The sequence below is a fragment of the Sulfidibacter corallicola genome, assembly GCF_017498545.1.
GTDB lineage: Bacteria > Acidobacteriota > Holophagae > Acanthopleuribacterales > Acanthopleuribacteraceae > Sulfidibacter > Sulfidibacter corallicola.
Genome location: NZ_CP071793.1, coordinates 3,517,954 through 3,730,000 on the forward strand (window position 1 = coordinate 3,517,954; position 212,047 = coordinate 3,730,000).

The following is a 212,047-nucleotide window of genomic DNA, read 5'->3' on the forward strand; positions in this document are numbered from 1 at the left end:
CTTGCGCCAACGGGAGGTCTGTATCGAGGCCAATCCCACTTCGAACCTGCTCATGGGCTGTTACGGTAACTACGCCGAACTGCCGCAAATCGGGTTCGCGGAAGCGGGCCTGGCGGTTTCGGTGAGTACGGACGACCCGGGCCTGTTCATGACCAGTCTGCCATCCGAATTCGCCAACCTGGCCGAGGACCTCCGTCGCCGCAAGGGCTGGCAGACCTCCCGGATCCAAGCCTGGCTGGAGGCCCGCCTGGCGGACAGTGGGCGCAACAGCTTCATTCACGCGGGAATCGGCGTTCCGAGCCCGGGCAGGCTGTTCCACTATCGACCCTGAAGCCCCGATTCCGGTAGCGAAAGGGCGATCCAGTCACGGCTTGCCGCGCTTGGCCTCGATGGTCGCGATGGCGCGGTGCCAGGTCTTGCCGCCGTCGTAGCTGCGGTCCTTGCGCCAGGACCAGGAATCGGATTCGATGTCGAAGAACGTGTTGCGGTCCACGAAGGCACCGCGTTGATCCTCGCCCTCCCCTTCCATGACCATGGTTTCACCATCCTTCCAGGAGAGGAAATGCTTCCACTGCAAGGTGCCGGCGGGGAGCCACCGGCATTCCCACTTCTTCAGCACGGGATTGAACGACCGAATATTGATGCCGAAGAAGGCCGGCTTGCCTGATTCGTCGTGAGACACCCATTCATCCTGAATCGCCCATCCGTCGAGTATGAAATGGGCCTTCCAAACGGCGGTACCTTGCTTGGTGGAACCATCGGGTAACCGGGACTTGATGACACAATCCCAGGTCCCGATCATGAACGCGTACTGGATGGTTTCGGAAGGCGCTTTGGGATTGGGCTGGGCCATGCACGGAAACACGATCAAACTGGTCAAACCAATGATTACCAAATGCTTGTGCAAAATCATAAATTGGTTTTTTATTTGTGCACAAACGGTTTCTGCCTTATTTTTCCACATCGAAACAACTCCTGCCGCGACGGATCTCGAAACGCGACCAGGATGTCCCGGTGCGGGAAGGACCATCTACCGCCGCCTGACTTCTATGAAATTCGGAATCTGTTATAGATCCTTACGCAAAAACCATCGAAGTACTTGCACCCCATTCAAAAAACCCGGCGGTCCACCAACGATCCCTCATCCGTGGGTGTGGCATCTCCAGAACGGGGTATACTGTGTGGCCCAATGCCGGGGCCCCGCGCCCCCGACCGGAGTCGCACGATTTGGAACCCAACGCCCTTCCGCCGCGCAAACGCGTCAACTTCAACGCCCATCGCTGCCCCAGTTGCAAGCTGCATCCCAACATCTGCATCTGCGACCACAAGCCGAACCTGGTCACGCGCACCCGGCTGGCGGTGGTGCTGCCCTGGCTGGAATCGGAAAAGCCCACCAACACCGGCATGCTGGCGGCGGACTGCCTGGCCAATTCACGCGTCGTCATTCGCGGTCGAGCCGGCGAGCCGGAACCGTCGGTTCGGGAACCCGGCTATCGGCCGGTTCTGTTGTTCCCGCATCCGGAATCCCAATTGCTGCGCGCTCCGCCGCCGGACGAACCGCCGTTGATGTTGATCGTGCCGGACGGCACCTGGCGCCAGGCGGCCAAGCTCCGCAACCGGATCCCCGACCTCAAACAGGTCCCCTGCGTGCATCTGCCGCCAGGTCCGCCTTCGTTGTATCGACTGCGCATCGGTAGCCGGGAACAGCGGCTTTCCACCATGGAAGCCATCGCCCGCGCACTGGGCCTGCTGGAAGGCGAAGCGGTGCAGCGCGCCCTGGAAGAGGTGTTCCGGCTGAAGGTTGAACGTTACCTGTGGCTGCAGGGAAAACTCAAGCGGGACCAGGTGTACGGCGGGATTCCGGAAGGCGCCCACGCCCACGACCCCCTTTCGGGCCTGCCGGAAACGGAACGCCTCAAATACGTCACCGATCGGTGACCCAACGGATTTCGGGAGGGAAACGGGCCGGTCCCGAATCGCCCAATCGGCGGCGATCCAACCGGTCCCGTCTCATCCTCGTCAGCCGCGTGCTTTGCGGTAGCGAATCTCCAGGCGCTCGGCCGTCAGGCGCTCGACGCCCAAGCCATCCGATTTGGCGAAGGCCTGCTCACGCGTCATCTCGCCCTCGAACACGCTTTCCCACAGTTGCACCAGGGTAAACTCCTGGGCGTGTTCCTTCATGCTGTCCTCGGCACCGGTTCCCAGTCCCATTTTCGACGCCAGCCCCTTCAGGAACCTCATTTCCGCGGGATCCACCGAATAATCGGCGAACAGCATGGCCCAGGCGAGCATGATCATGTTCTCGCGTACCGGCCCGGCCGAGGTCTCCAACAGTTCCGCCTCGCTCAGCGAAGGTTTGGCGAGCATCTCGTTGAGGGACAGGTGAGGCGGCAGAAAGTCGGCCAGCAAGGCCTTTTCTTCCTCACTCATGGTGCCGTCCACATTGCTCATTTCCACCAGGATGCGCGCAAGCACCTCGGCGTCGAACTTGTCGGTGATCGGATGGCGCTGCAGGCGCTTTTCGAACTCGGTAGCCATTTGATCGTGCGACGAGCGGCTGACCCAGGCCGACCGTTTCGGGTCCCACACGAAGCGGTGCGCCACCTTGTGAAAGGCTCGCAGGATGGCTTCGTTGCGCTCGTTCTCGGTGAAATCGGAATAGGTCTTCACGTTGTTCACGGCTTGCCGGGCGGCATCGGTGGCGATATTGGCCAGCGGATTGTAGCCGAAGACGTTGCGCATGACGCGATTCAAGGCACGTCCCATACCGTACTTCAAGCCGCGTTTCATGCTGGACTGAACCGAGTTGGTCGATTCCGGAGAGCGAATCATCTGCCCGCTGGCTTCGAAGGTGTCGCCGCTGACCGGGCACCGGAAAATACACTGGACGGTGCTTCCGTCGGCATGCTGAGATGCGAGCAGCGGTCGGACGTTTTCAATGGTGGCATCTTGCATTGGTTCATCTCCCTGTTTTTTGGTGGTTGATTTTCGACGACTCGAGAGCCGCGTGCCGAACCGAGCAGACGATACCGCCTCGAGCGGAACGCAAACGCGTGGTGCACGGCTACACGGCAGATCCACAACCCTCTGGGTGAAACGAAAGGACGTTCGAGGCTATTGTACCCGAGGGAGAACCCAAAAAAATCGAAGCCCATCTGTAAGTTTTGCGATGACCGACGCACTGTGCCCACGAGAGCCGGAAAAAGGACGCTCGCGAACGACGCGGGACCTTGCGACATTCGCTCTCTCTCGGTGGTCACACCGAAAGATACCATTTGGGATTTGCCTTCGTTTTGGTTATGCTGCACACCACCACATCATTCCCCACGATTGGCGATTGCGATATGGCCGGCGCCCTCACCCAACAGTTGCAGAACGTGCTTTCCGAGTACGGCGATCTGATCGCCCGCGTCGCCGCCACCTACGAAGCCGATCCCCACCTCCGCGAGGACCTGCTCCAGGAAATCGCGGTCGCCATCTGGCGCGCCCTGCCCTCCTTTCGCAACGAGGCCTCGCTCAAGACCTTCATCCTTCGCATCGCCCACAACCGCGGCGCCAGTTTCGTGGGCAAGCAGATGCGGCGCCCGCGCACGATCACGATGGAAACCGAATACACCGACAGGAAACCCACTCCCGAATCGGTGCTGATCGACGCACAGAGCAGCAAGCTCACCCGGCTCATGACGGCCATCCAGCAACTGCCCTTGAGTCAGCGCCAAATCGTGGCGCTTTCCCTCGAAGGGCTGCCCTACAACGAAATCGCCGACATTCTCGGCATCAGTGTTTCCAACGTGGGGGTCCGGCTCAACCGGGCCAAAAAAGCATTGAGACAACACCTGGGGGTGCATTGATGTCCAACGACTCAACTCATCACGACGCCCTGAACGCCATGTTCGGCGAGCCTTCCCCGTCCACCTCGATGGACTCGGACCCGGAGTGGAACGAGCTGGCTTCGGTATGGCAATCGCAGGAGACCCCCACCACCCTGGACCCGCTCTCGCACAAGCTCAAACGACTCATCAGATGGTCCAACATCTGGAACTACTGGGTTCTGTGCTACAACCTGACCGGCTGTGTCGTGGTGGTGTTCGCTTCGATCTATTTCCTTCAGAAGGCATCGCCCGTGCTGTCGATCCCCTACGTCCTGTTCCTCGGCCCGCTGGTGTTCTTCTCATTGATCTACGATTTCACCATTCGGCGCAAGGCGTGGCGATCGGACGCCAAAACCACGAGCGAGTATCTGGCGCTGGCCATCGAGCGCATCAAGATCGCCATCAAGATCCGCGTCTTCGCCAAATGCACCTACTGGGCCTCGATCTTGTTCATCTTCTTCTTTGCGATGTTGCATTTCGGCTACAAGGGTGGCGCGCTGATGCGTCGACCCGGACTGGCCATCGTCACCTACATCGGCTTGATCCTGTTCTCGTTGTTCGCGATCATTCTTTCCGACCACTGGAAAGCCCGCAAAGAGGCCGAGCTGGCTCGGTTCAAAGAGATGTACGACGACTTTTTCCGCGAAATCGAGGAGGGCTGAAGCGCATCGTTGGCGGCACTTTCACCAGGCCGCAGCGGTGCGTCGAACGTTTTTGCGGCGCTTGGCGGAGATCCACTCAACCGGGCCAGGGGATGGAGGTATCCGGATCGAAAAGCTCGGCGCGTTCGCGCGCGAACCACGACCCCCAACTGGGCGGCGGTTCCAGACGCCAGCCGATCGGTTCGCGCCGCGTGGGGTGGTCCAACTCCATGAAGTAGCTGTGCAGGGCGAGGTTCTGGCCGTCGAAGGGGGTCGCGGCGCGATAGCGCAGGTCGCCCAGCAGCGGATAGCCACGCGACGCGAACTGGACCCGGATCTGGTGCGGGCGGCCCGTATGCAGGTCGACCTCCACGAGGGTCGCCCCACCTTGCCGGCCAAGCGCCCGCCAGGCCAACGAGGCGTGTTTGCCCTTGGGATGGGTCTCGGAAACGACGCGCACGTTGCGTCCATCCTTGATCAGGTGATCCTCCCAGGCGCCGTTCCCCTCCAAGGCACCCTCCACGATGGCCAGGTACTTCTTGATCGGCCGGTGCTTCTTGAACTGATCCGTCAAGCGCGCCGCGGCCTTGGAGGTCCGCGCCAGGACCATGATCCCCGAAGCCGGGCGATCGAGCCGGTGGACCAGGCCCAGATAGACATTGCCCGGCTTGTTGAAGGTCTCTTTCAGGTAGCGTTTGCCCAACGTCAGGATATCCGGATCGCCGGTTTCGTCGGCCTGGGCCAGCAGGCCGGCGGACTTGGCCGTCACGAGTAGGTGATTGTCGCGGTAGATCACGTGGAGCGTCGGCGCGTTCATCAAGTGGTCACTCCCTTGGAAAACGGGCACGGGTTGGAACCCATCCAACAAAACACTTCGGTGAAAAGATGCGGCCCGTTTGCGGGTGGCCACCGTCCAGTGCCCATCCAGGAACGAGCTTTTCAATGGTTTTTCGGAATCGGCCTCGTTTCCACCGTAAAGAGGCCTCGGCAGCCAGCGGCCCTACCTCGACAAGGTGTTTGGCACCACGGGATTAGCTGATACCTGGCACCCGAAGGCCGATACCGTGCCAACCAGGCAAACCATCTTGGCCGTTGCGATCTTTCCGTTCCCGGATGGGCACATTCTAGTGCTGCCTCCATCGGTTCGCCACATGATTTTCAGGTTTCTGCCCACGATCTTTCGGACAGGGATACGGCAGGATCGACCCTCGCGGAAGAAAGCCGGGACAAGGCGTGACTTCGGGCTGCGGAGTCGGCCCACCGGCGTCGGTCCCAAGAACCACAGCAGAGCCGGCTCGATTCAGGTACAATGATTCCACTGATTTCTGAATTCTGAACTCTGATTTCCCCATCCCGGGCGCGTTTCGTCCATTCGAAGACGAACGCGGCCAACTCCGCCTGCTCCGTTCGGCACCCGCGGGAGATTTTCCGGTTTCCCCGGTCGATTGCGCTTTCTTGGGCAAGGACCCCAGATGTTGAAGGATTGCGAAACATGGTGACGTGGCCACAACGAAGTCGCCCGTCTCGCAGCGGGCCCGTGGACGAGGCCCACTGATGAGAGGGCTTTGCTCGGCGGACATGGTGACCGCCAACCTGGCCTTTCTCGATCGCTTCGATCCCGACGCGGCCGCTTTTCTGGCTCGGGTCAGCGACGATTCGGCGCTGGTGTTTCCCTCAAGAAACGGCATGCCCACCCTGCGCTATCGCGACCAGCTCTTTCACGACATCCAAGATCCGTTGGCGGAGGCCCGTGCGCTCGTCGGCCGTTGCCCGCAGGTACTTCACGTCCATTTCGGATTGGGACTGGGCTACTTCCTGGAAGTCGAGGAGCTGCCCCCACGGGGTGCCCTGATCGTCTACGAACCATGCCTGGCCGTGATGCGGGCCGTTTTGGCGGCACGCGCCCTGGAGCCCCTGTTCCGCGGTCGCCGCATCAAGTTGTGCTTCAACTTGGCGCACCTGCGCTACCTGATCCTGCGCTGCCGCGGCAAGGGGACCCCGGTGCGTATCTTCCACTCTCCGGCACACGTGGCCATGTTCCCGGAAGAGCAGATCCGCTTTCGTCGCGAGATCGAGTACCACGGCCCCGGCGCCATTCCCTACAGCCACCTCTACCCCTACATCGTGCGCAACACCGCCACCAATGCGCCGTCGCTGGTGACCATGCCCGGTTGCGAACAATGGGTCAACCGCCTGACCGGCAAACCGGGGGTGGTGCTCTCGGCGGGACCGTCCCTGTCGCGCAACATCGCCCAACTGAGGCCCTACCGCGACCGAGTGGTGCTGTTTGCCTTGGCACGGGTCGTCAAAACCCTGGAGCAGCACGGCATGGAACCCGATTTCCTGGTTCAGGTCGAGAGCCAGGATTTCAAGCACCTGATTCACGGCGTGAGTAATTTGGATCGAACCGTCTTCCTGGTGGCGGACCAGGTGCAACCGCGATTTTGGTGGGATTTCGAGGACCGCACCTATTGGTTTCTCTCCAAGAGCAATCCCTTGGACAACTACCTCAAGAGCCGTTATCCCCATTTCCGACGCATGGTGATCAAGACCGGTGGCTCGGTGGCGACCGCCGCCTTTTACCTCGCATTCTGTTTTGGATGCCAACCGTTGATCCTCATGGGCCAGGATCTGGCGTTCAGCGGTGGCCACTACTACGTGCCCAGCGGAGACAACCTGCCCTATCGCACCAAACGCTGTGCGGTGAACGGCCTGTTCGGCACCAAGCTGGCCAGCCAATACCAGTACCGACAAAACCTGGCCTGGTACGAGCGATCGATTCAGGTGCTGCGGCGCATGGATCCCAAACGTCGCTTCATCAACGCCACCGAAGGCGGCGCCCGCATCGAGGGCTTCGAGCATCTCAAGTTTCGCGAGGTGGCACATCGGTTCCTGGCAAGGTCCCCGCTGGTTTCCGGACCGCTCGCACCGGCACCGTGGTCGAGGGACGCGGACGGCATCGAGCGTTTCATGTACGGGCTGGAAGAAGATTTGAGCCGCTTGAACGCGTTGCGCCAGAGCTTCGACAAGGACGAGTCCTCCTTTTTGTCCAAGTTGGTTCATGCGGGCGAAAAGGCCTGCGGCCTCATGTCGCCGGCCTCGCACTTCGCCGGCCTGGGCGAGATGTTCAACCTCCACCCGGCGCTTTCCAGTTTGTTCCCCCACGAGTGGGCCCGCTTGGAACAGATGTCCCACGAACTGGGCTCGGCCAATCAGCGCAAGAACCCGGACGACATCTACCTCACGCTCTGGGCCGGTCTGGGGGCGGTTCATCGCGGCTTGAAGTTCACGATCGACCTGGTGCGCGAAGGCCTTGGCGAGACGCGCGAGGTGGAAACCGAATCCGAGTCATCGGCCACGCCCTCGACATGCGACGGCATTTGAGTTGGCGGGTGGGCGACATCATCATCGAAGGGCGGGCACCTTCATCCGACCACAGTGGATAGGGCGGCGGAACAGGCCCCGATCGGAACGCAGGGCCGAAGCGGAAACGACGTGGAAAAACACCATGCCCAGGGGAACGCTCCCTTCGATTGGACCAATGAAAATCAGAACAAAAAAGGTTGACTATTTTCCAAAATCAACGACAATACACTTGAACATTCGTTGAAGTGTTCATTTACCATTCATAACGTTCAGAGGAGGACATCGATGTCCGAATGTCAAGTTCACGAAGGCCATGACCACACCCACGGCCCCAACTGCGGGCATGTAGCTGTAAAACATGACAACCACGTAGATTACCTTCACGACGGTCACCTTCACTTCGTTCACGGCGACCATGTCGACGAGCACCTGATCGACGTTTCCTCCGAAAACCCTACCGATTGCACTAACGGTCACAGTTGCCAAGGTCATTCAGACGACCACGTCCACGGTCCCAATTGTGGCCACGAAGCCGTACCGCACGGCGACCACGTAGACTACCTGGTTGATGGGCATCTCCACCACCAGCACAATGGTCATTGCGACAATCACGGTCCACTCCAGCTCGCATGAAGTTTTGCCCTAAGAAAAGGCCCGTTTTTTCGAGAAAAACGGGCCTTTTCTTTATGAGCCCTCGCGGCAGCTCCTGCAGCGACATCGAGCCTGTGGTTGGCCCGCTGGGCCGACGCTTCGAAGTCGTTATGCATGTGGCGTGACCACAAGCCGAAGAGCGGAGCGTCGAGGTCCGCTCATCCCCGTTCATCGAAGAACGACCGTACAAGGAGCCCGCGTGCGGAGAGATTCGTTGGGCCTGTAGGTTGGCCCGCTGGGCCGACGCTTCGAAGTCGTTATGCATGCGCCGTGACCACAAGCCGAAGAGCGGAGCGTCGAGGTCCGCTCATCCCCGTTCATCGAAGAACGACCGTACAAGGGGCCCGCAAGCGGAGAGATTCGTTGGGCCTGTAGGTTGGCCCGCTGGGCCGACGCTTCGAAGTCGTTATGCATGCGGCGTGACCACAAGCCGAAGAGCGGAGCGTCGAGGTCCGCTCATCCCCGTTCATCGAAGAACGACCGTACAAGAAGCCCGCAAGCGGAGAGATTCGTTGGGCCTGTAGGTGGAGCAGCTTGCTCCACCAATCGAAGCGACATCGGCTTCGACAAAGTATTGAGCCAAAGAGCGAAGCAATCCATTCTCCCGAGCAGGCCAAAGCCGGAATTGCATCCCTCTCGAAAGTATTTATACATCGCATCCAAATGGCTTCGAATGGTTGACCTGGGCGGCCCCCTCACCCACAGGCCTTACGTCGCTTACGAGCATGCGGGCTCTTCGACCGCAGCCCTTCAGCGGAACCATTGACTCCGCTTTTGGGAGTCGTCCGACGCCGTGACTTGGGCCACTTCGAAGCGTCGGCCCAGCGGCCTTACCGGCCCTGCCCAACCTTACAGGCCTTACGCCCCTCTCGCGATGCGGGAACTTTCAACTTGGCGATTTCGGATCGGGGGCGCGAGGGAGATTTCGGGCTCCGCTTTTTGGCTCAATTGATTGTCGTTGCTTGAGTTGCTTCGATTGGTGGAGCAAGCTGAGGCTGTGTGAAAACCCTGAATTCCCTCGTTTCGGCCTGCACCGGTTCTTTTTCTTCACCGGCCGTTCCGGCCGTTCCGCAACTTAATCCTTATCTTGTTGGCTTTGGGGTGATGGTTTCTGTCTCCTTTTTCTGGTGAGGTAGCACCTGATCTTTTAATTAGCTTGGTTAAAACAACTTACAACTCAGTCGCGGTATTATTCTTACAGAGCTTCCATCAGTCTTTCTTGTCCCATGATGTTGAAGAACCTCTTCATGTTGTAGGCCAGGGCCGCCAAGTTCATTTCTGTCCTCACGTTCTCCATTCCTTTCGTTAAGAAACTCCCATACTGGAAGCTCGCCTTTAGCACCCCAAACGGATGTTCCACCAGCCCTTTTCGGGCCTTTTGCAGGAAGCCCTTTTTCTTGCTCTCCCGCTCTAACTCCTCGATTTGATCTTCATATGCGCTTCTCTCGATCTGTCGACCGCTTTTTGCGGTGGTGCATTGATCTCTGAGCGGGCATCCTTTGCAAGCCTTCGTTTTATAGATGGTTTTCGCTTGTTCTGAGCTCTTCTTTTTCAAGGGCTCCAACACCTCTCCGTTCGGGCACGTGTAGGTGTTCGCGTCCCTGTCGTAAACGAATGCCTCTTTCGTGAATCGACCCGATGTCTGCTGCCGGGTTCTACAGGGAGGCACCCTCGGTGTAATCCCTTCATCCAAACACTTCGCCATTTCCTGATGGCTGTAATATCCTTTGTCCGCTACAACCTCGCACTTTTCGATCCCCAGATTTTCCTTTGATTTTAGGCTGATCCCACTCAACTGGTCTTTATCGTTTCGCGCTTGGTTGACATCCACCGCCGCCACCAGCTTGTGCTTGTGATCCACTCCGATTTGCACGTTGTAACCCACTGTCTTCCCATGCCTTCCCCTCATTGCACGGGCGTCCTCATCTGTAAGAGATACCTGACTATCTTGGCTCTCCTTCAACCGAGTTTCGGCCTCCTTCAATTCCTCCTTTTGCTCCGTCAACTTGCGGATTTTTTCTCTCAGCTCTTTCTTGGTCGCCTTTTGAACCTTTGCCTCTTTCTCGTCCTGCTTGGTCAGCTTTTCCAGGTAGTCTTCGATGCGTTCTTCGATCTGGCTTATCACCTTCGCCAAACGCGAGGCATTGAAGTTCCGTGCCTGGCTGTTGACTGCTTTGAACTTGCTGCCGTCAATACCGAGCAATTCACAGCCGAACAATTGGTTCTTTTTGCAGAGTAGGGTGAACTGGCGAAATACCCCAGCGATCCCCTTTTTGTTGTTCTTGCGAAAATCGGCAATCGTTTTGAAGTCGGGTTTCAGACCACGCATCAGCCACATCAGCTCTACGTTCCGATGGGTTTCCTTTTCGAGGCCTCGACTGGAACGTATCTTGTTGAGATATCCGTAGATATAGAGCTTGATCAGGTCCTTGGGATCGTAGCCAGGGCGCCCGGTTTTTTTAGGTTCGGAACGTACGAATTTAAGTTCTTCCATGTCGAGCGAGTCGACAAAAGCATCAATAAACCGAACCGGATTCTCCTCAGCAACAAAGTCGTCCATGAGGGGAGGAAACATCTGGGTTTGATCACGAGGAGTGCCTGAAATGTATCTCATAAAACACGGATACCTCACTTGTTTTAAAAGACTTATAGCACAAAATTGCGCAAAAATAAACGTAAAATACTGATAAATATACATGTTATGAGTTTTCACACAGCCTCAAGCTGCTCCACCTACAGGCCTGGCGCCCCTCTCGCGATGCGGGAACTTTGAACTTGACGGCTTCGGATCGGGGGCGCGAAGGAGATTTCGGGCTCCGCTCTTTGGCTCAATTGATTGTCGTTGCTTGAGTTGCTTCGATTGGTGGAGCAAGCTGCTCCACCTACAGGCCTTACGCCCCTCTCGCGATGCGGGAACTTTGGGCTTGACGGCTTCGGATCGGGGGCGCGAAGGAGATTTCGGGCTCCGCTCTTTGGCTCAATTGATTGTCGTTGCTTGAGTTGCTTCGATTGGTGGAGCAAGCTGCTCCACCTACAGGCCTTACGCCCCTCTCGCGATGCGGGAAATTTGGGCTTTGCGACCTTGTTGGTGCTCGATATGGAAGCGAATCGGCTTCGCTTTTTGGTGTAACTCACTGTGGTTGCCTGGGTCGCTTCGAAAAGTACATCCAGCGGATGTACCTACCGGGCACGACGAATCTCTCGGCGTTCGGGAACTCCTCGCCTGGGTCGCTTCGAAAAGTCGGCCCAGCGGGCCAACCTACAGGCTTTACGACACTCTTCAGAATGCGGGAACGCCCAAGCTGAGCCACTTCGGCGAGCGCGGGCCCAGATCAGTTGCTCGAACCGGCGGGTTCGCCGCCCGCCTCCAGGGCCTCGTCGCCCGCCTCCCGCAGACTCCGCGCCCGCGCGTCGACGAAGGCCATGAAGCGATCGGCCGGTAACGGCTTGCTGTAGAAATATCCCTGGATCTCGTCGCAACCCAAATCGCGCAATAGCGCCAGTTGCTCCTCGTTCTCGACACCCTCCGCCACGATCGACAAATTGAGGCTGTGGGCCATGGCGATGATCGAAGAAATGATGGCGCGGTCGTCATCGTTCTCCAAAATGCCGTTGATGAAGGACCGATCGATCTTCAAGGTGTTGATGGGGAACCGTTTGAGGTAGGCCAGCGATGAGTAGCCGGTGCCGAAATCGTCGACGGAAATCTTGATGTTCATGGCGTGCAGGCGGTTCAGTACGGAAATGGCGTGATCCACATCGCCCATGACGGCGCTCTCGGTCAGCTCGACCTTGATCAGGCTCGCGTCCAGTTCGGCTTCCTCCAATAGGGCCGCGGCGATGCCCGGCAAGTCCTGGCGCTGCAATTGCCGGGCGGAACAGTTGACCGAAACCGTCAGAGGCTCGCGACCCGCGTCCAACCATCCACGCACATGGCGACAGGCAGCCCGCAGCGCCCACTCCCCGATCGGCAGGATCAGCCCGGTCTCCTCGGCGATGGGAATGAAATCGCTGGGCGACACGGTGCCGTACCCGGGTTTGTTCCACCGAATGAGGGCTTCGGCACCACTCACCTCGCCTGTACGGGCCGACAGAATCGGCTGGAAATGTAACTCGAACTCGTCCTGTTCCAGGGCACGCCGCAGATTGTGCTCGATCTCCATCGCGGAAACCGCCTTGTCGTGCATGTGCTTGTCGAAGACGGAGTAGCGCGCCTTGCCCAGCGTCTTGGCGCGGTACATGGCGATGTCCGCATCGCGAATGACGGCCTCGGCACTCTTGTATTCGGTATTCCCCTGGGTGATGCCGATACTGGCGGAGATATGGATCTCCTTGCCCTTCAACATGAAGGGCTTCTGGATGTGGTTCTCGATACGCTGCACCACGCGGATGACTTCTTCCACCTCGATGATGCTCTCCAGCAGGATGACGAACTCGTCGCCACTCAGGCGGGCGACCGTATCGCCGGGCCGAACGCTGTCCTTGAGCCGGTCCGACAACTCGATCAGCAGTTGATCGCCGACGAGATGGCCCAGCGTATCGTTGACGCTCTTGAAGCGATCCAGATCGAGGAACAACACCGAGAAGTTGTACTCGTGGTGACGTTTGCACTTTTGAATGGCGTGCTCCAAACGGTTCTTGAACAGCAGGCGATTGGGCAGGTCCGTCAAGCGATCGTAGAAGGCATCGTGGCGAAGCTGCTCTTCGGCCTTTTGTCGCGCGAAATAATTGGCCAGCAGTTCGCTGACCAGAAAGAGCATGCGAATGCTGGCCGATTGCCAGGATCGCGGCTTTTCGGGATCGACGAAGCACATGAAGCCGAGGGTTTCGTCATCCACGGTGTGAACCGGAAGGCTGAGCATGGCGTGAATGTGGTTGGCCTCGAAGAGCGCGCGTTCCTTTTCGGCCGAAAAAGGCAGGGCCGCCACGTCCTCGATGGCCAACGGCTCGTTGGTCCGCACCCGCTCGTACCACCAGGGATAGGTCATCAAATCCTCGCCCTCGAGGCCCGCCGTACCACTTTCGCCGGCCGCAGTCGGGCGCGTAGGCCATTCGAACACCTTCTCGATCACCATGCTCTCGTGTTTGAACAACACGATGAAGGCCCGATCCACGGCCATCACTTCGGCGAGCAGCTCCAGAAAGCTCTCGAACTTGGGCGCGGTGGGCAGGGTCAACATGCCGGAGGCCTTGCCCAGGGTCTCTTCCATGTGGAGCCGCTTGCGCACTTCCCATTCGGCCGCGTTGCGTTCCTCGATCTCGTTCTTGAGCGCTTCGTTCGCCTGGTGCAGGGCCACGTTGCGGGATTCCAGATCGTCTTCCAGCCGTCGGTTGTCGCGCTGTAACCGGCCCTCGCGCCGCCGCGAAAACAGCATCAGGAGATAGCCCAACAGCAGCAAGCCGACGATGCAGCGAAGCATGAACGCCACCACGAACGATTCCAGCCGCATGGAGTAGGCGCCGATATCCGCCAACTCGTCGTGAAAGGCCTCGATGCGTTCGCGCCGGTAATCGTGAAAAGCCTGGTCCCACGCTTCGAGGACCTGGTTGAGGCGGGCATGGTTGTCGCGAATCTCGGCCGCGGTGGCATCCGTTTCCGAGTCGCGGAGCCGCAGAAACAGCTCCTGCTGGGTCTCCGCCACCTGATGGGCCTGAATGCGCAGCTCGCGCAGCGCATCGCTGGGTTCGATCTGCAACAGGGCGTGGCACTCGGCATCGAGGACACGCGCCAGGTCGACCGCCTCGTCGAGCGCCGCCTGGTCGCGTTCCCGAATCGCCTGGGAGAAACGGCGCTGCAACCGTGCCGCGAGTTCCTCGATTTGGATCACGCGTTCCTGCCACTGTGCCTGGCGCGTCACTTGGGCCTGCAGGTGCTCGGTTCTCCCCGAAGTCCAGAGACGGGTCACCAGCGGCTCGGCCACCGGCGCAAAGATCAGGAGCAGCACGAGCAGGATCAATTTGAGAGCGTGTTTTTTCAGGAGTTGGTTCATGCGGGAATCTACCTCGCGCGAAAACGAACCCGAGCCGTCTACCCACAAGGTCCGTCGCGTGATTCGCGTCGTCCAATCAGTCGAAAACGGCCTGGTTGGCGTGCGGCTCAACCATCATTTCGCCATTACTCAATCGTTTCGTCAATTTTTCCAATCCGTTAACCCGTTCGAACGCGTCGGTTCGAGGCACGAGGTCCCGGGATTTGGCCGAATCAACCTTGAATGGCGGCCAGGAAGGCCTTGCGGAAGGCATCTCCGATCGGAATTTCGCGGTCGCCGATCACCAGTTCGTGGCGGCTGACTTCGTCCACCTTCCCCAGGGCGACGACGTAGGATTTGTGAACCCGGGCGAAGGCGCCGGCAGGCAACATCGCCAAGGCCGCATCCAATTTCATCAACGCCATGATGCGCCGCTCGGCGGTGACCCAGAAGACGTAATTGCGATCGCTCTCCAAGTACAGGATCTCGTCGATTTCCAGGCGCACGTGCTTGTGACCGCTCTTGATGAACAGGTACGGATCCCGCTCCGGAGGCGCGTCCTCCCGAGGCTGGGGTGCCTGCGACGGGGAGGTCTTGCGATCGTTCTCGGCTTCAAGCCGGCGTCGCGCCTTGTCGGCGGCCTGCAGGAACCGGTCGAACGGAATCGGCTTGAGCAGGTAATCGACCGCGTCCATTTCGAACCCCGTGACCGCGTGCTCGGCATAGGCGGTGGTGAACACGATCATGGGCGGTTCACGCAAGGAGCGGGCGAATTGCAGGCCGTTCAGGTCGGGCATGTTGATGTCCAAAAAGATCAGGTCGACCGCGTTCGTCGCCAGCCAAGCCAGGGCCTCCAGGCTGTCGTCGAATTGGGCGACCAGTTCGAGGAACGGCGCCTTGCGACAATAGGAGGCCAATAACTCGAGCGCCATCGGTTCGTCGTCAATCACGATGCATTTCAAGTTCACCCTCCATCGGAAGCACCAGGGTCGCTTCGAACCAACCGTCCCGCTCACCGTAGTCCAATCCGGCCGGCCCCTCGGCGTACCAGGCCAGACGCTGGGCCAGATTGGCCAGGCCGAAACCGCCGGGTTCCCGGTCCAGTATCTCTTTGGGCGCGTGCATCCGGTTTCGGACTCGGAAGATCGCACGCCCGCCCTCGACCGTCAAGTCCATCAGGATCGCCGAAGGTCGCTTGAAGCTGACCCCGTGTTTGAAGGCGTTCTCCACCAGGGTGATCATCATCATGGGTGGTACGGAGACGGGATGGGGATCGCCGGTTACCTCCAACTCGATGGTCACGTCGCGGTTGGCCGGTATGCGCATTTTCTGGAGGTCGATGTAGGTGCGGAGGTAGGCGAGTTCGCTCTCGAGCGGCAGCATGTCGCGCCCGACCTCGTGAAGCATGTAGCGCATCATGCCGGCCAGTTTCATGATGGCCTCGGCGGTTTGCTCGGCACCTTCACGCGCGGCCAGGGCGTAGAGATTGTTCAAGGTGTTGAACAGAAAGTGCGGGTTGACCTGGTGCTTCAGTTGGGCCAATTCGGCCGCGGTCCGCTGCAGCTCCACCTGGTGGCGCAGACGTTGTTCGGCGATCCATTCCTCGGCGAACCGGGCGCCGCCGCCCAGCGCCATGAGGCCCCACGCAAAGATGAGGTAGGCGACCGGAATGACCGCCGCCAGCTCGCGCAGGATCGTGGTTTCGACATCGAACAGCGCGAACACCGCCCTGACCATCGCGATCTTGAGCGCCACCGCCAAGACGGCGATGCCCATGCCGCGGCCGATCAACCAAAGCGCGGAACGGCCACCCAGCCATGCCGGAACCAGGTAGCGATAGCCCAGGACGAAGGTGATCGCGTTCAGGGCGAATCCCCAAAACACGATGATCTCCATGGCGCCCGTGCCGTAGCCCAGGGGATCGATGCGAATCAGCCGCAGGTTGTACACCAGGCTGACCAGGAACAAGCCCACGGCACCGGCGATCAACCATTTCAATCGTGCGACATTGACGGCCTTGGAACCCTTCATCCAGCTCACCCCATGATTTCGAAGCGCGGGCCGGTCCCGCACCGCCCAGTATAGTTCCAGATACCCACCCGGAGGCGACCACGATGGATGAATCCCCGGGTTTCATGGACGAACCCCCCACCTTTTGGGGATCTACCGACTCGCGGCGGGTCGCGATGCGTTGGTGGAGTGTTTCCCCGGGTTGGTCCATCTCCCGCCACGACCAGGCCCTTGACGGCGTAGGCTTTTTCAAACGACAGGCCGGCGCGGTTCGGGAGCACCGAAATCTGTGCCGGTCGAAACGGATGGAGGCGTGCAATGGTGGAAGCGTTGCTGACAACAGTCAATCTCAACAAGTCTTATGTGGAGGCGGATCGGGACATTCCGGTCATCCGGGGACTCAATATGGAAGTCAACCCAGGTGAATACCTGGTGATCATGGGCAGTTCCGGATCGGGAAAATCCTCCCTACTCTACCTGTTGGGCGGCATGGACACCCCCAGCAGCGGCTCGGTCCTGGTCGGTCGCAGTGCGGTGGAGGGCCTGAACGAACAGGAGCGGGCGCGCATGCGGCGCGATCGCATCGGTTTCGTGTTCCAGGACTTCAACCTGATTCCCCATTTGACCATACTGGAAAACATCCTGGTCGCCGGCTACCTGCTCGAAAAGCCCCGCAAACGCGTCATCGAGCGGGCGCACCAACTGATGTCGCTGGTGGGCATCGAAAAGCTGGCCAACCGGCGTCCCGCCCAGACTTCGGGCGGAGAGCAGCAACGCTGTGCCATCGCGCGAGCCTTGATCAACGATCCCGACATTCTGTTGGCCGACGAACCGACCGGTAGCTTGAACGCGGCCGCCTCGTCCTCGATCCTGGAGCTTTTCGACACCATTCACCGCGCCGGCCAGACCCTGGTCCTGGTGACCCACGAATTGTCGGCGGCCTGCCGGGGCCAACGCGTCGGCTATATCCATCACGGAAACTTGGAGGAATTCCATTTCCCCCCCGACACGTCGCTCGGCGATCGGGAGAAGGTCCTGTTCTCCTGGCTTTCGCAGCGGGGGTGGTGACATGCGCGCCATCCTTCTCACCGCGCTCGCCAACCTGCGCCGCAAACCGGGTCAATCGCTGGCGATCGGCACCGCCCTCGCGCTTTCCGGACTTGCCCTGTTCGTCGCCGTCGCGTTGACCTTGGGCCTGGAGCGGCCCTTCGATTCCGTGTGCCGGCGCCTGAACACCTCGCCCTTGCAGTTGTTCCTCGATTCGGAAATCCACGACATGCCGTCGGTGCGCGACTGGCTCGCCCGCCAACCCGGCGTCACCGGGGTGACACCCGTGATCCCCGTGTACACCACGGGCGGGAACCTGCTGCACGGCGATACCAAAGTGGAAAAGAACCTGATGATCGCGGAGACATGGGACACCCGTGGCATGGATCGTCTGCAGGTCGTCGAACACAACACCGCCACACAACCGGAAAGCCCGGCGCCAGGGGACATTTGGATCACCAAGCAATTGGCCGGCAGCCGCGGCATTCGCCTGGGCGACACCATCGGCATTCCAATCGAATCGGAGGTGGTGCGGTTCACCGTCAGCGCCACGGTCGTAGATCCGTTCTTCAGTTCCGACAACATCTCTCCTTCACGGGCCTGGGTGGCTCCCGGCGAGTTGGCGCACGCCTTCCCCCTGTCCCACCTGAGTGAAACCTTTGTGGGCGTGGGGCTGGCCGATCGAAGTCAGGCCGAAACGCTGCGGAACCAACTCGAAACCGAACTCGGCGGCAAGCTGGCCGGTTGGTCGCTGACCCACGACCTGGCCAAGATGGCCCACGGCCTGTTCTTTCGGACCATGGCCGTCGCCCTCTTCGTCGTGGCGCTGCTGGCGCTGGGTTTGTCGGTATTCATCGTCTCCAGCGCCATCGGCAGCGCGGTCTTTGCCGACTACCGCCAGATCGGCACCCTCAAGGCGCTGGGCTTCACCCCCGCCATGGTCAACCGGATCTACCTGATCCAGTACCTGGCCCTCGGGGTGGTTTCGATTCCCCTGGGCCTGCTGGGTGGCGTGCTCGTCACCCAAGGCATCTTCGGTTTGTTGATGGAGAGTCTCGGGATCGTGAACACGAACTGGCCCGCGATGGTCCCGCTCGCGGTGTCGGCGAGCGCGGTGCTCGCCACGGTGGCGTTGAGCGCCTGGTGGACCGCCCGCAAGGGAGGGCGCATTCAGCCCATGCAGGCGATTCGTTTTGGCGCACCGCCACCTCGACGCAGCGGCGGTCGCTGGCAGGTGCCGATCTCGGCGCTGCCGTTGCCCGCGTTTCTGGGCGCGCGCAGTTTGGCGCTCAACCCGGTCCGGGCCTTCTTCTCGATCCTGGGCATGGGAATCGCCGTATTGGTCTTGGTCTTTTCGGTGAACATCACCGCCACCTTCGCCAGCCTCGGTCAGGATCGGGCGCTCTGGGGCCTGCCCGCCGGCGATGTGAGTATCCGTCTGGCCGGCCGACGCTTCCATGTCCGCCCGAAGGTCTTCGTCCACCGGATGGGCACCGACGCACGGGTGAAAGAGGTGCTGGCCCTGGGCTCCGCCTCCGCCGAAATCGAAGGGGTGGTGGGTATTTCCGGACGTCAAACAGGCGGGCGGGCCTTCGATGGCCCCATGACGGCGCTGGGCCTGGACAACGTCGAAGGTCGTCACCCCAGCGGCCCCCACGAGATCGCGCTGGCGGTAAACAGCGCCAAAAAGGGCGGCTTCGCCTTGGGGGACTCGGTGCCGCTGCTCCTGGAAGGCCAACGGGTGTCGCCAAAGCTGGTGGGCATCTACCAAACCGCCAACAATCTGGGCCTCGGGTTTCGCATCGACGCGGCCCTGATGCGCGATCTCCTGCCCATCTGGACCCCGCGCCAGGTCGAAGTGGTCCTGCGCGAAGGGGTGGATCCCGACACCTTCAAGGCCGAACTCATGACGCGATACGGTGAAGCGGTACGGGTCGATACCGTGGCGGAACTCTCTCGCGAACTGGAAAGGGTTCTCGGCGGAGTGCGCCTCGCGCTGGTATTCCTGTCGGCACTCCTTCTGGCCGTGTGCTTCACGGCGATCTACAACGACACGGTCTTGAGCCTGCGCGAGCAAAACAAGACCTTCGGCATTCTCAAGGCCGCCGGCATGACCCCCGCCCAAATGCGCATGGTGCTGGTCTGGCGCACCCTTTCGATAACCGGCATCAGCCTCCTGCTGGTGGTGCCGTGCTCGTTGGTGGTTCTGCCGATGGTGCTGAGCGTGGCAGCCTCCGGCATCGGCCTGATCGAGTTCCCCTTCGTGGTCGACGCCCTGGGAACCGCCTTGATCTTTCCCGGCCTGCTGGCCTTCGGATTCGGGTGCGCCTGGCTTCCGGCCCGCGGCGTCATCCACCTCAACCCTCGCAATCTGATCGTTGAATAAGGAGCGGACGACCATGAACATTCGCGTGACACACTGGGTTTTCGGTTGGTTGATCATCGGCTTGGGCGCGTGCTGGTTCGGGCCCGTCCGAGCCGCGACGCGCGCGCCCGACATCGAGGCACTGAACGAGTGGCTGGAGGCCGAATTCGATGCGGCCGCCTATCCCGGCCTCTCGGTCGTGCTGGTTCACGGCGATCGGATCGCCTACGCACGGGGATTTGGAAAAGAATCGACGGCGGGCGAGAAGCTCATGACGGCGGACTCCGTCAGCGCGATCGGCTCGCTGACCAAATCGTTCACGGCCCTGTGCCTCATACGCCTGGTCGAAGCGGACAAGGTCGACCTGGATCACCCGGTGACCCACTACCTGCCGTGGTTCCGCACCGCCGACAAGGCCGCCAGCGATGACATCACGGTGCGCATGCTGTTGTCCAACACCTCCGGCCTACCTTCCCTGGATGTGGGCATCTTGGATCGCAGCGAGGCCACCGACGCGGACGAACGCCTGGCCCGATCCTTGGCCGGACACCTGCTCAACCGACCGCCCGGCAGCGGCTTCGAATACGCCAACGAAGGCTTCGTCCTGGCGGGACTGATCGCCGCCACGGTACACGGCAAACCCTACCCCGAATCCTTGGCCGATTTGGTGCTGAGCCCGCTGGGCATGGTGCGATCCAGCAGCCTTCCCGCCCAAGTGGCCGCGCTGGGCGGCCTGACGGGACATTACACCGGTCTCCTGGAGGGCGTTCCGGCCCGGCAAGGCCTGACCTCGATGCAGTACGCCGCCGCCGGCTCCATTCTGCAGTGCAGCGCCCGTGATTTGGGTCGCTACATGTCGGCGTTGCTCGGTGGCGGGGATTCCCAGGGTCGACCCTATCTCGAACTCACCCATCGAGACGAGATGTGGCGGTCCCACATCCACATGCCCGAAAGCGAGCGCATGGGCCCGCTGGACTACGGACTCGGATGGATGGTGGGCGAGGTCGACGGCCGCCGCATCGCGGCCCACGGGGGCCACGCCATGACCATGACGTCCTTCGCCATGCTGGTACCGGAGCAAAACTTGGGGATCGCGATTCTGTCCAACATCGACACCCTGGACAGCTACCGGTTTCCCGATTTGATGACCTTGGCCAACAACGGCCTGCACGTGGCCATGGACGAACCGCTCTCCGATTTCGGAAAACCGAAGCGGGCCGACAAGACGCGCAACGACTTCACCCTGCCGGACGAGCGCGCGGCGGCGCTGCCAGGGGTGTACCGCGCCGGCGGATTGGCCGGATTGCGCTTACGCATCAGCCAACGGGAAGACGGACGGCTCTTCGCCGTGGCCGAACGCGCCGGTCAAATCATCAAAGAGGGTCTGTTCGATTTCATGAATCCGGCACGCGGCTATGTTCGCGGTATCGGTCAGCACGCGGCGGTTTACGTGCAGGCGAGTTCGGATGGCACCGTGCCCGCCCTGATCTACGGCGGCACCAAGCTCTATCGGGAAGCGCCGGACAAAGCCGCCGCGAATCGGTTCGTCGCCGAACGGGATCGGTTCCGGGTCGAGCTCGGCGAAGGCTGGCAAGAGAAGGGCGGCGAGGATGTCCATGCCGCCAAGGGTGATCGCACCCTTTGGGTCGGCTTCTCCGCGGGAGAGGCCGATGCTCGCCAGGCTCTGGAGATCGCCGCCGGCATCGATGCAGCGCGAATCGAGTGGGGCCCCGAGTACGGTGTCACCATCGGCGACCTGTACTGGCGCAAGTCGTCGGCACGGGCGGTCGGCGATGCGAGCCATCGTCAATTCGCGATCGTCAGTCACCGCCTTGCCGAAGGCACGCTGCACGTGGTGCTCGGTTGCGCGGCGGGGGATCTCACGCGCATGATGCAGGAGGATGGGCTGGACATCCTGAAGTCTCTGGCCATTCGGCATCGCTAGGGATTGCCCTTCCGGCCACGCCGAAATCGCGGTGCTCCCGATCGACGGGACGTAGCGATTTCGGCGGTCGACTTCCCCTTGCCGGGCATCTCGTCGGTCTGCTTTAATCGGGAGGCCACGAGAAGGAGGGTGACCATGGCCAAGATCTGCGTGTTTTGCGCGTCCAGTTCCCGCATTTCGGAATCGTATTTTCAGGTGACGCGCGAGATGGGGGCCGCGATCGCCGAACAGGGGCACACGTTGGTATGGGGCGGCGGTCGCGTGGGCCTGATGGGAGCCTTGGCCATCGCCGTTCAGGAGAAAGGCGGCCGGGTCATCGGAGTCATTCCGGAGAAGTTGCGCATCCGCGAGGTGGCCTACACCAGGTCCGACGAGTTGATCGTCACGGACACCATGGCCGAGCGGAAAACGCGCATGATCGACGAATCCGATGCGTTCGTGACGCTGGCCGGCGGATACGGCACCCTGGACGAAATGCTGGAAGTCCTCACCTTGCGCCAACTGGGCTACCACGACAAACCGATCTACCTGGTCAACACCGACGGCTTCTACGATTCGCTGCTCGGTTTTCTCCATCAGTTGGAGCACACCGGGTTCGTGCGCGAAACCCCGGTGCCGCTGTACGAGGTGGTCAACCATCCCCACGAGTTGATCGGCCGCATTCTGTAACTGCCGTCGTTCGGGGGGCGGGTCTGCGGTGTTCCGCCCCGATGCGTGTTGGGTTGTTCCGTGTTTCGCCCCGACGCATGCTGGGTTCGGCCGGGTCCCGCCTCGACGCATGCTGGGTTGGGCCGGGTTCGCCGCCCGACGCGTGCTGAGTTGGGCCGTCTTCCGCCTCTACGCATGCTGAGTTGGGCCGGGTTCGCCGCCTGACGCGTGCTGGGTTCCACCTCGACGCCTGCTGGGTTCGGCCGTGTTTGCGGCCCAACGCGTGCTGCGTTGGGCCGTCTTCCGCCTTGACGCATGCCGGGTCGTGTCATGCTTCGCCTCGACGCATGCCGGGTCGTGCCCGGTTCGCCGCCCGGCGGATATTGGATCGTGCCGTCTTCCGCCTCGACGCATGCCGGGTTGGGTCGTGTTCGCGGCCCGGCGGATATTGGATCATGCCGTCTTACGCCTCCACGCATGCCGGGTCGTGCCGGGTTCGCCGCCCGGCGGATATTGGATCATGCCGTCTTACGCCTCGACGCATGCCGGGTCGTGCCGGGTTCGCCGCCCGACGCGTGCTGGGTCGTGCCGGGTTCGCCGCCCGACGCGTGCCGGGTCGTGCCGGGTTCGCCGCCCGGCGGATATTGGATCATGCCGTCTTACGCCTGGACGCATACCGGGTCGTGCCGGGTTCGCGGCCAATCCTGAAGGGATGGCCAAATCCATGTTTGGACCACCATATATAAAAACGCGCGCCTCTGGCGCGCCACCAGCAGGCGTCCTGAAGGGACGACACATTACAGCGAAGGGTGAGGCGCCGCTAAGGCGCCGTAACCCTGGTTGTTGGGGGTTCCCGCATCGAGCTCTGAAGGAGCGGGTCCACGAAGAATCCCCGGGAATAGACGTGAACTCCAGGAGGTCCTTCGTAGTCCCGCCCCGTTGGGGCTGGGTTTCGGGAACTCCAGGCAACCAGGGTTGCGTCGGCGCTGCCTCCTTAACCCTTCGCTGTTCTGTATGACCCTTACAGGGTCCCTGCTGGTGGCGCACCAATGGTGCGCATTCTAAATTAATGATGAACCCAACACACGGTTGGCCATCCCTCCAGGATTGGCCGCGAACAACGATAGTCCAAGCATGACCCTGATCGCCGGACCGCCTTCGCTGTTCTGTGTGACCCATGGCGCACCAAAGGTGCGCGTTCTAAATTAATGATGAACCCAACATACGGTTGGCCATCCCTCCAGGATTGGCCGCGAACAACGATAGTCCAAGCATGGCCCTGATCGCCGGACCGCCATCGCTGTTCTGGATGACCCATACAGGGTCCCTGCTGGTGGCGCACCAGAGGTGCGCGTTTTGTTCAATCAGTGGTCCAAACAGGGGGCCAGCCATCCCTCCGGGATTGGCCCGGGACGCCACTCCATCCCCACATCGCGTCTTTGACCCGCGCTCAGGGCTCCGGGGATGCCGCGCGCCAATCTCCGCTCTTGCCGCCACTCTTGTGCAGCAGACGCACCGGTCCGATCACCATGCCCTTGGTCACCGACTTGCCCATGTCGTACAGCGTCAGCAGGGCGACCTGCACCGCCGTCAAGGCCTCCATCTCGACGCCCGTCCGCGCCGAAACACGCACTTCGCTCTCGACGCGAACCCGTCCCTCTTCGGGCCGGCTCTCGAACTGCAACCCGACAAAGTCCAGCGGCAACACGTGGCACAGGGGAATCAGGTCGTGGGTCTTCTTGGCGGCCATGATGCCGGCCAAGCGGGCGATTTCGTAGGCGTTGCCCTTCTTGAGGCGATCCAGTCGCTCGATCAACTCGCGCGGCATGCTGATGAACCCTTCGGCCCGGGCGCGGCGCTCGGTGACGGCCTTGGCGCCCACGTCGACCATGCGGGCCTCGCCCTTGGCGTTCAGGTGGGTCAACCCGGACGCTTCCCCGTCCGGCGGCGCTGTCTGGTACGGTTCGGTCATGGTGTCGCCTTCGCTCGAAGCGGCCAAAGGGGCCGCTTCAGGTCAATTCGAAATTGGAATTCTCGGACTTCTGGCGGAACAGGGTGTAGATGTGGCCGACCTTCTGCACGATGGTCACGCCGACGCCGGTCATGGCCGCCTCGATTTCCGACGGCTCGGAGAGGCAATTGCCCAGCACGCGCATCTTGATGAGTTCGTGGGCGCCGATCTGCTCCTCGAGCTGGCGCATGAAAGGTGCGGAGGGGCCTTCCTTGCCGATGTGCATCAGCGGCTTGAGGTGATGGGCCTGCTGCTTCAAAAAACGGCGCTGGGCCGCTGTCAATGTCATGGGTTTCATAAAGGTACGTCCCCGATGGTGGTGTTGCTGTGGCGCTCGTGGCGCGAAGAGGCCCTGTCCTCGCGGGATGGGCCCGTGCTTCCGGATCAGTTGTCGACTTTGAGCATGGCGAGGAAGGCGTCCTGAGGAATCTGCACGTTGCCCACGGCCTTCATGCGCTTCTTACCCGCCTTCTGCTTTTCCAAGAGCTTGCGTTTACGCGAGATATCACCACCGTAACACTTGGCCAGTACGTTCTTGCGCAGGGCCTTGACGGTGGTCCGCGCCACGATGCGCGCGCCCATGGCGGCCTGAATGGCGATGTCGAACATTTGGCGTGGAATCAGTTCCTTCATCTTGGCGGTGAGCAGGGTCGCGCGCGATTGAGCCTTGTCGCGGTGCACGATCAGGCTCAAGGCATCGACCAGATCGCCGTTGACCAGAATGTCCAGCTTCACCAGGTTGGAGGCCCAATAACCTTCGACGTGGTAGTCGAAGGAAGAGTAGCCGCGACTGACGGATTTCAATTTGTCGTAAAAATCCAACACGACTTCGTTCAACGGCAGCTCGTATTCGATCAGAATGCGGTCCTCGGACACGTATTCGAGCTTCTTCTGGATGCCGCGTCGCTCCTCGCACAGTTTGAGCACGCCGCCGACGAACTCGCTGTTGGTGAGGATGGTGCCGAGGATGTAAGGCTCTTCGAATACCTCGATGTCCCCCGCGCCAGGCAGCTTGCTGGGCGATTCGATCATCATCGTTTCACCGGACTTGGTGGTGACGCGGTAGGCCACACCGGGCGCGGTGGTGACCAGATCGAGATTGAACTCCCGCTCCAGGCGCTCCTGGATGATTTCCATGTGGAGCAGACCCAGGAAGCCGCAGCGGAAGCCGAAACCCAGGGCTACGGACGTCTCGGGCTCGAACACGAAGGAACTGTCGTTGATTTGGAGCTTGTCCAGCGCCTCGCGCAAGCTGGCGTAATCGGCGGCCTCGGTGGGATAGAGCCCGGAGAACACCATCGGCTTGGTTTCCTTGAACCCGGCCAGCGGGCTCTCACAGGAGTTCTTGACGTGGGTGATGGTGTCGCCGACGCGGGCTTCGTCCAAGGTCTTGATCGTGGCGATGACGTAGCCGACCTGACCGGCTTCCAGGGAATCGACCTTGGCCATCTTGGGCGTGAAGATGCCCACTTCGTCGATGTCGTACTCACTGCCGGTGGCCATGAAGCGCACTTTGTCCTTGCGGGCCATGCGGCCTTCGAAGACGCGAACCAAAATGATCAGGCCGCGGTAGCTGTCGAACCAGGCGTCGAAAATCAGCGCCTGAAGCGGGCTTTCGGACTTGCCCTCCGGTGGAGGAATCACGCGAATGACGGCCTCCAGCACTTCGTCGACACCCTGACCGGTCTTGGCCGAAATCAGGCAGGCATCGTCGGTCTCGAGGCCGATGACGTGTTCGATCTGCTCCAAAATGACGTCGGGCTGGGCCGAAGGCAGATCGATCTTGTTCAACACGGGCAACAGTTGGAGATCGTTCTCGATGGCGAGATATACGTTGGCAAGCGTTTGGGCTTCGACGCCCTGGGCCGCATCCACGACCAGGATAGCGCCCTCGCACGCGGCCAGGCTGCGCGAGACTTCGTATGAAAAATCCACGTGCCCCGGAGTATCGATCAGGTTGAACTGGTAGATCTGACCGTCTTGGGCCTTGTAATCCAAGGTCACGGAGCGCGCTTTGATGGTAATGCCGCGCTCGCGCTCCAGATCCATATCGTCCAACATCTGGGCTTTTTTTTCGCGATCGCTGACCAGTCCGGTCATTTCCAAAAAGCGATCGGCCAGGGTGCTTTTGCCGTGGTCGATATGGGCGATGATGGAAAAATTGCGGATTTGTTTGGGATCGATGCTCAAGTACGAGGCCTCCCTCAAGAAATTCCCGAACCGCTAATGATAGCACAAGAGCGAAGTCCTGACCCACGCGCAAAATGAAGTCCCTGTCACACAAAGAGTTCGCTGGATTTCGGGTCGGCGATGGCCTCGGGAATGCGCTAAGATGCGGTGATCTCGAAGCCGAAACCCATGTGAACGCCTGCCGCCGCGGCCGTCGCCGCACGGATCGACGCGGTGCGCGCTCCATCCTTACACGCCCGGTGTCATCCCATGTCCATGCCAGCGCTCGCCACCTTCCGCCACTACCTGAAGACCATCTTGGAGACAAGCGGGCGCCGCCTGGTTCCGGCGCTGCTGCTGATGCCGGCGGTGGGCGTGCTGGAAGGCGTGGGGGTCATCATGCTGCTGCCGATGCTGGCCCTGATCGGGCTGGGCGAGTCAAAGGGTGACGGCGGATTACATGCCGCCATCGCCGCCGCGTTCGACGCACTGCACCTCCCCCTCAATCTGGAAACGGTCCTGATCGTCTTCGCGGCGTTGATGGTGACGCGCCGTCTGCTTTCTCGCTGGAACGAGGTACTGTCCGCCACACTGCAACAAGATCTGGTGTGGGCGCTGCGTTCGCGCTTCTACCGGGCCCTGATGGCGGCGCGCTGGCCCTTCTTCACGGCCAATCGCTCGTCGGATTTCGTGCAGGCCCTGACCACCGATATGAACCGCATCGGCCACGGCTGTGCCCATCTACTGAGAGTGACCGCAACCCTGATGCTGCTGGCAGCCTACCTCGTCCCGGCCATGCTCACGGCACCAACCCTGACCGGGCTGACCCTGGCCATCGGCGCGCTGGTCTTCGCCGTCCTGCGCGGGCGCATTCGCCGCGCGTCCCTGGATGGGGAGCGCATCACCCACATTACCAATGGCTTGTATGCCACGGTAAGCGAGCACATGGCCGGTATCAAGGTGGCCAAGAGCTTCGGTGCCGAAGCCCGCAACCTGCAGCGATTCGAGCGGATCACCGGCGATATCCGCGATCTCCTCTTGAACTTCAACCGCAACGTCGCCGGTGCCCAGCTTTGGTTCTCGCTGGGGAGCACCCTGATCTTCTGTAGCTTTTTCTACGTGGCGGTACGCTGGTTCCAACTGCCCAGTGCTTCCCTGTTGTTGTTGATCCTGATCTTCGCGCGCATGATGCCTCTGGTTTCGGCGCTCCAACAGCAAACCCACCACCTGGCCCACATGCTGCCCGCCTTCGCATCCTACCGAGATCTCCTGCAACGGTGTCGCGCGGCGACCGAAATCGAAACGGCTGACGGGTGCACGCACCAAGCATCCTTTCCGCTGCGGGAAGAAGTTCGCTTCGTCGACGTCGGCTTTCGCTACGAGAACCAGAACGAGGGATCGCTGGAAGGCCTCAGCCTGAACCTGAGAGCCAACCAGACCACGGCCCTGTGCGGCCCGTCCGGCGCCGGAAAGAGCACGGTGGCCGACCTGCTCCTGGGCTTGCTTTCACCTCAAACGGGTCACATCGAAGTCGACGGCCGAGTCTTGGAGAAATCCGACCACCGGGCCTGGCGCAGCACCATCGCCTACGTGCCCCAGGAGACGTTTCTCTTCTTCGAAACGGTGGCGGACAACCTGCGCTGGGCCGCTCCGGAGGCGAGCGACGCGGATCTGTGGCTGGCGCTTGACCAGGCGGCCGCGGCCGATTTCGTCAAACGCTTGCCGCAGGGACTGGACACGGTCGTCGGCGAGCGCGGCGTCCGGCTGTCGGGCGGCGAACGCCAGCGCCTGGCCCTGGCTCGTGCGCTTTTGATCAAACCGCGACTCCTGATTCTCGACGAAGCCACCAGCGCGCTGGACACCGAAAACGAGGAACGCATCTTCGCGGCATTGGAAGCCCTGCACGGCAGCATGACGATCCTGATCATCGCGCACCGACTGACGACCCTGCGCGGGGCGGAACGCATCTACGTGCTGGACGGGGGTCGTTTGGCCCAGGAGGGAACCCATGAGGCACTGGCCACCCAACCGGGCCTGTACCAAAGCCTGCTGAAGCATCAGGACCCCGCGTAGCAGGATACTGCGAAACCAGGACACCTACCGGGACACCAAATGGAACAACGCGAGTCATGGGCGCGATCGGCGGAATTTTCACCGAAACTTGACCATCCTGTTCACTTGATGGCGACCTATTTACGCTAGAATGCGCAAAAACACGATCAATTCGCCTGCACAAGGAGCACCTGTCATGTCCGTGACGCAACTCCCCCAATGGAAAGCCCTCGAAAACCACGCTGTCACCATGCGCGATGCCCATCCTCGCGACCTGTTCCAACAGGATCCGGGCCGCGCCGAGACCTTCTCACTGGAAGCCTGTTCGCTCTGGATGGATTACTCGAAAAACCTGATCACCTCGGAAACGCTCCACCTGCTGCTGGACCTGGCCCGCGCCCGCGGCCTGGAATCGGAGATCCAGGCGATGTTCGACGGTGAGAAAATCAATCGAACGGAAAACCGAGCGGTGTTGCACGTGGCCCTGCGCAACCGAGCCGATCAACCGATGCGCGTCGACGGCGAAGACGTGATGCCCAAGGTTACCGCCGTGCGCCGCAAGATGGCCGATTTCGCCCGCCGGGTCCAATCCGGCGAGTGGCGCGGCCACACCGGCCAGCCGATCCGCAACGTGGTCAACATCGGCATCGGCGGTTCCGACCTGGGACCGGTCATGGTCTACGAAGCGCTGAAACACTACAGCGATCGCGGCCGCACCTTCCGCTTCGTGTCCAACGTGGACGCGACCCACTTCCACGAAGCGACCCGCGATCTCGACCCGCGCGAGACGCTGTTCATCGTGGCCTCGAAGACGTTCACGACCCAGGAGACCATGACCAACGCCCACACCGCCCGCTCCTGGCTGCTGGAGACCCTGAGCGACGAAGCCGCGGTCGCCAAGCATTTCGTGGCGGTCTCCACCAACGCCGAAGGGGTGCGCGACTTCGGTATCGACACCGAGAACATGTTCGAATTCTGGGATTGGGTCGGCGGCCGGTACTCGCTGACTTCCGCCATCGGACTGTCCCTGATCACGGCCCTCGGCGAAACGCATTTCGATGCGCTGCTCGAGGGCTATCGCGATATGGACACGCACTTCCGCACCGCACCTCTGGAAAAGAACATGCCCGTCATCGCCGCGCTGCTGGGTGTGTGGTACGGCAACTTCCTCGACGCCGACACGACCACCATCCTGCCGTATGACCAATACCTCCACCGCTTCGCGGCCTACTTCCAGCAGGCGGACATGGAGAGCAACGGCAAAAGTGTCGATCGTCAGGGCCGCCCGGTGGACTACCAAACCGGCCCCATCATCTGGGGCGAGCCGGGAACCAACGGACAGCACGCTTTCTACCAGTTGATTCACCAAGGCACGCGAATGATCCCCTGCGACTTCATCGGCTTCGCGCGCTCGCTGAACCCGATCGGCGACCACCACGCCAAGTTGATGGCGAACTTCTTCGCCCAGCAGGAAGCCCTGGCCTTCGGGAAGACCGAGGCCCAGGTTCGGGCCGAAGGGACGCCGGAAGCACTGGTCCCCTACAAAACCTTCGCCGGCGGCAAACCGAGCACCTGCATCATGGCCCCCCAGTTGACGCCACACGCCCTCGGCAGCCTGATCGCGCTCTACGAGCACAAGATCTTCAGCCAGGGCATCGTTTGGGACATCTACAGCTTCGATCAGTGGGGCGTGGAGCTGGGTAAGCAGTTGGCGAAGAAAATCCTGCCGGAAATGGAAGCGGGCGAAGGTACCGACCTACAACACGACAGTTCCACCAACGCCCAGATCCGCTATTATCAAAAGCATCGACAATAACTCGGTCGGTGCCCTACGTCGGCAGCTCGCCAACTTTCGCGACGCCGCAGGCAGCTCGGAGACGTTCGATCCCGGCGATCGCTCTCGGATCGGCCCATCGACGGTGACGGGCCGCATCTTCCGATCCAAAGCGCTCGACCCCCTGGGGAGATCGCGATTCCGACCCACTCGATGAGGAGGACCTAGCTTATGGATATCCGCGACTATAACCGCCACGCTTGGGACGGCTACGTGGCCAATGGCAACACCTGGACCAAACCCGTCACCGCCGAACAAATCGCGGAGGCTCGCGAAGGCCGCTGGGAAGTGGTGCTGACACCACAAAAGCCGGTGCCTCGCTCCTGGTTTCCCGCGATGGAAGGCATCAAGATCCTGGGTCTGGCTTGCGGTGGCGGTCAACAGAGTCCGATTTTCGCCGCGGCGGGGGCGCGTGTAACGGTGTTCGACAACTCGCCCGCGCAACTGGCGCGCGATCGCGAAGTGGCCACCCGTGAAAACCTGACGCTCACGACGGTCGAAGGCGACATGGCCAATCTCTCGGTGTTCGAAGACGATAGCTTCGATTTGATCTTCAACCCGGTCTCCAATTGCTTCGTCCCCGACGTCCTGCCGATCTGGCGGGAATGCGCGCGCGTGCTGCGACCGGGCGGCACACTGCTCACGGGTTTCGCCAACCCCGCGCTGTACCTCTTCGACTACGAGAAGTCCAAGACGGGCACGCTCGAAGTCCGCCACGCCCTGCCCTACTCCGATCTGACCAGCATTTCGGAGGAAGAGCGCAAGGCACTTCAGGCCGAGGGCGAGGCATTTTGTTTCGGTCACACCCTCGACGATCAAATCGGCGGACAGTTGGCGGCGGGCCTGGCGCTCACCGGCTTCTACGAAGACAGCGCGCCCGAGGAAGCATTGTCGAAGTTCATGCCCAACTACATCGCGACCCGCGCGGTGAAACCCGCCTGAGTCGACGCCTCACCCTTCGTTCCATCCATTCGGTTCAGCTTCACAAGGAGAACCCAGATGACTACCGCATACTGGTGCGTGCTCGCCGCCGCCATACTCCCCTACATTTTTACCGCCGTCGCCAAAGCGGGCGCCAAAGGCTACAACAACGCCAAGCCCAGAGACTTCCAAGAAAAACTGGAGGGCTGGCGTCGACGCGCCCATTGGGCCCACCTCAACAATTTCGAAGCGTTCCCCCCATTTGCCGCGGCGGTGATCATCGCCCACCTGGCCAATGCGCCACAGGAACGCGTCGATATGCTGGCGATCGCCTTCATCCTGTTTCGCGTGTTGCACGGCGTCTTTTACATCGCCAACATCCACTGGATGCGTTCCTTGGTGTGGTTTGGTGCGATCGGCTCGGTCGTCGGGCTGTTCACGGCCAGCGCCTGAGTGGCTGCGGAGGCGGGGTTTTCATCGAAGCAGGAGAGATGGGAGCCCCCGCACCCAAAGATGCGAAGCCGATAACCGCCCTTGCCGCGCGTCACCGAAGCCGCGTTGTCCAAAGTCCCCGCATCGTGAGAGAGGCGTCAGGCCTGTAGGTGGAGCAGGGGCGGTAAGCCAGCCTGCTCCACCAATCGAAGCAACTCAAGCAACGACAACCAATTCCGTCAAAGAGCGAAACCGGAGTTTTCCCTCCCCGCGCACCACCGAAGTCTCCTAGCCCAAAGTACCCACATCGCGAGAGGGATGCTAGGCCTGTAGGTGGAGCAGCCTGCTCCACCAATCGAAGCACCCCAAACAACGACAACCAATTCCGTCAAAGAGCGCAGCCGAAGTTTTCCCTCCCCGCGCACCACCGAAGTCTCCTAGCCCAAAGTACCCACATCGCGAGAGGGATGCTAGGCCTGTAGGTGGAGCAGCCTGCTCCACCAATCGAAGCAACTTGTTTAACATTAATCAATTACGCAAAAGAGCGCAGCGCGAATGTGCGATGTGTGGTCTTCCATTCAATGGGTGCGCTATCCGGCAGAACAACTCTCTTGAAGATTGTGCCGACGTGAGTGGAGATGCTTCGATTGGTTGAGCTGGCTTCCCACAGAAACGACGGATCTCTCGTCAAGGGCTAAACCGTGAACAGTGGTACTTCGACCTCGGGTATTCAGTGGGACGATCGGCTTCGCTCTTTGGCGTAACCCACTTCGGATCCATACGTCGCTTCGATTGGTGGAGCAGGCTGCTCCACCTACAGGCTTGGCGCCCCTCTCACGATGCGGGAACTTTGGGCTTGGCGACTTCGGATCACGGCGCGAGGGAGATTTCGGGCTCCGCTCTTTAGCTCAATTGATTGCCGTTGCTTGAGTTGCTTAGATTGGTTGAGCTGGCAGCTCAACCTACAGGCCTTACGCCCCTCTCGCGATGCGGGAACTTTGGACTTGGCGACCTTGTTGGTGTTCGATATGGGAGCAAATTGGCTTCGCTCTTTGGTGTAACTCACTGCAGTTGCTTGGGTCGCTTCGATGTGTCGGCCCAGCGGGCCAACCTACAGGCATGACGCCCCTCTCACGATGCGGGGACTTTGGACTTGGCGACTTCGGTGGCGCGCCGCGAGGCAAATAATCGGCTTCGCTCTTGACGTAAGCTCATAAATGAAAGGATGTTGCTTCGATCTGCCAGGTTGGCGGCCTCCCCGGCCCTGCCCGAGGTGGGCGCTCAGAGCGCATCCGCTTCGCGGTAGCGATCCGCCCGTCACGAGCCTCTCAAAGGCGGCGCGGTGGTGTCGTTTTCGACCTCCGGTTCGCGCGCATCCGCGGCCGGAAGTCTCAAGAATTGGAAATCGTCCAGTAAGGCGATCGCCGCCTGCAGGGCCGATCCGAAAAAGGGTAGTTTGGACAGCCGGATCAATTGGATCAACAGGGGCACGGTGCGGTCGATGAACCGCCAGGTCTTTTCCTGTTGGGGTGAGCTGTCGTGGACCCAGAACAACACGATCCCCATGTGGAACATCCACAACAGGCCAGGCAGGTAATCGGCCAGCGGGGCCGAGACCTTGGTCTTGGAGCCGCGAACGACCTCGTCGAACAAGGCCATCGCGCGATGACGCAGCTCCCGGGAGTCGTCGCTGAACGGCGAAAGCGTGTGATTGGGATCGGCCGCAACCTTGAACAGAGCCTTGGAAACGGCGTGGTATGGCTGGCTGATGCGAATTTGAGCCTGAACCACCCCCTTGAGGCGATCTTGCAACGTCTTGGCCTGGTCCAACACCTCGCGGCAGGCCAGCCGATGCTCCTCGTGGGTCTGGGCGTAGAAGGCGTGGATGATGTGTTCCTTGGTTTCGAAATAGTAGTAGGCCGCCCCCGGCGAAAGGCCGGCCTGCTTGGCGATGGCCCGCATGGTCATCTTCTCGTAGCCACCCTCCAACATGAGGGGAAGGGCCGCACTCAGGATGCGGGCGCGGGTCTGCTCGGCCTTCTTGTGCTTCATGGATGCCATGGTGGGGAGACCGCCTTCAAAAGATTTTTGAACATGTTTAAAGTACCGTACCCCAGCGCCGAGAACAAGCATTTTGAACACGTTTAATTAACAGGCAGAATCTCCGCCGTCGGGATGGCGAGTCGGAACCAGGGCGGTTGAAACACGTCAAACGCGCCTCCCTTACCGGGCCTCCCATACCGGGCCTCCCATACCGGGCCTCCCATACCGGGCGTCCCTTACCGGGCCTCCCTTACCGGGCCTCCCCACCAGATACCACCGGCAACAGGTGCAACCGCACCACCGTGCCGGGTTTGCCGGACCGCGGCTGGATCGAAATCTCTCCGTTCATCTCCATCAAGGTGTTGGCGCAATAGTGCAGGCCCAAACCCAACCGGTTGGGTTTGGTGGAGTATCCCTGGGTGTACACGCGATCGCCCACACCTTCCGGCAGGCCGACCCCGTCGTCGGTGAGCTCCAATTCCACCCATTGGCCCCGCATCCGGGTGGTGATCTCGATGGTTCCTTCAAAGCCCTCTTCTTCGGTGGCCCGCGCCTCGATCGCCTCCCAAGCGTTTTGGAAGAGGTAGAACAGGACCCGCGTCAGCCGCGAGTTGGAGCTCCGGACCGAGGGAATATCGCCGAAATGCTTGAGCAGGCGCATCTTGCCAGGACGGAACAGGAAGCCTTCCACGTGCAGTGCGTGCTGTACCAACTGATTGAGTTCGACGGCTTCCATCAGGCCGCGAACATCGGTATATTTTTGCTGCTCGCGCAGGATCGTGGCGATATCGGAAATGCGGGACTGAAGCACCTCGAACTCCGATTTCAGGAAGGAGCGCTCGTCCTGAACCCGCGTCCGCACTTCGTTCAGCCCCTGGGAAAAACGCTCGCGGCGATCGCCATCCGCCACCAGTTGTCGCAGATTCCGCTCGCTGTCCAGGGACGAGACGAGTCGGTCCAGGAAATTCGGCCAGCGCTGGCTCTGCAGCCGCTCCTCGAGCAAATGGGCCGAAGTGTTGACGCTGTTGAGAATATTACCCACGTTGTGAAGGACGTGAATGGCGATTTCAGCCCGCCCCGCGGTATGGGCGGCTTCCACCAGCTCTTTTTGGGTTTCGGCCAGGTCGCGCAGCGCGGCGGCCTTGGTGAGCGCGTTCAGTGCATGCTCGCGAAAGCGCACCGCCTTCTCCACATCGGAGGGGCCGAACACGGCGGTATGCTCGTGATGGGCGATGAGAATGGCACCCTCCAGGCGGCGCTCCACCGGGGTGAGCAGGGCAATCAGCGATTGCGGCAGAGGGAAATCGGTGGCACTCGCGGCGAGGAACCGCTCCCGGCAGGAGTCGCTGACGTACAGGCCCGTACCCACCTGGTTGAGGCTGGCGGCGATCCCGCGCAGCAATTCCTTGGTCCCGATCGCCTTACCCTGCCAAAATTCCGCCGCCTCGCCGACCACGTGGTCGATGCGGAAACGGCGACCGCCGATTTCGCGCATCAGGTGCCCGGCCACACTGGCCCCGGGGAACAGAACCAGGGCCTGGTTGAGCAGGGTCTCGACCACGTTGCCCAGTTCCACCTCGCGATTGATGGTCTTGACGATGGTGTCCAACGTCTCCATCTCGCGGTTCTTTTGCTCCAGTTCCCGGGTGCGTTCCGCGACCTTCCGTTCCATTTCACGCTGGAACTTCAGCAATTCCAGGTGCAGCGCCACGCGAGAGAGCAGCTCGCCCTTCTCGATGGGCTTGCTCAGGAAATCGTTGGCGCCCTCCTGAAAGGCGGCCCATTGATCCGTTTCGCGACTCTTCGCGGTCAGAAAGATGATCGGCAGTTCACGCCGACTGTAGCGTTCGCGCACCTTGCGACACACCTGATAGCCCGGCATGCGCGGCATCATCACATCCAGCAGGATCATGTCGATGCGTTCGTCGCGATTCAAATGGTCCAGCGCTTCCTGACCGCTGGAGGCTTCCAGCAGGCGGTACTTGCGCAGCATCAGGTAATTGACCAGGACTTTGCGGTTCACCGGCTCGTCGTCGACGATCAAGATCGTGGGCATATCGCCGGAGCCGGTCTCCACGCAGGACGCGATCGCGGATCCCGAGGCCGACGGAGCATGGGAAATCATGGGAATCGTCGGTCCGGTGACCGCTTCCTGGCCTTCGGCACTGCAGGGCAGGGAGAAAAAGAAGGTGGAACCTTCGCCGGGCACCGATTCCACCCACAACTTGCCACCGTGCAGGTTGACGAGGTGGCGCGTGATGGCCAGGCCCAGTCCGGTACCGCTGAAGCGCCGATCGGTGGCGGAATCCACCTGCTCGAAGGACTTGAAGATCGATTCGCGGTGTTTGGGCGCGATCCCGATGCCTGTATCGACCACGGCGATTTCCGTCATGTTGCCAACCACGCGGGCCTTCACCGTGACCCGACCCACGTCGGTAAATTTGACGGCGTTGCCCACCAGGTTGAAGAGAATTTGTTGAAGTCGCTCCTCGTCCGCATAGATGGGCGGTATCTGGACCGGCACGCGATTGATCAGCGGCAGTTGCTTGGCCGTCGCGATCGGGTTCAACATGGTGAGAACCACATCGGTCAGGGCATGCAGGTCGATCGCCTTGAGGTCGAGCGTCAAATTGCCGTGTTCCAATTTCGAGAAATCGAGAATGTCGTTGACCAGCCGGGTCAGCCGCCGCCCGCTGGAGACAATCAATTCCAGGTTGTGGCGCGCCTCGGGTGAGACCGGGCCGGCCACCCCTTCGCGCAGGGACTCGGCCAGCCCGATAATGCCGTTGAGCGGCGTGCGCAGCTCGTGCGAAGTGTTGGCCAGGAACTCGTCCTTCATTTTGTCCAGTGCGCGCAAGCGCGTGTTGACGCGACGTTCGAAGGCCAACTTGCGACGTTGTGCCGAATGGAACCAGATCCCCGAAAACACCAGCACCAGCGCGTAGAGCAACATGGCCCACGAGGTTCGCCACGGTGGCGAAGCGATGCGCAATTTAATCGACACACCCTCGTTGTCCCAGACATCGTCCTTGTTGGCGCTCTTGACGCGAAAGGTGTAACTGCCGGAGGGAAGCTTGGTGTAGGTGGCGAACCGACGCGAAGCATCGGTATAGACCCAATCGGGATCGAGGCCCTCCAACTTGTAGGCGAACCGGTTGCCGACGGGGCTGCTGTAGTGGAGCGCCGCGAACGAGAACGAAAACACGTGATCGCGATAGCCGAGGTCCAACTGGCGGGTCAGGTGGATCGGCCTGGAAAGCGGCGATTCGGGATCGGCGACATTCAGGGGCATCGGCTGATTGAAGAGGGAGAGTTCGGTCACCACCGTCACCGGCGCGATCTGGTCGGCCTTGACTTCGTCCGGGAAAAAGGCGTTGTAGCCGTTGATGCCACCAAAAAAGAGCCGGCCGTCGGAGGCCCGCATGGCGGCGCCCGAATTGAACTCGTCGGCCTGCAACCCGTCGTTTCGATCGAAATTGCGCACGGCACCACTGATGGGGTTGTATCGGGTCAGCCCTCTGTTGGTGGAGATCCAGAGCAGTTGCTGGGCGTCTTCCAAAATGCTGTAGACGGTGTTGTTGGCCAAGCCGTCTACCTCGCGGAAATGGGTGAAAGACTGGCTTTCCGGGTGATAGCGATTGACGCCGCCCCCGGCGGAACCGAACCACAGGTTGCCGGCGTGATCCTCCAAAATGGTGCGGATGCGGTTGTTGCTGAGGCTGGAGGGATCGTCCTTGTTCAGGCGGTAGGTGCGGAACTTTTCCGTGGCCAGGTCCAAACGCGCCACGCCACCGCCCCAGGTTCCGATCCAGAGTGCGCCGTCGCGATCCTGATGCAGCGCCATGACCCAATCGTTGCTCAGAGATTCGGGATCGTCCGGTCGATAGCGAAAGTTCGTGAACCCTCGCCGTTCGGGTTCCCAGCGGGCGAGTCCTCCGCCGGCGGTGCCTACCCACATGGTGTCGTCGCGATCGCGATAGAGAACGGACACCCCCTTGGCGGCCAGGGCGTGGGGATTGTCGGGATCGGGTACGTGATTCTCGAATTTGTTGTTGGGTACGTCGAGGATGCTCAGCCCCGACTGGGTGCCGACCCAGATGCGGCCGTCCGCATCCTCGCCGAACGAGGTGACACTGTCGCTCAACAGCCCTTCGCGATCGCCGGCATCGAAACGGAAATAGCGAAAGTACCGCTTTCCGGGGTCTAGACGGTTGATGCCGCCGCCCAAGGTCCCGATCCAGATGATGCCGCGGCTGTCCTCGAACAGGGCGTAGACGCCATCGTGACTGAGCACGCCCGGCAATCCGGCCAAATGCTTGTAGTGGGGAAACTTCTGGCTGGCGGGATCGAAGGTCACCACCCCACCGCTCATGGTCCCGATCCAAATCACCCCGGTCCGATCGCGAAAGAGCGACTGGACGCCGGCCTTGGCGAGATTCACACGGTCCTGCGACCCCTGGGGATAGGTGGAAAAGGTCTCCTCCTCCAGGTGAAAGCTGAACAGCCCGCTGGTGCGGCTACCGATCCACAGATTGCCCTCCTGGTCTTCCAGGAGAGACCAGACATCGGTGGGCCCCGAGGTTTGGATGCCGTTGAGGTTGATCCGTCGCACGGTCCCACCGATGGCATCGATACAGTTCAGCATGCCGTCGCGGGTACCCACCCAGATCCGGCCACGGCGATCCTGCATCACGGGACCCGCGGCATTGTCGGACAACCCGTCCGGTTCGCCCGGCTTGTAGGCCCAGTGGCGAAGCGCACCGTTGTCGGGGTGGTAGCTGTAGACGCCCCGATCGATGGTGGAAAGCCACAACACGCCGGCGCGATCCTCGAAGATGGTGCGAATGTTGGCGGCGATGCCTGGCGTGGGATGGCCGGCCAGGTTGATTTGGGTGAAACGACCCGTGGTTCGATCCATTTGGTAGAGGCCGCTGCGGTTGGTTCCCAACCAAAAACGGCCGTGGGAATCCTCCAGGATGGCGCGAATGTCACTGCTGGCGAGGCCATTGTCGGGGCTCGGCGCGAAGTGGGTGAAGGTTTCGGTTTGTTCGTCGAAGCGGTCCAGGCCGCCATCCCGGGTTCCCACCCACAAGACGCCATCACCGTCCACGTACAGGGTGTTCACCCAGGAGTCGGCCAGGCTGCCCGGATCCTCGAGATGGTGCTTGTAGGTCTTGAACTCGTAGCCGTCGAAGCGGTTCAGACCGTCCTGGGTGCCCAGCCAGACGAAACCGGTTTTGTCTTGGGCAATGCAGATGACGGTGCTTTGCGACAATCCGTGTTCGGTCGAATAGTTTTTGAGATTGAGGTAGCGCGGCTGGGCCGCCAGTTCCGCGGTGCCGAGCAGCAACGCGAAGAGCGAACCAAGGCGCAGGGCGCGCCCTGCCTGGACGCGAAAGAAACCCGATGGGAACGAAAGCGTGGGGTGGCAGCCTATCAAAAGTCGGAGAAACATGAAGGGACTCCGCAACAGTGGACCCAATGCCGGAAAGGCCCTGTAACACAGGAGTCAGAAAATCGACCGAGGCCCCATCGCCGTGTGGCCGGCCACCAACCCCGCCACCTCGATACGGTCAGATCAGGAGCGCAGGGCGGCACCGAATCCGCGGGAAATCCCGGATTGCGATGCAATAGAAGATGGTTCAATCACAAAGCCAGAGGGTAACGATACTCGATGGATGGTTGAAGACGAAATTCCGGCGCAAATGAAGTCATGAAAGATTTGCGAATACCCTTACTTTACCTGCCTTTGGGATCGGAAACAAGCGCGGTCGGGGCCGGACAGCCCGTCGGCATGCCCATGTCGCACGAGAAAAATCAGCGAACTTCGGACGTACCGGACCACGCCAGCGAACGCATTTTGAGCTAGAATGAGGCATCTTTCCAAAGGATATGCCCATGATTCGCGTAATTGGCTTTTGCCTGTTGACGATTTCGACGTGTTCGGCCATCGCCAACGATGCCGAGGACCTGTTCCGCAAACTGGAGCAGCGCCTGCTGCAGGCCGAGGAGTGGCGATTCACCAGTGTCATCGATGCCGAGAACGCGGTGACGGCCCATTTCGAAGGCACCACCCATTTCCAGAAGGGAAATCGGGTGACCCTGACGCAAAAAGGTCATTTTGCCGGCACCGATACCGCCCTGAAGCTGAACTCCGACGGCAACACCATGACCCACGCCAACCATGCCCAGGAAAAGAAATCGGCCACGCCCGCGCACCTGAACCAAGGGATGACGATCGGCTTCACGCGCATGGGCCTGCTCCACAACCTCGCGATGCTCTACAGCGCCAGTCCCCCGGACCGAACCGACGGCTCCGCCGAAGAATGGGTGGTGGTCCACCGGTTCGAGCCATTGGAACGGGTCACCCTGGAGGGTAGGCCCGCCGACAAGGTGGCGTTCTCGATTCAGGTCGGCGGCAAACCCTCGGGCAAGGCCGCCTTGTGGATCGATCGCGAAACCGGCTACCCCGTGCGTCGGGAACAAACCGTCGAATTCCCCAACGGCGCCATGAACGTGGTGGAACGCTACGCGGCATTCAGTTTTTCGAGCCAGGACCCCCTTGCGGTGGTGGAGCGGTTCGTGGCGGCGTTCAACCGCCATGACGTGAAAGCCATGCTGGACGCTGTCCACGACGACGTGATCTGGTTCAGTGTCGACGGGGCCACCAACCATCCGGAAGCCTCGGGCAAGGACGCCCTGGAAAAAGGAATGACCGGTTACTTCACCCAACTTCCCAGCGTGCGTTCGAGCCTGGAGGACGCCTTCGTCGTCGGGCAAACCGTGTCGGTCAAAGAACGCGCCGCCTGGAAGAACGCCGAGGGCGAGGAGCGCAGCCAGGCGGCCATCGGTGTCTACGAGGTCGTCGGCGGCAAAATCAAGCGGTGCTGGTATTTTCCGGCTTCGCGGTAGGAACGCGCCATGAAAGATACCCAACTATTGCAGAACGGCTTGGCCCGCTATCGCCGCGAGGGGCTGGAAGTCGTCATGGCCACGGTCGTCGAAGTGGACGGCCCGGCCTATCGTGGCCCTGGAGCCCGGCTACTGGTGGGGTCCGACGGCAGTACCGTGGGAGCCATCAGCGGCGGTTGCCTGGAAAGCGACATTCGCGAACACGCGCTGGCGATCATGGAAAGCGGAAATACCCGGCTGGTGACCTACGATGCCAGCGGCGACGAAGAGCTGTTGTGGGGACTCGGCACCGGCTGCGGTGGGTTGATCCGGGTCTTCCTGGAGCACTGGCCGCAAGACCTGGACGATTGGCTGAAAGATCAGACGATGCCCGCGGCCATGTTGACCGTCTACGAATCGACCGAGGAGCCCCGGATCCAGCCGGGTTATCGGCTGTCGCTTTCGCACACCGGCAACCTCAAAGAGCACGGCCAGGCACCGGGCGAATGGCGCGATCGCCTCGTGGACCTGCTGAGAAACCGTATTCCTTCCGAAACGAGCCTGGTCTCCCAATCTTCCTTGGCGACGTCATTTCAACTCACTTCTCCGGCCAATCTACACCTCCTCATGGAGCCCATTCCGCTACCCGTGGAGCTGTTGGTGGTGGGCGCGGGCTTCGATGCGCTGCCACTGCTGGAAACCGCCCATGAGCTGGGCTGGCATACGACCGCGATCGATCACCGCCCGGCGTTCCTGGCACCGGAGCGCTTTCCACCGGGTTGCCGACTGGTGGAGGCCGAACCCGAGGTGTTCCAATCCGATCGCCCGAATGAACCTCAGGCTCCGCCTCATTGGCTGTTGAAAGCGAATACCATGGCGGTCATTATGACCCACCATTTCGAGCACGATCGCGCCTGGCTGCGCCTGTTGTTGCAATCCGAGGCGCCTTACGTGGGCACACTGGGACCGCGCAACCGAACCGAACGCCTTCTGCAAGCGCTGACGGAGGAAGGGTTCACGCCGCAGGCTTCGATGCTGGACCGGCTCTACAGTCCGGTCGGCCTGGATTTGGGGGGTGAAACGCCGCGCGAAGTCGCGCTCTCCATCGTCGCGGAAATCCAGGCGGTTTTATCGGGTCGGACGGGCGGATTCCTGCGCGAGCGCAAGGGTTCCATCCACAACCGGCACCGCAGCCACCAAACGTTGGCGCCCGATTCCGATGAGTGACCCCAAGGCGAATCCCCTCGGAGTTCCCGCACCCACCTAAGCGACGTAACGCCTGTAGGTGGAGCAGGGGCGGTAAGCCAGCTTGCTCCACCAATCGAAGCAAAGTAACTCCATGTTTGCAAACTCTTAAAGGGCGAAGCGCTTCGTGTTTGCAGTCACACCTTCATCGAAGTCCCAACCTGCGAGAAGCCCGCATCACGAGAGGGGCGTAAGGCCCGTAGGTTGGCCCGCTGGGCCGACACATCGAAGTAACGTATGCAACAGTAGCAGGTTACAACAAAGAGCGAAGCGCATTCTTTCCCCAATCGTACCAAAGCGGAGTGACCTGTAAGCGGAGTCGCTGCATGCAGACAGAGACGTCGTGCCTGTAGGTGGAGCAGCTTGCTCCACCAATCGAAGTGACGTTTGGAACGGCGTTGGGTTACGCCAAAGAGCGGAGCCAATCGTCCTGCTGAATACCCGAAATCGAAGCGCCACCGCTCACAGTTTCTCCCGTTACGAGAGATACGCCGTTCCTATGGGTGCCAGCTCCACCAGTCGAAGCATCTCCACTCACGGCGACGCAATCTTCAAGAGGGTCGTGCGTCCGAATAGGGTGCCCATCGGATGGAACACCACAGGTCGCACATTCACGCTGCGCTCTTGTGTGTAATTAAATAATGTAAATCAAGTTGCTTCGATTGGTGGAGCAGGCTGCTCCACCTACAGGCTTGGCAACTCTTTCCAAATGGCGGGAATTGGAGACAACCGCACCTTGGTGGTGGCGTCAGGGAAAATTGAGGCGTTGTCTTAGGGTTAAGTACTGCATTTAAATCAAGTTGCTTCGATTGGTGGAGCAGGCTGCTCCACCTACAGGCTTGGCCACTCTTTCCAAATGGCGGGAATTGGAGACAACCGCACCTTGGTGGTGGCATCAGGGAAAATTGAGGCGTTGTCTTAGGGTTAAGTGCTGCATTTAAAGCGAGTTGCTTCGATTGGTGGAGCAGGCTGCTCCACCTACAAACCTAGCGTCCCTCTCGCGATGCGGGGACATTGGGCATTACGACTTCGGTGGCACGCGGCGAGGGGAGTAATCGGCTTCGCCCTTTGGCGTAATTGGTTGATGTTGCCTGGGTTGCTTCGGTCTATCGGGCTGACAGCCTTACTCACCCTGCACGACGCATCTCCCGGCATTCGGGAACCCCAAGCCAGTATGTTTCAAGCGATCGAATCGGCTACACATTTGGGGTGCGACACGGGGGACATCACGTCTTGTCGCCCCGCTTGCCCGTGAATCGCGTGAAGAACTTCTTGATGCCGGCCAACTTGCCCGGCGTCGCTTGGCCCGCCTCCGCGGCCCGCTCGGGGTCGTAGTGCACCGGTTGCCGGCGCAGTTCCGCGACAAAGGCGAGCAGGGCCTGACCGAAAGGACTGACGCGCAGCCTGGCGGCCTGCACCAGGGCGCTCTCGGCCTCGTCCAGGTCACCCGCGACCAGCGCCTGCACCGCCGCCCGTTCCAGGGACGCGGCCATCTCACCCACCTGAATCAACAATCCCAACTCGGCACCGCAGCGAGCACAAGTTCGGTCGCCGCGCACCTTTGCCCGGCACACCGGGCAGCACTCCAGGATTTTTTCCACGGGCCCATCCTCCCTTGCGCGTTCAGGCTTCCAGGTAGTACAACAAGTCGGCGAGCTGATCGGCCAATGCCTCCAGTTGGGCGTTCTGGGCCCCCTCGCGCGCATCCCGGATGCCCGCCAACAAAGCGTGCAGGTCTTCGGCATCTTCGCGGCTGACGCGCTTGAACAGCGACCCGGCACGCGTAACCAGCCCCTCCAAGCGCGCCATGAGTACGACATCTTCGGCGGTCACTTCGCGCGACTCCGAAGCCTCTTCCTCCGAATTCCCACCGGAACGGAAAAGCGCTTCGATGCGCTCGCGCGCGGCGGCCAATTCATCGGGCTCGTACCGCGACATGGTGTTCTTGATCAACAGGGTTCGCTGGGTTCCCGTGCCCTTCTCCGTGGCGGTCACTTCCAAAATGCCGTCGCAATCCAGGGAAAGCTGTACGGTGATCAGGTTCCCGGCGGGGTGTTGCGACAACCCCGTCACGGTGAAGTCGCCGATCAGGATGTTCTCGCGTACGTCCGGGCTCTCGCCCTGATAGATCTTGATCTCCACCTCTTCCTGGTTGTCCCGCACGGTGCAGAACACTTCGGACTTGGTCACGGGAATCGGCGTATTCTTGCGGATGATCGGTGCGAAATAATGGACATCGCCGCCTTCGGCGTTCTGGGTCTCGGCTTGGATCGCATTGGTGCCGAAGGTATAGGGTGTCACGTCCAGCAACACCGCGCGGGCATCCACACCGGCAAGCACGCCGGCTTGGATCGCGGCCCCCAGCGCCACACATAGATCGGGGTGCACCTCCGCCCGTGGCTGCATCCCAAACGTCTCTTCCAGGCGTCGCTGAATCAACGGCGTGCGGGTAGCGCCGCCCACCAACAGGATCTCCTCGATATCGGTGACCTTCAACGCCGCGTCGGACAAGGCCGTGTGAACCGCGGCCAGGGTTTCTTCGACCTCTTCGGAGATCATCGCGTCGAATTGGCCGCGCGACAATTCGACGCGAAGGTTGATCGGCTGGCCGTCCCGCTCACCCAGGTAGGCTTCCTCGATCACGGCGAACGGATGGTCCGAGAGGTGGTGTTTCGCGGTTTCCGCGGCACGCCACAACCGAGCCATCGCTTTCAGGTCGCTCCGCACATCGCAGCTCCGCTGTTCGCGAAGGTACCGAAGCAAGTACTCCACGATCTTGCGATCGAAATCGTCGCCACCCAACCGGTTGTTGCCGTGGCTGGACACGACCTCGATGACGTCGCCCTGGATGTCGACGACCGAAACGTCAAAGGTGCCACCGCCCAAATCGTAAACCAAAATTTTGCGTGCCCCTTCATGACCGGCCTCGTAGGCCAGCGCGGCCGCGGTGGGCTCGTGAATCATGCGCACGACCTCCAAACCCGCCAGTTCTCCGGCCTCGAAGGTCGCCTGGCGTTGGGCATTGGAGAAAAAGGCCGGAACGGTGATGACCGCTTTGCGCAAGGGTTGGCCGAGTTGATCCTCGGCGTTCATCTTTAACTGCCGCAAGATGACCGCGGCGATTTCGCTGGGTCGGAATTCCTTTTCACCCAGCAGGATGCGTTCACGGCTGCCCATCCGCCGCTTGATGGATTTGATGGTGCGCTCGGGAAAGGCGATCCATTGATTGCGGGCGGGCTCACCCACGAGCAATTGGCCGCGCTCGTCGATACCGACCACCGACGGCAGGATGAGCGGCTCTCCCAGAATCTGCGGTTGCCCTTCCTCGAACACGGCGATTTCCGAATTGGTCGTGCCAAAATCGATGCCCACGACCAATTCACGGGCCTCGGTTCGCTTTCCTGTTTCATGCGGCTCCGTCATCGTCGGGCACCTCCTCCAGTCGATTGACGCGAACTTCGGCCGGACGCAGCACCGATTCGCCCAGCAAATACCCGCGCCGAAGCTCCACCAAAACCACCGCCTCCTCGCGCTCGGGCTCGCGACCCACTTCGGCGGCGCGCATCGTTTGCGGGTCGAAGGGCTGACCCTCGACCGACATCGCGGTCACCTTTTGGGCGGACAGAATCTGATCCAGACGGTGGACGATCAAGCCGCGCCCCTCCGCGAACCCGGCGAGCTGCTTGGCTTCGTTCGTAAAAAAGCGACTCATGGCGCTGGGCCGCACCGACATCAGGTTTTCGTGTTCGCGTGCCAAGAGGTCTCGCAACTCCAACATTTCCAAGAGCAAAGGACGGTGTCGCGCGGATTCCTCGGCAGTGGCGAGTCGTCGCAAAACGGATTCGTGTTCACGGCGTTCTTCCTTGGCTTCCTTCTGTTGCTGTTCCACGATCGTGAAGCCCTCGCGAAACAGGTCCAGCGCCTCCTTGAACTGCCTCGCCTCCAGTTTCACCTCGGTCTTGAGTTGAACCAACTCGCCAAGTAACTGAAACAAATCCACATCCTGAGCTTGGGGAGGTGTGTCTTTGTTTTCCAGGAAGCTGCGAAAACGCGACACCAGATGATCGATGTCCCACTTCTTTTTAGGGTTATCGGTACTTTCCACGGGGTCGACTCCTTTCTCGAGTAACCGAAGGTTGTCTGATTGCAGCCTAGGGAATTCGGCACGTTGTCTGGAAACGGGTGGAATCACCCTTTGATTTTAACGCTGTTTCTCGCTTTGCGCGCTCGCTTCCATCAGTCCTTGGTTCAACAAGTCGTGGAAGGAGGCCCGCGAAAGGCGGCCGGGCTTCACCTCTCGAAACAAGGCTTCGAGAAACAGGTCGACATCGGGCCGCTGTCGCCGAAAGAGCACGTAGCGGACACGGGCTTCGGCATCGGCGATTTGTTCGTAGGCGCGCCGAAGACGCTGGTAGCCCTCCGGATCCCGGTCCGGCGTCACGTGCCGAACGCGAGACAGAAAGGCCTCTCGGATGGCTGCATCGTCGGCGTCGGCCGAGACACCCAATAGGGCGAAAGGATCCTCGACGAAAGGCAACGTCGCGGGATCTCGAAGGTTGCGGGATTCGTCCGTCATGGCGCCTCCTCCGTATCGCGGGTGTGAGATCCGTTCCAAGATCCGCTGGGTGCCGATGGAGAAGCCGCGCCGCCGAGTTCGTCGAGGAAGGCCTCGATCTCGTCGGCCAGAGCTTCCCTACCGCTGGACGCGAGATGCCAGGCCGCGTCTTCCAATGCCGCCAACATGGATTCCGGTAACGGCATCGAGCCATCTTCGGAAAGCGCCCGAGCCAGGAACAGGACGGCCTCCGGCCGCGTGTCGACCATGGAAGCCATCATCCCGGCCGAGCGAAACCAACCCAATGCCAAAAGCGATTTGCCCACCGCGATTCGGTCCTCGTCTTCGATATCAAGCCCTTCACAGGTGTGCTGGATCAAGTCGTGCAGCGCGGCGGGTGGTTCGACGTATCGAAGTGCGATCACGTAGGGACGACACCACGCCAGCAAACGCATCACTTCGGCCGCGGATGGATGCCATGACGCGAGCATCTTCAGCCAGATCGACCCCGTTTCCGAAGCCTGGTCGACGAGACCCAATGCGTCCAGAAAGACACATGCGAAGGCGGTCTTGATGGGAGAATCGCGGACCTCGGATGCGCAAGTCGCCAAACTCCGCTGCAGTTCCGCCCCCTGGTCGCTCGAAACCAGGTAGCGGCATCGAAGCAGCGACACCAACAACGGCTCGGCGAAACACAGGGGCTCCACCGCCTCGGCGAGCGACGCCCATGCTTCGCAATCGGCCGCGACCTCCGAGGAACGGTAAAGGTGCAGCGCTGCGGCCAAGACCTCTTTCCCGGGCTTGGCATCGAGCGGATCCAGTCGCCACAGGTCACCGGCCAGTCTCGTCGCCAGGGTCAAATCTCCGGTTTCCAGGTAGTGCGTCAATGCCGTGCGATGGAGATCGACGTCGTCGGGATGGTGGCTCAGCGCTTGTTCGGCCCAGTCGGCAAAACGCCGATGTCTTTCCCTTTCCACCGAATTCGCCGAACACTGCAGCAACGTCTGCCAGACCCGGCGCTGGGTCGGATCGAGACCGACACTTCGTTCCAGTAGATCAATTGGGTCGAGATCGAAAGAACGCACGTCGAAATCCAAGCGTTCCAATTCCAAAGCCAATTCAGCCACGTGATGAAAGACCTGGGCCAGGACGAACCGTTTATCGAGACCGAGACTGACCGTTTCGCCCTCTACGGTCTCGGCATATCGCAGCCAACACTGAGCCGCAAGAACGCCGTCCCCGGTTTCTTCGGCGTGCAGAGCCCGCAATCGCCATCTTTCGTCTTGCATCGGTTCGAGACGATCTAGACCGGTCTCGAACTCGGTTTTGGCAAAGGGAAGTTCCCGGCGCAAAAAGTGATCGATGGGGTTCGAGGCCATGCCGGCGGCCTGCAGGTCGTCGCGAAGGGCGGGCAACCGCTCCACATTGTCATCGGCGTCGTCGGCTCGGAGCGACCAATCCGCGATCCGGGAAGTGAGGTCGGCAGACACACCCACCAGTTCGGCAAAGGCATTGCGCCCCGCTTTTCCGGCACGCGCCACCTTTCGCAAGGAGACCAGGCCTCGTCGATCACGGGCCGCGGCGACCCATGTCGCCAGCGGGGCGAACGGCGAACCCGGCGGTACCATCGAGACGAGTTTGCGTGCGGGTGCGGATCCCGCGCCGGGTCTTGCCGCCCGCAACACCAAAACCAGGTCGCGCAGCCCGGATCGAAACGGGATTTCGGCGAGAGCCTGGTTCATCGCGTCGAAATCGGCCCGAACATAGGAATCCAGAGCGCGTTCGGCGGCCGACACCCACAATGCAAGGCGACCGTGCATCTCAGGGTCGAGCGGCGGAACTTTACCGATCAATCGCGCCGCCCCCACATAACCTTCGATGCGAAAGGATAATTCGGCGGGCAGCTCGGTCCCCAAGCGCCTCACCTGGGCCCAACCCCCAGCCAAGCCTGGCCAATCCCGTTCGGCGAGGGACAGGTTCAACCTGACGACTGCCGCATCGGTGGCCCAATCTTCGGGGGAGAGTCGCGAAACTTCCCGCCTCGAGGCTTTGAGGGATCCCCGCTCGAGCAAAGAAGTCGCGTGATGGAGCACCGTTTTTCGGAGACCTTCGCGCCAGGGCGGCTTGTCTTCCCGAGCAAGAAGCTCCTCGAAGGCCAAGGTAGCCGCTTCCCATTCGCGAGCGGCCAGATGAGCTTCGGCCTTCACTTCCAGCAATCCCGTGGTCAGTCGATTGAATAGAGCCCGCAGTCGTTCCAAACGATTGCGGTCAGGACGTCGAGGCATGTAGCTCACCCGATCAGCCTAAATTCTGCGCGATGGGGATCGCCGAAGCATGACCGAAACTCGGTTTCGATGATTCCCAATCGCGACAGACCGGCTACATTTTTCCTAAAACAGTGTACTACCCGATCCGCATCAATCAAACCCCAAAGCAGGATTCCCGCAAACAAGCGAGACCTCGCAATTGAACATCGAACGGACGACCAAGCAGTTGAGGAGGGTCACCGATGATTTTCCTAATGGAACGATATTCGATCGGTTGTCAAAAAAACGCGGGATACACCGGATTCATAGACAATTGCCGTAGCTCTTGATCGCCGTCTGTAATTTATTGGCTTCCTCGCGGAGCTCGTTCTTCATGCGGTTCTGCCCGTCCTTCGATGCGGAAGCCCGCGATAGGGTTTGGGCCACTTGGTTGAGCTCGCGCAGAAACTGGCTCAACTTGGGATGACAGGCCAGGAACCGTTTCAAATTTGCCTGGCTCTGTTCCTCGAACAACCCCAAATCGATTTGAGACACCTCACCATAAAGCGAGGTGTGGGTGCCCTGCAAAGAAGCGACCCGGACCCGATTCGATTTGATGCGCGATGCATGACCGCCGGACGCGCCTTGGAAAAAATCGCGGTAGAGCACCTCGGTCTCTTGCGTCGCGACTTGCAAGTCCGAGAAAAACCGTTCCAGTTTGTGGGCCAGTTGTTGAGGGTCGGGCTGATTGCTTGCCGGGCCACGGTGATGCGGTTCGAGGGTGACCGTTTGGTCGGCGCTGTTGAGATTCATGACGAAGTGATTGAGGAAGTCCTGACCCAACAGGCCGATGACCTTGCGGGAATTCAAGGCATCGATGCGCTGGCTGGCGGCGCGAAAGTCGCGGACCCTGGCCCCAGAGAGCGAGATTTCCTCGAACGACACGAATTCGGCATCGACCGCACGACTGGCGACACCGACCATTTGAAAAGTCTGCCCGGTTCGCTTCGCGTCGACCTCGGCGACGACGCGAGGTTCGATGACCGTAATCGAAGCGCCCGTATCCAACACGATGTCGTAGGGACCCTTGCCGTTGAGCGTCAAGGGCACGATGATGCTGTTACCCATGCGCCGATAACTCAAGGTGATGGGCCCGGAAGGCGCGTCGCGCTTGGCGATCTCTCGATAGGACTCGTTGGTCAATTCGACGGTTGGCCACCTGGGTTTTTTCGGCTGGTTCGCATTGGCGGCCGCCTCGGCCCTTTCGCGCTCCTTGCGGGCCAACTCCTTCTCCAACTCGGCTTTGGCAGCGGCAGTCTTTTCCCAGTGAATCGCCGATTCGGGAAGCGAGAAGTGTTGCTCGCCACGATAGATGGTCACGGTGCCGTTGCCTCGCTCCACCTGATCACAACGAATGACTTTACCATTTTTCAATACCAGCACCTCGGGAGCGAAGCACCAAAGCAAGAGCCAGAAGCAAAGGCTTGCCATATTTTGCACCCACCTTGACCAGATCAAATGTTTCGAGCCGAGCCTCGGATGTGATTCTTTCAAATCTCGTCCCAAAGAGATATGTCCGAATACACACAGGAACACAAAGGCGTCGCGGTCGTCCCCGGGAAGGCCCGCGACGGCGCGTTGCGTTCCCTGGGTTCTATTAATAATGTAGGGCATTCGCCTGCAAAGGCTGTAAAAAGATCGACACCGCGGCTGTTTCTCGAGAAGAGACGCCTCTCCCGAAAATAAAAAAAGCCGGGGACGAGTCCCCGGCCATTTGTTTTGCAAGGTTGGCTGAAACGAATCAGGCGGTGCGCTTACGTCTCATGAAAGCCATGGCGGCGAGCATGAGGATGGAGACGAAGGCGATCATGCCCCACTCACCCAAAGTGGGAACCGTGATCACCGGACCACCGGATGCGTTCAGGATGTCGAAGGTTCCGGTTACGGTAGCGACGTAGAAGTGGTCTTCGGCACCGGTCACGCCAGGCACGACAATGGTGCCGCTGGCGGGAATGGTGATGCCGGAAGCCAACAGAATCCAGTTACCCGTATTCGTGGAACCCGTGGTGTTGTAGAGATCGAAGATACAACCGGGAGTACCGGTGACGATCACATCTCCACCGATGGTGACGTCGATGGTCACCGGACCACAGATGTCGTTGTCCAGGTTGGTGGCCGACACGTCGGCGGTGTCGCCGTCGCCCAGGGCATCGTACGCGGGGTCGCTACTGGAAGGATCACCCACGATGATGTTGTAGCCGATATCGCCATCGACCACGGGATCGTCCACACCCGTCACCGTCACGGTCTGCGGCGTATTGCCGAGCGTGAAGGTCAGGGTAGCCTGATCGACGGTACCTTCAGTGGTGTCGTCGGAGGTGATGGGAATGGTGACCGCACTGGTAGGCGTGGCACCGAGGCGAACCTCGAAGGTGGCCGTAGCGCCGTCCTCGTCGGTGACCAGACCGCTCGTGGGCGTCACGGTAACCGAAGCGGTGTCGTTGTCGCTGTTGGTCACACCCACGGAAGGAACGGTGAGGTTGTTGAAGGCCGCATCGGTACTGGTGGTGGGGCCGAGATCGATGTTGAAGGCGATGTCGCCATCGTCGAAGTCATCGTCCACACCAGTAACGGTCACGGTCTGTGCAACGTTCCAGTTGGCATTGGTGAACGTCAGCGTCGCGGAGTCGGGCGTACCTTCGGTGGTGTCGTCCGATACGACCGGAATGGTGACGTCCGCGGTCGGCTGGGAATCGAGCACGACGGTAAAGGTGTCGGTTCCACCGGCCTCGGTGACGGTCAGACCCGAGGTGGGATTGACGGTCACACCCGGAGGCAGGTCGTCGTCGTTGTTGGTCACGCCGACGGAAGGCAGCGTCTGGCCGTTGTAGACGGTGTCGGTACTGGTGGCCGGGCCCAGGTCGATGGTGTAGGCGATGTCGCCGTCCGGCGCGCCGCCATCCTGAACACCGGTGACCGTCACGGTCTGAGGCGTGCTGAAGTTGAGCGGCGTGAAGGTCAGCGAGGCGAGGTCGGGCGTCCCTTCGTTGACGTTGCTGGAGACGACGGGAATCGTCACGTCCGCAGTCGGCTCGGAAAGGAGGTTTACCGTGAAGGTATCGGAGCCACCTGCTTCGGTGGTGACCAGACCGGCAGTCGGGTTCACGTTGAAGCCGAAGGTGTCGTCATCGTTGTTCTGGCAGAGTACATCCACAACGGGCACGCCGTTCCAGACCGGATCGGTACTGACGGTGTCGGCCAACAAAATGGAGAAGAGTTGGTTGCCGTCATCGATGGCGTCGTCGACACCGGTCACGGTGACCGTCTGGGCAACGTTCCAGTTGGCGTTCGTGAAGGTGAGCGATGCCGTGTCGGCGGTACCTTCGTTGGCATTCTGGGTGCTGACGGCGATGGTTACGTCGTTGGCGGGCATCGCGTCGAGCACGACCGTGAAGGTATCGGTGGTTCCACCGTCTTCGGTCACGATCAACGGCGTCGCGTTGGGCGTGACGGTCACACCGGCCGAGTCGCCGTTGTCGTTGTTGACGGCGGTGACGTCGGCAGGATCGAGACCGTCGTAGTTCGTATCGGTACTGCTGGCCGGACGGGTGATGATGGTGTAGTTCACGTTGCCGTCATCGAGGAAGTCGTCCACACCGGTGATGGTGATGGTTTGCGGCGTATTCCAGTTACCGGAGGTGAAGGTGGCGGAAGCGGGGCCTACCGTACCCTCGGTGGTATCGTTACTTTCGAAATTGAGCACCACATCGGCGGTGGGCTCGGTGTCGAGCACGACGTCGAAGCTGGAAGTCGTCAAGTTCTCGTCGGTCACCAACGGCTCGACAGCGACCGGAGTCACGGTGATACCGGCGGTGTCGTCATCGGTGTTCGTACCGGTGATATCGGCGACGGTTACCCCGTTGTAGCTGGGGTCCCCACTGGTTGTGGTACCGGTCACGACGGTAAAGGGCGCGTCGCCGTCGTCGATGTCGTCGTCAGCGCCAGTCACGGTCACGTTTTCCGAATAACCAGGGCCAGTGAGGGTGACACTCACTTGAACCGTAGCTTCGCCGTTGCTGATGCTGAGCGGGATTGTAACGTCCATGGTGGGTGTTCCCGAGGCAAAGATAACAAAAGTGTCGGTTCCGCCCGCTTCGGTCGTGACCAACCCGGAGTTCGGGTCGACGAAAACCCCGGCAATGCCGTCGATATTCAGGTTGGTGACCGTGACATCGTCGACGACGAACCCGTCGTAATCGGTATCGGTCGAGGCGCCATCTGCGGTCACGACCGTGTACATGACGTTTCCGTCGTTTCCGTCGCCGGAAGCACCGGGGGTGACCGTCACGGTTTGTGGGATGTTCCAGTTAGCCGAGGTGAACGTCAAGCTGGCGGGTGCCACGGTACCTTCCGTCACATCGGAAGAAGAGATGCCGATATCGACATTCGCGGTGGGAGGTGCGTCGAGCACCACATCGAAGGTGGTGGTTGAGCCGTCCTCGGTGGTTTCCAAGGTAGTCGGTGCAACGGTGACACCGGCCAGCAATTCATCCCCTTCGAGGCGGAAGGCCTGATCGTTGTTCTCGGGAGGCGTGGCGGTCACCGCACAGCTCGTAACCCGGTCGCCCCAGGTGTTGGTGCAGGCGGCGTCGCCCAACAGTTCGAAGTTTTCGAACCAGGCGCTGGGGAAGAGGTCGTCGGTGGAGTTGGCCGAACGCCACAACCACTGACCGGCTTCATCGGGATTCTGATTCGCCTGAACGACCAACCAATAGGTACCGGGTGTCAGAATCAGGCCGCCGGGAATATTGACCACGAAATCACCGACGTTGAGATCGTCGGGCGTGACGTTCTCGAGCGAGAAGATCGAGGCACCCGAGAGGTTCGTGGTGTCGGGGAGACCGCCGCTGTTGCCGACGACGTGAATGTTCAACGAGGTCGCCGGACCTTCGGGGCCACCGCCCGGGGCATTGTTGATGTAGTTCCCGGTGACGGAAATGCTGTTGATCCGCCAAGCTTTGACCGACGCAGGGACAGTGAAGTCATCGGCCGCAAAGGTAGAGTAATGGACGACGGGGGGACCGGGGTCTATGACAAAACCGGGTGAAGTATGCACCTGGGAAGAAACGCCCAAAGCGCCTACCGGCACATCGTCCGTAGTATCGAACAGGACTGTTCCACCGCGGTTCGGGAACGTAAACGGCTCCCCGCCCGGGCCCTCTGCCACCAGGTTATGGTTGGCAGTCGGCTGGGCAAGAGCCGCGAAGGACCACATAAGCACAATGGATCCATAGAAAAGCATTCTCATTTCTCGTCTCCGTAGAAATCAATAGTCGTTCGATTGTTGGGTGAGGTTGTTATTAAGTGGCTAACCTACCACAGTTGTTTTCGTTAATCCAACCTTTTGCAAAAATGTTCGGGCAAACGCGGAATGCCTGCAGCAGTGATAACACCGCATCGGGCAGGACACACAATTGTTGAGAGATGAAAAGCAGACATCGTGGGCTTGCCCTGAAGGAAGCCTTCTCCATGGGATGAACAGGCTTGCTACCCGTGCAAGCTTTATTCCAGGATTTTCTGATGTCGAACCTGTTTTTTCCTCGTCCCGCCTCATCTCCCACCCCAGCACAAAGCGCGCTCCGGCCTTTTTTTGAACAAGCGACAAAATCAACCCCACCCCCTAAATATTGTTGCTCTGTCAGGGACCCCTACCACATCTTCGTGAGCGGCATGTTCTATTTAAATATAGGAACACCTTTGTCCCATCTGAACCTCACCCGGTTCGCCACGACCTCTTTCACTCGTCTTGTCTCTACCGGTGAGACGAACGCCAGCCGCACCACCCGTTCTGGGTTGAAATCCATCGCAATCTCCCGATTCGCGCTGTCGGGACGCGATCCATTCGTTGCCGTACCGGCAACGGGCCCCGGCCCGGAGACCCTTCCCGGCCCACTCGGGCCACTCGCGATCCGGCCAAGGCGCTTCGATTTCCGAACATGCGCCGGAGTCGAAGATCGCCCGAACATGTGGGGGGTTCAAAAATCGCACTGGCGGACTATCTGCATGGGGTACTAGAATGAACTTCATACCACACCAAGACATGGATGCCGTTCTATGGAGCCTCGCAGGAGGCATGGCGGCCAGAAGGAGCGATCATGCTGCGTGTACAAATCTCCACTTCGGTCCTGACCCAGAGCGTGGGGAAAGAATCCGTCCTCCTCGATTTGAAAAAGGGCACCTATTTCGAGCTGAACGCCATGGGGTCTGCGATCTGGAACAGCCTGCAGGAAACGCAGAGCCTCGATCAGACGCTCGAACGACTGCTGTCGGAATACCAGGTCGATCGGCAAACGCTTCAGACCGACCTCACCGACCTGGTCGGGCGACTCAAGGAGCACGGCCTTGTGGAACTCCATAACCAATGAACGTGTTGGAGGTTCCTCGCGCGCTCGGCGGCCGAAACTGAACGGCGCGTTTCCACAACGCGCGAACAAGGCCCTCCGTGCTTCCGCTCGCACGGCAAGAGAACGATTGGATCGATTCGCATGAGTGAAATCGCGGCGGTCATCCACCTCGATGGACGCCCGGTCCTCCAAGAGGAGACCGATCTCCTCGCCCACCACGGATTCGTGCCCCGATCATCCGCCACCCCGTGGGTCGCACGCGAAGGCGCGGTCGGGATGATGTTCGTCGAGCATCCACGATTGGCACCCGTCGCGCCGAATCCCCACGTGGACGAGGATCTGATGGTCGTGGCCGATGCCCGCATCGACAACCATGCGGCGCTGGCCAGCGCCCTGGCCTTGGAAACGGCTTCGCCCGCCAGCCTGATCGCGGCAGCCTACCGCCGCTGGGGGAGCCGTTGTCCGCGCCACCTCTCCGGCGACTTCGCCTTCGTGCTCTGGAACCGGCGAACCCGCGAACTCCTGGCGGTGCGCGATCCCATGGGAACGCGCACGCTGCACTTCGCCTCGATCGGGCAGAGCCTGTACCTGAGCAGTTTCGCGATTCAAATCGAGCGCGCCTTTCCCGACCGCTTCGAAGTGAATCCGGCGGCTCTCCTGATGTGGATCATGAACCACTACGACGAGCGCCATTCGATGTGGCACGGTCTCACCGGCCTGCGCCCCGGGGAAGCACTGACCCTGCGCAGGGGCGAACCCTCAATCGGCAGGCTCCTGGAGCTGCGACCCCGCCGTCACGGCCTTCCCCCGCGGAAGGAATGGGGACCCGCTCTGCTGGAATGCCTGAATCAGGCCGTGGCCCAGCGCCTCGCCGACGCCGAGGGACCCGTATCGACCATGCTCAGTGGCGGCATGGATTCCTCCACCATCACCGCCCTCGCCACCGAGCATGCCCGCCGCCAGGACCGTGAAGTGGTCGCCTATGCCTATCGATTTCCCACCTTGACCGATTGCGACGAGAGCCACTGGAGCCGGTTGACGGCCGAACACCTGGGCATCCCCCTGGAATCGATCGACTGTGAACCCTTTACGGTGGTGGAACCCAGCCCGCCCATCCACCCCATGGAGAATCCGTTTCAGTGCGCGGACCGCTTGGACCTGGCCATCCTGGACCAGGTCCAACGACGAGGTGGCACCAGCCTGCTCACCGGCCACGGCGGCGACACGATGTTCGCGAACCTCCCTCCGATCCACCTCTTGGCCGGAGACATCCTCAAAGGGCGCCTGACTCGGCTTGGGCAGTTTTGGACACAACTGGGCCAGCGTCCCCTCAAATCCAAGGCAAAAGCCGCCATACGATCGCTATTCGGACATTTGGTGCCAAACCGCCTCTATCTGGACCACTGTTACCGGGGTGGGCGACTACCACATATGCCGTCCTGGATACGTTCCGAGGCTATTCGACCGGAAAACGGTATCGACGAGCTGGAGATCCGGTCTCCCCGACGTTTCCTCGGGTCGGATCGCCAACGTTTTTTCCACAGGATGACCCGAGGAGCAGCCGGGATCCGCCGAGCCACCCATTGGTACCAACGAGCCGGGAACTCGCGAGGAATCAAGGTTTTCCACCCTTTTTTCGACCATCGACTGGCCGAGCTCCTACTCGCCATGCCACCAAATCACCTCAACGGCGACGGACGACCCAAAGGTCTGCTGCGCGAGCTGATGAAACACCACTTACCCAGCGAAATCGTGAACCGACTGGAAAAACCCACCTTGGCCGCCTATTATTACAAGGGAATCGCGAATCAACTGAATCGCCTGCAAGGCCAAATCATCCACGACCCAATCCGCCACGAATGGATTGACGGACCCGCGCTTCAGGAGTCCGTCGAGCTCTTCCTAAAAAAAGAACCGGGTAGAGAGGTCGCCGATTTCCTATCCGCACTTTGGACCGAGATCTGGCTCTCCATCCGCCAACCCCAATCGTTCCCACACGCAAGAAAGCCCTTATCGTCCGCGCCAGAACCTTCGAATCCAAAATCATGAAGCCAAAAGTTAATGCGACTGGTGTGGTCTTTTTTGGGTTCTTTTGTTAAGTTCTAAGATCATCCTACCGAGAATAGATTTAACACTTCTTTGCGACAACCTAGTATTAACCCGGGAGGAGAACTTTGAGAATCAAGTTCAAAAAAAGAAGCTCCCCGAGGATTTTTTTCGCTTGACAGCGAAATTCGCTTCTCATACCCTAGGCAATTTGTAAGGCTCACTGATCAAAAAGTTTAAACGCAAATGGGAGAGAGTAATGGTTATGGAAAAGCGTGTCACCTCCGAAGTCGAGGACCAGACTCAGGGGAAGAAAACCTATGAAAAACCGCTTTTGGTTTCACGCGGAGATGTCGCAACTCTGACCCAAGCGGGGTTCAATGCCGGGTCCGACTCGAAAGCCACAGGTGAGTTGGTCCAGAGTTCTTGAGGCCGTTCCACTACCGGTTTCACGGCATCGAGGTAGAGAGCGATCTGAGTTTGGAACTCCCAAGCTTTGACCTACCTACATTGCCAACGAAGAAGTGTGTCCTTTCAATCGCAAAGCGTACCATCATGACCAAGGGGCTTCCCTGTATCTGGGAAAGCCCTTTTCGCTTTTCTGAAGGCCACCCACATGCGCGGCTCTTCCGCCATGGACATGCCCTCATCCTGGAATTGGGCAAAGTGGGCCTGTTCGAGTTCGAGGGCTCCCACATTTCGATGAATCTGGAACCCGGGGCGAGGCCCATTCCCTATATCTTGGGACGGGTGTTCGCCCTGTGGTTGGAGCTCAACGGTTTCGCCGTTCTTCACGGTTCGAGCCTGATTCACGGAAATCGAGCCTTCTGCCTGTTGGGTCACAGTGGCTCGGGCAAGTCGACCCTGAGCGCGGCCCTCAACCAGACTGGTTGCCCCCTGCTTTGCGACGACTTGATTCCCCTGACCCGGACCGATTCGGGCATCGTCATATACCCCGGTATTCCCCAATCCAGGATGTGGCCGGATACAGGTGAGCGATTCTTCGGCGAAGGGTTCAAGGCGTTTCCCTTGGTCCATCCCGAATTGACGAAGCGAAAAGTGCCGGCCATCGTCAATGACCGCAACCGCTTCAGCGAGCACCCCACCCAGTTGAGCACCTTGTTCCTACTGGAACGCCACGACGAAGATGGCGTGGAACTGGTGGATCTTCCCCCATCCAAAGCGCTGTTGGCTCTGATCGGGTTGAGCTTCGGCGTTGCGGAAACCGAGGCAGCCGGGCTGCAACCGACCCGCATGAAGCAATTGGCAGACGTAGTGGAGTGCGTGCGGGTCATGGAGATCCACTATCCGAGTGGGTTCGATCGGCTGGATCGGGTTACCGAGAAGATTAAGTCGGTGGTTTGAAGACCCCGGCTTTTTTGACGGCGGAAAACCCACTCATGACGGTGTAGGCCTCGTGGCCCTCGCCCCCGGAAATGAAGGCGGACCCGCTTTTCAGCCAGGCATGGGCCCGGAACTCGCGCTGATCGTCGCGAGTCACGCCGATAAACAGGGTCGCCGGCAAGCCGCGCCGGGACAACATCGCCTTGCCGGCCAGTGCCTGAGCCAGGCATTTGCAGTCCCAGGGAACGTTGCGGGACACCCGGCGCAAGGCTCGTTTCACAATCACGGCATCCTGGCCAACGTCTGCCGGTGCCCCGTCAACCTCGGTCTGGGCCACATCCTGACGAATGCCGAACAAGCGCAGCACCCATCGAAAGGGAAAGATCAGCAGGGAAAAGCGCGCAATGCCCAACCAACCGACCGCCTCGAGGCAGGCCCATCGCTCTTTCCAATCCAAATGCTTCCAAACACGAAACTTATCCATGATTTGGCACCACCCCCGCCACGTGCTCGAAATCAAGGGCAATCAGGGCAGGGCCGTTTCCTCGATCGGCGACAAAGCGGATTGGCTGGTCAACACCGCGTTGGCTTCACCCAAGCCATCCAACAGAATCCCCGTTGAGATGGCTTCGGGCAACAAGATCGGATCGCCCTGACCGGGATAGAACACGTAGAGCGGAACACCCGCACGATTGAAGCTCTGGATGAAGCGCGTGATCTCTTCGTCCTTGTTGGTGTAATCGACCTTGATGGTGACGACCTTGTGATCGGCGAACGCGGATCTGACCTTCTTGGTATTGATCACCAGCTTTTCGTTGGCTTTGCAGGTCAAACACCAACTGGCCGTGAAGTCGAGGAATACCAGACGGTTCTTCTTCCGAAAGTATTCGAGTGCATCGGGTGAGTAGGGAATCCAGGCTATTTTCTGTTCGGTCGTGACGCGCTGCTCCAGCGACTCGAAGAAGGACGGCGACGATCCATCCGCGGCCAGGGTCATGCCGCTCTCGAGCTCGCTCATGAGTTTCAGGCGCAAGGCTTCTTCCGACTCCAGACGACTGGCGAAGGGATCGCGAATGTCGAACACCACGAACATGCCGAGAAACACACTGATCGCCACGGCGAGGGAGCTCAACAACAGGCCCCCGCGGCGGCCGACGCCGTGGAAGGTCTGCCCGAAAATCCAACAGGCGAAGGCCAGACCCAGCAGTAAGGTCAGGGAACCCAGAACGCCATCTTTACCGGAAAGGTCGATCAGGATACTGAACAGCCATACGACGGTGCCCATCAACAAAAACCCCAGAAAGACCTTGAAGTACTCCATCCAGGGACCCGGCTTGGGCAGGAACCGAAGCAACGCGGGGAAATAACACAACATCAGGTAGGGAAACGCCAAACCGAAAGCGATGATCTGAAAGACCACCACAATGACCAACGGGGGTTGGGACAGGGCCCAAGCGTATGCGGAGCCCAAAAAGGGCGCCGTGCAGGGCGTGGACAACAGGGTCATCAACGCTCCCTGGAAAAAGGCCCCCTGTACCCCTTGCTTTTGAGACAGGCCGTACAAGGCGTCGCTGTTGGGCGCCTCGATGTGAAAGACCCCGAAAAAACTCAGCGCCATGATAAAGATCAAGGCGGACATACCGATGACGAAGGCCGGACTCTGGAATTGAAAGCCGATGCCCAACTCGGTTCCGGCGGCCTTGCCGGCCACGAAGAACAAGCTGAATACGAAGAAGCAGATCATGATGCCCAATGTGTAGACCCAGCCCAATTTGACCCGATGCCAGTAATTGCCGCCGGCTTCCTGAACCACCGCGAACACCTTGAGCGACAGGACCGGCAGAACACAGGGCATCAGGTTCAGGATCATGCCGCCGAGAAAGGCGATCAACAGGACATAGCGAAAGGAGTAGGCCATGATCCCCGTCGCCGCGGTCGGAGGCGCTTCCGCGACGGCGGGATCGTTCAGCGTCCCTACCGGAGCAAGTGATTTGGTGGCCGACACTTCCGGATACAGCGACAGTCGAGTGGGTTTCAAGGACGCGCCGCCGAAGTGGACGACGCCATTCAGGGCCAAATCGTCCGGAACGGATTCCTCGAACGGCTCGAATTCGAGATCGATGGTGATGGTTTTGCCCTTGGTCTCGACCTTGTAGTTCTTCAGTTCGGCGTAATCGGTGGCGAGCGGAAAGAATTTGACATCTTTGGACTTGGTTTTGGCGGGAAAGGCGTCGCTGCCATCGAGGGTCAGGGTGCCGCGCCAGGCGGTGGTTTCGAACGACCATTTGGTCGCGTAGGTAAAGGCGCTACCCTCTCCATGGGACTCGGGAATCAACTGCCGATATTTTTGGAAGATCTTTGCGTGGGCGGGTTTGGACTCGCCGACCTGCAGCGTGAGCGAGACTTCGGCGCGGCCGGGAATACAACTCTGTTTGCACTCCAGCCAATTGACACTGCCCTTGAGCTCGATGACCTTGGCGTCGCCGGAATAGGTGGCGCGCGCGATGAGCAGCGCTTCGTCGTCGAAGCCGTAGGTCACGTAACCCGCATCGTCCACGAAGCGTTTGGGAACGGGAAACTCCAGCGCACCGATCTCCAAACCGGGAACCGCTTCCAATTCCCACTTCGTAGGCAGTCCCGCAAACCCCGGGTTTTCCCAGTAAGTGTGCCAATGGTCTTTCATCTTCAAGTGGATACCCAAATGAAACGACTCGTCTTTTTGCACCGATTCTCGATCGGCGATGATGCGAGCCTCCACGTGCGATTGCGCGAGCAACGGCACCATGGTGAAGAGAAAGAGCCCGGCGAGAAATCTCATAGAAACACTCCTGAAGTGGGAAAACCAACGGCGGCGGTGCGGTCGAAATCAGTTTACACCAACTTGACCCGGGGTTCCGAAATCGGTTTTCTGCCGCTGAATCGCACTCGCAACAATGGCAGGGCACAAAAAGAGAACGGGGCGAAAACGAAAGCCGCCGTGCCCGGCCCATCGCAACGATTCAACCTTTGCACCTATTATACGGGTACAAACCGGCCAACATTCCGCGAAGATTCACGCAATGCGATCGCCTGAGGATTCAAGGTTGCCAAAAAGCCCGCAAAGGACCCAAGTCCAGCTTTGCCAACAATGGCTCCGCGTCTTCCGGCACCAAGCGTCGATCCACATCTATTCTCCCGAGTACGGGCACCTTTCCCCAATGAACCAAATCACGTTCGTTCTCGGGATGGCTTGGGCCGAACAACACGATTCCGAGGCACACGAGCTCGCGCGCTCGCAAGGCTTCGAGACTCAACAGGGTGTGATTCAAGGTCCCTAGACCGCTACGCGCGGCCAGGACGACCGGAAGATCCAGATGTGCGATGAGATCGATCACCAGTTCCCGATCGTTGAGCGGCACCATCAGCCCGCCGGCCCCTTCGACCACCAGTGGCGTATCGACCACGGGTATCTGAAATTCATCGAGGCACACGGCGACACCGTCTCGTTCGGCGGCTTGATTGGGCGACATGGGTTGGGTCAATCGGAATCGTTCCGGCAAAACCCGGTCCGGATCGATCCAACCAGAGAGCGTCTCGCTGTCTGTTCCGCCCTCGATCCCGGCTTGAACGGGCTTCCAATAAGCGGCGTTCAATGCTCGGGTCAAAAGGCAGGAAAGCAGGGTCTTGCCAACATCGGTATCTGTTCCTGTAACAAAAATCTTCATTAGCCAATCACCACTGTTTAAATATGTTGTCATCCAGAACGGATTACGGAGGCCTCAGAGATTGGCATCAGGGTCCGCCAGGATTTCGCGCAGGATCGCAACAAGTTTTTCGATCGTGACGGCGTCGTGGCCCGCATTGAACGCCACACGAAGTCGTGCGCTGCCCGGCGGCACCGTGGGTGGTCGAATCGCGCGAATGTCGAATCCGGCGGCTTGGAGTCGATCCGCGAGTGCGACGGCCCTTCGATCCGCACCCATCACGACGGGCACGATCTGGCTGTCGCTGTGCCCCATGTCGGCGAGACCCGCCAGACCCTCGCGGAATCGTCCCGCCGCGGCCAGCACGCGTTGGCGCCGCCAAGGTTCCCGAGCGATGACTTCGAGAGCCGCCAACAGTTGGATGGGTATCAGCGGTGGTAGCGCGGTGGTAAAAATAAAATTCCTGCATTGATTCACGAGTAGATCGCGAATCGGACGGGAGCAGGTGACGAAGGCGCCGAACCCGCCCCAGGCCTTGCCACAGGTGTGCACACAGATCAACGGCACGTCGAGGAGGCCCGCTTCCTCCAACAAACCGGCGCCCGTCGCACCGAAGACGCCGGTGGCGTGAGCTTCGTCCACGATCAGGTGAGCCTGGTAACGCGCCGCCAGCCAGGCCAGATCGGCCAGTGGCGCGCGGTCGCCGTCCATGCTGTAGAGCGACTCGATCAGGATGAAGCGTTTACCGCTCGTGGACCCTTCTTCCCGAAGCAGTTGCTCCAGATGATCGCAATCGTTGTGTCGAAAGGATACTCGCCTGGCCTTGCTCTGCCGCATCCCGTCGATCATGCTGGCGTGCACCAATTGGTCTGCGAATATCAGGTCACCGGCACCACACAAGGTGGCGATGACCCCGACATTGGCCTCGAACCCCGAGTTGAATATCAGTGCGGCCTCGGTGCGCTTGAAGGCGGCAAGCTCGGCCTCGGCTCGATCGTGCCATTCGGTGTTGCCGCGCAACAGACGCGAGCCTCCGGATCCCAAGGGAACTCCGTCACCCAGTGCCTCGATCAACCGCTCCCGTATCGCGGGATGGTCGGTGAGACCCAAATAGTCGTTGGAAGAAAAATCCAGCCCCGACCGCGGTCGAAGCTCTCGATGCCGCCCTTTGGCGGACAGCAACTCGAGCCGTTTCGTGGCGCGAGTCTCGAAATCCTTGCGCAGCAAGTTCAGAGACTCGCGCAATTCATCCCGCGAGGGCGCTTGGGTCATGGGCCCAGCCATCGGAAGAGGCCGTTACCCGACTCGAACGCGAATCGATCAAGCACCGACTTCGGTATGGCGATGGGAAGGAACGTCCGTCCCGGACATCGCTTCGACACCGACCGCCTCGAACAGCTTTTCATCGGTTTCCTCACCCGGATTGGGGGTGGTCAGAAGCTGATCCCCCGCAAAGATCGAGTTGGCACCGGCCATGAAACAAAGCATTTGTGCTTCGCGGGTCATGGTCAGGCGACCGGCACTCATGCGAACCATGGACTTCGGCATGATAATGCGCGCACTCGCGATCACGCGAACCAGGACCAAGGGATCCACCAGGTCGCGGTCGCCCATAGGCGTGCCCTCCACGGGCACGAGCGCGTTTACCGGAACACTTTCGGGATGGGGATCGAAGAAGGAAAGGCGCTGGAGAAACGCGATGTGATCTTCCCGCGTTTCACCCATGCCGACGATGCCGCCGGTACACATGGTGATGCCGGCCGAGCGAACGTTTTCGAGCGTGCGAATCCGGTCCTGGTATTGGCGTGTACCAATGACTTCGCCGTAATATTCCTCGGACGTATCGATGTTGTGATTGTAGGCGAACAAGCCGGCTTCCTTGAGCCGCTGGGCCTGCTCCTCGCTCAACATACCGAGGGTGCAGCATACTTCGAGGCCTTCGCCCCTGACGGCCTTGACCATTTCGATGACTTCGTCGAACTGCCTACCGTCTTTGACCTCGCGCCAGGCGGCGCCCATGCAGAAACGGGTGGAGCCGTTGGATTTGGCCTCTCTCGCCTTTTGCACCACCGTGGGCAGGGGCAACAGTTTTTCCGATTCGACGCCCGTGTTGTAACGAGCGGCTTGGGGGCAATAACCACAATCTTCCGGGCACCCGCCGGTCTTGATGGAGAGCAGGGTACATTTTTGCACCTTTAGGGGATCGTGGTGCTCGCGATGAACGGTCTGAGCGCGATACACCAGCTCCATCAGGGGAAGATCGTAGATTTCAGCGATCTCTTCTTTCGTCCAATCGCTCCGAATGGGGTTTGCATTTGCCATGAAAAGATTCCTCACTGATTTGCAACATTGATCGCGTGCAGCATCGCAACGGAAGATTCGGATGGTTATCCAAAAATCAGGGCCCATCCTACCTCGAAAACCCAAAAAGGTGGAAGCCCGGGCCGCGCTTTCTCACGAGCACCGGTCACGCCGGCACCGTCGGCACCCCATGGCAGGTTCATACATCGCGCAACGACTCGGCACGGCGGGACGGGCATGGGTTCGGGACATTATGGCACAAAAAGGGTGGTTGCCCACGCTTCACGGGAAGTGGATCGAACCCCCATGCCATGAGAATCGAAGCAGCGTAGCGACGAACCGCGATGCGACTCGGCCGCGGAATTTCGTGAGGCATTTAGGTCCGTCCACATACATATAAGTTTGGAAGTTCCGTAGGGTGGTCGCGAACTCGTTTTTCTGGCATCATCGTACAGAAGTTGTTCCAAACCACGACCCTGCAATCCCCACCCGCCACGGTTCGGCTAACTTTTCGAGCATTTCGACCGATACGACTCAATAAAGCGGCAGGTCCCGATTTCTACGTGCGTTCACAAATCGCAACCTGAATTACGACGGCGACCCCAGTCACACGTTCCAGTCATCCATTCCCCCACCCTCGTGAATCGGTTGTTCCTTCGGAATTTCCGGTACATGCCATCTCCCCGAGGTCGAAGTCTCCCATGTCCGCCATCATGATCGGTACCGGAAAACGAAAGCACGTGGAAGAATTGCTCCAGTACTTCAAAGACTTGGAGAAAAAAGGGGAATTGAAGATTCTCGCAATTCGCCGCACCACCAAGCGGGTGATGTTGCTTCCCTATGATGAGCTGAAAATCCTGTTCGATCGCGATGGCGATCAAGACCTGGAAATGGATCCCAAGCTCGTGCGCTCCCTCGGTTATGCGGGAATCGGAAGAAAGGACGTGATCATCGCCAAGATGCAGTCGCTCAAAGTCGACGATCCCTTGATCAAGTTCAACCTCATGAACGTCGCGGCCAATTTCCAAAAGCGCGGCGGGCAGATCAAGATCCAGGAAAAGGTGGATGACTCGCGCGTGCGCAAACTCTATTATTGCGATATCGCTCTGGCCGGTCCCATCAAATTGGTGTTCACCTTTCGCGACCTGCTGATTTCGGGTGAATTCGTGGATCCGGAATCCATCGAATACTTCATCTAACTGCCGTGGCGGTAGGCGAAAGGTATTCCTCTGCCAGGAAAATTCACGGTCTCCGCTGATCGAGATCGAAATCCGGACAAAGAAAAAGCCGGTTGGATCGTCAGCCCCCGACAATCCAACCGGCTCTCACTCAGACTAGAAGAACCGAGGCATCAATCCTCGTCTTCTTCACGCCCCCCATTGAAATCACCATGTAACCAGATCCGTTTCATCCACTTGGAGAAACGGTCCATATCGACCAAGTAGGCCTTGTACTGTTCATCTTTCCAGACGCCGTATTCTTCTTTGGGATTCTCACAGCGACGAACCTGATAGCGGATTTGATGCGTGGAGAAAGGAATCTTTTCGCAGACATCCGTCAGGTAAAAACGGCCGCTCTGACCCAACAAAGTGTTTCCGTCCCAATCTTTGTCAACCATGGAAATTTTCGGCAATCGATGTGCGCGGTAGTAAGGCGCGAATTTTTTCATACGTACTTGCCAATGCGTCCAGGTTTTGCGGATACCCATGACATCCCAGGGATCCAGTCCCTTTTTCTCGATGGAGCGAGCCTCTTTCTTGAACTCAGAAGAATGCACCTGAAGCTTCTGAGCGACATCTTTAAGGAAGAAGATGCCTTCCTGACCGAGGAGCTCTTCCTCGTCCCACTCCGGCTTAACCGTCATGAGTCTCATCTCGTCATCATTAAAAATCTTTTCAACTGACTCTTTTGCTTGGTCTTGGTCCATTACAGAATGTTCTTGCACCATTTCATTACCCCTTCACAATGAACTCTACGGAATATATTAGAACATTTTCTCGATTTTAACAAACAAACTTTTTTACCTCCGGAGGCCTTACCCGAAAATTAGAGCCAGAAATCAATACGCAAACCCACGTAGGTTCACACCTCGCCTAGAAAACGTAAAACCGCATTTAACGCGTAAATTCCATCAAATCAACTGGTTATTCTTTCGCCTGGTGTCATGGTCTCGACGCGGCAAGGCCTGATGGCCCCCAGATTTGCGCCAGCCGGCATCGGAAAAAAAAATTTGTTTTTTTTCGATTTCGGGGTTCCGATTCCCGTTTTCGGGCTCGAATTCCTCCTCCTCCGGGCCCGATCGCGTCGTGCCGAAGCGGGGTCCACCCGCTCGACCCACATATCGCGCCATCGGCGTCGCAAAGGTCCCCATCGTAGGGGCCGACGCCGGCGGGGAATGGTTTCTCGCGAATCGCCCCTCGACGCCCTCCGTTTTCGGCTGACATCGACCCGAGGGGACGACTCGTCGCTCGAATGGACCCATTTATGTAAGGAGTCCTCTTTAAGGATTGGAAATCGAGCCGATAAGGCAAGGGGCAGCGACCCTGGCGCCATGGGAGGAACCTCGGACGGAGCCCTTCCAGGACGGCCGAATGCTCTTGGTCCGGCGAGGGTACATCCCCCTCCGACGAGCCGAACGCATCCTCGACCCATTCGAAAACGGCCGATCGATCATCAGCGCTCGGGCAACCCGCCACGGCACCGATTCAAAACAAAAAAAGCCAATAGAATTACTTGCTTAGCAAACCAGCAGGCATTTGGTAAGATCAGCATCGATATTCCCTGTTCCGGAGGCTTCCATGAAGGACCATATGCCGTCTATCGACACATCCGGCATTGACGAGCTCAAGGAAATCAAAGAAGAGCAAGATCTCATACAGACCCGCCTCGAGAAAATGGAGTCCATGAAAGAAAAGGTATCCGAGGCGGTATATAAAAAAGTTCGTTCCGATTACGCCACTCGCTTGGATGAACTGGCCATGGCCGCGGACCCGAAGAAAAGAGATGTCCGCGAAGAATATAAGAAGCTCAAAGTAGCCATGGAGGAACTGGAGCGGGCCAAAGATCAATTCAGCCTCGAAAAGGAAGAACTCACCTTCCGCCACGAATTGGGTGAGTTCGATGACGACTTCTACGATTCGGAAGTCAAAGACCTCGATCAGAACCTAACGGAAAAGCAGGCGGAGCTCGAGGACGCCAATCAAATGCGGGAGTTGTTCCTCAGCGTCTTTGATTCGGAAGAAGATTTGGAAGCCTTCGAACCGGAACCCGAGCCCGAACCGGAACCCGAGCCCGAACCGGAACCCGAGCCCGAACCGGAACCGGAACCCGAGGTCGCGGAGGATGAGGACGAAGAGGGCAGCGACCTTTTGGAAACGGACGAGGACGAGGACGAAGATCTGCTCGAAGAGTCCGACTGGTCTGAAGACGGACACGATCCGGCCAACGACGAGACCATGTTGGTCGCACCACCGCCTCTCGACCAGCCTCCCGCGGAAACCGAAACGGTCGAGGAAACGGAAACGGGTTTGGAAGATCTACCGGCTGACGAAGGCCATGAAGAAAGCCAACCCTTCGACCCGGCGCTGTTGGATGATGGCAGTCACGAAGACGTGAACGAGCAGTCGGTATCGGATCCGCTGGAGCACTCGGACCTGGGAGAGGAGTTGGAGGAATTCGACGATTCCATCGACACGGGTCCCGTGGCGCCACCGCCTTTCGTGGAAGACGTCGCCCCACCCACCGTCCCCGAACCGGTGGCACCACCGCCGATCATGCCGCCACCGGTGGACGCGCCACCGATCACTCCGCCACCCGTCCCCTCGCAGGCGCAGTCGACGGTTTTGATGGATCGCGATATCGTGGATTCGGGTGAGGCCGAAAAAGAAGAGGATCCCGAAGGGACCATGCTGATTTCGAACCCCAAGATCACGGCACTCAACAATGCCATCGAGGGGCAGGTCGTCATCCTGGGCATGGGCACCACCAGCGTCGGCCGATCCCCGGATAACGACATCCACCTCACCGAAGACCGCGTTTCGAGAAAGCACGCACAAGTTGCCTTTGGCCCAGGCGGTTACGCACTCTACGATCTCAACTCCGAGAACGGGACCTACGTCAACGGCAACCGCATTCGCGAACATTTTCTTTCGGATGGCGATATCATCATGATCGGAACCTACAAGTTTCTCTACCGGGATCACTGAGTTCCCGGTCGGGGAGGCCTTCCGGATTTCACCGACAACGAACGACAGCTTCGCACGCAGACCAAACCGGAGGCGGAATTTCTTCCGCGGCGACATCGGCAAAAAGAGCCCCAGGGTCCTTTTTGCCGATCTTGGTTTAGTGTGCACGATGAAAGGAAGCCGATTGCGCCATCTCACGAACCTTCAATCATTCATCTCGCTGTTGCGGCAAGAGGGAGAGCTCCTCGAAATCGATGAGCCCCTGAGCCCGAAATTGGTCATCCCCGAAATTCAACGGCGCGTCGTGGCACGCAAAGGACCGGCGCTGCTGTTCAACAAGGTGGAAGGCTCTCCCTTTCCCGTCGCCACCAATTTGTTCGGGAGCCAAAAGCGCATCGATCTGGCCTTCGGGGGCGACCCGGGCACCTTCATTCGCGACTTGGTTCACGTGGCAGAGAACATGCTCCCCCCCAAGGGGTTGGGGCAGATCTGGAGCCTCCGCCACTTGGCCATGAAGGCTCTGAAAATCGGATTGAAAACCCATCGCAAGGGCCCGCTCGTCGCCAACCGCCTGGAGTCGCTCACCGACTTGCCGGCACTCACCTCATGGCCCGAGGACGGCGGACCTTTCGTCACCCTGCCCCTCGTCTACACCGAACACCCCGAGACCGGCAAAGGGAACCTGGGGATGTATCGCGTGCAGATCCAGGGCCCACGCCAAGCCGGTATGCACATCCAGATTCACCGCGGTGGCGGAAACCACTATTTCGCGGCCGAAAAAAAAGGCCAGGGCCTTCCCGCGGCCGTGTTGATCGGTGGGCCGCCGGCCCTGACGCTGGCATCCATCGCCCCCCTGCCGGAAGACGTGCCGGAGCTGATCTTCGCCTCCCTGCTTCTCGGAAAAAAGCTGGACATCATTCGAAACAAGTCGCTGGCGGAAATCCCGCTGGTCGCGGAAGCCGACTTCTGCATCTACGGGCGAATCCCGCCAAAGGCTCGAGCCCCGGAAGGCCCGTTTGGCGATCACTACGGCTACTACTCCCTGCAACACGACTACCCTTTCCTGGAAGTGGAGCACATCTACCATCGCCCCGGCGCGATTTTCCCGGCCACGGTCGTCGGCCGCCCTCCCCAGGAAGATCACTACATCGCGCTCTATCTGCAGGAGCTCTTTTCACCGCTGTTCCCACTGGTCATGAAGGGCGTGAAGGACGTATTCGCCTACGAGGAATCGGGCGTCCACTCGCTGGCCGGAGCGATCGTTTCGGAACGCTATCACAAGGAAGCCTTCACCTGCTGCATGCGCGTGCTCGGCGAAGGCCAGCTTTCCCTATCGAAAGTCCTGATGGCCACGGAGGCCCCGCTGGACCTGCGCGATTTTCGCCCGTTCCTGGAGCACATCCTGGCTCGCTGCGATTTCCGCACGGACCTCCACATCCTGGCCAACATCTCCCAGGACACGCTGGATTACACCGGACCCGAGGTCAACAAGGGCTCTAAGGCGGTGTTCCTGGGGCTCGGCGAGAAAAAATTCGAATTGGCGACCGAGGTCCCGGGCTCTCTCTCCAACCCGGACTTCGGCGAACCCCATCTATTTTGTCCCGGGGTCCTGGTGGTCAAGGGTCCCGCCTACGAACAGGACCGCGAGGCGCCCAATCGACTGCTCGCCCTGCCGGAAATCCAGAAATACCGCTGGGTGGTCCTACACGACGATCCCAAGGATGCGGCCGCTTCCGATCACGACTTCCTGTGGCACATTTTCACGCGGTTCGAACCGGCGGGCGACATTTACGCCAAGAACCGGGTGGTTCGTCACCACGTGGTCTTCGAAGCGCCGCTGGTCATCGATTGCCGGATGAAACCCGGCTACCCCAAGGTACTGGAGCCGGATGGAGAAACGACGGCCGCGGTCGACGCCGTCTGGGACAAGTTGGGATTGGATTGATGGAGCGCCCCCCAAGCGAAGCGCCGATGCCGTTTCGATGGCTGAGCATTCCGCCGGCGTGGCTTTTCGGGGGCCTGGTCGCACTCAAGAACCTTTTGTACGACAAGGGCGTCCTGCCCGTTCATCGCCTGGACCGACCCGTCATTTCCGTGGGCAATCTCGCCATGGGCGGCACCGGAAAGACCCCGGTCACCTCGGAGCTGGTGGGCCGCCTGGAGCAGGGCGGCCTGAAAGTCGCCGTGCTCAGCCGCGGTTACGGGCGCCGCGACCCGAAAGCGACCCATCGCGTCGATCCGGACGGCGATTGGACCCTCTATGGCGACGAACCGACCATGCTGGCCCGGCGCCATCGGTCCTGCTGGGTCTGCGTGGGCCCCAGCCGGCGCGAAGCGGCCCAGGCGGCGTCCTCCTTCGAACCGGACATCTTTGTCGTGGACGATGGGTTCCAACATCGGCAACTCCACCGCGATCTTGACCTCGTGTTACTCAACGCGACCGGACCGTTACCGGCGCTGTTTCCCCTGGCGCATTACCGCGAGGGGTGGCGCGGATTGGCCCGTGCCGACGCGGCCATCCTGACGCGCGCATCCCAAAGCGGGTCGCCGCAAACATGGATGACCCAGATTCGGGCCAGGTATCCGAAGCTCCCAGTCCACGACCTAGATTTTCAACCCGGCGAGCTAGTCCCCTTGGAGAAGGGCCCGCACCGTCCCCTCTCGGATCTCGCGGGAAAACGAATCGCAGCCTACACCGGTATCGCGAAACCCCAACTTTTTTTCCGACAACTTGAAGACTTGGGCGCAGAAATCGTCGTAAAATACGCGTTAAAAGATCACGAGCCACTCACAAATCACCACCGCGATCGGTTCTTGGAATCTTGTCGCCAAGCGGACGCAATGTGGATCCTGACCACGGAGAAGGATGCGGTCAAACTTGATCCCAAAAGGGGGTTTGGTGTATCGTTGTTCTTTCTCACACAGATTGTATCCTGGGGAGACAAAAGGACCCTAGACTCACTATTAAAACCTTTCGTTGACTAAGGGAAAATAATGACCAAAAAGCTGTTGGCACGTCTAAACGAAGACTTGAAAGAATTAGAAATTGAACTCAAGAGTAAATTGCCGGAAGAAATCAAAAAAGCGGCCGCGCTGGGCGATCTCTCCGAGAACGCAGAGTACGAAGCGGCTCTCGACCGCCAGCGATTGCTACAATCCAAATATCGCTCGCTCAAGAATCGGATCAATGAAATCGCTCAGGTCGATGTTTCCCGGTTGCCCAAGGATCAAGTAGGCTATGGCGCGATTGTCACCGTTTTCGATGTCGACACGGAGAAGGAAATCACCTATCAACTGGTCATGCCCGAAGATGCAGACGCCAAAGTCAGCCGCATTTCCATTAGCTCACCGATTGGAAAATCCTTGATGGGCAAACGTGTCGACGACGAAGTTCGGGTCGCCATTCCATCCGGCTCGAAGACGTTCGAAATCGTGGAGATCACGCCCTACGCCGCTACGGAAATGAACCTCTAGCTCGCGCCCATCCGGAAACAGCGATCTTTGGAAAGAGAACTCCTGAACCGTCCTGGCTCCCATGCTGCGTGGTCTCAGCCGTCAGGTTTCAGCCAATCACCTAGAAAACAAACGTATTACGGACACCTGACGCCTGAGACCCGATCCCGTGCCCATCCCGCCATGCCGCTTGGGTAGCCGCAACGATATCGTTTCCGGATGGGCACCAACGCGTGTTTTCGAGCACATAGGTCGGGCGCCACATGTTACGAACCGATTACGATTACCTGATTCAAGAGCGGGTTTTGGTAATTGAAGGCAACATGACCGCGGAGTTGTCCAGGCGAAGCCGCGCGAGAATCGTACATCCCGCCTTTCACATTCTCGAACACCCCGACCTGGTTCGTTCGATCCACCAAGATTTCGCGGTTTCCGGCGCCCACGTACTGGTAACGGCTACCGCCGAGTCCAATCGGTTGGCGCTCGAGGGCGAGCCTTTGCGCGCCGAATACGAGGCCATCAACCGCAAGGCCTGTGAGATCTGTCGTGCTGCCGCAAGCGCCCAACAGCTCGTCCTGGGTGGCCTGGGTCCGACCGGCGCGTTATTGCGCCCCTACGGGCGCCTCACGGAAAAAGACTACCGCGACATATACAAGGATCAGGCATCCCTACTGCTGGATGCCGAAGTGGCCGGTTTCATCCTCGAGGGCTTCAGCAGCCTCATCGAAGCCGAACAATGCGTCCTGGCGCTTCGCGAATTGTCGGCGTGCCCGATCGTCGCCTGCATGACGTTCCTCGAAGACGGCTGCACCCAATTCGGCGACAACGTGGACGACTGTTTTTCGACGCTGATGGAGGTGGGCGCCGACACCGTGGGCATTCAGGGCACCCTCGGCCCATTGGAAATAGAAGGCATCCTGGCACAGAAGAAAACGAACTACCCATTGTGCGTGCGTCCCAATGCGGGGTATCCCGTGCATCTGGGCAACACCGTTTCCTACCTGAGCTCGCCGGAATACGTGGCAGAGTGCGCGGAACTCTTCCTCAGCCAGGGCGCCGTGATGGTAGGCGGCGCGGCGGGATTCACCCCGGACCACATTCGCGCCGTGGCCGACCGGGTTCGCGGTTCCTTTCCCCAAGTGGCAAAGAAAGGATCCTCGGTCGTGGCCTCGACCGCACCGGACGCCTCCGACACCCCGCGGCACGCAACTCGGAACGGCCCCTCGCTCTGCGAGAAACTCGGCAAACAGCCGATTCTCTCGGTGGAGTTGGAGCCACCCCGGGGCATGGAAATCGAATCGCTGATCGCCACGATCGAAAAGCTCAAACCCTACGGTTTGGACGCCATCAACATCCCCGAAAATCCGCTGGCGCGAGCCCGTATCTCTTCCATCGCGCTGGCGAAAGTCATCCGCGAACGCACCCAGGTCGAATCCATCGCCCACATCACCTGTCGCGACCGCAACCTCATCAGCCTGCAGGCGGAGCTTCTGGGTGCGCACGTTTTGGGGGTCCGAGCCATTCTGGCCCTCACCGGCGATCCGGCCCGAATCGGCGACTACCCTTCGGCAACCTCCATCTTCGACGTGAACAGCCTGGGATTGGTGGAAATCATGTCGCGCATGAACCTGGGCAAAGACTTCGGCATGAACGACCTCGGGGAACCGACCCGATTCCAGATCGGTGTCGCCGCCAATCCGCTGGCGGAAAATCTCGATGAAGAGATGCGCTATTTGGAAATGAAAATCCGTCGCGGCGCTCACTTCGTGCAGACCCAGCCGATCTTCGATCCCGCCGCCGTGGCACCTTTCCTCCAGCGAATCGCACCCTACGAAGTGCCCGTCCTGTTCGGAGTCATGCTCGTGCGCGATTTCCGGCACGCCAAGTTTCTCAACAACGAATACCCGGGCATCCACATCCGCGAGGCCGACATGGCGCGCTTCCAAAACGCGGACGAATCACAACAAGCGGAGCTCGGTATTCGTTTCGCCGCGGAGCTGATCAACGAACTGCGACCCATGTCCGGCGGTGTCTACGTGATGCCTTCGTTTGGCGAAGCTCATCGACTCGAGGGGGTATTCGAAAAACTCGATTGAGCCGAGGCATTCGCGATGTGAGGTGGAATCAGGGCTCTTCTTCGGTATCCGAGGGACGCGCCGTGCCAGGTGGCAGCCCATTCTTGAGGCGCTTGATAAACTCGCTTTGATCCATGCCTTCGAGTTCGAGAATGCGCATACCCACCAAGTAAAAAGGATCCTCTCCCTTGCGGCAGTGAGCGACCTTGCAACGACAAAAAATCAATCCCTCGAAACCGGGGAACTCGAAATGCAAACTGACCTTGGTACCTCGCGGGATTTCGGACGGGAACTCACACAACATGCCACCCGCACTGATATCCAGCAAGGCAATTGGTTCGGTTTCCCAATCTTTGCACCACCAAACCAACGTGTCGGCGGGAAAACGGATGTAACGCCGCCGACAGGTACCCGCTTGACTAGATGTCATAAGCCCCCCTTGGTCTCGAAGGCATCCGATAAAAAGGCGTGCCAGTTAGTCATTATAACACCGGGCACGCCTTTCACTGTGCTGTGAATTACGATTTGATTTGCCGGGAGCGAATTTCCGAAAACAAGCAAAACTTTTCAAATTCACATAATTCCGCCCTCTTCCGTGACTCCCGCTCTAGTCCTCAAACATCGAATTCACGAACTCCTGACTATTGAAGGCCAGCAGGTGATCCACCCCCTCACCGACGCCGATGTATTGAATCGGCAGTTGAAGCTCCTGGGCGATGGCGACGGCGATCCCGCCTTTGGCGGTACCGTCCAGCTTCGTGACGATCAGGTCGGTCACCCCGATCTTGGAAGCGAATTCCTTGGCTTGCAGCAAACCGTTCTGACCCGTTACCGCATCGAGGATGAGCAGTACGTGATGCGGCGCATCGGGGAAGGAGCGTTCGATGATTCGCCGGATCTTGCCGAGCTCGTTCATCAGGTTGGGATTGTTGTGAAGCCGTCCGGCGGTATCCACCAGCAGAATATCCGAACCCGTATGCTTGACGCGCTCCAAGGCGTCGAACACGACCGCGGCGGGGTCCTTGGATTCGGGCTTCAACACGATGTCGACATCGGCGCGCTCGGCCCAGATTTGAAGCTGCTCGACAGCCGCGGCACGGAACGTGTCGGCAGCACAAACGGTCACCGACTTCCCTTCTCGTTGCCACAAGCGCGCAAGTTTGCCGATCGTGGTCGTCTTCCCTACACCGTTGACGCCGATGACAAGAATCACAGTGGGGTCACGATCGATGTTAAAGCCTTCATTTGGAATGTCGTCAAGAATCGTTTGAAGCTCTTTTTTAAGGTGAATCTTCAACTCTTCGCCATTTTTCAGCGTCTTTCGGCTTACTTCAAGACGAACCTTCTCGATGATATCCAGGGAGGTCTGTACACCGATATCGGTGCTGATCAACAACTCCTCGAGCTCTTCGAGCAGGTCTTCGTCAATCTGCTTGGTCGCCAAAAAGAGACGGTTGATACCGCCCGAAATCTTCTCGCGCGTGCCCTTGAGGCCGTCTTTCAGTTTCTGCAGCCAACCGCGCTTGGGTTTGTCTTCGTCGGTTTCACTTTCGGGCTGTTCCTCTTGGCTCTCTTCCTTGTCTTTGTCCTTCCGGCGGAAAAAACCGAATCGGGACTTCTTCTCTTCACCGGCGTCCTCGTCTTCCCCTTCCTCGGCAATCTTCTCTTCGCCGGTGCTCTCGTCTTCACCTTGCTCGACAGCCGTCACCTCACGAGGAGCGGTTTCGACGGTTTCCGGAGAATCCGGAGCCGCGACTTCCGCCGCTTCGCTGGCCTCGGCGGAATCTTGTGATTCCGTCGGGATCGCCGGTGCGGCGGCGGGGCTTGGCGAAGCTTCCAGCGCGGGGGACTCCATCGGTTGGGCTGGTGACGTCACGGCCGGGGCAGCCGGGGCGGGCGCGATGGTTTCGGTATCCAGGCCAGCACCGGGCACCTGGTCCATTTCGGGTTCGGGAGCCACTTCGGAGGAGCTCTCATCCGTCGGAACTTCGGGCGACATTTCGGAGGCGGCATCCTCTTCTTTCTTGCGTCGGAAAAGCCCAAACAGGCGGCCACCGGACTCCGACTCTTCAAGGTCTTCAGGCTCGGCGGTCACTTCCGGTTCGGGATGCTCCAAGGTATCCGTCGCCGAATCCTTCTTCCGAGAGAACTTGGAAAAGAACCCACCCTTTTCCTTCTCATTTTCCTGGGGCTTATCCTTCTTCCGAAAAGAGAAGAAACCCTTCTTGGGTTCTTTGGTCATGAGAATGAATCTCCCTCAATTATTGAACTCAAAATATTTCTTGATTGAATTTCGCCGCCAGTTCCTCCAAGTGCCGTTTGAGTTGATAGCGCTGGGTCAGATCATTGCAAATGACGGTGATGCTGTAAAACTGAGACAACCGCACCGCCATGATGACTTTGTCCTCGTACTTGAGCTCCATGAACGTGGGTGAGTCGGCGAATTCACGCCACCGAAAAACCTGCATCAGGATCGGCAGCTTGGCACCGGCAAGTTTAACATCAAAAGGCACCATGTTCGGTGCCTCGAATAGAATGGATTCCCCGTCGGGATCGGCAAAAATCAATCCCTCGATGCAGGGAAAAGCGTTGACGGACTTGCTGAATTCGGCATGAAAATCCATTTAGTTCAGTGCTTTCCTTCGCTTCATCTCGATGTATCGCAACATTTCCTGGGTAGGCTTATCGATGACGGGCGGGGGGAACAGAATGGAGACTTGAGCCAGGTAGGTCTTGGCCTGGTCATAGCGTTTGAGTTTGAACAGCGCGTGGCCGATCTCGTAGAGCACGCTCACGTCGTTGGTGAAGCCCGGTTCGGCCTTTTGATAGAAGTAGAGTGCGTGGTCGTAATCGCCATTTTGTTTGTAGATGTCGGCAAGGGCGATATAGGCCCGATAGAAGCTGGGATCGATCTGTACCACTTTTTGAAAGGCGGCGACGGCCTCGGTCAGGCGATCCTGACGGCGCATGGCCAGGCCCAGGTTGAAGTAGGGGAATTGGGGCTGCCCATAGTTTTTGTCGCGAATGACCTTCTTCAAGACCTCGACCGCTTCGATGTAGCGCTCTTGATCGATGTACACCGACCCCAGGAGATTGTAGGATTCCGAGTGGTTCGGGTTGATCGCCAGTGCCCTGTTCAGTTCCGACTCGGCTTCTTCCAGTTGACCGTTCATGGAGAAGGCCAGGCCCAGACCGTGGCGATATCGAAAGTTGGTGTCATCCTGATTGACCGCGGTTTCCAGGTGCTGAATGGCTTGAAGGACCTCGTTGTTGTTGAGGTAGTTCACGCCAATTTTGTAGTTTTTGAGTGCTTCCTGATAATTGTATTCGGCTTCGGCCTTCTCGATTTCGGCCTGTGTCTGTTTCTTAGGTCCACAACTGATCGTGGTCAGGGCCAAAACCGTCGTCAAAACAAGCGCGATTCTCATAGAACAAACTCCATCCATCCAGGGCGCGGCCGCTGATTTCGAGCGTAAAAGCCGTTCGCGAAAGCCCTACTCTGCCTTATTTTCCAGTTATAGCCAAAAGTCTTCCGTAGACAAAGACCAAATCGGGAGATCGTAACCGGTATCGTGTGAAATCGTGCACGAAAAGGGGCGCCCACGCAAATCGGGACCTTCATCGGCGCTTGATCACGCGATACACATTGACCTTCTCACTGATACCCTTGAGCTGGATGGCACCCAGGTTCTGACAGACGAAGTCATCCTTGACGGCCAGATAGGTGGCCTCGCCGATCACGACCTGACCGGCCTTACAGGCCATGGATTCGATGCGCGAAGCCATGTTCACCGTATTGCCGAGAACCGTGTACTCCATCCGTTTGATCGAGCCGATGTCGCCCGCGACCGCCCGGCCCGTGTTGATGCCGATACGGATGGCGAACCGCTCGTCTTCGGCCCGGTGCAAATTCAACTCGTTCAATTCTTCCAACATATCCAGAGCGGTGCGCACCGCGCGATCGGGATGGTCCACCATGTTGTTGGGCGCACCGAAGATCGCCATGATGGCGTCGCCGATATACTTGTCCAGTGTCCCTTCGTATTTGAAAAGGATTTCGGTCATCGCCGAAAAATACTCGTTCAACAACTCCGCGATCCGGTTGGGCGGCATGCGCTCCGACATGGGCGTAAATCCCACGATATCGGCGAACAGAATGGTGACGTCCCGTTCCTGGACCTTGAGATTGTAATCCTCGATGGGACTGGAACCCGAAGAGATATTGCGCAGAATCCGATTCACGATGCTGGGTGAGTGATACCGCTCCAAACGTTCCCGAATCGAGGTCTCGCGCTGGATTTTCTCGTTGAGCTGGGCCTGCTCGATACCGACGGCGGCAAAGTTGGCCATGGCCGTCAGGAGGTCGAGTTCACTGGGCCCGAAAATGGCCGCCGACGTCGGCGAATCGAGGTACAGGATCCCGATGGTTTTTTCTTTATGGAACAGGGGGACACACATCGCCGACTTGATTCCCAGGAACCGAATCGATTCACCGGCCGAAAAACGCGGATCGACTTGAGCGTCCGTCGTAAGGATCGCCATGTTGTCGTTCAACGCCTTTTCGGCAATGGTCCTCGAGATTTCGATGTTGTCGGATTCGCCCGGTTCGCGATGGCGAACCACCTTCGGCACCAGTTGGGTGGACTGATCCTTCAACATCAGGAATCCTCGATCGGCAGGCAGATTCTCGAAAATGAGATCCATGAGTTTTCCGATGATTTCGTCAACCGAATTGACGGCGATCAAGGCCTCGGCCACCTTGATCAAAACGGTCATGATGCGGCGTCCCTCGGTTTCCTGAGGCGCCTTGCTGGCAATGATGTCTTGGAAATCGTTGACGCGACGAATGATGGTACCCGCTTCTTCGTGAAGCTCTTTCTGATCGGACAACAGGACCATCTGATCGGAGGCCTTGGGATCGCGCTCTTCCAGACCCCTGGCCATCCCTTCTTCGGCGAAGATGAGCTGGAACTCGGCAATCAGGATCTCGTCACCGGCCGAAAGCTGGGCCTTCTTTATATAGATGTTGTTGACGCGCGTCCCGTTCTTGGATTTGAGATCGATAATATACGGCTTGCCACCTTCGATGACGACCTGGCAATGGTGACGCGAGATGCCCGGCTGATTGAGAACCAAATGGCAATCAGGCGCGCGCCCGATGGTGATTTCCCGCTCGCCGATGGGGAAGACGCGTTCCCGGCCATCGACCGTATACCGCAGGACAAACGACATGCCGGTTCCTCACAAGAAAAATCTCACTCATGCTAGCATAGATGACCCTCATTTGCCAGCCGACGCCAGCCGCGGCCGAGGAGCGATTCATGACGCTCAATCCGTCGACCCTTCGCTGCACGACATGCACAACCCCTTTACTCAAAAAAACTTATTCGGGCACCCTGGGCAACATGTCCGCGCTCACCTGTCACGCCTGCAAGGCCTCATTCCCCATAAAAAACGGGGTTCCCCACTTTTTGGAGACCCGTGCACCGGAGCGCGCCCAACTGGAAACCGTCGACGGCGCCTGCATGGTGGCGGGCTATCGGCGTCCCAATCCGTTGATGCACGCCCTGCGGCGCGTGGTCAGCTCGGAGTACTTCCCCGGCAAGTCCTGGCGCGCAGCCAAAACACGAACCCTGGAAAACCCCGGCACCAAATTGATCCTCGGTAGCGGCGTCACCCGCTATCTCGATGCGGTACACCTGGACCTGGACGACTTTCCCGGGGTGGACATCGTCGGCGACGCCCACGTGCTTCCCTTCGTAGACGACGTTTTTTCCGGCCTGGTCTGCGAAGTGGTCCTGGAACACGTCGCGGATCCCAAACGCGTCATCGCCGAAAGCTTCCGTGTCCTCCAGCCAGGTGGCCTGGCGTTCTTCATCGTGCCCTTCCTGTTTCCGTTTCACGGCCATCCCAGCGACTTCCAGCGCTGGTCGCGCGAAGGCCTCGCGCGCGAATTCGAAGCGTTCGAAGACGTGGAGGTCGGCATTCACGGCGGTCCCTGCTCTTCGATGGTCAACCTGCTCAGCGAATGGGGATACGTGATGAGTGGTCTTCGCTTTCCGCGTGGTTACACGCTGATCAAGGGCGGCCTGACGGGACTCCTCTTTCCGATCAAGTTCATGGATCTGCTGGTCAACCGGTTTCCCGAGGCCCATCGACTGGCATCGACCCTGTTCATCATCGCAACGAAGCCCCAAACATGAAAAAACCTCCCGTACGAGGGAGGTCGTGTACTGGAAAAAGCGGTACCGCAAACGACGATCGAGCCAGGTCCCCCGCCATAACACGCGAAACGGGGACAACCCGGGAACATGAAGTCGAGATCGACCGGCATCGATTCACGAAAGACGGAACGGGATTCAGGCGATCAATTCGAGAATGCGGCTTTCGTTCAAACCGGCCGCTTGAGCATCGCTGGCCGTTTGCTGATCGCCGGAAATGAGGCCCGTGGATTCACCGGTGAGGCGCTCCGCCTCTTCGGCATCCACTTCGGACTGCGCTTCACGCCGTTGAGCGGCCAATTGCGCGCGATCGCCGGTAGCCCTGGCATTGGTGGTTCCGGCGTTGGTGTAAACGGGTGCGCCCTCTTCCGGCGCCGAGGCACTGAAGGTATCCGACGTGGCGGCGCTGCCCCCGGCACCTTTGTTCTGACTGGAACCTTCACTCTTGGAAACGTTGGAATTCAACCTACCGCTTTGGGTATTGGAAGGGTTGTTGAGAGATCCAGGTTCGATCATCGTTGACCTCCATGTCGCTGACGACAAGCTTGGGATGGTTGTTCCAGTACATTGTTCGCTCGCTCAAGGGAAGCGAGATATGGAATTTGACTCAATCATTATAAGTCCCCGAAAAGGGAATAGTCAAAATCCCAACCGGACTTTTTATCGCTTTCAAAAATAATGACGCAAGTACACCACATTTCTCCTGCGATAGGCCCAGGTTTTTGTCCCGACCCCCATCCAGCTCACAAAGAAAAAGGTTTTCCAACTTTTTTTCCTTTTCGCCTTAATATCTCTCTCGTAATACCCGATGGATCCCTTTAGAATCTTTGACGAATACGCCATTGGTGTCTTCGAATCCGGGTTCGGTCCCGTGACCACGTCAAAACCTCGCGCCTCTCGGCCGGAACGACGCCGGGCAGGCCGCGTGCTTCGAGTGTGAACATGGCTCTTTCCTCCATTTCGCTTTCCACCATCTCCGGCGGCTCCACCTTTCAGCGGAGCACCATCGGTGCCGGACAGGAAACGACCAACAACTCGAGCGGTCAAATTGGTGCGGTCAACGATATCTACCGAACCAATCAGGATCGGGAGAACGACGGTCGGCAATCTTCACCCCTCGGCGGTGAAGATGATTCGGTGTCCCTCAGCCCGGAAGCGCTGGCTCGCGGCGAGCAAGAGGAGGACGCGTCTCCGGAAGCGACCCGCACGACCCCCGGCCGGGCACCTGAAGCGGTAGACGATACCGAAGCCGCCGACGACGCGGAAACCGCGAACGAGACCCCAGAAGAGACCGAAGCGCCGGAAGAAGAATCCGAAAGCCCCGGTGAACTGTCCGAATCCGAACAAGAGCTCGTGCGAGACCTGAAAGCGCGTGATCTCGAAGTGCGCGCCCACGAACAGGCCCACCTGGCGGCCGCGGGCGACCTGGCGCTCGGCGGCCCCCGATACGATTACCAACGCGGCCCTGACGGCAGACGGTACGCCGTCGGCGGCAGTGTAGAGATCGACACCTCACCGGTGCCCAACGATCCCGAGGCGACCATTCAAAAGGCCACTCGCATCAAACGGGCGGCTCTGGCCCCGCAAGAGCCCAGCTCCACCGATCGCAGCGTCGCGTCCCGGGCCGATGCCATGAAAGCCGAGGCCCGCCAGCAATTAGCGGCGGAGAGACGCGAAGAGGCCCAACAGAGCGCCCCCTCCCAGAATCCAGTCCCCGTGAATACCGCCCCCGCCCGGCCCGAACCGGATGAAGAAGGCGGGATCGGCATCCAGGCAAGTGAAAGCCAGAGCGCTATCGGCGCCATCGGAGCAACGGGTAACGACACGCCGTCAAGCGGTCCGGCCACCTCGAACATTTCGAATATCGGTGGCCTCAGCGGCCTGAACCCCGCCGCGGAAACGCCATCGGGCATCTATTCGGCCCAAGGCCGCAACGTTCAGACGCCTGGCTCGCTCCTATCTCTGGTAGGTTGATGCCTTCACACCCATCGAGGTCTTTGCCTGACGTGGCTCGATTCTCTCGAATCGACGCATCATCGGCGCGAAAACATCCCCGTCGCCGGACGGTCCTGCACCTGGAGTTCGCCGGGCAACCGCTCCCCCATCCGCTTCGATGGCGGCGGTGGGACAATCACCCGAAACAGGACTTCCAGACTCGTGGCGATGCGCGCCCAGACGCGACCGCCACGGCGATCAATCGCCCTTGGTGACCCGCAGGATTTCCTCGACGGAAACCATGCCTTCCATCATCTTCTTCACACCGGCCATCCGCAGGGTATCCATGCCCTGTTCCATGGCCACTTCCCGAATTTCCGTGGAACTCGCGCCCATGACGATTGCTTCCTTGATCTCGGCGGAAAGGCTCATGACCTCGTAAAGCGCGATACGACCCTTGGCGCCCGTTCCCGAGCAGACCGGGCATCCGGCGCCCTTCATGATCTTGGTGTTGCGAATCTGTTCGGCCGTCATCCCCAACTGTTCCAAAACGGCGGCCGAGGTTTCCGCGGGTGTCAGGCATTTCTGGCAGACCTTGCGCGCAAGGCGCTGGGCCAGGATCAGGTTCACCGAGGAACTCACCAGGAAGGGCTCGATTCCCATGTTGATCAGGCGGTTGACGGTACTGGGCGCATCGTTGGTGTGCAGGGTACTGAGCACGAGGTGACCGGTCAAGGCGGCCTTGATGGAGATTTCCGCGGTTTCGAAGTCGCGAATCTCGCCCACCAGGATGACGTCAGGGTCTTGACGCAAGAACGAACGCAGTGCCGCGGCAAAGTTGAGGCCGATGTTGTCGGCCATCTGAACCTGGTTGATGCCCAGCAGGTTGTACTCGACCGGGTCTTCCGCGGTCATGATGTTGGTGTCTTCGTTATTCAACTCGGAGAGAGCTGAATACAGGGTCGTCGTTTTACCACTACCGGTCGGCCCGGTGACCAGAACCATACCCCACGGCTGACTGATGGCGTCGCGGAAGATGTCCAATGCCTCGGGATCGAAGCCGAGCTTGGTCATGTCGAGCTGGAGGTTGGTCTTGTCCAGGAGTCGCAGAACGATCTTCTCTCCGAACAGGGTCGGCAGCGAGGACACGCGAAAGTCCATTTCGCGACCGCGCCCGATTTTCAGCTTGATGCGGCCGTCCTGAGGCAGGCGCCGTTCGGCGATGTCCAGGTGAGCCATGACCTTGACGCGCGAGAGTACGGGCATCTTGAGCTGAACCGGCAGGGTCATGACGTTTTTCAGAACGCCGTCCAAGCGGTAACGCACGCGCATCTGCTTCTCGTAGGGTTCGATGTGGATATCGCTGACCTTCATGGTGATGGCCTTCAGCAGAATGCTGTTCACCAGCTTGATGATCGGTGCGTCCACGTTGGCGGAGAGCTGCTCTTCGTCGACGTCTTCCACGACCTCGATCTCGTCGACCGCACCGGAAACCAGAGAGTCGAAATCCTCCAACTCCATCATGGAGTCCGCCGCGAAATCGATAGACCCATCGCCGTCTTCCACAGCGGTCATGGCGTGATCGTCACTGATCCCCTCGAGAATGTCGTCCCCACCCAGGCGCACCACGCCGAGCAATTGCTCGATCTCCTCTTTGCGCGCCACGACCATTTCGATGTTGTAGCCCGTGATGAACTTGAGTTCGTCGGCAGCGAAGATGTTGGTAGGATCGCTAGTTGCGACGGTGATCGTCGAGCCACGGCGGCTGATCGGCACCACGGTGTGCTTTTTGAGCACCTTGATGGGGATCAGGCTGATCAATTCCGAATCGATTTCGCGATCCGCAAGACTGACGACGGGAATAATTTCCTGGGACACAAACAACTCCTTGCCAAGGGCGAGATAGGGTGACGGAATATGCGGGGGACGGCACCGCAAGTCCCGGTCACGAGGCGATCCTGATGGGGGCGATTTTATTTCATTATAGTCCCGCCATCTTAAAGCTCAAATGATCATTATTTTTTGGAAACGATTTCACGCGTACATTCACCATTGAAAGCCAGACCGAAGAGGATTGGCGCGATTAATCGGCTGTTGCGAGGGGGAGGAACCATTCGTTGTAGGCGTGCCGCGATTGAGGTTTCAGCTTCATCAGCTCCAACTTGCAGGTGTAGCCCACATCTTCATCCTTTTTGGAGACCTGCACGACGCGGCACAACAGCTCGACACTGTTCTCGCCATCTTCCAGAATCAACGCCCATTCTTCGTCCGGGTCGAGCAGAACCGACGATCGCAGGGTGATGGTTTGCTCCGTGAGGGAAAGAACCGAGGCATTCAGGAGCTCGCCGACGTTGACGGTGATTTTATAGAGGGGTTCGATGCGCGGTCCGCCGGAACGCTTTTCGCCGGGCGTATTTTCGCGCAGGAGATCCAATAAGTTGATCTCCGCCTTGCTGCGTTCCAAAACGAACTCGACCCCACCGGAATACATGGGTGTCTGAGAGCCGGAAGAATCGGGTCTCAGCTCGCTCAGGCTCCAGCGAACCACATTCGCCATGATCATGAAGTGACGTTCATTACACTTGAGATGAAACAAATATTGCTTGCCCACCGAGAGTGACTGGTTCGATTCGAGGGCCATGCCGATTTGGCTGATATCGCTGACGAGCGCGTCGAATACGCGTACCACGTAGACTTTGATCGGCCGAAGCCGGTCGATCTGCGGGTGAGCTATGTTTCCTGTCATGGGGAGCGCCATCCTATTTGAATGTAACAACCTATCTTACCAAAAAAAGTGAACCCAAAAGGTGCGGGTTCATACAAGGGTGACTGTGGCCTCAAAACTTTGGACTTGTGATTTCCCGCGAGTGCCTGTCTGAGTTATAGTATCGGTTAAAAACCCAGGTCTTTAAGGAAGATTTTATGGTTCAGCCGCCCGGCGACCGAGAGCAGACGGCACCATCGCCCCATGCCGACGCTCGGCAAGCCTCCCAATTCGAAGCAATCCAGAGTCTCCATGACGCGGCCGGAAACGGCGACAGTGCGCGCCTCAAGACCCTGCTGACGGAGGGCGCCACGTTGGAAGCACGGGATCACTCGGGCCGGACCCCCTTGATCACGGCTGCGGCGGCGGGCCAAAACGAGACCTTGATGCCGTTGATCGACGCCGGCGCCAACTTGAACGCCCGCGATCACAAGGGAGAGACGGCCTTGATTCTCGGGGCCAAGTCGGGCGATCAAACTTCCGTCAAGGCCCTGGCAAAGGCCGGCGCCGATTTGGATCAGAAAGACAAATGGGGCATGACGGCCCTGATGTGGTCGGCCCTCGAACGTCATTCCGAGGTGGCGGCGACCCTCATCGACCTGGGCGCGGACGCCACCCTCCGCAACAACGACCAATCCTCGGCCCTGATCTTTTCCGCGCGAAATGGCTTGCTCGCGGCGGTCGAAACCCTGATCGAAAAAGGGGCCGATTTACAGATTCGCGATAAATGGGGCATGAGCCCGCTGTTGTGGGCCGCCGGTGGCGGACACGGCTCGGTCGTTCGCCTGCTCTTGGAAAACGGCGTGGACCCCAACGAAACCAACAGCCAGGGTTGGTCCGCGCTGCTCTGGTGCCTGAAGGAATACCGGCAGACCCCCGAATTCGAGGAAGCGGTGTTGTCCCTGTTGAACTACGGCGCATCGACCGGACACAAACGCGACGACGAAACCGACTGCGCCATGCTGGCCGCAAAAGGCGGCTTCGACGCCCTGATCGACACCCTGTGGGAGTTCAAGGCCGATTTCCAGGGCCGCGATCACCACGGCATGACCCCGTTCATGTGGGCCTGCGCAGGCGGCCATACCGGAGTCGTCCGGCGCCTGATCGCACGGGGCATCGATGTTTTCGCCCGCAACAACCTGGAAATGACGCCCCTGATGCTGTGCGCCTTCGGCGGGCACACGGAAACCGCCCTGCCCCTGGTCGGTCACGGCATTTCCCTGGCCGCCCGCGATGTCAAGGGCCGCACCACCCTGATGTGGGCGGTTCGCGGTGGGCACCTACCCATGGTGGACCTGCTGCTGCGGATGGACGCCGGGCAACGGGAACGCGACAGCCTGGGTCGCTCGGCCCTGTTTCACGCGATCGGCGGCATCCACCAGGAAGAACCGCTCGAAGGGGAAATGCTGCATCTCTTGCCGGGAACCTTGGACGACAGCCCCACGCGACGCCGGCAGGATATCATTCGCGCGCTGATCCTCGGCGGTGCCGACCTCAAGGAACGCAATCAGGAAGGCAAGACGCCGTTCCTGGCCGCGGTGGCGGCCGGTGACGAGGAAACGGTTGGCCTGCTCGCGGAAAAGGGTGTCGACGTGCGCACCACCGACGGCCAGGGCCGCAACGCACTGATCCTCGCACTGCAGCACGGCCGGGTGGATCTGGTCGATTTCCTGCTCGAGCGCGGCCTCAAACTGGATTCGGAAGATTCGCGCGGGCAGTCCCTGATCAACCTGGCGGTTCAGTCCGGTCAAGCCAACAGCGTCGAACTCCTGCTCGATCGCGGGATCAACCCCAACCGGCGCGACGACAACGGCTGGATTCCCATCATGTGGGCCACCGCCCGCGTCAACCTGGAGCTCCTCAGCCAGTTGGTATCGCGCGGCGCCGACATCGACGGCTTCAACGAAGGCGGCAGCACCCCGCTCATGATCGCCTGTATGCGCGGCAATCTCCCCCTGGTCAACCACCTGTTGGAGATGGGCGCCAGAGTCAACAAACAGGACGAGCAGGGCAAGTCGGCACTGATGTACGCCGCCTTCAACGGCAGCGGCCCGGTAGTGGAACGGTTGATCGAAGCGGGCGCGGACGTGAACCAGACCGAGAAAACCGGGTCTTCGGCCTTTCAGATCGCCACCAGCCAGGAACACCGCGAACTGCTGCACGTCCTGTCACGCGCCGGAGCCGACATCAACGCGGCCGACAACCGCGGCCGGACGGCCCTGATCATCGCCGCATCCAAGGCCAAGATCATGATCATCTGCACCCTGCTCTGCCTGGGCGCGGACCCCAACAAGGTGACCCGTGCGGGTTGGACGGCGCTCATGTGGGCCGTCAGCAAATCGCACCCCGCGGCGGTCATCGCCCTGCTCGAAAACGGGGCCGATCCCCATTTCAGCAACGACATGGGCGAATCGATCCGGTCCCAGGTCTCGCAACCGATGATCGGCGAACTGCTGACGATCTACACCCGCGCCAAGAGCTGATCCGGCGAAAACCAACGCTCAAAACGCCCCCACGAAGTGCCGCACGGGCTCCGCGATTCAGTTGGGGTACAGCAGCGGTCGCAGGAAGGTCCCCGTATGGGAGCGCTCATCTTTGGCGACTTCCTCCGGCGTGCCGCAGGCCACCAACTCACCGCCGTTGACACCGCCTTCCGGTCCCATGTCGATGATGTAGTCGGCCGAGCGAATCACGTCGAGGTTGTGTTCGATCACGATTACGGTGTTGTTGTGATCCGTCAGGCGATGAATCACGTGAAGCAGCTTTTTCACATCGGCGAAGTGAAGCCCGGTCGTGGGCTCGTCGAGAATGTAGAGCGTGTTGCCCGTATCGCGCTTGCTGAGCTCCTTGCTGAGCTTGACCCGCTGCGCTTCGCCACCGGAAAGGGTGGTGGCGGGCTGGCCCAAACGAATGTAGGACAGCCCCACGTCCATCAGGGTCTGCAACCGGTTGCGCAGTTGATTGATGTTCTCGAAAAAGTGATAGGCTTCCTCGACGGTCATGTTCAACACGTCGTTGACGGTCTTGCCGCGATAGCGAATTTCGAGCGTTTCGCGGTTGTAGCGCTTGCCCTTGCATTGCTCGCAGGTCACGTAGACGTCGGGCAGAAAGTGCATTTCGATCTTGATCACGCCGGCGCCCTCGCAGACCTCGCAGCGACCGCCCTTGACGTTGAAGCTGAAGCGGCCCGGTTTGTAACCGCGGGCACGGGACTCGGGCACCGCCGCGAACAGGTCGCGCAAGGGGCCGAACAGGCCGACGTAGGTGGCCGGATTGGAACGCGGCGTCCGCCCGATGGGCGACTGATCGATCTCGATGATCTTGTCGAAGTACTGGAGCCCGCGAATTTCGTCGTGCTTGCCCGGGCGCACGCTGGATTTGTAGATCTGGCGTTGTGCGGCCTTGCTGAATATTTCGTGGATGAGGGTCGATTTACCGGACCCGGAGACCCCGGTCACGCAGGTGAACACCTTGGTGGGTATCTTGATCGTGACGTTCTTGAGATTGTTGTGGCGGGCACCGACGATGGTCACCATCTTGCGGCGATCGAACTTGCGTCGCTTCTCGGGAACGGGAATCGATTCGCGTCCGCTGAGAAACATGCCCGTCAGCGAGGTCGGATGCTTCTTGATGTCCTCGGGTGGTCCGGAAAACACCACTTCCCCACCGTGTTCGCCGGCACCGAGGCCGATGTCCACCAGGTAGTCGGCCTCGGCGATCGTTTCCTCGTCGTGCTCGACGACGAGCACCGTGTTGCCCAGATCACGCATGCTCTTGAGCGTGTCCAACAGACGGCGGTTATCGCGCTGGTGCAGGCCGATGGAGGGTTCGTCGAGCACGTAGAGGACACCCATCAACTTGGACCCGATCTGGGTGGCGAGCCGGATGCGCTGACTCTCGCCGCCCGAAAGGGTGCCGGCGGAACGGTTAAGGGTCAGGTAGCCCAAACCCACGTCGTGCAGGAACTTGAGCCGTTCCACCACTTCCTTCAGGATCTTCTCGGCGATCAGGACCTCGTTGCCCTCCAGTTCCATCTCGGAGAAGGCCTGGAGCGCATCGGCGACGGAGAGTTTGGTGTAATGGGCGACGTTTTCGCCGCGGATCTTGACGGCCAGGGACATGGGCTTGAGGCGGTCGCCGTGACAGGCCGAACAGGGCGTCATCGCCATGAAGCCCTGGAAGGTTTCGCGTACTCGCGGTGAATTGGTATCGCGGTAGCGGCGCGCCATGTGGGGGATCACGCCTTCGAAGCGCACCTCGAACTCGTATTGATCCTCTTCGCCCTCGTAGACGAAATTCACGTTGGCGTCATCGCCGTAGAGCAGAATCTTCCGCATCTGCTCGGACAGGTCCTTGAACGGCGTGTTCAGCGAGAAGCAATAGTGCTTGGCGAGTTGCTTGACCATGGAGGCCAGCCAGGAATCGCGACCCGCGTCCAGCAGGGAGATCGCACCCTTGTTGATGCTCTTGGAGGGATCGGGGACCACCAACTCGGGGTCGAACTCGCGCTTTTCACCGAGTCCGTCGCAGCGGGCACAGGCGCCGTGAGGCGAGTTGAACGAGAAATCGCGCGGTTGCAGTTCCGGAAAAGAGAGATTGCAGTGCAGGCAGACGAGGTGTTCGCTCATGTAGATCGGCTCGCGATCCTCGTCCTTGGGAAAATCGATCTTGACGAGACCTTCACCCAGCTCGAGCGCGGTTTCGACGCTGTCGGCGAGGCGGTCGCGCTTTTCGGGGTCGATCTTGACGCGATCGACGACCACCTCGATGGTGTGGCGGAAATTCTTGTCCAGTTGGGGCGGCTCTTCCAACCGGATCAACTCACCGTCGACCAGGGCCCGGGTATAGCCCTTGGTTTTCAAATCGACGAACAGCTTCTTGTATTCGCCCTTGCGGTCGCGAACGACCGGGGCCAGAAGCTGCAACGCGGTTTTGGGCGGGTAGGCCAGCAACGCCTCGACGATCTGGGTAGCAGACTGGCTGACGATCGGGCGGTCGCATTCGGGACAATGGGGGTGACCGATGCGTGCGAACAACAGACGCAGGTAGTCGTAGATCTCGGTCACGGTGGCCACCGTCGAACGCGGATTCCGGCTGGTGGTCTTCTGTTCAATGGAGATCGCGGGGCTCAATCCTTCGATGGACTCCACATCGGGTTTTTCCATTTGATCGAGGAATTGGCGCGCATAGGCCGAGAGCGACTCCACGTAACGCCGCTGGCCCTCGGCATAAATCGTGTCGAACGCAAGTGACGACTTGCCCGATCCGGAAACCCCCGTGATCACCACCAGGCGGTTGCGCGGAATGGATACGTCGACACTTTTGAGATTGTGCTCTTTGGCACCTTTCACATGGATGAACTGTTCGGACACGATCGGGGCCTCCTCAGGGACATCTCACCAACCCAACTCGAGCGCACGGATCTTAGCCGGATGCGCCGGAAGGGGTCAAGTGAGAGAGGGCGGGTTTCCCCGATTCCGCCGTGCACCGGGGGAATCGGGGGTCATGAAGTGGGAAGCGCGATGTCCTGGAAAATCAGCGCGTCAAACCGCGGCCGTCTCGACCGAATCGGTCGCTTCCACGTTCCGGGAAAATTTACATTCCTGGTTGGTGCAGTAGTGCACCGTTTCCTTCTTGCGCACTTTCTCGTAAAGCGTGGGCGCGGCACAATTGGGACAGGCTTCGCCAGTGGGCTTGTCCCAGGAGACGAAATCGCACTTGGGATACTGGGTACAGCCGTAGAAAACCTTGCCACGACGCGACTTGCGCACCTGAATGTCGCCCTCGCAGTTGTCTTTCGGACATTTGACACCCACCAGTTCCTTGTGGATGTACTTGCATTCCGGGTAATTGGAACAGGCGATGAACTCGCCGTAGCGGCCGTGGCGACGCACCAGGTCGTGCCCGCATTCGGGACACGGCTTGTTGAGCGCCTCGGGGGCCTCGTTCACCTTGCCGATCATGCCCTTCAACATCGGCATTTCGGTGGTGGTGGGATCCACATCCTTGATGCGCTTGGCGAAGGTACACTCGGGATAATTGGAACAGGACAGGAACTGCCCGTAACGGCCGGTCTTGATCACGACCTTGCTGCCGCAGCTCTCGCACTTGATGTCCGTTTCCAGACCGTCGCGCTTGATGTTGGGCATGTTGGACTCGGCGTCCTTGAGATTGGTCTCGAAGCCCTGGTAGAAATCGCCCAACAGGCCTTTCCAGGTGACGGCACCGGCTTCCACATCGTCGAGCCGGTTTTCCATTCGCGCGGTGTACTTGGTATCCATGAGATCCGGGAACGAATCCTTGAGCAGGCTGGTCACCACCATGCCCAAGTCGGTGGGCAGGAAGCGGCTCTCGCGCTTTTCCACGTAATCGCGGTTCTGGATGGTGGCGATGATGGCCGCGTAGGTCGAGGGTCGGCCGATGCCGTTTTCCTCGAGTGCCTTGACCAGCGAGGCTTCGGTGTAGCGCGACGGCGGTTTGGTGTGGTTCTGGTTCTTTTCCAGTTCCAGGACCTTCAGGATCTCGCCTTCCTGGAGGTTGGGCAGATCGCTGCCGGTGCCCTCGCCGGATTTCTCGCTGCCGGACTCGATGTAGAGGGTGGTGAAACCGGGGAAGGTGGTCACCAGGCCCTTGACCTCGAAGGATCCGGGGCCGGCCTCGATCTCGATGACGGTCTCGTCCATTTCCTTGGCGGCCATCTGCGAGGCGACGAAACGCTTCCAGATCAGGATGTAGAGCCGAAGCTCGTCCTTGTCCAGATACTTGCTGAGATACTGGGGCGTGAACTCCACGTGGGTCGGGCGAATCGCCTCGTGACCGTCCTGGATGTTCTTTTTCTGGGGAACGCGACGCGGCTGATTGGGCAGGTAACGGTCTTCGTATTCCTGGGTGATGAAGTCGCGAACCTGGTTGATGGCCTCTTCGCTGACGCGCATGGAGTCGGTACGCATGTAGGTGATCAAACCGATCGGCTCCCCGTCGATCTCGATCCCTTCGTAAAGCTTCTGGGCCAGCATCATGGTCTTCTTGACGGTGAAGCTGAGGGCCCGCGAGGCTTCCTGCTGCAATTTGGAAGTGGTGAACGGCGGCGGCGGATTCTGCTTCTTGGCCTTGCGCTTGATGGCCACGACCTTGAATTCGGATTGCCGCAGAATGCCCTCGATCTCGGCGGCCTGCTCGGCGTTCTCGATGGTCCGCTTGGCTTCCTTGTTGCCCTGACGCAACGTCTCGCCGTCCCACTTGATCAGCTTCGCCTTGAAATTGGGCTTTTCGCTGCCTTCGAGCTGGGTGGCGAAGGTCCAGTACTCGATCGGCACGAAAGCCAGGATCTCGTACTCGCGGTCGACGATCATGCGCAGGGCGACCGATTGCACCCGGCCGGCCGAAATACCGCGCTTCACCTTCTTCCACAGGACCGGGCTGATCATGTAGCCCACCAATCGGTCCAGGATGCGGCGCGCCTGCTGCGCATCCACCAGGTTCTGATTGACGATGCCGGGCGATTCGATGGCCGCCTGTACGGCCTTTTTGGTGATCTCGTTGAACATGACCCGGAAAACCGGCTTGTCCTTGGGAATGACCTCGTGCTGGAGGTGCCAACAAATGGCCTCTCCCTCGCGATCGGGGTCAGGGGCCAAGAACACGGAGTCCGCTTTTTTGGCTTCGCTTTTCAGCTCTGAAATGACCTTTCGCTTCGAAGGCATGGCCGCGTAGTCCGGCTCGAATTCCGCCTCGATGTCGACGCCCAACTTGTTGGTGGGCAAATCGCGAATATGGCCCATCGAGGCCAGAACCTTGAAGTCCTTGCCAAGGTATTTGTTAATGGTCTTGGCTTTCGCGGGTGACTCCACGATGACCAGGGATTTTCCCATGCCTCTCTCCTAAACCGCTGTGTGCAACGGGTTGCGAAGGTAACATTGACCAGGTCGGCGCTCGACCATATTTCGACTCTCGAGTTCCAAAAGCTTCGCAACCACTCGTCCCGTCGCCGTGTCCAGCTCGGCTACTATAGTATCTAAAGGGACGGGAGCAAAAGCGTCAAGCCTATCATAAATTTTTAGAGCGAGGGGATCTTTGAGTCCAGAAGAAGCCGACACCGCCTCGGAAACGCTTGCCTGGCGCAGCCAACCCATCCATTCCGCAAGGGTTTCCGGCGAGTCGACCAACTGGGCCTCGCCGCGCATGACCAGCCCGTTGGGGCCCGCGGAGGCGGGATGATGGTAGGGACCGGGCAGCGCGAAAAGTTCGCGGCCCTGGGCCAAACAGTGGCGTGCGGTGATCAGGGAACCGGATCGCTCGCGGGCCTGTACCACCAGGACCGCATGACTCAAACCGCTGATGATGCGATTGCGGATCGGGAAATGGTGCGCGCGCGGGGTGGCGTCCGGAGGGAACTCGCTGAGCAGGCAGCCACCTTCGCTGGCGATGCGATCGGCCAGGTCGCGATGGGCCGGCGGATAGACGGCATCAAGGCCGCTGCCCAGGACCGCGGCGGTCGTGCCGCCCACGGAGAGGGCACCCAGGTGCGCGCGGCCGTCGATGCCCAGCGCCAAACCCGAAACGAGCGTCACGCCGCGCCGGGCCAAATCGCCGGCAAAGTGAAAGGCGGCTTGATAACCGTAGTGATTACAGGCTCGCGCACCCACGATCGCGGCACAGGGTCGATTCAGGCAAGCCAGGTCGCCGCGGTAGAAAAGCACCAACGGCGGGTCGTCGAGCGGCGCGAGCATGACGGGATAATCGGTGTCACCAAGACAGGTGACCGAAATGCCACGACGCGTCAGGTCCGCGTGTAGGCGGGCCGCATCTTCCTTGCGAACCCGAGGAATCCCCTCGGCCGCGAGCGCCAGCTCGGCCCACTCGCGCGGACCCAGGCCAAGCTTGTGCTGCCGCGCCTTCTGGTAGGCCCGCAGCAAGGGCAGAGGTCCCCGCCGAGCGCTTGCCGCGAAAACCAGCGCGTTTCGGAATTCCTCGATATTTTGGTAAAACATAACCACCAACATAGAGACATCCCCCGCACCCGTCAAGGACAAGCCTTGTTTTCTTTTGGAGACGGTGGCGCGTCCTCGAGGCGACAAAAGCCCCGTGGCTCAAGGAAGTGCAAAAAGCCATGGGTGCAGAATAAGGCTGTCCCTTTAAAGATATTTAGACGAAGTAGTGGGAATCCGATCCGGTTTTGGCATAAAATTTCATGCAACCCTTGTTTCCATAGCGTTTTCCATCTCATTTCCAAGGAAATGAACAGACATGCCTCCACGGCGCCCAATCCATCCAAGGAGACCAAATGAAGGCAAAAGCGGTTTTCACCCTGGTACTCGGGGTCGTTCTCTTGGCGTGGGGCTGCGGCAGCTCCACCGCCAAGAAGAAGCCCAGACTCGACCGCGCCATTTTGGGTGAGGAACTGGAATTCGGACGAAAAGCGGCGGAATTCGACTTGTGGCAGGAAGCCATTTTCCGTTGGGAAAAAGTGAAGGCCGCCGACCCAGGCAACCACCAGGCCACCAACAACCTCGCCGTCGCCTATGAATCGGTGGGCGATTACCAGAGAGCTTTGGATCTATATAAAGAAGCTCTCGAACTGGACGAGGATTCGGCCGACATACGGAAGAATTACAAGCGGTTTCTCAGTTTCTATAAAAGACACCAGCAGCAACTGGCACGAGAACGGCGCATCAAGGCTCGCAAAGCCGCCGAATCGAGTGTCGAATCCCAGGAAGCGCCTGTCGACGAAGGAGGCCAGTAGTGCATCTTTCACGAGTCCCCGGTCTCGGTTCGAACGCGAACCGACTTTGTTCATTCCTGATCCCCCTGGCCCTGGTACTGACGCTTTCGAACTGCGGCAGTTCGGGTCGCGCGGTGCGCATCGAACTCCCGTTACCGCCGAAGTTGGACCTGACCGACTTCAACTACGTGTACTTTCCGGGCTTCGTCGCCAACGTGAAGGGCGCCAGTTTCGATACCGAACAAACCGCCATCAACTTTTTCGTCCGCGAATTCCGGCGCAAGGAAGTCATGCCGGTACTGGATGAGGACAAGGTGGACCTCAGCGGCAAGGACCCGCGCAACTTTTTCGCACGGCAACAACCGTTTTTCCGCCAATTCCATTTCAATCACGCGGAAGAGACCCTGGCCGTTACGGGCATCATTTCCTTCAATATCCTGGACCGCAGCGGCTTCAAAGATGTCACCACCACCGATGCATTCGGGCGTCGGTTCAATCGCAGCCAGTTTGTCGAGGTCACCGGCTTCAACCTCGATCTGCAAATCTTCGTCTACGAGCTCAACGAAGGCAAACTCCTGTACCGAGGCGTTTTACGCGACTCGACCGACCTCGAGGGGACCAATATCGACGAGCAGTTGGTCTTCAACGAATTGCTGCAACGCGTATCGGAACGAGTCCTCGGCCTGTTCACCAATACGGTGGTCAAAGCGGAGCGCAGCCTTTTGTAGCCGGATTCAACACACAACACAAGACCGGCGACGATTTGGGCACCGGTCACGCGGGATCCACGACTTGAAAGGAAACAAGGGGTCCCAGGTCGCAACGAGGAGGTACAGGTCTTGAGCGCAAAGGTTTACGCCAAACGACACGGCCGCGGGCACATGGGGCCACGATTTGTGGGGATGTTGTTGATCCTGCTGCTGACTCCCATGCTGTTCGCGCGGGGCAAGAACAAGATTCCCTATGAGGACTTCGACTGGAAAGTCTATCACTCCGAGCATTTCAAGGTGTTCTATTACGAAGAAGAGGCCCAGCTCCTGCCGACCGTGGTCGATATGAGCGAGGCCGCCTACAAGAAGGTTTCCGAAAAGCTCCAACACGAGCTGGACTTCAAGGTACCGCTGATCTTCTTCAAGACCCACGAAGAGTTCGAGCTTACCAACATCTTTCCCGGCTTCATTCCACGCGCGGTCGGCGCCTTCGCCGAACCCTTCCAGAGCCGCATGGTGCTGCCCTTCGACCAGGAACCCGAAAAGAACTTCGCGCTGATCACTCACGAGCTGACCCACATCTTCCAGTACGACATGTTCTACAACAACCGGATCAGCGCCATCCTGCGGGCCAACGCACCGACCTGGTTCATCGAGGGCATGGCATCCTACGTGGGTGACGACGAGGACAACCTGGATCGCATGGTCCTGCGGGACGCGGCGATCAGCTCCAACTTCGCCTCGCTGGGCAATTTCACCAGCCTGTCGTTCATCGCCTACCGCATCGGTCACTCGGCGTTCGACTACATCGAACAGAACTATGGCATCGAAGGCGTGCGCAACTTCCTGTGGCAATACCGCAAGAACATCACGGGCAACGTCTCGGCGGCCATCGAACGGGCCTTCGAGATTTCGGTCGAGGACTTCGACCGTCAATTCCGCAAGTACCTGCGCAAGCAATACGTCACCCTGCTCCCGATCAAAGAGGAACCGGATGATCACGCGCGCGAGATTCGCACGCAAAAGGCCATCACGACCCTCTCCCCCGAACTGTCTCCCAGCGGTGACCTGTTCGCGGCCATCGTGCCCATCAAGAACGAGCTGGACCTGGTCCTGATCTCCACCAAGGACGGCCGGATCTTCAAGAACCTGACCCGTGGGTACACCAACCGCTTCACCGAAATCAACGTGGGCGCCTTCTCCGGCATCAACGACCTGGCCTGGCGCGCGGACGGCAACGAACTGGTGTTCTCGGCCCGCAAGGAAGGCTCCAACCGCATCTACGTGGTCAACGTCCTCACCGGGCGCATCACCGACGAGATCAAGTTCACCGGCCTGCGCGACGCCCAATCGCCGGTGTTCTCCCAAGACGGCGAAACGCTGTACTTCGTCGGCAACGTCGGCGGTCTCTACGACGTCTTCAGCTACGACCGCCAGAGCGAAACCCTGACCAACCTGACGAACGACGAGCACCTGGACCGCAACCCGCGCCTCAGCCCGGACGGCAAGGAACTGCTGTACTCCTCCAGCCGTCGCGGCTTCTTCAAGATCTTCGCCCTGAATCTGGGCAACCGCGAAAAGACCCAGTTGACCTCCGGTCTCGGCAACGACATCCAAGCCTCCTACAGCCAGGACATGGATCGGATCTACTTCAGCTCCGATCGCTTCGACGACATCTACAACATTTATGAACTCGACCTGGAATCCGGCTTGAAAAAGCAGTACACCAACATTTTGACCGGCGCCTTTTCGCCGCAGGAACGCATCATCTTCGACCACAAGGAAGGCGAAGAGACTCGTCAGCTGGTCTTCACCGCCTATTATCAAGGCCGCTACCGGGTGTACCGCATGGACAAGCCGGAAGAGCGCGAAGAAGTCTACGACGTTTCCCAGGACAACTACGCGAACGTCAAGAACTACAAGATGAGCGCGAACGTGGTCCTGCAGGACGAGCAGTTCAAAGAGTACCGCATGCGGCGCAACTTCTCGATCAGCAACGTCAACGTCAACGTGGGTACCACCGATGACGGTCGTTTCATCTCGAATTCTGCGATCTCGTTTTCCGACGTGCTGGGCGACCACGTACTCGACGTCAGCAGCTATTCGGTCTCCAGCCTGGAAAACTACTACGCCAATTACCTCAATCGCACGCGCCGACTGCAGTGGGGCGCGACCTTCAACTCCCGCCAGGAGTTCTTCGTCGACCGCTTCACGGCCGCCCGATTCAACGAACGCCTGGACCGCACCTACAAGAACGTCAGCCTGGGCGCCTACATGCGCTACCCGTTCTCCTTGTACAACCGTGTCGATCTGGGCGGCGGCTTCACCGACCAGGACGTATTCCGCTTCGTGCGCAACGAAGAGGGGCCGGGATTCTTCTACCGCCAGGTGGATTTCTCCGAACCCTACGCGTACGTCAACTTCTCGAGGGACACGCTGCGCTACCAGCGATGGGGCCCCCAACACGGCATGGCACTGGACGTGGGCGCGACCACCGTGTTCAACCAGTACGAAACCTACAATTTCGACTTCCGCGCCTATCGCGAACTCACCCGCCGCTCCCTGATCGCCCACCGCACGATCTACAACCAGAGTGACGGCGACACCCCCGAATTCTTCGCCCTGGGCGGGAACAACAACCTGCGGGGTGACTTCGGATACCAGGAATTCGTGGGCTCTCGCCGGTTCCTGACCCAGTTGGAACTGCGCTTCCCGCTCGTGGATCAGATCCGCTTCCCGGGCTTCTCCTTCGCCAACATTCGCGGCGCCTTCTTCGTGGATGCCGGCGGAGCCTGGTTCGACGAGTTCGACTTCGAATGGGAATTTCAGGACAGCGAGGCCGATCCCAACGATCCCGACTCGACGCCTTGGGATCCCGACAATCCCGATCCGCGCTACCTGCTGGGTGCCTACGGGTTCGAGATCAGCATGAACCTGTTGGGCCTGGAGGTCCACTGGACCTGGGCCAAGCGCACCAATTTCGACGAGTTCCCCTCCAGCAGCCGCTTCAGCTTCTGGATCGGCCGCAAGTTCTGAGGCTTCAACTCGAGCGAATCCAAGCACAAAGATCGAACCACCAAGGCCGCCCACTGCAACCGGGCGGCCTTTTTCGTAAGCCCGCTCCGGACCGGGTTTTCGTCGTTCGCCCCATCACTTTTTGCGGAGAACAAATCAAGACTTTCATGAATTTGTCCGAAAGATCAGCTAAGATCGCAGAAACGATACGATTCCAGACCGATGCTTTCCCTGAGATGCCGGTACCATTCGACCGAAAATCCGCTAATCCCGAGGGTGTTTGATTCGAACGGTGTAGCCTTCCGACGCACGCCGCCCCGACGCGCTCAGTTCCAACGCCATCAAGAAATCACAACCACGGAAGGTAAAGGTTATGACCTATCACGATCTCTCTTTCTTGGAAGTAGTCTGCTGTCCGGATTCGGAGGCCAAGCTCAACGAAATGGAGCCTTGGCTATACGATGCCAAGGAATGCGACGCCATCTATCCCCGCATTTGCAACACGCCGATTCTTCAGCCACGAGTTGACCATTACCTTCGCGACGAAATCATGACCATCAGTCGCTCCATCGCCGAATTCGGCGAGAACGACGAGGTCAAGCAGTGGTTCTTCTCGCGTTACGGATTCTTCAGCCACCCGGAACCGCTTCCCATCGATTCGGAGATCATGGGCGAGGGCTATCCGGGGTTTTGGGAGAACCTCGGCCTGCCGTCGTTCATTCGCGATTTGGAACTGCAAACTCCGGAAGATCTGGTGCTCAACGCCTTGGGCGGCCATCACCCCAAACTCGGCCTTGATCTCGGGGCCGGTCAGGGCGGCATGACCCAACAAATGGCGGAAATCTGTAATCAGGTGGTCGGCTTGGAGCGAAACTTCTTTCTCGCCGCGACCGCCAACCGTTTGCTCCCGGCCAAAGAAGTGGTCACGCGATTTTTCAATCCCCGCAAAGGCTGGCAGAACGCCCAATTCGAAAAGAAGCCGGTGACCAATGCCTACGTGATTTGCGGCGACGTCCGCCAAATGCCGTTTTGCGAACCCCTGTTCGACTGGGTCCACTGCGGCCACGTGCTCGACCTGGTGGAAGATCCCGCATCGGTGCTGCAACAGATCATGCGGATCATGAAGCCCGGCGGCAAATTGTCGATCGCCACCCCCTGGGATTTCGACGTGCCCGGCCATTTCGACCAGATGCTGGAAATGCTGCAGGACTACTTCGAAGAGATCTACCAGATCGACGGCGTTCCGTACGTGCGCTTCAACCACAAGCGGCGCTACATCCTGCACGAGGACTGGATCTGGATCGGCAAGTTGCGGCCCAAGCAGCAGGCTACCGGCTAGACGCGGGCCCGGAAGGGGCCTTTGACATTCAATACACTGACGAACGGGTCGCGTGGCAGCCCGGCCGGGGCGGCCCGTCATTCCCGCCAAGGCGACGAGGGGCTACTCGGCGGGCGTTACCATCTCCCTGTGGAGGCGCCGAAGCAACTGCCACAGCTTCTCCACGTGAGCGAAAGTGGAATGGGTCTGTCCGAAAGCCACCCGCACCACGTACCGGTCGTCGAGTACCGTGTGGGACAGGTAGGCCTCGCCGGAGGCATTGACCGCCATCATCAGCGCGCGCGAACGCTCGTCGCTGTCGGCCATGAAACACACCGTGTTCAATCGCGGACGGGTGACCAGCGTCAGGCCCGCCTCCCGTTCCACCTGATCGGCGAACCAGGTAGCCATGCGCAAATGTTCGCGAATCTTGGCCTGAAGCCCCGACACACCGTAGCAACGAATCACGTACCACAGTTTCAATGCACGAAAACGGCGACCGAGCTGAACGCCCCAATCGCGGAAGTTCTCGACCGCGCTGTCCTGCGCGGTCTTCAGGAACTCCGGCGTGATCGAAAGCGCTTTCTTGAGCGCCTCCGGCTGCCTGACAAACAGCGCCGAACAATCGAAGTTGGTGAACATCCATTTGTGGGGATTGAAGCAAAACGAATCGGCCTCGGGCACGCCGTCCATCAACCAGCGCATCTCGGGAAGGATGGCGGCGGAACCGGCCAGGGCCGCATCCACGTGATGCCACATGTCGTACTCGCCCGCGATCGTGGCGATCTCGGCAACCGGATCCACGGCCGTGGACGAGGTCGTCCCCACCGTCGACATCACGATCGCGGGTCGAAACCCGGCAGCCACATCGCGGGCCACGGCTTCGCGCAGCGCCTCGGGCTGCATGGCGAAGTGGCGATCGGCGGGGATCAACCGCAGGAAGCGTTCGCCCATGCCCGCGATCCAAACCGCTTTCTGCAACACGGAATGGGCGTGTTCGCTGGTATAGGCGGTCATCGGTTTCTGCGTATAGAATCCCGCTTGATTGATATCGGCGAGGCGCTCCCGAGCCGCCAGAACGGCACAGAGCGTGGCGCTGGAAGCGGTGTCCTGAATGCAGCCGCGCCAGGGCAGGCCGAGCATCTGGCCCAGCCAGTCGATCATGCGGATCTCCAATTCGGTGGCCGCGGGACTGGTGGCCCAGCTCATGGCGTTGACACCCAAACCGGACGAGAGCAGATCGCCCAAAATGCCGGGCCCGCTGTGATTGGCCGGAAAATAGGCGAAAAAGCGCGGGTCGTTCCAATGGGTCACGTTGGGAAGCACGATGTTTTTGAAATCGGCGAACACCGCGTCGGCCGGCTCGGCCTCGAGGGGCGGCGTTTCCGGCAGTTGCGCCATCACCGCGCCTGGTTCCGTTTTCGGCAGCACGGGGCCCGAGTAGCCCTCGCTCATGTATTCGGTGATCCAATCGATCAACCGATGGCCGTGCTCGGCAAACTTCTCGTGTTCCATGGTTCCTCCGCGGCCCACCATTCAACCCATCGCTCGCGAATGGGAAAAATCCGTTTCAGGCGGCCTCGCGCTCTTCGACGGCGGGCTTCTCGGTTTTCACGATCGTGAAACCGGTGAAGCCGTAGAAGGCGGAAATGAAGGGGCTCAGGATGTTGAAGAAACAATACATCCAATAGGTGCCGGTCGCCACCCCGAGCGTCGTGGCCATGTAGGCGCCGCAGGTGTTCCAAGGAATCAGGGGCGAGGTGAGCGTGCCCGAATCTTCCAGGCACCGCGAAAGGTTTTGCGGCGCCAATTGGCGATTCTCGAACTCCGCACGAAACATCCGCCCCGGAATCACGATGGCGATGTACTGGTCGGAAGCCACGATGTTCATACCGATACTGGTCGCCAAGGTCGCCGAAACCAAGGTTCCGGTACTGCGGGCCAATCCCAGGATCTTACCGGCGATGACCTCCAGGCTACGGGTCCGCTCCATCACCGCCCCGAACATCATGGCGGAGATGATCAACCAGACCGTATTGAGCATGCTGGTCATGCCGCCGCGGGAGAGAAGCTTGTTGAACTCGGCATTTTCGGTGGTGATCGAGAAGCCGCCGAACATGGCCGTCCAGCACCCTTTGAGCATGGCCATCGGTTTGGAAAGCGATTCGTCACCGACGAACGCCAATACGGTGCCCTGCTGAAACAGGATCGCGAACACCCCGCCCACCAGGGCGCCGATCAGGAGCGCTGGGAAGGCGGGTACCTTCTTCATCACCATCCCCAGGACGATCAACGGCGGTACCAACATGACCGGCGACACGTTGAAGTGGTTGCGCAGCAGCTCCAGGTAACTGCTTAGGTCGATTTCGGAACCGGATTTGGAGGTGAATCCGAGGATCAAAAAGAGGGTGCAGGCGATGATCAGGCTGGGCACCGTGGTCCACAGCATGTGGCGAATGTGGGTGAACAGGTCCGTTCCCGCCATGGCGGGCGCGAGATTGGTGGTGTCGGAAAGGGGCGAAAGCTTGTCGCCGAAGTAGGCGCCCGAAATGATCGATCCGGCGGTCATGCCCAGGTTCAAATCGAGCGCGGTGGCGATCCCGATCAACGCGATGCCGATGGTGCTGGCCGTGGTCCAGCTACTGCCGGTTCCCAGGGCGACCAAGGCGCAAATCAGACACGAGGCCACGTAGAAGAACGAGGGGTGCATGATCTGCAGCCCGTAATAGATCATCGTCGGCACGATGCCGGCCAGAATCCAGGTACCGATCAGCGAACCGACCACCAACAAAATGAAGAGCGCGCCCATCGACAGCGAGATCCCGTGGACCATCGCATTTTCCAAATCCTTCCAGGAAAGCCCGTTGCGCATTCCCAACAGGCAGGCGACACCCGCGCTGAGGATCAGGGCGATCTGGTTCGGTCCATAGGAGGAGTCGCTGGAGTAGAGCTTTACGGACAGGACCAACAACATCACCAGGAATCCGACCGGCAACAGGGCTTCCCATAAGCTGGGCAACGGCACTTCCGTTTGCTTCTTCACGGATGGTTCACGCATCGATTCGCCTCACGAAACAATAATTTTCCGATGGCCGGCAAGACCACAGCCAAACCGTGTCGCATCCCGCGAAACCATGCGTCTCGGTACACCGACCTTCAGGCCGGGCCGCGCGAATGACGCGTATCGGTTGCAAAAAAAGAACTCCGCAGGTGCCGGTTTCCCTCATCCAAAAGCGGGAACCAAGGCGGTTTTCTGCTGTAAAGCTACGGAAGCGATGTAACACGCCGCGAGTACGCGAGAACACGCCGGTGCAAGGATTCGCTACCGGAACCTTCGCCCTCTCGGCATACCATCGCCGGAGCCACGCTCCATACCTGCCAACATTGGATCTGACCGCATTCACTGTACCACTTGGCATCCCCGGACGAAAACGGAAAAAACGTAGATGTCCCAAAAGACGGGACCCTCCACGTGCCAAAGCGAAGCGACCCATCAAAAAAGGCCGCCGCCCAAAAAGGACGGCGGCCCGCTTCCAAAAGACGATGGGACCGAATGTCGCCCAAAAGCCTTAGAGTGCGCGCTCCCAGGTGGTCAAGGTGCGGGCACCGGCGTGTTCCAGGATCATGCGGATTTCTTCCTTGTGGGCCACGTCCTGCTCTTCGAGGATGTTCAACAGCTCTTCCACACGGCGTTCCTTCTCCATGTAGATGCGAACCGTCTTGACCAGATCCTCGTCGGTCAGCTTCTGGAGCCAATTGATGCCTTCCGCGTAGACGATACGCGCGGCGGTGTCGGCCGAAATGATGGCGTCCAGGTAGCTGCGCGGAATGTCGCGGAAGATGCGGTCCTTGAAGCGATCGACCAGCACATCGGGAACGTAGCTGTAGACGATGTGTTCGTTGGCCGGGCTCTGGAGCTCGTCGTCGCTGAGTTTGGCCAGGTTGGCGGCAACCAGATCGGTCACCCGGTTGATGACGTCCGAAAGGATCTTCGAAAGATCCACGAGCGTTTTGCTCTTACCCATTTCGCGCCACTCGCGCAGCAGCAGCTTGGCCTCGCTGTCGGCCTTGGCGCGCAGCTTTTCGAGCACCTGCGCGACGTAGACATCCTTGATTTCCATGAATTCTTCGGGCTGGATGATCAGCGAAGCCAGGATTTCGAAGGAGGAACAAATGACGCCGCACTTGTTGGCCGAGCTGTCCTTGAACATCAGGACACCGGCTTCCTGGAGCCGCTCGCGGGCCTCTTCCGTGAAGAAGATGTTGGCGCCCTCGACCACGGCCTTGACGGTCAGGCCGCCCTCCGGCTTCTTGAAGAGCTGCCAGGAGTCGCTGTTGACCGTGTAGGGACGGCCCCCGGCCGGGATGAACACGTCCGCATCGGCGACGGCGTAGAGCGAGTTGCGAGTGCGGGTGTGCTCCGCGGTATCGGCGGGAATCACGAACGAGTCGGGATTCTCGCTGAGCTTGCTCGTCTGGAAATCCATGATCGAACGGCTCTCGTGAACCAATCGCAGCAGCTCGTCCCAATCGAGGCCCTCGGGATCGAAGGCGGCGCCGAAGCCGTCGGCGACGGCCACCACTTTGGCGTTGTCGCCGTATTCGCGGTGAAGGATCTTGAGCTCGTTACCGGCCACGTCGCCGTCGGGACCACCGGTCATCTTGACCGTGAACGACTGCTTGCGCGGGTCGATGCCCAGCTCGAGCAGGAGGTTGTCGAGGAAGACGTTCACGCCTTCGGAGGTCACGCCGTATTCCTTGTGGTTGATGCCCGCGCCTGGCTTGGAGGACATGAAGGCGTTGGGGTACTTGTAACCGCGACGGTAGGCCTGACGCACGAACGCCTCGATCAGGTCGTTGGTGCAGTTCTCGTCCGGACCCAGGTAGATGTTTTCTTCATGACCGAAGTAGTCGATGATCGAATGGTCCAACTTGGCGGACTCGCTGTCGGTGGTGATCAAATTGAGGATCGAGTCGACGGCGCCCAGGGCCGCGGTTTCCTTGTCCGCATCGGGAGAGAGCAGCAAAATCGCCTTGGCGCCGCCCTCGGGGATGTCCTTGTTCTTCAACTGCTGCGCATAGGAGAGGCCGATCACCTCGTCGAACAGCCCGGCGAAGGAGGCCTCGTACTGGCTGGCGTCCTTGGGCATCAGGATCCGCATGCCGCCGCGCGCGGTGTCGCGGAAGCGCACCTGGAACCCGCGATAGCCGCGGCCCAGCATGAAGAAGAACCCGAACGGACTGTGGGGATAGAACTTCGGATTGAGACAGTCGGGATTCATGCGGAAGGCCAAACCGGTCTTGCGCGGGAAGAAATAGTTGGTCTTGAGGATGTGCCGAATGAAGTTGTGCGACTCGATCAGGATGTCGTGCTCGATGCGGTTCGACACCTCGCTGATCGCCTCCTTCAGCTTGTCCTCCATTTCCGCCAAGGTGGCGCGCAGGTCTTCGGAAACCCGCGGATCGAAGCGCACCTTGAAGAAGTCCACCAACATGCGCAGGATATGCGGATTGCGCGTGAAGGTTTTGCGGACCCGTTCCTCGGAATAATAGTAGGGGTTCAACTTGGACAGGAAGATCTGGACCCAGACCGAAATCGAACGGATCAGGTTGATTTCGTTGAGGGAGAAGTCACCGATATCGGGCCCGCCGTGGCGGCGCCACATTTTGTCGAAATGATCGGTGTCCACCCAGCGCAGGGACTTGGAAGCCTTGTTGAGCTTCAGGAAGGGCACGAACTTGCTGTCGACCCGCTTGCCATCGATGTGGCGGAAAATGATGGTGAACACGCTGATCGGCGTATCGGTGTGGCAGTTCACGGTGGCGAACATGCAGCGGTTCACTTGGAAATCGTAGCGATCGAAGAGGTACAGCAGGGTGGCCAGGGTGTGGCTGATCGGCATTTTTTTGTAGGCGATGTCCAACCGCGCATACTCGTTGAAGTAGTCGGGGACGAGGTGGGTGACCGCATCCTCACGATCCTTGGCCAGGTGGAACAAGCGGTACAGCCGCGCCATGCGACCCGGGGTGGTGTGCACGACCATCTGGTCGTCGAGGTTGTAGAGGAAATTGTGGACGGCCTCTTCGTTTTCACCCTTGAGCAGGTCGGCCGCGCGTTCCACCTTGGCGCGGTTCTTTTCGTTTTCCAGATCGACGGCCTGGAATTCGTTGGTGAAAAAGGTGGAGATCAGCAACAGGCGGTCGTTCGAGGTGTACATCGCGCCGTTCTTGACCGAAAGCGTCTTGACCGATTCGGCGATGTCGAAAAAGACCTGGTCGTCGTTGCCCGGCGCCAGGAAGGTGGTTTTGGTGCGGTGCCGGTTCCAAAGCTGGAGTTTCTGTTTACTCTCGAAAATGTGACCGGTGATGACCGCGTGCAGGTCGCGCACCTTCTCGGCGCGCGGCGTGGTTTGGTAATAGAACTGCGGCATGTTGGAGAAGAACCAAGGCGTCAGAATGGCGATCGACTGGTCGATGGCCACGCGCGCGCTCTCCTTGATATCTTCGATGTACTCATCCAGCTCGCGACCCTTTTTCCCCTTGCTGTTGAGCTGAACCAGGGTGTCCGCGCCGAAGAGATTGGTACCGATTCCGTCGTCGAGCAACCATTCATCTATATTTTGTTCCTGATCCAAAAGATCCCCCTTTTTTCCGTCCCTCGTGCATGATGGGAAAGAACGCGAGGGCGGCGTTCGGATCTCGGAATCAACAAGATCCGCGGTGTCTTTCCCATCTATGGAAACCCGCTGATTTTAGCCAAGAATGTAGTCAAACCATATCAAAATCTACCCCTGGCCACAAACAGCTAGACAGGGGTCGGCCTTCAGAATGTTCGATCGGGCGCCGCGCTCGGCAAGGGACCGCCCGAAAACCCGGAGCTGGCGGCCTCGCATGTAAATCCAACCGATTTTGGCCGACGCGGTTCGGCTATCGAACGAGGGCTCATTTGCGGAAGGTCCAGGCCTCGTCGCCGAATCGAGTTTCGGTGATGCGATCGATTTCGCCCTGATCCCACAGGTCGGTTTCCCGGAAATCCCGAAAGGTGACGCCAAAACTTTCGGCGAAGGCCGTCACCAACCGCGCCTCCAACGCCTTTCGCGGCGGCAGGGCCAGTCCGGCCTGCGCGAAGTGATCCGAAAGAGAGGTCATGAGCCGATCCATCGAAAGGGCCGTACCGGTAATTTCCTCCAAGATGCGGAACCGGGCGTACAGCGGAATGCTGCCGTGCTGGATGAAGGCCTTGCGACCCAGCTTTTGGGCGCTGCCGATCATCTTCTTGCCGCCGGCCTCGATCTCCGATCGCGAAAGCGACGCGAAGCACGGTGTATGGCGCATCTGCCTGACCTTTTCCACGGATTCTTCCTCGGGCGTCATGCGCCCCTGCTGCATGCCCAGATCGGTGAAGCGAGCCAGCGCCCTGCCGATGGCGCAGTAGTTGTGACGAACCGTGTTGCCGAACGGCTCCTGCATCGGCGCCGTCAGGCTGTAGGTGATCTCGTCTGGATCGTGCAGCACGCCGCGTCCCCCGGTCCAGCGCCGCACCAGGTCCACCCGATGCCGTTCCAGCGCCTCGGGGTCGACCGCACGCCGCCATTCCTGGTGGTATCCCAGGCTGAGCGTGGGGCGCACCCAGGCATAGGTCCGCAATACCGGCACCGCCAGGCGGCCGGCCTCCACGAGTTCCAGCAGAAACTGATCGACGGCCATGTTTTCCGCCGCCGATCGCGGCTCCCGTTCCAGAAGACTGTACCAAACCGTTTCCATGTCGCCATCCTCGCACTCATTCGGGGCCACCGGCCACGCCGGCCTCGTGATTCCGCAGCCCTCGGGCCCCCGCCGCGTGACCGCGAGGGGGGGCCGATACACAAAACGCCGTCGCGGGGGGGCGACGGCGTCAAAGGGAGCCGGATTGCTCCGGCTCCGATCATCGATTCGAAGGATTCAGCTCGCCAACAGCGACTGAATGTCGGTGAATTCCAGATCCTGATCCTCGGCAACCGCCTCGTAGGTCAGCTTGCCCTTGTAGACGTTGACGCCGGCACGCAGGTGCTCGTCGCGGCGAATCGCCTCATCGACGCCCTGATTGGCCAGACGCAGCGCGTAGGGCAGGGTGACGTTGGTGAGGGCGAAGGTGGAGGTACGCGGCACGGCTCCCGGCATGTTGGCGACACAGTATTGGGTGGTGCGGCCAACGGTGAAGACGGGATCGTCGTGGGTGGTGGGACGGGTGGTCTCGATGCAACCGCCCTGGTCCACGGCCACATCGACGATGACCGAGCCGGGTTTCATGTGGTTTTCGATTTGATATTTCGTGATCAGTTTGGGTGCGTTGGCGCCGGGAATCAAGACGCCGCCGATCACCAAGTCGGTCTGTTCCAGCCGCTTGCTGATGTTGTACTCGTTACTCATCAAACAGGTGATGCGCGCCCCGAAAATGTCGTCCAGGTAACGCATCCGGTCCACCGAGCGCTCGAAAATCGTGACCTGTGCACCCAGGCCGATGGCCATTTTGGTAGCGTTGAGGCCGACGATCCCGCCGCCGAGCACCATGACCTCGGCCGGCTCCACCCCGGGGACACCGCCGAGCAACATGCCCAGCCCGCCCTTGGTGGCCTGCAGGTAATGCGCACCCACTTGAACGGACATCCGTCCGGCCACTTCGCTCATGGGTCCGAGCAACGGCAGGCGGCCATCTCGGTCGGTGATGGTTTCGTAGGCGATGGCGATACAGCCGCTTTCCAACAATCCCTTGGTTTGCGCGGGATCGGGAGCGAGGTGCAGGTAGGTGAACAACACCTGACCCTCGCGCAGCATGCGATACTCCACTTCCTGCGGTTCCTTGACTTTGATGATCATGTCCGCGCGCTCAAACACTTCCCTGGCGCTGTCGACGATGGTCGCCCCCGCTTCGACGTACTCCTCATCGGGGAAGCCGCTGCCCTGACCGGCATTGGTTTCGATAAGGACTTGATGCCCGGCGTTCACGAACGATTTCACTCCAGCCGGAATCAGGCCGACCCGGAACTCCTGATTTTTGATTTCCTTTGGCGTGCCGATGATCATGTCGCACTTCCTTCTTTAATCTCGATGATCAGGCCTTTTCCCGGCGCACTTTCGGCGTCGCCCGTAAAGGTCCTGACTCAAAATGTGGCGGCTCGCTCCGGAGCGGATGCGGCCGCGGAGACCCCGCTCGACTACTTGGCGCTCTTTTTGTCCTTGGACTCCTTGGGGTCTTTGGACGCTTTGTCCTTGGAAGGTTCTTCCCCCTTTTTACTGTCTTGTACAACCTTCCCGTCGAGCATGTGAGAGTAACCCTCGAAGAATCCGCCCGGTTGATTGGTGAACACCTTGGTCTTGATGTCGCCGATCAATTTGCCGGTGGCCTCCACGGTGATTTCTTCGGCCGCGTCGATGTTGCCTTCGACCTCGCCGAAAATGGCGATGCTCTGGCACTTGATGCGGCCTTGAATGCGACCGTTGGCGGCGACCACGATCCGGGACGCGCAGTCCAGTTCCCCCTTGATCTGGCCCGCGATCCAAATGTCTTCTTTGGAATCCAGCTTGCCTTCGATGATGAGGTTCGGGCCGACAATGGTGCCTTCCCCCTTGCTTTTCGAAGGTATTTCGGGTTGGACTCTGACTTCGTGTTTCCCGTTTCTTCGTTTATCCAACCAGCCCATGACCGCTCCCCAGTGCCGGCATACGCGGTGATAGCAGCGAACACCGGATCCCAATTCGGTTATTTCCCACGGGGACCTATCTTAAACCCAAACACCTGATTAACAAATACCAAGAATGGCCCTATGGGCCAAAAAGCGAATCAGTTGGCGGACAAGGCAAAAATAAGGGTTCCAGTGCGGTCAGATAGTTGAAAAAAAGCCGGTGCCGCGCCTGTTCCGTCACTTCGTTCGCGAAGGGTGTTTCAGGTGGTGATCAGGGAACCGCGAAGCTGACGCGGTTCGGGCTCCGCACCCGCGAGGGATCAGGTCCCCTCCCGGGAGCGGAGCAGGGGTTCGGCATCGAGTGCCGATGATTACTCGTCGCAGTAATCCGTCACTTTGTCGAGGGTATCGACCAGAGAATCCAGATCGTTGACCATGCGATTCGTGCTGCCGCCATCGGCCAGGCGCACCATCGTCTTGCGCAGCGTCGTCCCCAAGTTGGTTTCGCGACGATCGCCCAGGTCGATCAGGGCATCGGCCAGCCAGTAGGTGTCCTCGGCCAGTTCCTCGATGTAGCGTTCGAAAGCGCGCAATTCCACAGCGGTGAAATCCTCGTCATCACCCGCTTCGTCGATGAAGTTGGCCACTTCATTCCAGTCGTTGGCCAAATCGTTGATGGCCTCGCAAATTTCGTTGCCCATGGCCATGGTCGACCCCAAGAACAACATCAAGAAAAGTACCCGAAAGATTTTCATCTCCAACTCCAGAAGAAATAGTTGTGGACCTTTGTCCCAGAATACGACAAACCCGATCAGGCGAGAATGGAAAAATGCGTCGGTGCGGGAAAACAATAACATACTACTTATTTCCAAGCACTTATACGGACAGCTATAACCTGTCGATACCAAAAGGCAACGTTGTCCGGCGGTTCGTGGCAACCCGCTCGAATCGCGTCGTCCAGGAAACGAGTGAAGTGACACAGATCACCTTACAGAACATTTCGCAGCACTGCGCGATCCAGGCACGGGACCGCCCCCTGCAACACCGGAAAACCACAAAAAAACGAGGAGCTTAGGTCGGCAAGTCGGCGGGTCCATCCACATCGAAAAAAATGCCGTCATCGCTGACGGGAACCGCCACCAATCGCGAAGAATGGGCTGCCAGAATCGAACGCGCACCGCGATCGCCGTCCAGCTCGAGCAGGCCCGGCCGATAGGCTGCACCGAACAGCACCGGATGACCCTTTCTGTCTTCGCGAACCGGTACCACGATGTGTTGCGGATCGCGAGAAAACGCCGCGATCAGGCGCTCCGGCAAATCGTGCGGAATGCGCGGCATATCGCCCAATGCGACCAGAAAGCCCACCGCGTCGGCGGAACAGGCCGCGATTCCCGCGGCCAGGCTCGAGCCGAGGCCTCGCCCGTGATCGGGGTTGTGCACGACGCGAACCGGATAGGGCGCCAGTACCGAGGTGACGGCCTCGGCATCGTGGCCGACCACCGCGATCAGTTCGCCGAAGCCTCGGCCCAAAAAGGGCGCCAGCGAGGCTTCGATCAGGGTCTTTTCCGTCCAGGGCAGCAACAGCTTGTTTTCCAGGCCCATGCGACGGGACGAACCGGCGGCGACCAGAACCAGACTGATCGCCGCCGCGGGATTCGATATGGGTGAAGTGTCGGAACGAGGCGACACGCCAATTATCCGACCGTCTCGCTCTCGCGCCGCTCCAGGTACTCGTCGTAGGTCGTGACGTAGTCCTCGATGCCCTCTTCGCGAATCTCGATCACGCGGTCGGCCACGGTTTGGGTCAGCTCGTGGTCGTGCGAGGTGAACAAAACCGTGCCGGGGAATTTGATCATGCCATCGTTGAGCGCGGTGATCGATTCCAGATCGAGGTGGTTGGTGGGCTCGTCGAACATCAGCACGTTGGCCCCGGACATCATCATGCGGGACAGCATGCAGCGCACTTTCTCGCCCCCGGACAGGACGCCTGCGGTCTTCATCGCTTCGTCGCCGGAAAACAGCATGCGCCCCAGGAAGCCGCGAATGTAGCTGGCATCCTGCTCTTCGGAGTACTGACGCAACCAATCCACCAGGTTCAGTTTGCAATCGAAATAGGACTCGTGATCCTTGGGGAAGTAGGCCTGCGAGGTGGTGACGCCCCACTTGAATTCGCCCGCATCCGGCTCGATCTCACCGGCCAGGATCTGGAACAGGGTCGTGATCGCGTGGCCGTTGCTGCTGGTGAAGGTCACCTTTTCACCCTTGTGGATGCGGAAGGTGACGTCCTTGAGCATTTGCTCGCCGTCGACGGTCTTGCTGAGCCCTTCCACGTAGAGCAACTCGTTGCCGGCCTCGCGGTTGGGCTGGAAAATGATATAGGGATACTTGCGCGAACTGGGCTTGATGTCTTCGACGTTGAGCTTTTCGAGCTGTTTCTTACGCGCGGTGGCCTGGCGGGCCTTGGAGGCATTGGACGAGAAGCGCGCGATGAACTCCTTGAGCTCCTTGGCCTTGTCTTCCTTCTTCTTGTTGCGGTCCTGAATCTGGGCCAGCGCCAACTGCGAGGACTTGTACCAGAAGTCGTAGTTACCGACGAACAGCTTGATCTGGGCCCGATCGATGTCGGCGACGTGGGTACAGACCTTGTTGAGGAAGTGACGGTCGTGGGACACGACCAAAACCGTGTTTTCGAACTCGTAGAGGAAGTTTTCCAGCCAGGTGATCGAGGCGACGTCCAGGTGGTTGGTCGGCTCGTCCAGGAGCAGGATGTCGGGATTGCCGAACAGGGCCTGGGCCAGCAGGACGCGAACCTTGAGGGTGTCTTCGAGGTCGGCCATTTTCTTGGTGTGCAGGGCATCGGTGACACCCAGACCGTTGAGCAGGGAACCGGCTTCGGCTTCGGCCTCGTAGCCGTTCAGGTCCGCGAACTCGCCCTCCAGCTCGCCGGAACGCACGCCGTCCTCGTCGGTGAAGTCTTCCTTGGCGTAGAGCGCATCGCGCTCCTTCATGACTTCGTAGAGCTTCTTGTGACCCATGATCACCGTGTCGATCACGGGGAACTCGTTGTATTCGAAGTGGTTCTGCTTCAGAACAGCCAAGCGCTCGCCCGGCGTGATGTGAACGTCTCCGGATTGGGTGGGAATATCGCCGGAGAGGATTTTGAGAAAGGTCGATTTACCGGCCCCGTTGGCGCCGATAATGCCGTAGCAATTGCCGGGAGTAAATTTAATGTTGACGTCTTCGAACAACACACGGCTGCCGTAGCGCAGCGTCAAGTCACTAACTTGTATCACGTTGGCCCTCGAAAAGATAATCTGGTTGGGTTCTGGTCAAATGGGGTTGGCGGCACACGAAAAAACGGCCGCGAACAACCGGCGAAACGGTGTAGGTCTCATGACGCGATCCACATGTGAATGGTTGGACCGCGGAAACGAAGCGAAGGCTTCGTGGTGGATTCGGGATGGCGGCAAGGGCGATGAATCAACGGTGCCGCGAGAAACCTGCCGAGGGGAATACCCACCACGCGACGGCCCGGCGACCCCATGCGAATCCCGCCGCGTAAACGGTCATTTATAACACGACTGCCACCCCCGAGGCTACCCCGCGGCGGTCGTAAAAATCCAATCCCGGTGTGCCGGGATGGTGCCACGAACGATGACGCGTTACAGTTGCCAGGAACAGCTCACAGCGTTATCTATCTAATTCGGGAGCGGTTTATGTCGGGGGAATTTAATGCAAAGAGCGGGAAACGGGACTCGAACCCGCGACATCCAGCTTGGGAAGCTGGCGCTCTACCAACTGAGCTATTCCCGCTTGAGTAGAAAGGAAGTCGATCACAGAAAACTAGCAGAAACGGAACCGGGAATCAACCCGAACCCACGACAGGGCACGACTCAATCCAGCTTGGCCAAACGCATCAGGTGATCCACCGCAAAATCGATCTGATCCTCGCGATTGTAGAAATGCGGCGCGATTCGCAGATGGCCGTCGGGCGTCGCCACCGCAATACCCGCCTGATCCAACCGGCGCGCGGTCTCCTTGAGACGCGGCGACGCCATGGGCAGGCTGACGATGCCGGCGTCGGCCCGTTCCCGCAGCACGGGAAAGCCGGCTTCGGTCAGCAAGTGACGCGTGTATCGGGCCAGTTCGAGAATGCGCCGGGAGATCTCGTCGAGACCCACCTCCAGGAAGAGGCCGATGGCCGCGTCCATGCCGGCAAAGGGATAGGGTGAGAGCGTGGCCCACTCGACCCGGCTGGCTTCGCCGCGATAGGGTTTGCGGTAATCCACGTGGCCGGCACCTTCGAAAAGGAAATCCACCGGTTGGTCGGTACTCTGCCAACCGGCGAAAAACGGGTCCAGCGCAGCCATTCGATCGGGGTGGACGTAGAGGAAGCCGCATCCTTCCGGTGAGAGCAACCATTTGTGCGCACCCGAAACGACGAAATCCAGTGGCGTGCGCCGCAGGTCCATGGGCAGGGCACCCAAGCCCTGAATGGCGTCCAGGCATACGTGAATTCCGCTTTCGGCGCGCAATGCGGCGAGATCTTCGAGGGAAAGGGTCCAACCGGTCTGGTACTGGACCCAACTGAGGGCGATCAGGCGTGGGCGCCGGGCAAGGGCCTTGGCCAGAGCGGCCGTGCGCTCGGAGATATCGCGCGGATCGAGCCACAGGACTTCGAGATGAAAGCGACGGGCGGCGCTCAGCCAGGGCAACACGTTGCCGGGAAATTCTCCGCGCAGCAGAACGATGCGATCGCCCGCCTGCCACGGGTACTCGTGGGCGACCGTCATCAAGCCGTGACTGGTGTTGCTGACGAGGCCCAGATCGTCGGGATCGCAACCCAGCATCTTGGCCAGATTGAGGCGCAGGTTGTTGCGGCGGGCGGCACCGTACGACCACCCCTTCATACCCTGGCGGCCATAGACGTCCACCATGTCCCGCACCGCCGCCGCAACGGGCCGCGCCAAGGGCGCGATCGCGGCGTGATTCAAATAGGCGCGATAGGCGAGGTCCGGAAAGTAGCGTTCCTGATAAGACATACTTCTCCTCGAGGCACCGAGCTCATGTGCGGGTGGCGACCCTCTCTATTTGTCGACCACCGCGTCCACTTCGATTTCGATCAAGTGACGGGGATCGATCAGTTTCGACACCTCGACCATGGTGGCGGCCGGTCGAATCTCGCCGAAGATCTCGCCGTGCACCCGACCGATCGCCTCCCATTGGGCAATGTCCGTCACGAACATGCGCGTGCGTGTCACGTGGCGCAAGTCGGCGCCCAGCTCGTTCAAGGCTCGGGCGATCACGTCGAAGATGTAGCGCGTCTGGGCGGCGGCATCACCGTGGCCCACCACGTGGCCTTCCGAATCGGTGGCGGTGGTCCCCGCCACGTGAATGACCGGCCCGCTGCGCACAGCGCGGCAATATCCCACGATGGATTCCCATTTGGCACCGGAACTGACGGATTGACGCGTCATGATCTTTCCTCCCAGGTGGTCATGATGGCCGCTCGTTCAACCTGGATCCCGCTTGGCTTTTCGAGATGTCGGAGAATTCGACGGCAAGGGAAAACGTCTGCCATCATACCAAATCTCAGCGGGTTGAGCGAAAGTCTCGGCATGATTTCACCGAGTTCCTACAATCCGGAAACCCATCGAACGGAAAGGCGTCGGGTTCGCGAATCCACCCGTGTTCCACCTCCTTCGGCAGTCACAATCTTCAACCAGCGCCCACCCAGGAAAGGAAAGGCCATCACAGCCGAGTTGGTCCGCCTGGAGGTGAACGGTATCAGCTCTCAAACGCCAAGTCTCGATTGGCTACGTGTTTACAGGTAATTAGCTGACACTTGATACCAGGTCGCCATGAGAACCTGTCGAAACCGGGGAACCCAATCAGAAAACCGCTGTTTCCGGGTGGACACGAGATAAATGAATAATATCGCCGGAATTCGCCTTTCCGATCGACGCCGAGCTATACTAACGAAGCTCAACTCACGAGAGCCATTGGGTTTATCGATGTAACACCTTTGCCAAGCGAAGGCGCTTTGCCGCCATCCGAGCCACAAGGTGTCAATGCCCTCGTCGAGATTCGAGCGACCCACACACATCATTCAGGGCCTGCCTCACGGGGCGGGTTTACGGGGAATCCCGATGTTCACATCATATCCCACCGAATTCGACACGCTCTACGCCCTCTCCGACCTGCTTTTGATGAGCCGCCACCCCAAGCCGAACCCGGCGGTTCACGAACCACTGCCCGCTCTCATCGAGAGACTCGGCCAGGAAGATCCCGAACAGCGCCTGGCACTGGTCCTGAACGGCAACGTCTTCGATTTCGGCGTCACGCCCGCGGGTCTCTACCAAGATCCACACGAGGCTCTGTTCACCTTGGAAACCATGCCGCCCACCAGCCTCGAAGCGCGTTTTCTGAAAGCGCTCGCCAATTTTCTGAGCCAACCCAATCGATTTCTGATCTGGATCACCGGGGACCGCGACGCCGCCCTGGCCTACCCTTCCGTTCAGGTTCGGCTTCGCGGCCTGATCGGCCTGACACGCGACCAGAACGCCCGCCTGATCTTCTGCGACGACGACACGGGCTTCATCACCAAGGTGGGCGGCGCCCGCGTACTCTGCCTGCACGGTCATGAATTCGATCACTGGAACGCCGTCGACCAGGAAGAGATACGCCAACGCATCGCCGCGGAGAATCGCGGCATCGCGGTGCCGTCGGCCACGCCCAATCCGGCCGCCCGGCTCGCCATCAACCTGCTTGCCTCGATGCGTCTCAAGTACCCCTGGCTGGATCTGCTTCAGCCGCTGAGCCGGGACCTGATTCCACTCCTGGCGGTTCTCGACCCGACCATCCTCCCCAAATTGAATTCCCTGCTCGATGGCGATGCCCCGGCGGAAACCGAATCGGAATCCACCACCCCCCGACATCTCCACTTTCGCTATCCCCATTGCCCGCCGAACAGGGACCGGGACCGCGTGCGCCACCTGTTCCTGGAAGCGATGGAGCAGGTCAGGGTCACCCGACCGGAACGCTCGCACCTCGACGAATTGATGCGCCAGACCGAAAAACGACTCTGGCAGGGAGAAGATCCGGTTTCCCTCGCCGAAACCGCCGATCAAATGCTGTCCGCCGGTGACCTATCTCTGGAATGCGAGCTGGAACCGCTGATCGCCAACGAAAACGACCGTCTCCTGGCTGCCCGCGCCTTTTTGCACCGCCTCACCAACGGCGGTCGGAGTTTTCAATTGGATCTGGGCGACGATCAGTTCGAGAAGATCCACATGGCCGTGGACCCCAGCATCCCCTTCGTCGTGACCGGCTTCAGCCAGCGGGCCCGCGCCCTCAAGCGCCCCAGTGGGAGCATCTATTTCAACAGCGGATCCTGGCGCGAAGCACTGGACTTGGATGTGTCGTCCCTGGATCCCGAGACCTTCGAGGCGCTCTGGCAATTGCTGAATCACGTGGATACGGGGTTGGAGCGCCTGCGCGGCCAAGAACCGCTCGGGCGTCCGTTGATGCGACCCACGCGTCATTTGATTTGCATTCGAGCCGATGCGAAAGGCGCCACGGGTTGGCTGGGGGAATGGGTCGCGCCCACCAAGCCTGACGCGAACGGTGCCGAGGAGGAGCGCGCGGGACACTTCGAGGCCGTCGCCCAAAGCACCTTTCGCTTCTCGATCAACTGAACCACGAACGCCAACAAGGCATCGCTCACCGATACCAAGCTCCATCACGAGGCCCAGCTATGACCGAAATCAACGAGGTTACCCTCGAGTTCCTGCGGCATGGTCGCCCCCACAACCACCTGCTCTCACCGCTGACGCGCTACATGGCGCTGTGCGGCCGGCACGAGGCGGCGCCCGTCACGTTACCGTTCGAGCACTGGGAGATCATGGAACTGATCGACACCCTGCGTTACAAGCACCGCAGTCACGCCCGCAGTTCGCGATTGGCACGCCACCACAACATGGCGAACGCGCTTGGCCGGTTTCTCTTCGATGTGCCGGGTTTTGCGGTCGACGTCATGCAACGGGCCTCCGGTTCGGATCAGCTTTGCCACCTGCAACTCGTCTTCTCGGCCTCGGAATTGTGCCTGCTTCCGTTCGAAGTGGCAAAAATCCCCGATGGCTATTCGGGCAACGGGCAGGAACTGCTGTTGCGTGTCGATCCACGCGTGGTGTTGACGCGCCAGGCCCGCGACGCCAAAGGGTACCTTGTGCCCTGGGATCGTCCACCCAAAATACTGTTCGCTTGGGCGGCGACGCGCGAAAACATGCCCGTCCCCTACGAGGCCCATTTGCTGGCATTGCGGCGTGCCCTGGACAACTTCATCTTCAGGTCCTCCCCGGATCGGAGCCCGATCGAGTTGAGCGACTATTTGATGGTGTTGCCGGATGCCAGTCTGTCCGAAATCCACGACATAATGAGCCGTCACGCGATTACCCACGTCCATCTCCTCGCTCACGGCATGCGCGACAAAACGCTGGTGGAACGCCACGGCCTCCTGCTGTGGGACAAGGAAAAGCAGGACGAAGACCTGGTGGACGGCGAGCGTCTCGGATCGGCCCTGTTGGCGGGTCGCTCCCACAACCGCGGCGAAGCACCGGTGGTGGTGACCATCGCCAGTTGCGACAACGGCCATCAGGGCTCCGTGATCATGCCCGGTTCGAACCTTCTGCATTCGATTCACGAGCAGGGTATTCCGCTGGTGGTGGGATCCCAGTTTCCGCTGTCCCTGGCAGGCTCGGTGCGCTTCGTGGATTCGTTCTACCGCGCCCTGCTCGACGGCCAAGACCCGCGCCTGGCGCTGTGTCAACTGCGGTTCGCCCTGCGCAACAGCGATACCGACGTCCATGACTGGGCCAGCCTGGTGTCCTACGCCTCCCTGCCCTACGATTTGAACAGGCAACTGCAGCGTTTCCGTGCCCGGCAGGCCAAGGAAATCATGCGGGTGAGCTTGGCCTTCGCCCACAAGGTCACCGACAAGCGCATTTTCGAGGAGCCGCAGAACGAGGAAGCACTTTTAGAGAAGGTCAAGCGACGGGTGGAAAAGGCGATCCTGTGGATGCCGGCCGCCCAGCCGGCCAACGACGAGACGTTTTTCAGCGAGCGTTCCCGTCGGGAGTCGGACCTGTGCACGCTGGGATCCGCGCAGAAGCGAATCGCACAAACCTTCTACCTGCAGGCAGAGGCCTTGCGCGAAGCCCAAATCCGCAACGAAGGCCCGATGTCGGAACCCTCGACGGACGTGCTCTCGCTCCGCGAAGAGTCCCGCATCGCCCTACGCAAAGCCCTCGCCTACTACCAACGAGCCCTCGGGATCCACCCGGAATCGGCCTGGGCCGGAACCCAGTGCCTCTCCCTGAATCTGTACCTGACCTACGAGGTACAGGGCCGCCTGACCCACAACGGGCTCTGCCCGAGACAGTGGCGAACCTATCACCGCCTGGCGCTGGCCGCCTTGGAAAGCGATCACGAGGAAACCCGTTTGTGGTCTTGCTGTAATCTGGCCGAATTGGAAATTTTGGGGCTGATCGGCCGTCGCGGCGGCATGCAGACCTTCACCGAGACGATCGACGAAGGACTCGACCCGGTCCATCACCTGCGGACGCTCCAGCAACAGGCGTTCAACAGTTCGCGGCATGTGATCGCATGCTATTGGCAGTTGATGCGTTACGCTCGCTGGTTCGTCTACCGGACACCCGAGGCGGATGGCCAGTTCGGCGACAACCTGGTGGAGTCGGAACTGACCGAAATCCAGGAAATGTTCTCCTACGTCGCCCAATTGATCGACATCGATCGGCCTTCCACGCCGGAAAACTTCTGAGCGCCCCGGCGGAATGGGATTTCGGCCGATACCGCACTCAGCCGACGACATCCACCTCGCCACCAACGGCAATGCGTCCCGCGGCCAACTCACTCTGCTGGAGATAGGAAAATGCCGCGAAGCCATTGCTGACCCGGGGTTCGAAGGCGAAGGCATCGCGCCGATCGGAATCGTCTTCGAAGGCTCGCGTCCCCTCGTCGGCCGTCTCACGCGCCCTCGTTCCCAATTCGCCCGCGAACAGGGTCGGAAACCCAGGTTGCGGTTCGGCGCGCTCGGCTTCACGCGATCCCCGTCGCCCGTCCTCCTCCAACACCTCGAGATCGACGGTATCGAACGCGCTTTCGTCGACGCCCTGCTGGGCGGCACCAAAGCGGCCTCGACGTCCCGAACCACCTCGCGGATTGGCCCCGACGGTCTGTTGATTGATGACACTCGGCAGGAACCGATGTAACGGCTCTCCGTCGCCGACGACAGAATTGTTCATGATGGAATCCCCGAAAGAAACCGATCAGGTACCAGCCAACCCGTCCGGCTCATGGAGAATTTTTGTGAGTGCAAAACAATGCATCGTCAAAGAAAAGGGTAAACATTAACTTACGCTGGATGCCGGAATAGATCAAGCCTTTCCGAACCATTTATGGCGGGCGGGTCGATCAGGAATCGCGCCGTTCCCGTTGAATGTAGGCGAGCCCGGCGACGCGATCGGCGACCACGGCGTTCTGGGAACCACGAACCTGAAGATCGATGAGCAACGCTCGAAACATCAGCGCCGCACCCTCTTCGGGTCGTTCGGTGTCGTCGAGTAGATAGGCCAGGTTGTTGAGCAGGCGGGCGACCATCGGGTGATCGTCGCCGTAGTGTTTCTCGTAAATCACGAGCGCTCGCCGCATCAGGGGTTCGGCGCGATCCAGCTCGCCGCGTTCGAAGTAGAGATAGGCCAGATTGTTGAGGTCGCGCCCCAGGTGGGGATGCATCGCCTCGAAGTGCGCACCGTCGATGGTCAGGGCCTTCTGGAAGGCGTTCTCGGCCTCTTCGAAATGACGCCCGTCGTGCAACATGCGCCCATAGTTGTTGAGCAGGGTCGCCATATCCGGATGCGACGCGCCCTGAATGTTCTCCAGCAATTTGATGGCACGGGCCATCAGCGGTTCCGCCTCGTCCAGTCGGGCGGCCGCCGAGAGAACCTGAGCCAGGTTGTTCAGGCGAATGGCGACCGGCAACGATTCGGGCCCGTGGATCACCTCGTTGAGCGCCAGCGCCTTGCGGTACAGGGACTCGGCCTCGTCCAGGCGTTGGGCGTCGTGCAACAGGCGTCCCAAATTGTCCAGATCGCGCGCCACCGCGGGGTGCTCGTTGCCCAACAGTTCGCGGTTCACGCTGAGGCAGCGGCGCATCACCAATTCGGCCTCTTCGTAGCGAAAGAGTTGATGGTAGATTTCGCCGAGATCGTGAAGCACCTTGCTGAGGAAGAAGCGGCGTTCTCCCTCCCCTTTCTCGGCCAGCGGCAGGGCTCGGTCGTAATAGGCCAGCGCTTTTTCCAACTGACCGGCCTGGCGCCATAGACTGCCCACGTTGATCAGGTCCGGCAGCAGATCGGGATGGCCCGGTCCCCATTCGGCTTCGTTGGCGGCCAGGATCTTTTCGTAACGCGGCAGGATTTCGTCGATGCGTCCGTGGCGAGCCTTCAAACGGGCCATGGAGCGTAGAACCAACCGGTTGCGGTAGTCGTTCCGGTGCAGGTAACGCTCGCAGAAACCGAGCGCGCGTTCGTAATGGGCATCCGCGCTCACCGGATCTTCCTGTTCCTGATCGCGCCCGATGTCGTGCAGTAGATCGATCCAGGCGGTCGGCTCCAGGCGATCCCCCAGGTCTTCCGCCGCAATCAAGGCACGTTGGTAAAAGGAGCGACCCTCCACCTGCCGCCTGGTGGTGCAGAGCAACCGCCCCAAATAATGCCAGTAAACGGCCGATCGCGGCGACTGGCCATCGGTGCGGGCCTCGTCGAGCTGCACGGCCGTGCGCAGATGACGCTCGGCCTCGTCGACTTGATGCCGCTCGAGCAGCAGAAGTCCCAAAAGCGCGCGGGCGTCCAACAACACGGCGTGATCCGACGGCATGCCGGCCCGCTCGCCCAGATCCAACGCGCGGCGAAAGTAGGGTTCGGCATGGCCCGGTCGATCCAGCTCGAAGTACACCTGGCCCAGGCTGCTGCAAATCTTGGCGACCTCGCTCAAGTCCACCCCGGCGCAACGCTCCAGAATGTCGAGCCCCTCTCGAAAACAGGCGCTGGCGGCGTCGAACAGGCCGTGCTTCTTGAGGGTGACCCCCAGTTGAACCCATTGACGGGCGGTTTGGGGATGGCGATCGCCCAGGGTGCGGCGCGCCAGGGCGAGAGATTGGCGGTGATAGTGTTCCGCGAGCGTCAGTTGCCCGCGCATTTCCGCCAACTCGCCGATGGCACACCAATCGTTCAGCAGATCGGCGTGATCGTCGCCGAGCAGCTTGCGATCGATATCCAACACCCGCAACAGCGCCTGTTCGGCCGCATCGTATTGACCGTTCTCGATGAGAACCTCCGACAGTTCGCGCAGAACCGCGGCGACTTCGCCCGCTTCGGTACCGAACAGCCGTTCACACACCACCACGATGCCCCCCAGGACGCGGGCCACCAGGTCGGTACGCAGCGATTCCCTCACCGCGACGGCCACATCGAGCAAGGCGTTGCCGAGCTGGTCGCGTTCCTGGTCGGGAATGGCATCGCCCAGATCCGCCATGCGTCCCAACAACATCTCCAGCTCGGCCAGCAGTTGCGCGTCGGCCGGATCGGCGGCCCAGGAACGGATCCGTTCGGCTTTGTCGCCAAGGGGCTCGCCCATCGCGATTCGTCCGACGCGCAGCAGGACGTCCACCGCGGCACGACGGACGGCAAGCGTCGAGGCATGTTGCTCGGCCATGGCTACCTACCAGGGTAGTTGTTGTTGAACAGGCACCTTGTAATCGTCGAGACGATGGCGAATTTTCCACTCGGAGCGCTTTCCGAGACACCAACTGGACACGGGTGAAAAGCTGGAATGACAGTACCCATAGGGCGACACCATGGTACTACCGCAGCTCGGGCAATTATCGTTGCGGGGGGCTGCCCCGAAAATGAAGTGACACGACATGCAGATGGCGAGATCGGGAGCGAGTTGCAATTGACTGACACCCGCCTGACGCGCTTCCTGTACGATGCGCTGGTAGAGCGAGGTATCTTCGGGCCCCGCCCCGTGATGGTAGAGAACGGTTTGGTGATGTCCCCTGAAAAAGCGGTGGAGACGACCTTCGATCTTGAAACGTTCACGCCAGGCCATGGGGTGAAACGCGAGGATATTGGGGCCTTCGGTGTAGATCGGGTGAGCTTGTTCGGGATCCCGCAACAGGTAGGCGGTCCCGGTTTTGGGATGGCGCCGCAAGTCCAAAAACGCGAATCGATAGGACAAACTCTCGTTTTTGGTACCCGCAAGCATCATTTTCAATTTGTGAATGCGATTGCGCACGGTCAAGTCGCTCTCGATGGCCTGAAGCACGCGTTCGACACCCGCGCCAAGGACCTCGACGGGTCCCTGCGGCGAGCCGCGGTGATAGGCGGCCATTTCGGCCAACCCGATCAGGTGCATCGGTTGGGTGGCTTGATCGATCTTCAAAAAGGGCTGCCCGCCCAATTTGTGCCTCAGGAACTGGAGCGGCCCCCTGTTTCCATAAGCCATTAAACGGGAAATAAATAAACGTTTCTGGCGATGGGCCGTCACGGCCAGGTCCAAAGATTTTTCCAAACCCTGCCAGAAGACCGACTCCTCCTGGCCGAACGTCAGGGTGGGCAGATTCAAGGCCACCGAGCTGAGCGAGAATCCGCGTAGCTCACTCGGTACCTGGATTTGCTTCAGAAAATCGGGATGATTTAAATAAATGTGACCCAGGGCCCCAAAATCGCGGCGAATGTCGCTGAAGGCGATGCGGGGATTCCCCACGCGGAAGGCGACGTCCATCAGACGTTGATGCCGTTCGTCCCACGGCGTCTTGCCGTCGTTGAGGTGGTAGACGATTTGGGGGGAATGGAAGGGGTTTCCGCGGAAATCGCCCCGAGCGAGGATGTCGAGAACGACTTCGTTGAACCGCACCAGGTCCTGACGATAGTCGGCATAGGTCTTCCCGGTGGACTCGCCGCCCGGTCCCAAGGCGGGCAGGTTCATCAATTGCTTGGGCATGTCGAAATCGAAGTCCAGAATGATCTGGCGATAGAGCCCGCCCCGTTCCAGATCCAACTGACCGAACTCGAAAAAGAGTTGCTGAATGAACTGATTCAGCTCGCGGTCGCTCATGTCCGTGAGGAACGGCAGAAAGAGAGTGTTGACGTAGCCCCACTGAATGTCGCCAGCAAAGTGGTTCTGCAGCTCGTGGGTGAAGCGAATCAAGTGGGCCAACAGGACGTCGGCCCGTTTGGCCGGTCCCGCCGAGGGAGCTCCGCTCATGACCGGCAACCCGTTCTGTTTCAGGTAATCGGGGGTGACGAAAACGTCGTGCGGCCGGTCGATGGCTCCCAGGTGAAGCAACTCTAGATAGCCGTTGTCATGCGCTTGAACCACTTCGGGCTGGTAGATTCGTCGGCAGGCGAATTGGGCCTTGATGCGCTGGGCGATTCGCTGGGAGGTGGCTTCCGGATTTTGATCGGCACCGGCTCCGAACCCGACCGGATGGTAGATGTTGAGTTCGACGTCGCTGAGTGACAACTCCAGCGATTGCAGGGGAATATCCCCCAAGTTGTAGCCTTCTTGACGGAGTAGGCCGGTGAGCCAATGAAGCACCAGAGTGGGACTCGGCTGCTCCAACCCGAGCAGGCCCAGGTTGTCCTGTACCCGCGCCAGGGTGCGGTCGATGACCTCGCGAGGGATTTGGCTGTCTTTTTGGAGCGATGCGCGAAGGCGTGTGAAGTCGACCGGTTGCGCCTCGGTTTCCATGCTGCGAAAAAGAGAGGACTGCATGGCCGATTCGGTCAATTGATCCACGTGCATGGAGCTATTGCCGCGGGCTTCTTTTCGCTGTTTCTTCTCGACACTGACCAAGAGCTTGAGCTCCAAAGGGTGTTGAACGGTCGATCCTGATGCGGGTCCGGCCTTTCGGGGTCCGGCCGCTTCGAACAACCCCAAAGAGAGGCTCCACCAACGTTTACGCCGGCAGCCTCGCCGAGAGGGAAGGACAGCTTCCGAACAGGGTCCACCCGAACCATGGTATTCGATGGCAACCGTTTCGAACCTCAAATCATAGCAAAATCCAGCTAGGGATTCAGCAAGACAGGATGGGTTTCCTGTCGGCGCCCATTTCGGGTGATGGCAGACACGGATTTGTCCAGGGCGGGCGTCACCCGGTTCGGGAAATCGCCCGGTGCGGACCGCCGCCCGGACCTCATATCAACGCGGCGAAGCGGCGATGTTACCCCCATCGACGGTGAACACGGCGGCGGTGGTCTTCTCCGAGAGGTACAGACGCAAGAAGGCGCGCCCCACGTCTTCGGCGGACACTTCCCTGCCCAGCAGGTTGGCGCGAAAATACTGATCGGGCTCCAAACCCCGCTGTCGTGCACGTTCGGCGACCAAATCCGCGTCGAACAGATTGGTGCGAATACGGTCGGCATTGATGGCCATGGCGCGGATTCCCGAGTCGGCGAATTCGACCGCGTACTGCTTCATCAGCGCGATCAAACCGGCCTTGGCCACGCTGTAGGCGCCAAACCCGGGACCGGGATTGAAGGCACTCTTGGAGGCGTTGAACAGCAGGCAACCACCCAGCGCCTGGGGAACCATCATTTCGACCGCGGCGGCGGCCAGATACTGATGGGAGAGCAGATTGATCTCCAGGCTGGTGCGCAACGTATCGGTGGTTTTGTCGATGGGGCCGGTGAAGGCCCGGCCCGCATTGGAGAGCACCGCGTCCAGACCACCGAAGGCACAGCCGGCGGCGGTGATCAACGAGGCCGAAAAAGAGGGATCGGTGAGGTCGCCCGCGCGGGACTCCACCGCCACACCGAAGCGGTCCGCAAGGCGGCGGGCTTCGAGGGCCAAGGCCTCTGCATCCATATCGGTCACTACGAGGTTGGCGCCCTCGGCGGCGAAGGCCTCCGCAATCCCGCGTCCGATCCCTCCGCAGGCACCAGTCACGAGCGCGACGCGCCCGGCCAGGGGCTTGGGTTTCTTTTTGCCCAGCTTGGCTTGCTCCAACGACCAGTACTCCATGTCGAAAATATCGCCGTCGGGCAAGGGCGTGTAGCGACCGATCGATTCGGCGGCCAGAATCACGTCGATGGTGTGTTCCCAGATGTCGGCGGCGATTTCCGCGGCGGCAACGGTTTTGCCCGCGGTTACCAAACCGATTCCGGGAATCAGAAACACGATCGGCAGGGGGTGAAGCTGGGTTTTCTCCACTTGTTTTTGGGACATCCAGGTTTGGAAGTAGTGGTCGTAATCGGACACGTACCTGGCCAACTCATCGACGACCTGCGACGCGAAACCTTCGTGATCGGTGGCTTCGGGCCTGGCCAGGACCAGCGGTTTCTGTTTGGTCCGTATGACATGGTCCGGCGTGGCCGGGCCACGGGTGGCCACCTCCGTCAGATCGGGGCGCATCAAAAAGGCCTCGATTCGGGGCGTGCGCCGCACGCGCAGAACCTGGGCGCCGATCCCGCGCGGGTGGTTGACCAGCAGCCCCCGAAGTCGCGCCAGATGCCGGGACACATCGCCGTCGGCCAGAAAATCGTGCTTCGGACTCGCCGAACCGACCTCGGGCGTTTCGGCATGGCCGCGTTGCCATTGTTCGGCGAGCGCGACCATTTCGAGCATGCGTTCGAAGGCGGTGCGCGCATCGTCGGCGAAGGTGAAAATGCCGTGGTTGATCAGGATCAGGCCCTCGACCTCGGGGTCGCGTTCGTAGACTTCGGCGGCGGCCTTGGCCAATTGAAAGCCCGGCATGATGTAGGGCACAATGCCCATGCGGCCGCCGAACACCCGGCGACACAGTGCTTCCGCATCGGGTTGATCGGCGAGGGCCAGAATCGCGTCGGCATGGGTGTGATCGACGAATTTGTGCGGCAGAAAGGCGTGGAGCAGGGTTTCCACAGAAGGGTTGGGCGCGCCGGTATCGAGCAGAAAGCGACGTACGCCGTTGACCATGGCTTCATCGCTCATGTCGTCGAGCTGGCGAAAATCGCGGATCGGATCGAGGATGACGGCCGGAAATCCGGGCGGCTCGATGTGGGCCAGATCCCAGCCGCTGCCCTTGACGCAGAGCACTTCCACATCGCGGCCCAGTTCGTCCCGGAGATGGGTTTTGACGGAAGTGTTGCCACCGCCGTGGAGCACCAGGGCCGGATTGCGACCCAACAGTCGGCTGGTGTAGACACGCAGGGCCAGATCGCGACTCACTCCGGCGTAGCGGTCCAGATAGCTCGCCGCATCCGCTTCGTTCCAAACATGTTCAGTGCCCATTCATCATCCTCCGCCATTGGTTTGAGATCCTCGGGAACTCGAACGTTCCACAAGGATTTCGGTAAGCGCGCGACGCGCCTTCGCCAGGGTCAAACCCCGATAGCTTAGCCCGAATCTCGGCCGGAAGGCAAAGGCAAGCGCGGAAGGCTTTTCGTAGGTGGTGAGGCCGGTGTCTCGTTGAATCACCGGAAAAACGAAACACGCTGTTGTTTGAGGCGTGCCTGTCCCAGAATTACCGTTTCGCCCAATATCCATTTCACCACGGAGTCGCCGCCAGGGCCGGGGGCCGGATTGCCGGTGGTCGGTATGCCGAACCACCTGCACACCGGCCAACGGGTTTCAAGTGGGTAACTAATCGAAGCGAATCGCTAGGGGCTCCCGCATTCACGAGAGGGGCGTCGTGCACGGCCGGATTGGCCCGGTAGGTGCGCCGGCCTTACCGACCCTGCCCGGCGCACATCAATTAGGTTGGAACTCCTCGCATGGATTACTTCGACAAGTTCATCCGGCGGATGAACCTACCGGGCACGACGAATCTCTGGGCATTCGGGTACCCCGAGCGGATTCGTTACAAGAGAGAGCACGAATACCGCAGAGACCTTTGCCAAACGAGTTTGCGCTTTGAATCCGAAGAGTCACAAAAAAACGGCCGCGTTCCCCTAGAGGAGACGCGGCCGTTTCTGAGAAACTGTGTCGCGAAAGGACGTTATCGATTGCGCGGGCCCGACATCACGGTCAGCAACTTGGCTTCCAACTCGTCGGAAGGATCGTACTGCGTCAGGCGACCGTACACGTAAGAGCTGAGGAAGGTCGCTGCTTCCTGGCTCTGGAGGTTTTCGACGATCTGGAATCGCTCTTCCTCCAACTTGGACAAGTCGGCTTCCTGTTTCTTCGAAAGACGAACCAGGGCGAAACGAGAGTCCTGCTGGGTCTCGTAGGAACCCAGAAAATCACCCGGTTCGAGCGCGAACAAATCCTCGAAGGCGAGATCTTCGCGACGGATCTGGAAGGGAATCCGGTTGCCGTCCACTTCCTTGGACTCGATGAAGTGGTTTTCCTTCAGGAAGTCACGCCCGGCTGCCAGGTCCTTCAAGGTCGCTTCGGGCTTGTTCGCCGCGGCAGTCTTGATCTCGTCGTACATCTTTTCGATGAACTTGCCGGCAGCGATCTTTTCGGCGATCGCCTTGATGCGGTTTTTGTTGGATTCGAAAGCCAACACGTCGCCGCTGCGGGTCGCGACCCACTGCATGACCACCTGGGTGTTGCCGAGGTTGACCACATCGGTGATGTCTTTTTCGGACTTCAACTGGAAGGCGGCGCGACGAGCCGTGAAGTTGCGGTTCAGGGTCGGGCCCATTTCGGCCTGATTGTCGTTGTCGAAGTACAGCGACGTTTGCAGCTTCTGCTCCAGGGATTCGGCCGCTTCGTCGAAGCCCATGGTCAGAGCTTTTTCGCGGAAGGCCGCAGCCCTGTCGCCGATTTGCTTGCGAGCCTTGCGGTTGATCATCTGGTTCCGAATGGTGTTTTGCACGGTTTCGAACTCGCGCACCGATTCGGGACGGTGCTCGACCCGGTTGATCAGGTGGTATCCGAACGTGGTCTTGACCGGCCCAGAAACCTCGCCGTCGGCCATGGCGAAGGCCGTCTCTTCGAAGGGCTTGACCATCCGACCGCGAGCGAAAAAGCCCAGGTCGCCACCCCGGCTGGCGTTGGAGGCATCTTCGGAGTAACGCTTGGCGGCTTCTTCGAAGGCGAGACCGTCGGCGATCTCGTTCTGGATCTCTTGGATCTTGGCCAGTGCTTCCTCGTCGGACAGACCCTGATCACCGGTCTTGATCAGGATGTGGTTGGCCTTGACCTGCTCCTGTGTGCGGTAGCGCTCGATATTCTCTTCGTATTCCGTCTTCAGTTCTTCGTCGGTGACTTCGATCGAATCGCGCAGCTCCTGGATGTCCCAAGCGGCGAAGCGCACCTGGCGCTGCTCACCGGTCTTGAATTCCTCGCGGTGCTCGTCGTAGAACTTGCGCAGGTCGTCGCCTTCCAGGGAGACCTGATCCTTGACGTCGAAGGTGTTGACGACCACCATCTCCAGGTCGACCTTGCGGTTCTGGTCGAGGAAGGCTTCCTTGATCTTCTCTTCCGATACGAAGGCGCTGCTGAAAAAGAGGCGGCGGAACTTGTCGGTCGTCAGCGCGTGGTCGCGCAGGTAATCTTCATAGGAACCTACCGGCATGCGGTAGCGACTGCGAATGAACGCGGCATAATTTTCGTCATCCACGTAGCCGTTGGGGCTTTTGCGGTAATTGATCACAAAATCGCGAAGTTCGGCATCGGAAACGGCGAGGTCGAGGGAATTGGCCCCGTCCAACATGATCGCTTCCCGAATGAGGCTGGAAACCACGAACTGGTTGAGCTGATCGTCTTTGATGCCTCGATAGACCCCGCGAAGGTTGACTTCTTGAATGGTGGCGTCGCGCATCTTGATTTTCGAGGACCCTACCTTGGCGATGGTGTCGCCCGGAGCCACGGGAGGAGCTTCTCCAAACGAAAAGAGAACATAGCTGGCGAGCGCCGCCACAACCACGGCGATAACGACCTTGCGAGCCGTGGTATTTTTTCGCATGAACTTCATCATTTAAGAAAACTCCTCTGAATTAGTGGTAAATGCAGAGCGAACTCTGCCGGTCTTCAAGTGGATGGTTCGGGACGATTCCCTGGATTGGAAAAGCCAAATCGCCGCTTGAAAAGGAACCGTCGCGTCCGAAACCCGAAGCTGACGGGCTGCAGACGATGATCCACAAAGCGATAGGGCTACGTGACGAACGCGTGAAAAACCTTCCACCAGTCAAATAGCGTTTGACACAAAGACGCTATTATAAAGGTAAGCATCCCGCCTCGCAACGAGGGAATTCCCCGATCCGCATGGGACGGGCCCTCGCGATCCAGTGTCGCCTCGACGCATCCTTCTGCCGCCATAGTGGTTCGATGCCCCGAAGCCCATTCGACCGAAACCCGCTCCGGCGGCCGCCTCCCACAGGAAAAGATCGTGTAAAATCTGTGGGTTGCACGGATCAGGGAGGCTACCGGCACGATGTGAAAAAAATGTCCGGGTATTGGCGCGGGTCACGGTTGCGGGAATCGAGACCGTGGTAGCTTGACGAATCGGGCGGGCTTCGGCCGATCTCCGGAAGAGACCCCTGGCGGCAAGCGCCATTTCTCAGTTTTTCTCAGGATTCACCCCAATCGAACCTGAGCGTATGTTTGGTTTATTTGCAAAACCATTTCTGATAAACTAGCGGCCGTACACACATGTAAATAATTGGCATCAAACGTAAAATTCCACCAGGCTCGAGGTCGTTGGTGGACTTAATTCCGAGCGAAACCATCGGGGTCACGAAGGCATGAAGGGTATCAAAGTCAACATTTCATCCGCGGAATTCAAAAAGTGGGGCATTTTTCTGGTCTTCCTCTTCACGATCGTGATCGTCTACATGGTCGCGTTCAAGCCGAAGGGCGAACGTGAAGCGCGAGAGCTGGTGGATCGCGCTCGAGCCACGACACAAGAGGCACGCATCGCCCTACAGACCAACGAGGCCGTGGAAACCAACTCTCAAATCGAGAACGCGGTCAAGGCACTGGAAAAGGCGCAAAGCCTGATTATCGAAAGCGATTTCACGGCCGCCCGGCTGGAAGCCGAGCGCGCGCTTCGCTACGCCAACAACGTGCTGGAAAAATACGACCCCAAAAAGGCACTTCGCTCCAAGGTACAGCTCACCGAAGTGGCCAGCGACGTCCAAGTTCGCAAATCCGGTGAAAACAGTTTCCAACGCGCCGCGAAGAGTATTTCCCTGGCCGCCGGCGACCGGATTCAAACCGGATCCAAGAGCGCCTGCAAAATCGTGTTCATGGAAGGGATGGAAGTGATCGTCCATCCCAACACCCTGATCAAGATCGACGAATCGTTCAGGGGTGCATCGGCCCGCAGCATGCTCAACGTGTACGTGGATGCCGGTAGCATCAGCGTGCAGACCAGCTCCCTGAAAGAGGGGGAACGGGCCTCGATCAGCACCGAGTACACCAGCGCCACCCTCTATGCGAACACCGAGACCCTGCACCACGCCCAAAAGAATCCCCAGCGCAATCAAGTCTCCGTGCGCAAGGGTCGGGTCGATATGCAGCTCGGCCGGCAATCGTTCAACCTGATCAAGGATCAGCGGATCACGGCGTTGCGGGATCAGCCCGAAGGTGCCGTGGTCGACCTGTTGCCCGCCCCGACCCCCAGCGGCCCCGCCAATTTTGCCAAGTTTACCGCCAACGCCAACAGCTTCGCCTCGGTCACCTTCTCATGGGACGGCATCCAGGGCGCGGATTCCTACGATCTGGAAATCAGCCGCGATCCTTTTTTCCTCAACATCTTCGAGGAACGGCGCGAGTTCCCGGGACAGCGCGTCGTAGTTCCCAATCTTCAGCCCGGCACCTATTACTGGCGGCTCACCAGCAACGCCATCGCCCTGGCCGAGGGTATTCCCGGCTCGGTTCGCGAGTTCAGCGTCAGCGAAGCCACCGCCACCCGCGAGGTGTCCAACGTGGACGCCATTCCGCCTTCTCTCAACGTGACGGAGGTCAGTGTCCAAGGCTATCTGGTGATCATCCAGGGCAACTCGGAGCGCGACGCCCTGGTCCGCATCAACGACGAGAAAGCCCTGCTCGACGAATACACCGGCGATTTTTCCCACGCGGCGACCATGCCCGGCAAAGGCATCTACACGATCAACGTGGTTGCGGAGGATCGTGCCGGAAACCGCAGTTACGAGGCTGTCAAGGTTGAAATCCGCGATTGACGCGGGAACCGTAAGGGAGGGGGTGCTCATGTGTTCTCCATTGCTAGGCACACTTGTCAAAGGCGGCCGCGGCGAGCCACCCAAGGTTTGAACCTACGAAACAACCCGGTCCCGACTGAACCCATCAACCACTGAGGACTGGCCCTTGAAACACGGACCCATTCTTTTCATTACCGATTCCCAGTATTTGAAGGCCAAAAACCTGACGGGCATTCTCTCCGCGTCCGAATTCAGCACCCACCACCTGACCACGGCTCGCGCCACCCTGATCGACACCCGCATCGAGAAAAAGCGGCGTTCCGAGATCGAAGCCACCTGTCTCGATCACCACCACCCCTTCTTCTATTACCAGTTGCCCCATCCCTCGGTCGCCGACGATCACGCCCAGGTCCACGAGGCGGCACTCTATTTCCTGCGCCAACACAACGAGGGCGAGCACCAGCACCCGTCGCCCGAGACCATCGACAAGATCACGCTCAATACCCTGATCGACATCATCACCACCACCAACTCGCTGCTCCAACCGGAAGACGTGATGCACTCGGTGATGACGCAAATCCACGAGCTGATCACCTGCGAAGCCTGGTCGGTCCTGATCTTGGACAAGAACCAGCAGGATACGCTGATCTTCGCGGCGGCGTCGGGCCCCATCAAGGAACAGTTGCGCGGCCTCAAGGTGGCGTTCGGCCAGGGGGTTGCCGGCTGGGTCGCCAAACATCGCCAACCGATCATCGTCAACGACGCCAAGACCGATCCGCGGTTCATGGATCAGATCGACAAGGACACCAATTTCCAGACCCGCAACATTCTGTGTGCACCTTTGATCAGTCGGGGACGCACGCTCGGGGTGATCGAAATGCTCAATCGCGATCATCCGATCGGGTTCACCGAGAGCGACCTGGAACTGGTGCAGATTCTGGTGAACCCGGCCGCGGTCGCCATCGAGAACGCCTATCTCTTCCAAAAGGCCCAGATTCTCACAATCCAGGACGATCTCACCAAACTGTACAATTCGCGGCACTTGAATCAGTGCCTGGAAACCGAGATCAAGCGGGCCCGCAGACTGCACAAGCCACTGAGCCTGGTGTTCCTGGACCTGGACGGCTTCAAGGCGGTCAACGACTGTTACGGCCACCTGCAGGGCAGTCAGACGTTGATCGACGTGGCCAAGATCATCAGCGGCTGCGCGCGCGATACGGATATCGCGGGCCGATGGGGCGGCGACGAGTTCATGCTGATCCTGCCGGCAACCGACACCGAGGGTGCCATCATCGTCAGCGAGCGCATTCGCGACCGCATCGAACACCACAGCATCGGCGATTTGAACATGTCGGCCAGCATCGGCATCGCCACCTTCCCGACCCACGGGCACCACAAGGAAGAGTTGATGCAACTGGCCGACAAGGCCATGTACCGTGTCAAGGACAAAGGCAAGAACGGGATCCTGGTGGCCGACGAACTGTAATCCCCCAGCAAGTGTCCATCCAGAAACAGGGTGTTTTTGATAGGGATCCTCCAATCGGTCGGGTTTCCAATACGAGCTGCGATCAGGTGTCAGCTAAACACCTTCGAGCAAGTATCTTGCTGACACCTGAGAGCCGATAGCGCGCCCATCCAGCCAAACCCATTTTGGGAGTCCCGATCTTTTCGTCTCTGGATGGGCACTAGCGAGGAAAATCCTACCAGCCGCCTTCCTCTTCCAGTCGGGTGGCGTTCAGGCCGCGATGCAAGCGCACCAACTGAGCCACTTCGCGGCGGATGGTCTCTTCACGGCTCGCATCGTCCAAGCCGGCCACCCGATTGTAGACATTGGCCGACAGAACCGCCCGCTCCCCCGCCCGCTTCAGCTCTTCGCGAAGCTCTCGACGCCGAGCCGAATAGAGTCCATCGGCCTCGGCCACCTCGATTTGATCGTCGCGCTGCATGTCGTAGGCGTAGGCCACCTGCTGGGCGATGCGCCCGATCAAGGCTTCGTCCACCGACGTCGCCTTTTCCGGTTGATCGAGAAACATGGGCCCTTTTCCCAACATCAACCAATCACCGGAAACCCCGGTAAAGCGGAGGATCGCCGCAATCGCGTCGAACCCGGGCTTCCTCAAGCCGCTGTGGTAATCGCGCAGCGAAGGATAGGCCATACCGGCTTCCCGCGCGAATCGCTTGATTTTCATGTTCTTGGATTCAATGGCCAATTTGATGCGACACTTGATCGCTTCGTCGGAAGAGGGATCGTCCGTCATGGCGGCGGGATCTTGCTGCATGCTGGTGCTCCGTAGGGGTTCACCCACCGGCAGTCTACCAATATGCCGACGCGTCTATCAATGAAAGCCTGTTCGCGGCCGGAGGTGTTCAACCGTTGGCGTACCGTTCTTTTCACGAAACAACGCGATCGGCCGATCTAATCCGATTTCGGCCGATCCGGATCCCATCCATCGCAGTCACGCAGCACATCGAGCCCAAAACGCCCTCACTCCCGGATGTGGCTGCGGTTCAGAGCCAGTCGTCGCAGGCCGGTTTCTCGATGACGCGATGGTTGTGGGGGTTCAACCTTTCGACCACCAGGGAATACACGCGGTTCGGCAACATTTGGGTGCCATAGAAGGACAGGACGTAGTGATCGAATTGCCAGTCCCAGGTGAGCCGGCCGCGGAGAACTCGATCGAACTCGTGTCCCATATCGGGCAGGCCGATATCGCGAAACCAGGTCACGTGGTCCAATTTAGGATTTTCCTGAGTCAGGGGAGTGTCATAAAAACGGCCTTCATAAAAAGCCCAAAGAGCGTCGACAGGCTGAGTTCGCTCAGCAGAGGGTGGCGCCACGAAAATACCTCCCCGAAGGAAAGATGGAATGGAGTTCCGGATTATTGTACACGGGTTGGCCGGTGGGGGCCATTCCAAGCGGCCTGCGGGCCCACAAACCCAGTTCCGGGGACCCGGGGTTCAGAAAGGGTCGCGCCACAGCCAATCGTCTCCAGGGTCCTCTCCCGTCTCCTTGACGTCCTTGGTGGGCACGTCGATATGCCGGTAGCGATAGGCCAAGGCACCCCCGACGATCGCGCCGAACAGGTGGCCTTCCCACGAGACGCCGACCCGGATCGGCAAAATGCCCCAGATGGCGCTGCCGAACATGAATGCCGTCACCAGGGCGGCGGCGACGGCGCGTTTGTCACCGCGGAGAATCCCGCTGATGAATAAAAACCCCAACAGGCCATAGACCAGGCCACTGGCGCCGATGTGGTAAGAAGGCCTCGCAAACAACCAGACCAGCGCGCTGCAGCCCACGGCGGACCAGCAGATCACGGGCCAGACGAGGCGGGGATAGTAAACCGAGAGCAAAATGCCCAACACGAGCAAGGTGAAGGTATTGGTGCCCAGGTGGGAGAAATCGCCATGCAGAAACGGCATGGTGATCAGGCCCGCCAGGCCGATGGGATCGCGTGGCTTCAGGCCCCACTGCGCCAAGGAGAAACCGCCGATGGTTTCGACCACCTTGACGCTCCACATGACAAAAATCAGGAGCAGCAGCCCCAGCAGCCGCAATTGGAAATCGACAGGTTCCCGCCGAGCCGCCGGGGAGAGCTTGGGTCCGCGAATCAGAAATCTCCTGCTGCCGCACTCATGATGAGACCGCACAACCAGGCCCCGCCGGTACCGACGAAGTAGCCGAACACGGCCAAGAGCACACCGACGGGCGCCAGCGTGGGGTGAAAGGCCGAAGCCACGACGGGGGCGGAGGCGGCGCCACCTACGTTGGCCTGACTGCCGACCGCCAGAAAGAACAGCGGCGCGCGAATCACCTTGGCCACCACGATCAGCAACGTGGCGTGAATCGAAATCCAGATCAGGCCGACCACGAACAGGCCGGGCGCCTCTTTCATGGCGGTGATGTCCATCTTCATACCGATCGAGGCCACCAACACGTAGAGCATGGCCGAACCCACGCGGGACGCGCCTACCCCTTCCAGTTTGGAAGCCTTGGTGAAGGAGAGAAGCAAGCCGATGGCAGTCGCCGTCATAATCAGCCAGAAAAACTTACTGGTGATGCTCAATTTTTGGAAAGTAGCGGCATGTTCATGGTTTTGGAGCCAAGGACCCATCACATCGGCAACGAGGTGTCCCACCGCCGTCACGGCAAAACCCACGCCGAGCAACAGCATTAAATCGGTGAGGGTGGGAATTTGGGCCATCTTAGATTGAAGGTCCTCCATCTTGGTTTGTAGCTCTTTGATGGCGCTGGAATCCGCTTTAAGGATGCGGTCGTATTTATCGGGGTCGCCGGCCATGAACAGGATGCAGGCCATCCAGATGTTGGCGACGATCACGTCGACGGCGATCATGGAGGAAAACACCGTATCGCCCACTTCGAAGATTTCCTTCATGGCGGTCTGGTTGGCGCCGCCGCCGATCCAACTGCCGGCCACGGTGGTCATGCCGCGCCAGATGGCGTCGGGGCCCGCGCCACCCACGACGTCGGGATTGATGGCACTCATGATCAGCAGAGACAGCGGCCCCCCGATGATGATCCCGATCGTGCCGGTGAAAAACATGATGATGGCCTTGGGCCCGAGCCGCAGGATCCCCTGGAGATCGATACTCAGGCAGAGCAGGACGAGACAGGTGGGCAGCAGGTAACGCGAGGAGACGAAGTACAGGTTGGATGCTTCGCCACTGATGACCCCGAAGGTGCTGAACACGGAAGGCACGAAGTAGCACAACAAAAGCGCCGGTACCACGCGGTAGAATTTCTTGAACACGGGGTTCGAGCTGTGGGATGTCACGAAAATGATGGCAAGGATGGTCATGAGCAGGCCCAGGACCACCGCGTCGTTGGTGATGAGCGGCGCCGATTGTTCCATGGTGGGGATGGTTCCTCCGGATCGAAAATAGAAAAAATGCGATCTGCCTCGATGGGGCAGGCCCGAGCGCGTCTCGGCGCGATCGTCATAACGAACCGTACCGTCCGTCCAAGATCGTCGAGGGCCTGTGCTCGCATGGAAGCCCATCGACCTGAATGTGAAAAACATCGTGTCGGACGGGCGATGAGGGGCCGCAGTCGTGAACGCCCCCGGCACGGTGGAGCCGAAGGAAAGAAGCGGCCCAACGGGGCCCGTGGATAGGGTAGATCTCACTTTAAACCAGCCCAGGAACGGGGGTCAATGCCAAACGGAACGGGCGTGAACGAAGGAATCCCTTTCGGACGCATGCCACTCGGGCCGTAAGAAAGCCGAGGGGTCCTGTTTCGCAAAGGTAGTGTGATTCGCAGGCCCGACGGCCGGATCGCGACGGAGCGGCCCGCTGGCGAGCCCGATGTGAGACCAACTGTGAAAAACGCGAACTTGTCGGCCGAACACGTGTGGGAACGCCGCGACTCGGCACCCACGACACGCGCAATCCTGGCGCTACCCTCGGCCCGATCTTCCGCGCGGCGGTTGCTGGATGCGAATCGAACCGGTTATGATGGCCTTTTTCACAGCCCTCCGCTCGTTCGCGACAACGGGCAAATCGTTCCGCTTTCGGTAGCCATTCCGGCTTCAGTTCCCTGTTTTCGATCGATTCTCCCCGCCGAGGTTCCCCATGCCCGATTGGTTATCCATCTTGCCGCCATTGCTGGCGATCGTCGTCGCCATCTGGAAAAAAGAAGTGGTACTGGCGCTCGCGCTGGGTATTTGGATGTCCGAGTCCCTGATCGTTGGCCGCACCATGACCGGCGTCGAGAGCGCGTTTGTGGCCATTCCCGAATCCATGGGCCAGGGCTTCATCGAGATGATCGACCGCCTCGTTTCCGTGTTCGAGGACGGCGGCAACACTCGGGTCCTTCTGTTCTGCCTGCTGGTGGGCATGTTGATCGAACTGATGCAGGTATCCGGCGGGGTCACGGCCTTCGTGAAACGGATGACCCAAATGGGCATGGCGGATACGCAACGACGCGCTGGATTGCTGACGATGGCGATCGGCGTCCTGGTCTGGATGGAAACCAGCATGAGCTGCCTGGCCGCGGGCATGGTCGGCCGACCACTGTTCGATCGCTTCAAGTTGAGCCGCGCCCGCCTGGCTTACGTGCTCGATTCCACCTGCGCCCCGGTCAGTGTGATCATCCTGCTCAACGCCTGGGGCGGCTACATCCTGGAATTACTCGAAAAGGGCGAATATGGGTTCGAGGAGCCGGTGAACGTGGTCATGTCCAGCATCGGCTTCAATTTCTACGCGATCCTGACCTTGGGCCTCGTGGCCTACACCGCCATCAGCGGACGCACCCACGGGGCGCTGCGCCGTGTCGAAGCGGAGGAGTCCGAGGCGGAAACCCCCGACGAACCGTCCAAGGCCCTGCCCGATCACGTCAAGGGCAAGGCCGGGCACATGTTGATTCCGCTGGTCATCATGGTCGCCCTGATGGTTCTGTTTCTGATGCGCACCGGCTCCGGTAGTCGCTCGGTCCTGTATTCCGTCACCGTGGCGACGGTCATCGGCGTGCTCCTGTTGATTCGCGACCGGGTGTTCACCTACCGCGAAATCATCGAGCACGGCTACCGAGGCATGGGCAAGTTGCTGCCGGTCGTGCTCCTGATGCTGCTGGCCTTCGCGATCGGCGCCAGTTGCCGCGAGCTGGGCACGGGCAGCTTCGTGGCCGGCTGGGTCGGCAGCTTCCTGCCGCTCTGGCTGGTGGCCCCCCTACTCTTCATCTGTGCGGGCATCATTTCGTTCACCACCGGCACCTCCTGGGGAACCTTCGCGATTCTCATCCCGGTGGGCATGCCCCTGGGCGCCGCATTCGGTTTGCCGCCCGGTTTCGTGCTGGCCGCAGTGCTCGGCGGCGGCGTGTTCGGCGACCACTGCTCACCGATTTCGGACACGACCCTGGTGGCTTCGCTGGCCAGCGGCTGCGATCACCTGGAGCACGTCCGCACCCAGTTGCCGTATGCGATGACGGCCGGTTTGGGCACCATCCTCCTCTACATGGCGATGGGCCTCTTTCTGTAAATCGCGGAGACCCCCGGGACGCGTGGAAGAAAGGACCCGGAGCTGACCGGCATCACGGGTTTTCCGGCGTTTTTTCCGGGTAACGCGCCAACAGCGCGTCCGCTTCGTCTTGCCGGCCTGTTTGGGACAAGAGCTCGGCGTACTCGACGGCCAAATGGATGAAATCCGTGTGAACGGTTTTCTTTCTTTCGAACGTGTCGAGGATCTTCTTATAGCGTTCTTCCGCTTGGTCGTATCGCCCCCGATCCCTCAGAATATTCGCCGCGTAGATTTCACCAAATGCCACATGGACCGAGTCTTTTCCCCACGCCTCGGCCAGATCTTCGCCAGCCTTCCGGATGAGCGATTCGGCCTTGTCGAAATTGCCGTTTTGCCGAGCGATATCACTCAATTCAAGGAGAGCCCATCCGTAACTTGGATCGAGTTTACTGCTCCCCCGTCCATGATCGACGATCTGCCGAAACACGTCCGCCGCTTCCTGGAGCAGGCCAAGCTCCCTCAAGGCCAGTCCAAGCTGTTGGGCAATTCTCGTGCGGGTCACGTTATCTTTCGAATAGGTCATATCGGCCGATGCCAGCGCATTGCGAAAGAGGTCCGCGGACTCGCGGTACCGTTTCTGGCCAAATCGAAGTTGCGCCATGCTCCTCATCGCTTCCATCCGCACGAAATGGCCCGGCTGAAGTTTCTTTTCGGCCAACGCCAGGGACTTCGTCAGGTGGGAATCCGACTCCTCATATCGATACAACATCATCAAAACGACCCCGACCGAGAAATGAGCACGAATGGCTTCATAACTATCCGATCCCGAGATTTTTTCCACAATTCGAAGATTCTCCGAATGGAGCGTGAGCGCCTCTTCGAGACGGAAGGAGCGATCCAGGACCAAGGCGAGAGCCCTTATGGCCCGCGCCGTTTCATGGCGATCGCGACCGATGGTCTTTTCGTAAATATTTACACTTTTTCGAAAAAGTCGTTCGGCATCCGGAAGATGATTTTCCGCATGGGCAACCGATCCCATCGCGTAGAGCCCCTGAGCCGCCTCGAAGCTCTCGGGACCCGCGAGTGATTGAGCGAGGGTCAACATCCGTTCGAAATGTTTTTTTGCCGTTTCGACACGGCCCATCCTGGCCTGCGACATACCGAGCCACAAAAGATTGTCGACCAACTCGAGATGATCGCCCAAGTGCGCCTCTCGTAACGCGACCGCCTGTTTTAGCAACGCCTCGGCCTCCTTGAAGAGAGATAGGTTGTAATAGACCTTGCCCAACGTGTGGGCCAGCCGGGCTTGGGTGACCGGCTGATTCCCGAGATTCGTGGTAATGCGCGCGGCGCCCTTGTCGAGAAGCTCCCGCACGGTCAATTCTTCGCCACGATTTTCAGAAGGATCCGAGAGCTCGAAAAGTTCGGTCATGAAAGCCGAGACCTCGGTGGCGGCCTCGGCTTCGGCGTCGGCACGCTGAGCCTGTAGGCGCGATTCGGATTCGGCGCGCCTGGCTTTGATCATGCCCGTCGAAGTTCCGATGACCCCGCCGACCAGGGCCAGCAAGGCGATGGTCGCCGCGAAGACCCCTGTTCGATGTCGACGGATGTACTTGGCGATGCGATAGGACAATCGAGGGGCCCTGGCCTGGACGGGATGGTGCGATAGAAACCGTTTGATGTCGGCCGCCAGTTCCGCCGCCGAACCGTAGCGTTGATCCGGCTCCGACTCGATGGCCTTCAGGGTGATCCAATCCAGGTCGCCTTTGAGCGTTTTCACGAAAGTGGCGACATGGAGCCCTCGTTTTTGGGCGAACTCCTCCGCCTTTTGCTGGTCCAACCCCGACACACGGTTGCTGGGCCGTTCCGTGTCCTCGGACGCCAAAGGTGCGGGGAAAGGCCCGAAAAACTCGCGTTTCGGACCGATGCCCGCCAACAATTCGTAGAGCACCAGCCCGAGGGAGTACACGTCACCACGCGTATCGACGCTGCCCGGGGCCTGGATGGCTTCCGGACTCATGTAGAGCGGTGTTCCGATCACGCCGCCCTTGGTCAAGGTTTCTCCTTCGGTCAAGGGCTGATCGATCGCCTTTGCGATTCCGAAATCGATGATTTTGGGTATCACCTGTCGATCATGTTCCGCAACCATCAAATTGGAGGGCTTGAGATCGCGGTGCATCACCCCTTTTTGGTGGGCATGCTGAACGCCTTCGCATATTTTGATGAACAGACGAAGGCGATCCTCGATTGTCAATTTCCGTGTGTCGCAATAGTGAGATAAGGTCTCTCCCTCGATGTACTCCATCGCAAAAAAAGGAAATCCCCGTTCCGTGGTTCCCGCTTCATAGAGCTGCGCCACGTAGGGGTGTGAAAGCCGCGCCATCGCCTGACGCTCGGCGGCGAACCGAGCCATGGCCATCGAATCTCGAAGGCTGGCATGCACCACTTTCAAAGCGACTTTTCGGGTGACATTCTCGGTTTGTTCGGCGAGGTACACCGTCCCCATCCCACCATGTCCGAGCTCTTTGACGATGCGATAGGGACCAATGGTCTCTCGAAAATCATCGCAATCGTCCGTTGTGGCGTTCTGGAGCGTGGGCGCATCGAGGCTGACCGCCGAGGGCACCCCGAATTCGTTGAAAGAAAACGCTTTCCGAGGCATTTCCTCCTTGTTTTCCGTTCCCAGTTTTGTGGGCCCTTCGAAGAGTTCTTTGCCACCGGACTTCGCTTCGTCGTTTTTCCCTTGCTCGTCCACCATGCCAACCCCTCAGTCACGGCTGTGTACCATTCACACTCGATGCACCGAAAAATGGCTCGAGCGATACGACCCCAAAAAACCACCGGGAACCCACCGTTTCGCGTGAATGCAGGCGAATCCGCCCTGACCACCGCATTCTAGGGATCGCTGCCGAACGCAGCGCCATGGATGTGGGCCCCGCCACATTCAACAAACCAATATCATCTTTAGAAAATCATTTCATAATTCCAATATACACACTCAAGCAAAAAAATACGGCAGAAAGTACTGCGACTCGTTTTCTGCAAACACAACGAATTCCATTCATTTACCTGAACCCAATCAACAGGTTGGGTGAGTATCGCTTTGGCATCTTTCAAATCGAGGTGGCACCGGGACAGGGGCACATCGCGTGCCAAGAAATGAACCGACTCCCAAAACCGAGAACACCTTCAATCCAGTTTGCTGGATGGCTCCAAAGCCACCGGTAAAAGCCGATCCAGCAAATCCAGGTTGGCTCCCGATGCGGCCGGCACATGCGATCCCTCTCGAAAATACGCGTCACGAAACGGACCAATCCCTTCCAGACGATAGCGAGGTGCGAAGGTCAAGCCCTCCCCATCCAACTGGTAACCGAAATGAACGAGAGACTTCTGCAGAAGTGAATCGAGGATCTCGGGGTTGCCGCTCAGGCGGTGGAAGGTGGCTTGCCGCTCGAGATCCCAAATTCGAAGAAATCCCTCTTCGGTTCCGGCAACCGCTCCCCCTTGGCCGGGCAACGTGACGTGAAACGTGTAGGGCGCCCCGTTTTGCCGAAACCGGGCGATCGTCTGCTGAGATTCCAAGTCCCATAGCCGATAGCCATCGGCGAGCGAATAGGAAATCAGTTGCCTGCCTTCGGCGAGAAATTCCACCGCGGCCACCAATCGTCGATGTCCCACGAGCGTCGCCCGGACCTGTCGGGAATCGATATCCCAAAGCTTGATGATCCCGTCGCCGTGGCCAATGGCTACGGTGCGCTCGTCTGGCGAACAAGCGACACCATAAATAAAATTTCTGGGATCGAAGTACTTGGCAACGATTCCCCGCTTGGAGAGATCCCAGACGATCAATTCGCCTACGAGGCATCCCGATACCAGATAATTGCGCTGGCTCAGGAAACGTAACATGTGAACCTGTTGGGTTTGATGACCGACGAGGGAGGTCTGCTCCAAACCAGTCGCCACATCCCACAGTTTGATGATGCCATCGTGGGCCGAACTGGCCAGGGTTTGGCTGTCCGGAGAGAATGCGACGTCGAAGGCACTCATGGGGTGCCCTTTGGGCCGAGGGAGTTCCCGGCCATCCGCCACCCGCCACGAACGCACCGACCCGTCCCTGAAGGCGGCGGCAAACAGGCGTTCATCCGGAGAGAAGTCGAAACTCATGAGCGCGCCACCATCCAAGGAGGAAAGAGTGTTCGAGTGGGGCTCCCGATCTCGATGCCAAAGGGTCACGCGTTCCTCTTGGTCCAGGACCGCGATCGCGGCGCCGTTTCGAGAAACGGCCAGGTCGAGAACGCGATCGAAAGGGTAATCGAGATCCTTGGGCAGCGATGGCTCGCCAAGGTTCCAGATTTTGGCGGTGCCGTCCTCCGAACCGGAAAGCAGCAGCTTGCCATCGGCAGAAAACTCAAGCGCGATGACGGTTTGATCGTGACCCGCCAGACGAGCGCGCGGATGCCACTTGGGCGGCCCATCGCCTTCCTGGTTCAACGCCGCCAAATGGATGACTCGGTCGACGCCACCGGCGGCCAAGGTGGTTCCATCCCGCGAAAAGGCGACCGATTCAAGGGGGCCTGAATAGGTGAGGGTTTGCACCGATTGACCCTTGGCCACATCCCAAATGCGAAGGGTTCCGTCGTCGGAAACGGAAGCCAGCCATCGACCGTTCCGCGCAAAGGCCACATCCCAAATATCGTCCATATGACCCGAAAGAGTGGCGCGTGGTGTGGCACGTTCGAGATCCCACAACACCACGGTTCGATCTCCGGAAGAGGAAGCGAGAATCCCTCCGTCCGGCGTAAAAGCCAAATCGAACACATGGGTATCGTGGCCCGGCAACGATGTCCGGTGTAGGTCCTTGGGCAGGGTTCGATCCGTGCCCGGCAGTGCAAAGGCCGTCAAGGCATCGGCGACCGACCACAGTTCGATGGCTCCGGAAGATCCGGCCGCGGCCAGAAGGGTACCATCGGGAGAAAAGGGCGCCTGGAGAACGGTGCTGTCGGGAAGCTCCAAGGTCGCGAGCAGCTCCCCTTCGGGGACCTTCCACAGTTTGATGAGACCCTTCATGCAGGCGGTGGCGATCAACTGGTTGTCGGGCGAAAAGCTCAAACTCGAAACCGGGCCGATATGACCCGAGAGCAATACCAAGGGTCTGCCGGTCGCTAGATCCCAAATACGGGCCTGGTTGTCGCTGGACCCTGTCGCCAGCAACTGGCCGTCGGGGGAGAGTGCGACACTGGAGAGATGACTACCATGGCCGGACAGCCGGGCCTGCGGACGCGCCAGAGAGGCATCCCACAGCACCCAGTCCCCACAGGTAACCGAAACCCATCGATGTTCGGGGTGGACCGCAAGGTGATATCCCAGCGCGGGGTCCAGCAAACGCAGGGGAGCCAGTCCATGCTCACGACGAACGATGCCAGAATAGGGAGTCCACCGCGCATTCGAGGTTCCCGTGGCGAAATCCCAAAGCTCGAGATCCCCCCCGGCCCCGAGCACGATCAAGTGTTCTTGTTCCGAAAAGGGCTCGAGAGCGACCGGTCCCCCAGGTAATTCGAGGCGTATTTCGCGGCGTATCGACCCATCGTCCCGGTATTGTCGCAAGATTCCGTCGCGATACGCGACCACCCAGGAGTCCTTCAACGCCACGACGTCGACGACCCTCTCTGGGCCATCAGTCTCGATATGAACTGTGCCCGGGGTGGCAAGGCCCTCCACCACAAGGGCACCACCAGCCGACGCCCAAGCCACTTGGCGCCCGTCTCGCGAGACGGCCAAGGCAGTGGCCGGTCCCGCCATTCGCGGAGGAACGATTCGCGGTCGATCGGAAACCCATTGCCCGTTCTCGAGAGACCAGATTCGGAGCGTGCCGCTTTTGTCGAGGGACACCAGGAACCGTCCCCCCGAAGTGAAGGCCACGTCCACTACCGGCTCACCGTGATCCAAAGTCGCTTCGGGTTTTTGGACACGCCCGGACCCGTCCGGAAGGCGCCACAGGAGAACCTTTCGATCGTCACTGGCGGAAGCCAAGAGGGAAGGCACGTCAGGCCGGTTCGCCGGCGCGAAGGCCAAAGCCCGAATGGGCAATCGATGACCCTGCAGCACACCGGCCGGACGGCCGTGCTCGAGATCGAGGAAATGAATATTGAAATCGTTTCCGGCAAGCGCGAGAAACCGGCCGTCAGGGCTGAAACCCGATCGCTGCACGCCCTTGTGGGAAGGCGTGGTCCAAAGCAGGCGTCCGGCATCGACCATGTCGGGCTGGTTCAGGCGGCCGACGGCGGCGGGTAGCCTGGCCGCTGGCGGCAACTCCAGAGAAAGTGCGGCCAGGGAATAAAGCCAGGCAGCGGACACATGCCCCTCTTCCAACGCGACTTGCGATTTTTGGTCGTACATGTGGGCCAGATTCAGATTGCTTTCGAGTCGCTGGCTTTCGGCCACTTCTTGAGCCGCACGAGCCTGACGCTTCTCGCGATCGGCCCTGAGAAAGGCAAAAAAGGCCAGGCCCGCCAGGAAGAGGGCGATGCCCGTTGCGATGAAGGCCTGGTTGCGCCGCAATCGCATGCGCCGGGCCGCGACCTCTCGGGCACGGGCCTTGCGCTCGGCGAGCGCCACCCCCTCGGCCACGAAGGTCCGCTCCAGGTCGCCCAGATGCGCACGCTCTCGTGCGACGAGATCCTTCATTTGATAGAGTGGGCCCCCACGCGGAAGGAGATCGGTACTGCGGCCCGATTCATCCCATAACTTCGCGTTCCGCCGCAGGTGGCCAACCTGACGGGCGGTCTCCCGATCCTCCGCCATCCAGGTAGCGATCGGCTGCCAGGAAGCGATCAGGGCCTCGTGGGCGACATCGACGTAATCGCGCTTCCGCTCGACATCGCGAAAGGCTGTCAGGAGTCGCGCCTCGGTCCAGCGTCGGAGTAGCGTTTCGACGACTTCGGTAGTAGCTCCTACGGACAGCAATTCTTCCCGTGTGGCGCGACGCCGAGTATCCCTGGCTCCCTCTCCCGGTTGGATCAAGCACAGCACGAACATTTTGCGCAGGGTTTCACGCGCTTCTTCGCTCAAGTCACGATACTCGGCATCGGCCCGTTTCGTCAGGGCCCCCTGAATGCCGCCGATCTCGTCGTAGGCCTCCACCTGGAGCGTGCCGACACGCCTGCGCTCGTAGAGCTCCAGCAGCGCGTGCTCCAGCAGAGGTAGATCTCCCGGCCGCCCACCGACGTCGTCGAGGATTCGCTCCAACAGGCCCGTTTCGAGGCGCAGACCCGCGGCACGTGCCGGTGCGACGATGGCACGCGCACAATCTTCGCGCTTCATGGGCGGCACCAGCAACGAGTTCTCGGTGAAATGGTGGTTGAGGCCAGGGAATGCGGCACACTTACCTAGAAAGTCGGAGCGCATGGTCACCAACACCGAAACCGAACCTTCGGGTGCATCGACGGCGCGGCAGATCAGATCGACAAAGGTCGCGATCTCGGTGTGATCGTGGGCGAGGGAAAAGATTTCCTCGAATTGATCGACGACGAGGCAAAGGGCGTGACCACCACTTGCCGTCATCCATTCCCGACCGATGTAGGCGACGGCCTCGGGATCCTGACGCAACCGATCTCCCAGAGATTCCGGCGACTCGGCCAATTCGGTACCATCAAATAGCTTGTGCAGGCCGAAAGCGAGCTCTTCCACCGGATGTTGGGTAGGGGTGAGCAACAGAATGGCTCGACCCCACGACCGCAAGACCGGAACCGCGCCCGCTTGGACGATGGACGATTTGCCACTACCCGAGGGACCGAGAACCGCACAGAACCGTTCCTGTTTCGCTTTCTGCAACACGCGCTGAACGACCGATTCACGACCGTGGAAAAAGTCCGCATCTTGTTCGCGAAAAACTTCGAGGCCACGAAAGGGGCAAACCCCCGTGGGCTCTTTGGGGGCCTCCGTTCCCAGGCGGACCTCACGTACTTCGCCCAGAAGTCGTGCGATCCCCTCCTCGTTGAAACCATCCGGAAAGGTGGTCCATGCCTGCCCGCGCATAACCATGGGCAACCGCGTCTGTTTGTCGGGAAAGATCCCACCAGGCAACAAAACGGGCAACACGCGAAGGTCATCGGCCCGAAACGCGAGTGCATCGCGAATGGCCGGCTCCCGAGACCACGGCTCCTGCCCCGTGGGACCAAGGCAAACGATGCAGGTATGGGTTTGGTCCATCGCCGTCATCATCGAGGTCAGGGGGTCCTCGTCGGAACCCACTCGCTCCACGTCGTACCAGATCTGGAGCGAACTCGCTTCTCGCAGTCGGTTCACCAACTGCGCCACCACCCGCCGCTCATCGGGGTCGTACCAAATCACCGCGTCATGGCGTTTTTCGACGTCGGTGCCTCCTGACCGATTGGGCAAGATGGCAAGGACCCGATCGAGATCGTGAATCATGCGCTCGGCGGTAGGGTATCGTTGAGCAGGCTCCCCCGAGGTCGCCGTACGCAACACATATCCCAGCGCCTCGGGTATGGCTTCGGCTGCGGTGTCGAAACCGTCGGGCGGATCGCCATCGCCCTTCTCGGATGCCCGATCCATGGTAGACCGTCGGGAGCGCCCCTCCGACATCAGGCGCGAAATCATTTTCTGCGGCGATGGCCCCAAGTTCGAGGGGGACACCCCGCAAAGCAATTGCAACAACACCAAACCCAGCGCATAGATATCGGTGGTCCGACTGACCGGTTGGCCCATTCGCTGTTCGGGTGAGGCGTATTCAGGGGTCATGGGTGAGAAACCCGTTCGCCCTTCCAGCTCATGGGAAAAGGCGGCGATGCCGAAATCCAACAGTTTCGGTTCGGGATCCGTACCGTCTCGACCTCCGGTGACCATCAGGTTCCCCGGTTTGATGTCGCGGTGGACGATTCCCGCCGCATGGGCAAAACCAACCGCCGACACGATCTTCCGAAACAGGACCAGCAAGGTCCTCAGTGAAGGGGCTTGGTCGGTACACCACTTCTCGATGGTTTGGCCCTCGATGTACTCCATAATGAAGTAGGGATATCCGTCGGAGATGGTACCCGCGTCCAGCAGCACGGCAATGTGCGGGTGTTTCAGATCGGCGAGCAACTGGCGCTCGCGGCGAAAGTCCTCGACCAATTCGGGCGTGGCCAATTTCGCCTGAATCAACTTGACCGCCACCGACATCTTCAGTTCGTCATCGTCCCGCAGACCCAAGAACACGGTCCCCATGCCGCCGCGACCCAACTCGCGCGCCAACACGTAGGGGCCGATGCGACGGCCGAGCAGAGCAGGTGTCATTTCCGCCGTCGTACCCGAGCTCGAAGACGAGTCCTCCATCGACAGACCCTCCTCGGGAACCAACTGGTCCAGTTGATCCAGTGGATGGGAAAGCTCGTCGACATCCATGAGTGCCAGACATTCATTGATTTCGGCCATGATGGCCGGATCATCGCCTATCTCGCTTCGAAGCCAGTCGTCCCGCTCCTGGGGTTCGAGGTTGGCAGCTTCGCGACACAATTCGAGAATTCGTCGTTCCCGTGCTAAATCCATGAATGGGTTCCTCTCGTCCGAACGCGCGCTCGAACCCACCGACAACGGTATTCACTAGGTTTTTCGAAGCGCACGTGGCACCCAAAATTAAAAGAAACCAGGACGAATCGAAGCCAACATTACAAAAATGTAGTCCATATTTCCATCAACATTTCCTCACAATTCGCCATTATTTTTTTCGGTAGCAGGGGCCGAGAACACCCCACACGGAGTTCTTAAACCGAGGATTCGAAAAGCCTTACCGAATCCGGCGAACGCAGCCACGACCATTGCGACAAGCTGAGCGGGGACATCTGTGATCCTTTTTGATAGAGATGCCTTGCGAGTTTTTCAGCTATTCATCTTGGGTTGATTTTAGGTTTTTTCATCGCGCGGTTCCCTGCGAGCCCGTGGAGTTGACACAGCGGATTCCCAAGGGAAAGACGAATTGAAGAATTGCAGGCTTCGTGCTGAAATATTCGGTCCGTTTCCAGAGTAAACAAGGGTTCTATCGGCTCCAAAAAACTGCATCAGTGAGGCGAATGATGACCATCTCTGAGACGTTCGATCTGAATCAGAAAATTCAAAAGGACCTGGCTTTCATCCTGGATTGTTTCCGGGAGGTATTGGTTTCCCTGAACGAGCCCGTGCTTGCAAAAAACCTGTTCTGCTCCGACTTGGAAGGAGAAATGCTGCCCGAACGCACCGCCCAAGCTTACTCCATGGCGTTTCAATTGCTGAACCAGACAGAGGAGAATGCGCACAACCAGAGAAAACGGGCCATCGCGTCCGATCCTCAGTCGGAATACGAGTCCGGCCATTGGCGCCAAATCTTGAAACGGCTGCAGGAGGCTGGATTCTCGGATGGCGACATCGCGTCCCGGTTGCCGGAGATCATGGTGGAACCGGTACTCACCGCCCACCCCACGGAGGCCAAACGCGCGACCGTGTTGCAACATCACCGGGAGTTGTATCTGCTCCTTTTGAAACGGGAAAACGCCATGTGGACGCCGCTGGAGCGGGAAAACATCCGAGGTGAGATCAAAGTCCTGTTGGAACGGCTCTGGCGAACCGGAGAGATCTTTCTGGAAAAACCCGATCTCGCCTCAGAACGCCGCAACGTGGTTCACTATTTGCGCTTCGTGTTTCCCCAAGTCGTTCCCATGGCCGATCTGCGCCTGCGTCAGTCCTGGCGGCACCTAGGCTTCGACCCCGCCAAAATTCGCCATCCCAGCAACCTTCCGCGCATCAGCTTCGGTACCTGGGTCGGCGGAGATCGCGACGGACATCCCTTCGTCACGGCCGACATCACCCGCCAAACCCTCGCCCACCTGCGAACCCAGGCGTTGTTGTGCTTGCGCACCCAAATCACCCGCCTGGGTGCCAATATCAGCCTCTCCGGTTATCTTCAGGAACCGCCGGAAGCGTTGTCGCGCTGGATCGAATGCCAGGAAAAGGAACTCGGTGCCAGGGGCCTTGCCGCGACGGCTCGCAACAAGAACGAACCCTGGCGTCAGGCCGCCAACCTGATGCTTGCAAAGCTACCGATTCGCGTGATCGATGACGCGCATGCGAGCCTCGAAAACCAAAAAGGTCATTATTGCCAGCCCGAGGAACTGGCGGCTGACTTGGATTTGTTGGCCCGATCGCTCGATGAAATTGGGGCGCAGCGCCTCACCGAAGCCGATGTCTTTCCTGTTTTGCGAACAGTGCAGTGCTTTGGTTTCCATCTGGCCGTGTTGGACATTCGTCAAAACAGTGCGTTCCACGATCGGGCCATCGACCAGTTGATGGCCACCGCCGCCATTACCGATGGCCCTTTTTCCGAATGGGACGAACCTCGCCGCATCGAATTTTTGGAGCGGGAGCTTCAAACCCCCAGGCCCTTCACTTTGGCAAGGACCGATTTGGGCAAGGAGGCCGAGGCCGTGCTCGGCTGTTTCTCCGTAGTCCAAGAATTCAGCGATCAGAACGGCACTTCGGCGATCGGGGCACTCATCGTCAGCATGACCCGAGACTATTCCGATCTCGTGGCCGTCTATTTGTTGGCCCGGGAAGTCGGTCTGGTATTTCCCACCGAATCGGGATTGGTCTGCAGCCTGCCGGTGGTTCCCCTGTTTGAAACCATTGACGACCTGCGGCGCAGCGGCGACATTCTCGACCGCTTCCTGAGTAACCCTCTGACCCGCCGCAGCCTCGAACGCCAGGCCCGAGAACGGGGCTGGTCCACGCCCGTGCAGCAAGTGATGGTGGGCTACAGCGACAGCAACAAAGATGGCGGCATCCTGGCCAGCTTCTGGACTTTGTACCAGGCTCAGGAGGCCATGACCAAGGTTGCTCGGCGTCATGGCATCCACCTGCGCTTTTTCCATGGGCGTGGCGGAACCATCGGACGCGGCGCCGGCCCCGCCCACCGCTTTCTGCGGGCGCTGCCGCCAGGCTCCCTGAGTGGCACCCTGCGCCTGACCGAGCAAGGCGAAACCATCGCCCAAAAATACGCCAACCAAATGACTGCCGCCGTCAACCTGGAGCTTCTTTTGGCCGGCACGACGGAGGCGGCGCACCAGCGGGAAAACGGCGACGAAAAGGAAGCCAGGCTGCGGCAGATTCTGGATCACGCCGCGCAAAAGAGCTTTCAGGCCTACCGCGAACTTCTGGAAACCCCTGGCTTCGTTGATTTCTTCCGCGAAGCGACGCCCATTGACGCGATCGAGTCGAGCCACATCGGTTCCCGTCCCTCGCGTCGCACCGGGAGTCGCAAGCTGGAAGATCTGCGGGCCATTCCCTGGGTGTTTAGCTGGAACCAGGCCCGGTTCTGCCTTTCCGGTTGGTACGGCGTCGGTTTTGCGCTCCAGGATCTGCACCAAAACGATCCCGAGGCATTCGACCTCATACGTACCTACAAGAATCGGTTCTGGCCTCCGCTTCATTACCTCGTCAGCAACGTCGCCACCAGTATGGCCACGACGGATCTGGAAATCATGACCGCCTACGCCGGCTTGGTGACCGATGCGCAGGTTCGCACGCGGATTTTTTCGCTCATTGAACGCGAATACCACCGAACCATGTCCGTCCTGGAGGCAATCTATGGCGGTCCCTTGGCTGAAAGGCGACTGAAAACCGAGCTGCCCCTCGCCAGGCGCCGTCCAGGGCTTCATCTACTGCATCAACAACAGCGCGCGCAGTTACGCCAGTGGCGGGCTCTGCGTGAACAGGGCGATCAAGTGGCGAGCGAAGCCATGTTGCCCAGCTTGCTGCTGACCATCAATGCCATTGCCAGCGGTCTGGGCACCACGGGTTGATTGCGCTTCGGTCGTAATGCGGACATGGCCTTTATTCGGACGAAGCGAGCCATATGGTGGGCATCCAGGGTGACTATCCCCTGACCGGGCCTTCTGGATTTTGGCCTGATGTCCTCCTGCATGGCATATTCGAGCTACACGTGATCGCCCCGCAGCAGCGATCGAGGGTCATTCGGTTTCATTTCAAAAAAGACGTGTCTCTCCGGTGGCGGGCCGTGAATTCAGGGAAACGATTGGATAAAGTGAAGCTCCTGGACGTCACTGATCGACATCAGGAGGAGCACCGTGGATCAGCATAGGGAAGAGCCTCACCTGGCTCGGCTCGCCAAGACACAGAACGCCTTCACCCAATGGCGATTGGTCTGGAGCCGACCCGATGGGATGCGATTGGAGATCCATACACCCGGTTTGAGGATGGAACACCTTCAGGCCATCGCCACCTCGTTCGTGGGAGGGTGACATGCTGCAAATCGTGCCCCAAATGCGCATCTTCGCCGCCTGTCAGCCCCCCAGGACGGGCCCGTGACTTTAGGTGACGAGCGTGTCGCACGGGTGGGCGGTGTTGACGGCCGCCGCGTCGCTTATTTGGATCGGTCTCGGCAAATCGGCGGGGCGCAGTGCCAGGAGATCTTCCAGGTTTTCACCGGCGTGAAGCGTGCCGACGCGGTAGATATGGAGGTCCCGTTCTCGAGTACGGGCGATGATGCCGGTGACATGGGCGCCGTAGCGTTCCTGGTCGGGATGTTTCTTGTGGTCGCGAATCACGGTCTGGATTCGGGCCGAGGTGTCGTCGATGATAAAGAGATCGGCTTTGGCGGCCTCGGCGTAGAGCGCGTGGAAGACGGGTTCGGCAGCCGCGGCACAATCGGCGATCAGATCGGACTGGGTGGCATCGGGAAGCGGAATGCCGTGCTCGCGCTGTAGTTTTTCGAGGCGGTAGGCGGGAAAGCCGTACCAATGACGGAGCATGGCGACGGTCGCTTTGACGGAGGCCGCGTAGGTTTCGCGCTGCGCGTCATCGGGCCAGGTTGGGGCGAAGACCGCGCCGCACTTGCTGCAAGCCAGCGGAAAGCCGCGATAGACGGTGCCGGTGATGGGCGCGCTGACGTTGAGGCGCAACCGCATCAGCGGGCGGCTGGGCTTGTGTTGGTGAAGCCGGCCCTTCCTCTCACCCACGCACTCCGGGCAGGGATCGCCGGGGGTCAGACCGTCGGGGGTGATGTCAGCCTGGCGACAGCCCCTAAAGTCCTTCGCGGCATGTTTGCCGTGCCCCTTGGGGGCCGGTTTTTTGGGGCGTTTCGGACGGCTTTGCGCCTGACCCTTTCCCTGATCCGGCGAGAGATCGGCGCCTGTCTCCGCTTCCTCGCCGAGCAAGAGGGCCCTGAGCGCTTTCAGCGTGAGCCCTTGCTGCACCAGCAGGTCTTTGAGCGCCAGCCAGTCGAGCGTGCACGCGTACATCAGGAGACATTCGGCTTCATCGAGTTCCAAGCCCGCTTCGACTTTGTCGCGAAGCGCGGTGATCCGTGCCGTCCGCTCGGGTCCCACCAGCGGGCCTGTCATCAAACGTCACCGCGCAACAACGCGCGGCACTTTCGATGCAGCGGGTACACCCAAATCGCACGGACTGGTTCTGGTCTGCGTCCCTCGCGATCCATCCGACCGCGGCCTTTGGTCATCCCCAGGTATCTCCAGTTGGCTGCGCGATAGCAGGTTCCGGTGAATCGTTGCGTGTCGACGAAGGTTTCCAGCAGCAGGGGGCGTTGGTGGAAGGCCCGTTCCCAATCGTCGGGGAGCTGTTTGGTTACCAGGCTCAGGACGTGACTGGCGAGGCTTTTGACCTCGACCCAAGGCAGAAGCAAGAAGCGCGAGTTCTGGACGATCCGCTGAAGCCTCGCTTTGCGGGACTCCAGGGTCCATCCAATCCACCGATCTCGTTCTTCGAGGGCCCAGGCCGGTGAAGAAAATTGAAGGCACCCCAACACGCGGGGCTCCGCTTCGGCGGTTTGAATGACATAACGAAGGCAGGCCCCAAAGGGCGTCTTGAACCCAAGGTAGTGATAGCGATCCATGAGCTCTTTCCAAAGCGCTCGATCCTTGGGGGTTGCGACGTGACGCAGGACCACGCCTCCCAACTCATTGAGCTTGCATTGGATGGGTGTTTGGGCATCGCCACAGTCGCTGCGCCCGGCTTTAGCCCGCGCGCCTTTCGGCTTCCCCTGGCGAGGTTTGGGTAGGCGAATGATCCCGGCGGCCTCGAGCTGTTCGAGGAATTGACGACATTCCACGCCTTTCAGTCGACCGCTGGGTCGTTTCCAATCAAGCAACTCACAGAGCGTTTCGGCCAATTCCGTTCGGCTAATCCCCCCTTACCGGGCCTCCAGAACTCTTCTGCCATCTCCTTGATCAGATCGAGTTCCTCTGATGAGACGGGATTGCCGCAAAATCGAAATGGTGTCGCAGTTTCCATGGCTGACCTCCCAGCATGAGGTTAGCCACGATCGGTACAAATGTTCAGGGTTTTTTTATGATTGGTTCCTATCACTGGAGGGACACCTTTATCTCAGCCACGTCGGGGATTCCCGTGCGTACCTTCTCCGTCGGGGGCAGTGGCGCCAGCTCACAAAAGACCAGACCCGCGCCCAACAGCTCATGGATGCCCGAATGGTGACCGACGAGGTGGATCTTCGGCACCCGACACACAGTCAGCTCGTCTCCTGTGTGGGAGGCACGAACCTAGAGATTCAAAGCTACCAAGAGTCGATCGAACGCGGTGATCGCATCCTGTTTTGCACGAAAGGCGTCTATCGGCCGATCCCGGCCAAAAGCTTATTAGAGATTGTGAGCCAGCGCGGGTTCCCACTCGACAAAATCGTGACCCAATTGATCGATGATGCCAATTCCCGAGGTGGCCCTGACAACATCACCGCCTTGCTGGTGGAGATCCATTAACGCATCCGAAAAGACCCGAGCTGAAAGCCAGCCGTTCTCATTGTTTTCGATCAAGACAAGGGCTGTCCTTGTGGCTTGTTAGGATAGTTCAAGTGTCATGGCGAACCTTTAGCAAACCCCCTCACTGTAAATCGTTTGTAAACACACGATAGGAGCTCGCTCGGGTTTCCGCCTTTCAACATAGCGACTTCTCTGTTTGCCTACGATGATCCTGCTCTCAACTCCAGGCGCCCACCTGGCACCGCTATCCTCTTCACACAACATCGCCAAATGGCCCCTATAACCAACCGTCGACCCAACTCGGACGGCTTGGTTGGCGTGTGCCTCGGTGTGTAAAACTCTACCTCTTTACACCAACATCCTCGAAATACGGATCTTAACGCCTTTTTCTATGACTTTTCTCTTCTCTGGAGTTTGACATTATGTCTTCCCACACCATTCAAAGACACCCACAGGGTGGCCTTTCTCCGCGCCTGGTATTTGTTGGCGTCGTTGTCGGCATTTTTTTCTTTCTGAGCAGTTCGCTTTCCGCCTCCGATGTGGGGGCCCCCGACGACACGGAACCCCGCAACCCGGCACTTACCGAACCCCAAAACGGCGTCGCCGCACTGTCCTCCGATTCCGACCGCCTGGGCGTCCACACCTCGGCACCCTTCACCACCGTCAACGAGTTCACCGGCAAGCTCAACATCGCCCTCGACCCGATCGGGGTACCCGGCATGTTCCTGCAGCCGCTCTACAAATCGCCGCAGGAAAAATACTGCGACGACGAGAGCGGGTTCCGACTCTGCCCGATGAACGAGGCACCCGCCGGCCAGGGGCTAGGTTACGGTTGGAGCTCCAACTTCGGCTACATCCTGGCCCGCAATGCGATTTTCGGCAATGGAGCTGCACCTTCCTCCGCCGACTGGGAACGCGTTCGCTTTGTCGACACCGCGGGCAATATTACGCCGTTCGGTCGGGACGGCGTCTTTCAGGCCAGCCCAGAGGACGGCGGTGCCGGCGACGCCTGTCTTCCTGACGGCTGTACACCGGTCCACGCCGACATCCACTTCATCGACAGCCAGCTCCGCCGCATCACTCGGGAACGCACCTTCGACGGCACATCCCTGGAAGGCTTTTCCCAAAATAGCTATTTCCTGTTGGATCCCAACGGCCAGCGGACAGAGTACCAAGCAATCCGCCGGGTGACCCAGTGGAACAACACCACGGCCGTGAAGTTCCTCCCGGTCCAGATTCGGTTACCCAACCAACGCACCATCAACATTTCTTATGTTGGTGGGATCGATCCCGATGGAACCTTGCCTGATTCGGGGCTCATCGATCGGGTCACCGATTCGTTCGGCCGGTCACTGCAGTTCCACTATGCCGACGGACAACTGGAACGCGTGACCCTGGAATCTTCGCAGGGATCGAAACTCCTCAGATCCTTTAGATACCAGTCCATTCAAGTCGGCAATCAATCGTTCTGGGTCTTGCACAAGGTCATTACTCCGGAAGGCTACGAAACCGAGTTCACGACGGAAGACATCGGCGAGCGCGTTCCCTACGTGACCACGATGAAACTGCCGACCGGTGGCACCGTTCGGTACCAATACGCCACCCAATCGTTCCAGCATCTGGAAGTCGACACGAGTGATTGCCGAGCGGCTCGGGACGATGGCTGCGAAGAGTACATCCTCCGTTCACGCCCCTTCGTCCGGTTGAGCCAAATGTCCTTCGGCGGGGGCCGTTACACCTTTGACTACCACCAATGGACCGCTTCCGAAGAACGGACGAATCCCCAGAATGAGGGCCGAATCGACGTCACGGTCACGGAGCACAACGGCGACGTCCAGTATCAACGCGTCACCAGCTATGTCAACACACCCATCTTCGAGACCTACTTCCAAACCTGGGACCAGGCCCATGTGGTCGGCCGTCCGCGCGAGCGCACCGTCACCTTTGGGAATTCAAGCTACCGCGAAGCGTGGACCTATACGCCTCCACTCAACATTGGCGGCCACGCGGGAGGTGATCCCGTTCAAGTCCATGCGCTGCGACAACACAGCCAGCTCGAGGACGGAGTTTGGTTGGACACCAATTACCACTACAGTTGGTTTGACGAGAACGGCCTGAATGGTCAGAACTTCGACCAGAACTTCCTACAACCGATGGCTGTGGTTCGCAAGGCACGCCACGGGTCTCACATCCTGCGGAAGAACTTTGAGTACACACATCGGGTGGTCCGGGAATTCGACGAACACACCAACGTCATCGAAGATCTTTACGCCATCAACCTCGTCACCGAGGAACGGGAAACCTTCCAGCGCGGTACGGTCGTGGAAACCGTGGGCCGCACCACCTACGCGTACGAAAACGCCATCTTCCCCTTCGTCACCGAGGTTCGGCGCTGGCGTAATGCCTCCGAATCCGAGCGCGACACCTTTGCCTACTACCAGAACGGCGCCAACCGCGGCCTGCTCCTGCAGGAAACCCGCGGAGACGCCACATCTCCGACGAGCTATCACGACTTCGCCTTCGGCGTACCGACCCGGATCGACCACCCCGAGGGCGTCGACACTATCCGAACGATTCATGCCGACGGTTCGGTGGCCAATGAAACGGTCGACGGGGTCACCACCACCTATCGGTACGATGGCGATGGTCGCCTCGTGCTGGTTCAGCAACCGGACACCGCCGACCTGATTACCGAGCACTCACGGCCCGGAACCTCTACGCCCTACATGACCAGCTACTACCGCCTCGACGCTCCGGGAAATAATCCCTCGGAGATGACCTTTCCCATCGTGACTCGAACCAAAGCAGGCTACACCATCCCGGTGATTTTTCGGCAATTCGACGAATGGGGTCGAGAAACGCGGGAAGGCATTTCTACGCTCGACCAAAAAACCTGGTATCGCGACACCACATACACGCCATTGGGTATGGTGTCACGCAAGACGAGCGGGCTCGGGGGGCATTGGTCCTACGCGTTCGACGCCTTCGGTCGGCCTGCCCACATCTATTTCACGTGGACGGAAGCAAACCGCATCCTGCAGGACACCACCTTTGACTATCGCCGAACCAGCGATGGTGGCGCGGTTTTCTCCCAAAGTGTGACGGCCTACGATAGTGACGATTCGCTGGAGCGAATCCAGGAAACCGACTTTTTGGGCCGGACGACGATGGCTGCGACCAACGGCCACAACACATTTTTCCGATACGCCCCCCATCCACAAGGGCTTGAAACCACCACGCTTCCCTATGGGGAATCATCGCTGGCCCGTACCACCGTGACGACCTGGCTTGGCCAGGTACTCGAAGAGACCCATCCCGAAATCAGCGAACAGGTTCGGTACGAATACAACAGCCGGGGTCTCCTGGAGAAACGATATCAGGGCAACACCGCCAACCCCACCGAAACGACCCGATACGTCCATGACGGGCTGGGTCGAGTGGTTCAGCGATACGGCCGCCGCCAGAGCGAGGCAAATGAATCCTTGTTGTCGGCCTTCACCTACGACCACCGCAATCGCTTGACCGAGGCGGTCCAGTATGCCGACAACGGGCTTTCAGTGACCTACTCCTACAAATCGTTTGACGATGCCAACCGCCTGAAAGGCATGAGGATCACGCTGCCCCAACTGGACGGCGCCAATCTGGGCAACTTCGATGTGCCGTATGAAGCGCTTCCTGGCTCAAGAACCTACGAACTCGACATCGAATACGACGAAATCGGTCGCGAGCGCTGGTTCCAGCATCCCAACGGCGCCTTCGAATCCTACACCTACGACTATTTCAGCGCGCCACGGGGCGTTTTCTACGGGTTTGGACCCAATCATCCCGAGGGACCGGCCTTCGAGCACCTCATCGATCACGCGCAGTACAACCCGTACAATGGTCAGTTGTTGGCGGCGCTCTGGGACCAAGGTGAATGTCAGTCAGGGAACTGCGCGCCGGCGCTTGCCCGAATGGCTGAGCCCGTAACCGACGAAGAACGCAGAAGGCCGCCGTTATCCGAAGACGAGCTGATCGACACGGAGGCGATCGAGGCGGCGGCGGAAGAAGCACGGGATTCGAGCCTGTCCCTGTTCAATTATTGGTGGCCGGACAGTTTGGGTCGATCGGCTTCCTGCCAGCTTCGCGGCAGCGTGGGCTATCTGTACCAGCGGCAATTCACCAGGTACAACGAGTGGGGCTACATCGCCTCATACACGCGAAACGACCGGCTTTTTCCCTCGGCGACAGAGATGCGCCACGAGTACACCGATCGGGGGCAGTTGCGATCGTTTGCCGTTGGGGATGAAGCCATTTCCTACCAATACGATACGGTGGGCAACCTGACCAGCCGCTCGTCGATGAGTTTCCACACCGGAACCGCGACGCTTGCGGTGGTCGGCCATTCGGCCCAGTACATCCAAGGAAACCGATTCCACCGGGACGGCGGATACGACTACGACCCGCAAGGCCGATTGGCCAACACTCCGAACCACCAAGTTCGCTACAACCGCGACGGTCAGGTCTCGCAGATCCTGGCGAACCGTCGTATCGAAGACCGTGAAAGCTTGGGATCCGGGGCCCAGCTCTTCCTATACGACGCGTTCGGCGAGCGTGTCGTGGCCGTTCGCGAAGATTCGGAAACCGTGATCTACTCCATTCGCCACGCGGGCCGCATCATCACCGAAGAGGAGTTTGCGACGGATACGGTCGGCGACCTGACGGAGCGCCGTCAGTACATCACGTTGCAGGGCAAAGCCATTTACGTCGAAAAAAAACGTTTCGATGATGGGCAGCTTACGGCCAAGGAGAAGACCCACTTTTTCCGCGATCGTCTAGGTAACCCGGTCGTGACCTGGGACGGGGAAACCGACGAGTTCAAGACGTCTGCCTACGAGCCATACGGCCAGCCGCTCATCGAGGAGGCCCGCCACAAGGGAGCCCACGGTTTCACCGGGCACGACGAAGACCCTAATGGCCTTATCTATATGGGGGCCCGGTTCTATGATCCAGTAGCTGGTTGTTTCACCCAGCCGGATACTGCCCGCGATTTCAATCCGTATCTACCCAACAGTTACAACCTCTACAGCTACACGAATCAAAACCCGGCCAACGCTTTTGACCCCAATGGAAAAGCGGCCGAAACCGTCTGGGACGTGATTAACATTGGAATTGGTGTTGCTTCGTTCGTCGACAACGTCCGTGAGGGCAATTGGGGAGCCGCGGCGCTTGATGCAGGCGGTGTTGCGGTTGACGTCCTGGCGGCGGCTGTTCCGGTACTGCCGGGTGGAGCTGGTGCAACCATCAAAGCTATGAGGTACGGTGATGACGCCGTAGCAGTGGCCACCACTTTGGTAACAAAGGGTGACGAGGTGGTAGATGGCGCGACAACCCTGGCGACCAAAAGTGAGGAAATTGCAAAAGCGACAGATGAAACCTATGAAATTCTTGATGGTGTCCGTCGCTCCAAGGCTGCCGACCTGACCAATCAAAAAACCATAAAGGCAGAAATTTTCGATAAAAACGACCGCCTGGTTCGCTCTGATGATGTTCCGCTTGATAGGCTTAAGTCGCCAAAGGAAAAAATTGATCTCAGCAACGGACGATTCCAAGATACGATGAAACGGACAAAGGAAGGTAGGACACCGCCGCCCATCCAGGTTACTCCAGGCAACAAAGGAACACCAATTAAGGAAGTTGGATTTGAATTCAAGGGGGTTGTACAATGATTTGTAAAGAAAAGCATCAGTCTGCGATTCGCGCCATCCATCGGCTATTAATCAAAGCTCGCTCGAAGGCTTACCAAAAAGACCACCATGATAGTATTGCTAAACTCCTTGATGATATTGAGTACTTACCCTCCTTGATGCTTGCACCCTCCGATGAGTCAGAAAGGTTTCAAAGCTACTTGAAAAACATCTCAGAAACTCATAATTGTCCAGGAATATTTGAAGAATTTGACACCGGAGATTGACAGGAGACTGAAAAATCTGTTTTACGGATATCCAGGGCATTTGCCTGGTTTCTTAATGGGTGGCCACTTGATCCGTTAGGTGTCCACCCCTCTGTCTGTCCAGTATCAAATTCAATCTCAAATTGTTTGGAATCCGAAACGACCAAACCGTCGAGTTACACGGCGAGTCAGCCAGGCTCGAAAAAGACCTGCGAGCTTACGTCGAACGAAACATGGAAACGTTGCTCGGCGTCCGGTTCCTGGCATCGGAATACGTGACCAGCAAAAACCATAGTGGCCGCATCGATTCATTGGGCCTGGACGAGAACCATTTTCCGGTGATCGTTGAGTACAAGCGGAACAAAAACCATAGTGTCATCAACCAGGGTCTCTATTACCTCGACTGGCTCGTCGACCACCAGGCCGAATTCCAGCTTCTCGTCGCCGACCGTATTGGCGAGGAAGCTGCGAAGAATATTGACTGGTCAGGTGTCCGCCTCATTCTGATCGCAGAGGACTTCACCAAGTTTGATCGCTACGCGGTGAACCAAATTGACAGAACCATCGACCTGGTCCGATACAGCTATCACCGCGCCGAAGGGCAGGGTGGTCCTTTCTTGCTGCTCGACCTTATCAGCACGCAGACAGGAACGGTGCCGAAGAGCGGAGTCGAGGAGCCCACAAAAGAATCGGTGCCCACGGTTCGCGATGACACGCACCAATACCGCCTGAGCAAAGCAAGCCCTGAGTTGAAGGCGCTGTATGACGCAGTATGCGAATTTGCCGGCAGTCTCGGCGATGTTCAGATGAAGGAGTTGAAGCACAACGTTGCCTTCAAGAACATCAAGAATTTTGTGAGCGTCCTGGTGTATCCGACCCAGGATCCCATGGTTCGTCTGTATGTGAAGCTGGATCCGAAAGAAATCGAGCTCGAAAGCGGCTTCACCGAGGACGTGAGTGGGAAAGGTCATTGGGGAACAGGTGACCTTGCCGTGTTCATTCGGAACTGGAACGACTTTGAAAACGCGAAGCCGTTGATCGAGCGAAGCTACCGGGAGAACTGATAGACCGGGAGGTTCTGATCAGACCAGGGCCTCCCAAGCCATTCTGTCTGGGGTGGACAGAAAACAACAAAGTTGACATACCGCTTGTTTTAAACGAATTATCAATCCAACATGTGTTCTATTCAGGAAAGCACAGCGGGACCAGAGATGGCTTCAATCTCCAATTCTGTCCGCGCACCACACGCTTGGACAGAAAACGAGAAAAGTGGATTGCCGCCTTGGTCCTCGTCGCTACTCAGGGTTAAGAGCCCGAGAACGAATTCTGTCCAATCTCTCGCTCTTCAGACAGAAACTGATAAAGACGACTTTTTGTCGATTTTGTCGCCGATCACGGCTTTATCGGCTCTTAACCCGGAGAAAGTCTCGGCGCAGATAAAACCGATAAAACTGGCCGAGAGCGCCCTTTCTGCCGAAGACACAGCCCGCCGAGACCGCCGCATCTTTATCGGGCCGCCTCGTCGGCAGCCGATCCATCTAAAACGTCCAGCGGTAAGTGGCCCAAAACCAGAGGTCTAAAAAGCAAAAAGCCCGTGAGCGTTAGCTCCGGGCTTTTGTGTACCGCGTTGGGTTGCTTTGCTATGTGGGAGAGTTGGTTGCGGGGGGAGGATTTGAACCTCCGACCTTTGGGTTATGAGCCCAACGAGCTACCAGACTGCTCCACCCCGCGTCAACAGGAGCGAATTCTATTACGACCACGATTCACTGTCAAGCCTAGGATCGGAAAAAAAGCCAAAAAAGATCCTTGAACTCGCTTGAGCCCTGAAAAGGAGGTGAAATCTCTTGTTGTATTCCTTAATTAGAAACCGGGTAGGTGATTGTCAAGTCGCGAGCGAAAAAAAGTGCCACATTCTTGGCGAAGGGTGACTTGCAGCGGTATGGGACCCGCGGGGATCCCCCTGCTTCGGCCGCTCGACGGCAGGCGACGATCTACTCCGTCGCCCCCACGGGATTAGCCACACAGAAGGCCATTCGCTCGGTGTTGTAGGCCAGGCCGATGCGGCCGTCGGGCGTCATGACCACGAGACCGCCGAACCCACCCGTTCGACCGACGAGGCGGGCCACCGCTCGCTCTGCCGCCTCTCCCGGCTCGAGCTCGTGCAACAGCGACAGGGCCTCCATCGCCATCGCCGAACGCAGGATCGACTCGCCCCAGCCCGTGCACATTACGGCACCGCGCTGGTTGTCCGCGTAGAAACCGACACCCGCGAGCGCGGCATCGCCCACCCTACCGACCGCCTTGTTGGGGATGCCGCCGGTGGAATTGCCCACCGCGAGGTTGCCGTCCCCATCCAGGGCGATGGCGCCCACGGTATCGCAGGGCAGGTCGGGATCGACACCCGAATGCTCGGTCCAGATCCGGCTGCCGCCGCGAGCGCGCCCCGACTGAAAGGCCTCGTGCCGGTCCCGCTCGCGAGCCAAAATGTGGGTCTCCGGATCGACCTCCTCGAAACCGGCGCGCCAGGCCAGCCGATGGGCTCCCTCACCCGTGAACAGGCAATGCTCGCTGGTTTCCAGGACGTGGCGCGCCAGTTCGATGGGATGGCGAATTCGGGAGACACCCAATACGGCACCGGTTCCCAGATGGCGACCTTCCATCAACCCCGCGTCCAACTCCACCAGGCCGTCTTCGTTCAGAAAGGAACCACGCCCGGCATCGAAAGTGGGATCGGTCTCCAAATAACGAATCACGGTACACACGGTTTCGACCGCCCCGGCTCCCTTCCCGAGCATGTCCATGCCCAGATGCCACGCCTTTTCGCAGCCCAGCCGATGGGCCGGCCAAAGATCGTCCGGTATGTCCCAGGCGCCGCCGTGAACCGCCAGTCGAATCGGCGTCACCGAGCCGTTTTCTGTCGTGGCACTCATACACCCCCCATGCACCGATCACGACGTCCAATTTGTTTCATCCACTCATGTCACCCTCGCCATCGCAAGGGCGCGATGCAACCCGTCCGCCGTCACCGCCCCCCCGAATCGGCAGCCGGCACCAGGGACACCTCGATACCGACGGCGTGCTCAGTTCTTGACGTAGAGCACGTGATCCAAATTGACGATGATCTTCTCATCGTCGCAGTACATCGGCAGGAACGTCTCGTTCTGATTGAAAAAATCGGAGACCCGTCGTTGGTCCGGCGGCAGATTGGGATAGACCACACCGGAAAGCGACTCACCGTTATCCAGAAACAACTCCACCTCTTGGGGCTCCAGCATCAGCTCGCTCACGAGTTGCTCGGCATCGTTTTCGGAGCTCCGCAGGCTCACCAGCTCGGACTTGTTGAAGAGGATGAACTCCTCGTCGTCCTTGAGAAACGAAAAAAACCGTTTGTCCTGATTGAGCAAATCCTCGAGCCGCGGCTTCATGGTGTAGGAATAGATATCTTCACTGATAAACACCGCCCCTTGCATTTCACCTTGCTGGGCGATGGTGATCACGACCTGAACTTTGGTGGTAGGTACCTGATACTGCATGCTGGTTCCTCCGTCAGCGGCAAAACCGGGGAATGAATCGGCAACCCAAGACCATGGACCACGCACGACGCGGGAATCGGCATCGCCCAACGAACACGAGAGAAATGAAGCGAGCCCCAAGCCGGAGAAGTAGTTCGAATGTACGGGGCAGCGCCCCTGGAATAGCGGGTTTTCCCATTCATTATAGGGCATTTTTGTCGTGGTTCGGCCAAGGTTTCCGCGATCTCGGGTGCCGAACCCGGCGGGATCGCATTCGCGAGGGCCGATTCGGCGACCGGTTCCCCCGCGAATCTTCGCACCGAATTCCCCGTCGGTCGTATGCCGCCCGGCGACCGGCAGGGCAACGACTTCCACGAACGGGCGAGGTTTTGGCCGGTGGACGGACCCCTTTTAAGCCATTGTCAGTCACCTACCCCATGGTTATAATGAGCCAATATCCGTCCAGAATTTTTAGTCGGCAATCCGTGGACACCGGTTCCACGCGACATTGCCTTTCCAGCACCAGTCAGGACCATTGCATGGAATCATTCGTCCCTCCGATGCGTGTCCCCTCGGTCGCGCGCGGCTCTTCGTTGCAAACTGACGACTTCCGACCCATTCCCGCTCGTGCGACGTCGCCAGCGAGCCTCGATCCGCTGGAGGTCCATCGCCTCATCCACACTCAACCCCCCAACCGACAGTCCCGCTCGCTTTCTTTTCCAACTGTCATCAAGAACACCAGCATGACCAAGGGGTGAGGCGCTCATGGCAAAAATCGACGGATTCTTTCGGCTCATGGTTTCGGAGGGCGGCAGCGACCTGCACATGGCCACCGGCAACAAACCCAGGATTCGTGTCAGCGGCGAGCTGCGCGAAATCGAGTACCACGAGTTGAGCCAGGATGAATTGCAGACCCTGCTCTACGAGATCTGCCCCGAAGAGAAACAGAAGCTCTTCGAGGAAACGGGCGACTTGGATTTTGCCTACGAAATCCCGGGCGTGGCCCGGTTCCGCTGCAATTATTTCATGCAGAAAAGCGGCGTCACCGGCGTTTTCCGACAGATCCCCAGCGAAATCTTGACCGCGGAACAACTGAGCCTGCCACCCATCTGCCTGCGATTCGCGATGCTGAACAAGGGGATGGTCCTGGTGACGGGACCGACCGGCTCGGGCAAGTCGACCACCCTCGCCGCCATCCTGGATTACGCCAACAAAAACCGAACCGACCACATCCTCACCCTGGAAGATCCGATCGAGTTCGTACACCAGAGCCGATCCTGCCTGGTCAACCACCGCGAAATCGGAACCCATTCGAAATCGTTTTCCACCGCCCTGCGGGGCGCCCTGCGTGAGGACCCGGACATCATTCTGGTCGGCGAGATGCGCGATCTGGAAACCATTGAGTTGGCCATCGAGGCCGCCGCGACCGGCCACCTGGTCTTCGGCACCCTACACACCATGAGCGCGATGAAAACGGTCGACCGGATCGTAGAGGTGTTCCCGGCCAACCAGCAGGAACGAATACGGGTCACCCTGGCCGACGTCCTCAAGGGCGTCATCGCCCAGAACCTGTTCAAACGCGTCGACAAACCCGGTCGCTGCGCCGCCTTGGAAATCCTGGTCGTCAACAACGCCGCTTCCGCCGTCATTCGCCAAAACAAGACCCACCAGTTGCTCAGCGTCATGCAGACCTCCACGAAATCCGGCATGCAAACCCTGGACGACGCCATTCAGAAGCTTCTCGACAAGGGCTACATCAGCATCGAGGAAGCGTTCGAAAAGTGCATCAACAAGGAACGGTTTGCACCGCTGCTGAAAGAGCCGCCCGACGAGTTGGCGATGGGCTGAGGGAGCGCGCCCATGCTTCGAAAAAAAGACACCGATCACATCCTGATGCACATGCTCCGATCTCAAAAGGGCACGAGCGACCTGAACTTCACGCCCGGCAAACCGCTGCAGGTAGAGTCCAGCGGGGCGCTGACCAAGGTAGTCACGAACCCGCCGATCGACATCCTGACGCCTTACCAGACCGAGATGCTGGCCATTTCGGTGCTGGGCATGGACAGGGGCAATTTCGAGGCCCTGGCCCGTGCCGGCTCGGCCGATTGCGCCTACGAGGTCCCCGGCGAATGTCGCTTCCGCGTCAACGTCTTTCAGACGAAGCGGCAGCTCAGCCTGGTCCTGCGCAAGTTGGAGACCAAGATCCTGACCCTCGACGACCTGGGCATCCCCGCCATTTTCAAAGACATGGCCGCGGAGAAAAACGGATTGATCCTCGTGACCGGCGCCACCGGCAGCGGAAAGTCGACCACCCTGGCCGCGGTTCTCAACGAGATGAACGAGACCCGACCGATCCACATTCTCACGATCGAAGACCCCATCGAATACGTGCACCCGCATAAGAAGGCCACCTTCAACCAGCGTGAGCTGGGTACGGATTTCGACACCTTTCATTCCAGCCTGCGCGCCGCCCTGCGCCAGGCCCCCAAGGTCGTCCTGATCGGCGAGATGCGCGATCGCGAAACGGTCGACATCGGCCTGGCCGCGGCCAGTACCGGCCACCTGGTCCTTTCCACACTGCACTCGATCGACTGTGGCCAAACGATCAGCCGCATCGTCGGCATGTTCGACAAGGAAGAGGAGAATACGATTCGCGCCCGCTTGGCCGAGTGCCTGCGCTACGTGGTCAACCAACGCCTACTCCCGAAGAAAGGCGGCGGCCGCGTGGCTTCCCAGGAAATCATGGGCACGACCTTGCGGGTATTGGACCTGGTCGTCAACGGCGAGAGCGAGCAGAAAACCTTCTACGAGGTCATCGGTGCCAGCCGGAACCGCGGATGGCAGACCCACGACCAGGCGATCGCCGACCTGTACGCCGCCGACAAGCTCACCGAGGAAACGGCCCTGGCCTATTGCTCGAACCGACCGGTGCTGGCACGGATGATCGATCGCATGAAACAGGAAAAGGGCATCGAAGACAAAGACGCACTGGTCCTGAACCTGGACACGAGTGCCAAGGAAGTCAGCAACCTGATCAAGAAGGAGTGGCCCGGCTCGGGCAACGATTTCCCGATTCGCGAGGAAATCCCGGGTGCCGGTGTCTGGATCATCTACGAACCACGCATCGACGGCAAATCCGGCCAGGTCACGCTGAGCTTCCCGCTCAAGATCCAAGGCCAGGTCAAAGGCGTGCCGGCCATCAATCCCAAAGGGGAAATCATCATGACCGGCACCACCCAAGGCGGCGAATCCCCGCGCGTGACCTACAAGACGGGCCCCGTGCAAAACGTGATGGTCGCCGACACCCAAATGCCGGACTCGGTTCGCGACATGGTGCGCCCCTTCTTCCCGGATCAATTCGAGATGCCCAACATGAAATTCACCCAACGGAAGGTGGAAGCGCTGCAGCGCATTGCCGAACAAGGCAAGTTCCAACACGTCCATCCGCTCCAGCAAATCGCCGAAAAGGCCGCTGATTCCAAGGAAATCGAGGCCATCGAGGCCACCATCAAAGCGATTAAAGAGAAAAACCAATGAAAGATTTGCAGTCCTTGGTCAAGCATCCCTCGGTTCAGGGTGGCACCGGCCTGCTGCTGGTCACCGGGCAGCCGGTCCTGCTGGTGAACGGCGCCCAGAAAAAACCCTTGGGTCAAGCCCTCGCCAACAACCAGATCATGAACTGGCTCAAAGCCTCCCTGCCGGTCGAAGTCATGGGCCAATTCCAATGGGGCAAGGAAGTCCAGCTCAACCTGGATGTGGACGGCGCCCCATTCCCGATGCACGTCAGTCTGCGACCCGACCGTACCTTCCAAATCCAGATCCAACTGCAGACGACACCCACGGGCGAGGTACCCGCGGCGGCACCGCCAGCCGAACCTGCGGTCGAGGCCCCTCCGGCACCGCCCGAAGCGCCACCGACGACCGAGGAACCCCGACCCGAACTCAGCGCGGACGAGGCCGAACGCCTGGATGAGGAAGTCGAGGCCCTGGCACGAGGCGAGAACCTGAGCCTGATCGTCGCGGCCGAAGCGGGTCAGGTTGCGACCCTACAAAACCTGGCCACGGAGTTGGGTTACGAACCGCGATCGTCCACCATGGCTGCGGCGGTCTTGGAAGTGCTCAAATACACCGCCTACCCGCTGATTCTCCTGGCACCGGGCAACGAGTACCGCACCGATCCGGTGTTCCGCATGCTGGAAACCATGAACATGACCACCCGCCGCAAGCAGTTCGTGGTGCTGATCGCGCCAGGCCTGAAAACCGGCGACGTCATGCTGGCCTTCAGCCTGAGCGTCAACCTGGTGATCGACGAGACGGATCTGACCGAAGCCGGCCAACACATCCTGAAAGGGTTGAAGGCTTGGCAACGCTACGTGGCAAATCTGCACGAAGCATTGGAAAACGAGGGTAAGTTCTAGCAGCGCAACCCCATCGGGCCCGCACCCGGGCAACCACCACAGGGATGAGGAAGGCCACATGTTCGAATCCAGTAAATCGCGCAAGGAATTTCTACAGGCCATCCTGGCCGGGAGAATCAATGCCCAACTGCTGCAGAAAGCGATGGGGTCCTATCAATCCTTCGCCGATGCGGACCTGGCCGACGTCCTACCGCTGGTCACCCATCCCCAGGCGAAAAAGTTTGGTGCGGCGCTGGTCAGCGTCAATCGAGACCCGCAAAAACTGTCCCGGCTGATGGATCTCTTCACGCGTGAACGCCGGCCGGAAGCGGAGAGCGACATCCTCGCGGCGATCGCGGTCTGCAAGGCCGGGGACACCCGATCCCTGGTCGCCAAAATGACGAACGATAAAAACGTGGACGTTCGCAAGAAGGCGTTGAAACTTCTGATCCGCCTGGAAGATTGGGCGCGCCAACGCGACCTGGTGGGCTCGCTCCTGCTCGATCCCAATCCCAGTATCAGCGAGGCCATGATCCGCCAGCTCGTATCGCAAGAAGCGACGGCGCCCTATGCGGCCGCCCTTCGTCAGTTGGCGCTGCACGACCAGGAATCGATTCGGGACGCGAGTCTCAAGGCCCTGATCAAGCACAAGAACCCCAAGAACATCGAAGTCTTCCTCCAAGCACTCGCCCACAGCCAGGGCGAGGTGAAACAGCAACTGGAAGCCGCCATTTCGGGATTCATTTCCGACGACCCTTCGGCGACCGGCCAGCAGATTATCGGTGCCCTGACCGACCCCGACGACAAGGTCGTGGAAACGGCGTTGCGGCTCTATCTGACCCTGCCCAATCAAGCCGAAGCGTTTCGAAATTTGTTGTCGTTCACCGATTCGGTAACGGCCTTCATGCGCGACGAAGTCTTTAAAAGGTTGATCCCACATCAAGACTATATCGTGCCGCTGGTCTTGGACCTGTGCCGACTGGAACAGAACCCGGCGCTCAAGCTGCAAGCATTGAACCTGGCCAAAGTATTGAAAAACAACAAGCTCGCCCCATTGTTCCTGCACGAGTTGAAGAACCCGGACTGGATGGTCCGCTACAGTGCCATGCAGGTGCTGGCGGCGATGCGGTCACCCCAGGCCCTGCCCATCCTGGTGGAGTTCCTCAACGATTCGGATTCCTCGATGGCGGCGATCCAGGCACTCGACCAGTATCGGGACATGCGTCTGGCCAAGCCCTTTTTCCAAAAGCTATCCGCTCCGGATGCCAATGAATCGGAGCAGATCGAACTGCTCAAAGCGCTGCGCAACCTGGGCGATCAGCGCTTCCTCCCCCACCTCGCCAAATTCCTCGAGGGCCCCCTCATGAAGGGCAAAGCCCGCAAATTGTGCGCGGAAGTGATCATCGCGATTTGCGACGAAAAGAACGTTCAAGTTCCCGAGTCCGTGCGGAAGCTGCACGAATCCCTCTCGGAAAAGACGCTGGAAGACCTGCCGGATTTGGGGCTGAAACTTTCCGACGGTTAAGCGGAGAACGCGCCGACACCCCATCTCCGGATCGAAGATCGACCGATCCCGAGCTGTCTCAAAAATGCTCCAGCCCATGGAGATAGAAGAGATACGCACGGCACCAACAGGGAAGCAACCTGTGACAATTTCGCCCGGATGTGTTTATATCTGTGGCAGGGCCCCAACGGCGGCTGCCGCGCCGCTGTCTGAATCCTCACCGCCGATGCCCGTGTCAGGCACTCAGGCGACGATCCCTTCATTTTGATGAGCGCGCCTTCGAACCGAGCCGCCACCCCGTGGATTCAGGGATTACCATCAGACGCCCGCCCAGGAGGACGTGTCCATGCTTACCAGCCAGCCGGTCATCACCCTGACTACCGACTTCGGCGGACGAGACGGATTTGTCGGCGCCATGAAAGGCGTCATCCTTTCGATCAATCCCGACGCCCGAATCGTCGACCTCAGTCACGGGATCCCGCGTCAAGACGTGTTCGCCGGCGCCATGGTCATGCGCAATGCCTGTCCTTACTATCCTCCGGGCACCGTGCACGTGGTGGTGGTAGACCCCGGCGTGGGCAGTGACCGCCGCGCCATCGTGGCCGAAACCACGGATGCCTACTACGTGTTGCCGGACAACGGTTTGATTACGCTCGTCGATCAACTCACACCGGTGCGGGCCGCCTATTCGATCGAGAATATGGGTTTCTGCCTTCCCGAAATCAGCCGCACGTTTCACGGTCGCGATATCTTCGCACCGGTCGCGGCCCACCTCTCGCGTGGTCTGTCCCCCGAACAGGTGGGCCCGCCGCTGGAATCCTTCGCGGAACTGGATCTGCCCACGCCCAGCGTGTCCCACAACCTGGTGCGGGGGTCGATCGTGTATGCGGACGTCTACGGCAACCTGTTCACCAACATCGGACCGGCCCAAATCTCGCCGCATTCGAAAAGTTGGCGACTGGAGCTCAACGGCAAATCGGTGACGGGCTTCTGCGAATACTATTCCTCGGTCAAAGAAAAGTTGCCGCTGATGATTTTCGGCAGCAGCGGGTTCCTGGAAATCGCGGTGAACGGCGGAAACGCCCTGGAATACTTCGGCGCCAACGTCGGCGACACCTTCAGTCTGCAACATATCGACAAATCCTGAACACAGGGCCTCGGGCAATGGGGCTGCGGGAACGCACAGCGGCAGACTTTTTTAGCGCGACGCCAAACACTTGGGCGAGGCGCGCAGGCACCGGGTACAACCCGGCAAGGAAACCACAATTCGGTCACAAAACAAGACCGGCCCGAACCGGTCTATCTGGATTTATATTTGCCCGAAACGACCAAAAAACCGGGGTCGGCGCAAGCGCCAAGCGCTCACATTTTTCTAACATCGGCCAAAATCTCCAGGGATGGCGATCGGGACCCAGGCCAGCAAACTTTGCCATTGGGGAAACTCCAAAGATGCTTCCTGAAGGCCCGATAGGTAAACAGGAAATCGAAGAAATGTGATTTTCCTAACCACACCAAGGGTTTCCCGTGGCCCAAGATCCCCTTGGCAGCTCCGCGAAAATTCGCTATACTGGCTCTCGCTTTTTAGATTTATCTCTAATTCATAGATTGCTATTTTTTCCTAAACATCTTGATTTTAGTATGGTAACCGGATTGCCGAAGACCCGGTAGGGGATAATGGGTCCATGGTGCGAACTTATCTAAAAATATTCGACAAGAGTGAAATTCCTTATGACCAGCCTCTCCTCTGTTTCTACTTTTCTCGACCTGTTGCGTTGGCGCGCACAGGAAAAACCAGACCACGCAACCTACCTCTATCTTGAAGACGGTGAACACCGCGAAGTACCGCTTACCAACCACGAGCTGGACATCAAGGCCCGCGCCATTGCGGCCAAGCTACAATCCCTTGTCAAATCGGGCGACCGCGCGCTGCTGCTGTTTCCCGCCGGACTTTCCTACCTGACGGCCTTTTACGGCTGTATGTACGCCGGGGTGGTGGCCGTTCCCGCCTATCCCCCCAACCGCGCCTCCCTACAAAAGAACCTGCCGCGCCTGATGTCGATCATCGAAGACGCCCAGGCCTCGGTCGTCCTCTGCAACACGGACATCCACGGGATGGCCGCCTCGCTTTTCGAGAACCAATACGGCGGCGGGCCCCACTTCATTCCCACCGACCAGCTTTCCGACGAATGGGCCTACGACTGGACCGAACCCCACGTCAAGGCCGACGATATCGCCTTTCTGCAGTACACCTCCGGCAGCACCGGCCAGCCGAAGGGCGTCATTTTGAACCACCACAACATCCTGGACAATTCCGAACGCATCAGTCGGCGTTTCGGAATCCATGCGAACTCGGTGGTGGTGTCCTGGCTGCCTCCCTACCACGACATGGGCCTGATCGGCGGCCTGTTGCAGCCCCTCTACAGCGGCATCCGCGTGATTCTCATGTCGCCGTTCAGCTTTTTACGCAAACCGATGCGTTGGTTGCGAACCATTTCCCAATACGGCGCCACCTGCAGCGGTGGGCCGAACTTCGCCTATGAGCTGTGCCTGCAGAAAGCCACCGAAAAAGATCTGGCGATGTTGGATCTCTCGAGCTGGGAATCGGCGTTCAACGGCGCGGAGCCGATTTCCTCCCAGACACTGGACCGTTTCGCCGATGCCTTTTCGATTTGCGGCTTCCAACGCGACGCCTTGTACCCGGTCTACGGCATGGCCGAAGCGACCCTGATGGTGACGGGCGGCGATCCGGAGGACAGCCACGCGGCCGTGCCTTTCGACGAGGAAAAGTTGGAAGAGCACCGCGCCATTCGCTGCGATCGGGTGAACGGGCACCGCACCCTGGTGGGCTGCGGTCACGCCCTCGAAGAGCACGTTCTCGAGGTCGTCGACCCCCAAAGCGAGGCCCCCTGCCCCAACGGCAACATCGGCGAGATTTGGGTTTCGGGCCCCAGTATCGCGCAGGGTTATTTCAACCAGGAAGCGCTGACCGAACGGGTCTTCGGCGCGGAACTGGGCGCCTACCCGGGCCGCAAGTTCCTGCGTACCGGCGATCTGGGCTTTCTGTTCGAAGATCAGTTGTACGTGACGGGTCGTCTCAAGGACCTGATCATCATTCGCGGCCGCAACTACTACCCGCACGATTTGGAGCGGACGGTGGAGTACTGTCACCCCGCGATTCGGCCCGGCTGTGCGGCGGCTTTTTCCATCGAGGTCGATCGCGAGGAGCAGTTGGTCCTGGTCCAGGAGATCCAGCGCAAATGCGACCCTGCGGAATTGCCGCGTGTCATCGAACACATTCGCCGCACGATATCGGAACAATTCGAGGTGCGCACCTACGCCATCGCCCTGATTCGCCAGGGCACCATTCCCAAAACATCGAGCGGAAAGATTCGGCGTTCCTTCACGCGCCACCTGTTCCTCGAGGACAAGCTCGAGGTGATCGGCAAGGACGTGCTCCAATCCGACGAGGTGAGCCATGGCTATGCCGAATGCGAAGAACTGGCCGCCAAGCTCCGGGACGAACTCGACCCGATCGTGCGACGAGCGCAGTTGATCCGCATCGTGACGGAGATCCTGCGCGCCCAACCCGGGCTGGGTAAGGCCAAGATCACCCCACATACGAGCCTCAGCACGCTCGGTATCGATTCGGTGATGGCCACGGAAATGGCCAACCAGATCGAGAATTTTTTGAATGTGGATCTTCAGGTCGTGATGCTGTTGGAAGGTCCCAAAGTAGCGGACATCGCGGAGGAAATCCAAAACCTGAAATGGCCGCCCGATGGGGGTATGATGAACGCACATCAGGATGCTCCCGATCGTTATGCGTCGCTGTTCGCCCGCAAGGAACGCGGCACGCGACGTCGTTTGAGACAAAGAGCCCTTTCCTGAGCTCGACCTCGCGGGTCGCCTTCCGAAGCGCGTCCCGCCATTCATTCTCTCCTCAACATTCATCCAATTCCGGAGGCCGGCATGTGGGAAATGAACGGAACCGAAATCGCCGTAATCGGTATGAGCGGAAGATTTCCGGGCGCCGATAGCATCGAATCCTATTGGGAACTGCTTCAAAAGGGCAAGGATGCGTATAAAACGCTGACCCCGGAGGAAGCGGTGCAATTCGGTGCGAGCGAAGAACTCGTCGGGCATCCGAATTTTCAGAGAGTCCAATGCGCCATGGACGGGATCGATCAATTCGACCACGATTTTTTCGGGATCGACAAGCATTTGGCCGCCGCGGCCGATCCCCAACACCGCGTCTTTCTCGAGTGCTGTTGGGACGCCCTCGAAACGGCGGGGTACAACCCGGCCAAGCTGGACCACGTCGCGGGCGTATATGCCGCCGCGGATCAGAGCACCTATTTCATTCACAACGTGCTGCCGCATTTTCACAAGTTGATCGAAAAAACACCGCAAAACGAAATCGAGCTGGCGAACAGCCCGGACTTCGTGGCCACGCGGGTGTCGTACCACCTGAACCTCAAGGGTCCCAGTTACACGGTCAAGTGCGCCTGTAGCTCGGCCATGGTCGCCGTTCACAACGCCTGTCAGGCAATCCTCGAGGGCGAATGCGACATGGCGCTCGCCGGCGGGATCTCGATTCTGGTGAACCATATGGGCGGCTATCTGGCCGACGAAAAAGGGTTTTATTCCAAGGACGGCCGGATCCGTCCTTTCGACCGGGACGCCACCGGGTTTCTCCGCGGATCCGGCGGTGGCGTCGTGGTATTGAAGCGCCTGGAGGACGCCGTCGCGGAGGGCGACAACATTCTGGCCGTCATTCGCGGATCGGCCGTTTGCAACGACGGCGGCGACAAGGCCAAGTTCATCATGCCCTCGGTCACGGGTATCGCGGAATCGGTGGTCGAAGCGCTGGCGGTCAGTGGAATCCACGCTTCCTCCCTGCGTTACGTGGAAGCTCAGGGACTGGGCCAACCGGTCAGCGACCCGATCGAGATTCGCGCGCTGCACAACGCCTTTCGCGCCGACGGCGCGCTGGAGAACGGTTTCTGCCTGATCGGTTCGGCCAAGGGGAACATCGGACACCTCTCCGAGGCGTCGGGCATCGCCAGCCTGATCAAGGCGGTCATGGCGGTGCAACGGGCGGAGATCCCCGGCATCGCCAACCTCAACCATCTCAATCCCAACATCGATTTCGAAAATACGCCGTTCACCCCCGTACGGGAAACGGTGTCCTGGCCGGAGTGCGAAGGCCCACGCCGCGCGGGCGTCATCAACTACGGCCTCGGCGGAACCAACGTCTTCATGATTCTGGAACAGGCACCGCCCAAGGAACGCAACTTCACCCACGATCAGGCCTACTTTTTCCCGCTCTCGGCCCGTTCGCCGGAAGCGCTGGCCTGCATTCGTCGGGATCTGGCGACCCACCTCGAGCGTCACCCGGAACTCCATCCGGCGGACGTGGCTTTCACCCTTCAGGCCGGACGCGCCAAATTCGATCACCGGCTGGGCCTGGTCGCCGGCAATATGCGCGACCTGATTCAAGCGCTGAGAAACGACGACGCCCCCCTGATCTGGCGCGGCCATTCGACGGTGGACGAGATCTGCGACCCGGTCTTTTTCTACGGCACCGTCGAAGACGAACCCCTGCGGGCGGGACTCGAGTTGATCCAACAACAGTCGATCTGCCAAACCATTTTCGAGAAAGTTTGGACGCGGGCCCGACTGGAATGGGACGGCTCCGGTGAAGCCTTTCTCGACCACGTTCACCGCAACGGCTTCGCAGGCCTCTCGACCTATCTCAAAAGCGCGGTCTACCTGCTGTGCTGCTACGTGATCACCGAATGGTGGCGATATCGCGGCATCACCCCGCGCGCCGTGGCCGGCCTGGGCGTAGGTGATCTGGTGGCCGGCGCGGTATCCGGGGCGGCCTCCCTCGAGCAGACCTTGGCCATCTTGAAGGAATGCCACAAAAACATCTCGGCCGCGGACAAATTGGAGAACATTCCCAACCTGCCCACCTTTCACGTCTCCGAAATCACCTGGTACTCGGGACTAATGGGCGAGGAAGTGGCCTACAAAAGCGTGGAAGTTCGGGACTACATGGAGCGCTTCATCATCGGTAGCTGGCAGTTGGACGCGATGATGAGCCACATCGAGCAGACGGGTTTTCTGCGGGTCTTCGACATCACCGGCGCTTCCGAGTTGGATCGCTCGATCTGCACTTCGGCTTCCGCCGTGGCACCTCGGAAACAGGCGCCCTTCAGCGATATCCATCTGATCACGCAAATCGCGGAATGCTGGCTTTCGGGAATCGATATTCATTGGTCCCAGTACTATGGCAAATCCCATCCGAATCGGGTCATGTTGCCCTCCTATCCGTTCGAGCGCCAACGCTGCTGGGTCGATCGGGCCTGATCGATCGTTGTGATCGGCATTTCGAAGCGGAGGCGACTCGGGATGTCTGCCAGAAAGAGGGTTCGAATTTTCATCGAGCCAGGACCTGGGCCTGAGCGGATGACAAAGCCCGCGGTTTGCGTTATTCTGAATTCATCCCAAAGATATCGCTCCTACCTCATCTCAGGCCGATATTTTCCCATGTCAACCCGCCTTCGCCATCTCGATCCATACCACCCGCCAGGTTCGGTTTTCGGGATCGAATCGCGAGGGCCGACGTTCACGTCTTGGCATGCCATGCACGAAACCCCTCGAAACCCTCGCCACCTCCTGATGGCACCGCCATTTCAGCACTGAGTTTCCACGAACCAAACCGGAAGAATGGCATTCTAGCCGGAGTGCATTCATGAAAATACTCATCGTCGACGACAGCCGCGTCTGCCGCAGAATGTACCGCAAAGAGCTGGAAAAAGGCGGGTACGAGACGATTGAGGCTTCCGACGGCATCGAGGCGCTGGAGGTCGTTCACCGGAATGAAATCCATCTGGTGGTATTGGACGTGGAAATGCCCAACATGGACGGGGTGGAGGCCTGTGAACACCTGCGTTCGGAAGAATTCACCACGCGTTTCAGGGGCGACGAGCAGGCGTTCGGTCAGGTGCTTCCCATCATCTTCGTGACGTCCAACCCTACCTTCGAAGGTCGAATCCAGAGCTTCAACAAGGGCGCCACCGATTTCATTCTCAAGGGGTTTCGCCCGGGAAGGCTGCTCGAAACGGTCAACCGCATCCTCAAGCCGCGAAGCGCCTTGGAAGGTTTGACCGCACTGGTCGCCGACGACAGCAAGTTCGTTCGCCGCATGCTGATCAAGTACATGCGCGAAGAGAAGATCAATATCATCGAAGCCGAAAACGGGAATCAGGCATTCGACATCATCTGCGAGCGTCAGAAAGAAATCGACGTGGTGATCACCGACCTGGAAATGCCGGGCATGAACGGAGACCTGCTGTGCCGCAAGATTCGCCGCGAGTTGGGACTCAAGGCGATACCGGTCGTCATTCTGACCGCACGTACCGAACAGCACCTGCTGCTGGGCCTGTTCAATGCCGGCGCGACCGACTACCTGGTCAAACCCTTTCAAAAGGAAGAGCTTCTGGCGAGGCTGAAGGTCTCGGTGGAAGTCATTCACGACCTGGAACGGCGCATCGCGGCACAGAACCGCGCGATGGACCGCCAACAGGAGCGCTTGGCCAAAGAGCACGCCCGCGCCACCAACCAAGCCCAAGTCGCCACCGCCGTGCTCCACAACATCGCCAACGTGCTGAACAGCGTGAGTGTGTCCTGTAGCGTCGTCCATCGCCGCATTCACGACTCGAAAGTCAAGCAGATGCTGCTGGCTCACGGGCTGATCGAAGACCACCTGGATAACCTGGACAACTACCTCACCCGCGACGAAAAGGGCAAGTTGTTGCCCGAGTACCTGATCGCACTGGGCAAACGCATCGAGTCGGAGCAGATCACCATCGCGCACGAGCTCAAAGACCTCGGCGCCAAGATCCAACTCATGAAGCAGGCCATCGAATCGCAGCAACACTACGCCAAGGGCAACGAAATCCACGAGCCGGTGTCCCCCGACGCGGTGTTGGAAGAAGCTCTGCTGGTTCAATCCAATTTGATCGAAACCCACCAAATACAGATCCAATCGGATTTGAACGCGCCGAACCAACTGGCGTTGCCCAAGGCGAAATTGGTTCACGTCTTCATCAATCTCATCAAGAACGGCATCGAGGCGATGCGCGCGGCCGAAACGCGGGTCCTCAGCCTGGAATCACGGGAAGCCCAAGGCGCCATTTCGGTTCACATTTCCGACACGGGCATCGGTATCGAGCCGGAACACCGCAAAAAGCTGTTCACCCACGGCTTTACCACCAAGAAGGACGGTCACGGCTTCGGCCTCGCCTATTGCGCCAAGGCGATCGAGGAAATGGGCGGCACGCTGGAAGTTCACAGCGAAGGTTCCGGCAAGGGCACGCGTTTCAGCATTCATTTCAGTCCGGCGTCGAACTGATCCCACTCCAGACGGATTTCCCCACCAATGTCTCGTGGTGCCGGCGTCAAATCGCGGCAGCACATTGCCTGGGCGCCCAAAATAAAAAAGGCCCGTTCCGAAGAACGAGCCCTTTTGAATTCGAGAAACCAACCCGGGTTACAGAGCGGCCTTCTGGCCGGAGATCTTCTCCTGGCTGGACTTGATGAGGCTGTCGAGCGAAAACTCGTCGGCAGCTTCTTCGGCTTTGTCCTTGATGGTTTCGTCGGGATCGAGCTCCACGTCGCGGTAGTAGGTCATACCGGTACCGGCCGGGATCAGCTTACCCATGATGACGTTCTCTTTCAGGCCGCGCAGGGTGTCCACCTTGCCCTCGATGGCCGCCTCGGTCAAGACGCGGGTCGTCTCCTGGAAGGAGGCCGCGGAAATGAAGGAGTCGGTCGACAGCGAGGCCTTGGTGATCCCCACCAACAGCGGGTGACCCTTGGCGGGCTGACCACCCTCGGCGATGACGCGCTCGTTCTCGCGCTGGAAGCGGAACTTGTCGACGCGTTCGCCGACGATGAAGATGGTGTCGCCGACGTCGTCGACTTCCATCCAACGCATCATCTGACGAATGATGATTTCGATGTGCTTGTCGTTGATGTCGACACCCTGCAGGCGGTAAACCTCCTGGATTTCGTCCACGAGGAACTTCTGCAGTTCCTTTTCACCGAGAACGTTGAGGATGTCGTGCGGGCTGCGCGCGCCGTCGATCAACTGCTCACCGGCGCGAATGAACTCGCCTTCCTTGAAGTGGATGTACTTACCCTTGGGCACGGAGTACTCGCGTTTCACGCCGTACTCGTTCTCCACCACGATCTTCTGCTGGCCACGGCTGATGTTGCCGTAGGCGACGGTACCGTCGATCTCGGAGATGACCGCCGGTTCCTTGGGCTTGCGGCCTTCGAACAGTTCGACGATCCGCGGCAGGCCCCCGGTGATGTCCATCTGACGGGTGGTGTCCTTGGCGATCTTGGCGATGACGTCGCCCGCGTGGACGTCGCTCTCGCGCTGGATCATGATCAACGAGTCGTTCGGCAGCGGGTAGCGACCGATGGTCTTGCCGTCGGCATCCTTGACCAGGATGGTGGGATTCATTTTCTCGTCGGTGGAGGAAATGATCTTCATGCGCGAGAAAGAGGTCGCTTCGTCCACTTCCTCGACCATGGTGACCCCGGGGATGATGTCCTTGAAGTCGATGACACCGGAAACCTCGGAGACGACAACGAAGGAGTAGGGATCCCATTCGACCAGGGTGGTGTTGGGTTCGATGGTCTGGTTCTCGTGAACCTTCAGCTTGGCACCGATGACGGTGGCGTAGTGCTCTTCGCGGCCCTCTTCGTCGATGACCACGACCGAACCGTTACGCGACAAGCAGACCTCGTCGCCTTCCTTGTTGACGACGGTCTTCATGTTCTGGAACACGATCTTACCGCCGCGACGGCTGATGTGGGTCGACTGCTCGTCGACCGCGGAGGCGGTACCGCCGATGTGGAAGGTACGCATGGTGAGCTGGGTGCCCGGTTCACCGATGGACTGTGCCGCGATGACGCCGACGGCCTCGCCGATTTCGACCAGGTTGCCGGTGGCCAGGTTTTTCCCGTAACAGAGACGGCAGACGCCGTACTCGGATTCGCAAGTCAACACCGAACGGATGGTGACTTCCTGGATACCGGCGTACTCGATGTTCTGGGCGATGCGCGCGGAGATCAACTCGTTGGCTTCCACAAGGATGGCATTGGTGTGCGGGTGGTAGACATCGTCCAGGGCGACGCGGCCGATGATGCGATCGCGCAGGCTCTCGATGACCTCGCCCTGCTCGATGATGGCGTGGGCCGTGATGCCGTCCAGGGTACCGCAGTCTTCCTCGGTGATGATCACGTCCTGAGCGACGTCCACCAGACGGCGGGTCAGGTAACCCGAGTCGGCGGTCTTCAGGGCGGTATCGGCCAGACCTTTCCGCGCACCGTGGGTCGAGATGAAGTACTGCAGTACGGTCAGACCCTCTTTGAAGTTGGCGGTGATCGGCGTCTCGATGATTTCACCGGAAGGTTTGGCCATCAGGCCGCGCATCCCGGCCAACTGGCGGATCTGCTGTTTCGAACCACGGGCGCCGGAGTCGGCCATGATGAAGATCGGGTTCAGGTGGATGTTGCTCTGGTTGACGTTCTCCATGTACTGGAACATGTCGTGAGCGATGTCCTCGGTCACTTCGGACCAGACCTGAACGACCTTGTTGTAGCGTTCGGCGTTGGTCAACAGACCGTCCTTGTACTGGTGTTCCACGTCGATGACCTTGTCCTTGGCCTCGTCGAGCAGGGATTCCTTGGAGGGCGGAATCACCATGTCGTCGATACCGAAGGAGATACCGGCGAAGGTGGCGTACTGGAAGCCGAGCGTCTTGAGGATGTCCAGGCAGAGAACGGTGCGTTCGCGACCGAACTCGTTGTTCCAGTAGTACACCAGGCTGGTCAGGCCGCCCTTCTTGAACAGCCCGTTGATGTACGGCATGTCGTCGGGGAAGGCCATGTTGAAGATGACGCGACCGACGGTGGTGTGCACCAGCACGTCCTTGACTTCCTTCTCCAGGCCGGCGTGAACCGACTGTTTCTGCGCGGCGACTTCGAGATCGATCAACTTGCCGCTGTAGCGCAGGAAGATACGCGAATGGGTTTCCACCAATCCGGCATCGCGAGCGGCGAGCACGTCCTCGGAGCGGGCGAAGACCATGCCTTCGCCTTTGAGGCCTTCGCGGGAAAGCGTCAGGAAGTAGGAACCGAGCACGATGTCCTGGGTGGGAACCGTGATCGGGTGACCGTGAGCCGGCGACAGGATGTTGCGCGAGGACAACATCAGGGTTTCGGCCTCGATCACCGAGGTGGGGCTCAACGGCACGTGAACGGCCATCTGGTCACCGTCGAAGTCGGCGTTGAAGGCGGTACATACCAGCGGGTGCAGGCGAATCGCCTTGCCTTCGACCAAGACCGGGTAGAAGGCCTGAATGCCCAGGCGGTGAAGCGTCGGGGCACGGTTCAGCAAGACCGGGTGGGTCTTCACGGCCTCTTCCAAGACCTCCCAGACCACCGGGTGACGGGCTTCCACCAGTTCCTTGGCGGTTTTGACGGTGGAGGCGTGGTTGTACTTCTCCAGCAGGTTGTAGATGAACGGCTTGAACAGCTCGAGCGCCATGTCCTTGGGTAGACCGCACTGGTCGAGGTTCAGTTCGGGACCGACCACGATGACGGTACGGCCGGAATAGTCGACGCGCTTACCGAGCAGGTTTTGACGGAATCGACCCTGCTTGCCCTTCAAGGTGTCGCTCAACGACTTCAACGGACGGTTGTTGCCGCCCTTGAGCACGCGACCGCGGCGACCGTTGTCGAACAGGGCGTCGACCGCTTCCTGAAGCATCCGCTTCTCGTTGCGGATGATGACGTCCGGAGCCCGCAGTTCCAACAGCTTCTTGAGGCGGTTGTTGCGGTTGATCACGCGGCGATAGAGATCGTTGAGGTCGGAGGTCGCGAACCGGCCGCCATCCAGGGGTACCAGGGGGCGCAGTTCGGGCGGAATGACCGGAATGACGTCCAGAATCATCCACTCGGGATGGTTGCCGGATTTCAGGAAGGCCTCGACGACCTTCAGACGCTTGGCCAGCTTGGTCCGCTTCTGGGCGGACGTCTCGTGGCGCATGTTGTAGCGCAGCTCGGTGGCCAGATCCTTGAGATCCAGGTTCTTGAGCAGTTCCTTGATGGCCTCGGCACCCATCTTCGCGGTGAAAACCGGGCCGTACTCTTCGCGCAATTGGCGGAACTTCTCTTCGGTGAGCAGTTCCTTGGGCTGGATCGTGGAAATACCGCCGGGATCGATGACCGCATAGGCCTCGAAGTAGAGCACCCGTTCCAAGTCCTTGAGCGACATGTCGAGCAGATAACCGATGCGGCTAGGCAGGCCCTTGAAGAACCAGACGTGGGAAACCGGAGCGGCCAGTTCGATGTGACCCATCCGCTCGCGGCGTACCTTGGACAACGTGACTTCGACACCACACTTGTCACAGATGATGTTGCGGTACTTCATTCGCTTGTACTTGCCGCACAAGCATTCCCAGTCGACCACGGGGCCGAAGATCCGAGCGCAAAAGAGGCCGTCTTTCTCGGGCTTGAAGGTACGGTAGTTTATCGTCTCCGGCTTGGTAACCTCGCCGAAGGACCAGGATCGAATCGTTTCCGGAGAAGCGAGACTGATTCGAATGGCTTCAAATTCGTTAATCGCCGGCTGGCGATTATAAAACCCATGACGTTGCATATTGAGCTTCCTCCTCTACTTCTCGGACCACTTACTCTTCGCTACTTTCGCCCGGTTCCACAATCCACTTCTCGAACTCGCCTTCCTTGAACAATTGAACGTCCAACGCGAGGCTCTGAAGCTCCTTCACGAGAACGTTGAACGATTCCGGAATGCCGGGTTCGCAAGCGGGATCGCCTTTCACGATCGCCTCGTAGATGCGGGTCCGACCTTGGACGTCGTCCGACTTGACCGTGAGCAGTTCCTGAAGGATGTGCGCGGCACCGTAGGCCTCCAACGCCCAAACCTCCATCTCACCGAATCGCTGGCCGCCGAACTGGGCTTTACCGCCCAAGGGCTGCTGCGTGATCAGCGAGTAGGGACCAATGGATCGCGAGTGGATCTTGTTATCGACAAGGTGGTGAAGCTTAAGTATGTAGATTACACCAACCGTTACCGGTTGTTCAAAGGGTTCACCGGTTCGGCCGTCGTAAAGTACGGTTTTCCCGGACACGGGGAAGTCGGCGTCGCCGAGCAACTGCTTGATGTCCAATTCGCGGGCACCGTCGAAGACCGGTGTGGCGAAGTGGCGGCCCAGGCGTTTGCCGGCCATGCCGAGGTGGGTCTCGAGAATCTGACCGACGTTCATACGCGAGGGAACACCCAGCGGGTTGAGCACCACGTCGACCGGCGTACCATCGGGCATGTACGGCATATCCTCTTCGGGCAGGATCAGGGAGACGACACCCTTGTTACCGTGACGACCGGCCATCTTGTCGCCGACCTGCAGCTTGCGCTTCACGGCGACGAACACCTTGACCAGTTTGATGACGCCGGGCGGCAGTTCGTCACCCCGCTTCAGCTTCTCGACTTCTTCCTCGAATACTTGACGGGCGACTTCGATCTGCTGGTTGGTTTTGGAGGAAATGTTGGCGATCTCCAACTGGACGTTGGGATCGGTCACATCGATGCGTTTGAGATCCGAGAGCTTGAGACCTTCGAGTTGTGCGGGATCGATGGTTTCGCCGGCCTTGACGACCACTTCGCCCGTCAGCGGATTCAACACGTCGTCGAGGACCTCTTTGTCCTTGAGCAGACGACGGATGTTCTTGACCGCCTGGTTCTGGATGATCTGTTCCTGATCTTCGAGGTTCTGCTTCAGTTTCAGGGTCTGTTCTTCCTCGATCTGAAGCGAACGGGAATCTTTCTCGACGCCTTTGCGCGAGAAGATCTTGACGTCGACCACGGTGCCGCGGATACCCGGTGGTGCGTAGAGCGAGGCGTCGCGCACGTCGCCGGCCTTCTCGCCGAAGATGGCGCGCAGCAGCTTCTCTTCCGGCGTGAGCTGGGTTTCGCCCTTGGGGGTGACCTTACCCACCAGAATGCTGCCTGGCTTGATGGAGGCACCGATGCGGATGATGCCCGAGTCGTCGAGATCCTTGAGGAACTCTTCACTGAGGTTGGGGATGTCGCGCGTGATTTCCTCGGGACCGAGTTTGGTGTCGCGCGCTTCGATTTCGAATTCCTCGATGTGGATCGAGGTGTAGACATCTTCCTTGACCACGCGTTCGGAGATCAGGATCGCGTCCTCGAAGTTGTAGCCGCGCCAGGGCATGAAGGCGACGACGACGTTCTTGCCCAGAGCCAGCTCGCCGCACTCGGTGCAGGCCCCGTCGGCGATCACCTGGTTCTTGCGAACGTACTGGCCTTTCTTGACCAACGGCTTCTGGTTGAAGCAGGTGTTCTGGTTGCTGCGCTTGAACTTGGAGAGATAGTAGACGTCCACACCGAAATCGGGGATTTCACCCACGTCGTCGCGGGCGCCTTCCAGGCGAATGACGATGTGTTCGGCGTCCACGGTCTCGACCCATCCGTTGTTGCGGCAGACCAGGGTCGCACCGGAATCGCGGGCCGCGATGTATTCCATGCCGGTACCCACCAGCGGCGCCTCGGTCTTCAACAGCGGCACGGCCTGACGCTGCATGTTGGATCCCATCAGGGCGCGGTTGGCGTCATCGTTCTCAAGGAACGGAATCAGCGAAGCGGCGACCGAGACGACCTGTTTCGGCGAAACGTCGATGTAGTTGATGGTTTCGCGCGGGAACAACTTGAATTCACCGCCGCAGCGGGAGTTGACCTGTTCCTGCGAAAGGCAATCGTCGTCGTCGAGCGGCGCGTTGGCCTGGGCGATGACGTACTTGTCTTCTTCCCATGCACTGAGGTAATGGGCGAAGGGATCGAAGGAAACGGGCTCCTTGCCGTCGCCGGTCAATTGCTTGTTGAGCTCGTCCATTTGATCGGCGGTGATCACGTCGCCCTTCTTGTGACCGCTGTCGCCGGGGTTGATCACGCGAACTTCGCGAATCACGCGACCGTTTTCGACGCGGTAGTAGGGCGATTCGATGAAGCCGAATTCGTTGATGCGGGCGTAGCAGCTCAACGACGAGATCAAACCGATGTTCGGACCTTCCGGCGTCTCGATCGGACAGATACGACCGTAGTGCGAGGTGTGAACGTCGCGCACCTCGAAACCGGCACGCTCGCGGCTCAGGCCACCGGGGCCCAGTGCCGAGAGACGGCGCTTGTGGGTGATCTCCGAAAGCGGGTTGGTCTGGTCCATGAACTGGGAGAGCTGGCTGGAACCGAAGAATTCCTTGATGCTCGCCATGACCGGCTTGGCGTTGATCAGCTCGTGCGGCATGATCGTGTTCAGGTCGTTGTAGAGGCTCATCTTCTCTTTGATGGCCCGCTGCATGCGCACCAGACCGACGCGAAGCTGGTTCTCGAGCAGCTCACCGACCGAGCGCACGCGGCGGTTGCCCAGGTGGTCGATGTCGTCGACCTTGCCGATGTTGCGATGCAATTTGAGCAGGTACTCGATCGTGGCGTAGAAATCCTCGGGGGTCAGGACCCGTTGGTCGAGGTTCTCTTCCAGGTTGAGCTTGGTGCAGAATTTCAAGCGGCCCACGCGCGAGAAGTCGTAACGCTGGGGATCGAAGAACATCTGCATGAAGAGCTTGCGCGAGCTTTCCACCGTGGGCGGATCGCCGGGACGCATCTTGCGGTAGATCTCCACCAGCGCTTCCTCGGGAGAGCGAACCTGATCGCCCATGAGGGTGTTGGAGACCAGGTCGCCGGCCGGATCGGTTTCAGGGAAGAACACGTCCGCCTGGTCGACGCCGCTTTCGAAAATCGCGTTCAGCAGGTCTTCGTCGATGGTGGTGTTGGCTTCGGCGATGATCTCACCGGTTTCTTCGTTGACCAGATCGGCCAGCAACGTGATCTTGGGAAGGGTCTCGGGCTGGACCGCGTACCACTCGACGCCGGCCTTGCGCAGGGCGCGTTGGGCGGCGCGGGAAACCTTGCGACCCCCGGTGGCGATCGCCTCGTCCTTCTCCGACATCACGTCGTCGAGGAATTTGGTGCCCAGAGCCGGCTCGTAGAGACCCAACTGGATCTTGCCGTTTTGGAAACGGATCTTGTAGGGCTCCTGGAATTTACGCAAAATGCTTTCGTTGCTGTGGATGTTGCCGTCGAGGCAACCCAGGGCACGGATGAAGCCGGTGCCGGGGAATTTGCGCTTGCGGTCGATGCGAACGTAGAGCAGGCCCTTGGTATCGGTTTCGAACTCGATCCAGGAGCCGCGGTAGGGAATGATCTGTGCGTGAAAGGTCCCCTGATCGTCGCCCTCGGAGAAAAAGACGCCGGGCGAGCGGTGCATCTGCGACACGATGACGCGCTCGGTACCGTTGATGATGAAGGTACCTTGCTCGGTCATCAGCGGGATGTCGCCGAAATAGACTTCCTGTTCCTTGATGTCCCTGGGAAGCGGTTGGGCATCGTTGGCGTTCTCTTCTTTGTCCCAGACTACGAGGCGAACGGTGACTTTCAGGGGCGCGTCGTAGGTGAGGCCGCGCTCCTTACATTCGTCCACCGAATATTTGACTTTCAATTTGACACTGGTGCCGCAAACATCACAAATCGCCTTTTGGTTCTCATTCGTCGCGCCGCAGGAATCACAAGTCAACCAGTGACCGGAGTACTGGTCGGAAATAATCATGTGCGAGCAGTTATTACATTGAGTGCGATTGTGGTGAATCCCCTGCAACTTACCACAACGGCACTCCCAGTTCCCTATGGTGTAATCCACGAACTCGAGGGAGCAGGTGTCTTTGAAATCGGAGATGGGAAACAGGGATTCAAACACCGCTTTGAGCCCCATGTCCGATCGCTCATTGGGCAATTTGTCCATTTGGAGAAAATAGTCGTAGGAAGCCCATTGAATATTGATCAAGTTCGGAACGGGAATTGAAGTCTCAATTTTGGCAAAGTCAGTGCGTTGGCGATACGTGAGTTCGGAATTGCCCATAATGCGACGCTCCTTCTTGTTGGATGTTCCGGACAACCCTGTCCCTAGACACAAAAAGACCGGACCACGATTTGCGGCCGGCTCCTTCGAAAACTTCGGGAATTAGTTGTTGGGGATGTTCGGTTGCGTTCCCACACGGAGAAATTGGTATACCTTGCAAAACGGCACCCCGTGAGGGGTGCCGGTAGATGTTCATTAGGCGAGTTTGACGGTAGCGCCGGCGTCTTCCAGCTTCTTTTTGATTTCTTCGGCCTCTTCTTTGGGAGCACCCTCTTTGACTTTTCCGGGAGCGCCATCGACGAGAGCCTTGGCTTCTTTCAGGCCGAGACCGGTAGCGGCACGAACGACCTTGATAACTTCGATTTTCTTAGCACCGACGGATTCGAGAACCACGTCAAATTCGGTTTTCTCTTCTTCAGCGGCGGCAGGTGCACCAGGAGCACCAGCGGCGGGAGCGGCAACGGCGGCGGCCGCAGCCGATACGCCGAACTCTTCTTCGAGAGCTTTTACCAATTCGGCCAGATCCAAGACGGTCATCGACTTGATGGATTCGATGAGTTCTTCTTTAGTAATCGTCGCCATGATCAAATCTCCTTAACTCTACTTATCCTTCTTGTTCTTTTTTCTGTTTAATCTGATCAAGTACCACGACAAAGTTACGCGATACTCCGGAAAGTGCCGTAACCAGACCTTGGATCGGGTAGTTCATCATGTACATCAACTTGGATACCAACACCTCTTTCGGAGGCAGTTCGGCGAGGGCTTTCAGCCCGTTGATGTCAATGGCTTTGCCTTCCACGACGCCCGCCTTGAATTCGAAGGCGTCGTTGTCCTTGGCAAAGTCGCTCACCACTTTGGCCAGGCCCACGATGTCTTCCTCGTGGTATGCCAGAGCGGTGTTACCCACCAGCTTGTCGTTGACTTGAGAAAAGTCGCTATCGGCAAAAGCCAGCTTCAGCAGAGTGTTCTTGACGACGACGTATTTGGCGCCGGACTCACGAACCTTGCGACGAAGCTGAGTGTCCTTTTCTACGCTCAGTCCCTTGAAGTTGCAGAGTAGTACACTGTTGACGCCCTGCAGGTCTTCGCGCAACTGCTGCACGATTTCGCGCTTGCTTTGCTTATCCATCTACGCCTCCCCTATGCCGACACAGAGTTGGTATCGATAGAAATACCGGGACTCATGGTTGCGGTAACGTGGACACTTTTCAGGTATTTCCCTTTTGCGGCCGCCGGCTTCGCTTTGACAACGTTGTTGGCCAGGGCCTGGGCGTTCTCAAAGAGCTTGGCAAGGTCGAAAGACTTCTTGCCGATGGGCGCATGAACAATACCGGTTTTGTCGACTTTATAGGCAACCTTACCAGCCTTGATGTCTTTCACCGCAGTCGCTACATCCATGGTCACGGTGCCGGTTTTGGGGTTGGGCATCAGTCCGCGGGGACCGAGCACCTTACCCAGACGACCGACCACCCGCATCATGGCAGGTGTGGCGATTACCGCGTCGAACTCCAAGAATCCATCGAGGATCTTCTGTACGATTTCGTCACCGGCCACCATGTCGGCACCGGCTTCCTCGGCCTGTTTTTGACGCTCCCCGTCGGCGATCACGAGAACCCGCTTGGTTTTACCGGTTCCGTGTGGCAACATAACGGTGCCGCGAACCATCTGGTCCGCGCGACGAGGATCGACACCCAAGCGAAAGGCCATTTCGACGGTTTCGTCGAACTTGGCACCTTCAACAGACTTGAGCAGTTCCAAGGCTTCGCGTAAATCGTACTCTTTGGAATCGATACGGGAGGCGGCGGCACGGTACTTTTTGCCTCTTTTGGCCATACATCCTCCTGTGTTTTACGCTCCCACCTAAACTTGATAAGGCGCGGGGTGGTCGCCGCGCCGTTTGGATCCAATCGGTTGTGGGGGTTGGCTCAGCCAACCAGCTCGGTTTCGACGCCCATCGCTCGAGCCGAACCGCGCACCATGCGCTTGGCGGACTCGATGTCGGTCGTGTTGAGATCCGGCATCTTGGTCTTGGCGATTTCCTCGACCTGGGCTTCGGAAAGCTTCCCGACCTTGTTGCGGTTGGGTTCGGCGCTGCCTTTTTCGAGGCCGAGCGTCTTTTTGATCAGGACGGCGACGGGCGGCGTCTTCACTTCGAAAGAGAAGGAACGATCCGCGTAAACCGTGATCACGACCGGTACGATCAGACCGGGATTCTGAGCCGTCTTGGCGTTGAAGGCCTTGACGAACTCCATGATGTTCACGCCGTGCTGACCGAGCGCGGGACCGACCGGCGGTGCGGGGGTAGCCTGCGCTCCGGGAAGCTGGAGCTTGATAAAACCAGAGATTTTCTTTGCCATTTTGGAGTCACCCTTATCTGTTTTTCACTGAAAAGCGTTTTAGATTTTCTCGACTTCGTGAAAGCTCAATTCAACGGGAGTGGATCGCCCAAAGATGGTGACTTTAACTTTCAGAGTGCCTTTGTCTTCGTTCACTTCATCCACGGAGCCGATGAAATTGGCGAAGGGACCGTCGATGATCTTGATCTTTTCGCCGGCCTCGAACAGGAACTTCGGCTTGGGCTTTTCCTGAGCCATATGAACTTGGTTGAGGATTTGATTGATCTCATCCTCGGAAAGCGGAGCCGGGTTTCGACCGCCGACAAATCCAGTCACCCGTGGCGTACTTTTGACAACGTGCCACCCTTCGTCGGTCAAGTTCATGCGGATATAAATGTATCCGGGGAAGAGCTTTTTCGTTGTGATGACCCGCTTACCGTTCTTCATCTCCATGACGTTCTCGGTGGGGATCAGAACTTCGCCCAACAAGTCGCCCTTGCCCAGCGCGGTGAACCGCTGCTCGATGCTTTCTTTGACTTTGTTCTCGTAGCCCGAATACGTATGGACGATGTACCAACGCATTTCATCTTGTTCGGAACTATCTTTTTTTTCCTCGTCCATCAATTCAAACCTTTTTTTGGACTTCCGCCAGGGGGAAGCATAGGGGCTCAATAAAACAATTTGTTAAAAATCCAAGAAATGCCGATATCCACAAACCAAAGGTAAATTGCGAAGACGGCCGTACACCCCATGACAATGGCCGTTGTCTCAATCACTTTCGGCTTATCCGGCCAATGGACCTTCTTCAGTTCCTTCTTGGCATCTTGATAATATTCAGAAAAGTTGGACATGACCGGCTCCATCTACATAAAAAAGAGAGTGGCAGGGGCAGCAGGACTTGAACCCGCGACCTACGGTTTTGGAGACCGTTGCTCTACCAACTGAGCTATACCCCTACAGACACAAAGAGACCCTTGTACGCGCCTGGGCGCATACAAGGGGATTCTTTTGAGTTAACGGTTACTCGATGATCTTGGCGATGGTGCCGGCACCGATGGTTTTACCACCTTCGCGGATGGCGAAACGCAGGCCCGGATCCATGGCGATCGGAGTGATCAGCTCGCCGACCAGGTTCAGGTTGTCGCCAGGCATGACCATTTCCGTACCTTCGGGCAGGTGAACCACACCGGTCACGTCGGTGGTACGGAAGTAGAACTGCGGGCGATAGCCTTTGAAGAACGGCGTGTGGCGGCCACCTTCATCCTTGGTGAGGATGTAGACTTCGGCCTCGAATTTGGTGTGTGGCGTGATGGAGCCGGGCTTGGACATGACCTGACCGCGCTCGACTTCCTTCTTGTCCAGACCGCGGATCAACAGACCGACGTTGTCGCCGGCTTCACCTTGATCCAACAGCTTGCGGAACATTTCGACACCGGTCACGACTTTTTTCTGAGTTTCGCGGATGCCGACGATTTCGACTTCTTCACCGACCTTGACGATACCGGTCTCGATACGACCGGTTACAACGGTACCGCGGCCGGAGATGGAGAAGATGTCTTCGATGGGCATCAGGAAGGGCTTGTCCAGAGCGCGCTCGGGGGTCGGGATGTATTCGTCGACCGCAGCCATCAACTCGAGGATCTTGCCGCGATGGTCGGCGTCGCCTTCGAGTGCTTTAAGCGCGGAGCCCATAACGATGGGAATGTCGTCGCCGGGGAATTCGAAGTTGGAAAGCAAGTCGCGGATCTCGAGTTCGACGAGTTCCAAGAGCTCTTCGTCGTCAACCTGGTCGGTTTTGTTCATGAACACAACAATAGAAGGAACCTGAACCTGGCGAGCGAGCAGGATGTGCTCGCGAGTCTGAGGCATAGGACCATCGGCTGCGGACACAACCAGAATCGCGCCGTCCATCTGAGCGGCACCGGTGATCATGTTCTTGACGTAGTCAGCGTGACCCGGGCAATCTACGTGTGCGTAGTGGCGATTGTCAGTTTCGTACTCAACGTGAGCGGTGTTAATCGTGATACCGCGCTCGCGCTCTTCGGGCGCGTTGTCAATCTGGTCGTACGCACGCTTTTCTGCAAAACCTTTATCCGCCAAAGTGTCGGTAATTGCAGCGGTCAAAGTGGTCTTACCATGGTCAACGTGACCGATGGTGCCAATGTTCACGTGCGGCTTGCTACGTTCAAATTTTTCCTTTGCCATGGTGCCGATCTCCTACGATCTCGTTAATTCTCTGTATTCTTCAGCAAAAGGATTTGCTTGTGTATCCCACCAACAACCCAAAATAAAATGGAGCCCTTAATCGGATTTGAACCGATGACCTCATCCTTACCAAGGATGCGCTCTACCACTGAGCTATAAGGGCTTATCTGTTTCGAGTTCAGATTGTGTATGGAGCGGGAAACGGGATTCGAACCCGCGACCCTTAGCTTGGAAGGCTAATGCTCTAGCCAGCTGAGCTATTCCCGCGTTTTTCTTCGGAGTGGTGGGGGAAGGCGGATTCGAACCACCGAAGGCATTGCCAGCAGATTTACAGTCTGCCCCATTTGGCCACTCTGGAATTCCCCCACTAATCGCCGAAAAAGCATCGCATCCAGGCCGATTAGAACCGGTGCGCAACGAGTTTGTTAAATTAGCAAAAAACCTTTTGGGTCGCAACCCCTAAAAAAAACTTTTTTCGTTCGGGTTGCTAGTGGGTCGCGAATGCCCTTTCGTAGACATAGGCGCCACCAAGGACGCCAGCATAGAGGATCCCGATTGAAACTGCAACCCCCCAAATGCACCAAATCCAGTCTTTGACCTTAAACCCTTCTTTTTTAAAATAGTTATGCGCTTTTAAAACGATCATGACCCACATCAGCCAGGGCAGGGCGTTACCCCAGTCGCGATGGGTTTCCAGCGTCTCGTTGATCTCTCCGCTCAAGGCCGCATAGTCGGCCTGTCCGCTCAAAACGGCGGGGATCACGGTCACGCCACCCAGTGCCAGAAGGAACCAGGCGACCGACAGCCAGGGCTGTCTTCCGGTGAGGGTCCCGGCCACGAGAACCAGGCTCCCCAGAAGCCAGAAAGCGATGGGAAAATGCACCAAAAAGGGATGCCATGCGATGTGATCGATCAAGGTCACAACCTCCGCGTTGCGGTATGTGGGGCGAATGGGCCCGCGATCCGTCCTCTCGAGTTGCAATCCCGCCGCAAAACCGATCGCTCGCCGTGGGAAAACCGATCTCAGGGGCCGCCTCCCGTGAATCGGGTTTTTCAGGCACGGTCGACTTGGATTATAATCGTCCAGCCCCGGACGAGGTGGGAAAAGCATCGCCCCGACGCGCGAGCGGGAACCTCATCCGGAAAACCCCGGCATCGCGATCTTTTCGGAACAGCGCCAACCCGGGGGCGGCGACCCTTCTAAAAGGGAGCGCCAAGGATCACGCACATGTTGTTACAGGTTGATTTATACCAGGAAGTCGTTTTGCTGCTGGGGGCATCCCTGGAAGTCGTCGACGCATTTCAAGCACGCGGCAAGACACGCCACCAAACCCTACCCTCCGTGCGGTTCTATACTTATCGCAGCCTGCTGACGCTTCCCGGTCATTGCGCCGTATGCGGCAAATCGCTCGACGCGATCGGCGAACCCTGCTCCAGCAGCGGAGGTTTCCACGCATTCGTCGGCCTCGATGGGGACGAAACCGTTCCCGAACAACACAAGGCCCGCGCGCGAAGCCTGTCCCTCGCCATGCTTCAATTCGAAGATCTCTCGTTCTACGTGGAAAGCGACAATGTATTCAAGATCGACGAGATCGTGGTTCCCATGGTGGTGTAATCGTCCGGGTCGGGAAGAACCCGGCCGTCCCTCGGACGCGCCCCACACCTAATATATGAACCCATGGCTTCCCGGGCCGGCGGGAGCGAACCCGAACGGCGTTCACGGCCACCACGGCCGAGCCCGACTTTCGGCAATACCCAGATCATTCGAGAGGCATTCCCTTGGTCGACCCATTACATCCGAACCGCCCCCTCCCCTTCGGAACGAAGGTTCGCTTTCAATCGGCTTCCGCGGCCTGCAGGGCGACCATCGTCTCGCTCGCGATCCTGATGCTCGCCGGCTGTGGCAATACGCCCGAAGAGGTGCTCCCCCAGGAATCGCCGATCATCGTGACGATCCCCAACGACCTGCGCGGGCCCACCGAAATCCGGCTGAAGGAATATGAGTTCTTCATTCACGAAGTCTATTTCGAACTGGAAGAGAAGCTGAACGACGAACTCCATTCACGGGTTTTCGACGAGTTCATCCGCGAGCTGACGATCGCCGAAATCGCGGCGCGTCAACCGATCTACGTCAGCCAGGATCAGATCGACGACTTCATTCACAATCAAATGACGATGGTCAGCTTCCATCTCATGGAACCGAAGGAACAGGAATTGTGGAAGGCGGCCATTCGCCGCCGGCTCGCGGTCCAACAGTTCCTGAACCGGATTCTCCTCAATCAGGTGAGCGTCACCGACGAAGAGATCAACGATTACTACAGCACCAACGAAAAAGACTACAAATCGGACGTGCACTACCGTTTGCGGATTCTCCAGTTCTCGACGGAGGAAAAGGCCAAGGAATTGGGGAAGGCCCTGAAAAAGTCGAAGCGCCCCTTTTTGGAGGTGGCCGCGGAACACCTGGAAAACCAGGACTACCTTTTACCCGTCAACCTGCCGCTCACGGCATTGAACCAATCATTCAGTCGGGCGGTGCGCCGCATGCGTCCCGGCCGCTACTCGAAAATCATCCCGATCAAGCAGGGCGAGGCGACCGTTTACTATATACTTTATCTCGAAGCCATCACACCCGAGTCTCAAGTCCCCTTCGAGGAGGCCTACCACGAGATTCGGCAGAAGCTGGAACACCAGGCGGCCGAGGCTTTGTTGGAAGACATGATCAAACAATACCAATCGTCCATCGACCTGAAGGTCCATGAAGACAGCCTCCCTTTCACGTATCAGGACCCCGCCCAAAGGAGTAACTTGTAATATGGCGCTTTTATTGTGCTTCATACTGACTTGGCAATCCAACGCCCCGGAAACCGAATTCGTGGACCGCGTCGCCATCAAAGTCAACGACAAGATCATCACGCAACGCGAACTGGTGATGATGTACGAACAACGCCGCCAGGGCTATCTTCAGGCCTATCGCGGCGCCCAGCTCGACGAAAAACTGAAGACCGCCTGGGAAGACACCCTCAAGGAAGCCCAGGAGCAACTGTTGCTCTACGAGAACGCGGTGGAACTGGGCATGGCGCTGTCGGAGGAAGACGTCCGCAGCAGATTGAACGCGATGCGCGAATCGAACGGCCTCTCCGAACAGGAATTCGAGGAAATCATCCAAGAACAGACCGGTATGTCGATGCACGATTTCATCGAGTTCCGCAAACGCCAGGACAGTGCCGACACGGTGATCCACACCAAGGTCGTCTCCCAAATCAAGATCGACGACAGCGAGATCGCCAAACACCACTCCGAGCACCGCGAAGACTATTTGAACCCCGCCACCTATCGCATCGCGGAAATCGTGCTGCTCAAAGGCGAGGGCGATCCCCTGGCCGCCAAGATCAAGGCCAACAGCGCGGCCGAGTTCCTCAAAAAGGGCGGTGATTTCACCGAAGCCGCGCAAATGTACAGTGATTCCAGCTCCAAGGAAAGCGGCGGCGATCTGGGCATCGTCCAATACGGTGACCTGAACAAGCTGATCGAGGACAAGGTGAACGCCATGGCGCTGAACGAAGTGTCGGAAGTGTTCGAGACCCAGACCGCCTATTTCATCATCAAGCTGTTGGACCGCACGCCGCCGAAGCCCAAGCCGATCCAGGAAGTCCGCGACGACATCGTGCGCGAATTGCGCATGCCGCGCATGGAAAGCACCATGGCCACCTACCTCCAAGACCTGAAGAACAAGTACCTGCTTCAGGTGAAAACGCGCAAACCGCCCAAGGATCTCGCGGAATGAGCGAGCCTCGCTAGCCGAAGTCGGATCGGCGAACGTTCGATCTCGACTCCTTTACAAAACGGCTCCGTCCGAGCTGGAACTCTCCAGGCCTCGAACGGAGCCGTCGCTTTATTTGGACCTCGATCAATCCAGGAGCGGATTGGTCTTGCGTACCTTGATTTCGGATTTGGCCCGAATCGAGACGTCGTCGTCTTCGAAGTCGACTTGCACGTGCTGGGTCTTGATCGACACCGGCAAATTGAGGGTCATGACGAATTGCGATTCGACCGCTTTCTCGATATCGCGCACGTACTCGCTGATCTTGCTGCGATCGGCCCGGAAAATCCGGTAATGGAAACCGCCGGACTCCTCTGAAAGGATCTTCAGGACGCCCTGGTTGATGCTGCTGAAACGGACCTTGTTGGCCACGTAGTTCTTTTTCTCGTCCTTCTTGGCGAAGAGGCGCGACAAACCGATGGCCCGCACAAACTTCTCGGCCTTGCCGGTCTCCTTTTGCAGGAACGCGGTTTCCTCGTCGGAGAGCCCGGGGTTGTTGTCCAGCCACAGGCTGTAGATCACGACGTCGTTCTCACGGGCGTAGGAAAGCATGCCGTTGCGGCTGTACTTGCCCTCGATGCCGATGCCGTCCGATACCAGGACGATGACCTTGCGGCCCGGATACTGGAGCAGGGTGTGAATCGCGGCGATCACGGAATCGTAGAGAAAGGTCTCGTTCTCTTCGTAGAGCTTGTCGCCGTGTTTGGGATTGGGCTGCTGCAGATCGAGCGCCTCGGCCACGCTGAGCAGGACCGCCTTGGACCTGTTGGGCTCGAGGTACTGCACGTAGTTGTCGGAAAAGGATACGAAGATCCCGGAATCGTCGGGCCGCATCGACTCGATGAAGCGCTTGACCGCGCGGACGTTGTCCTTGAAGGAATCCTTCATACTGAAGGAGGTATCGACCAGGAAACAATAAGTGATGGGTTCCTCGATCTTCTCCACCTCGACCGGCTTGACGGCCTTGTCGTCGACGGTGACGCGAAGTTTGCCGAAATCGAGGTCGTGCAGGAAGGATAACGAGGGATCGAAAGCGTTGAAGAACACCTGGACCAGACGGGTCTTGATCTTTTCGTCGGCGCGCAGGGGGGCCAGCTCACGCTCCAACCGGACCAGGCCCCGGGAAGTATCGCAAACCACGGTCAGGATGTTCTGCCCGGAAATCGAGAACAGGCCCTGATCCACCGAGACCTCCCAGGGAGATCGACGGGTTTCCAGGATCAATCGACCGTTGAGGAACACGCTCATCTTGCGAATTTGAACGCCCGGATCGGGGCGGACCACCACGCGGTCGAGCGCGGTGATTTCGTCTTTGGCCGGCAACACCAGGCGAACCCCTTCGGAATCGCGGGCTTCGCTCAACAGGGGTGAAAGCGGCGGCCGGAAACCGGGCTGACGCTCAGGATCGAGGTTGACCCAGGCCTGATCGGTGACGCCGTTGCCGCTCTCGTTCACGAAAACCGCCTGGATCTCGTTGACTCCCGCGCGGCGGTCGGTGAAGGGAATCGAATAGACCACGCGCAGGCCGTCTTCTTCCTGTTGCTGTGCCTCCACCTTGGCGGGCACCATTTCCCCATTGAGGTAGAAGTCGCTTTGAGGCAGGTATTGGTAACCATAATAATAGCGCATGAGGAACAGGCGATCGCCCCGGTAGCCCACGAAGTCGTGCTCCACCGGGAAAAAACGGCCGGCGTACACGAATTTCTTGGGCATGGTGAACCCTTCCAAGGGTACCTTTTCGAAACCGCGAGCGATCAACAGGCTCGAAGCGGCGGGATTCAGGGGCGTCAGACGGGGCACGTCCAAGCGGCGCCGATCGATCCCCTCGCGGCCGTCTCGGTCGTGGACACGCAGTACCAGGTCGTATTGATCGGGCTCCATGACCACCGAGAACATCTTCATGTCGCCATTCTGTAAATCGAAGCGTTTCTTGAAGTCGACCACTTTGTGTTGGTAGGGGTCGTATGCGGTCAGGTTCACGTCGATGCCGCGCTTCGAAGCGTCGTAGAGTGTCAGGCCCACCAACACTTCGGTGCGGTTCTGATCCCCTTTGAGAAAGTAGTAACTGAGGGCGAAGTCCAGTTCGAACCGATCGTCACTGGCCAGGTTTTCGATGTCTTTGGTGAAGCCCAGGTAAGGCAGGGTCAGGGGAAGTGGGCGCAGGCGGTAGGGTTCGGCCCGGTCGAGAACGCGCAGCTCGCGAATCTCCTCGAAGCGCGGCTCCCACTTTTCCTTGTCGACGAGCCGGTAGCTGTTGGCGCGTGAATCGAAGAGAAACCGGAGCGTCACATTCTGCGAGGGATACTCCCAGACTTCTTCATAACCGGCGAGCAGGCCCGAATCGGACAATTTCCGCTGGGTTACGTTCTCGGGCTCACCCAGCAACAGAAAGGCCCTGCCGCGATCCGTTTTGGGACCCGACTTCTTGCCTTCGCCAAATTGGGCGACCGCGATCTGGCGGCGCTCGAAATAGGCCCGGCGATAACTGTTTTTTGCCGTCTCGGGCCTGGGATCGCGCTTGTACCAAAAGATCCCCTGAAAATACCGCTTGTTGTCCATGTTGGGCAGAGCCTTGTATATTTCCAGCTCGCCCTTGGTGATGATCGGATCCACCACCGTCAAAAAGTCTTCCTGGGAGCCGAGATTGAGCTTTTGAGCCCACAGGGGCGTGGCCGTCAAGCTCAAGATCCAAACGCAGCGCCAAAAGTTCATAAGTGTCACAACCTCGAAAAACCTATCGTTCACAACGCAACCATGCACGGGCCCAGGCGGGATGACAACCGTTGTATCGTACTTTTACGCATCCCGCCGGGAAACGCCCAAATCGAGTCCTCCATTAAACCACAAAACCAAATCGAGGGTTTCGCGCGATCCCCGCCAGTGCCGGCGATCGTCGCCGAAACCGCCACGGAGCACGTTGGGGACCGGGCTCAGGTACGGCCGTGTTGCAGCATCAACTCCCGCAGGAAATCCAGCATGTTGCGGTCACCGATCAGACCGGCTTCCCTCATGTAATCCGGCCAGTACCCGCGAAATCGCAACGAGAGAACGTCCAACCGGTAGACGAGTCCCTTGAAATGAAGTTTGACCGGCCAATCCGGACGGCGCCGGCGCGAGGCGAAGACGATGAAGTTGTCGTCCTCGTGACAGGCGGCGATCGCGACCTCTTCGAACACCTCGAGCATGGTCCTGATTTGGGCGCCGCATATGCGGTTACAGCCAGGACTCCAAATGTTGAAAACCGCGATCCCGTCCCCATCGAGCGATTGGTAGAGCAGATCCATGAACTCGAGGGTCAGGAGATGGGGCGGCACGAACTGGGACGAATAGCAGTCGATGACGATCAGGTCCTGGAGCTGGTCGATGTCGTCTTCGAGCGTGGAACGGAAATCTCCCAAAATGATTTCATCCTTGGGGTCGAGGCGGAAAAAACGGCGCGCCAATTCCAGGACCAGCAGGCTGGATTCGACCGATCGAATGCGGGCTCGGTGTTTCCAGTAGGCATTGAAGGCGTGAAGGGTGGCGCAACTTCCCAGGCCGCCGATCAGGACCTGCGACGGCTGTGGTTTCAACACTCGCGCCCCGGAACACATGACTCCGACGTATTCGAGCACGGGCGCACAGTGATCAACCAGACTCATGACACCTTGGATACTGTGTTCGAAATGGAGGTATCGATGCTGCTCGGGAAAAAGATCGACAACCCGAATCCAGTCTTCACCCCTGCGCTCGTCGAACAGGACACGGTGATGTGTGGCCAAGGTCCCCCCTGCCGGTCGCGAAACGATCGAGTCAACGACTGGCTCCGGTTCATCCTAGCATGGGCATCCACGCGGAACGGGATCCCGGAGAGAATCACCGCAGGGGTACATGGGCGTCGAACACACCGTAAGAGACGGACGGCGAAATCGTCGCAAGGCAACGGGCCCCAAATTCAATTGCCGAGACACCGAATCCGATTAATGCATAAGGGATGTGCCGATGAACAATCACCTCATATGAAAGAGGTCGTCACTGCATTCGCCGGCAAACTCCCGGCTCGCGAAAAAAGGTTAAAACGACGCAACCTCACGTTAGTAGGGCAATCAAGCGGGTTTTCGCCTGAAGAACGGCGAAAACGGTGCATTCTCTCCAGCCAAGGCCCATGTTCGCAGATGATTGCACAAACCGTGAAAACAGGGGCACCATCAATGGATTTCGTTTAAGATCACTATCTAAAGACAGACGGCGGGCCGCCAATGATAAATAGACAGAGCGCGAATGACAAGTACCAAAATCATCTCGAATGGTGTTTGACGTTAATGACCCATGGGTATAAAATAGGCGGCAATTCAGGAGCAAAGGAATTTTGAAAGCGATGAATTTCGTCAGGAAGTTTTTGCGCCGAAATCCGGATCTTCGCCAAGAAGACCTCGTCAAGCCCTTTTGCTTGAAAGCGAAGCAGGCCATTTTGGAAGAAGATCTTCCCAAAGCGATCGCCTACCTGAATTGCGGGATCAAACTGGCCCCGGAACGCCTCAATCTCTACCTCCAACGCGCGCAAATTTTCCAATACGGACTCGACAATTACTCCCGTGCACTGGAAGACTACCGCTTTATCCTGCGCAAGTTGGAATCGTCACCGGATTCGGCGATGGAAGCCAAATGCAAACAAGCCATGCGAGACATGATGGCCGCTCCCGGTAGCGGGGCCTGATGAACAACCTCTTGAAAAGGGTCGGGTTCGCTCTTTCGACCGGTTGGTTGCGAGGGTGGCGGAGCTGACAAGGGATCGGTGTGCGAATTTGCACCGATTTTTCTAAATAAAGGTATTGGAATCTCTAAAGGGAATTTGTCTTCCCTTCGATAGGTATAGTCAAGCAAAGCCGTTGCATACCGGAGCATCATACCGTGCCGTTGTTTTCCAGAAAAAAAACTAAATCGAACGACGAAGCCCTCATCAATACCGAAGATGAAGTACTGGGTTATCTGGACGAAGTATACCGAAAGCGGATTCCCCTGACACTGCGCCTCAAAGGTAAATCCGCGGATACCGATATCTTGTACATGGACGAGAAAAACAAGGTTCTCCGCGTGCAGCAGGACCTGTTTCGCGGTATCCAACACGGCATGGACGTCAGCGTCGGCTTTCCGCTGGACCGCACCTGGTGGACCTTCAAGAGCAAGTTCGTCCTGGTCAACGAAAAGCCCCACATCTTGATTCCCAAAGCCATCAATCACTCGGAGCGGCGCAAGCACCTGCGCACGGCCTTCACTCCCCGGGAACAGGTCAAGGTTACGGTTCTCGAGGGGTTGGGCAGCGGCAACGGCGTGTTCGGCATGGCCGTGGACATCGGCACGGGCGGCATTTCGCTGACCATCGAAAAGGCCATGAACCTCTCCAACGAGCGCGAAATCCCACCGACCGAGACCTTGTTCAAACCTGGCGCCAAGCTGGCGATCGTCAAGATCAATCGCTTGCCCGGCTGCCCGCTCATGGAGGTCTCGGGTCTCGCCAAGCGCGTCTGGAGAGATGGCAGGTGGCGGTTGGCCATCGAATTCGCCAATCTCCCCAAAGCCCAATACAGCGGCATCCTGAGATTCATCGAGCCGCGCACCCTGGAATTCAAACCCGTACGGCGCTCCAAGAAACGTCGCGAAGAACGGGAAGAAGCGCGGGCCGTTCCCCGTGCCCCGGCCTCCGAAGGCGCCCGTCCCGAGACTGCGGGCGGCGCCGCGGCTCCCAGCGGCGACGCGGGGGCCAGCCGTTCCGCACCACCCGCCGATCCGACCCAGGCGGCACCGCCACCCCCGGCCAAGGCGGGCGAGAATGCTCCGGAACCGGCCAAGGAACAGAGTGCGCCCGCACCCGAGGCCAGTAAGCGCCCCACCGTTCTCGTGCTGGGCGAAGCCCTGCTGGAAGAGATTCCCTTCTTGAAGGCCAAGAACAGTCCCTTCGAAGTGATCATCAGCAACACACCCATCAGTGCCGTCAAGGTCATCACGGAAGATGCACCGGCCATGATTCTGTGCGGCACCGCCTTCAAAGGGCGCAACATCGTGGAAGTGCTCGAGAAAATCCACAACATGGGTGTGCTCAACGATCGCAAGGTCGTCGTGTGCGGCAACGATCTCACCGGCAAGGACATGATCAAGCTGAAAATGCTGAAGATTGAAACGGTGATCCCCCTGCCGATGACCACCGCGCAAGATTTTCTGCAGGCTTTGAGCGGCTGACCACGACACCGCCGCCAAGCACGACTCCTGGACCCGCCCGCGGCAGCGACGCGCTGTCCGGCAGCACGGCGCCCCTCACGCGAACAAGCCGTGAACCCCTTCGAAACCCTTGCCTACCCTCGCAAAACGGGACCCGCTGCAATCCCCGCGACGATTGGGTTGGTGATCGTCTCGATACCGATGGGTCCCTCCGAAGGGTTATTTAATGGTTTTTTTCGCATCGTTGGGAAGTCGTTTCGCAAACTATTGGGCATTTTTTTCACTCGGGTTATGCTAACAGAACGGCCAACTAACTTGGTGTAGCGGCTGGAACCCATTTATAATGTGACCCATCTCCATTCGGGATCTTTTCACAAATCCATCTCACGCCACGAGGTAATCCATGGGAAATTGGGCAAAGCAGGCCCGCCTCGCCATGAGCAACCGGGACTATACCCAAGCTGGTGACTTCTTCAAAATGGACGGCAACCATCGCGCCGCCATCAAGGCCTACCTCAAGGCCCAGAACTTCGTGGAAGCCGCCAAACTCCAGGAGCAACTTGGCAAAGTCAAGAAGGCCCAGAAGCTTTTGGAAAAAAATGGGAAGCCCCAGGATCTCGCCGATTTCTACATTCGCCAGGGTGATACCGAACAGGCGATCGACATCTTCCGGCAAAGCGGCATGCTGTTCGAAGCAGCCGAAATGCTGGAAAAGATCAACGATCTTACCGGAGCCGCTGGCATTTACGAACAACTCGGTTTTCACGAAAAGGCCGGAGTGATCTACGGCAAAATCAAGAATCTCGATAAAGCGATTTCCATGTTCGCCAAGGTCATCCATAAGCTCGAGCGTGAGGAAGGTCCCAATTCCCGAGCCCGGATTCTCAAGTTTCGCAGTTGGATCGCCAACATGCACGTAGGTGCCAAGCGTTTCAATCAGGCCGGTGAGATTTTTCGCGAGATCAATCAGCCGGACAAGGCGGCCAAGTGCTTCGTCAAGGGCGGCAACCCCATCAAGGCCGCCGAAATCCACCTGGCGATGAACCAGTTCGAGGAGGCCACCAATTTACTCAGGGGCGTCCAGAGCCCTGAATCCAGGACCCTGCTCGGCAAGATTTCGTTCGAACAGGGTCAGTACCGGGAAGCGGTCACCCTGCTCAAGGGCAGCGAGGAACACGAGCTCATCATCAAGGCCAACGAGTTACTGGGCAATTACAAGGAAGCCGCCTACCACCGCGAGAAAATCGGAGACCTGAAAGGCGCGGCGGACATGTACGCCAAGGCCATGGATTTCCAGAAAGCGGCCATTCTGTACGAACAGACCCACAGTTATCGCGAGGCAGCATCCTGTTTCGAACGGCTGAAAAAGTACGCCAATGCCGCCAAGCTCTACCATCACGCCAAGCACCGCTACAAAGCCGGCGAGTGTCTGTATAAGATCAATCGCCTGGACGACGCGCTCCAACAACTACAGATGCTGGATCCGGAAGACGAAAACTTCCCCGAGGCCCGCAAGATCATGTCCGAGATCTTCTTCAAGCAGGGAGACTACTCGGTGGCGCGCAAGCTTTTGGAGGACGTCGTCTCCAAGGCGGTGATGGACGACAACAACATGCCCTACTTCTACCTGTTGGGTCGCTGCCTGGAAGAGGAGCACGACTACGACAGCGCCAAACGCTATTTCGAACGGATCATGGCTCGGCGAGTGGGTTTCGCCGACGTACGAACGCGGCTGAAGCGGCTATCGAAATTGGCGCCGCGCAACGAATCAAGTTTCAGTACCTCGCGCAGCATGTTCTCGCCCAACGACCTGACCGTGGGCGAAATCATCGCCGAACGATTCAAGATCGTCCAAACCATCGGAAAAGGCGGCATGGGCTCCATCTTCAAGGTTCGCGACCTGAGCCTCGATCGCGTCATCGCGCTCAAGGTGTTGCTCGCCGATCGCGGTAACTTCGAAGAACTCAAGGCCGAACTGATCACCGCCCGTGACTTGACCCATCCCTACATCATCAAGGTTTTCGACATCGGCGAGTGGAACAACATCGGTTATTTCACCATGGAGTACGTGGATGGCCAATCGCTGAAGACGTACATCCTCAACTCGCCCAACGACAACATCGAGAAGAAGATCCAGCTTTTGATCCGAATCTGCGAAGGCCTCAAGGCCGCCCATGATCAGGGAGTCGTCCACCGCGACATCAAACCCCAGAACATCCTGATCACCGAAGATTTCATCCCCAAGATCCTCGACTTCGGCATCGCCCGCAAAGTCACCCAGACCCGCAAGGAAAAGAACATCAGCGGAAGCCCCAAATACATGGCGCCCGAACAGATCCAGAACACCATGACCGACGAGCGCACCGACATCTACGCGATGGGCGTCATCATGTTCTACATGTTCACCTTGCGCGAGCCCTTCCTCGCCCGAACCGCCCAGGAAATCATGCTCAAACAATTGGAAGAGCCCTTGCCGGAACCGATGAGTCTCAACCCGAAAATCCCCTACTGGCTTTGCGAGATCATCAAAAAGTGTTGCATGAAGAGCATCAATATGCGGTTTAATAACATGGGCGAGCTCATCGAGGAGCTGCAAGCCAACGTGTTCTGAACTGGATTGTGACTCATGAAATGCGCACTGATTTGTTTTTTGAAATACCCCGAGCCCGGTCATGTGAAAACCCGGCTCGCGGCCCACCTGGGTGAGCCCCAGGCCGCCGAACTCTACGCGGCCCTCGCCGAACGCGTCATCACCGAGGTCTACCCCCTGAGTCAAAGCTACGATTTGATTCTCTGTCACGATCCCGCCCACGACGTGGGCCTGTACCGGGAATGGATCGGCGACACCTGGGTCTACTGGGAACAGGAGTCCGGCGACCTCGGCACGCGCATGAGTTGCGCCGTGGACCGCGCTCTCGACGAAGGCTACGGGCGCATCGCCGTCATCGGGTCCGACTGCATCGGCATGGACGAAGCGTTTATCGACGGCGTGTTTTCCCACCTGGCGGAACACGATTTCGTCATCGGCCCCAGCACGGACGGCGGTTACTACCTGATCGCATTGCAAGAGTATTCGCCCTGGATTTTCGACGACATCGAGTGGAGTACCGAAACGGTCCTGGAAACCACGCTTTCCAAAGTCGAGGCACGCGAGCTCTCCGCCTTCCAGTTGGACGCCAAAATGGATATCGACTCGCTCGACGATTTGACGCGCTTCCGCCGCGAGTTGCCCGAAGAACACTTTTTGGCGAAGAAAATCGATCAATTGGTCTTGGAACACATCAGTCCTTCGAACGTGGAATCGACGGAAGGCGAAGATCCCTTGACCCGCATCACGAAAGCCCTGCAATCGGGACAGTTCAACACGCTGCCGGTGAGCGGCATCGAGATGGGCGGTACCGACATCGATGACGGCTCCCCATAGGCTGGCCGCTCTCTGGATCGTCGCCATCGCCGGTGGCGCGACCTGGATGGATTCGATTCACACCGGCTGGGTACCCGGCTACCTGATCGCGATCGCGGCCCTCAGCCTTCAATGGTGGTTGTATGCCGGGATTCCTCGTGAGGAAGCCCACTGGTTGCGCTGGTGGATTCCGGGTTCGCTCTCGATGCTGCTGGCCCTCCTGGCACCGCCGGCCCTTTCCGACGACGTGTTTCGCTACCTTTGGGAGGGGCACGTCCAAAACCAGGGATATTCGCCCTTCGGCCACGCACCCGAATCGCTTTTCCCAAGCCTGGCCCACCCGGCCGAGCCCTACCTCAACCATCCCCACCTGCCCGCCATCTATCCACCGCTCGCCCAAGCGTTGTTTCGACTCGCGGACGGCCTGGGCCACCATGTTTTCACCTGGAAACTGATCTTGATGACCAGCCTGATGCTGACGCGGTGGTTTCTGCCGGTTCGCACTTTCATGCTGTTGATGTTTCACCCGCTCGTGCTGGTGGAGGGCATCTGGAACGCCCATCTGGATCTCGCGGGCCTGGTTCTGGTTTGGGCCCTGTTCCGTACCGCCGGTCGTTCGAAATCCAATGGGGGGCCCGGCCTCTTGGGAGCCGCCCTCTTCAGTCTGAAAATCGTGCCGGCGGTGTTCCTGCCGATGTCCGTGGCGAACCGCTCGTTCGGCCGACAGTGCCACAGCGCCGCGGTCTGCGGCCTGGCCGTGGTCGCCAGCTACCTCCCGTTTCTGATGGATGGCGCGGGACTCTTCCAATCGCTCTCGACCTTTTCCAGTCAATGGTATTTCAACAATCCCAATTTCTATGCTCTGGCCCATCTGGGGTCTCCCGAATCGGCACGCGTGGTCCTGACCCTGACACTCGGCGCCGGTCTGATCTGGCTGTATCTCCACAGAGGCGTCGGGATTCGCGATCGATGCCGCTCCGCCTGGCTGCTGGTGCTCCTTTGCAGCCCAACGGTGTATCCTTGGTACCTATTGTGGCTGCTGCCGCTCACCCGGCCGCGTCACTGGTACCTGGTCGCGATCGCCTATGCCGCGGCATCCCTCTCCTATTGGATTCTCATCGACTACCACCGCTCCGGGTCGTGGCAAATCCATCCCGCCTGGCTGATAGGCGAATGGTTGGTCCTCTACGGTTGTTTCTGGAGATTGTGGCCGGCCAGCCTGCGATCACTCGACGATCTGGTAAGATTTCGGCCCATACCGCGTTGAACATTTCTCAAAACGAAGGTTGCCCATGCCCCATGACCACACCGTCGACATTTTGATTCCCGCCCGCAACGAAGCCCAGGCGCTTCCGCCCCTGCTCGCGGAAATCGATCGCTCGATCGTTCGTCGCATCGTCGTCGTCGACAACGGCTCCACCGATGCCACCGCCGAGGTGGCCACCGCCGCGGGCTGCACGGTGGTTCCCTGTCCTGCACCCGGTTACGGCAATGCCTGCCTGGCGGGCCTCGCCTTCATGCAGAACGATCCTCCCGATATCGCGGTGTTTCTCGACGGCGATCGCAGCGATCATCCCGATCACCTGCCCGAATTGATCGAGCCCATCATCGCCGGAACACGCGATTTCGTCTTGGGTTCACGAACTCGGGGACGTGCCGACAAAGGCAGCCTGACCGTGACCCAAAAATTCGGAAACCGTCTCGCCACCTCCCTCATGCGGCTCTTTTGGGGGTTTCGCTACTCGGATCTCGGACCCTTTCGCGCGATTCGCTGGGATTCCCTACAATCGCTACACATGTCCGATCGCAATTTCGGGTGGACCATCGAAATGCAAATCAAGGCGATCACCGAGGGACTGCGCATCGCCGAAGTGCCGGTCAATTACCGCAACCGAATCGGGACCTCCAAGATTTCGGGAACCCTCTCAGGTGTGGTCCGTGCCGGGTATAAAATCCTGTTCACGATCTTCAAGTACAAGTTCTTCCGCCCATCGCTCAAGTCGTCCACCCAGGATTCGCACACATGATCTTTTTCATCGCCCTTCTGGCCATTCTCCTCACCATCGCCGCACTGTCCTACGTCATCAAGCTCTGGCGCAGGCGTGCCCTGCAATCCGTCTTTCGCGCGTTCAACGAACGCCTTCGAAACCTCGAAGAGGAGGGCCAGCCAAAACCGGCGGATTTGGAAACACTCACCTCTTGGATCGACGAGCGACGCAGCGAGGGCCGTTTGATCGAGATCATCGACTACCTGCAGACCATCGAAAGGCCGGATCTGGCGGTCGCCGTCTACAACGCCTTTCCCTTCGATCGGTACACCAGTCGGCACGTGCGCCTTTTTGCGGCCAAATCTTTTTTAAAACTCGATGACGAGGAAAAGTGTCTCACCCTCTGCCAACGGTTGATGGAGGCTTACCCGAAGGACGATTCAATCCTCGACCTGTTCATCGATGCCCACATCCACTTCGGCGAGATCGACATCGCCAAAACCCACTTGTTGCCTCGCCTGGATCGAAAATTCGAGGGGACCGTCTTCGCCCGCCACATGGCACGGATCCACGCGGCCGAGGGCGAGTACAAGAAAGCGGCGATCATCATGCAGAAGGTGGTTTCACGCGACTACACCCTTGCCCAGAACACTTTCGCCCAGCCTCAGAAACGCTTCATCCAGCAACAGTACGCCAGGAGCAAGGCGCTGCTGGAAGAGTACCAGGACCAAGTCGAGACACCCTCCGAGGAAACGGCCGATGCGCCCGAATCGGATCGGCAAGCGGACACGCAATAAAAAAGGCCCGCTCCAGGCGGGCCTTCGATGTCGCGTTCAGCGTGAACGGAGGGAAATCAACCTTCCTTGAGAACCCTCTCGAAAAGATCGAGCGCCCAATCCAGTTGTTCCTTCGTCACCACCAACGGCGGTGCCAGGCGAATCGTATGGGTGTGCGTTTCCTTGCAGAGCATGCCTTCTTCCTGCAAACGTTCGCAGAAACGGCGCGCGCCACCGGCACTCTCGTGCAGTTCCACACCGGCCCAGAGTCCCAGACCGCGCACTTCTTTGATGTGCGGTGAATCGATCTTTCTCAGGCGGTCGGTCATGTACTCGCCGAGGGTGGCTGATTGGTTGACCAGATCTTCGTCGACCAGGACGTCCAGCGCCGCGTTGGCCACCGCGCAGGCCAGCGGGTTCCCGCCGTAGGTGGATCCGTGGGTTCCGGGTGTGAACACCTTCATGACCTTCTCGTTGGCCAGAAAAGCGGAAACCGGGTACACACCACCGGAAAGTGCCTTGCCCACCGTGACGCCATCGGGGCGAATGCCTTCGTGTTCGAAGGCGAACATTTTACCGGTACGGCCCAGGCCGGACTGGATTTCGTCGCAGAACATCAGGATGTCTTCCCGCTCCGTCAACGCCCTCAACTCTTTGAGGAAGCCCTTGGGCGGAATGACGACGCCGCCTTCGCCCTGAACCGGTTCCACCAGGATCGCGCAGGTATTCTCGTTGATCAGCGATTTGACCGCTTCGAGGTTGCCGAACTCGGCGATGTGGAAGCCAGGCGAGAAGGGACCGAATCCCTTGACCGTGGTGTCGTCGGTCGAGAAACCGATAATGGTGGTCGTGCGGCCGTGGAAGTTGCCATCCATGACGATGATCTCGGCCTTGCCTTCTTCGATATTCTTGTGATCGTATCCCCATTTGCGTGCGGCCTTGATGGCGGTCTCCACCGCTTCGGCACCGCTGTTCATCAAAAGGGCCTTGTCGAAACCAGTCATCTGATTGAGTTTCACCAGCAACGGTGGAAACTTGTCGTTGCGAAACGCGCGCGAGGTGAGCGCCAAGGTGTTGGCCTGCTTTACCAGTGCTTCGACGATTTTGGGGTGATTGTGACCTTGGTTGACCGCGGAATATGCGGCAAGGAAGTCCATATAACGTTTTCCATCAACATCCCAAAGATAAGGACCTTCCCCCCGGCAAAGCACAACATCGAGCGGATGATAGTTGTGCGCACCGAATTCCGATTCCTGCTGAATCAGCACGGCTGATTGTTTGGTAGTAGTTGACATGTAATACCTCCGGTTCGATCCTTCCTGTTCAAAGGCGGCATCAGCCGCGAGCGCGACAACCGGGCGCCCAAAATCTACATAGTCTTCGAATAACACGATCTGGTCAAGCGAAAAGACCTGACTTCGCCCTTCTGCCACGGGAGTCATTCAAGCACCTAAGACACTGACTAATAGAATGTTACTCTACATCAACGAACTCTTTTCACCCTTGAAATTTCTTTTCCACACAAAACACACCCTGAAACGCGACCTTCACTCGCGCCGATCGGGCACCGGAAAAACCTTTCGCAAGAGAGGTGGGTCAGCATGAAGCCGAGCGGGTCGTTTCGAGCCGAAAACGCGACATTTCCCCATCACAAAGATTCCCTTATTTAATACTCTTTCCAATAGCACATAAAAAATGTGGCGCCCCGTACCCGAGTAACGCCCGCTCCCTTCCAAAAAAGGTCGGAGCCAAGCATAACCCGCAAAAAACACATTGGTTACTTGGGAAAGCCAGCCCTCATACAGGGCTCACTATGCTAAACTTGGGACAATTAGGCCAAACATCACATGGTATTCCCCGAGAGGCCCCTATGCCAGTTGATTATCAGAACTTCGAGTCCCACCAAGTCTTGGTTGATTTCGTGCTCCACCAGAAGACGGGTGTCATCACGTTCTCTCCAGGGGGACGGCATTTATTCTTCGAACAAGGGCGTCTCGTCTACGCCAACTCGGAAGAGGAAAGCGAGCATTTCTCCAATATCCTCGTCGAAAACGGCGCCATCCGCCAAAGCGATCTGGAAGACGTAAAGTCCTCCCTCTCGCAAGGGGAAAGCTTGGGGAAAGCCCTGAAATCCAGGCGCCTCGTCTCTTCTCAACAATTGGCGCAGGCTCTCAAGTTGCAAATTACGCGGGTGGTCCAACGCACGTTGGAATTGGCCGAAGGTAACTACCAGGTCCAGGAACAAGCACTCCCCACCAAATTACCCAAGCTGAAGATCCAGACGATCGGCCTGCTGATTCGCTCGTTCATCAGGCTTCATGAAACGGGCTTTCTCGATGAGACACAGGGCCCCGAAACCTTGTGGGTTCACACCGAATCTTTCACCGCAAATCTGAAGAATATCGAATTCCCACCGGCTTATTTGGCGATTTTGACCTTCATCAAGGAACATCGCCGCTTTTCGTTGGAAGACCTTTCCGATCACATGGAGTGGGATGAGGAACAGACGCAACGCATCCTGCACCTGTTCACTTTGATGAGGTTGTTGCAACCCAAGGCTCCCGAGCCCGAGATCCAGCCGGAACCGGTCATGGAGGCCGAACCCAGTTGGCAACCACCGATCGTGGAAGCATACGAGGAAGAGAACCCGCTGGGCATCGATCCGGAAGACCCTCTCTCCACGCTGATGGACGACGAGCCGGAACCGACACTGGAAGCCGAGATCTCGCCGGAAACACCGGTGCTTCGAGAAGAGGCCCCAAATCCGGATACCTATCCCGAAGCGATGGAACCCCCCGCGCCGACCGAGATCGAGGACACCGGCGATCAGCCCAGCTTCGAGGAACCGGAACCGGAACCAGAACCGGAACCAGAACCGGAGCCCACCCCAGAGCAGGCCGAGGATGTGGCCCCGACGGTCTCGGGCCCCATGGTTCTTTCTCCCATCGTCGAAGAGGAACCCTACGACAACGAGACGGTCAAAATGTCTTTGGCCGAACTCGACACACGGCGCAAAGAAGCGACGGGGCCGGTTGACCCCTCCGATTACATACCCAGTCCCCAACCGGCTGATTTCGAAGAGGCGCCCCAGGCGGAGGAACCCGCGTTCTCCGACACCCAGGAAGACGAAACCGAAGAGCCTCCCTTCGTGGTCGACGATCGCTTGGGCAACGGAAGCTTCGACAATGAGCGCGAGGACCTGGAGATTCCCAGTCTGGAGGATGACGACCAGCTTTCCGAGGATGAGGTCAGGGAGGAACAACCCGAGTGGATGACCCCCAAGGAACCGGACGAGGAACCGGACTTCGGCGGCATTCAGTTGGAGGAACCCACCTTCCCCGCCGCGGACATTGTTACGTCCTTCGAGGACGAGGTTGCCGAAGAACCCGGCCAGGATTTGGAAACCGCATTCGGGGAGAGCGAAGTCGAGGAATTCGGTCCCGACGACACCCTTCCGGATGCCGAGGATCTGGACGCGCTCAAGCGGGAGCTCCAGGATGTTCGATCGGATCTCCCGGAATTGCAGCACTTCGAATTGGAAGACCCGGAAGATCAGATTGCAGGAGATCAGGACGCGTCGACACAACCCATGCTGACGGTCAACGAAGAGGCCCTGGCCGAACGAGCCGAAGCCGAGGAGGAAGCCACCTCCGCGGGCGCAGATCCGGTCAGTCAGCTCAACAAGGCGCTGGAGGGTCTGGAAGGCCCCGTGGCGAAGCCCGGCAAGGACGAATCGGACAGCAGCCTTGCCGATGCCTCTTTTTCGCTGCCAGGAGACGAACAGGGCTTTCCGAAAGTCGATTTCCAGGACGAAGCCGAGGAAATCGATGCTCTTCCGCCCCTGCCGGAACCGCAGGCCAAGGTCAGCGAGGTACCCCATGAACCGAAATCCGAAGTCATCATGCCCGAAAAAGAACATACCGGCATCATTCAGCTTCCCAAGAGCGGCGGAGCGGGCAAACTGGCACTCATCGCCGTAGTGCTCATAGGCTTGGGGCTGGGAGGCTATTGGTTTTGGCAATCGGGCATGCTCGAGCGTTTTCAGAGCGGCGAGCCCTCCGAAACGCCCACCTCCCAGACGGCCGATACGCCGGCGCCCAGCGAGCCACCTGCGAGCGACACCACGCCAGCCACGGCCGGTGGACCCGATACTGACGAATCCCCCGAATCGACCGGATCCACGGAAGACAGGTCCCAAGCCGCAACAGACGCCGGTG

138 protein-coding genes and 6 tRNA genes (2 of these 144 running past the window's edge) are annotated in these 212,047 nt (G+C 59.2%); 63 read left to right on the plus strand and 81 right to left on the minus strand.

The genetic code is table 11. From position 1 onward, the window contains the following. Positions 1–331, plus strand: the final stretch of a protein-coding gene (locus J3U87_RS10045; RefSeq protein WP_237382912.1) for an amidohydrolase family protein. The gene continues 2,237 nt to the left of window position 1, outside the view; 331 of the gene's 2,568 nt are visible here — the last part of the coding sequence; its start codon lies beyond the left edge, outside the window; the stop codon is at positions 329–331. 33 nt (positions 332–364) lie between these two features. On the opposite strand, the gene J3U87_RS10050 is transcribed toward J3U87_RS10045, so the two are convergent. After that, positions 365–880 (minus strand): hypothetical protein, encoded by a 516-nt coding sequence (locus J3U87_RS10050; RefSeq protein ID WP_237382913.1) that lies wholly within the window; start codon positions 878–880, stop codon positions 365–367. A 347-nt stretch (positions 881–1,227) separates the two neighbouring features. Here J3U87_RS10050 and J3U87_RS10055 point away from each other — a divergent pair, with 347 nt between their 5' ends. After that, a complete protein-coding gene (locus J3U87_RS10055) occupies positions 1,228–1,938 on the plus strand; it encodes a tRNA-uridine aminocarboxypropyltransferase (protein WP_237382914.1) in 711 nt (236 codons plus the stop codon). Positions 1,939–2,019: 81 nt separating this feature from the next. Here the strand turns inward: J3U87_RS10055 and J3U87_RS10060 are convergent, their stop codons facing one another. Continuing rightward, positions 2,020–2,955 carry a tellurite resistance TerB family protein gene (locus J3U87_RS10060; RefSeq protein ID WP_237382915.1) on the minus strand — a complete coding sequence of 312 codons (936 nt, stop codon included), beginning with the start codon at positions 2,953–2,955 and terminating at the stop codon, positions 2,020–2,022. Between the two features lie 389 nt (positions 2,956–3,344). On the opposite strand from J3U87_RS10060, the gene J3U87_RS10065 reads away from it, so the two are divergent. Both J3U87_RS10065 and J3U87_RS10070 read left to right on the plus strand, forming a co-directional pair. After that, entirely contained in the window at positions 3,345–3,851 is a 507-nt protein-coding gene (locus J3U87_RS10065) for an RNA polymerase sigma factor (protein ID WP_237382916.1), read from the plus strand. Next, the gene (locus J3U87_RS10070; protein WP_237382917.1) at positions 3,851–4,534 is read left to right on the plus strand and encodes a hypothetical protein; all 684 of its coding nucleotides are present in this window, start codon (positions 3,851–3,853) and stop codon (positions 4,532–4,534) included. The genes J3U87_RS10065 and J3U87_RS10070 overlap by 1 nt, the downstream gene beginning before the upstream one ends. A 76-nt stretch (positions 4,535–4,610) precedes the next feature. Here J3U87_RS10070 and J3U87_RS10075 read toward each other — a convergent pair whose 3' ends face one another. Then, positions 4,611–5,330: an RluA family pseudouridine synthase gene (locus tag J3U87_RS10075; protein WP_237384493.1), complete on the minus strand. Its 720-nt coding sequence runs from the start codon at positions 5,328–5,330 to the stop codon at positions 4,611–4,613. Between the two features lie 737 nt (positions 5,331–6,067). Here J3U87_RS10075 and J3U87_RS10080 point away from each other — a divergent pair. After that, a complete protein-coding gene (locus tag J3U87_RS10080) occupies positions 6,068–7,897 on the plus strand; it encodes a motility associated factor glycosyltransferase family protein (protein ID WP_237382918.1) in 1,830 nt (609 codons plus the stop codon). 267 nt (positions 7,898–8,164) lie between these two features. After that, positions 8,165–8,512: a hypothetical protein gene (locus J3U87_RS35250; RefSeq protein ID WP_420038261.1), complete on the plus strand. Its 348-nt coding sequence runs from the start codon at positions 8,165–8,167 to the stop codon at positions 8,510–8,512. Between the two features lie 1,213 nt (positions 8,513–9,725). On the opposite strand, the gene J3U87_RS10090 is transcribed toward J3U87_RS35250, so the two are convergent. The 4 genes from J3U87_RS10090 to J3U87_RS10105 form a co-directional block, all read right to left on the minus strand. Further along, positions 9,726–11,144 carry an IS1182 family transposase gene (locus J3U87_RS10090; protein WP_237377403.1) on the minus strand — a complete coding sequence of 473 codons (1,419 nt, stop codon included), beginning with the start codon at positions 11,142–11,144 and terminating at the stop codon, positions 9,726–9,728. Positions 11,145–11,862: 718 nt separating this feature from the next. Further along, positions 11,863–14,520 carry a putative bifunctional diguanylate cyclase/phosphodiesterase gene (locus J3U87_RS10095; protein WP_237382920.1) on the minus strand — a complete coding sequence of 886 codons (2,658 nt, stop codon included), beginning with the start codon at positions 14,518–14,520 and terminating at the stop codon, positions 11,863–11,865. 212 nt (positions 14,521–14,732) lie between these two features. After that, positions 14,733–15,461 carry a LytR/AlgR family response regulator transcription factor gene (locus J3U87_RS10100; RefSeq protein ID WP_237382921.1) on the minus strand — a complete coding sequence of 243 codons (729 nt, stop codon included), beginning with the start codon at positions 15,459–15,461 and terminating at the stop codon, positions 14,733–14,735. After that, positions 15,442–16,530, minus strand: a complete 1,089-nt coding sequence (locus J3U87_RS10105) for a sensor histidine kinase (protein WP_237382922.1) — start codon at positions 16,528–16,530, stop codon at positions 15,442–15,444. Before J3U87_RS10105 ends, J3U87_RS10100 begins: the two co-directional genes overlap by 20 nt. Before the next feature lie 297 nt (positions 16,531–16,827). On the opposite strand from J3U87_RS10105, the gene J3U87_RS10110 reads away from it, so the two are divergent. The 4 genes from J3U87_RS10110 to J3U87_RS10125 all read left to right on the plus strand — a co-directional run bounded on the left by J3U87_RS10110 (position 16,828) and on the right by J3U87_RS10125 (position 22,535). After that, positions 16,828–17,577 carry an ABC transporter ATP-binding protein gene (locus J3U87_RS10110; protein ID WP_237382923.1) on the plus strand — a complete coding sequence of 250 codons (750 nt, stop codon included), beginning with the start codon at positions 16,828–16,830 and terminating at the stop codon, positions 17,575–17,577. A 1-nt stretch (position 17,578) separates the two neighbouring features. Continuing rightward, a complete protein-coding gene (locus tag J3U87_RS10115) occupies positions 17,579–19,942 on the plus strand; it encodes an ABC transporter permease (RefSeq protein WP_237382924.1) in 2,364 nt (787 codons plus the stop codon). Positions 19,943–19,955: 13 nt separating this feature from the next. Next, a complete protein-coding gene (locus J3U87_RS10120) occupies positions 19,956–21,866 on the plus strand; it encodes a serine hydrolase domain-containing protein (protein WP_237382925.1) in 1,911 nt (636 codons plus the stop codon). Positions 21,867–22,001: 135 nt separating this feature from the next. Next, positions 22,002–22,535, plus strand: a complete 534-nt coding sequence (locus J3U87_RS10125) for an LOG family protein (protein WP_237382926.1) — start codon at positions 22,002–22,004, stop codon at positions 22,533–22,535. A gap of 1,429 nt (positions 22,536–23,964) precedes the next feature. On the opposite strand, the gene moaC is transcribed toward J3U87_RS10125, so the two are convergent. The 3 genes from moaC to lepA all read right to left on the minus strand — a co-directional run bounded on the left by moaC (position 23,965) and on the right by lepA (position 26,709). Continuing rightward, positions 23,965–24,486 carry a cyclic pyranopterin monophosphate synthase MoaC gene (gene moaC / locus J3U87_RS10130; protein ID WP_237382927.1) on the minus strand — a complete coding sequence of 174 codons (522 nt, stop codon included), beginning with the start codon at positions 24,484–24,486 and terminating at the stop codon, positions 23,965–23,967. 37 nt (positions 24,487–24,523) lie between these two features. Beyond that, positions 24,524–24,823, minus strand: coding sequence for a YhbY family RNA-binding protein (locus J3U87_RS10135; RefSeq protein WP_237382928.1), 300 nt, complete (start codon positions 24,821–24,823; stop codon positions 24,524–24,526). Between the two features lie 86 nt (positions 24,824–24,909). Next, positions 24,910–26,709, minus strand: a complete 1,800-nt coding sequence (lepA, locus tag J3U87_RS10140; protein WP_420038297.1) for a translation elongation factor 4 — start codon at positions 26,707–26,709, stop codon at positions 24,910–24,912. Positions 26,710–26,964: 255 nt separating this feature from the next. Here lepA and J3U87_RS10145 point away from each other — a divergent pair, with 255 nt between their 5' ends. The 4 genes from J3U87_RS10145 to J3U87_RS10160 all read left to right on the plus strand — a co-directional run bounded on the left by J3U87_RS10145 (position 26,965) and on the right by J3U87_RS10160 (position 31,954). Continuing rightward, positions 26,965–28,767, plus strand: a complete 1,803-nt coding sequence (locus tag J3U87_RS10145; RefSeq protein ID WP_237382930.1) for an ABC transporter ATP-binding protein — start codon at positions 26,965–26,967, stop codon at positions 28,765–28,767. 175 nt (positions 28,768–28,942) lie between these two features. Then, positions 28,943–30,562, plus strand: a complete 1,620-nt coding sequence (gene pgi, locus J3U87_RS10150) for a glucose-6-phosphate isomerase (protein WP_237382931.1) — start codon at positions 28,943–28,945, stop codon at positions 30,560–30,562. A 189-nt stretch (positions 30,563–30,751) separates the two neighbouring features. Continuing rightward, the gene (locus J3U87_RS10155) at positions 30,752–31,522 is read left to right on the plus strand and encodes a class I SAM-dependent methyltransferase (protein WP_237382932.1); all 771 of its coding nucleotides are present in this window, start codon (positions 30,752–30,754) and stop codon (positions 31,520–31,522) included. 57 nt (positions 31,523–31,579) lie between these two features. Then, positions 31,580–31,954 carry an MAPEG family protein gene (locus J3U87_RS10160; protein ID WP_237382933.1) on the plus strand — a complete coding sequence of 125 codons (375 nt, stop codon included), beginning with the start codon at positions 31,580–31,582 and terminating at the stop codon, positions 31,952–31,954. Positions 31,955–33,250: 1,296 nt separating this feature from the next. Here J3U87_RS10160 and J3U87_RS10165 read toward each other — a convergent pair. Then, a complete protein-coding gene (locus J3U87_RS10165; RefSeq protein WP_237382934.1) occupies positions 33,251–33,994 on the minus strand; it encodes a TetR/AcrR family transcriptional regulator in 744 nt (247 codons plus the stop codon). Positions 33,995–34,226: 232 nt separating this feature from the next. Next, the gene (locus tag J3U87_RS10170; RefSeq protein ID WP_237382935.1) at positions 34,227–39,431 is read right to left on the minus strand and encodes a two-component regulator propeller domain-containing protein; all 5,205 of its coding nucleotides are present in this window, start codon (positions 39,429–39,431) and stop codon (positions 34,227–34,229) included. 443 nt (positions 39,432–39,874) lie between these two features. Here J3U87_RS10170 and J3U87_RS10175 point away from each other — a divergent pair, with 443 nt between their 5' ends. Continuing rightward, positions 39,875–40,888, plus strand: coding sequence for a nuclear transport factor 2 family protein (locus J3U87_RS10175; protein ID WP_237382936.1), 1,014 nt, complete (start codon positions 39,875–39,877; stop codon positions 40,886–40,888). A 9-nt stretch (positions 40,889–40,897) separates the two neighbouring features. After that, positions 40,898–42,094 (plus strand): XdhC family protein, encoded by a 1,197-nt coding sequence (locus tag J3U87_RS10180; protein ID WP_237382937.1) that lies wholly within the window; start codon positions 40,898–40,900, stop codon positions 42,092–42,094. Positions 42,095–43,338: 1,244 nt separating this feature from the next. Here the strand turns inward: J3U87_RS10180 and J3U87_RS10185 are convergent. The 7 genes from J3U87_RS10185 to J3U87_RS10215 form a co-directional block, all read right to left on the minus strand. Beyond that, entirely contained in the window at positions 43,339–43,713 is a 375-nt protein-coding gene (locus J3U87_RS10185; RefSeq protein ID WP_237382938.1) for a hypothetical protein, read from the minus strand. Positions 43,714–43,735: 22 nt separating this feature from the next. Next, positions 43,736–45,535 carry an Hsp70 family protein gene (locus tag J3U87_RS10190; RefSeq protein ID WP_237382939.1) on the minus strand — a complete coding sequence of 600 codons (1,800 nt, stop codon included), beginning with the start codon at positions 45,533–45,535 and terminating at the stop codon, positions 43,736–43,738. Next, positions 45,519–46,217 carry a nucleotide exchange factor GrpE gene (locus J3U87_RS10195; RefSeq protein ID WP_237382940.1) on the minus strand — a complete coding sequence of 233 codons (699 nt, stop codon included), beginning with the start codon at positions 46,215–46,217 and terminating at the stop codon, positions 45,519–45,521. The genes J3U87_RS10190 and J3U87_RS10195 overlap by 17 nt, the downstream gene beginning before the upstream one ends. A gap of 96 nt (positions 46,218–46,313) precedes the next feature. Then, positions 46,314–46,688: a J domain-containing protein gene (locus J3U87_RS10200; RefSeq protein ID WP_237382941.1), complete on the minus strand. Its 375-nt coding sequence runs from the start codon at positions 46,686–46,688 to the stop codon at positions 46,314–46,316. Next, positions 46,685–48,952 (minus strand): hypothetical protein, encoded by a 2,268-nt coding sequence (locus J3U87_RS10205; RefSeq protein ID WP_237382942.1) that lies wholly within the window; start codon positions 48,950–48,952, stop codon positions 46,685–46,687. Before J3U87_RS10205 ends, J3U87_RS10200 begins: the two co-directional genes overlap by 4 nt. Positions 48,953–49,237: 285 nt before the next feature. Beyond that, complete coding sequence (locus tag J3U87_RS10210; protein ID WP_237382943.1) at positions 49,238–50,347, minus strand: retropepsin-like aspartic protease; 1,110 nt, start codon at positions 50,345–50,347, stop codon at positions 49,238–49,240. Positions 50,348–50,714: 367 nt separating this feature from the next. Beyond that, positions 50,715–53,846, minus strand: coding sequence for an IPTL-CTERM sorting domain-containing protein (locus J3U87_RS10215; protein WP_237382944.1), 3,132 nt, complete (start codon positions 53,844–53,846; stop codon positions 50,715–50,717). A gap of 1,222 nt (positions 53,847–55,068) precedes the next feature. Here J3U87_RS10215 and J3U87_RS10220 point away from each other — a divergent pair. From J3U87_RS10220 to J3U87_RS10230, 4 genes are all read left to right on the plus strand, one after another. Further along, positions 55,069–55,338 (plus strand): PqqD family protein, encoded by a 270-nt coding sequence (locus J3U87_RS10220; RefSeq protein ID WP_237382945.1) that lies wholly within the window; start codon positions 55,069–55,071, stop codon positions 55,336–55,338. A 120-nt stretch (positions 55,339–55,458) separates the two neighbouring features. Beyond that, positions 55,459–57,366, plus strand: a complete 1,908-nt coding sequence (locus tag J3U87_RS10225; RefSeq protein ID WP_237382946.1) for an asparagine synthetase B family protein — start codon at positions 55,459–55,461, stop codon at positions 57,364–57,366. A gap of 262 nt (positions 57,367–57,628) precedes the next feature. Next, positions 57,629–57,793, plus strand: a complete 165-nt coding sequence (locus J3U87_RS35255; RefSeq protein ID WP_420038298.1) for a lasso RiPP family leader peptide-containing protein — start codon at positions 57,629–57,631, stop codon at positions 57,791–57,793. A gap of 125 nt (positions 57,794–57,918) precedes the next feature. Next, positions 57,919–58,728, plus strand: a complete 810-nt coding sequence (locus tag J3U87_RS10230; protein WP_237382947.1) for a hypothetical protein — start codon at positions 57,919–57,921, stop codon at positions 58,726–58,728. Here J3U87_RS10230 and J3U87_RS10235 read toward each other — a convergent pair. From J3U87_RS10235 to bioB, 5 genes are all read right to left on the minus strand, one after another. Beyond that, on the minus strand, positions 58,712–59,191 hold the full coding sequence (locus tag J3U87_RS10235; protein WP_237382948.1) for a lasso peptide biosynthesis B2 protein: 480 nt from the start codon (positions 59,189–59,191) through the stop codon (positions 58,712–58,714). The genes J3U87_RS10230 and J3U87_RS10235 overlap by 17 nt on opposite strands. A gap of 42 nt (positions 59,192–59,233) precedes the next feature. Next, positions 59,234–61,525, minus strand: coding sequence for a protein-disulfide reductase DsbD family protein (locus tag J3U87_RS10240; RefSeq protein WP_237382949.1), 2,292 nt, complete (start codon positions 61,523–61,525; stop codon positions 59,234–59,236). Positions 61,526–61,784: 259 nt separating this feature from the next. Continuing rightward, positions 61,785–62,411 carry a dethiobiotin synthase gene (gene bioD, locus J3U87_RS10245; RefSeq protein ID WP_237382950.1) on the minus strand — a complete coding sequence of 209 codons (627 nt, stop codon included), beginning with the start codon at positions 62,409–62,411 and terminating at the stop codon, positions 61,785–61,787. A gap of 54 nt (positions 62,412–62,465) precedes the next feature. Then, complete coding sequence (locus tag J3U87_RS10250; RefSeq protein ID WP_237382951.1) at positions 62,466–63,662, minus strand: aminotransferase class I/II-fold pyridoxal phosphate-dependent enzyme; 1,197 nt, start codon at positions 63,660–63,662, stop codon at positions 62,466–62,468. A 48-nt stretch (positions 63,663–63,710) separates the two neighbouring features. Beyond that, positions 63,711–64,712 (minus strand): biotin synthase BioB, encoded by a 1,002-nt coding sequence (bioB, locus tag J3U87_RS10255; RefSeq protein WP_237382952.1) that lies wholly within the window; start codon positions 64,710–64,712, stop codon positions 63,711–63,713. 680 nt (positions 64,713–65,392) lie between these two features. Between bioB and J3U87_RS10260 the strand changes: the two genes are divergently transcribed. Continuing rightward, entirely contained in the window at positions 65,393–65,890 is a 498-nt protein-coding gene (locus tag J3U87_RS10260) for a hypothetical protein (RefSeq protein WP_237382953.1), read from the plus strand. Between the two features lie 152 nt (positions 65,891–66,042). On the opposite strand, the gene J3U87_RS10265 is transcribed toward J3U87_RS10260, so the two are convergent. After that, the gene (locus tag J3U87_RS10265; protein WP_237382954.1) at positions 66,043–66,639 is read right to left on the minus strand and encodes a hypothetical protein; all 597 of its coding nucleotides are present in this window, start codon (positions 66,637–66,639) and stop codon (positions 66,043–66,045) included. A gap of 850 nt (positions 66,640–67,489) precedes the next feature. On the opposite strand from J3U87_RS10265, the gene J3U87_RS10270 reads away from it, so the two are divergent. The 5 genes from J3U87_RS10270 (at position 67,490) to J3U87_RS10290 (ending at position 74,424) form a co-directional block, all read left to right on the plus strand. Continuing rightward, positions 67,490–68,896, plus strand: a complete 1,407-nt coding sequence (locus J3U87_RS10270; RefSeq protein ID WP_237382955.1) for an FHA domain-containing protein — start codon at positions 67,490–67,492, stop codon at positions 68,894–68,896. A 163-nt stretch (positions 68,897–69,059) separates the two neighbouring features. Further along, entirely contained in the window at positions 69,060–70,820 is a 1,761-nt protein-coding gene (locus J3U87_RS10275; RefSeq protein WP_237382956.1) for a UbiD family decarboxylase, read from the plus strand. Then, entirely contained in the window at positions 70,820–71,860 is a 1,041-nt protein-coding gene (gene lpxK, locus J3U87_RS10280) for a tetraacyldisaccharide 4'-kinase (RefSeq protein WP_237382957.1), read from the plus strand. Before J3U87_RS10275 ends, lpxK begins: the two co-directional genes overlap by 1 nt. A 9-nt stretch (positions 71,861–71,869) precedes the next feature. Next, entirely contained in the window at positions 71,870–72,349 is a 480-nt protein-coding gene (locus J3U87_RS10285; protein WP_237382958.1) for a GreA/GreB family elongation factor, read from the plus strand. Between the two features lie 242 nt (positions 72,350–72,591). Then, positions 72,592–74,424, plus strand: coding sequence for a bifunctional homocysteine S-methyltransferase/methylenetetrahydrofolate reductase (locus J3U87_RS10290; RefSeq protein ID WP_237382959.1), 1,833 nt, complete (start codon positions 72,592–72,594; stop codon positions 74,422–74,424). 28 nt (positions 74,425–74,452) lie between these two features. On the opposite strand, the gene J3U87_RS10295 is transcribed toward J3U87_RS10290, so the two are convergent. The 5 genes from J3U87_RS10295 to J3U87_RS10315 form a co-directional block, all read right to left on the minus strand. After that, positions 74,453–74,833: a PilZ domain-containing protein gene (locus tag J3U87_RS10295; protein WP_237382960.1), complete on the minus strand. Its 381-nt coding sequence runs from the start codon at positions 74,831–74,833 to the stop codon at positions 74,453–74,455. A 177-nt stretch (positions 74,834–75,010) separates the two neighbouring features. Continuing rightward, the gene (gene ftsY / locus J3U87_RS10300) at positions 75,011–76,519 is read right to left on the minus strand and encodes a signal recognition particle-docking protein FtsY (protein WP_237382961.1); all 1,509 of its coding nucleotides are present in this window, start codon (positions 76,517–76,519) and stop codon (positions 75,011–75,013) included. 154 nt (positions 76,520–76,673) lie between these two features. Further along, on the minus strand, positions 76,674–77,027 hold the full coding sequence (locus J3U87_RS10305; protein ID WP_237382962.1) for a hypothetical protein: 354 nt from the start codon (positions 77,025–77,027) through the stop codon (positions 76,674–76,676). Continuing rightward, positions 77,028–77,831 carry a tetratricopeptide repeat protein gene (locus tag J3U87_RS10310; RefSeq protein ID WP_237382963.1) on the minus strand — a complete coding sequence of 268 codons (804 nt, stop codon included), beginning with the start codon at positions 77,829–77,831 and terminating at the stop codon, positions 77,028–77,030. It lies immediately after the preceding gene. A gap of 190 nt (positions 77,832–78,021) precedes the next feature. After that, a complete protein-coding gene (locus J3U87_RS10315; RefSeq protein ID WP_237382964.1) occupies positions 78,022–79,635 on the minus strand; it encodes an adenylate/guanylate cyclase domain-containing protein in 1,614 nt (537 codons plus the stop codon). An 89-nt stretch (positions 79,636–79,724) separates the two neighbouring features. On the opposite strand from J3U87_RS10315, the gene J3U87_RS10320 reads away from it, so the two are divergent. Next, positions 79,725–80,606 (plus strand): class I SAM-dependent methyltransferase, encoded by an 882-nt coding sequence (locus J3U87_RS10320; protein ID WP_237382965.1) that lies wholly within the window; start codon positions 79,725–79,727, stop codon positions 80,604–80,606. A 156-nt stretch (positions 80,607–80,762) separates the two neighbouring features. Here the strand turns inward: J3U87_RS10320 and J3U87_RS10325 are convergent, their stop codons facing one another. Continuing rightward, positions 80,763–81,140, minus strand: a complete 378-nt coding sequence (locus J3U87_RS10325; RefSeq protein ID WP_237382966.1) for a hypothetical protein — start codon at positions 81,138–81,140, stop codon at positions 80,763–80,765. Between the two features lie 426 nt (positions 81,141–81,566). Between J3U87_RS10325 and J3U87_RS10330 the strand changes: the two genes are divergently transcribed. Further along, positions 81,567–82,598, plus strand: coding sequence for a putative metalloprotease CJM1_0395 family protein (locus tag J3U87_RS10330; RefSeq protein WP_237382967.1), 1,032 nt, complete (start codon positions 81,567–81,569; stop codon positions 82,596–82,598). Between the two features lie 219 nt (positions 82,599–82,817). Here J3U87_RS10330 and pilB read toward each other — a convergent pair whose 3' ends face one another. Continuing rightward, a complete protein-coding gene (gene pilB, locus J3U87_RS10335) occupies positions 82,818–84,437 on the minus strand; it encodes a type IV-A pilus assembly ATPase PilB (RefSeq protein ID WP_237382968.1) in 1,620 nt (539 codons plus the stop codon). Positions 84,438–84,642: 205 nt separating this feature from the next. After that, a complete protein-coding gene (locus tag J3U87_RS10340; protein WP_237382969.1) occupies positions 84,643–85,305 on the minus strand; it encodes a hypothetical protein in 663 nt (220 codons plus the stop codon). A gap of 176 nt (positions 85,306–85,481) precedes the next feature. Here J3U87_RS10340 and J3U87_RS10345 point away from each other — a divergent pair, with 176 nt between their 5' ends. Continuing rightward, a complete protein-coding gene (locus tag J3U87_RS10345) occupies positions 85,482–87,806 on the plus strand; it encodes an ankyrin repeat domain-containing protein (RefSeq protein ID WP_237382970.1) in 2,325 nt (774 codons plus the stop codon). Between the two features lie 57 nt (positions 87,807–87,863). Here J3U87_RS10345 and uvrA read toward each other — a convergent pair whose 3' ends face one another. The 3 genes from uvrA to dprA all read right to left on the minus strand — a co-directional run bounded on the left by uvrA (position 87,864) and on the right by dprA (position 94,325). Next, positions 87,864–90,695: an excinuclease ABC subunit UvrA gene (uvrA, locus tag J3U87_RS10350; RefSeq protein ID WP_237382971.1), complete on the minus strand. Its 2,832-nt coding sequence runs from the start codon at positions 90,693–90,695 to the stop codon at positions 87,864–87,866. 171 nt (positions 90,696–90,866) lie between these two features. Continuing rightward, entirely contained in the window at positions 90,867–93,194 is a 2,328-nt protein-coding gene (gene topA / locus J3U87_RS10355; protein ID WP_237382972.1) for a type I DNA topoisomerase, read from the minus strand. Positions 93,195–93,203: 9 nt separating this feature from the next. Next, complete coding sequence (gene dprA, locus J3U87_RS10360; RefSeq protein WP_237382973.1) at positions 93,204–94,325, minus strand: DNA-processing protein DprA; 1,122 nt, start codon at positions 94,323–94,325, stop codon at positions 93,204–93,206. Positions 94,326–94,606: 281 nt separating this feature from the next. Here dprA and J3U87_RS10365 point away from each other — a divergent pair, with 281 nt between their 5' ends. The 4 genes from J3U87_RS10365 (at position 94,607) to J3U87_RS10380 (ending at position 100,108) form a co-directional block, all read left to right on the plus strand. Next, positions 94,607–95,065, plus strand: coding sequence for a tetratricopeptide repeat protein (locus tag J3U87_RS10365; RefSeq protein ID WP_237382974.1), 459 nt, complete (start codon positions 94,607–94,609; stop codon positions 95,063–95,065). Next, positions 95,065–95,772, plus strand: coding sequence for a hypothetical protein (locus J3U87_RS10370; RefSeq protein ID WP_237382975.1), 708 nt, complete (start codon positions 95,065–95,067; stop codon positions 95,770–95,772). The genes J3U87_RS10365 and J3U87_RS10370 overlap by 1 nt, the downstream gene beginning before the upstream one ends. A 111-nt stretch (positions 95,773–95,883) precedes the next feature. Continuing rightward, positions 95,884–98,790 (plus strand): hypothetical protein, encoded by a 2,907-nt coding sequence (locus J3U87_RS10375; protein ID WP_237382976.1) that lies wholly within the window; start codon positions 95,884–95,886, stop codon positions 98,788–98,790. 352 nt (positions 98,791–99,142) lie between these two features. Further along, positions 99,143–100,108, plus strand: coding sequence for a class I SAM-dependent methyltransferase (locus tag J3U87_RS10380; protein ID WP_237382977.1), 966 nt, complete (start codon positions 99,143–99,145; stop codon positions 100,106–100,108). 102 nt (positions 100,109–100,210) lie between these two features. Here J3U87_RS10380 and J3U87_RS10385 read toward each other — a convergent pair whose 3' ends face one another. The 12 genes from J3U87_RS10385 to J3U87_RS10440 all read right to left on the minus strand — a co-directional run bounded on the left by J3U87_RS10385 (position 100,211) and on the right by J3U87_RS10440 (position 115,226). Further along, positions 100,211–101,602 (minus strand): pyridoxal phosphate-dependent decarboxylase family protein, encoded by a 1,392-nt coding sequence (locus J3U87_RS10385; protein ID WP_237382978.1) that lies wholly within the window; start codon positions 101,600–101,602, stop codon positions 100,211–100,213. 55 nt (positions 101,603–101,657) lie between these two features. Continuing rightward, positions 101,658–103,145 carry a Na+/H+ antiporter NhaC gene (gene nhaC / locus J3U87_RS10390; protein ID WP_237382979.1) on the minus strand — a complete coding sequence of 496 codons (1,488 nt, stop codon included), beginning with the start codon at positions 103,143–103,145 and terminating at the stop codon, positions 101,658–101,660. Between the two features lie 511 nt (positions 103,146–103,656). Continuing rightward, complete coding sequence (locus J3U87_RS10395; RefSeq protein ID WP_237382980.1) at positions 103,657–106,722, minus strand: NAD-glutamate dehydrogenase domain-containing protein; 3,066 nt, start codon at positions 106,720–106,722, stop codon at positions 103,657–103,659. Positions 106,723–107,029: 307 nt separating this feature from the next. Then, on the minus strand, positions 107,030–107,851 hold the full coding sequence (locus J3U87_RS10400) for a lipoate--protein ligase family protein (protein WP_237382981.1): 822 nt from the start codon (positions 107,849–107,851) through the stop codon (positions 107,030–107,032). 177 nt (positions 107,852–108,028) lie between these two features. Further along, positions 108,029–109,150 (minus strand): alanine dehydrogenase, encoded by a 1,122-nt coding sequence (gene ald, locus J3U87_RS10405; protein ID WP_237382982.1) that lies wholly within the window; start codon positions 109,148–109,150, stop codon positions 108,029–108,031. A gap of 131 nt (positions 109,151–109,281) precedes the next feature. Next, positions 109,282–109,767: a bactofilin family protein gene (locus J3U87_RS10410; protein WP_237382983.1), complete on the minus strand. Its 486-nt coding sequence runs from the start codon at positions 109,765–109,767 to the stop codon at positions 109,282–109,284. A 353-nt stretch (positions 109,768–110,120) separates the two neighbouring features. Next, positions 110,121–110,504, minus strand: a complete 384-nt coding sequence (locus J3U87_RS10415) for a hypothetical protein (RefSeq protein ID WP_237382984.1) — start codon at positions 110,502–110,504, stop codon at positions 110,121–110,123. Positions 110,505–110,820: 316 nt separating this feature from the next. After that, positions 110,821–111,438: a nucleotidyltransferase family protein gene (locus tag J3U87_RS10420; protein ID WP_237382985.1), complete on the minus strand. Its 618-nt coding sequence runs from the start codon at positions 111,436–111,438 to the stop codon at positions 110,821–110,823. A gap of 5 nt (positions 111,439–111,443) precedes the next feature. Next, entirely contained in the window at positions 111,444–113,042 is a 1,599-nt protein-coding gene (locus J3U87_RS10425) for an ABC-F family ATP-binding cassette domain-containing protein (RefSeq protein ID WP_237382986.1), read from the minus strand. A 447-nt stretch (positions 113,043–113,489) separates the two neighbouring features. Next, positions 113,490–113,562, minus strand: a tRNA-Gly gene (locus tag J3U87_RS10430). A gap of 80 nt (positions 113,563–113,642) precedes the next feature. After that, on the minus strand, positions 113,643–114,791 hold the full coding sequence (locus tag J3U87_RS10435) for an aminotransferase class V-fold PLP-dependent enzyme (protein ID WP_237382987.1): 1,149 nt from the start codon (positions 114,789–114,791) through the stop codon (positions 113,643–113,645). A 45-nt stretch (positions 114,792–114,836) separates the two neighbouring features. Next, on the minus strand, positions 114,837–115,226 hold the full coding sequence (locus J3U87_RS10440) for a RidA family protein (RefSeq protein WP_237382988.1): 390 nt from the start codon (positions 115,224–115,226) through the stop codon (positions 114,837–114,839). 672 nt (positions 115,227–115,898) lie between these two features. Between J3U87_RS10440 and J3U87_RS10445 the strand changes: the two genes are divergently transcribed. Beyond that, complete coding sequence (locus J3U87_RS10445) at positions 115,899–117,446, plus strand: hypothetical protein (protein WP_237382989.1); 1,548 nt, start codon at positions 115,899–115,901, stop codon at positions 117,444–117,446. A gap of 59 nt (positions 117,447–117,505) precedes the next feature. After that, the gene (locus J3U87_RS10450) at positions 117,506–119,587 is read left to right on the plus strand and encodes a CHAT domain-containing protein (RefSeq protein WP_237382990.1); all 2,082 of its coding nucleotides are present in this window, start codon (positions 117,506–117,508) and stop codon (positions 119,585–119,587) included. A 37-nt stretch (positions 119,588–119,624) separates the two neighbouring features. On the opposite strand, the gene J3U87_RS10455 is transcribed toward J3U87_RS10450, so the two are convergent. The 5 genes from J3U87_RS10455 to J3U87_RS10475 all read right to left on the minus strand — a co-directional run bounded on the left by J3U87_RS10455 (position 119,625) and on the right by J3U87_RS10475 (position 129,736). Further along, positions 119,625–120,071, minus strand: coding sequence for a hypothetical protein (locus tag J3U87_RS10455; protein WP_237382991.1), 447 nt, complete (start codon positions 120,069–120,071; stop codon positions 119,625–119,627). Between the two features lie 169 nt (positions 120,072–120,240). Beyond that, on the minus strand, positions 120,241–122,541 hold the full coding sequence (locus J3U87_RS10460; protein ID WP_237382992.1) for a tetratricopeptide repeat protein: 2,301 nt from the start codon (positions 122,539–122,541) through the stop codon (positions 120,241–120,243). Between the two features lie 6 nt (positions 122,542–122,547). Next, a complete protein-coding gene (gene nrdD, locus J3U87_RS10465) occupies positions 122,548–124,686 on the minus strand; it encodes an anaerobic ribonucleoside-triphosphate reductase (protein ID WP_237382993.1) in 2,139 nt (712 codons plus the stop codon). Between the two features lie 345 nt (positions 124,687–125,031). Continuing rightward, on the minus strand, positions 125,032–127,101 hold the full coding sequence (locus J3U87_RS10470) for a bifunctional aldolase/short-chain dehydrogenase (RefSeq protein ID WP_237382994.1): 2,070 nt from the start codon (positions 127,099–127,101) through the stop codon (positions 125,032–125,034). A gap of 706 nt (positions 127,102–127,807) precedes the next feature. Next, a complete protein-coding gene (locus J3U87_RS10475) occupies positions 127,808–129,736 on the minus strand; it encodes a peptidylprolyl isomerase (protein ID WP_237382995.1) in 1,929 nt (642 codons plus the stop codon). Between the two features lie 766 nt (positions 129,737–130,502). On the opposite strand from J3U87_RS10475, the gene J3U87_RS10480 reads away from it, so the two are divergent. Continuing rightward, positions 130,503–131,942 carry a FecR domain-containing protein gene (locus J3U87_RS10480; RefSeq protein WP_237382996.1) on the plus strand — a complete coding sequence of 480 codons (1,440 nt, stop codon included), beginning with the start codon at positions 130,503–130,505 and terminating at the stop codon, positions 131,940–131,942. Positions 131,943–132,087: 145 nt separating this feature from the next. Continuing rightward, positions 132,088–133,407, plus strand: a complete 1,320-nt coding sequence (locus J3U87_RS10485) for a sensor domain-containing diguanylate cyclase (protein WP_237382997.1) — start codon at positions 132,088–132,090, stop codon at positions 133,405–133,407. A gap of 214 nt (positions 133,408–133,621) precedes the next feature. On the opposite strand, the gene J3U87_RS10490 is transcribed toward J3U87_RS10485, so the two are convergent. From J3U87_RS10490 to J3U87_RS10505, 4 genes are all read right to left on the minus strand, one after another. Then, positions 133,622–134,200 carry a helix-turn-helix domain-containing protein gene (locus tag J3U87_RS10490; protein ID WP_237382998.1) on the minus strand — a complete coding sequence of 193 codons (579 nt, stop codon included), beginning with the start codon at positions 134,198–134,200 and terminating at the stop codon, positions 133,622–133,624. 229 nt (positions 134,201–134,429) lie between these two features. Beyond that, positions 134,430–134,657: a hypothetical protein gene (locus J3U87_RS10495; RefSeq protein WP_237382999.1), complete on the minus strand. Its 228-nt coding sequence runs from the start codon at positions 134,655–134,657 to the stop codon at positions 134,430–134,432. Between the two features lie 222 nt (positions 134,658–134,879). Then, positions 134,880–135,572 carry a rhomboid family intramembrane serine protease gene (locus tag J3U87_RS10500; RefSeq protein ID WP_237383000.1) on the minus strand — a complete coding sequence of 231 codons (693 nt, stop codon included), beginning with the start codon at positions 135,570–135,572 and terminating at the stop codon, positions 134,880–134,882. After that, positions 135,533–136,795 carry a DUF819 family protein gene (locus J3U87_RS10505; RefSeq protein WP_237383001.1) on the minus strand — a complete coding sequence of 421 codons (1,263 nt, stop codon included), beginning with the start codon at positions 136,793–136,795 and terminating at the stop codon, positions 135,533–135,535. The genes J3U87_RS10500 and J3U87_RS10505 overlap by 40 nt, the downstream gene beginning before the upstream one ends. A gap of 718 nt (positions 136,796–137,513) precedes the next feature. On the opposite strand from J3U87_RS10505, the gene J3U87_RS10510 reads away from it, so the two are divergent. After that, positions 137,514–138,917 (plus strand): Na+/H+ antiporter NhaC family protein, encoded by a 1,404-nt coding sequence (locus J3U87_RS10510; protein ID WP_237383002.1) that lies wholly within the window; start codon positions 137,514–137,516, stop codon positions 138,915–138,917. Between the two features lie 52 nt (positions 138,918–138,969). On the opposite strand, the gene J3U87_RS10515 is transcribed toward J3U87_RS10510, so the two are convergent. Next, positions 138,970–141,654, minus strand: a complete 2,685-nt coding sequence (locus J3U87_RS10515) for a serine/threonine-protein kinase (RefSeq protein ID WP_237383003.1) — start codon at positions 141,652–141,654, stop codon at positions 138,970–138,972. 431 nt (positions 141,655–142,085) lie between these two features. Continuing rightward, positions 142,086–148,442, minus strand: coding sequence for an nSTAND1 domain-containing NTPase (locus J3U87_RS10520; RefSeq protein WP_237383004.1), 6,357 nt, complete (start codon positions 148,440–148,442; stop codon positions 142,086–142,088). 521 nt (positions 148,443–148,963) lie between these two features. Between J3U87_RS10520 and J3U87_RS10525 the strand changes: the two genes are divergently transcribed. Beyond that, positions 148,964–151,723, plus strand: a complete 2,760-nt coding sequence (locus J3U87_RS10525; RefSeq protein ID WP_237383005.1) for a phosphoenolpyruvate carboxylase — start codon at positions 148,964–148,966, stop codon at positions 151,721–151,723. A 285-nt stretch (positions 151,724–152,008) separates the two neighbouring features. Beyond that, entirely contained in the window at positions 152,009–152,182 is a 174-nt protein-coding gene (locus J3U87_RS10530) for a hypothetical protein (protein ID WP_237383006.1), read from the plus strand. A 69-nt stretch (positions 152,183–152,251) separates the two neighbouring features. On the opposite strand, the gene J3U87_RS10535 is transcribed toward J3U87_RS10530, so the two are convergent. After that, positions 152,252–153,283, minus strand: a complete 1,032-nt coding sequence (locus J3U87_RS10535; protein ID WP_237383007.1) for an IS66 family transposase — start codon at positions 153,281–153,283, stop codon at positions 152,252–152,254. Beyond that, positions 153,283–154,008 (minus strand): DUF4338 domain-containing protein, encoded by a 726-nt coding sequence (locus J3U87_RS10540; RefSeq protein ID WP_237383008.1) that lies wholly within the window; start codon positions 154,006–154,008, stop codon positions 153,283–153,285. The genes J3U87_RS10535 and J3U87_RS10540 overlap by 1 nt, the downstream gene beginning before the upstream one ends. 376 nt (positions 154,009–154,384) lie before the next feature. Between J3U87_RS10540 and J3U87_RS10545 the strand changes: the two genes are divergently transcribed. The 4 genes from J3U87_RS10545 to J3U87_RS10560 all read left to right on the plus strand — a co-directional run bounded on the left by J3U87_RS10545 (position 154,385) and on the right by J3U87_RS10560 (position 161,668). Next, entirely contained in the window at positions 154,385–154,672 is a 288-nt protein-coding gene (locus tag J3U87_RS10545) for a PP2C family protein-serine/threonine phosphatase (RefSeq protein ID WP_237383009.1), read from the plus strand. Positions 154,673–155,094: 422 nt separating this feature from the next. Then, positions 155,095–160,380: an RHS repeat domain-containing protein gene (locus J3U87_RS10550; protein ID WP_237383010.1), complete on the plus strand. Its 5,286-nt coding sequence runs from the start codon at positions 155,095–155,097 to the stop codon at positions 160,378–160,380. After that, positions 160,377–160,625, plus strand: a complete 249-nt coding sequence (locus J3U87_RS10555) for a hypothetical protein (protein ID WP_237383011.1) — start codon at positions 160,377–160,379, stop codon at positions 160,623–160,625. Before J3U87_RS10550 ends, J3U87_RS10555 begins: the two co-directional genes overlap by 4 nt. Positions 160,626–160,837: 212 nt before the next feature. After that, complete coding sequence (locus J3U87_RS10560; RefSeq protein ID WP_237383012.1) at positions 160,838–161,668, plus strand: DUF5655 domain-containing protein; 831 nt, start codon at positions 160,838–160,840, stop codon at positions 161,666–161,668. 590 nt (positions 161,669–162,258) lie between these two features. Here J3U87_RS10560 and J3U87_RS10565 read toward each other — a convergent pair. The 3 genes from J3U87_RS10565 to J3U87_RS10575 form a co-directional block, all read right to left on the minus strand. Then, a tRNA-Met gene (locus J3U87_RS10565) sits at positions 162,259–162,335 on the minus strand. 260 nt (positions 162,336–162,595) lie between these two features. Next, complete coding sequence (locus J3U87_RS10570) at positions 162,596–163,534, minus strand: isoaspartyl peptidase/L-asparaginase family protein (RefSeq protein ID WP_237383013.1); 939 nt, start codon at positions 163,532–163,534, stop codon at positions 162,596–162,598. 150 nt (positions 163,535–163,684) lie between these two features. Further along, positions 163,685–164,137, minus strand: a complete 453-nt coding sequence (locus J3U87_RS10575) for a hypothetical protein (protein WP_237383014.1) — start codon at positions 164,135–164,137, stop codon at positions 163,685–163,687. 744 nt (positions 164,138–164,881) lie between these two features. Here J3U87_RS10575 and J3U87_RS10580 point away from each other — a divergent pair. From J3U87_RS10580 to J3U87_RS10615, 8 genes are all read left to right on the plus strand, one after another. After that, entirely contained in the window at positions 164,882–165,964 is a 1,083-nt protein-coding gene (locus J3U87_RS10580) for a type IV pilus twitching motility protein PilT (RefSeq protein WP_237383015.1), read from the plus strand. 12 nt (positions 165,965–165,976) lie between these two features. Next, entirely contained in the window at positions 165,977–167,653 is a 1,677-nt protein-coding gene (locus tag J3U87_RS10585; protein ID WP_237383016.1) for a type IV pilus twitching motility protein PilT, read from the plus strand. Further along, a complete protein-coding gene (locus J3U87_RS10590) occupies positions 167,650–168,534 on the plus strand; it encodes a hypothetical protein (RefSeq protein ID WP_237383017.1) in 885 nt (294 codons plus the stop codon). The genes J3U87_RS10585 and J3U87_RS10590 overlap by 4 nt, the downstream gene beginning before the upstream one ends. 58 nt (positions 168,535–168,592) lie before the next feature. After that, on the plus strand, positions 168,593–170,038 hold the full coding sequence (locus tag J3U87_RS10595) for a HEAT repeat domain-containing protein (protein WP_237383018.1): 1,446 nt from the start codon (positions 168,593–168,595) through the stop codon (positions 170,036–170,038). A gap of 325 nt (positions 170,039–170,363) precedes the next feature. Then, positions 170,364–171,164 carry an SAM hydrolase/SAM-dependent halogenase family protein gene (locus tag J3U87_RS10600; RefSeq protein WP_237383019.1) on the plus strand — a complete coding sequence of 267 codons (801 nt, stop codon included), beginning with the start codon at positions 170,364–170,366 and terminating at the stop codon, positions 171,162–171,164. A gap of 581 nt (positions 171,165–171,745) precedes the next feature. Next, a complete protein-coding gene (locus J3U87_RS10605; protein WP_237383020.1) occupies positions 171,746–173,905 on the plus strand; it encodes an AMP-binding protein in 2,160 nt (719 codons plus the stop codon). Positions 173,906–173,986: 81 nt separating this feature from the next. Next, positions 173,987–176,389, plus strand: coding sequence for a type I polyketide synthase (locus J3U87_RS10610; protein ID WP_237383021.1), 2,403 nt, complete (start codon positions 173,987–173,989; stop codon positions 176,387–176,389). Between the two features lie 385 nt (positions 176,390–176,774). Continuing rightward, positions 176,775–178,436: a response regulator gene (locus J3U87_RS10615; protein WP_237383022.1), complete on the plus strand. Its 1,662-nt coding sequence runs from the start codon at positions 176,775–176,777 to the stop codon at positions 178,434–178,436. Between the two features lie 138 nt (positions 178,437–178,574). Here the strand turns inward: J3U87_RS10615 and rpoC are convergent, their stop codons facing one another. The 14 genes from rpoC to J3U87_RS10685 form a co-directional block, all read right to left on the minus strand. Beyond that, positions 178,575–182,759, minus strand: a complete 4,185-nt coding sequence (rpoC, locus tag J3U87_RS10620; protein WP_237383023.1) for a DNA-directed RNA polymerase subunit beta' — start codon at positions 182,757–182,759, stop codon at positions 178,575–178,577. Positions 182,760–182,790: 31 nt separating this feature from the next. Further along, the gene (gene rpoB / locus J3U87_RS10625; RefSeq protein ID WP_420038262.1) at positions 182,791–187,107 is read right to left on the minus strand and encodes a DNA-directed RNA polymerase subunit beta; all 4,317 of its coding nucleotides are present in this window, start codon (positions 187,105–187,107) and stop codon (positions 182,791–182,793) included. 195 nt (positions 187,108–187,302) lie between these two features. After that, a complete protein-coding gene (gene rplL / locus J3U87_RS10630; protein ID WP_237383025.1) occupies positions 187,303–187,689 on the minus strand; it encodes a 50S ribosomal protein L7/L12 in 387 nt (128 codons plus the stop codon). Positions 187,690–187,711: 22 nt separating this feature from the next. Then, positions 187,712–188,236: a 50S ribosomal protein L10 gene (gene rplJ, locus J3U87_RS10635; RefSeq protein ID WP_237383026.1), complete on the minus strand. Its 525-nt coding sequence runs from the start codon at positions 188,234–188,236 to the stop codon at positions 187,712–187,714. Between the two features lie 11 nt (positions 188,237–188,247). Continuing rightward, a complete protein-coding gene (gene rplA / locus J3U87_RS10640) occupies positions 188,248–188,940 on the minus strand; it encodes a 50S ribosomal protein L1 (protein ID WP_237383027.1) in 693 nt (230 codons plus the stop codon). A gap of 92 nt (positions 188,941–189,032) precedes the next feature. After that, the gene (rplK, locus tag J3U87_RS10645) at positions 189,033–189,464 is read right to left on the minus strand and encodes a 50S ribosomal protein L11 (RefSeq protein ID WP_237383028.1); all 432 of its coding nucleotides are present in this window, start codon (positions 189,462–189,464) and stop codon (positions 189,033–189,035) included. Between the two features lie 39 nt (positions 189,465–189,503). Beyond that, positions 189,504–190,064, minus strand: a complete 561-nt coding sequence (nusG, locus tag J3U87_RS10650) for a transcription termination/antitermination protein NusG (RefSeq protein ID WP_237383029.1) — start codon at positions 190,062–190,064, stop codon at positions 189,504–189,506. A gap of 47 nt (positions 190,065–190,111) precedes the next feature. After that, on the minus strand, positions 190,112–190,294 hold the full coding sequence (gene secE / locus J3U87_RS10655) for a preprotein translocase subunit SecE (protein WP_237383030.1): 183 nt from the start codon (positions 190,292–190,294) through the stop codon (positions 190,112–190,114). 29 nt (positions 190,295–190,323) lie between these two features. Further along, positions 190,324–190,399, minus strand: a tRNA-Trp gene (locus tag J3U87_RS10660). A gap of 64 nt (positions 190,400–190,463) precedes the next feature. Beyond that, on the minus strand, positions 190,464–191,648 hold the full coding sequence (gene tuf / locus J3U87_RS10665; RefSeq protein WP_237383031.1) for an elongation factor Tu: 1,185 nt from the start codon (positions 191,646–191,648) through the stop codon (positions 190,464–190,466). Between the two features lie 88 nt (positions 191,649–191,736). Further along, positions 191,737–191,811: transfer RNA gene (locus J3U87_RS10670), tRNA-Thr, on the minus strand. Between the two features lie 27 nt (positions 191,812–191,838). Continuing rightward, positions 191,839–191,915: transfer RNA gene (locus J3U87_RS10675), tRNA-Gly, on the minus strand. A gap of 14 nt (positions 191,916–191,929) precedes the next feature. Next, positions 191,930–192,014: transfer RNA gene (locus tag J3U87_RS10680), tRNA-Tyr, on the minus strand. A 121-nt stretch (positions 192,015–192,135) separates the two neighbouring features. Then, positions 192,136–192,564 carry a DUF2231 domain-containing protein gene (locus J3U87_RS10685; protein ID WP_237383032.1) on the minus strand — a complete coding sequence of 143 codons (429 nt, stop codon included), beginning with the start codon at positions 192,562–192,564 and terminating at the stop codon, positions 192,136–192,138. 312 nt (positions 192,565–192,876) lie between these two features. Between J3U87_RS10685 and J3U87_RS10690 the strand changes: the two genes are divergently transcribed. The 3 genes from J3U87_RS10690 (at position 192,877) to J3U87_RS10700 (ending at position 195,432) form a co-directional block, all read left to right on the plus strand. After that, positions 192,877–193,263 carry a hypothetical protein gene (locus tag J3U87_RS10690; protein WP_237383033.1) on the plus strand — a complete coding sequence of 129 codons (387 nt, stop codon included), beginning with the start codon at positions 192,877–192,879 and terminating at the stop codon, positions 193,261–193,263. A gap of 164 nt (positions 193,264–193,427) precedes the next feature. Next, entirely contained in the window at positions 193,428–194,459 is a 1,032-nt protein-coding gene (locus J3U87_RS10695) for a peptidyl-prolyl cis-trans isomerase (RefSeq protein WP_237383034.1), read from the plus strand. 1 nt (position 194,460) lies between these two features. Further along, a complete protein-coding gene (locus J3U87_RS10700; RefSeq protein ID WP_237383035.1) occupies positions 194,461–195,432 on the plus strand; it encodes a peptidylprolyl isomerase in 972 nt (323 codons plus the stop codon). A gap of 123 nt (positions 195,433–195,555) precedes the next feature. On the opposite strand, the gene J3U87_RS10705 is transcribed toward J3U87_RS10700, so the two are convergent. Further along, the gene (locus J3U87_RS10705; RefSeq protein WP_237383036.1) at positions 195,556–198,180 is read right to left on the minus strand and encodes a GWxTD domain-containing protein; all 2,625 of its coding nucleotides are present in this window, start codon (positions 198,178–198,180) and stop codon (positions 195,556–195,558) included. A gap of 218 nt (positions 198,181–198,398) precedes the next feature. Beyond that, positions 198,399–199,229: a spermidine synthase gene (locus J3U87_RS10710; RefSeq protein WP_237383037.1), complete on the minus strand. Its 831-nt coding sequence runs from the start codon at positions 199,227–199,229 to the stop codon at positions 198,399–198,401. A 596-nt stretch (positions 199,230–199,825) separates the two neighbouring features. Here J3U87_RS10710 and J3U87_RS10715 point away from each other — a divergent pair. The 7 genes from J3U87_RS10715 to J3U87_RS10745 all read left to right on the plus strand — a co-directional run bounded on the left by J3U87_RS10715 (position 199,826) and on the right by J3U87_RS10745 (position 207,851). Beyond that, a complete protein-coding gene (locus J3U87_RS10715; RefSeq protein WP_237383038.1) occupies positions 199,826–200,164 on the plus strand; it encodes a tetratricopeptide repeat protein in 339 nt (112 codons plus the stop codon). A 194-nt stretch (positions 200,165–200,358) separates the two neighbouring features. Next, the gene (locus J3U87_RS10720; protein ID WP_237383039.1) at positions 200,359–201,684 is read left to right on the plus strand and encodes a PilZ domain-containing protein; all 1,326 of its coding nucleotides are present in this window, start codon (positions 200,359–200,361) and stop codon (positions 201,682–201,684) included. 382 nt (positions 201,685–202,066) lie between these two features. Continuing rightward, positions 202,067–204,274: a protein kinase domain-containing protein gene (locus J3U87_RS10725; RefSeq protein WP_237383040.1), complete on the plus strand. Its 2,208-nt coding sequence runs from the start codon at positions 202,067–202,069 to the stop codon at positions 204,272–204,274. Between the two features lie 15 nt (positions 204,275–204,289). Then, positions 204,290–205,087, plus strand: coding sequence for a TIGR04282 family arsenosugar biosynthesis glycosyltransferase (locus J3U87_RS10730; RefSeq protein ID WP_237383041.1), 798 nt, complete (start codon positions 204,290–204,292; stop codon positions 205,085–205,087). Continuing rightward, complete coding sequence (locus J3U87_RS10735) at positions 205,071–206,333, plus strand: hypothetical protein (RefSeq protein ID WP_237383042.1); 1,263 nt, start codon at positions 205,071–205,073, stop codon at positions 206,331–206,333. Before J3U87_RS10730 ends, J3U87_RS10735 begins: the two co-directional genes overlap by 17 nt. A 25-nt stretch (positions 206,334–206,358) precedes the next feature. Then, complete coding sequence (locus J3U87_RS10740) at positions 206,359–207,093, plus strand: glycosyltransferase family 2 protein (RefSeq protein WP_237383043.1); 735 nt, start codon at positions 206,359–206,361, stop codon at positions 207,091–207,093. Next, positions 207,090–207,851: a hypothetical protein gene (locus J3U87_RS10745; protein WP_237383044.1), complete on the plus strand. Its 762-nt coding sequence runs from the start codon at positions 207,090–207,092 to the stop codon at positions 207,849–207,851. The genes J3U87_RS10740 and J3U87_RS10745 overlap by 4 nt, the downstream gene beginning before the upstream one ends. A gap of 56 nt (positions 207,852–207,907) precedes the next feature. On the opposite strand, the gene rocD is transcribed toward J3U87_RS10745, so the two are convergent. Further along, positions 207,908–209,125, minus strand: coding sequence for an ornithine--oxo-acid transaminase (gene rocD, locus J3U87_RS10750; protein WP_237383045.1), 1,218 nt, complete (start codon positions 209,123–209,125; stop codon positions 207,908–207,910). Between the two features lie 575 nt (positions 209,126–209,700). Between rocD and J3U87_RS10755 the strand changes: the two genes are divergently transcribed. Next, positions 209,701–212,047, plus strand: partial view of a DUF4388 domain-containing protein gene (locus J3U87_RS10755; protein ID WP_237383046.1) — the 5' portion only. Its footprint extends 419 nt past the window's final position; 2,347 of the gene's 2,766 nt are visible here — the first part of the coding sequence; its start codon is at positions 209,701–209,703; its stop codon lies off the right edge, out of view.

What these genes read in the sequence shown, in the direction of transcription:
- J3U87_RS10060 (WP_237382915.1), bottom strand. Translation starts at nt 2,955, where the DNA reads ATGCAAGATGCCACCATTGAAAACGTCCGACCGCTGCTCGCATCTCAG.
- J3U87_RS10065 (WP_237382916.1), top strand. Translation starts at nt 3,345, where the DNA reads ATGGCCGGCGCCCTCACCCAACAGTTGCAGAACGTGCTTTCCGAGTAC.
- J3U87_RS10070 (WP_237382917.1), top strand. Translation starts at nt 3,851, where the DNA reads ATGTCCAACGACTCAACTCATCACGACGCCCTGAACGCCATGTTCGGC.
- J3U87_RS10075 (WP_237384493.1), bottom strand. Translation starts at nt 5,330, where the DNA reads ATGAACGCGCCGACGCTCCACGTGATCTACCGCGACAATCACCTACTC.
- J3U87_RS10080 (WP_237382918.1), top strand. Translation starts at nt 6,068, where the DNA reads ATGAGAGGGCTTTGCTCGGCGGACATGGTGACCGCCAACCTGGCCTTT.
- J3U87_RS35250 (WP_420038261.1), top strand. Translation starts at nt 8,165, where the DNA reads ATGTCCGAATGTCAAGTTCACGAAGGCCATGACCACACCCACGGCCCC.
- J3U87_RS10090 (WP_237377403.1), bottom strand. Translation starts at nt 11,144, where the DNA reads ATGAGATACATTTCAGGCACTCCTCGTGATCAAACCCAGATGTTTCCT.
- J3U87_RS10095 (WP_237382920.1), bottom strand. Translation starts at nt 14,520, where the DNA reads ATGAACCAACTCCTGAAAAAACACGCTCTCAAATTGATCCTGCTCGTG.
- J3U87_RS10105 (WP_237382922.1), bottom strand. Translation starts at nt 16,530, where the DNA reads ATGAAGGGTTCCAAGGCCGTCAATGTCGCACGATTGAAATGGTTGATC.
- J3U87_RS10110 (WP_237382923.1), top strand. Translation starts at nt 16,828, where the DNA reads ATGGTGGAAGCGTTGCTGACAACAGTCAATCTCAACAAGTCTTATGTG.
- J3U87_RS10115 (WP_237382924.1), top strand. Translation starts at nt 17,579, where the DNA reads ATGCGCGCCATCCTTCTCACCGCGCTCGCCAACCTGCGCCGCAAACCG.
- J3U87_RS10120 (WP_237382925.1), top strand. Translation starts at nt 19,956, where the DNA reads ATGAACATTCGCGTGACACACTGGGTTTTCGGTTGGTTGATCATCGGC.
- J3U87_RS10125 (WP_237382926.1), top strand. Translation starts at nt 22,002, where the DNA reads ATGGCCAAGATCTGCGTGTTTTGCGCGTCCAGTTCCCGCATTTCGGAA.
- moaC (WP_237382927.1), bottom strand. Translation starts at nt 24,486, where the DNA reads ATGACCGAACCGTACCAGACAGCGCCGCCGGACGGGGAAGCGTCCGGG.
- J3U87_RS10135 (WP_237382928.1), bottom strand. Translation starts at nt 24,823, where the DNA reads ATGAAACCCATGACATTGACAGCGGCCCAGCGCCGTTTTTTGAAGCAG.
- J3U87_RS10145 (WP_237382930.1), top strand. Translation starts at nt 26,965, where the DNA reads ATGTCCATGCCAGCGCTCGCCACCTTCCGCCACTACCTGAAGACCATC.
- pgi (WP_237382931.1), top strand. Translation starts at nt 28,943, where the DNA reads ATGTCCGTGACGCAACTCCCCCAATGGAAAGCCCTCGAAAACCACGCT.
- J3U87_RS10155 (WP_237382932.1), top strand. Translation starts at nt 30,752, where the DNA reads ATGGATATCCGCGACTATAACCGCCACGCTTGGGACGGCTACGTGGCC.
- J3U87_RS10160 (WP_237382933.1), top strand. Translation starts at nt 31,580, where the DNA reads ATGACTACCGCATACTGGTGCGTGCTCGCCGCCGCCATACTCCCCTAC.
- J3U87_RS10165 (WP_237382934.1), bottom strand. Translation starts at nt 33,994, where the DNA reads ATGGCATCCATGAAGCACAAGAAGGCCGAGCAGACCCGCGCCCGCATC.
- J3U87_RS10170 (WP_237382935.1), bottom strand. Translation starts at nt 39,431, where the DNA reads ATGTTTCTCCGACTTTTGATAGGCTGCCACCCCACGCTTTCGTTCCCA.
- J3U87_RS10175 (WP_237382936.1), top strand. Translation starts at nt 39,875, where the DNA reads ATGATTCGCGTAATTGGCTTTTGCCTGTTGACGATTTCGACGTGTTCG.
- J3U87_RS10180 (WP_237382937.1), top strand. Translation starts at nt 40,898, where the DNA reads ATGAAAGATACCCAACTATTGCAGAACGGCTTGGCCCGCTATCGCCGC.
- J3U87_RS10190 (WP_237382939.1), bottom strand. Translation starts at nt 45,535, where the DNA reads ATGACGGAGCCGCATGAAACAGGAAAGCGAACCGAGGCCCGTGAATTG.
- J3U87_RS10200 (WP_237382941.1), bottom strand. Translation starts at nt 46,688, where the DNA reads ATGACGGACGAATCCCGCAACCTTCGAGATCCCGCGACGTTGCCTTTC.
- J3U87_RS10205 (WP_237382942.1), bottom strand. Translation starts at nt 48,952, where the DNA reads ATGCCTCGACGTCCTGACCGCAATCGTTTGGAACGACTGCGGGCTCTA.
- J3U87_RS10220 (WP_237382945.1), top strand. Translation starts at nt 55,069, where the DNA reads ATGCTGCGTGTACAAATCTCCACTTCGGTCCTGACCCAGAGCGTGGGG.
- J3U87_RS10225 (WP_237382946.1), top strand. Translation starts at nt 55,459, where the DNA reads ATGAGTGAAATCGCGGCGGTCATCCACCTCGATGGACGCCCGGTCCTC.
- J3U87_RS35255 (WP_420038298.1), top strand. Translation starts at nt 57,629, where the DNA reads ATGGAAAAGCGTGTCACCTCCGAAGTCGAGGACCAGACTCAGGGGAAG.
- J3U87_RS10230 (WP_237382947.1), top strand. Translation starts at nt 57,919, where the DNA reads ATGACCAAGGGGCTTCCCTGTATCTGGGAAAGCCCTTTTCGCTTTTCT.
- J3U87_RS10235 (WP_237382948.1), bottom strand. Translation starts at nt 59,191, where the DNA reads ATGGATAAGTTTCGTGTTTGGAAGCATTTGGATTGGAAAGAGCGATGG.
- J3U87_RS10240 (WP_237382949.1), bottom strand. Translation starts at nt 61,525, where the DNA reads ATGAGATTTCTCGCCGGGCTCTTTCTCTTCACCATGGTGCCGTTGCTC.
- bioD (WP_237382950.1), bottom strand. Translation starts at nt 62,411, where the DNA reads ATGAAGATTTTTGTTACAGGAACAGATACCGATGTTGGCAAGACCCTG.
- J3U87_RS10250 (WP_237382951.1), bottom strand. Translation starts at nt 63,662, where the DNA reads ATGACCCAAGCGCCCTCGCGGGATGAATTGCGCGAGTCTCTGAACTTG.
- bioB (WP_237382952.1), bottom strand. Translation starts at nt 64,712, where the DNA reads ATGGCAAATGCAAACCCCATTCGGAGCGATTGGACGAAAGAAGAGATC.
- J3U87_RS10260 (WP_237382953.1), top strand. Translation starts at nt 65,393, where the DNA reads ATGTCCGCCATCATGATCGGTACCGGAAAACGAAAGCACGTGGAAGAA.
- J3U87_RS10265 (WP_237382954.1), bottom strand. Translation starts at nt 66,639, where the DNA reads ATGGTGCAAGAACATTCTGTAATGGACCAAGACCAAGCAAAAGAGTCA.
- J3U87_RS10270 (WP_237382955.1), top strand. Translation starts at nt 67,490, where the DNA reads ATGAAGGACCATATGCCGTCTATCGACACATCCGGCATTGACGAGCTC.
- lpxK (WP_237382957.1), top strand. Translation starts at nt 70,820, where the DNA reads ATGGAGCGCCCCCCAAGCGAAGCGCCGATGCCGTTTCGATGGCTGAGC.
- J3U87_RS10285 (WP_237382958.1), top strand. Translation starts at nt 71,870, where the DNA reads ATGACCAAAAAGCTGTTGGCACGTCTAAACGAAGACTTGAAAGAATTA.
- J3U87_RS10290 (WP_237382959.1), top strand. Translation starts at nt 72,592, where the DNA reads ATGTTACGAACCGATTACGATTACCTGATTCAAGAGCGGGTTTTGGTA.
- J3U87_RS10295 (WP_237382960.1), bottom strand. Translation starts at nt 74,833, where the DNA reads ATGACATCTAGTCAAGCGGGTACCTGTCGGCGGCGTTACATCCGTTTT.
- J3U87_RS10305 (WP_237382962.1), bottom strand. Translation starts at nt 77,027, where the DNA reads ATGGATTTTCATGCCGAATTCAGCAAGTCCGTCAACGCTTTTCCCTGC.
- J3U87_RS10310 (WP_237382963.1), bottom strand. Translation starts at nt 77,831, where the DNA reads ATGAGAATCGCGCTTGTTTTGACGACGGTTTTGGCCCTGACCACGATC.
- J3U87_RS10315 (WP_237382964.1), bottom strand. Translation starts at nt 79,635, where the DNA reads ATGTCGTTTGTCCTGCGGTATACGGTCGATGGCCGGGAACGCGTCTTC.
- J3U87_RS10320 (WP_237382965.1), top strand. Translation starts at nt 79,725, where the DNA reads ATGACGCTCAATCCGTCGACCCTTCGCTGCACGACATGCACAACCCCT.
- J3U87_RS10325 (WP_237382966.1), bottom strand. Translation starts at nt 81,140, where the DNA reads ATGATCGAACCTGGATCTCTCAACAACCCTTCCAATACCCAAAGCGGT.
- J3U87_RS10330 (WP_237382967.1), top strand. Translation starts at nt 81,567, where the DNA reads ATGGCTCTTTCCTCCATTTCGCTTTCCACCATCTCCGGCGGCTCCACC.
- J3U87_RS10340 (WP_237382969.1), bottom strand. Translation starts at nt 85,305, where the DNA reads ATGACAGGAAACATAGCTCACCCGCAGATCGACCGGCTTCGGCCGATC.
- J3U87_RS10345 (WP_237382970.1), top strand. Translation starts at nt 85,482, where the DNA reads ATGGTTCAGCCGCCCGGCGACCGAGAGCAGACGGCACCATCGCCCCAT.
- topA (WP_237382972.1), bottom strand. Translation starts at nt 93,194, where the DNA reads ATGGGAAAATCCCTGGTCATCGTGGAGTCACCCGCGAAAGCCAAGACC.
- dprA (WP_237382973.1), bottom strand. Translation starts at nt 94,325, where the DNA reads ATGTTGGTGGTTATGTTTTACCAAAATATCGAGGAATTCCGAAACGCG.
- J3U87_RS10365 (WP_237382974.1), top strand. Translation starts at nt 94,607, where the DNA reads ATGAAGGCAAAAGCGGTTTTCACCCTGGTACTCGGGGTCGTTCTCTTG.
- J3U87_RS10380 (WP_237382977.1), top strand. Translation starts at nt 99,143, where the DNA reads ATGACCTATCACGATCTCTCTTTCTTGGAAGTAGTCTGCTGTCCGGAT.
- J3U87_RS10385 (WP_237382978.1), bottom strand. Translation starts at nt 101,602, where the DNA reads ATGGAACACGAGAAGTTTGCCGAGCACGGCCATCGGTTGATCGATTGG.
- nhaC (WP_237382979.1), bottom strand. Translation starts at nt 103,145, where the DNA reads ATGCGTGAACCATCCGTGAAGAAGCAAACGGAAGTGCCGTTGCCCAGC.
- J3U87_RS10400 (WP_237382981.1), bottom strand. Translation starts at nt 107,851, where the DNA reads ATGGAAACGGTTTGGTACAGTCTTCTGGAACGGGAGCCGCGATCGGCG.
- ald (WP_237382982.1), bottom strand. Translation starts at nt 109,150, where the DNA reads ATGATCATCGGCACGCCAAAGGAAATCAAAAATCAGGAGTTCCGGGTC.
- J3U87_RS10410 (WP_237382983.1), bottom strand. Translation starts at nt 109,767, where the DNA reads ATGGGCTGGTTGGATAAACGAAGAAACGGGAAACACGAAGTCAGAGTC.
- J3U87_RS10415 (WP_237382984.1), bottom strand. Translation starts at nt 110,504, where the DNA reads ATGAAAATCTTTCGGGTACTTTTCTTGATGTTGTTCTTGGGGTCGACC.
- J3U87_RS10435 (WP_237382987.1), bottom strand. Translation starts at nt 114,791, where the DNA reads ATGTCTTATCAGGAACGCTACTTTCCGGACCTCGCCTATCGCGCCTAT.
- J3U87_RS10440 (WP_237382988.1), bottom strand. Translation starts at nt 115,226, where the DNA reads ATGACGCGTCAATCCGTCAGTTCCGGTGCCAAATGGGAATCCATCGTG.
- J3U87_RS10445 (WP_237382989.1), top strand. Translation starts at nt 115,899, where the DNA reads ATGTTCACATCATATCCCACCGAATTCGACACGCTCTACGCCCTCTCC.
- J3U87_RS10450 (WP_237382990.1), top strand. Translation starts at nt 117,506, where the DNA reads ATGACCGAAATCAACGAGGTTACCCTCGAGTTCCTGCGGCATGGTCGC.
- J3U87_RS10455 (WP_237382991.1), bottom strand. Translation starts at nt 120,071, where the DNA reads ATGAACAATTCTGTCGTCGGCGACGGAGAGCCGTTACATCGGTTCCTG.
- J3U87_RS10460 (WP_237382992.1), bottom strand. Translation starts at nt 122,541, where the DNA reads ATGGCCGAGCAACATGCCTCGACGCTTGCCGTCCGTCGTGCCGCGGTG.
- J3U87_RS10470 (WP_237382994.1), bottom strand. Translation starts at nt 127,101, where the DNA reads ATGGGCACTGAACATGTTTGGAACGAAGCGGATGCGGCGAGCTATCTG.
- J3U87_RS10475 (WP_237382995.1), bottom strand. Translation starts at nt 129,736, where the DNA reads ATGATGAAGTTCATGCGAAAAAATACCACGGCTCGCAAGGTCGTTATC.
- J3U87_RS10480 (WP_237382996.1), top strand. Translation starts at nt 130,503, where the DNA reads ATGAAGGGTATCAAAGTCAACATTTCATCCGCGGAATTCAAAAAGTGG.
- J3U87_RS10490 (WP_237382998.1), bottom strand. Translation starts at nt 134,200, where the DNA reads ATGCAGCAAGATCCCGCCGCCATGACGGACGATCCCTCTTCCGACGAA.
- J3U87_RS10505 (WP_237383001.1), bottom strand. Translation starts at nt 136,795, where the DNA reads ATGGAACAATCGGCGCCGCTCATCACCAACGACGCGGTGGTCCTGGGC.
- J3U87_RS10510 (WP_237383002.1), top strand. Translation starts at nt 137,514, where the DNA reads ATGCCCGATTGGTTATCCATCTTGCCGCCATTGCTGGCGATCGTCGTC.
- J3U87_RS10515 (WP_237383003.1), bottom strand. Translation starts at nt 141,654, where the DNA reads ATGGTGGACGAGCAAGGGAAAAACGACGAAGCGAAGTCCGGTGGCAAA.
- J3U87_RS10520 (WP_237383004.1), bottom strand. Translation starts at nt 148,442, where the DNA reads ATGGATTTAGCACGGGAACGACGAATTCTCGAATTGTGTCGCGAAGCT.
- J3U87_RS10525 (WP_237383005.1), top strand. Translation starts at nt 148,964, where the DNA reads ATGATGACCATCTCTGAGACGTTCGATCTGAATCAGAAAATTCAAAAG.
- J3U87_RS10535 (WP_237383007.1), bottom strand. Translation starts at nt 153,283, where the DNA reads ATGACAGGCCCGCTGGTGGGACCCGAGCGGACGGCACGGATCACCGCG.
- J3U87_RS10545 (WP_237383009.1), top strand. Translation starts at nt 154,385, where the DNA reads ATGGTGACCGACGAGGTGGATCTTCGGCACCCGACACACAGTCAGCTC.
- J3U87_RS10550 (WP_237383010.1), top strand. Translation starts at nt 155,095, where the DNA reads ATGTCTTCCCACACCATTCAAAGACACCCACAGGGTGGCCTTTCTCCG.
- J3U87_RS10555 (WP_237383011.1), top strand. Translation starts at nt 160,377, where the DNA reads ATGATTTGTAAAGAAAAGCATCAGTCTGCGATTCGCGCCATCCATCGG.
- J3U87_RS10560 (WP_237383012.1), top strand. Translation starts at nt 160,838, where the DNA reads ATGGAAACGTTGCTCGGCGTCCGGTTCCTGGCATCGGAATACGTGACC.
- J3U87_RS10570 (WP_237383013.1), bottom strand. Translation starts at nt 163,534, where the DNA reads ATGAGTGCCACGACAGAAAACGGCTCGGTGACGCCGATTCGACTGGCG.
- J3U87_RS10575 (WP_237383014.1), bottom strand. Translation starts at nt 164,137, where the DNA reads ATGCAGTATCAGGTACCTACCACCAAAGTTCAGGTCGTGATCACCATC.
- J3U87_RS10580 (WP_237383015.1), top strand. Translation starts at nt 164,882, where the DNA reads ATGGCAAAAATCGACGGATTCTTTCGGCTCATGGTTTCGGAGGGCGGC.
- J3U87_RS10585 (WP_237383016.1), top strand. Translation starts at nt 165,977, where the DNA reads ATGCTTCGAAAAAAAGACACCGATCACATCCTGATGCACATGCTCCGA.
- J3U87_RS10590 (WP_237383017.1), top strand. Translation starts at nt 167,650, where the DNA reads ATGAAAGATTTGCAGTCCTTGGTCAAGCATCCCTCGGTTCAGGGTGGC.
- J3U87_RS10595 (WP_237383018.1), top strand. Translation starts at nt 168,593, where the DNA reads ATGTTCGAATCCAGTAAATCGCGCAAGGAATTTCTACAGGCCATCCTG.
- J3U87_RS10600 (WP_237383019.1), top strand. Translation starts at nt 170,364, where the DNA reads ATGCTTACCAGCCAGCCGGTCATCACCCTGACTACCGACTTCGGCGGA.
- J3U87_RS10605 (WP_237383020.1), top strand. Translation starts at nt 171,746, where the DNA reads ATGACCAGCCTCTCCTCTGTTTCTACTTTTCTCGACCTGTTGCGTTGG.
- J3U87_RS10610 (WP_237383021.1), top strand. Translation starts at nt 173,987, where the DNA reads ATGTGGGAAATGAACGGAACCGAAATCGCCGTAATCGGTATGAGCGGA.
- J3U87_RS10615 (WP_237383022.1), top strand. Translation starts at nt 176,775, where the DNA reads ATGAAAATACTCATCGTCGACGACAGCCGCGTCTGCCGCAGAATGTAC.
- rpoC (WP_237383023.1), bottom strand. Translation starts at nt 182,759, where the DNA reads ATGCAACGTCATGGGTTTTATAATCGCCAGCCGGCGATTAACGAATTT.
- rpoB (WP_420038262.1), bottom strand. Translation starts at nt 187,107, where the DNA reads ATGGGCAATTCCGAACTCACGTATCGCCAACGCACTGACTTTGCCAAA.
- rplL (WP_237383025.1), bottom strand. Translation starts at nt 187,689, where the DNA reads ATGGCGACGATTACTAAAGAAGAACTCATCGAATCCATCAAGTCGATG.
- rplJ (WP_237383026.1), bottom strand. Translation starts at nt 188,236, where the DNA reads ATGGATAAGCAAAGCAAGCGCGAAATCGTGCAGCAGTTGCGCGAAGAC.
- rplA (WP_237383027.1), bottom strand. Translation starts at nt 188,940, where the DNA reads ATGGCCAAAAGAGGCAAAAAGTACCGTGCCGCCGCCTCCCGTATCGAT.
- rplK (WP_237383028.1), bottom strand. Translation starts at nt 189,464, where the DNA reads ATGGCAAAGAAAATCTCTGGTTTTATCAAGCTCCAGCTTCCCGGAGCG.
- nusG (WP_237383029.1), bottom strand. Translation starts at nt 190,064, where the DNA reads ATGGACGAGGAAAAAAAAGATAGTTCCGAACAAGATGAAATGCGTTGG.
- secE (WP_237383030.1), bottom strand. Translation starts at nt 190,294, where the DNA reads ATGTCCAACTTTTCTGAATATTATCAAGATGCCAAGAAGGAACTGAAG.
- tuf (WP_237383031.1), bottom strand. Translation starts at nt 191,648, where the DNA reads ATGGCAAAGGAAAAATTTGAACGTAGCAAGCCGCACGTGAACATTGGC.
- J3U87_RS10690 (WP_237383033.1), top strand. Translation starts at nt 192,877, where the DNA reads ATGTTGTTACAGGTTGATTTATACCAGGAAGTCGTTTTGCTGCTGGGG.
- J3U87_RS10700 (WP_237383035.1), top strand. Translation starts at nt 194,461, where the DNA reads ATGGCGCTTTTATTGTGCTTCATACTGACTTGGCAATCCAACGCCCCG.
- J3U87_RS10705 (WP_237383036.1), bottom strand. Translation starts at nt 198,180, where the DNA reads ATGAACTTTTGGCGCTGCGTTTGGATCTTGAGCTTGACGGCCACGCCC.
- J3U87_RS10715 (WP_237383038.1), top strand. Translation starts at nt 199,826, where the DNA reads ATGAATTTCGTCAGGAAGTTTTTGCGCCGAAATCCGGATCTTCGCCAA.
- J3U87_RS10725 (WP_237383040.1), top strand. Translation starts at nt 202,067, where the DNA reads ATGGGAAATTGGGCAAAGCAGGCCCGCCTCGCCATGAGCAACCGGGAC.
- J3U87_RS10730 (WP_237383041.1), top strand. Translation starts at nt 204,290, where the DNA reads ATGAAATGCGCACTGATTTGTTTTTTGAAATACCCCGAGCCCGGTCAT.
- J3U87_RS10735 (WP_237383042.1), top strand. Translation starts at nt 205,071, where the DNA reads ATGACGGCTCCCCATAGGCTGGCCGCTCTCTGGATCGTCGCCATCGCC.
- J3U87_RS10740 (WP_237383043.1), top strand. Translation starts at nt 206,359, where the DNA reads ATGCCCCATGACCACACCGTCGACATTTTGATTCCCGCCCGCAACGAA.
- J3U87_RS10745 (WP_237383044.1), top strand. Translation starts at nt 207,090, where the DNA reads ATGATCTTTTTCATCGCCCTTCTGGCCATTCTCCTCACCATCGCCGCA.
- rocD (WP_237383045.1), bottom strand. Translation starts at nt 209,125, where the DNA reads ATGTCAACTACTACCAAACAATCAGCCGTGCTGATTCAGCAGGAATCG.